This is a genomic window from Nocardia lijiangensis NBRC 108240 (genome assembly GCF_001613045.1).
GTDB classification, from domain to species: domain Bacteria; phylum Actinomycetota; class Actinomycetes; order Mycobacteriales; family Mycobacteriaceae; genus Nocardia; species Nocardia lijiangensis.
Window position 1 is genome coordinate 1 of record NZ_BDBP01000004.1, and the last position, 195,650, is coordinate 195,650.

Sequence of the window (195,650 nt, forward strand, 5' to 3'; positions counted from 1 at the left end):
GAGTCCGCGGCGGCAGGCGATGCTGCCTGGCGCTCCGTGCTGGCCTCGCGCCGCCCCGACCGCCCCGGCCTGCGTGACCTGCTGCGCCATGTGACGCAACGGGTTCCGCTCAGCGGCACCGGCCAGGGCGAGACCGATCGCAGCGTGGTGCACGCCCTCGCCAGATTCCGCGGCCAGCCCTGCGTGGTCTTCGGCCACGACCGCGCCGGACGGCTCGGCGAGACCATGGGACCCGCCGCGCTGCGCGAGGCGCGGCGCAGCATGGCGTTGGCTGAGGAGTTGCGGTTGCCGCTGGTGCTGGTGATCGACACGGTGGGCGCGGCACTGTCGAAGGAGGCCGAGGAGCGCGGTCTGGCCCCCGAAATCGCCCGCTGCATCGCCGATCTGGTGACCTTGGACACACCGACCGTCTCGGTGCTGCTCGGCCAGGGCACCGGCGGCGGTGCGCTCGCGCTGCTGCCCGCCGACCGCGTCCTGGCCGCCACCAATGGCTGGCTCGCGCCACTGCCCCCGGAAGGCGCCAGCGCGATCGTCTTCCGCGACACCGACCACGCACCGGAACTCGCCGCGGCGCAACGCATCAGCGCACCCGCTCTGCTCGCCGACGGCATCGTCGACCGGATCGTCCCCGAGCGCCCCGACGCCGCCGACGAGCCGGTCGACTTCGCCCTCCGCATGGTCGCCGCCATCGGCGCGGAACTGGCCCGGCTCCGCGCGCTGCCCCTGCACGATCTCGAACGCGCCCGGCGCCGGCGCTACCGCAGACTCGGGCTTCCGGCTGCGGGCCGAATCGAGCCCGCGCGCTGACTCTCCCGTTCGGTATCGGCCCGCACCGAGATCCGCGGTCGACAACCGGGGCCCGAGCGAGGGCGAAATGCCCAGTTCAGGCCTTTGGTCTCGAACGTAAACACGCGCGTAAGCGTCGTTGACGGTTCGCCCGCGCACTTCTACGGTCGAACGGGTGAGCTTCCGAAGCGAGACCTCCGCCGTGCCGTCGATCGTGCTGAACGACGGCAACGTCATCCCGCAGCTCGGTTTCGGCGTGTTCCAGGTGCCGCCCGCGGATGTGGCCGACGTCGTCACCGCCGCGCTAGAGGCCGGTTACCGCAGCATCGACACCGCCGCGATCTACGGCAACGAGGAGGGCACCGGGCAGGCCATCCGCGCCTCCGGCCTGCCACGCGACGAGGTCTACGTCACCACGAAGCTGTGGAACGCCGACCAGGGCTACGACGCCACGCTGCGCGGCTTCGACGAGAGCATGCGCAAGCTGGGTCTCGACTACCTGGATCTCTACCTGATCCACTGGCCGGTGGCCATCGCAGGCAAGTTCGTCGACAGCTTCCGCGCCTTCCAGGAGCTCAAGCGTCAGGGCCGGGTCCGCTCGATCGGCGTGTCCAATTTCACCGTGGCGAACCTGCGGCGGGTGATCGAGGAGACCGGCGAGATCCCGGCCGTCAACCAGATCGAGCTGCACCCCGGTCTCGCCCAGCACGAGCTGCGCGAATTCCACGCCGCCAACGCCATCGCCACCGAGGCGTGGAGCCCGCTCGGGCAGGGGACGCTGCTCGAGGACAGGACCATCACCGCGATCGCGGGCGAGCTCGGCCGCACCCCCGCCCAGGTGATCATCCGGTGGCACCTGCAGCTCGGCAATGTCGTCATCCCGAAGTCGGTCACGCCCTCGCGCATGGCCGCCAACTTCGACGTGTTCGGCTTCGAGCTCACGCCCGAGCAGTTGGACGCGATCGACGCGCTCGACCGCGGCGGACGCCTCGGCCCGCACCCGGACAGCTTCACCGTCGGGCTCTGATCCGGCGGCTCAGCGGCGGTCGTCGAGGTACTCGGTCAACTCGACGGCGGCGGCCCGGCCCGCGCGGTTCGCGCCGATGGTGCTCGCCGACGGGCCATAGCCGATCAAGTGGATGCGCGGATCGACGGCGACCTGCGTCGCGAGCCGCCCGGTCATGGTGATGCCGCCGCCGGGCCCGCGCAGCCGCAGCGGAGCAAGATGGTCGAGCGCGCTGCGGAACCCGGTGGCCCACAGGATGACGTCGGCATGCTGGAACGTGCCGTCCGCCCAGCGCACACCGTCGGGCTCGATGTGGTCGAACATCGGCCGCCTGCGCAGCGCACCGCGGGCGTCGGCGGCGCGCAGCCGCTCGTCCCAGCGCAAGCCCGTCACCGAGACCACCGAGCCCGGCGGCAGGCCGTTGCGCACCCGGTCCTCCACCATCGCCACGGCAGCCCGGCCCGCTTCGTCGGTGAACTGCGCGTCGCGGAACACGGGTTCGGTGCGCGTGACCCAGGTGGTCGCGGTGACTTTCGAGATCTCGTCGAGCAACTGCACCGCGGAGATGCCGCCGCCGACGATGACCACGTGTTTCCCGGCGAACTCCTCGGCGGTCCGATAGTCGCGCGTGTGCAGCTGACGCCCCGCGAAGCTCTCCTGACCGCGGTAGTGCGGGATGAACGGCTTTTCCCAGGTTCCGGTGCCGTTGATCAGACCGCGCACCCGGATCGTGCCCGCGGTGTCGGTTTCGGCGTTGAGGACGGCGCCGAGCCCGTCGCAGCGCAGGCCGTCCCCGGTGCGGTCGCACACCACGCCGACCGACAGCGGCCTGCGCACCCGAAGATCGAAGCGCTTCTCGTACAGCTCGTAGTAGTGCGGGACGGCCGTGGCCGCAGGCACGGTGTCCGAGCCGGGCGGCAAGGTTTCGGCGAACGACATCCCCGGCAGGTCGTGCACCCGGTTCACGGTGCTGAGCGTCAGCGATGGCCAACGGAACTGCCAGGCCCCGCCCGGCGCCTGCGCGTGGTCGACGATGAGAAAGTCCACTTCGGGGCGCAGCCCGAGGCGGCGTAGGTGGTAGCCGGCCGACAGCCCCGCCTGACCAGCGCCGATCACCAGGATGTCGAAGTCGGTCGGCACAGCCGCCGATCGTATCGCCTTCGAGATCTCGTGCCGCGGCCTATGGCAGAGTGAAAGTAACCAAACGACACGTTCAGTCGGGGAGGATGCATGCTCGGAGTTAGCCGAGATGGTGACGTCGTCACCATCGAATTACAACGCGAGGAGCGGCGCAACGCGCTCAACAACGAGCTCGTGATCCGGCTACGCGAAGCCGTCGTAGCCGCTGTCGCCGACGGGGCGCGGGTGATCGTCCTGACCGGGCGCGGACCGATCTTCAGCGCAGGCGCCGATTTGTCCGGCGTCTACTCCGACGACTTCCTCTCCGGTCTGCTCGACATGCTGCACACCATCGAGTCGGTTCCGGTGCCGGTGATCTCCGCCATCAACGGCGGCGCGCTCGGCGCCGGTGTGCAATTGGCCCTCGCCTCGGATCTGCGGGTGATCGCGCCGGATGCCTACATCGCCGTCCCGGCCGCCAAGCTCGGCATCACCGTGGACCGGTGGACCGCGCGGCGGCTGGTCTCGCTGATCGGCGGCGGCCCGGCACGCACCATCCTTCTTGGCGCCGAACAGATTTCGGCCACCGACTGCTACTCCTTCGGCTTCGCCAACAAACTCGGCACCCTCGCCGACGCGCAGGCGTGGGCCAAGTCGATCGCGAAACTGGCGCCGCTTTCGCTGCGTCACATGAAACTGGTGCTCAACGACGACGGCACCCGCGAACCGGAATCCGCACAGCAGCGCGCGGCGCTCGAGGCCGCGTGGACCAGCGCCGACGCCAATGAGGGCCGGGTGGCGCGGGCAGAGAAGCGCGCGGCGAAGTTCGTGGGGCGATGATGGGGACGAAGAAGATGCTCGGATTCGCGGCAGCCGCGGCCGGACTCACCTGGGTGGTCCGCGCCGGGTGGGGCATACCGTCGGCGATCGGCGCGTCGATGTCGGCCATCCAGCCCTACGCCACCGGGTCGGCGAGTTATCGCAACCGCCAATTCCACAACAGCGAGCCGAGTAGCCAGCTTCAGGTGGGTTCGGTGCCCTCCCTGCTGTACTCGGCGTTCACCAAGCGCAACTCCGGGCGCCCGCGCGGGGTGGTTCCGCTGCAGAAGCCGTACCCGCCCGCCGAGGCCGCCGATCTCGCGGTGACCTGGTACGGCCACGCGTCGGCGCTGATCGAGGTGGACGGGTATCGGATCCTCACCGATCCCGTATGGAGCGACCGGGTTTCGCCCTCGCCGCTGGTCGGTCCCGCGCGGCTGCATCCGGTGCCCGTCCCGCTCGCCGAGCTGCCGCAGGTGGACGCGGTGATCATCTCCCACGATCACTACGACCACCTGGACAAGGAGACCATCCGGGCGCTGGTGGTCGGGCAGTCCACGCCGTTCCTGGTGCCGATGGGTATCGGCGCGCACCTGCGGCACTGGGGTGTTCCCGAGCATCGCATCGTCGAATTGGATTGGGGCGGTTCGATTTCCTTGGCGGCCCTCGGCCGGGAACGGGACGGCACCGATCTGGTGCTCACCTGCACCGAGGCGCGGCATTTCTCCGGACGCGGCCTGGTTCGCAACACCACGCTGTGGGCGTCCTGGTCCCTCGTCGGCCCGACTCGACGGGTGTATTTCGGCGGCGACACCGGCTACACCAAGGCGTTCGCCGAGGCGGGTGCGGCGCTGGGGCCGTTCGACCTGACGCTGCTGCCCATCGGCGCCTACGACGAGCGCTGGACCGATGTGCACATGAACCCGGAAGAGGCGGTGCGCGCACACGCCGATCTGTGTGTCGACGATCCCGGCCACGGCCTGCTCGTGCCGATCCACTGGGCGACGTTCAATCTGGCGTTCCACGGATGGTCGGAGCCGGTGCACCGGATGGTCGCCGCCGCGCAGGAGGTGGGCACCTCGGTCGCGGTGCCGATGCCGGGACAGCGTCTCGTGCCACAAGCTCTCCCTCCCCGCGATCCGTGGTGGGAAAATGTAGGTTGACCTGTCGGTATCTCCGACACCGATTGGCAACAGGAAAGGAACGACGGCGATGAGCCTGGCGGACACTCTGAAGGGCCTGGTCGGCAAGGGCAAGGAAGCCGCGTCCAAGAACGCGGGCAAGATCAACGAGGCGGTCGACAAGGCCGGTGACTTCATCGACCAGAAGACGCACGGGAAGTACTCGGACAAGATCGAGAAGGGCAAGGAGGCCGCCAAGAAGGTGGTTCCGCCGGAGCAGCCGGGTCAGGGCCCGGGACCGCAGGCCTGAGAATCGCGCGGCCGGGGACCGTTCACCTGTCGGTTCCCGGCCGTAGTATCGAGTCGTGGTGTCCCGCCGTGCATTCGGTGGTGGCCCGCGCCGACCGAGCATCGAGGTCGAACTCAGCAACCTCGGCAAGGTGCTGTATCCGGCGACCGGGACCACCAAAGGCGAGGTGATCGCCTACTACGCGGCCATCGCTCCGGCGATGCTGCCGCATATCGCCGGGCGTCCGGTGACCAGGAAGCGCTGGCCCAACGGGGTCGACCACCCTTCCTTCTTCGAAAAGAATCTCGCCGAACACGCGCCGTCCTGGATCGAGCGCCGCACGCTCGAACACTCCGGCAGGCGGGTGGTGTATCCGCTGATCGATTCCGAGGCGGGTCTGGCCTGGATCGGGCAGCAGGCGTCGCTGGAAGTCCATGTGCCGCAATGGCGTTTCGACGGCGACACGATGGGCCCGGCCACCCGGCTGGTCTTCGACCTGGATCCGGGGCCAGGAGCAGGCCTCGCCGAATGCGCGACGGTCGCCCTCGCCGTGCGGGAGATGGTCGAGGGGATCGGACTGCGCGCGTTCCCGGTCACCAGCGGCAGCAAGGGCATTCACCTCTACGTGCCGCTGGATCGGGCGCTGAGCCCCGGCGGCGCGTCGACGGTGGCCAAGCAGGTGGCCACCAATCTGGAGAAGCTGCACCCGGACCTGGTCACCGCCACCATGGCCAAATCCGTGCGGCGCGGCAAGGTTTTCCTGGACTGGAGCCAGAACAATCCCGCCAAGACCACCATCGCGCCCTATTCGCTGCGCGGCCGCGCCGAGCCCAACGCCGCGGCGCCGCGCAGCTGGTCCGAGATCGAGAACCGGAAGAAGCTGCGGCACTTGCGTTTCGACGAGGTGCTCGCGCGCTGGCGTGATGACGGGGATCTGCTCGCCGAGCTGGACCCGCCGGACGCGGGCAGCGCTGACGCGCTGAGCAAGTACCGCTCCCTGCGCGACCCGGCGCGCACCCCGGAACCGGTGCCGTCCGCGCCGCCGGTGGCCGGTGACGGAAGCCGGTTCGTGGTGCAGGAACACCACGCCCGCCGCCTGCACTGGGACGTGCGACTCGAACGCGACGGCGTCCTGGTGTCGTGGGCGGTGCCGAAGGGGCCGCCGACCTCGTCGCAGCAGAACCGGCTTGCGGTGCACACCGAGGATCATCCGCTCGAGTACCTGCATTTCCACGGCGAGATTCCGAAGGGGGAGTACGGGGCCGGGGAGATGACCATCTGGGATACCGGCACCTACGAGACCGAGAAGTGGCGCGACGACGAGGTGATCGTCCGCTTCCACGGCGAGCGGCTCACCGGCCGTTACGCGTTCATCCGGACCAACGGCAACCAGTGGCTGATGCATCTCATGCGCGAACAGCAGCCGGAGTCGGAGGACGATACGGCGCAGCAGGATTCGGCACCGAGCCGGGAAGAGCGCGCTGCGTCCGGTGGATCCGGCGAAAAGCACACCACGGCAACCGAATCGATCGAGCAATCCGCACCGGCGAGCAGCGCCGCGCCGTTTCCCCGCGGCCTCGCGCCGATGCTGGCGACCTCCGGCGATGTCGGCGAGCTGGACGACGCCGACTGGTGCTTCGAAACGAAGTGGGACGGTTTCCGCCTCATCGCCGAGATCGATTCCGGCGCGGTGACCTTGCGCAGCCGCGCGGGCAACGTGGTGACCTCTCGCTACCCGGGAATGGAGGTGCTCGCGAAGGAGTTGGACGGGCACCGGGTCGTCCTCGACGGCGAGGCGGTCGTCTTCGACGATCACGGCGTCGCGCATCTCGGCCTGCTGCAAGCCGACGCGGCCCGCGCGGTCTTCGTCGCCTTCGACGTGCTGTATCTGGACGGCACGTCGCTGGTCCGCAAACGCTATGCGGACCGCAGGCGAGTGCTGGAGGCGCTCGCCGCGAACGCGCCCTCGCTGCACGTACCGCCCCGGCTGGACGGTCCGGGCGCCGTGGCGCTGCACTACAGCCAGGAGCACGGCATGGAGGGCGTCGTCGCCAAGCGCAAGGACTCGGTGTATCTGCCTGGTAAGCGCGGACATTCGTGGGTCAAGCAGCGCAACTGGCGCACCCAGCGGGTGGTGGTCGGCGGCTGGCGGCGCAGCGATGCGCGCGATTTCAAGTCGCTGCTCGTCGGAATCCCCTACCGGGACAGGCTGATCTACGTGGGCCGCGTCGGCACCGGCTTCGGCGATTCCGGCATGCGGGAGCTGGCCGCACAGCTACGCAAGCTGGAACGCAAGACCAGCCCGTTCGACAACCCGCTCACCGCCGAGGAGCGCAAGGAAGCGGTGTGGGTGACGCCGAAGATCGCGGGCACCGTGCGTTTCATGAACTGGACCGAGGCCGGACGGCTCTGGCACCCGGGCTGGGTCGGCGAGTCCGGCTGACGCCGGGGCGCGTCGACGATTCGCCAAGAGTTTGCCAGATCGGTCGTCCCGTCGTCCGGCGCGCACCGGACGACGGGACATAGCTCACTCCTTCTCGCCCGCGAGCAGCGGCGTGATGGTCGCGGAATCCGTCACGATCGCATGCCCCTGGAACTCGAAATCCGCGTAGGCGCGCGCGATCGCGTCCTGATCGCGGCCGCCGCACGCGTCGCTGATCACCACCGGGATGAACCCGAGATCGGTGGAGTGGGTGATGGTCGGCGCGATGCCGATCTCCATCGCGACGCCCATGATCGCGTACGCGCCGATGCCGAGATCCCGCAGCGTACTGGTCAGCGGGGTGCCCTCGAATGCCGACATCGAGGTCTTGTCGAAGACGATCTCGTCGCGCCGCGGTTGCAGCTCCGGCACCAGCTCGAAGGCCGGGGTGTCGCGCTGCAGAATGGGTTTCAGCTCGTCGATGGAGTCCACCCCCTGCCAGCTCATCGCCATCCGCAGCGCGAACTTGCCGCTGAGCCGGTGCGGCAGGAAGAAATGCCGCAGGAAGATCACCGGGTAGCCGCTGCGCCGCGCCGCCTCCACGACGGGCACCACGCGCTGGATGATCTCCGGGCCGTCCGGCAGCTGCGCCAGCACCCCCACCTGCATGTCGTAGACGATCACCGCCATCCGATCGGGACCGCACACATCGGCGAGCCCTTCGGGGATGTCCAGTCCGTTGCCGTACCGCATGGTCAGCTCTCCTTCTCGATCACCGATCGTCGCCGATGCCCACGCCGGGCGGCGATTCTGTTGCGCTGAGGGCACTTTCGCACCACTGTAACCACGCGCATGCGCCTTGTTGCCGGGCGGCCGTCCCCGCAGTACCGTCGAGTGTGTCGAGGTGGAGACAGACGCGCCTCGGTGGATCTTGGAGCTGCGATGAGTACGAAAGGCTCACGTTCACCACGGGCTTTCGGTGCGCTCCTCGGGCGCGCCCACGGCGTGCTTTCCCGATCGTCGGCAAAGATCGAGGACATGATTCTGCGGGGTTTGCGCGCGGTTCAGGTGGTACTGCTGGCCGCGGTGGTGGCACTGAGCATGGCCGCACCGAGCGCGGCGATCCCGCGCCCGGACGTCGATCCGTTCTACGCGGCTCCGGCCGACCTCGCCGACTATCCCGCGGGCGCGATCACTCGCTCGCGACCGATCGCGCTGCTGGGTCTGCCGCTGCCGGTCTCGGCCTGGCAGGTGCAGTACCGGACCAACGACGCGGGCGGCACGCCGACACCGGGCATGGCCACCATGCTGGTGCCGCAGTTCCCGTGGTTGGGCCCCGGCGATCGGCCGCTGCTGTCTTATCAGGTGCCCGAGGACAGTCTCGGCACCCAGTGCGCGCCCTCCTACGCGCTGCGCGGCGGATGGGAACTGAGCGGCATCACCACCTTCATCGACACGCCGTTCATGGCGGACGCGCTGCGCCGCGGCTGGGCGCTGGTGGTCAGCGACTACCAGGGACCGGGGTCCCGCTTCATCGACGGGGTGAATTCCGGCCACGGCGTGCTCGACGGCATCCGGGCCGCCCGCGCCTTCGCGCCGGGCGGCGTCGGGCCCGCGAGTCCGGTGGGCGCGTACGGGTATTCGGGCGGCGCGTTCGCGACGCTGTGGGCCGCACAGCTGCAACCCGGCTACGCCCCCGACGTCCGGTTCGCGGGCATCGCCGCCGGCGGGGTGCCCGCCGACTGGCCCGCGATCGCCCGCGGCGTGGACGGCGGTGTACAGGCCGGGCTGGCGCTGCTGATCGTGCTCTCGATCGCCCGTGACCATCCGGGCTCCGGCGTCGCCGATCTGCTCAACGAACGCGGGCGCACGATGCTGGCCGAGGACGGGTCGGCCTGCGGATCGGATCTGGTGCTGAAGTACACCGACGCGCGCGTCGACGATTTCTCGATCGAGCCGAACCTGCTGTCGCACCCGGCCTTCCGTGCGGCGACGGACGCGCAGGAGCTGGGCGCGAGCGCGCCGCAGGCACCGGCCTACCTCTACCACAGCACCACCGACGACGTGATTCCCTTCGCGGGCTTCACCGCGCTGGTGGAGCGCTACTGCGCCCTCGGCGCGGACATCACCTACACGTATTCGACGCTGCCCGGCCACAATCCGACCGCAATCGTCGAGTGGTTCGGTGCGATGAACTACCTCGGCGACCGCTTCGCGGGCGTGCCGGTGGCGGCGGGGTGCCACGCTCGCTGAGCCGCGTGCTCGCCCGAGCATCGCCGTGCCTCCGCGAATGCGGCGGCGGCCGAGCGCGAAGGGAAGCCGCCGGAAATGCGGCTGGACGCAAAGCGGCGCGCACCGGCTCGAGGGGTTTGCCGGTGCGCGCCGCTTTCGGAAAGGGTGGCTCAGTTCACGGGTTGCACAGACTGATCCGCCCACTTGGTAGTACCCGCGGGCGCAGCCAAGGTGTTGAGCAGATCGAAACCGGCGATCGCCAGTGTCGGACCGCCCACCACGATGGTGCCGATGATGCCGCCGATCGACGCGCCCGTGATGACGCTGGCGATCACGCCGGGACCGGTGATGAGGCCCGCCAGACCGATCAGCGCGCCGAGTGCGGTGCCGATGAATCCGCCGACGGCGGTCGCGATGCCGAACTGGGAGGCGAACAAGTTCATCGCCTGCTGGTTCTCGGCCAGCGACGCGACGGGGGTCGCCTGCACCGGACGCGCCTGCTCGACGTTCTTGACCGCCTTCAGTTCCAGCACCCGGCCGCCGTCCCGGACCGCATGCGGCAGCGGGAATTCCAGGCCGTCCTGGCGGACCGAGAGCGGCAGGGTGACGACCGCGCGCCCCGCCGAGTCCTCGATGGCTACGGTGTTGCCCGTCAGCTCGAAGGAACCGCCCGTGAGCGTGGTGATGATCGTGTCGCCGATCAGCTTCGCCTCGTACCCGATGTCGGGGACGGGCGCGGCGGCCGGTTGTGCGTGCACAGTGCCCGTGCCGACGGCGACGGCGGCGACGAGCGGAACGGCGGCCGTGATGATCTTGCGGAGAATCATTTACGGTGTTCCTATCTTCATCTAGGTTTTCATGCCCTATGAACACCCCGCTCGCCGAAAGACCTTCCCCCTCAACGCGCGCGGAGCCTTGATGTGATCCAGAGAACAGCAACGCCGTGTGTCACATTACTGGGCGATTGCAGTTTTGGACCCCAAAACTGGGGTACTGGTGTGTCTTGTTCGCGGCAGGTTTCCCGCCGCCCCCAAATCCGCTATGCCTCTGGGTTATATGGGCACGTCAAACCGCCTTCAGTTGTCTAACTGAAGGTTTGCTAATGACGTGATACGCGACGCGCCGAAGACGGCGCGCGCTACTCGATGGAACTCTTGATCTTGTCGATCGCCTTGGAGTTGAGTTCGTCCTGCTGCTGGAATGCCGAGGCGATGGCGTCGACGCCGCCGCTGAGCGCCTCGATCGACTTGCCGAGCCCCTCGATGCCCTTCATGCCGTCCTCGGCGCCCGGCGTGTACTCCTTGGCGAAGTTCTGGCCGATCTCGTCGCTGCCCCAGCATTCGCCCTCGGCGGCGACCGTGGTCTGCACGTTCTTCACCGCCTCGAGCACCTTCTCGGCGGCCGCGGCGAAGCCGGGCTTGGAGGCGCGCAGCGCATCCGGATCGACCTGCAAGCTACTCATCGGCCCTCCAGATAGCCGCGGTTACGGTAGTACTCGTCCTCGGCTTCCTCGTCCAGCTCCGCGGGCTGCGGCGTGGCATCGACCGAGGAAGGCTCGGGGAACAGGGAATTCACCAGGTCCTTGATGCTCGGCGCGCCCGGCACCAGATCGGGCAGATCCGGGATGGCGTGGCCCACTTGCTCGAACGCGCCGAAAGCCCGCTGGGCCTCTTCGGTGGCCAGGCGGGCGGCCGCCTGGGTCGCCTCGGTCATGGCCGCGCCGAGCTTCTGCGGCGTCGAGCGTTTGAAGGCGTCCGGCTCGATGTGGACCTCGACCGGCACGCCCGCGGAGTTGCTGGTGACCCGGACCAGGTTGTCCGAGGACCACGCGGTGACAGTGGTCGCGGCCAGCCGGGCCTGCGTCTCGGCCAGCTCCCTGCGCTGCTGCTCGAAAACCTCCAGCAGATCGTCGACTTCGCCGCGAAGCGCCTCGTTGCGCGCGAGCTGCGCCGCGCGTTCACTGTCGGCCATCGGCCACCCCTGCTCTGTCGAGTTCCGGTCCGTCATGGAGTTCGACGCGCCGCGCCGATGATCGGTTCCCTTCAGTCTGCCGTCTGCCGGATCGCGCCGTCATCTCGGCGGACCGGTCCGGGCTCAGATCAGCACGTCGAGCAGCACCGAGCCTGCGCACACGAGCCCGACGAGCCCGAGCGCGACCGCGTCCCGGCGACCCGGCGCGCTGGGCCGGGCGGTGAGCTGGCCGGTGCCGCCGCGGGCGGTGATGGCCTCGCCCAGTTCGGTGGCGCGGCGGGTGGCCACGGCCATGGCCGCGGTGAGGATGTCGATGATCGGGCTGTCGGCGGCCCGGTCCAGCAGCCGGTCCTTGGGCCGGAGCCGCCGGGCCGCGCGCAGCACCCGGATCTCCTCGAGCAGCAGCGGCAGCCCGCGCAGCGTCAGCGCCACCACCACGGCCCACTCGTCCACCGGCACTTTGATTTTGCGCAGCGGCGCGCCCAACCTGGCCAGCGCGGGGGCGATCTCGCCCATCGGGGTGGTCCACGCGATGAGGAACGAGGCGGCCACCAGGATCAGGCCGAAGACCACCGCTTGGGTGTAGCGCAGCACCGCGGCGCCGCCTACCGGCAGATTGATCAGCGCGCCCGCGCTGAGCAGCGCCCAGAACCACCACGGCAGCCTGGGCAGCGTGCCGAGCGGCAGCCGGGCGATCAGGCCGATCGCCAGCAAGAAGACGACCATCGCGCCGAGCACCGGCCAGGTCGGCCAGAACATCAGCAGCAGGCTGATCAGGAACGCGGCGATCATCTTGGTGCCCGCCCAGAGGTTGTGCACCGGGCTGGACACCGGCACCTGGCGCAGCAGGACCGTGCTCATTCCGCACCTCCGTGTCCGAAGCGCCATGCCGCGTCGCCTGGCCGCGGCGGTGGCGCGGCCGAGCGCGGGTCCCGGTGCGGGTCGATGCGACGCGCCGCGGTCGCGGCATCGGAGACCGGCTGCTTCTCCAGGATGCGACCCGAGCTCAGGTGCACGGTGCGGTCGCACACGGCAGCCATGTCCTCGACGTCGTGCGAGATGACGATCAATGTCAGCCCGGAATCACGCAGCCGCGCAAGCAGTTCCACGATGTCGGCGCGGCCCTCGGGATCCAGCCCGGCCAGCGGCTCGTCGAGCACGACCACCTGGGGGCGGCTGGCCACGATGGCGGCGAGCACCACGCGCTTGGCCTGCCCGCCGCTGAGTTCCTCGACGGAGCGCGCGGCCAGCGCGCGATCCAGGCCGACGGCATCCAGAGCCTTGCCCACCGCGCCGGAACCGGTGGCGCGCCCGCCCCAGTCGGTGATCTCCGCGCCGACCGTCTGCTTCTGCAATTGCAGCCGGGAGTGCTGGAAGGCCAGCTCCACCCGGCCGATCTGGCGCGTCACCGGGCGGCCGCCGAGCTCGCAACGCCCCGAGCTCGGTTGGATCAGGCCCGCGATGATCCAGGCGAGCGTCGATTTGCCGGAACCGTTGCCGCCGACAACGAGCAGCGCCTCGCCGCGGCGCACCACCAGGTCGACGCCGTGCAGGGCGGGCGCCTCCCACGGTGTGCCCCGGTTGTAGGTGTGCCGGACGTCGCGCAGTTCGAGGATGGTCGATCCGGCGGGCGCGCGGCGCGCGGCGTCCACCGGCTGCGGCCAGGCGGGCAGCCGCTCGACCGTGCGGCCCGCGGCCAGGTGCACGACGCGGTCCGCCGCCGCGGCGTCCGCCTCGTGGTGCGTCACCAGGACAACTGCCATCGGGTGGCGGCGCGGCAGCTCACCGAGGAGCGCGACCAGTTCGCGGCGGCCCTCGGGATCGATCATCGAGGTGGCCTCGTCGGCGATGAGCAGCGCGGGCCTGCGGGCCAGCGCCGCGGCCACCGCCAGACGCTGCTGCTGGCCGCCGGAGAGGGTGGCGGTCTCGCGGTCGCCCATGCCCGTGAGACCGACCTCACCGAGCAGCGCCTCCACGTCGACCTCGGCGGCGAGCTCCTGCGGGAGGCCCCAGACCACGTCGTCGGCCACCAGGACGCCGAGGGTCTGGCTCTCCGGCCGCTGCAGCACCAGCGCCGTCCCGCCGAGATGGCCGAGGCCCGCCGAACCCGGCCGCCGCACCTCGCCCGAGGTGGGCGGCAGCCCGGCAAGCAGCCGGGTGAGCGTGGACTTGCCCGAGCCGTTGTGGCCGACGATCGCGACGAACTCCCCGACCCGCACGGCGAGGTCGATGTCACGCAGTGCGTCGGCGCGTGCGCCCGGGTAGCGGAATCCCGCCGCGTGCAGCGTCACCGGCAGCGGGGCGATCGGCCGCTCGTCCAGCGGCGCGTCGAGGCGGTCCCGATTGGGCAGCCAGGCCAGCCGGTCCAGCACCGAACCGAGCACGAACCAGGAGAACAGTGCGCTCACCACCACGCCGAGCGCGACGCCTCCGCCGATCCAGACCCACCACCAGGTGAGCACGGCGTCGGTGAGATCGGACGCGGCCCGGCCGAGCGGTTCCAGCGCGGCCTGGTTCGCGGCGAGTCGCTGCACACCGTCGGCGGTGTTGCGGATGGTGTCGAACAAAAGCTCCCTGGCTTGCCCGGCCACCAGCAGCGATCCGACCGTGAACGCGCCCCACAGCGCGCCCGCCAGCAGCGCAAGGACGAACACCGAGATCAGCCCGCCGCCGCGGCGCTTGACCCCGCCGATAATGCCGCCGATCGTCGCCGAGGCGATCACGCCGAGCGCGGGCATGACGCCCGCCGCGACGAAAGTGACCAGGGTGGCCGAGGCGGTCGCGGTCACCAGCGCGCGCGGCCGGTAGCGGTGCGCGAGCATGCCCATCGGGACCGCCGCGACGATTTGCAGCGCGGCGGCCAGTGGAACCACGGACCCCACGGTGACCAGCCCGACCGTCACACCGCCCAGTACCGCGCCGGTGGCCAGCTCGATCGGGCGCAGCGGACCGCGCTCCTGGGAACCGGTCCGGCCGTCGGCCGCGGGCAGATCACTCACGCAACAAGTCTGCCAGGGGGCGCGCCGCGAGGCTGGGCGGCCGGATCAGGCGACCCTGGTCAGGGTGTAGTCGTCGCGGTTCAGCCGACGGGTGCGACGGCGGTAACTGGACACGGTGCCCGGCCAGTTGTTCGTGATGCGCCCCGAGGCGGTGCGGTACCAGCTGGAGCAGAAGTTCCACGGTGTGCGGGCCAGCCGCCGCTGGAGCGCGTCGTTGAATGCGCGCTCCTGTTCGTCGCGGACCTCGAGGCAGTGGCCCGGCCGGTCGGCGAGCAGCCGCACGGCCTGCCGGATGTAGCGGGCCTGGGATTCGATCATGTAGATGATCGAGCCTGCGGCGAGGTTGGTGTTCGGCCCGTAGACCAGGAAGAGGTTGGGGAAATCGGGCACGGCGATGCCGAGGAAGGCGTGCGCGCCGCCGGCCCACGCGTCGGCGAGCTTGCGACCGCCACGTCCGTAGATCTGCATCGGCCAGAGGAATTCGGTGCCCTTGAAGCCGGTGCCGTAGATGATCACGTCGGCCTCGTGCAGCCTGCCGTCCGCGGTCCGCACACCCTCGGGGACGATCTCGCTGATCGCGGTGGTCTCGACCGCGACATTGGGCTGGGTGAGCGCGGGGTAGTAGTCGTTGGAGAAGAGCCCGCGCTTGCAGCCGATGGGGTAGTCGGGGGTGAGCTTGGCCCGCAGCTCCGGATCGGCGACCTGTTTGTGCAGGTGCTGCTCGGCGATGCGGCCGACCATCCGTGCGATCGCCGGGAATTCGACGAGCCCGAGCGAGACGAACTCCCCGACCGACCACCAGCCGAACCGCTCCACCAGCAGCGCGCCGGGCAGCTTCGCGAACAGGCTGTGCTGGATGGGCGAGTAGTCGGTGTCGAACTTGGGGATGACCCAGGCCGCGGTGCGCTGGAACAGCGTCAGGTGCTCGACCTTCGGCTGGATTTCGGGGATGTACTGGATGGCGCTTGCCCCGGTGCCGATGCAGAGGACGCGCTTGCCCGTCAGGTCCACGTCGTGGTCCCACTCGGCGGAGTGGAAGGACGCGCCCGCGAAGGTGTCGATGCCGGAAACGTCGGGCAGCTTGGGCCGGGAGAGCTGGCCGACCGCGGAGATCAGCACGTCGCTGGTCCTGGTGGCGCCGTCGGCGGTGCGAACCGTCCACCGGCCGGTCTGCTCGTCGAATTCGGCGTCGGTCACGTCGGCGCCGAAGACGATGGTCTCCAGCAGCTCGTGCCGCCGTGCGACTCCGCGCAGGTAGCCGTGGATGGCCGCGCGGCTGGAGTAGCGCTGCGGCCAGTCCGGCTTCGGTTCGTAGGAATAGGAGTAGAGCGGTGAGGGCACGTCGCAGGCCGCGCCGGGGTAGGTGTTCTCGCGCCACACCCCGCCCAGGTCGGCGGCTCGCTCCAGGATCGTGATGTCGCGGATCCCATTGCGTCGCAGCTCGATCGCCGCGCCGATGCCGCCGAACCCCGCGCCGATGATGAGAACCGATGGCCGGTCGCCAGCTGTCATGTGACACTCCTCACACATCCGATGTCTCCACTCTAGAACCGGCCCGGTCGGGTGCATCGAGACTTTCGGCCATAATGTGCGCTGTGGAGCGGGTGCTGGCTACTGGAATCCGCGACTGGAACTTTCCGCGCGGCATCGCCAGCGTGGCCCTGATGGTGGGGTACGCGGGCGAGCACGGTGTGCCCGCGGCGCGCATGCTGGCAGGCACCGGGCTGGCCGAGGCCGTGCTGCGCGACCCTGACGCCCAGATCGACGCGCACACCGAGCTCGCGGTGATCCGGAATCTGGTCCGCGAGGCAGGCGCGCCCGCGCTGGGCGTCGAGCTGGGCAGGCGCTACCGGATCACCACCTTCGGCATCTTCGGCTTCGCGTGCGTGAGCAGCCCGACCCTCGGCGAAGCGATCTCCTTCGCGCTGCGGTTCCTCGACCTGAGTTTCACCTTCTGCCTGCCGGTCGCGCACTGGGAGCCGGGGGAGTTCGTCGCGCGCGTGCACGACGAGTCGGTGCCCGCCGACGTGCGCCAATTCCTCGTCGAACGCGACGTGACGGCCATGTACCAGGTGATGAGCGATCTGGTCGGACGGCCGGTGCCGCTGCTGCGCGCCGAATTCCGTTTCGCGGAACCGGAATACGTCGACCGGATGACCGAGGTGTTCGGCGTTCGCCCCATTTTCGGTCGCGCGCACAATGTGTTCACCATCGACCCCTCGATCCTGGAACAGCCGCTGCCGCAGGCCAACGAGCACACCTGGGCCATGTGCCTGGCCCAGTGCCGCCAGCTGGTGGATCGCCGCCGCGCCCGCACCGGCATCGCCGCGGAGGTGCGTGAGCTGCTGGTGCCGGGCGGCGCGGACGGTTTCGCCGCACCGCTGGGTATCGACCTGGTGGCGCGCGAGCTGAACATGAGCACCAGGACCCTGCGCAGACATCTCGACGCGGCAGGCACCAGCTATCGCGTCCTGCTCGACGAGGTGCGCCGCGCCCTCGCCGAGGAAATGCTCACCACCACACCGCTTTCGGTGAGCGACGTGGCGATCCGCCTCGGCTATGCCGAGTCCTCGACCTTCATCTACGCCTTCAAGCGCTGGACCGGTGTGACACCGGCCGCGTATCGGCGCGAGCGGGTGTCGCTGCGCTGATCAGTGCGGCGGCACGCCGAGGTAGCCGCCCATCGGAACGGGCCGGAAGTGTGTTGTCAGGCCGTGGTTTTCGTCGACGATGTGCAGCGCGACCGCGGGGTCCGGCGCGTAATCCATGACGTGATGGGGCAATTCGAGCTCCCATTCGCCGCCGAGCACCGAGGCCGTGCTCGGCGCGACGAGCAGCGGGCGGCCGGCGAAGGTGGTCGTCGCCGCGGAGTGGGCATGCCCGGTGAGTATTCCGATGATGCGCTCGTCCCCGGCCACCAGCGCGGCGAGGCGCTCGGGTTCGGCGAGGGTGATGCCGTCGATGATCGGGCTGTGCAGGTGCACCGGCGGGTGGTGCATGGCGAGCAGAACGGGTCCGTCGGCGGGGGCGTCGGCGAGCACGCCGCGCAGCCAGTCGTAGGTCTCCTCGCTCAGCCCGCCGCCCGCCTCGCCGGGAATGCTCGAATCCAGCAGGGCGACAGTCAATTCGCCGATCCGGTGTGCGTGATTGATCGGCGTGGTCGCGGCGGGCTCGCCGAGCAGCACGGTGCGGAAGGCGGCGCGATCGTCGTGGTTGCCGGGGATGGCGTAGACCGGAATGTCGGCGGCCAGCGCAGCGCGGGCTTGGGCGTACTGTTCGGCCTTGCCGGAATCGGTGATGTCACCGGTCACCAGAATGGCGTCGGGCTTGCGCCGCAGGTCGGCGAGAAAAGCCATCACCCGCTCCACGCGGTCGGCGTTGCGCGCTCCGAGATCGAAGTGTGTATCGCTGACCTGAGCCACCAGGATCATCGGCATTCGCTTTCTCTGAGGGATCGCTCCATTGCGTCAGAGTGTGCCCACAGTGTGTGCACGGCACTTTCTCAGGCTAGATGACCTGCGCATTGTCCGTCTTCATGAGGCTCGCCACCGTGCCGGACCTCCCTGTTTGCCAGTGGCGGAGGTCACACACGGCCGGTGCGCGCCTAGGGCCGGCGCTCCGCGACGGCGTTCGACCAGAGCGTGCGCAGGGCGCGGAGGAAGACCTGACGATCGGCGCGGGGCAGCGCGGCGAGCGTCTCGTCCTCTCGTGCGCGGATCTCCCGCTGGGCGCGGTCGCGGACCGTCTTGCCTTCCTCGGTGAGCGAGACCAGATTGACGCGCCGGTCGGCGGGGTCGGGCGCGCGTTCGATGAGGCCGCGGCGTTGCAGGTCGTCGAGGACGCCGATGATGCGGGTCTTGTCCGCGCCGATCGCCTTGGCCAGCGCGGCCTGCGTGTACACCGGCTCCAGCTCCAGGCCGAGCAGCACTCCGTATGCCCACATGGTGAGGCCGTTGCGCTCCAGGACGGGCAGTTCGGCGGAGACGAGGGCGCGGCCGAGCGGCACGACCATCGCGGCGAGATCTGGTCGGTCGGGGTCTGGCATGCCTAGAAAATACTTCTTGGCAGATAATATGCATATGCTTACGATAAGCGCATGAGTACTGAATTCGAAGGAAGAGCGCACGACAGGACCGAATCGAACGAGCGGCTGCGGGAACTGCACGCGCGGGCCGTGCGACTGAGCACCGAGGTCGTCGCGCGGATCGACGCCGATCGGTTGTCGGCCGAAACGCCTTGTGCGGAATGGGATTTGCGCGCCCTCTTGGCGCACATGGCCACCCAGGACCGTGGATTCGCGGGTGCGGCGCGCGGAGTCGACGACCCCGGCGCGTGGGAGGCGCGTCCCGCGGCGGATCCGATCGCCGACTACCTGGCCGCCGCGGACGAGGTCGTCGCCGCCTTCGCCGAGCCCGGCGTCTTCGAGCGCACCGTGCTGCTGCCGGAGGTGTCCAGCGAGCGCCGTCTCCCGGCCGTGACCGCCATCCGGTTCCACTTGGTCGACAGCGTCGTGCACGCGTGGGACGTGGCGCGTTCGATCGGCGAGACCGTCGACCCGGATCGGGAACTGGCGCTGATGGCGCTCGATATCGCGGCGGCGGTGCCGGACGGGTCCTTCCGGCTGGAGCCGGGCGCGGCATTCGCGCCGGTGCTGGCGGCGGCCGATTCGGGTTCGACCATGGACCGGGTGCTGCGATTGCTCGGTCGTGCACCGGAATGGACGCCGTCGCGACCTTAGGCCCTGTGTCGAAGTCCCATCCGGCGCCTCCGCGGCCCAGATCGCCGCCTGGCCGCGTTGTCGTCGTCACCGATACAACCCCGGTATCGGCTCCTCCTCCGCCTTGCCAGGCGACGATCTGAGCCACGGATGCATCCGGCCGGACTTCGACACAGGGCCTAGGCTTTCGGGCAAGTCAGCGGTCGGCGTTCAGGAGTTCTGTTGCGCGGTCGAGAAGTTCGGCGGAATCGGCCGGGCCGACCGGCGCCCAGAAATCCTTGCCGGGTGGAGCGTCCAGGTTCAGCTCGGGCGGGGTGCGCCAGGAAGCGGCGAGGCCGAGCCGCCACGAATGCAGGTGGGCGCGGGGGTAAGCGCCGGATTTGTCGAACAGCGGGTCACCGAGGATCGGATGCCCGATCCAGGCCAGGTGCACGCGGATTTGATGGCGGCGGCCGGTCACCGGGCGCAGCGCGAGCACCGTGTGCCGCTCGGTGCGCAGCACGGTCGCGAAGCGGGTCAGCGACGGGTAGTTCTTGGTGTCGAGCAGGTCGGCGTCGTTGACGAACCAGCGGTCGCCCTCGGTGCGGATGCTTTCCCGCGGCGCCGCGATCCGCACTCGGTTCTTCCGGCCGACGCTCAACGGCAGATCGATGACCCCGCGCTCCGGCAGCCCGGTGGCGTCGACGACCGCCAGGTACGCCTTGTCCGCGGTCTGCTTGTTGAACTGCCTGGTCAGCTGACCGTGCGCGCCGAGATCCTTGGCCAGCAGCACCAATCCCGAGGTCACCTTGTCGATCCGGTGCACCGGATACAACGTCTCGCCCGCCGCCGCGGCCAGCTCCACGATGTCGGTATCGTGCCGCTCCCCGGTCACCGAGATCCCCGCGGGTTTGTTCAGCGCGAGAATCGCCTCGTCCTCGGCGATCAGGCAGCGCTCCCGCAGCTGCGACCAGTCGGTATCCATCCGCACGACCTTACGGACGGCCCGGGTTCCGCTCAGCTGCGGCGTGGGGCTCAGCCGTGACGAAGCGCGTGGGGGCGCAGCCGATTGAAGCCGCGGACCCGGACGCTGCGCAGCTGGCGCACGCTGAATTCGCGGTCGTCGGCCAGTTTCTCCGCGGCGGCATCGTCGATCAGGATGGTGCCGGGGCGGGCGACGCCGGTCAGGCGGGAGGCGATGTTCACCACCGAGCCGTACAGGTCGCCGAACCGTTGCAGCACCGGGCCGTAGGCGAGCGCGACCCGCAGATCCGGCGTGCCGCCGACCATCATGGTCGACTCCTGAATGGCCAGCGCGATGCGCGCGCCCACCTTGGCCGTCTCCGCCGCGAACATCACTTCGTCGCCGACGTGCTTGATCACCCAGCCGCCGTTCTCGGTGATGGCCGCGTTCGTCGTCGACTCGAACGCCTCCAGCAGCGTCGACAGCTCGTCCGGGTGCAGGTGCCTGGTCAACCGGGTGTAGCCGACCATGTCGGCGAAGCCCACCGCCAGCTCCCTCGTCGAGTCCTCGGCGGGGCTCTCGTTGTCGAAGGAGCGGGCCAGCGCGGCGGCCAGGTGCCTGCGCCACGCGTAGGTCTGCAACTCCTCGAGCACCGAGATCGTCTCCTCGGTGGCGATCCTGGCGATCTCCGCCGCGTCGGAGCCGTCCGCGCGGGAGTCCTCGGCGACTTTGGTCGCGATCTCGGCGATCACCAGATCGGCCTGCCATTCCGCCAACCGCGCCATGGACTGACCGAGCGTGCGCGCCGCCGCGGCCTGCTGGCGCAGATCGGAGGCGGCGACCACCTTCAGGCCGCGGAAATGCCGCACCGCGTCCACGTCGGCGTCGGTGTAGTCGACGGCGTCTTCGGGGTTCTCGGGAAAGCCCAGTGCGGTCCACAGCCGCCGGGAAATACCGGGTGATACCCCCGATCGCTCGGCCACCTCGGCGCGGTTGTACCTGCGCTCGCCGTCGAGCAGGTACGCCTCCACGACGGACTGGACGAGTTCGGAGATCTCGGTCCTCGACATGATCGCCACCTTACGGCCAAGGTACGCAGGGGTGGAGTCCGTCGATGGTGCATTGGGGTACCTCACAGCACCGTGACGGCCACGTCGTGCCTGCAGTGCGAAGTCCGCTGCGGCAGACGCCTATCGGGTGCGCGGGACGACCTCCGGCCCGCGACGACCGGGAAACTCCGCCTCACTCGCGAACGACGCGCACCGTGTCCAGGCTGGAATCGGCGGCATCGGGGACATTCATGCCCTCCTCATGACCGGACCGCAAGTACTCCACCACCGCGTCGTTCAGCCGCTCGCCGGGCACCACCGCCGGAATGCCCGGCGGGTACGGGGTGAGCTGCTCGGCCGCGATCCGTCCGTGCGCCTTGTCGATCGGGACGACCTCGACCTCCCCGAAGAACGCGTCGCGCGGCAGCTCCACCGTCTCGAGCTGCAGCTCGGCGGGGGAGGGCAGCCGGATCCGCGACGGCTGCGGGTCCTTCAGCTGGTCGCGCCACGCGGCGACACCGTCGACCAGGGTGGCGACGGTGCGATCGTCGTCGGCGATCGACAGCGTCGCGAGCATCCGGCGGTGATCGACCAACCCCATATCGATGTGGCGATGTTCGCGCAGCCAGTCGGCGGCGTCGTAACCCGTTGCGCCCGTTGCGGCCACGTCCATCAACACCTGGAGCCGATCCAGATCGTGCGAGGCCTCGACGCCGAGCAGCGCGTCCTCCATCACCTCGATGCCGGGTATCCGGGCCAGGTCGGCGCGGGCCTGCTCCGCGACGCGCAATGCGACGTCGAGCAGTTCGCGCCCGTGCTGCACCATCTGCCTGCGCCAGCCGTCGAGCGCGGTGTAGATCAGCACGTTCGGGCTGGTGGTCATGAGCAGGTCGGCGCAGGCACTGAGCCGCGCGGGGTCGATCAGGTCGCCTTGGAGGTGGAACACCGAGCCCTGCTCGAACCCCACGCCCATCTTGTGCACGCTCACCACGCACAGGTCCGCGCCCACATCCATGGCCCAGGTGGGCAGTTCGGGATGGAACGGCAGGTGGGCACCCCACGCCTCGTCGACGATCAGCGGCTTGCCGCGCTCGTGGCAGATGGCGACGATGCTCGCGATGTCGGCGCAGGTGCCGTACGGGCTCGGGCTGACGATCAACGCGCCCGCCGCGTCGGGATTGCGCTCCCACGCCGCGCGCACCTGCCCCGGCGCGGGCGGATGCGAGAAGTGCCGTTCGGCGTCCCAGCGCGGCGTGATCCAATGCGGCCGCACACCGGCGAAGATCAGTCCGGCGACGATGGACTTGTGGCTGTCCCTGGCCACCAGCAAACCCCCGCTCCGCCCGCCTGCCACCGCCATCATCGCGGCCTTCACCGACAGCGAGCTGCCGCACGTGGAGAAGAAGGCCGTCTCGGCGCCCACCGCGTCGGCCATCAGTTCCTCGGCCTCCGCCAGGTACCCGCCGCGGGCGAGGCGGTCGTCCAGACCGGGGCTGACCAGCACATCGGAGCGGAACGCATCCCGCCCGATCGCGTCGAGCACGCGCTCGTCGACACCGCGACCCTGCCGGTGCCCCGGCGGGGTGAACCCGTACCGGCCCGTGCGGTGATACGCGGCGAGTGCGTCCACCAGGGGAGCTCGTGAGTGGTCCATGGTCGGGAGCTACCCGCTGGCTGGTTCGCTAATCGGTCGCTGACCTGGGGGAGCTCGTCTGCGCGGTCATGGCCGCGACCGTTCGGCGTTGAACCACCGCGCCATGGGTCCGGCCGTGCATCGCGTCGTGCTCACCGAACGCGGTGCCCGGCTGGCCGCCGCCCGCTCGATGCACACGTCGGCGGCTTCGGTCCACGCTGGTGCTGCCTAGCGACCTCGACCAGATGTACGACGTCGCGCGCTCCGTCGCCCGACTGTGCCGCCGTTGGGGACAAGATTGAAATCATATGTGGCACAGTGCGTTCACTGAATGTAGAGCGACTTGCGAAGGTCGCTCGGCTGCCCGGCGCGTTCATTGCGGAGTGAAAAGGCCGGTTGGGGGTAAGGCGGTGACATCGTGAGCAACTGGTCTTGACCCATGCGATACGGTTGGTAAAACTTGTGAGTTTTGCTAACTAGTTGACTTCTCGAGAACCTCGCCGAGAGGATGCGCCGTGCCCGTCGCCAGTTTCGGCAATACCGCATTGGTTCTGATCGATCTCCAGCGCGGCATGCTCGAAGAGCCGACGGTGCGCCCCGCGCGCGAAGTGCTGCGGCAGAGCGTCCGCCTCGCCGAGGCCTTCCGCGCCAACCGGTTGCCGGTGGTCGTGGTGCGCGTCGAGTGGTCCGAAGACAGCGGCGACCTGCCTCCCGCCGCCTGCGAGCAACCCGGCCCGGCCGCCGCGCCGCGGCCACCCTTCGGGGAGATCCCGGCCGAGCTGGTCGACCTGGCCGACGTGTTCATCACCAAACGGCACTGGGGCGCGTTCACCGGCACCGAGCTGGATCTCCAGCTGCGCCGCCGCCGCATCGACCGGCTGGTGCTCGCGGGCATCGCCACCAGCATCGGCGTGGAGTCGACCGCGCGCTCGGCGTGGGAGCACAACTACGAGTTGGTGTTCGCCGAGGACGCGACCACCGACACCGACGCCGCCTCGCATCTGCACTCCTTCACCAAGATCTTCCCGCGCCTCGGGCGTGTCAGCTCGACCGAGCAGATTCTTGCCGCACTGGGCGCCTGACCGGCCGTCCGGCCACTGTGTCCAATTGGACACGGCCGCGTCGCCGAAAAGATACGTCGTAATCAACGGTAGTTCGCGTGCGCTGTGCAAGACTCGTTCCCGCCAGAGTTTCTTGCACTCCTCACGCTTGGAGGACTGTCCATGACGAATTCTGTTGCACCACTCGAACTGCCCAAACCCTTGGTGATCACGCTGGGAAATCTCAAGGGCGGTGTCGGAAAAACCACTTCGGCCTTCTTCCTGGCCTCCTATTTCGCCAGAGTGCACGAGCTGCGGGTGCTGGTCATCGACGCGGACCCGCTCAGCCAGACCGGATATTCCTGGTATCGCAGGCTGATCAAAGGGCAGGTCGAGGTGCCGTTCGAATTGATCGCCTTTCCGTCTCGGCACGTCGACGACTGCATCCACGACAATGCGAGCAAATTCGATGTGATCATCGTGGATGCGGGCGGCGAGTCGGCCGAGATTTTCAAGGCGGCCATTCCGGTCAGTGACGAACTCGTGCTGCTGACCAGCGTGAGTCCCTCGGAGGTCAAACGTGTGCCGAGTACCTACCGGGCCGCCGCGGAGGCCGCGGCCGGGCACGACCGGGAGATCCGGGTGCGCGTGCTGATGACCAAGGTGCCGGTCACCATGAAGAACGGCGTGAACGTCTCCACCGAATACCGCACGCAGCGCGGCAATTTGGAAGACGCCGGATACGACGTCTTCGCCGGGTATCTGAGCGCATGGAAGTGGTATCGCGAGGCGGCCGACGGTGAGGTCGGCGAAGGCGCCGAGAACCCGATCGTGGATCTCGGCGAATACCAGCAGGTCGGAGACGAATTGGTCGCTCCGTACCGGGTCGCGGTGGAGGTGTCCGCCTGATGCCTCCCCAACGTAGGAAGGGGTCCATCGGCGGATCCGCGAATCCGCTGTCCGACAACGCCGAACACACGCCGCCGGTCTCGCCGCTGCGCGACGCCGAATGGCGCTCGGAGCAGATCCGGCCGGTCGTCGAGGTGTCGCCGCGTGAAACCGAACCGCCACGGCCGGTGGCGTATTCGCAGTCCGCGGCGCAACCAACCCGCCCGGCCGCACCCGCCCCCGCGGCTCCGGCGCCGCACTCGATGCGGCCGCCCGCTCCGGTCGCCGCGAATCCGGCGCCGCCCGAGACCGAACTGCTGGCCGACGTGCTATCCATGCCGCTGCCCGCGGCAGGCGAAGGTCCGCTGAACCGGCGTGAACAGGAGCAGCTCAGCGCGTGCGAGTCCTCGATCGACTCGCTGCGTATCGCGTTCTGGGCGGCGGGTCGTGCGCTGCAGATCGTGCGGGACGGGCGCCTCTACCGTGACTGCCATCCCAGTTTCGACGATTACGTGGAGCAGCGCTGGGACATGCAGCGTTCCTACGCGCACAAGCTGATTCGCGCGTGGCCGCTGGCCGCCCGGCTGCACCCCGTCGCGCCGACGATCAACGAGGGGCAGGTCCGCGAACTGCTCCCGGTGGCGGCGGAATACGGCGAAGACGCGGCGGTCACCGTGTACACGACGATCGCCGGTAGTCCCGGCGGGAAGGTCACGGCGGGCAGGCTGCGCGAGGCGATCGCGCTGCTGCCAGAGCATTTCGACGAGGCCGAGGTCATCGCGCGGTTGCAGGCGTGGCTGCGCGGAGATCTGGGCGAGGCGGGCGGCGATCGGCGCGTCGATCTGTTCTCCACCATGGAATCGCGGCTGGTCGCGCTGAGCAGGCGGGTGGTGAAGGGATCCAGCGGCGATCCGGTCGCGGCCCGCGAATTCGCGGCTCGGTTGCGCACGCTCGCCGAACAAATCGAGGAGCAGATCACCGCTTGATTTGCCCAGAAAACGGCGCCCCGCTACGGAAAATGAATTCCGGGCGGGGCGCCGTTGTATTTCGGGTGGTTAAATTGTTGCGTTTGGTTATTACTTTGTTATCGCAATGTGGCGTGTTGCTGTTTACGACCTGCGGTAATGGGTGCAATATGAACGCTCGGATCCGCTGGACTGAACACCGTGATGTTTTTCGAATCGAATTCGAAGGTCTAGGTGATGTCCTGCCCGCCAGGAACTACGGCGCCGCACGGCCGAGCCGACAGCCTTCGATATGAGCATCGGAGGACCGCATCATGGCATCAACCGCTGAGGGTCGATATTCGCGCTTTCTACGACGCGCGATGTTCTGGAGCCTGGCCGTCGCCGCGGCCGCGTTCGGCGCCCTGTTCTTGGGCGCCGGACAGGCATCGGCCAAACCGATAGAAATTCCCGGCATCGGCACTTTCGACGTGCCGGACGCCCTTCCGGTACCACCGGCTTTCACCGATTTCGATTACCCAAATATTCAGGTAGGACCGCCTCGCGTTGTTCCCGCTGTCATCAGCGAGCCCGCTGTCATCGACGCGCCCGCTGCCGTCGAGATTCCGGCCGCTGTCGAGGTTCCGGCTGCCGTCGAGATTCCGGCCGTTGCCGAGACTCCAGCCGCCGTCGGCCTCCCGGCCGTTCTCGATATTCCGAGCCTGATCCGGTTGGTCGGACCGCCCGCCCTGCCGGTGACGCAGGCGCCCGCGATCGCGGCGCCCGCGGAGGGTGAGTACAAGGCTCCGCTGGCGGTGATCGAATTCTCGACCGCCCCGCGCGCTCAGTCGGCCCAGTCGGTTCCGGCGACCGCCGCGAACCCGGGGATCGCGGCCCAGCCCTCGCCCGTCGATCTGCTGCGCACCCATCTTCCTTTCCTGTCCGGAATACTCGAGCCGCTGCTGCCCGCGCCGTTCGGGGCCCCCACACCTCAGGTCGCCGAGCCGTCGCCGGCCGCCGTCGCGGTCGAGGCCGCGCGCGGCAAGATCGGCTCGGACTACAGCATGGGTGCGACGGGACCCGACGCCTTCGACTGCTCCGGTCTGGTGCAGTGGTCCTACGAGCAGGCGGGCGTGGATGTGCCGCGCACGAGCTACGCCCAGTTGGCTTCGGGCACACCGATATCCCAGGACCAACTCGAGCCGGGTGATGTCGTGTCCTTCTACGGCGGCGGCCACTCCGGTCTGTACGCCGGGGATGGGCAGGTGATCCACGCCTCGACGTACGGCACGGGTGTCGTGATGTCGCCGATGTCCTCGATGCCCTATGCGGGCGCCCGCCGATACTGATGGTCGCCTGGTGGCTCGGCTTGTGGGCACTGCGGAGCCTGGACGCTCGACCCGATCTCAGCAAGCCGTCAGTAAACTCGGAGTCGGGGCCTACCGTGTACGGAAGGCGGGCGAACAATGGAGTGGCTGCTGGTTTTGATCGTGGTCGTGGCCGTGGCGATCTTGCTGCTCATGCGTGGGCGCGAGGGCAAGCAACGGACGCAGACCGAGCTGGCCGACGCCCTCGCCGAGGCCAGGCAGGTGAACGAGCGGCTCGCGGGTCAGATCTACAACCTGAGCGGCAGCAACGATGCGGCGAAACAAGCCCTAGTGGACGCCTCGGAGCGGCACGTCGCCGCGGGATCGCAACTGGACCAGGCCGCCACGCCCGCCCAGGCCCGGCTGGCGAAACAGACTGCGCTCGAAGGCCTCTACTACATCCGGGCCGCCCGCTCCGCGATGGGCATGGATCCGGGCCCCTCGATTCCCGAGCTCGAAGGCCAGGCCGTGGCCGGGCGAGTGAGCGAGGATCGGGCGATCGTCTTCGAGGGCAGAGAGATCGCCGCGTCACCCAATCCTTCCTCGGGCACGCCGAACTACTTTCCCGGCGGCCGCGTCGCCGGACGGCCGGTGCCCGCGGGCTGGTACTCCGAACCCTGGTGGAAGCCGGCGCTCATCGGCGGCGCCTGGGGGCTCGGCTCCGCGCTCTTGTTCACCTCGCTGTTCGCGGGGATGTCGGGCGTGGCATATGGCGCGCAGGGGTTCGAGAGCGGTTACGGCGAGGGGTATCAGGACGGAGCCGCGGCGGGCGAGGGTGATGCGGGCGGCGACTGGGGTTCGGATACCGCTCCGTACGACGGCTACGACGGGGGCGGCTACGACGGTGGTGGCGGCGGGTACGACGGCGGCGGTGGCTTCGATGGAGGAGGCTTCAACGGCGGGTTCTGACCACGGAGCCGGGCATTGCGGTGGCCCGACCACGCACGACATCCCCGCGATCTGCGCGATGCTGTCCTCGGGCAGGTGACCCGGTAGACTGCGACAGTCCACCAAACCGGCCTTCGTAGCTCAGGGGATAGAGCACCGCTCTCCTAAAGCGGGTGTCGCAGGTTCGAATCCTGCCGAGGGCACAACATTCTTGCAGGTCAGGCCGTTGCCTTGCCTGGCTCGACGGCTCCAGAGCCCCGATTCGTACGCAGTTCGTACGCAGCGGAAAAACTCGTACGGGCCGCGTTGAGCCTCGCGGCAACGTCGTCCAGGTCGTCATCGAACAGATCACTGTAGAAATCCAGCGTCGTGCTCGGCTTGTCGTGCCCGAGCATCCGCTGAATAGCGAGCACCGACGCACCTTGAGACACCGCGAGCGACGCCGCCGTATGCCGAAGTTCGTGCGGTGTGAACCCTTCCAGCCCGGCAGCTTTCGCGGCTCCGTCGAACCAACTGCGACGCATGTTCCGAACCCTCAGCACGGCCCCGCGCGAAGAGGTGAAGACCTCCGCGTCCTCACGTCGCCCAGCCAGACGCTGTTTCAGCGGCTCGACCAGGAAGGCCGGAAAGGCGACACTTCGCCGTTGGTGATCCTTTGGAGCCTTGATCACCAACTGGCCGTCTACCTCGGTAATCGTCCGCTCGACCTGGATACGATTGCGACCGAGAGACACCGCGGACACCTGCATTCCGGCCAGTTCAGCGAACCGCAGTCCGCAGTAGGCCAGCACCATCACAGTCAGCCAGTTGTTGCCCGCGTGTTCGGCCAGCCGCTCGACCTCCACACCGGACAGATAGCGCCGGGTGGCGAGCCGCTGTTTCGGGCGATCCACGGTGCGACACGGGTTGACCGCGATCTTGCGGGTCTTCACCGCGTGGTCGCAGATCTGCGAGAGCACTCCGAGGTTCTTCCGGACCGTTCCGCCTGCTGCGCCCTTCTCGACCTGAGCAGTCACCCACTCCTGAATCTCGTCGTGCATCTCGACCAGGTCAGCGAGGCGGGTGCTCCCCCACCTCGGGAGGATGTGCCGATTCACGATCGAGACGTAGCGGGAACGGGTTCCTTCCTCCCAGGACGGATGACCGGCCAGCCACGCTTTCGCCACCACGTCGACAGTCACGCGACCGGCGGACGGTGGCGCATGCCGTCCGGAGACCACCGCCGCCGTCTGGCCGTCCAGCCACGCTTGCGCATCGACCTTGCGCGCGAAGATCTTCGAATGCTCTCTTCCGGAACCGTCGACATACCTTGCACGCCAACGCTTTCCCTTGCCATCGAGCTTCGACGGGATGCGATGCTTGGTGCCATCCGGCAGACGTTCCTCTTTGGTCCAAAGGTCTTCGACGCCGGAACGCCGATTACGTCGAGCAGCCACTACGCCGCCGACCTGTTGCTACCGGTGGACTCTTCCTGTTCGGCGATCCACGCCAGCACGACGGACTTGCGCCACACCCGCCGACGCGCGCCCAGCTTGAACGACTCCGGACCACGGCCGACATGCGCCCACCACCGCCAGGTCGCCTCCGGAATACCGGTCAGCTCCTCGCACTGCTTCGCCCGGAGAAACGTGTCACTCTCACTCATTTGCCATTCCTCCTATGCCGCCATCTGATTTGTCGAATCTTGTTGTGCTGCAATGGTTTCAAGTGAAACCGAGTCGTCTCCGGGTGGTCCTTCGGCGACCTCGAGGCAGGCTCGGGTGTACTGCGCGCGGTCGGTGAGTTTGGCCGACACCGCCGCCATGATCAGGTGTGAGCGTGGTGGCGCGTCCCGGTCCCCCGGTCCGACCGGGGTGATACGCAGATGCGAGGTATCGGGCGGGATGATGCCGATCGCGGCCAGGCGCTGGCGCACGAATTCCATGCGTTCGGCCTTGTGGTCGGGGATGGTCTTGTTGCTCCACTTCCGGGAGGACACGCAGCGTTTGCCGGGGACACCGAGCAGGTCACGGCGATGGTTCTGGCGACGGCACCGACCCGGCTGAGTCTTCTCGCTGGCGCCCTTGGGAACGATGCCGTAGCGCAGCCACACCGGGCACTCCGGGCAGCACGGGGTCCGCTGGAGTTCGGCGTGTAACCGGTCGTAGTGGCGGTTCACCCGCGCACTGTCGGACTCCAGAACCTCAGCCACCGACTTGGTTAGATACTTGGTCAGATAGGCCACCTTGCGATCCATCTCCGGTGTGCCCGCGATGATCTGAATCGGCTTGGACTGGCCCCCGAACGTCATCGTGTGCGCCGGTTCGATGTCATCCACGGACTTGATGACATCCAAGGCGTCGTCCCAATAGGTCAGCGCGCGGCCATTGCTCGGGTCGACGAAGGTACCGGCGGTGTAGTCCCAGACGGGCATGTTGTCGTCGGTGTAGACCTCGTGGTCGAAGTGCGGCCACCAGATGTTGACGAAGGTCGCCGCGGTGACCGCGTAGAGCAGTTTGGTCGGGATCGAACCCCGGATCGCCAGGTGGATGTGTGGGGCACCGCGTTTCTGGGGTTCGACCGAGCCCCAGTACTGCACGTCCCAGCCGACCGCGCGCCGCAGGTTCTGCGCCCACCGCTCGAACAAGGCTTTGACGTGCATGATGTCACGCGCAGCGCGCCGGTAGTCGTAGGAATCCGGGTCACGAGGCGAACCGTCGGAGACCATCTCGCCGGTCTCCTCGTCACGCACACGGTTGATCGGCCCGTAGGAATCCACGGTCAGGGTATTGAACGTCGACGGCCGATACTTGCCGTTGGCGTAGGCGGTGCCGATCGTCGTGCGGGCGACCTTCTTACGCGGCAGGTCCGGCAGATCATCGCGCCGCTTGGTCGACTTCGCGCGACGAGCAGGTTTCGGGTCCAACGACGGGAGACGGCCCCGCACCCCGAGTTCGCGAAGCTCGACATCGAGATCGGCCACGAGGGCTTTCACCGCGTCCGCGAGTTCGTGCTCACCCTCACGGCGGGCATCGTGGTAGTTGCTGAACAGGTCCGCGCGTGCGGCTAACACCTGTGCCTGTGCCTCGGTGATGACCGGTTCCGGTTGCACGGGTTCGTGTTCGGCGCACCAACCCTCCCGCAGCTGCGTAGCGCGGACGGACTTGTTCGCCTTGGCGCACGCCGGGCAGGTGCTCGCCACGGTGGCCTTGCACGGAGCACCTATGTAGGACACACGGCCGGTGATGGTGTCGAAGGCCCGCATCGGCACCACCCGCGCACACACGCCCTGTTCCTCGGCCACCGATTCGGCGATGTCGCTCAGGTTCGGCATCGCACGACGCTCGGCTGCGGTCTGACGGTTCGGGGCGACGGCACCGACCGGGGCCGTGCCGATGGCCTGAGTTACGGTCATGCTGCCTTCCTGTGGTCGTTGCCGACGGAGGCCCCGGAGATGCACCCATACGGGGAGCAATCCGGCCCGTCGTCGGTGTCGTCGTCATCAAGGTCGGGGGCGTAGTCGGCGAACAGATCCAGCTGACGGTTCTTCCACTCCGCGCGAGTCACCCGGTCGATCGGCGCCAGCTCCAACGGAACACACGAGCGATGCAGGAACGCCTGACCGCGCAGCGGTTTCGCACTCGCGCCGCCATGACGGATGGCGTGATCGAAAGCGACCGCATCCGCCCATTCGTCGGGTCGGTGGTCGCGCATTTCGCGCCAGTAGTCGTTGCGGTGGTGAGGGCAGCCGATGCACGACGATTTGACGGTGTGACCCCACCCAGTGCGGCGCAGGTAACGTTCGCAGTCCTTACGCGACATGTTCAGCTCCAGCAGTGGGAACCGCTTGACCGTGTACTTGTTCTCGCGGCGGTCGTTGACGCGTTCGATCTCATCGGTACTGAAACCGATCCATTGTTCGGCATAGCGGCCCTTGGGCACCCGCAGATACCGAGGTCCCGGAGCACCGAGCAGCATGCGGACAGCGCGGTTGATGGGTGCGATCTTGTATTCGGCGGTGCACTGCCGCCGCCCAATCCCTTCGCGTTCGCGGCGGGTGGCCGGGCGTTCCCGATACCCGACGATGACGAGCTGGCCGTTGGTATCAGGTTCGGTGATCTCCTCCCGGATCATGGTGCCTTCGGGGGCGAGGGTGAAGTACGGGATGGATACGAACCGGTGGTCGGAGTCGAGAGAGTCCTTGCGCAGGTGTCCTTTCGACACCTGGTGCAGCGGGATACCGGCGGTGGCGAACTCGGATTCCAGGCGGTCGACCTGGGCGTATACGGCGGGTGGTTCCCATCCGGTGTCGGCGAAGATCGCACCGTCCAAGCCGGGGAGTTCACCACGGCAGGCCATCAACGCGAGAGTGGTGGATTGGACACCGGCCCCGAGCGAGAGCAGGCGCAACGTCGGGGCGTTCATGCTGCGTCCTTCTGATCCCACAACCACTCCACCTGCGCCGAGGGCAGAGTGACAGGCTTGGCCAGCGAATCCTGGTGCCGGAACGCCAGTTCCACCGTCGACGGGCCGACAATCCTGGCGCGGCATTCCAGGACACCGAAGGCGTGAGCGAGGTGTTCGACACGGTTTTCCCAGTCGGCGGGGCAGTGGCCGGGCAGCATCCGCACCCGCACCCGATCCACGCTGTCGCCGATCTGCACCGCAAGCAGGCGCGGTGTGGCGGTGCGGTCGTCGGTGGTGACGGTCAGGTGGCAGGCGGTCATCAGGCGTGCCCAGCGTCGGCGGTAGCGCAGCCAGGTCAGGAACCGGTGCTTTGCCCGCGTGGTGATCCACCGCTCGAAGGTCTCCGGACTCCTGCGGCGCCAGAGCACCATCCCCGCGGCGAACACCCCAACCACCACGGCCGCCGCGACCGGGCCGAGAAAAGCGCCGGCAATTACCGCGAGGGCGAGCGGGATAGAGATCATCGGGAACAGCACCGCCCACCAGATCGTCACGGCGGCACCGGTGATCAGCCAGCCGCCGAGGTTGAGCACGGCCAGGCCGAGCAGGTCGAACGGGTCGCGGTCGGTGTGGGTTTTCGTGGTCACGACCAGGTTCCTTCCTTGGAATCGAACAGCGACAGCTGGCCGCGGCAGGGTTCATGCAGGTTCTTGCGGGGACGCCGCTTGCCCTCGGCGACCTGATCAGCCGCGGCCTGCACAATCGGATTCACCTGGCGGTCAGGGGATTTCGGGTCCGCAGTAGTCATGCCGCACCTCGCGAATCGGTTCCGGCCGCCTGGCGGATCGCCGCTTGCAGCACACGTACTACTGCGATCGCGTCGTCTACGGTCATGGCCAGGTGCGCCACAGCCGCGAACTGTGTTTCCTTGTGCAAGACCAATTGGATTTGTCGGCCCTGCTCGGCAGCGGGAACGACATTGGCGAACACCTCGCACGATTCGCGCACCCGGCCACGATCGACAGACACCGCCACCCGGTGGAAATCAATGCCCGCGCCGGGCTTCCAGTAGCCGCGCGCCTGCTCAGTGGTGCTCATGCCGCCCAGTCCCCGCCGTCGTAGTCGTCGCTGGCGCTCCAGGCCAGGACCGCACCGGTTTCGGCGAAGACGTTGACCGCGATCGCGATCGGGTCCAGGCCACGGGCCTCCAGCTGGCAGCGACGGCGAGCCTGAAGGTCGATGACGTTGTCGGCGTAGCGGGCCCCGCTGGTCTTGCGGTTGGTGTCCTTGCTCATGGCTGTGCCTCGATTTCAGGGAGTCCGCACCGGTCGCAGGTGCGGGAACGGGTGGTCGCACCCAGCGGCCACACTGTGGTGTGCCAGGTGTTGGGGAAGGTGTGGCCGTGCTCGATGCAGTAGTTGGTGGCCCGGCAGCCGTCGCAGACGACGGTGTTGCCGTCGAACAGCCAGCCGACACCGGCGGACTGCAAGCTCAGGTGGGTGATGGCCTGGGTGATGGAGTCGAAGCAGACCGCTTCGTTCTTGCCTTCGGTGTAGTGGTCACCGCAGGACTCGCAGTAGACGACGACGTGGGTTTCGGTGACGAATCCGCGTTTCATGCCGCCACCAGCCCATCCCCGTCGGTGGTGCCGTCGCCGAGGTCGTCGGGGTTGAAGTCGCTGTAATCCTCGGCGGGACCGGTGATTTCGGGTGCCGGGGAGTAGGTGGCGACGATGGCATCGGCGGCGGCGTCGTCCACCCAGTAGGCGCGGACCCGCACGAACCCGGTGGAGCCGTCTTCGCCGACGTAGCCGACACCGGGAGTGTGTTCGCTGATCTCGTCGCAGCGCGCGCCGCGGTCGCGGGCACCTTGGCCGTGGACCATGGTGGTTTGGGTCGGTTCGTCCAACCGGAGGCCGATGCGGATCGGGAACAGCTGCCTGTTCGGCATCGTCTCCTTGGACGGGTCCTGCAAGGCTGCGATCACCGACACTGCCGCCGCGCGACCCTGCGACAACAGCAGCCCGGTCAGGCGCCGGAACTCCTGCTGTTCGTCGCGAGTGGCGTAGGAGGACAGGGAAGCGGCCTCATCGATGATGATCAGGATCAGCGGCTCGTCGGTGCTGGGGACGATCTTGCGGATGCCCTGGGCGCGCATCCGGGCCAGGCGCTCACGCATCTCCTCGACCGCCTCGGTGAGCATGGCGAGGATGGTTGCGGTGTCGGTGGAGAAGCGGACGAACAGCTTGTTCTCGCCGCGGCCGAACTCCGCGCCGCCCTTCGGGTCTGCCAGCCACACATCCACCAGACCGGTGAGGATGGCCATGCCGAGAGCGGCCAGGATCGACCACAACACCGAACCCTTACCCGAACCGGTGGCACCGGCGAGCAGGATGTGCCCGTACAGGACACGCAGCCGCCAGGTCTCGTAGTCCTCGGTGACCCCGACCGGGACCGCCTCCAGGTCCACCACGCTGTGAACCGCACCCGGCAACACTGACGGGGCAGCGAGGGTGTCCCACGCCCTCACCTGGAGACGGACCCAGCTCGGAGCAGGCGACGACGCTGTCACCTTTGGGACGCCGAGATAGGTGGCGAACTGGGCCAAGGTCTCGTCATTCGACCAATCCGCCAAGGACTGGCCGCCGAGCATCAGAATCTCGACATCGAGGCCGTGGTCGGTGTAGTCGTAGCGCTCCACGTAGGGGAATCCGCCGTCGATCGACCCCAGACCGAGGGCGGCGAGCATCAGGTTGGTCTGCGAGGGTTCAGCCAGGATCGACACCGCGGTCCGCAGCTCGGGCGGGGCGTCGGCGACGATGTCGGCGACCGTCAGCGGGCGCGGACCCGAGCCGAGGTGGCGAAGCCAGGCCAGACCACCGGCCGCGGCGAGACTGCCGCCCGTGACGACAAGGCTTGTCAGCGTGGTCATTACGCCGCCGCCTTCACCAGATCGACGCGGTAGGCCAACGCGTCGTGTTCGGCCAACGCCGCAGCGACCTCGGCGACCAGGACGCGCGCGTCATCGATGTGAAGCCACAGCGTCAGGTCCGATCCGAAGAACACACCGACCTTGGCGGCAGCGTTGGCCGTGTACTTGCCGCCGCCGTACACGAACTCGTGTTCAGGCCGGTACTCCGCCTCGGGCGGGTCGGCGATCCGGCCGCTGGATACGAACGAGATCGACATGTCAGGCACCCCCAACAGGGACAGCGATCGGCAGCATCTGCTGCACCGGTCGCGATGAACGAACAGGAACGGGAACCGGCGCGACCACACGCGGCGCAGCCGGACGAATCTCGAGAACCGGCACCGGAAGCGCAGCGGTGACCGGTTCGGGATCAGGAGCCGTCACCGCAGCCGGAGCCGCAGCAGGCTCGGACACCGGGACGGGATCGGATACGGACTCGGGTTCGGCCGGAGCCGCGACAGGCGCGGGAGCCGAACGGCGTTGCGCTGAACGGAACAACAGCGCGAGACCGTGCGTGTCGGCGAGCAAGCTGATCGGAGCGATAGCCGCGACCATGGCGGCAGCCCACGGCGGGAGGTCACGACCGTCCGCGACCGCGTGCAGTGAGTTGCCCGCCACCGAGACTGCCGCGCCGACCACCAGGACCGTGACGAAGAACCGGCGTTCCCGGCCGGAGCACACCAGCACCCCAGCCGTTGCCAGCAGGATCGTGCCGTCCACGATCAGCGGGAACAGCCACGCATCTTGCTCGGGGATGTGCGCCAGCTCGGCGAGGTCTTCCAGGGTGGAGAACGACAGCCGGAACGCCGCCGCTCCCACGCTCAGGATGATGACCACGGCGGACCAACGCGCCCAACGCATCCCCGCCGACATCGTCTGGTCCGCCGCGCTCATCGTCAGGCCGCCTTCGCCTGGCGGGCCGCACCCGGATCGGCCGGAGCCTGCTTCGCACCCGAGGTGTCCCCGGCGATACCGGTGGCCCGGATCGTCCAGCCAATCGACTTGAACTCACCCGAACCCTGGATCTTCGGCTTGATCTGCAAGCCCTCCAACACGATCGGAGTGATACCGGGCATCAGCGGCGCAGCCGAGGGAACCGGCTGCACATCCGCCACGAACGTCACATCGAACGAAGTGCTCCTCGCGCCCGAACCCGCGGGATCGGTCACCGTGCCCTTCCACAGACGCTTGCCCGTGCCGTTGCCGTCGTTGTCCAGGTCCACCCGCTGCCGCTTCGGCGCGTTACGGTCCGAACTGAACTCCGTCATCGGCTGGACCTCGCCCATCAGCACCAGCCCCATCGGGAACGCCTCACCGAAATTCACGCTGAACCACACATCCTTTAGTGCCATCTCTGCTCCTTGTTTGTGCCTTGACCAGTGCACTTTCTGTGCATACGCAACACCGTATACGCAGTTGCGTATACGCACAAGGCTTGTGCGTATACGCAGTTGCAAGATGGGTTGACGCGCAAGCGCGCGAAGGCGCGTAGCCTGACTATTTGCGTATACGCAGTTGTGTATCGACAGAACGGCCGATACGAGCGAAGGGGTAATCCATGACTGAACCTGCGTACGTCCGGATCGCAGGAGAGATCGCACGCGACATCCGCAGCGGCGCTCTACCCGCCCGGACACAACTACCGAGCTACGCGGAGCTGGCGAAACAGCACAACGTCTCGGAGATCGTCATCCGCAGGGTCAGGGACCTACTCCTGAGCCAGGGGCTTGTCACCGCGATCGAACGGCGCGGCTTGTTCGTCGCCGCCCGGCCGACCCTGGTTCGCATCTCACCCGAGCGGCAGATGGAGGACCCCGAGGTGACCTTCGGCAACGAAGCGGCCGGAGGAGACGACGGAGTCCGCATCGATCGCGAGTCGTCGATAGTGCCAGCGGACGCCGAACTGGCGGACATCTTCGGGATCAATCCCGGTGACGACATCGAGCACATCACCGTCGCCGCCTCCGAATTCGGGCGCCCGACTTCGATTTCCGACAGCTACCAACTGCCCGGCACGAACGTTGCCGACGCCGAGCAGCTGGAAGAGACGCTGGCCGACCGGCCGCCGTCACCGACACATGCCGTCTGGCTCGAGGTCGGATCCGGCGAGCTGGTGAAAACCGTCCACCAGCGGTTCCTCAAGAACGATGGACGAGTGCTGATGGTCTCCGACGTGTCCTATCCCAAGGACCGCTACGACTCGTTCGTCTTCCGCATGAACCTCGAGCCACAACCCTGACCAACCACAACCGAGCATGGCCCGATCCCACCGCGGACCGGGCCATGTTTCGTTTCCGGCTACGGTTGCCGAACCCAGCCTTGCGCGACGTCTGCAAGGTTCCACCAGGACACATACTGTTCATCGACGCTCTCCAGCGACCAGTCCGCCGCCAGCCGATCGAAGAACGCATCGTCACCGGTCATTCCGCCCTTGGGCTCACCCATAAACACCAGGCGCCGACCACCCCGCGATTCGAACAGCTCCAGGGCCTCGGATGCCATGGAGTTACCCCAGCCCGGCGGCCAGCACAGGAACAACACCGAATCCTCATCCAGCTCGGCGGCGAACTCATCGAGACCGCCGACCGGAAACCACACCGCAGGCTGCCCCGGAGCGTCCGGAAAGGACGGATTCGCGCAGGCGTCCGGGGGCTCGGAATCGAACGCCTTCACCGTCACACCCTGACCCGCCAGCAGCCACGCCCAGTACCCGCGACCGGCACCCAGCTCGACCACCGTGCGCCCGCCGCTGAAGGTCTTTACCCAGTCCAGCGTCGCGGGCGAGGGGATCGCATAGGTGTAGGCGGCCTGGAGGATCGTTTGCACAAAACCCAGCCGAACACTGCCGTTCGAGCTCCCGCCGTTGACCACCCGACGCTCGGCATCAGTCCCAACGGCCGGTCCGACTATCTCCCAGTAGGGATTGCCGAACTCTGTAGCACCACCGGTCATGAAGTGCACGAACCGAAGATCGAACGCCGCATCAGCCTCAGGGTTCGCAGTCCCCGACAGCATCGGCGCGGTATCCAGATACTCGGCGACCTTCGGATACTCCGCCATCAACCGTGGCCCATCCTCGAGCAGCGCGGCCAGCTCGGTTCGACGTTCAGGCGTCAGCGCGAGACCAGTCATGCCCTCGATTCTCCAGGCGCACTTCACGTTCCACGAGTGGTTGCTGAAATTCGCTATATAGAGTCAAGGCGCCTGCGGCGGCGCGTGCGCGCCGCCGCCGCGCGACGACGCGCAGCGGGTCTTGCTCGTACCTCACCGCCCCGGCGCGTCGGCACGTCGGCGACGCGCACGCGCTATCAGCAGGCGGCCCGGACTCCTTGGCAGCTCTGACAGCATTGACCCGAGCGGTAGACCGGAACGCCACGAAGCCCGACCCGAATTGCTGAACGGAATTCCCGAGCCCGAATCGGCCGGCATCTACGCCAATCGACGGCCACCAGCGCGCCGACTCCCATACGGTGCTGCCGCACGAGCTTCGCTCGCTTGCCTCGTAGATCACCTGCCGCACACCGCGCCGTGACCGTTGCAGCCGACCCAGCTGGAAGTTCTGTTCGGGGATGAGTCCTTCGATCGAGCGGTCCAGTACATGGCCACGTCCAAGATGGTGTACTTGACCGCAATGGACGAAAACGGACAGTTCACGGCCAAGATCGCCAAATGGCTCCGTGAGCAGGGGTATCCCCTTGAGATGCGCACAGCCAGAGTGCTGGCGGCGAACGACATTGACACGACCTTGGGCTGGTACTACGCCGATGTCGAGACCGGCCAACAACGCGAGACAGACATCTACGCGTACGCTCGGCGATCCTACCCCGATGACGAATACGCGGTAGTCCAGGTCAGCCTTGCTATCGAGTGCAAATCGTCGAAGGACAAGCCGTGGATCCTCTTCACTGACGGCCCTACCCGGATGTCCTCGACGGCACGGAGGGACCAGCGGTTCGTTGCCCCCGATCGGAAATGGATTCGGCCACTACGGGTTGAGTCTGCTGAGCTTCCTCTTCTTGATGGGTACAGCCCCCACGGGTACGCACTAGTGCGGGCCTTCGCGGGCGACAACCAGGATGCTGCCTTCGGGGCCATGCTGTCGACTGCCAAAGCCGCCGCGGGGATTCAACGGTGGCACCAGCAAGCGCGTCGCGGGGAAGACACGATCCACTCCATTGTCCTTCCTGTCCTGCTCGTAGACGCTCCGCTCCTACAGTGCGAATTGGACAGCGACGGCAACGAGCGATTGACTCCGATCGAGCGAGGAACGATCGAGTGGCGCTACCAACTCACTCCGACGGACCCGCCGCACACGATAATCACGATAGCCACGCCAGATGCCCTGCCAAGCCTGGCGGAAGACTTGAACGCCACCGCTGACGAAGTGCTCAGGCTGACTACCCCGTGGTACTTGGACAAACAGGCGAAAGCTGCCGAACTCCGCTCCAAGGCACAGCTTCTCCTACGTCCCCGACCGGCTGACCTGAGCGAATGAGTTGCTGAAAGAATCCGGTAGCGGTGGGGACGATGGAGCAGCCTGCGGCCGCTTGGCCTTGGTCTGGGTTGGCCTGCATTGTGTTCGTGCGCCACTCACGCGTCAAGGGCGCCTGTCGGCGTCACTACGTGATGGCTATCGCCACCCTTGACCCGCGAGCCTCTGCGCACGAAGGGCAGGCCCTACGGGGCAGGCGGGTAGCCAGCCCCCTTCATGCGCAGGCCAACCCAGACCAGGGCCACCGTGGACCGGACACGACAAAGCGGCGGGGGTGTCAGTCCCGCCGCTTTGGTACGCAGTTCGTACGCAGCAGCACCAGTCGGAGCCATCACGCACCAACGCAAGCAATTTCGCTTTCCAGGTCAGGCCATTACCACCAACGATGCCGACCAACGCCCGACCAGGCAAAACACCCGTAGTCCGCTCTCCTAAAGCGGGTGTCGCAGGTTCGAATCCTGCCGAGGGCACCAACCTGCGCTGCATATGCGCAGGTCAGAACGGTTGAACGGGAGCTAGGCGCCAAGGAGCTGCTCGTCCTGTTTGCCGCAGGCCTGGCCGTGAGTCACCTGGGGCACGTCGGCACCCTCGAGCTGCCGGAGTAGCGCGGCCGACAAGTTGGTTCTCAGCCCGCTGTCGTGGTGACTCGGGGGCCCGTTCGGTGGGCTACCAGCGCCGGCGCGGCGGCGATGAGCACGGCCAGCGCTGCGTAGCCGACCGTGAGCGTCGCCGCGGCAGCTACACCGGCGACCAGCAGAGGTCCGCCCGCGTCGCCGAGTTCGCGGCCGAGTTCGGCGGCGCCCATCGTCTGTCCCATTCGCTCGTCGGGGGTGTCGGCGGCCAAGGTGGCGAACGCCAGCGGCGTGATGAGGCCGGTCCCGATCCCGATGCCGATCGCGGCCAGTAGTACACCGGCAAGACCGGGGAGCATGGCGCATCCCAGCCCGGCCGCCGTGATCACCAGTCCGGCCGCGATCCCCTGTCGCGCGGGCAGACGACCGTCGTCCATCGCCCGCCCCGCGCGCGGCTGCACCACCGCAGCGCTCGCCGCCAGCAGCGAAACCGCAGCGCCGGTGACCAGCGGTCCGAGACCTGCGGCGGCCCCGGACACGGGCAGGAATCCGACGCCCACCGACAGTGCGGCGGTTGCCGCGGCGAGTGCGGCGGTCGGCCGCAGGAACGACCCCTCCGAGAGCCGCCGCACGAGGTCGACGACGGTTTGCCTGGCACGGGGCAGCGGCGGAACCGACGGGACCGCGCATGCCGCCCACACCGCCACCCCGGCCGCCAGCACCGCCATGACCGTGAACAGCAGCGACAGCCCGCCGACCCAGACCACGGCACCGCCCAGCAGCGGACCGAGGGTGTAGCCGATGCTCTTGTAGAACCCGTAGCTGCCGAATGCTCTGCCCTGCTTGGCTTTCGGGTGCAGCCGGGCGACCAGCGCGCTCGCCGCGGGCGAGAACGCCGAGGCGCCAGCGCCCTGGCCGAGGCGGGCCAGCCACAGCCAGCCGGAGTCGTCGACCACCACGAACACCGCGGACGCGGCCGCAAAGGCGATCAGCCCGCCGATCAGGACCGGACGAGCCCCGACCCGGTCCGCGATCGACCCGAATACCGGCTTCAACACCACCTCGGCACCGTCGTAGAGGGCGAGCAGCAACCCCAGGTACAGCAGCGAAGTACGCAGATCACCGGTCTCCGCGCCCAGATTCGCCGCGATGCCGTGTGCGCCGAACGCAGTGGTGAAGCCCGCCGCGTAGAGCGGCCACATCCGCCAGCGGGGTGGCACCGGCGGCGTGGGACCGGTCATCACAGCGCACTGCCTGCGGACGGATCCGGCGCATGCAGCGCGGAGAAGACCCGTTCGGTGTAGTCGGTGAACCTTTGCGCGCAGTGCTGCAACCGCTGCGTGGCCCCGGCGGCGGTAGGTGCACCGAAGACATCGCGCGCCTTGATGTCGCGATGCCAGCGTCGCAGGCGTTCGAGGCTCTGTTCTTCCTCCTCGAGCTCGGCAAGGGTGAACTTGGCGTTGCGGATCTCCTTGTCCAGCTCGGCCTCGTACTTACCGCAGTCGGCCACGAATTCCGACCACTCCTCTTCTCTGGCAGCGGTGAACATCGCCTCGAACCGCGCCGCATCAGCTGCGCTTGCGCCTGATGCCTGCAACGAAATCGCTTGGCCGCCTGCCTTTTCGGTCAGTTCCAACGCCCGCGCGATGCCCGCTGCGAAGACCGCGACATCAGGGGCTGCCCACACGCCGTGCCCCAGCGACAGCGCACCCACCCGGCGCAACTCCCGCCACACCGCCACCCGATGCCGCGACGGCTCCGAAGGCAACTTCACCAGTACGACGACCCACCGCGTCAGCGAACCCATCTCCGTCACGACTAGAAATGTATCAGGCGTTACATTTCCTTTCGATGACCAATCCCACAGCCCGAGCGCTGGACGTGCGGCTGCGGCTGCTGGATCGAATGCCGGGAAGGGCGCTGGTGGGTGCCGATCGGCTCCGGGCAGCTGAGCACGGAGCTCAGTGTGGTCGAGCACGGTGGACACGTCTTCGCGCGACCAGTTCGACCGTCACCGCGACCGCGCCAGCCTGCGAAAGCATCAGCCCGATCAGGACCAGGATCTGCACGGCACCGGCTTGAACGGCCGACCCGCTCGTGAGTAGCACGCCGATGAAAGCACCGGGGAGAGTGACCAACCCGACCGTGCGGGCCTGGTCCACACCCGGTATCAGCGCGTCGACAGCGGTGTCCTCGATGACGAGTAGGTGGGCCGCCCGGTCGGGGAACCCCAGGCTCAACGCGGCCTCGACCTCGCCCCGTCGCTGGGTGAGGGCGTCCAAGCCGCGCCGCGCTGCCAGCGAGGTCGCTGTCATGGTGCCGCCGAGGAGGATGCCGCCGATCGACACGAGGGTGACGCCATGGATCGGGACGACTCCACTGAGCAGGGTCGCGGGCAGCACCGCGGTGATGCCCGCGGCGATGGCCAGCCCGAGCCAGGTCCCCGACCGGCCTGCCTCGGCGCGACGCGCCGAGGTGACGGCCGCCGCACCGAACATGACGAGCAACACGAGCACTGCTGACCACACATGCCGCAGCGCTGCGGCGAGGATCAGCGCGATCAGGCTCAATTGCAGCACTGCTCGACCCGCCGCTGCGGGCACCACGGCCGGCGATCCCAAGTGGGCCAGCCGGTAGACCAGGGTCGCGGCGGCTACCAGCGCCAGGCAGAGCAGGGCAAGACCGAGACCGGGCGTGACCGCCATGATGTCTCCTCACCGCGCGGTCAGCAGAATCTTACGGATGGTCGGACGCGGAGCGTGGCTGCCAGCGACGTTTCCGATGATCACGATTCGCCGGTCCACGCCCGGCACGATACCCGCCCCGACTCCGCCGGACTTCGACTGCGAACTGTCGGCCGTCTCGTACTGCGATCGGTGTGCCCCGCCGAGGGCACTTCATTCGCTGGGTGATCCGTGCTCGCGGGGCGCGCTCGCCGGGGCTCATTTCGTCGTGTTTTGTGGGGGTGCAACCCCCACGCCCCGCCCGGCGGGCTTCGCCCCCGGACCCCCTGTGCGCTGGGCACATCGAACATGGGAACGTACACCGAGCAATGCGACCACCTGCGCCGAACTGCGCTACAGCGCGTCGTCGTGCGTGGCTCAGCGTGACGGGCGGCGATCTGTACGTCCCGTAACCCGACGTTCTACTGACGGGGCCGGATGATGATCGCCGCGCGCCGGTACCAGAAGTTGGCGGTGTTTCCTTCATTGCCCATGTAACCCTCGATTTCCGACGCGAACGGCTCCAGCGTCGATTTCGATGCGCCCGTACACAACTCCTCATCCCGGACCTCCCGCACAGCGGGCTCACCGGCCGCCCCTGACCGGTCGATCAGCCACGTCAATGTGATGGTCGACCAGCGCAGCTCGCCGAGATCTTCCGATCCCGGGACCAAAGGAAGGCTGGAGAGCACCGGAAGGCTCGCGGGGTCATCGGGCACAGGCTCCACCATTTCCCCGTCTTCATCGAACTCCACGTCAGCGCTTTCGACGCATTTCCACCCGTCCTCAACGCGCTCCCAACGCTGACGATAGATCAGCATCCACGAGGTGTAGTCCTCCTCGTAGGAGTCCTCGACCTCCGCGAGCGCCAGCGACGTGTCATATCCCGCGATGTCGGCCGCCGCGAGCATCATCCCAGCACGGGCAGCATCGCCACCCTTGAGCTGATCCCACCCGAATCCGTTCTGGGAATACTGATGATCCAGCAGGTAGACGAGTTGATGAGGTGGGCGTTTCGCCGGCTCGCGGTGCCAAGACCACGTCGACAATTCCATCGGTGTGGTGAAATGCGCGCGTAACTGCTCGGCCAGTAACGCGACCGACGGATGCATGGCGAAAGCGGCAGCGTCCGGGCTGGTACGCCCCTTCGCCACCAGGTTGTAGGTCAGCGTGATCCGGAAACCGTCGGTGACCGGCAGCACCTCATGCTCGCAGTCGCCGTAGAACGCGACGAAGGACAGCTCCTCCTGCGAACCCTGGTCGGTGACCTTCGTCCCCTGCTGCTCGATCACCAGCTCCCCGCCGGTGAACGCCGAAGGCAGAGTCACCACCAACGTGCCGATCATGCCGTCGGCCTTCTCCGAATCCTGATGGCGCTGAAAGAATTGTCCCGGCTCATACACCAACATCGAATGCAGCTCCGCCGACAACTCGCAGTCCGGCGCCAGACCAAGCTCGGCCCGCAGTATGTCCAGCATGGGCAGCAACGTCTCGCGCCACTGCCGCTCGTCGACCGTTACCCGGTCCCGCGGAACCTCCCATGTGTCACGCACATTCGCGTCCAATAGGGTCTGCTCGCGCAGACCATACCGCGCCGGCCGCGCGACCTCGCACAGTCGCCGCGCCTGTGCCGGCGTCACCGGCAACCGGATCGGCCCCACCCCATCGACTTCGATCACCAGATTCTCCGCCGAGCCCGTCCGACGCGCAGCAAATGAACCCGCCGGCGGCACCGAACCCATGAGCTCGCCGATCACCCGTAAAGCCTTGTCCGTCATGCACTTCTCCCACGTTCGACAACGTTCGCGGGCATCCTTTCAGTGCCCACCGACGATCCAGCCCCGATGCCGCACCTTCGGAACATCGGGGACTGTGAGTCGGCCGAGCCCTCGGGCCGGTCTACATCGAACGGTGGGCTGCCGAAGCGGGGCCCGACTCGGCCGCCGACGTCGTCGACACCTGCCTGGCCCGCCTCGCCACACATACTCCTGTAGCCGATAGCACACGGAACCCTCCCTGAGCCCGGGGGTCGACCACCTGATCCGCGCCGTAAGGCGGCAAGGCGCTTAACTATCGAATTAGAACGTGTTCTAATCGAGTGAGAGGTCTGCGCCGAGGCAGGCCGCGAAGGAGGTACTTGTGATCCCGCCGTCCATTCCCGCAGGATTCGACTTCACCGACCCCGCCGTGCTGGCTGAACGCCTGCCCGTCGAGGAGTTCGCCGAGCTTCGTCGCACTGCGCCGGTCTGGTGGTGCGAGCAGGAGAAGGGTGTCAGCGGTTTCGATGACGGCGGGTACTGGGTCGTCACCAAGATGGATCACATCAAGGAGATGTCCAAGTCTCCCGAGGTGTTCTCGTCGGAGGAGAACACCGCCATCATTCGCTTCAACGGAGACATCGCCCGCGCCGAGGTGGAGATGCTGCGGGGGCTCATGCTCAACATGGATCCGCCGAGGCACACCAAGAACCGGCGGATCGTGTCCAAGGGCTTCACTCCCCGAGCTGTCAACTCGCTGCGCGATGCACTCACCGAGCGTGCCGAACGGATCGTGCACGAGGCGAAGAAGGAGGGGCGGGGTGACTTCGTTCAGCAGGTCGCCTGCGAACTGCCGCTGCAGGCCATTGCGGAGCTGATCGGTGTCCCCCAGGAGGATCGCAAGAAGATCTTCGACTGGACGAACCAGATGATCTCCTACGACGATCCCGACTTCGAGGGCGACCACAAGATGGCCACCGCCGAAGTCATGGGTTACGCGTGGAATCTGGCCGAGGAGAAGCGCAAGTGTCCGATGGACGATATCGTCACCACGTTGGTGAACGCGGATGTCGACGGCGAGGCGCTCGGGTCGGATGAGTTCGCCTGGTTCGTCATCCTGCTCGCGGTTGCGGGTAACGAGACCACCCGCAATGCCATCACCCATGGCATGAAGGCGTTCGTCGATCACCCCGAGCAGTGGGAGCTCTACAAGGAGCACCGCCCGCGCACCGCACCTGACGAGATCGTCCGCTGGGCAACGCCGGTGACAGCCTTCCAGCGAACCGCGTTGACCGATACCGAGCTCGGTGGCCAGCTGATCAAGAAGGGCCAGCGCATCGGCATGTTCTACAGCGCGGCCAACTTCGATCCGGAGTCGTTCGACAATCCGTTCGCGTTCGACATCTTCCGAAACCCGAACCCCCATGTCGGTTTCGGCGGCACCGGCACGCACTTCTGCGTCGGCGCCAACCTCGCCCGACTGGAAATCGACCTGATGTTCAACGCGATCGCGGACGTCATGCCGAATCTGCGTCAGGTCGAGGAACCGGTGCGGCTGCGCTCGGGCTGGCTCAACGGGATCAAGCGCTGGGAGGTCGCCTACGAGTGAGGGATCGCCCCGGTGAGCGGAGCACGCACGTCGGGGGCGAAGTTCGCAGGGTGCACGACGGGGTCGCGTCGGCGGTGGTCTACCGCGCCTGGGCTCCGTCGTGAACTCCGGCCAGCAACTCCACCACCCGCGCTCCCATTGCGCGACCGGCGGAATGCAGAGGGTCTGCCGTGCGCAGTGTCCGGCTCAGCACGAATGCACCCTCCAGGGCGCTGAGGATCGCCAGGATCAGGTCGCGGGCCGCGGTGGGTTCGACGCCGCGGCGGACGAAGTAGTCCGTGCCTTCCTCGACCCAGGCTCCGATGACCTCCGCGGCGACCTCGCGCAGGGCGGGCTCGCTGTCCGCGATCTCCCCGGCGACAGTGCCGACGGGGCACATGTTTATCCATCCCGCCTGCTCGATCTGTTCGGCGGCGGCGGCGAAGGCGGCGGGCACCGCCTCGCGCAGGTCTTCGAGCGGATCCATGAGCAGGGGGAGTAGCTGGATGTAGGCGGCGCCGGAGGTGCGCAGGGCGGCGGCGGCGATTTGCGGCTTGCCCGCGGGGAAGTGGTGGTAGAGCGAGCCCATCGGCGCGCCCGCCGCCACGGTGACCTGTTTGACGCTGGTCCCGCTGTAGCCCCGGGTGCGTATCAGTTCCGCCATCGCCGTGACGAGGCGATCACGGGTGCTTGTTGACATTCTCTCGGTCACCGTTCCAGACTAGAGCAAATGCTCTAGAGCGAACGCTCGAACGGAGGAATCCCATGCCGATGGTCGATCTTCCCGCTGGTCAACTGCACTATGTCGAGCGCGGCGATGGCCCGCCGGTGGTGCTGCTGCACGGTCTGTTGATGAACCACACGGTGTGGGACCCGGTGCTCGACCGGCTGCCTGCGGGCTTCCGTTACGTGCTGCCCGATCTGCCGCTCGGCGCGCATCCGATTCCGCTGAATCCGGGTGTCGATCTGAGCCTGCGCGGGCTGAATCAGCTCATCGCGGACTTTCTCGCCGCGCTGGACCTGCGCGATGTCACCCTGGTGCACAGCGACTGGGGCGGCGGGCTGTTCCTCACCGCCTACGGTCTCGACGAGCGCGTCGGCAGGCTGATCGTGCTGCCGTGCGAGGCCTTCGACAACTTCCCGCCCGGCCTGCCCGGCAAGATGGCCATTGTCGCGACCGCATTACCCGGTGGAGTATCGCTGGCGCTGCGGCAATTACGGGTGCGATGGCTGCGCTCCTCGCCGCTGCTGTTCGGGTGGATGGCGCGCACGCCCTTGCCCGACGACCTGGTGCGCGGCTGGACCGAACCCGGCCTGCGCGACAAGCGCATCCGCCGTGATCTGCTCGCCTACACCAAGTTCCCCTCCCCGAAATCCGAGCTCATCGCGAACACCGAAGCGTTGCAACGCTTCTCGGGCGACGCGCTGATCCTGTGGTCCGCCGCGGGCAAGGTGATGCCCCGCGAACACGGGCGCAGGCTGGCCGAATTGATCCCGCGCGCCCGGCTGATCGAGATCGAGGACGCCTACGTGCTGTCCATGCTCGATCGACCCGACGCGGTCGGCGCCGCCATCTCGGACTTCCTGACCGGCGACCGAGCCACGCGGTAGCGCGGCCCCGATCCGGCCGCGGGTCGCAACCGCGGATTCGCGGCGGGATCGACCACACTGGGCTCGTGGCCGCCCACCCGCCCGACGCCGAGCCGGGTCCCGAGGCATCGGAGCCCACCGGCTCCGAGGTCGCGGCGCGCGAGGAGCAGGCCCCGGCAACCGACCGCAGGCGGATGCCCCCCTGGTTGCCGAGGGCGCTGGTGCTGACCTTCCTGCTGCTCGGGGCGTTCCAAGTGCTCGACTGGGCGGCGCACCGGCTGATCGGGTTGCTCGTCGTGCTGTTCGTGGCGTTCTTCGTCTCGCTGGCGATGGAACCCGCGGTGGACAGCCTGGCCGCGCGCGGCATGTCCCGCGGACTCGGCACCGCGGTGGTCTTCGTGCTGGTGTTCTTGTTCGCGGCCGGCTTCGTCGTGGCGCTCGGCACGCTGCTGGTGGAGACCGTCCACGACCTGGTGATCGAACTGCCGCGGCTGGTGAACGACTCTGTCGATTGGGTGAATCGCACCTTCAACCAAGAATTCACCCTCGATCAACTGCGCGGCCAGCTGACCGAGGACACCGACACGCTCACCGGATACGCCGAGCACGCCGCGGGCCACGTGTGGGGTCTGTCCGCCACGATCGTCGGCGGGCTGGCCAAGGTGCTGCTCATCGCGCTGTTCAGTATTTATCTCACCGCGGGAGGGCCGAAGCTGCGGCACTCGCTGTGTTCGCTGCTGCCGCCTGCCAAGCAGGGCGCGGTACTGCACGCCTGGGATCTCGCCATCCAGAAGACCGGCGGCTACTTATACTCTCGCGCGCTGCTCGCGGTGATCTCCGCGGTCGCGCACGGCATCTTCCTCGCGGTGCTCGGCGTGCCCAACGCCATCGCCATGGGGGTCTGGTTCGGCGTGGTCGCCTCGTTCGTGCCGACCTTCGGAACGTATCTGGCCGGGGCGCTGCCGGTCCTGGTCGCGCTCACGATCCGGCCGCTGGACGCGGTCTGGGTGATTCTGTTCGTCGTCGTCTACCAGCAGCTACAGGACTACGTCCTGCAACCGAAGCTGACCGCGCGCACGGTGGACGTCAATCCGGCCGTCGCCCTGCTCGCCGTGCTGGCGGGCGGGGCGTTGCTCGGCGCGGTGGGTGCGCTGCTCGCCATCCCGGCCACCGCCACCGTGCAATCGTTCGTGAGTTTGTACCTGAAACGCTATGAGGTGACCGAGGATCCGCGTATCGATCGCGCGCAGGCCAAGCGCGTGCGGCGAGCCGGGACCGATCCGGCGACCTGAGCACGCGGAGCCCGGTCGCAACCGACCGGGCTCCGCGGACGCTCAGGACAGGGTGGTGACGGTCAGATCGCCGTCGGCGTACTGCGCGCGCAGACGCTTCTTGTCGAACTTGCCGACGCTGGTCTTGGGCACCTCGGCGATGAACGTCCACCGCTCGGGCAGCTGCCACTTGGCGAACTTGTCGGCGAGGAAGTCGCGCAGCTCCTCGGCCTTGGCCTCGGTGCCCTCCTTCAGCACGATCGCCACCAGCGGCCGCTCGTCCCACTTCTCGTCCGGCACGCCGATGACGGCGGCCTCGGCGACGGCCAGGTGGCCCATGACGGCGTTCTCCAGGTCCACCGAGGAGATCCACTCACCGCCGGACTTGATCACGTCCTTGGAGCGGTCGACCAGGGTGAGGTAGCCGTTGGGGCTGATCTTGCCGACGTCGCCGGTGCGCAGCCAGCCGTCGTCGAACTTGTCCGGGTCGATCACCCCGCCCTCGGGGGAGTAGTAGGAGGCGGTGATCCACGGACCGCGAACCTCCAGCTCGCCCAGCGATTCTCCGTCGTTGGGCACCACGCTGCCGTCGTCGCCGACCAGCCGCGCCTGCACGCTGGCGGGGAAACGGCCCTGGGTGTAGCGGTACTCCCACTCCTGCTCGCCGGTGACGCCGGCGGGCGGGTGCGCGACGCTGCCCAGCGGCGAGGTCTCGGTCATGCCCCAGGCGTGCAGGATTCGCACGCCGTGCTGTTCCTGGAAGGCGCGCATCATCGAGGGCGGCACCGCCGAACCGCCGACGACCGCGGTGCGCAGGTGCGAGATGTCCTGCGGCTTGGCCGCCAGACCCGCGAGCACGCCGCCCCAGATGGTCGGCACGGCCGCGGCGAAGGACGGCTTCTGATCTTCCATCATCTCCAGCAGCGGGCCCGGCTGCAGGAAGCGGTCGGGCATCAGCACATTCGCGCCGGACATCAGCGCCGCGTAGGGCAGGCCCCAGGCATTGGCGTGGAACAGCGGCACGATCGCCAGCACGTTGTCGGATCCGTTGAAGCCCATGCCCATCGGCGAGCAGACCTGCATGGCGTGCAGCCAGTTGGAACGGTGCGAGTACACCACGCCCTTCGGGTCACCGGTGGTGCCGGAGGTGTAACACATTGCCGCGGCGGACCGTTCGTCGATCACCGGGAAGTCGAAGGTGTCCGGCTGGGCGGCGAGCAGTTCGGTGTACGAGTGCACCTGCACGCCCTCGGGGGCCTGCAACGCGGACGCGTCGCCGTTGGCGACGATGACGTGGCGCACCGTCTTCAGGTTCGGCAGGTACTGCGCGAACATCGGCACCAGGGTGCCGTCCACGATGACCACCTGATCCTCGGCGTGATTGGCCACGTAGACCAGCTGCTCGGGGAACAGGCGGATGTTGAGCGCGTGCAGCACCGCGCCCATGGCGGGCACGGCGATGTAGGCGACCATGTGCTCGTTGTTGTTCCACATGAAGGTGCCGACCCGGTCGCCGACCCCGATGCCGAACCCGCGCAGCGCGTTCGCCAGTCGAGCCGATTCGGCGCCCATCTCGCGGTAGGTCATGGTCCGCACGCCGGTACCGGTCCAGGTGGACACCGTGCTGTCGCCCTGGAAGGTGGCGGCGTACTTCAGCAGTGTCGCCAGCGAGAGCGGCTCGTCCTGCATGGTGCTCAACATCGGGAACTCCTTCATCCTCAGTGGCTGGCATGAGCCACGTCACATCGGCGATGCTACCGAAGGTTCGTCACCCCGCGACCGGTCGGAACCGAAATAGGAAGCGGGGGCATCCGCCCTCAGTTTCCCCAGGTCAGCGCAGCAACCGAAAGGCCAATGCTGTCAATGGATGTGGGCCGGGTAGGCGTGCACCAAGGCGGTGTCCAGCTTCGGTACGGCATGCGTGAGGGTGTGCTCGGCCTCGTGCGCGAGGCGGTGCGCATCGGCCAGTGTGATGGTCGGCACGACATCGATTTCGACGTCCGCGTGCAGCCGGTGCCCGATCCAGCGCATGCGCAGACTGCGCACCCCTTCGACGCCCGGTTCGGCCGCGAGCGCGCGCTCCGCGTTCGCCACGAGGGCCGGTTCGACCCCGTCCATCAGCCGGTGGAACACATCGCGCGCCGCGGTACGCAGCACGGCCAGGATGGCCAGCGTGATCACCAGGCCGATGATCGGATCGGCCTGTGGGAAGCCAAGTGCCACACCGGCCGCGCCGAGCAGCACCGCCAGCGAGGTGAATCCATCAGTGCGCGCGTGCAATCCGTCGGCCACCAGGGCCGCCGACCCGATGCGCCGCCCGACCCGAATCCGGTACAGCGCCACGGTCTCGTTGCCGAGGAAGCCGATCAGCCCGGCCAGCGCGACCCAGCCCAAATGATCGATCGACACCGGGTCGATGAGCCTGCGCACCGCCTCGTACCCGGCGATCAGCGCCGAGAGCGCGATCATCGCGACGACGAAGAGCCCGGCTAGGTCCTCGGCGCGGCCGAAGCCGTAGGTGTAGCGGCGGGTCGCCGCCCGGCGACCGAGCGCGAACGCGATCCACAGCGGGACCGCGGTGAGCGCATCGGAGAAGTTGTGGATGGTGTCGGCGGCCAGCGCCACGGAGCCGGAGACCGCGACGACGAGGACCTGGAGTGCGGCGGTGAGGCCGAGGACCGCGAGGCTGATCTTGACGGCACGGATGCCGACCGCGCTGGCTTCGAGCGCGTCATCGATGCTGTCGGCGGCGTCGTGGCTGTGCGGGGCGAAGATTTCGCGGAGGATGCCGCGCAGGCCGCCGGGGTGGTCGTGCCCGTGCTCGTGTGCGTGCGCATGGCCTTCCCGGAGCTTCGCTTCGCCACGGTGGCCGTCGTCGTGTTCGTGCTCGTGGTGGCCGTGGCTGTCGGCATGCCCATGCCGATGATCGGGCTCTCTTTCGGAGCCGCGGCCGATCGGGTCGGGGGTCACCGAACGCCACTGTCCGCCTTGCCGTTTCGTGTGACTCATGGCGTCGCTCGATTCCGCTCCGGCAGTTCGAGCACCGCGCCGTCGCGGCGGTGGTGCGGCGGGATGCCCGGGCCCGCGTGCTCGGCGTTGTACACCGCGTCCATCACCAGTTGCCGGACGTGCTCGTTCTCCAGGCTGTAGAAGATCGTGGTGCCCGCCCTCCTGGTGCGCACCAGTCGAGCCATGCGCAGCTTGGCCAGGTGCTGGGAGACCGACGGTGCGGGCTTGCCCACCGCTTCGGCCAGGTCGTTCACCGACAGCTCGCGATCGACCAGCGCCCACAGGATCTGGACGCGGGTGGGCTCGGCCAGCATGCGGAACACCTCGACGACCAGCCCGGCTTGGTCCTCGGCGAGGGGCGGTCGCGGTGGCTGGTTATCTGCATTCATACGCAGATAATAGAACAAATGAGCGGCGGTGAGCATGCGAATGATTGGCCGAAAATGTTGATTGGCTGACCGCTGATGTCTCGGTGAGCGGCGCCGCCCGCCCTATCGTCGAGGCATGACATCGCCGTCCATCATCATCATCGGAGCCGGATTCGCGGGGCTCGGCATGGCGCTCGAGCTGCGGCGCGCCGGGCTGGAGAACTTCACCATCCTGGAAAAGGCCGCCGATCTCGGTGGGGTCTGGCGGGAGAACACCTATCCCGGTGCGGCCTGCGACGTGCCCTCGCCGCTGTACTCGTGGTCCTACGAACCCAAATCCGATTGGCCGCGGCGCTTTTCCGAGCAGCGTGACATCCACGACTACATGCGCGGGGTGGCGGGCAAGCACGACCTGACCAGCTATATCCGCTTCGGCACCGAGGTCACCGACGCCGAATTCGATGAACGCACCGGACGCTGGCAGCTCACCACCGCCGACGGCGCGCAACTGAGCGCCGACATTCTGATCCCCGCGGTCGGCCAGCTGTCCCGGCCCGCGCTGCCGAACCTGCCCGGCATCGACACCTTCACCGGCCCTGCCTTCCACTCCGCCGAGTGGAACCACGAGATCGACCTGACCGGCAAGCGGGTGGCCTGCATCGGCACCGGAGCCAGTGCCATCCAGTACATTCCGCGCATCCAGCCGAAGGTCGCGCAGCTCACGCTGTTTCAGCGTTCGGCGGCCTGGGTGCTGCCCAAGCCCGACGTCGAGTACAGCGCGCTGCATCACGCGCTGTTCAAGTACTTTCCGCCGAGCCGGTGGGCCGAGCGGTTCGCGATCTGGTCGTTCTTCGAGGTGCTCGCGCTCGCGCTGACCGACATCCCGGCCATGAAGTCCCCGGTGATCGCGCTCGCCGACCAGCATCGCGAAAAGCAGGTGCCCGACCCGGAATTGCGCGCGAAGCTGACCCCCGACTACGCGGCAGGATGCAAGCGCGGCCTGTTCTCCAACGACTACTTTCCCGCGCTCGCTCAGCCGAACGTCACGGTGGAGACGACGGCGATCGAGGCCGTCACGCCGACCGGCATCCGCACCGTCGACGGCGTCGAGCACCCGGTCGACGTGATCGTCTACGGCACCGGTTTCAAGGGCACCGAATTCCTCGCCCCGATGAACATCTACGGCGTCGGCGGCCGCAAGCTGGCCGATGTGTGGGGCGACGCGGGAGCGCGTGCCTACCTTGGCCTTTCGGTGCCGTTCTTCCCGAACTTGTTCATGATGTACGGCCCCAACACCAATGTGGGCTCGGGGTCGATCATCTACATGCTCGAATCCCAGGCCCGCTACATCCGGCGGGCGGTGGAGTACCTGGCCGAGCGCCCCGGTCGTTTCCTCGCCGCCCGCGCGAAGGTCGAACAGGACTGGGACGACTGGCTGCAGCGCAGGCTGAAGGACACCCCGTGGAACTTCTGCTCCAGCTGGTACCGCAACGCGGCGGGGCGCATTACCAACAACTGGCCCGGCGCCACCGTGCTCTACCGCTGGAAGACACGAACTTTCGACCCGGCCGACTACGACGAGGCCCGCGCCACCGCCTGATCACGCGAACCGCCCCCGTTCGGCCGGCCTCCTGCACCGGCCGAACGGGGGCGACTCTCCTTCCGTGTTCAGCAGTTACGCAGCTCCGGGCTCTGGTTGAGCAGCTGGGCCCTGGTGCCGATGAAGGTGGTGTAGGTCTCGCCGCCGACCGCGGACACCGGGAATGCCGCCACCCGGTGGCAGTTCTGGAACGCGAGTTTCACGCCGAAGTGCCGCTCCAGGCCGCCGCGGATGGCGTCCGAGGCCAAGGCACGCAGCAGCTGGCCGCGGGCCACCTCGTCCGGCGGCGGCACCACGTTGTCGGCGAATTCGGCGGTGCCCGACTTCAATTCGCCGGCCACCCGGCTCACGACTTCCCAGGCGTAGGGCAGCGAGGTCCGGACACATTCGACGAAATCGGCGTCGTCGATCTCGCCGCGTTCGGCGCGTTCGAGCAGTGCGGCGGGAACATCGAGGGACATGGCGCTCTCCTCCTGGGGATGGGGTGGATGGCGGTGCGATGCCCCTGAAGTCTAATCGAAAGTGGTTGTCAACAATCCTGGATTCGTCGCGAAAGTGCCGATTCCAGAGCGGTTTTCGTGGCGGCGGCCAGTTCGGCGACCAGTTCGCGGGCCGGTAGCTCGGGCGTCAGCGCCTGGGTTTGGCCAGCCCACAGGTTGACTTCCTCCGGATTGCCCGCTGCCCGCGCGGCAGCTCGCAACGGCCCTGTCGCGTAGTGGATTTCCGGATACGCGGCGGGCGCTGTCGCGCTGTGCTCGGCCATGAACTCGTTGCGCAGACCGCGGGCGCGGCGTCCGGTGAAGGCGCGGGTGAGCATGGTGGGCGCGGTGCTCGGCAGTGCCGCGCGGTGCACCGGATTGGTGCCCGCCTCCGGGCAGCGCAGGAACGCGGTGCCCAGCTGGGCGGCGGACGCGCCCGCCGCGAGGACGGCGGCGATGCCCGCTCCGGTGACGATGCCACCCGCGGCCACGATCGGCAGATTCACCGCGGCGGTGAGCAGTTGGAGCAAGGCGAGCAGGCCGAGCGGATCGGCGTCGTCGTCGGCGACCCGGTCGACGAAGGTGGCGCGGTGTCCGCCCGCCTCGGCGCCCTGGGCGATCAGCACGTCGGCGCCTGCCGCCGCGGCGATCTCGGCTTCGGCGACCGAGGTGACGGTCACCCAGACCTCGGAGCCCACCGCGTGCAGCCGGGTCACCTCGGCGGCCGTGGGGCAGCCGAAGGCGCAGGTGACGACCGCGACGGGCGTCTCGACGAGCAGGTCGAGCTTGGCGTCCCAGTCGTCGGTGTCGTGCTTCGCCGCGCCGAGCTCATGTCCGGCGCCGAGTTCGGCGAGGTAGTCCGCGTACTCGGCGGGCGGGGTCGGCGGTCCCGGCGCGAAGAGGTTCACGCCGAGCGGGGCGTCGGTGAGTGCGCGGGTCGCGGCGATCCGGTCGGCGGTGTCGGCCGCGCTCAGGTAGCCGGCGGCCAGCACGCCGAGGCCGCCCGCCTCGGCGACCGCGGCGGTCAGCTCGGGAGTGGAGGGGCCACCCGCCATCGGAGCGAGCACAATCGGGACGCGCAGTTCGTCGATGATCACGGCTCGAGTCTCGCCGATCGAGACCTGTGATCCAGCCCTCACCTGCGATTTCGCATTCGAAGGTTGCGGAATGGTCACGACGGGGTAGAGTTCCCGTCACAACGGATGCCGAAACGTTACAAACCTTCGGTCACCGGGAAACCGGTACCGCGTTCGCGACGCGGCGGCCTTCGTTCGAAACTGTCGTCGGACGCTAGGACGAAGCTTTGTCGCAGCACCGGGTAGGCCCCAGTTCCATTACCGTCAAGAGCCTCATCGGCGATGGCGTGGCGGAGCGGCCGACGCGGCACCGTGCCGAGTCGTCTCAGATCGAGCGGGTCCGCGCGGCCGCGGGTGCGGCAGTCGCCGCGGGCGCCCTGATCGGCGCCGCTGCCCAGGTCGCTCCGGCCATTGCCAACGCCTCCCCGCTTGCCCCTTCGCGCGACGCCGACCAGGCCGCCGACGAGATCACCTTCAAGGGCACCGCCGAGATCGAGACCGTCGCGGCCAAGCAGGCCTTGGCGCCGATCGCCGAGGCCGCCCCGGCGCCGGCACCCGTGGCCGCGCCCGTCGCCGCCCCGTTCGGCTTCGGCAACCTCCCGCCCGAAATCGCGGGCCCGCTGGCCCAGGTCGAGGACATCCTCAAGGGCGTGCACCAGCAGGTCGCCCCCGCGCCCGCGGTGCGCCCGGTCGCCGGCGCGATCAGCTCCGGTTACGGCACCCGCTGGGGCCAGTTCCACTACGGCGTCGACTTCTCCGATCAGCTCGGCGCGCCGATCCACTCGGTCAGCAACGGCACCGTGATCGAGGCGGGCCCCGCCTCCGGCTTCGGCCTGTGGGTGCGGGTGCTGCAGGACGACGGCACCACCGCCGTCTACGGCCACGTCAACGACATGTTCGTCGCCGAGGGCCAGCGGGTCCGCGCCGGTGACGTGATCGCCTCCGTCGGCAACCGCGGCCAGTCCACCGGACCGCACCTGCACCTGGAGATCTGGGACCAGGGCGGCGCCAAGATCGACCCGCTGCCGTACCTGGCTGCCAAGGGCGTCCCGATGCACTGGGGCCCGTCGGCGCACTGATCCCGCTGCCCGGCTTGAAGTTTCCCCTTCACACGACGGACTGCCCTCCGGCAGTGCGAGTTCGGCGTACCTCCGAATTCGCGGCGGCCATGTACGGACGTTCAACCGACCTCCGTTCGGCAGCGCCGGTGAGGCGTACCTTCGCCTTCGCTCCGGCCGCGCGCGGACTTTCGACCGACCCTCATCCAGTAGCACCGGTTACACGTACCCCCGTCTTCGCGCCAGCCGTGCAAGGCCTTTCGACCGACCCTCGCCCGGCAGCGCCGGTTACGCGTACCTTCGCGCCAGCCGTGCAAGGGCTTTGGGCGGAACTTCGTCCGCCAGCGCCGGTTAGGCTCGGGCCGTGACCGAGCTGGGCGATATTTTCGAGCCAGGATCACCGCACGGGCGCACCTACGCCGTGCTGGTGCACCATCCCCGATCCGGCCTGGCCGATATCGCGCACTATCTCGACGTGACGCCGGAAGAGGCCGCCGCCACGCTGGAGATCCTGTGCGCGCTTCAGGCCGCCGTCCGGCTCGAGGATTCCGAGGGCGAACCGATCTGGGACGCGCACGCCCCGGAATCGTTGTCGGAGGCCGAGGCTCGGCGCCGCCAGCACGAGCTCAATCAGATGCACGCCGCGGCTGCCCGGCTCAGCGAGACGTTCCGCTCGGTGCGACGGTCGCCGCGTGGCAACGGCTCGATCGTCCCGGTCTTCGAACGTCTGGAGATGCTGGCCGATTTCGAGGAGATGCAGACCTCGGCGCGCAGCTCGATCAAGATCATCGAACGTGGCCCCTACCTCAGCGACATCGAACGCGAGAACCAGCAGTACCTGTTGAAGCGGTCCAGGATCGGCGAGGGCATCCGCTACCAGACCCTCTACCAGGACACGATCTACCAGGACGCGGAACGACTACGTCACGCGCTGTCCACCAACGCCAGCGGCGCGCAGGCGCGGACGCTGCCCGAACCGCCGTTCAAGCTGATCATCGCCGACGACGAGCGCGCCAACCTGGTGCTGCACGCCGACGAACGCCGCCCCGACCCGATGGGCCTGCGCTTCACCGGATCTCCCGCCCTGCGCTTGCTGGTGCGCACCTTCGACGTGCTGTGGTCGCTGGCCGCGCCGATCTCGGTGAACCCCGCCGCCGACGAACTGGACGAACGCGACAAGGCGATTCTCACGCTCATGGGTCTCGGCGCCACCGACGACACGATCGCCCGCAGACTCGGCATGTCCCGGCGCACGGTGGTGCGCCGCACCGCGCGCCTGCTGGAGCGGCTCGGTGCGAGCACCCGATTCCAAGCGGGCGTGCAGGCCACCCGCCGCGGGTGGCTGTGATCTGAACCTCTAATTGTTTGGCGTGGCTTCGGCTTTCGCCCCACTTCCGCAGCTATACCGATGGTTGCGTGTGGCTATCAGCAGTGGCACGGCATCCCCGCTCGCAAAGGCGGTCCGAGTGACCTGCGTATATTGGTCTGCGGCACGGGGTCGCTGTTCAAGGGCCCAACTGTAGGGGTTGGGGACGGTTCGACAGCGCGGTCGAACGGCCCTCGCGATGCGAGAGGTGAAGTTACTCGATGGATGGAGCCCGTCGCTCGGTCCGTGGCAGCCGTCGCCGGAGGGCCACCAGCCCGCTGTTCGGACAGCTGCTCACCGCGGCAGTGGAGTCGGCGGCCAATTCGGTTGCGGTGCGGTACAGCCCCACGGGCGCACCCGCGGACGACCGCGAACTCACCTATCGGGATCTCGACGAATCCTCCTCGCGCCTGGCCCGCGAGCTCATCGAGCGCGGCATCGGCCCCGGCGACGTGGTCGCCATCGGCATCGCCCGCGGCATCGAGTCGGTGTTGTCGGTCTGGGCGATCGCCAAGACTGGCGCCGCCTACGTTCCGGTCGATCCGGCCTACCCCGCCGAGCGCATCGCGCACATCGTGTCCGACTCCGGCGCCGTCCTCGGTCTCACCACCGCGGCGCACCGTGACGCGTTCGACGACGCGATCGGATGGCTCCCGCTGGACGACCCCGGACACAGCGCCCGGATCGCCGCGCGGCCCGCACATCCCATTTCCTACGCCGACCGGGTGCGCGCCCTGGACGAGCGGCATCCGGCGTACGTCATCTACACCTCCGGCTCGACCGGAAGGCCCAAGGGGGTCGTGGTCACCCACTCCGGCTTGGCCGGGTTGGTGGCGGCCGAGCGCGAGCACTATGGCGTCGACGCCGACGCGCGGGTGCTGCACGTGTGCTCGCCGAACTTCGACGTGTCCGTGCTGGAGTTGCTTCTCGCGTTCTCGGCCGGTGCGACCCTGGTGATCTCGCCGCCGAGCGTGTTCGGCGGGTTCGAGCTCGCGGATCTGCTGCGCCGGGAACGGGTTACGCACATGCTGATCACGCCTGGCGCGCTGGAGTCGGTCGACCCCGCCGGACTGGACGACCTGCGCGTCGTGGTGGTGGCCGGTGACCGGTTCGGCCCGGAACTCGTCGGCCGCTGGGCCGTCGGCGACCGCAGTTTCTACAACGGCTACGGCCCCACCGAGGCCACCATCCTGGCGACGAGCACACCGCCGATGCGGGCGGACGCGCCGGTGACCATCGGCTCGGCCATCCCGGGTGTCGGCGCCTTCGTGCTGGACACCCAGCTGCGTCCGGTTCCGGCGGGCGTGGTCGGCGAGCTGTACTTGGGCGGGTCCGCGCTGGCGCAGGGCTATCTCGGTCGTCCCGGCCTGACGGCGGAGCGTTTCGTCGCGAGCCCGTTCGGTGCGGAGACCGATCAGCCGGGCTCCCGGCTGTACCGGACCGGTGACCTGGTGCGCCGCAGCGAATCCGATGGCACGATCGAGTACCTGGGTCGCTCGGACTTCCAGGTGAAGATCCGCGGCTTCCGCATCGAGCTCGGCGAGATCGACAATGCGCTGACCGCGCACCCGGACATCGATTACGCGGCGACCATCGGAAAGACGTTGCCTTCCGGCGCGACCGCGCTGGTGGCCTACGTGCTGCCGCGCGCGGGCGCCACGCCGGACGTGGACGCGGTGTTGTCCCAGCTCGGAGAGTCGTTGCCCGGCTACATGATTCCCGCCGCGCTGATGGTGCTCGACGAGATTCCGCTGACCCCGGTCGGCAAGCTGGACCGCGCCGCGCTGCCGGAGCCGGTGTTCGCCGCGCGCGAGTTCCGCGCCCCGTCGACGCCGGTGGAGCAGATCGTGGCCGACGTGTTCGGCGCGCTGCTGCTTGCGGGCGCGCCCGATGCGGCGCGGGTCGGCGCGGACGACGACTTCTTCGAGCTCGGCGGCAATTCGCTGCTCGCCGCGCAGGCCGCCGCCCGCATCGGCGCCGCTGTGGACGCCAGGGTGCCGGTGCAGTTGCTCTTCGAGGCGAGCACCGTGGCGGCGCTCGCCGAACTGGTCGAGCGGCAGGCCGGGTCGGCCGCGGGATCCGAACTCGGACCGCGGACGCGACCCGCGCGGATTCCGCTCTCCTATGCGCAGCAGCGGATGTGGTTCCTGAACCGGTTCGATCCCGAGAGCGCGGTGAACAACATTCCGGTGGCCGTGCGGCTGTCCGGTCCGCTGGATGTCGAGGCGCTGCGCGGTGCCGTCCGCGATCTGGTCGCGGGGCACGAGGTGCTGCGCACCCGCTACCCGGAGGTCGACGGCGAGGGCTTCCAGCAGGTGCTGCCCGTGGAGGACCCGCGCGCGGTGCCGGAGCTCGTACTCGAAACGACCACCGAGGCCGACCTGCCCGCCCTGGTGGCCGCCGCGGTGACCACCGGTTTCGACGTGACATCCGCCCCTCCGGTGCGCGTGCGCCTGGTGGCGTCGAGCGAGACCGAGCACGTGCTGGTGTGCGTGGTGCACCACATCGCCGGTGACGGTTTCTCGATGGGCCCGCTGACCCGCGACCTGATGTCCGCCTACGTGCAACGCCTGTCCGGCGGCGCGGCGCGAATCCCCGAACCCGCCGTGCAGTACGCCGATTTCACGCTGTGGCAGCGTGAGGTGCTGGGTGCCGAGGACGATCCGGAGTCGGTGCTCGCGCAGCAGATCGCGTTCTGGCGCGCGGAATTGGCCGGGCTCCCCGAGCAATTGGAGCTGCCCGCGGACCGCCCGCGCCCCGCGGCGGCGACCCATCACGGCGGCGCACATACCTTCGAGATCGCCCCGGAAGTCCATGCCGCGCTGAATCAGCTGGCGCAGGAGCACAATTCGACGCTGTTCATGGTGGTGCACGCGGCGCTCGCGGCGTTGCTCGCGCGCCTTTCCGGCACGAGGGACATCGCCATCGGCACGCCCATCGCGGGTCGCGGTGACGCCGCCCTCGACGACGTGATCGGCATGTTCGTCAACACCCTGGTGCTGCGCTCCGAGGTCGACCCCTCGGCTCGTTTCGACGACCTGCTCGCCGCGGTGCGCGCCACGGACGTGGCCGCCTTCGGTCACGCCGACGTGCCCTTCGAGCGGCTGGTCGAGTTGCTGGACCCGGTGCGTTCGGCGGCGCGGCATCCGCTGTTCCAGGTGATGCTGACCTTCCAGAACCTGGCGCGGGCCGAGTTGGAGCTGCCGGGGCTGACGGTGTCCGGTGTGGACATGGCGGTGCCGCTGGCCAAGTTCGACCTGCAGTTCGCGCTCGCCGAACGCAGCGACCGCCACGGTGCGGCGCAGGGAATTTCGGCCGAGATCACCTACGCCACCGACTTGTTCGACGCGGCGACGGTCCGTGGCTTCGCGGACCGATTCGTGCGCCTGCTCGCCGCCGTGGTCGCCGATACCCGGGTGCCGGTGGGCGACATCGATCTGCTCACCGCCGACGAGCGCACCACCGTGCTCACCGGCTGGAACGCGACAGCCCACCCGGTGCCCGCCGTGACGCTGGTCTCGCTGTTCCAGGACCGGGCCGAGGCGATGCCGTACGCGACGGCGGTGGTGTTCGAGGACGAACGGCTGAACTACGCGCAGTTCGCGGCGCGGGTGCACCGGGCCGCGCGGGCGCTGCGTGCGCGCGGTGTCGGCCCCGGATCCCTGGTGGCGCTGGCGATTCGGCGGTCGACCGAGTTGGTCGTTGCGATGTACGCGGCGCTGGAGGCGGGCGCGGGCTACGTTCCGCTCGATCCGGATCAGCCCGCCGAGCGCGTGGATCACGTGCTGGAGACTGCTCGGCCCGCGCTGGTGCTGACCACGGCGCGAGACGACTTCCGGTCCGAGCGGTCGACCGTGGTCGAGCTGCGCGACCTGGAATCGAAGGCGTTCGGCCGCACGCCGATCGCGGACCGGGAACGGGTCCGCCCGATCCGGCCCGGCGACATCGCGTACGTGATCTTCACCTCCGGTTCCACGGGCAAGCCCAAGGGCGTCGCCGTGAGCCATGCCGCCATCGTGAACCGTCTGCTGTGGATGCAGCACGAATACCCGCTCGGCGTCGACGATGTGGTGTTGCAGAAGACTCCTGCGACGTTCGACGTGTCGGTGTGGGAGTTCTTCTGGCCGTTGCAGGTCGGTGCGCGGTTGGTCGTTGCGAAGCCGGACGGCCATCGCGATCCGGTGTACCTCGCTCGGCTCATCGCCGAACGGGGCGTGACCACAGCGCATTTCGTGCCGTCGATGCTGTCGGTATTCGTCTCGACGCTGGGCGACGAGAACCGCGACGGAACAAGCGCTTTCACATCGCTGCGTCAGGTGTTCGCGTCGGGTGAGGCGTTGCCCGCGCCGACGGCGCAGCGGTTGCGTGAGCTGACCGGTGCGCGTGTGCACAACCTGTACGGTCCGACCGAGGCGGCGGTCGACGTCACCTATCACGAGGTGATCGATACCGACGAGGTGTCGGTGCCGATCGGTCGTCCGGTGTGGAACACGCAGGTCTATGTGCTCGATGTCCGGCTGGGTCCGGTGGCCCCGGGTGTGGCGGGTGAGTTGTATCTCGCCGGTGATCAGCTGGCCTTGGGCTACCTGGGTCGCAGCGACTTGACGTCGGATCGTTTCGTGGCGAATCCATATGGCGGGGCTGGTTCTCGGATGTATCGCACCGGTGACTTGGTGACGTGGACCGGTGCTGGTGAGCTGGAGTACTTGGGCCGCACCGATTTCCAGGTGAAGTTGCGTGGTCTGCGTATCGAGCTGGGTGAGATCGAGGCGGCGTTGCTGGCGCAGTCCGGTGTCGCGCAGTCGGTGGTGGTGTTGCGTTCGGATGCGCATGCCGGTGATCAGCTGGTGGGTTACGTTGTCGCCGAACCAGATACCACCGTCGACACCGGCCCTCTGACCGCCGCCCTCGGCGCGTCACTGCCCGCCTACATGGTGCCCGCCGCGCTGGTCGTGCTGGACGCGTTCCCGCTCAACGCCTCGGGCAAGCTGGACCGCAAGGCCCTGCCCGCGCCAGTATTCGGTGGCGCCGCCGCCTACCGGGCGCCGGTGACGCCCATCGAACTCGCGGTGGCCGAGGTGTTCGCCGAACTGCTCGGCGCGAAGGCGGTCGGCCTCGACGACGACTTCTTCGCCCTCGGCGGCAACTCGCTGCTCGCCACCCGCGCCGTCGCCCGCGTCAACGAGGCGCTGGACGCGGGGATCTCGGTGCGCGAACTGTTCGAGGCCTCGACGGTCGCCGCGCTGGCGAGCCGGGCGGTGCCTGGCGCGACCGGTGGCCGGTCCCGGCCGCCGCTGACCGCCGCGGCGCGCCCGGAGCGGGTGCCGCTCTCGCTGGCCCAGCAGCGCATGTGGGTGCTCAACCAGCTGGATCCGGCCTCGGCGTCGTACAACATCCCGTTCGTGCTCCGGCTCGACGGTGAGCTGGACGTCCCTGCGTTGTCCGCCGCGGTCGAGGACGTGCTGGCCAGGCACGAGTCGCTGCGCACGCGTTTCCCGGCGACCGGGCACGGGCAGGATCCGTACCAGGAGATCCTTTCGGTGCGCGAGGTGCTTCCCGAGGGGCTCGCGGTGGAAACCGTCGATGACGTGTCCGCCGCGGCCGCCGCGCTGGTCGACGCGGGATTCGATGTGACGCAACAGGTTCCGGTGCGTATCCGGCTGCTCGCCGACGGCATGAGCCGGCTGCTCGTTGTCGTGGTGCACCACATCTGCGCCGACGGTGCGTCGGTTGCCCCGCTGTCGCGCGATCTGATGACGGCCTACCTGGCCAGGACCGCGGGACGGGAACCGGCCTGGCCGCCGCTGGCGGTGCAGTACGCCGATTTCGCGTTGTGGCAGCGTGCTGTGGTCGGCGCGGAAGACGACGAGAACTCCCCGGCGGCAAGGCAACTCGGGTACTGGCGGGACCGCCTTGCGGGTCTGTCCGGCCTGCTCGAACTACCGCAGGACCGTCCGCGTCCCGCGGCGCCTTCGCTGCGCGGCGCGACCACCGGCCTGCGGATCGCACGGGAGATCCACGCCGGGCTGGAACGTATTGCGCGCGATCACAGGTCGTCGCTGTTCATGGTCGTGCACGCGGCGCTTGCCGTGCTGCTTGCGCGGTTGTCGGGCGGCTCGGACATCGCGATCGGCACCGCGGTCGCGGGTCGCGGCGAGCGGGCGCTGGACGATCTGGTCGGCATGTTCGTCAACACCCTCACCTTGCGGACGGCGGTCGCCGCGTCGGCCACCTTCGACGAACTAGTGGAGCGGGCGCGCGAAACCGATCTCGGCGCGTTCGCCAACGCCGACGTCCCGTTCGAGCGGGTCGCCGAGGTGGTCGCGCCCGGCCGGGGCAGCGCGCACAACCCGCTGTTCCAGGTGGTGCTGAACTTCCAGAACACCGAGACGCCGAGCCTCGCGCTGCCCGGCTCGACCGTCTCGGTGGTGGATGCGGGCGCCGTGGCCGCCAAGTTCGACCTGCAGGTGAACGTCGCCCCGACCTACACCGACCGCGGCGCACCCGCCGGGCTCGCCACCGTCTTCACCTACGCCACCGACCTGTACGACGAGGCGACCGTGCGGACGCTGGGCCGCCGCTTCGAGCGCATCCTGGCCGCGGTGGTCGCCGAGCCGCAGATTCTGGTGGGCGACATCGACATTCTCGAGGCCGACGAGCGTGAGCGGCTGCTCGGTGGCGCGGCGAACGCCACGGCCGAGCCCGCGACCACGACCGGTGGGACGACACTCGCCCAGGCCTTCGCCGCGGCCGTCGAGGACGACCCCGAGGGACCCGCGCTGGCCTGGGGCGAGGAGGAGATCGCCTACCAAGAGCTCGACGCGCGATCCTCGCGGCTGGCGCGGCTGCTCATCGCCCGCGGCGTCGGTCCGGGTTCCGGCGTCGCCATCGAGCTCAAACGCGGTGTCGCCTGGGCGGTCGCCGCGTGGGCCGTGCTCAAGGCGGGCGCTGCCGTCGTTGCGGCGACCGAGGCCGACGCGGCGCTGCCCGTCGAGATCGGCCTGATGGCGGGCGAGCCCGTGCGGACCGGCGGCATCGAATGGCTGGCGCTCGACGACCCCGCGGTGCTTGCGGAGGCGGCGGCGGAGTCGGCGCGCCCGGTGACCTATGCCCATCGGACCCGCGCGCTGCGCGGCGCCGATCCGGCTTTCGTGTCCGCCGATGTGGTCCGCAGCTACGACGAGCTGGCCGCGGCGGTCGCCCGGTTCCGCGCGCGGACCGAGCTCACCTTCGAGTCGCGCACCTATCACGGTGGTAGGCCGGGTTCGTTCGCGGCGCTGTTGGAGCTGGTGGCGGCCGGTGTCGCGGGCGCAGCGGTGGTGCTCGTTCCCGACCCGCGCGCCGAGTTGTCGGAAGCGCTGGCCGACGAGTGGGTGACCCACCTGTTCGCCGACCGGACGCGGCTGGACGCGATCCGGACCGACGGGCTGGAAGATCTGCGGGCCGTCGTGGTCGACGACGCCGAGATTCCGCCGACCTTCGGCGCGGTGGAACTGGTTGTCGCACTGGACGAATTGCTACCGATGCGGGTGTGACTCGTGGCGGCGATGCGCCGGGCACGACGGGGGCGATCGATTTGAGCGGGTGGTGCACGTTGCCGCCCGTCTTGGCCGAGTTCTGTGATTTGTGAGGTGGTAGAGGTATGACCAGCACGGTTCGGACACGTCCCGTCCGCGCTCGCAGGCAACGCGTCACCACCCTGCCGCAGCTCATGGCGACGGCGGTCGAGGCGGCTCCCGATGGTGTCGCGGTCGTCTTCGCCGACGCCGCAGCCACTCTCGGCACGCTGACCTACGCGGAACTCGACGCGCGATCGACCCGGCTGGCCCGCATGCTGCTCGACCGCGGCGTCGGCCCCGGCGATCTGGTCGCAATCGGGGTGCCGCGCTCGCTGGACTCGGTGGTCGCGGTGTGGGCCGTCGCCAAGACCGGCGCCGGTTTCGTGCCGGTGGACCCGAACTATCCGGCCGACCGGGTCGACCACATGGTGTCCGATTCCGGCGCGGTGCTCGGCCTCACCGTCGCCGCGGTGCGCGAGCGGCTGCCCGAGCGGGTCGAATGGCTGGTCGTCGACGCGCCCGAGTTCCCGCTCGCGGAGTACTCGGCCGAGCCGGTGACGCACGCGGACCGCTCCCGCGCGGTGCGTGCCGAAGACGCCGCCTACGTCATCTACACCTCCGGATCCACCGGCCTGCCCAAGGGTGTCGTCGTCACCCAGGCGGGTCTGGCGAGCTTCTGCGAGGAACAGCGCGAGCGCTACCGCGTGACCAGCGCGTCGCGCACGCTGCACTTCGCCTCGCCGTCCTTCGACGCTTCGGTGCTGGAGCTGCTGCTCGCGCTGGGCGGCGCCGCCACCATGGTGGTTGCCGCGCCGACGGTGTTCGGCGGCGAGGATCTCGCCGCGCTGCTGCGCCGCGAGCGCGTCACCCACGGGTTCATCACCCCGGCCGCGCTGGCCTCGGTGGACCCGGCCGGGCTCGACGATCTGCGCGTGGTGGTCGCGGGCGGCGAGGCATGTCCGCCGGAGCTGGTGCGCCGCTGGGTACTGCCGATCGCGCAGGGACGCACCCGCGAGTTCTTCAACGGGTACGGCCCGACCGAGACCACCATCATGACCAACATCAGCGACCCGCTGATTCCTGGCGAGCCGGTGACGATCGGCGCGCCGATCCGCAACATCACCGAATTCGTACTCGACGAACGGCTGAACCCGGCGCCGAGCGGGGTGGTCGGCGAGCTCTACATCACCGGCGCGCAGCTGGCCCGCGGCTACCACCACCGCTCGGCGCTGACCGCGTCCCGCTTCGTGGCGAACCCGTTCGAGCCCAGCGGTTCCCGGCTCTACCGCACCGGCGACCTGGTGCGCTGGACGGCGTCCGGGGCGCTGGAGTACCTGGGCCGCAACGATTTCCAGGTCAAGGTGCGCGGCTTCCGCATCGAGCTCGGTGAGATCGATGCGGTGCTCGCCGCGCACGAGGGCGTGGATTTCGCGGTCACCGTCGGCCACCGGATCGACAGCGGCGCAACGATTCTCGCCGCCTACGTGCACGCCGCCTCCGGCGCTGTCGTGGACACTGCCGAGCTGATCCGGTGGGCCGAGCGCAGTCTGCCCGCGCACATGGTGCCGACCACGCTGACGGTGCTGAACGAGATCCCGCTGACGCCGGTCGGCAAGCTGGACCGGGCGGCGCTGCCCGCGCCGGTGCTGGAGCACAAGGAGTACCGCGCCCCGGAGACCGCCGTGCAGCAGGTTGTCGCGGAGGTCGTGGGCGAGGTGCTCGGCGCGGACCGCATCGGCTTGGACGACGACTTCTTCGCCCTCGGCGGGGACAGCATCACCTCCATCCAGGTGGTGTCCAGGGCCCGGGCGCGCGGGGTGATCTTCACGCCCCGCGACCTTTTCGAGGCGCGCACCATCGCCGCGCTCGCCGAGCTGGCGCGATCCGGCGAGGCCGCCGCCGAGGCCGACGACCTCGCGTCCCGCGAACTGTTGCGGATCGACCGGTCCGAGCGAGACCGGCTCGCTGGCATTCATCCTGGACTGCAAGACATTTGGCCGCTGACGCCGTTGCAGTCCGGCATGCTCTTCCACGCGCTGCTTGCGGAATCCTCGATCGACGCCTACATCACGCAGTTCGTCATCGATCTGGGCGGTGTCGTCGATCAGGACCGGCTGCGCGCCGCGGCGGCGGGGGTGCTCGACCGGCACGCCAACCTGCGCGTCGCCTTCGCCGAGGACGCGGCGGGCAACCCGCTCCAGATCGTGCTGGACCACGTCGAATTGCCCTGGCAGTTCCTCGATCTCAGCGCAGCGCCCGATCCCGCCGCCGCGATCGAGCGAGTCGTGGCGGAGGATCTGGTGCGCCGCTTCCCGATGGACGTCGCCCCGCTGCTGCGGTTCGCGCTGATCCGTTCCGCACCCGACGCGTACCACCTGCTGGTGACCGCGCACCACATCCTGATCGACGGCTGGTCCATGCCGCTGCTGATGCGGGATCTGCTCACGCTCTACGCCCTCGGCGCGGACGGCTCGCCGCTGCCGCAGGCCCGCCCCTACCGCGACTACCTGGCCTGGCTCGACGCCCAGGAGACCGAGGCGAGCCACGCCGCGTGGCGCACCGCGCTGGCGGGCATCACCGAACCCACGCCGCTCGCGCCGGTGGATCCGGCCCGCGAGATCGCTTCGGGCGTCGGTGTCGTCGATCTCGCGCTCTCCGAGGACGAGACCACCGCGCTGGGCAGGCTCGCCGCGGACACCGGGGTCACACTGAACACGGTCGTCCAGGCCGCCTGGGGCCTGCTGATCGGGCGCAGCACCGATCGCGACGACGTGGTGTTCGGCGCCACCGTGTCCGGTCGCCCGCCGCAGCTGGCCGGGGTCGAGACCATGGTCGGCCTGTTCCTCAACGCGATCCCGGTGCGGGTGCGGCTGCGCGCCACCGACACGGTCACCGATCTGCTGCGCGCGCTGCAGTCCGAGCAGGCCGCGCTGCTCGATCACCACTATCTCGGGCTGAGCGAGATCCAGCAGATCGTCGGTGTGGAAGGGCTTTTCGACTCGCTGGTGGTCTTCGAGTCCTTCCCGATCGACCGAGAGGCGCTGAGCGCCGCGGCCGGGATCGTGGACGGCATGACCGTCACCGGCGCAGCCGCGGTGAACGGCTCGCACTATCCGCTTACAGTGATGGTGATTCCCGACGGCGGTCTCCAGCTCTCGTTCAAATACCTGCGCGACGTGTTCGATGAAGACGCGGTACACACACTGGCACAGCGGTTCTCGTCACTGCTGAGCCGCCTCGTGCGCGACCGCGACACCCCTGTCGCCGGGATCGACGTGCTCACCGACACCGAGCGCGCGGAGCTGGCCGCCCGCAACGGGACCGACGCACCCGAGCTGCTCGATGACGCCACGCTGATGACGCTGTTCGACGCCCAGGTCGAGCACACCCCCGATGCGACCGCCGTGCGCTTCGGCGACGAGACCCTGAGCTACGCGCAGCTGCGGCAGCGCTCCCTGGCGTTGGCGGGCGAGCTGATCGCGCGCGGAGTCGGGCCGGAATCGCTTGTCGCGGTGGCGATGCGACGCTCGGCCGAGCTGGTGATCGCCCTCTACGCGGTGCTGCGGACCGGCGCCGGGTACGTGCCGATCGACCCCGACCATCCGGCCGAACGCAGCGACCACGTGCTGTCGAGCGCCGCGCCACTGTGTGTGCTGACCAGAACCGAGGATCGGTTCGCCACCGCGACGGATGTGCCTTTGCTCGCGGTGGACGCGATGGACGCCCGCGCGATCGTGGAGACGCCACCGGTGCACCCCGGCAATGTCGCGTACGTGATCTACACGTCCGGCTCGACCGGCAGGCCGAAGGGCGTGGCCATCACGCACCGGCAGATGGTCAACCAATTCCGTTGGGCGCAGCGCGCGTATCCGCACGGCCCCGGTGACGTGGTGCTGCACAAGACCCCGATCACCTTCGACATCTCCACCTGGGAGCTGTTCTGGCCGTTGCAGGTCGGTGCCGCGGTGGTGATCGCCGAGCCGGACGGGCACCGCGATCCGGCCTACCTCGGTCGCCTGATCGACGAATTCTCGGTCGGCACCGTGCATTTCGTGCCGTCGATGCTGGACGCCTTCCTCGAGGGCGCGGGCGGCGGCCATCCCGCGCTGCGGCGGGTTTTCGCGGCGGGTGAGGCGCTGTCCACCGAGACCGCCGCGCGGTTCGCCGCCGCGCTGCCCGGCGTCCACCTGGCCAACTGGTACGGCCCCGCCGAGGCCACCGTCGTCACCGCGCATCCCGCCGCGGATGCCGCCGGTGTCGCGGTGCCGATCGGCGCGCCGGTCGCCAACACCCGCGTGTACGTGCTCGACCGGCACCTGCGCGAGGCGCCCCTCGGCGCGGCCGGTGAGCTCTACGTCGCGGGCGTGCAGCTGGCTCGCGGCTATGCGGGCGCGCCCGCACTCACGGCCGAGCGGTTCGTCGCGCACCGCGACGGGACGCGCCTCTACCGCACCGGCGACGTGGTGCGCTGGCGCGTCGACGGGACGACGCCCGCGCTGGAATACCTGGGCCGCAGCGATTTCCAGGTCAAACTGCGCGGCCAGCGCATCGAGCTCGGCGAGATCGAGACCGTCCTGCTCGGCCACGCCGCGGTGCAGCGGGCCGCGGTCGCGCTGGTGCGAGGCAGTGCGGGGGACCGGCTGGTCGCCTACGTCGTCGCGGCGGACGGCACGGCGATCGATGACGCGGCCCTGCTCGCGCACGTCCGCGCGACGCTGCCGTCCTACATGGTGCCCTCGGCCGTCGTCCGGCTGGACGCGTTGCCGCTCAACGCCAGCGGCAAACTGGACCGCAAGGCGCTGCCGCAACCGGAGTTCGCGAGCCGCGCCTACCGGGAACCGGCCACCGAACTCGAGCGCGCCGTGGCCGCGGTGTTCGCCGAGGTGCTCGGGCTGGAACGAGTCGGCGCCGACGATGACTTCTTCGAGCTGGGCGGCAATTCGCTCATCGCGACCAGGGTGGCCGCCCGCCTCGGCGCGGTGGTGGGCTCCCGGGTACCGGTGCGCAGCGTCTTCGAGAAGCCAACGGTCGTCGAATTGGCCGCCGCGGCAGCAGAACTCGGCGATGGGCACGCGCGGGTGGCGCTGACCGCCGGTCCGCGCCCCGATCCGATTCCGCTGTCGCTGGCCCAGCAGCGCATGTGGTTCCTGAACCGGTTCGACACCGGCTCGGCGGTGAACAACCTGCCGGTGGCCGTCCGCCTGACCGGTGAGCTGAACGTCGGCGCGCTGCGCCAGGCCGTCGCAGACCTGGTCGCCAGGCACGAAACCCTGCGCACCCGTTACCCGGAGGGCACGGATGGCATCGCCAGGCAGGTGATCCTGCCCGCCGATCAGGCGACGCCCGGCCTGCTGCCGCAGATCGTCGCGCCCGACGCCGTGCCCGCCCGCATCGCCGAGGCGGTCGCCGCGGGGTTCGACGTCACCGCGGAACCGCCCTTCCGTGCCGCGCTGTTCCAGGTCGAAGGGACCGACGAGCACGTGCTCGTGGTCGTCGCGCACCACATCGCCGCCGACGGCTGGTCGATGGGGCCGCTGACCCGCGACGTCATGCTGGCCTACGCGGCCCGCGACACGGGCCGCGCGCCCGAGTGGCCGCCGCTGCCGGTGCAGTACGCGGACTTCAGCGTGTGGCAGCGCGCGATGCTCGGGTCGGAGTCCGACCCGGAGAGCCTGGTCTCGGCGCAGATCGCCTTCTGGCGCTCCGCGCTGGCAGGGTTGCCCGATGAGCTGAGCCTGCCCGCCGACCGGCCGCGGCCCGCCGCGCAGTCCTTCGCGGGCGCCACCCACTCCTTCACCATCGACGCCGAGCTCGCCGACCGCCTCGCGGCCCTGGCCGCAGCGCGCAACGCGACGCTGTTCATGGTGCTGCACGCGGCGCTCGCGGCGCTGCTCGCGCGGCTCTCGGGGACCGGCGACATCGCCGTCGGCACGCCGGTCGCGGGCCGCGGCGAAGCCGAACTCGACGACGTGATCGGCATGTTCGTCAACACGCTGGTGCTGCGCACCGCCGTCGCGGGTGAATCGAGCTTCGACGAACTGCTCGCCCGGGTGCGTGAGGCCGATCTCGCCGCGTTCGCGCACGCGGATCTGCCGTTCGAACGGCTCGTGGAGATCCTGAACCCGGCCCGTTCCACCGCACGGCACCCGCTGTTCCAGGTGATGCTTTCGGTGCAGAACCTGCCGGAGACCTCCTTCGAGCTGCCCGGCCTGCGCGTCGAGGGTGTCGACTTCGATATCGACACCGCCAAGTTCGATCTGATGCTGGCCGTGCGGCAGGCGGGTTCCGCGCTGCACGCGGAGTTCTCCTACGCGCGCGACCTTTTCGACGAGGGCACGGTGCGTGGCTTCGCCGAGCGCTTCGTCCGGCTGCTCGACGGCGTCACCGCCCGGCCCGATACCGCGGTCGGCGACATCGATCTGCTCGCCGAAGCCGAACGCGCACAGTTACTCTCGGCTGTCGCGCCCGAGACCGGCGCATCCGCAACGCAGGTCGCACGATTCGCTGAAATCGAGCACGCCGAGCCCGAGACACGCTCGGCCGCGACGCTTGTCGATCTGTTCGGAGCACAGGCGCGCACGACACCGTTCGCGACCGCGATCATCGATCGCGCCGCATCCGGACAGCGGGAGTGGACCTACGCCGAATTCGCCACCCGCGTCTACCGTTTGGCGCGCAAGCTGGTCGACGCGGGCGTCGGCCCGGAGACGCTGGTCGCCCTCGGCATGCGCCGCTCGGTCGATCTGGTGGTCGCGATGTACGCGGTGCTGGAAGCGGGCGGCGGCTACGTGCCGCTCGACCTCGACCAGCCCGCCGAGCGCATCCGGTACGTGCTCGACACCGCGAACCCGGTGTGCGTGCTGACCACCGCGCGCGACGACGTCGACACCGCGCTGCCGACGATCACCCTCGAGGCCGAGGACCTGTCCGGTTACCCCGCCAAGCCGCTGACCGACGCCGAGCGCCGGGCCCCGCTGCGCGGCGAGCATCCCGCGTACGTCATCTTCACCTCCGGCTCGACCGGGCGGCCGAAGGGCGTGGCCGTGCCGCACGCCGCGGTGGTGAACCAGATCCTTTGGCTCACCGCCGAATACCGCATCGGCCCCGCCGACACCGTGCTGTTCAAGACCCCGGCCACCTTCGACGTCTCGGTGTGGGAGCTGTTCGGTTCGCTGGCGACGGGCGCGCGGCTGATCGTCGCGACGCCGGACGGGCACCGCGATCCGCGGTACCTGGCCGAGACCATCGCGGCCGAGCGCGTCACGATCACGTCGTTCGTGCCTTCGATGCTCACCGTCTTCGCCGGGTCCGCGCGGCCCGAGGCGCTGACTTCGCTGCGCACCCTGCTGGTGGCGGGCGAGGCGTTCACGTCCGAGGTCGTGACTGCGGTGCGGCGAGTCACCGACGCCGCGCTGTACAACCTGTACGGCCCCACCGAGTTCACCGTGCACGCGACCCACGCGGCGGTCGCCGACGATGTCACCGGCGCGGTGCCGATCGGCGCGCCGGTGTGGAACGCCCTGGCCTACGTGCTCGACGCGCGGCTGCACCCGGTGCCGGGAGGCGTCGCGGGCGAGCTGTACCTCGCGGGCGACCAGATCGCGCGCGGCTATCTCGGACGCCCCGATCTGACCGCCGACCGCTTCGTCGCCGATCCGTTCGGCGGACCCGGCGCACGCATGTACCGAACCGGCGATCTGGTGCGCCGCGGACCGGACGGTGCGCTGATCTATCTGGGGCGCACCGACTTCCAGGTGAAGCTGCGCGGCTTGCGCATCGAGCTGCCGGAGATCGAATCCGCCCTGCGCGCGGACGATTCGGTGGGCCAGGCCGTCGTGGTGGTGCGCTCGGATCCGCACACCGGCGATCGCCTGGTCGGCTACGTCGTGCCGTCCGTGGGGCGGACGGTGGACGTGGCGGCGGTGCGCGAGGGCGCGGCCGCGCTGCTGCCCGCGTACATGGTGCCCGCCGCGCTGGTGGTGCTGGACGAGATGCCGCTGAACGCCAACGGCAAGCTCGATCGCAGGGCGCTGCCCGAGCCGGTCTTCGAACAGGCCGTCTTCCGCGCGCCGAGCACTCCGGTCGAACAGATCGTGGCGGATGTGTTCGCCGAGGTGCTCGGTGTCGGCGCGGCGGGTGACGACGCCCGGCAGCTCGGCCTCGACGACGATTTCTTTGCGCTGGGCGGCAATTCGCTGCTGGCGACGCAGGTGGCGGCCCGGCTCGGCGCCGCGCTGGACGCCGAGGTGCCGGTGCGGCTGCTGTTCGAGGCGTCGACGGTGGCGGCGCTGGCGGTCCGCGTCGAGCGGCAGGCTGGCGGGGGAGGGCGGCCCGCGCTGGTGGCGGGCCCGCGCCCGGAACGGATTCCGCTCTCGCCCGCCCAGCAGCGCATGTGGTTCCTCAACCGCTTCGACCCGTCCTCGCCCGTCTACAACATCCCGGTCGCCGTGCGGTTGACCGGGGACCTGGACGTGGCCGCGCTGGTCGGGGCGATCGGCGACCTGATGGCGCGGCACGAGGTGCTGCGGACGGTCTATCCGTCGGCCGAGGCGGGGCCGGAGCAGCGGGTGCTGCCGGTCGAGCAGGCGATGCCCGAGGTGATCGCCGAGCCGGTGACGGCACAGCGGTTGCCGGAGCGGGTGCGCGCGGTGGCCGCCACCGGTTTCGACGTGACCGCCGAGGTACCGTTGCGGGTGGCGCTGCTGCGCGTCGACGACGCCGAAAACCCCGAGCACGTGGTGGTTTTCGTGGCGCACCACATCAGCGCGGACGGCTGGTCGATGGGCCCGCTGACGCGCGACGTGATGACGGCCTACGCCGCACGGGCGGCCGGATACGCGCCCGAATGGGCCCCGCTCGCGGTGCAGTACGCCGATTTCAGCGTCTGGCAGCGCGCGGTGCTCGGCGCGGAATCCGATCCGGAGAGCCTGATCTCGGCGCAGGCCGGATATTGGCGCACGGCGCTGGCCGGTGTGCCCGACGAGCTGAACCTGCCCGCCGACCGGCCGCGGCCCGCCGCGCCGTCGTTCGCGGGCGGGCGCGTCGCGTTCGAGATCGACGCGCAGGTGCATCGCGCGCTGACCGAGATCGCACGCGCCGAGAACGCGACGCTGTTCATGGTGGTGCACGCGGCGTTGGCGGTTCTGCTCGCGCGGTTGTCGGCCACCGAGGACATCGTGATCGGCACCCCGGTGGCCGGTCGCGGCGAGGCCGCGCTGGACGACGTGATCGGTATGTTCGTCAACACGCTCGCGCTGCGCACTCACGTCTCGGGCACGCACAGCTTCGCCGATCTGCTGGCGGGCGTCAAAGAGGCCGATCTGCAAGCCTTCTCGCACGCCGACATCCCGTTCGAGCGCCTCGTGGAGATCCTGAACCCGGTGCGTTCGACCGCGCGGCATCCGCTGTTCCAGGTCTCGTTGTCGTTCGCGAACCTGCCCGGCGGCGCGTTCGAGCTGCCCGGACTGCGGATGAGCCCGGTCGATCTCGCCGACGACACCGCCAAGTTCGACCTCGCGCTGACCGTGCGGCCGACCGGCGGTGCGGAGCCCGGCGGCATGTTCGCCGAGTTCTCCTACGCCCGTGACCTTTTCGACGAGGACACGGTGCAGGTCTTCGCGGACCGGTTCGTGCGGCTGCTGCGCGCCGTCGCGGCCGACCGGCGCCTGCCGGTCGGCGATCTGCCGCTGCTCGACTCCGCCGAGTACGACCTGCTCACCGGCATGCGCGGACCGCAGACCCGGTACGCCGGTTTACTGCCGGATCTGCTGGCGGCGGGTGCGGCGCTGGATCCGGAGCGCACCGCGGTGCGGGTGGACGGCCGCTCGATCAGCTACCGGGAGCTGGACGAGTTCTCCTCGCGGCTGGCGCGGGTGCTCATCGCGCACGGCGTCGGACCGGAACGGATTGTCGCGCTGGCATTTCCGCGCTCCTACGAGATGGTGGCGGCGTTCTGGGCGGTGGCCAAGGCGGGCGGCGCGCACGTGCCGGTCGACCCGACCTATCCGGAGGACCGGATTCGGCACATGGTCACCGACTCCGGCGCGGTGGTCGGTCTCACCGGTTCGGCGCACCGCGGCGCGCTGCCCGCCGACGTGGCGTGGCTGACCGTGGACGATCCGGTGTTCGCGGCCCAGGTCGCCGCCGAGTCCGATGCGCCCGTCGAGCCCGGGGAGCGGCTCGCGCCGCTGCACCCGAGTCACCCGATGTACGTCATCTACACGTCGGGTTCCACCGGAAAGCCCAAGGGCGTCACGCTGACTCACGGTGGCCTCGGCCTGCTGGTCGGATTGGCCACGGACCTGTACCGGCTCGAGTCCAGGCATCGGTTCCTGCACATCTGCTCGCCGAGCTTCGACCCGTCGGTGCTGGAGTGGGTGTGCGCGGCGTACGCGGGCGCGACGCTGGTGGTCGTGCCGCCGTCGGTGATCGGCGGCGCCGAGCTCGCCGAATTGCTGCGCGCCGAACGGGTGACGCACACCATCGTCACCCCCGCGGTGCTCGGCACCGTCGACCCGCTCGGCATCGAGGATCTCGAGGTGCTGTCGGTGGGCGGCGACGTGACCTCGCCGGAGCTGCTGGCCAAATGGCAGCCGGGCCGCGAGTACGTCAACGCCTACGGCCCCACCGAGGCCACCGTCATGACGACCTACGGCGCGCAGCTGCCGGGACGGCACATCACCATCGGCAGGCCCGTGCGCGGGATCGCCGCGCTCGTCCTCGACGCGCGGCTGAACCCGGTGCCGCCGGGCGTGGCCGGCGAGCTGTACCTCGCGGGCGCAGCGTTGGCGCGGGGCTATCACGGAAGACCGGGTCTCACGGCGGACCGGTTCGTGCCGAATCCGTTGGGCCTGCCCGGTGACCGCATGTACCGCACGGGCGACGTGGTGCGCTGGTTCGCCGAGCCCGGGCAGCGGGCGGGCAATGCCGCGGTCGGTGCGGTGGACTGGCAGCTGGATTTCGCGGGGCGTTCGGACTTCCAGGTGAAGATCCGCGGGCTGCGCATCGAGCTCGGCGAGATCGACGCCGTGCTCGGCCGCCACGAGGATGTCGAATTCGTCGTCACCCTCGGCAGGGAAACGCCCGCGGGGACGACCGCCTTGGTGTCGTACGTGCTCGCCGCGGCCGGTCGCAGGCTCGACCCGGCGGCGCTCACCGAGCACGCGGCGCGCAGCCTGCCCGGGTACATGGTGCCCGCCGCCGTCGTAGTGCTGGACGAGGTGCCGCTGACGCCCGTCGGCAAACTCGACCGGCGCGCGCTGCCGGAACCGGAGTTCCAGCAGGCCGTCTTCCGCGCACCGTCGACGCCGCTGGAGGAGGCGGTCGCCGCGGTGTTCGAGCAGGTGCTCGGCGCGGAGCGGATCGGGCTCGACGACGACTTCTTCACCCTCGGCGGCACCTCGCTGCTGGCCACCCAGGTGGTCGAGCGGCTGCGGGCGCGCACCGGTGCCGAGCTGACCGTGGCGTCCTTCTTCACCGATCCCACCGTCGCGGGCATCGCGGACCAGGTCGCCGCGGCGCTCGAGGCCGGGCACGACTACGACGCGAACGCCGAGAGCGCGCTGCGCGTGCTGCTGCCGATCCGGGCGGGCGGTACGCGTCCGCCGGTGTTCTGCCTGCCGCCGATGTCGGGCATGTCGTGGACCTACGCGGGCCTGGCCCGATTCCTGCCCGCCGACCAGCCGCTCTACGGGCTCCAGTCGCCCGCGCTGACCGAGCCCGACTACCAGCCGGTCGCCGCGGCGGAGATCGTGCGCCGCTATGTCGACGAGATCAAGGCGGTGCAGCCGCAAGGCCCGTACCGGCTGCTCGGCTGGTCGCTCGGCGGCGTGCTCGCGCACGCGGTGGCGATCGAGCTGCAGGGCGAGGGCGAGCGGGTGGATCTGCTCGCGATCCTGGACAGCGCCCCCGACGTGGACATCGCCGACTTCCACGCCGAGATCAGGGAGGGCTTCGCCGCGCTCGGCATCACGCTGCCCGCCGATCAGGACCTCGGCGACCTCGACGAAACGGCGCTCGCGACGCTGGGTGAGGCGCTCACCTGGGACTCGGCGGTGCTCACCGCGGAGCGCATCGGCGGCATCTACCGCGGTGCACTGCGCACGGTGGAGATCGCGACGGCCGCCCGGCCCGGCGTGTTCGAGGGGCGTGTCGACTACTTCCGCGCCACCATCCCGGACCCGAACGGGCGCGGCCACGGCGGTGCGCTCGCCTGGGAGCCGCACGTATCCGGCGTGATCGAGGTGCATCCGATCGCATCGACGCACCGGGCGATGACCACCCCCGAACCGCTCGCCGAGGTGGGACCGTTGCTCGCCGCCCTGCTCGACGGAAAGGTGTGACACAGTACCCACCGGTAACGTGGCTGGCTGTAGCCTCAGCGGGGATGTAACGCCGCGCCGCGGCATCCGCGATTGGTCACATACCGAGTCGATCAGACCGGTCGGCCTGTTGCGGCTGCCCGCCTAGACTGATGTGATTGCTCGGACCGCACCGACCATGGCAGTTCAGTATGGGCGGGGACTGATCTGCGTCCGGTCGCGGTGATAGCTCGACGAGAGGTGAATACGCTCGAATGGAAACTGCCCGCCGTTCTACACGTGGTAGTCGTCGCCGCAGGCCAGGTAGTCCACTTTTCGGGCAGCTCCTCACTGCTGCGGTGGAGTCCGCTGCCGATGAGGTGGCGGTGCGCTTCGACCCCGCCAACAATCCCGAGACCGCCGTCGAGCTGACCTATCGTCAGCTGGACGAGGACTCCTCCCGGTTGGCAAGGGAACTGATCGACCGAGGCATCGGCCCCGGCGACGTGGTGGCCATCGGCATCGCGCGGTCCGTCGCCTCGGTGCTCTCGGTGTGGGCGATCGCCAAGACCGGCGCGGCGTACGTGCCGGTTGATCCGGCCTATCCGCCGGACCGGATCGCGCACATAGTCTCCGACTCCAAGGCCGTGCTCGGTCTGACCACCGCGGCGCACCGGCGTGCGCTCGGCACCGGCGTCTACTGGATCGAGCTGGACGACCCCGTGGTGGCCGAGCGCATCCTGGCCAGGGAAGAGTGGCCGATCACCTACGCCGACCGGGTGCGCGCCCTGAACGAGCAACACCCGGCCTACGTCATCTACACCTCCGGTTCGACCGGTAAGCCGAAGGGCGTCGTCGTCACCCACACCGGCCTCGCCGGTCTGGTGGCCGCCGAACGCGACCACTACGGGGTCGACGGCGATTCGCGGGTGCTGCACGTCTGCTCGCCGAACTTCGACGTATCGGTGCTGGAACTGCTGCTGACCTTCTCGGCGGGCGCGACCCTGGTGATCGCGCCGCCGAAGGTGTTCGGCGGCTACGAGCTCGCGGATCTGCTGCGTCGCGAAGCCGTCACGCACATGCTGATCACGCCGGGCGCGCTGGAGTCGGTGGACGCCACCGGACTCGACGACCTGCGCGTCGTGGTGGTCGCGGGCGAGAAGTTCGGCCCGGAACTCGTCGCGCGCTGGGCCGACGGGACCCGCGAGTTCTACAACGGCTACGGCCCGACCGAGGCCACCATCCTCGCCACCAGCACCGCGCCGATGCACCCCGACGAGCCGATCACCATCGGCTCGGCCATCCCGGGTGTCGGCGCGTTCGTGCTGGACACCCGGCTGCGCCCGGTGCCCGCCGGTGTCGTCGGCGAGCTGTACCTGTCCGGCCCCGCGCTGGCACAGGGCTACCTGAACCGGCCGGGACTCTCCGCGGAACGCTTCGTCGCCAGCCCGTTCGGCGCGGAGACCGGACAGCTGGGCTCCCGGCTGTACCGCACCGGTGACCTGGTGCGCCGCAGCGAGATCGACGGCACGATCGAGTACCTGGGCCGCTCGGACTTCCAGGTGAAGATCCGCGGCCTGCGCATCGAGCTCGGCGAGATCGACAACGCGCTGACCGCGCACCCGGACGTCGACTTCGCCGCGACGCTCGGCCGATCGCTGCCCTCGGGCGCGACCGCGCTGGTGTCGTACGTGCTGCCGCGGCACGGCGCGACCGTGGACACCGACGCGCTCACCGCGTTCGTCGGCCAGTCGCTGCCCGCCTACATGGTGCCCACGGCGATCGTGGTGCTGGACGAGATCCCCCTCACGCCGGTGGGCAAGCTGGATCGCGGCGCGCTTCCGGAGCCCGTCTTCGCGGTCAAGGAGTACCGCGCGCCCGCGACCCGGACCGAGGAGATCGTCGCCGAGGTGTTCGCGGCCCTGCTGCTGCCGGACGACCCGGACGCCCGCGTCGGCGCGGACGACGACTTCTTCGACCTCGGCGGCAACTCGCTGCTCGCCGCACAGGCCATCGCGCGGATCGGCACGGCACTCGACACGCGAGTGCCGATGCAGCTGCTCTTCGACGCCTCCACGGTGGCCGGGCTGGCCGCGCAGCTGGAACAGCACGCGGGGTCGGCGCTCGGCCGCGCGCTGGAGCCGCAGCCGCGTCCGGAGCAGATCCCGCTGTCGTACGCCCAGCAGCGCATGTGGTTCCTGAACCGCTTCGATCCGGCCAGCGGGGTCAACAACATCCCCGTCGCCGTGCGGCTTTCGGGCGCCCTCGACGCGACCGCGCTCGGCGCGGCGGTGCGTGACCTGGTGCAGCGGCACGAGGTACTGCGCACCATCTACCCCGAATTCGACGGCGTCGGATACCAGCTCGTGCTGCCTGCCGACGATCCGCGCGCACTGCCGGAACTGATCGCCGAACCCGCCGCGGAGGCGGAGCTGTTCGACCTGGTCGCTGCAGCCGTGGCCGAGGGCTTCGACGTGACCGCGGCAGCGCCGATCCGGTTGCGCCTGTTGGCATTGAGCGAGACCGAGCACGTGCTGGTGTGCGTGGTGCACCACATCGCCGGTGACGGTTTCTCGATGGGCCCGCTGACCCGCGACCTGATGACCGCCTACGCGGACCGCGTCGCTGGTCGCTCGCCCCAGCTGGCTCCGCTCGCGGTCCAGTACGCCGATTTCACGCTGTGGCAGCGTGAGGTGCTGGGTGCCGAGGACGATCCGGAGTCGGTGCTCGCGCAGCAGATCGTGTTCTGGCGGGAGCAATTGGCCGGGCTGCCCGAGCAATTGGAGCTACCCGCGGACCGTCCGCGCCCGTCGGCCGCCTCGTACCGCGGCGACGTGCTTCGCTTCGAGATCGACGCCGAGGTGCACGCCGCGCTCGTCGCGGTGGCCCAGCGCCATCATTCGACGCTGTTCATGGCCGTGCACACCGCATTGGCGGTGCTGCTGGCCCGGCTGTCGGGAACCAGGGACATCGCCATCGGCACGCCGGTCGCCGGCCGCGGCGACGCCGCGCTGGACGATCTGATCGGCATGTTCGTCAACACGCTCGTGCTGCGCAACGACGTCGACCCGGCCGCCACCGTCGATCAGCTGCTCGACGCGGTCCGCCACGGCGACCTGGCCGCCTTCGGCCACGCCGACCTGCCCTTCGAGCGGCTCGTCGAGCTGCTGGACCCGGTGCGTTCGGCGGCGCGGCATCCGCTGTTCCAGGTGATGCTGACCTTCCAGAACCTGGCGCGCACGGAGCTGGCGTTGCCGGGGCTGACGGTGTCCGGTGTGGACATGGCGGTGCCGCTGGCCAAGTTCGACCTGCAGCTCGCGCTGGCGGAGCAGCTGGACGCCAATGGCGCGCCCGCGGGTATCTCGGCCGAGATCACCTACGCCACCGACCTTTTCGACCCGGCGACGATTCGCGGGTTCGCCGACCGCTTCGGGCTGATCCTGGCCGCGATCGCGGGCGACCCCACCGCCGTGATCGGCGACATCGATCTGCTCACGCCCGCCGAGCGCGCCGCCGTGCTCACCGGGTGGAACGACACCGCGCGCCCGGTACCCGCCGCCACGCTGGTCTCGCTGTTCGAGCGCCAGCGCGCCGCGACGTCGTACGCGACGGCGCTGGTGTTCGAGGACGAACGACTGACCTACGCGGAGTTCGGCGCGCGGGTGCACCGCCTGGCCCGGCTGCTGCTCGCCCAAGGCGTCGGCCCCGGATCCCTGGTGGCACTGGCGATTCGGCGTTCCACCGAATTGGTCGTCGCGATGTACGCGGTGCTGGAGGCCGGAGCGGGCTACGTTCCGCTGGACCCGGACCAGCCCGCCGATCGAGTGGACTACGTCCTGGAAACGGCCAGGCCCGCGCTCGTGCTCACCACCGAGCGCGACGGTTTCGGCACCACCGCCGCACCCGTGCTCGCGGTCGACGCGCTCGACCTCGACGGGTTCGAATCGGCACCGATCTCGGATTTCGAACGGGCGCGGCCGATTCGGCCGGGCGACACCGCCTACGTGATCTTCACGTCGGGCTCCACCGGCCGCCCCAAGGGCGTGGCCGTCGCGCACGGCGCGATCGTGAACCGCCTGCTGTGGATGCAGCACGAATACCCGCTCGGCGCGGATGATGTGGTGTTGCAGAAGACTCCGGCGACGTTCGACGTGTCGGTGTGGGAGTTCTTCTGGCCGTTGCAGGTCGGTGCGCGGTTGGTCGTGGCGAAGCCGGACGGTCACCGCGATCCGGTGTACCTGGCCACGGTGATGCTCGAACAGAACGTCACCACGGCGCATTTCGTGCCGTCGATGCTGTCGGTGTTCGTCGCGACGCTGGCGGACGGCGCTGCCGCGCCGCTGTTGCGTCAGGTGTTCGCCTCCGGTGAGGCGTTGCCCGCGCCGACGGCGCAGCGGTTGCGTGAGCTGACCGGTGCGCGTGTGCACAACTTGTACGGCCCGACCGAGGCCGCCGTCGACGTCACCTATCACGAGGTGATCGACACCGACGAGGTGACGGTGCCGATCGGTCGTCCGGTGTGGAACACCCAGGTGTTCGTGCTGGATTCGCGTCTGCATCCGGTCGCGCCGGGTGTCGCGGGTGAGCTGTATCTGGCGGGTGACCAGCTGGCGCTGGGCTACCTGAACCGCAGCGACCTGACCTCCGATCGTTTCGTGGCGAATCCGTACGGTTCGGCCGGTGCCCGGATGTACCGCACCGGCGACTTGGTGACGTGGACCGGTGCCGGTGAGCTGGAGTACTTGGGCCGCACCGACTTCCAGGTGAAGTTGCGTGGTCTGCGTATCGAGCTGGGTGAGATCGAGGCGGCGCTGTTGGCGCAGCCGGGTGTCGCGCAGTCGGTGGTGGTGTTGCGTTCGGATGCGCATGCCGGTGATCAGCTGGTCGGTTACGTTGTCGCCGAACCGGATTCGTCGCTCGACGCCGAGGCGGTGCGCAAGGAGCTCGCGGCGGTGCTGCCCGCCTACATGGTGCCCGCGGCGCTGGTCGTGCTCGACGCCTTCCCGCTCAACCCCAGCGGCAAGCTGGACCGCAAGGCCCTGCCGTCGCCGGTGTTCGGCGGCGGCTCGGAGTTCCGCGCGCCGAGCACGCCCATCGAACAGACCGTCGCCGAGGTGTTCGCGGCGCTGCTCGGTGCGAACGAGGTCGGACTCGATGACGACTTCTTCGCCCTCGGCGGCAACTCGCTGCTCGCCACCAGGGTGGTGGCCAGGCTGAACGCGGCGCTCGACGCGAACATCGAGGTCCGCGAGATCTTCGAGGCCCCGACCGTGGCCGCGCTCGCCGCGCGTGTCGTGCCGGGTGAGCCCGGTGACGCCAGGCCGCCGCTGGTGCCTGTCGTCCGCCCGGAGCTGGTGCCGCTCTCGCTGGCCCAGCAGCGCATCTGGGTGCTCAACCAGATCGATCCGGATTCGGCCGCCTACAACATCCCGTTCGCCATTCAGCTGGCGGGCAGGCTCGACGTGGCCGCGCTCCAGCAGGCCGTGCTCGACGTGCTGGAGCGGCACGAGGCGCTGCGCACCCGCTACCCGGCGGCCGACGTCGGTGAGCTGCCGTACCAGGAGATCCTGACCGTCGCGGACGCGCTGCCCGGCGGGCTCGCGGTGGAGCAGCCGACCGGCATCATGGGCCGGGTCGTGGAACTGATGTCGGCGGGCTTCGACGTCACCGCACAGCCTCCGGTGCGGATCGCGCTGCTCAACGGCGGCGTCGCGGACAAGCACCTGCTCGTCCTCGTGGCGCACCACATCGCCGCCGACGGCGCCTCGCTGGCGCCGCTGGCCCGCGACCTGATGACCGCCTACATCGCCCGCACCGAGGGCGAGGCCCCGGGCTGGGCGCCGCTGACCGTGCAGTACGCCGACTACGCGCTCTGGCAGCGCGCCGTCGTCGGTGTGGTGGACGACGAGGATTCCGTCGCCGCACGGCAATTGGCGTACTGGACCGAGCAGCTCGCCGGCCTCACCGGCGCCGCGGCGCTGCCGCAGGACCGCCCGCACCCGCCCGTGCCGTCGATGCGCGGGGCCTCGGTCGGCTTCCGGCTGCCCGCCGAGGTGCACGGCGAACTCGCTCGCCTTGCGCGGGAACAGAATTCGTCGCTGTTCATGGTGCTGCACGCCGTGCTCGCCGTGCTGCTCGCGCGCCTCACCGGCGACTCCGACGTCGCCATCGGCACCCCCATCGCGGGCCGCGGCGACCGCGCGCTCGACGACCTGGTCGGCATGTTCGTCAACACCCTGACGCTGCGCACGACGGTCGATCCCGACGCCACCTTCGCCGAGCTGGTCCAGGCGGCGCGGGAGACGGATCTGACGGCGTTCGCCAATGCCGACATCCCGTTCGAGCGCGTCGTCGAGACCGTCGCGCCCGGCCGCGCCAGCGCGAACAACCCACTGTTCCAAGCGGTTCTGGCATTCCAGAACCTGGAACGCCCGACCCTGGAGCTGCCGGGGCTGACCGTCGGCGTGCTGGACTCGGAGTCCATCGCGGCGAAGTTCGACCTGCTGCTGAACGTCGAACCGCGCCACCGCGAGGACGGTTCGCCCGCCGAGCTCGCCGCCGTCTTCACCTACGCCACCGACATCTTCGACGAGGCGACCGTGCGTACATTCGCGCGCCGCCTCGCCATGGTGGCCGGTGCGGTCGCGGCCGACCCGCAGCAGCGCGTCGGCGCGCTCGACCTGTTGGAGCCCTTCGAGCGGGACCGGCTGCGCCCCAACCGGATTCCGGTGTCGCGCGAGGTCACGCTGCCGCAGCTGCTGCGCACCGCGGTGCAGACCAACCCGGAAGGCATCGCGGTCGTGGTGGCCGACGCCGCCGAGCAGTACGGCCACCTCAGCTACGCCGAGCTGGAACTGCGCTCGACGCTGCTGGCGCGGCTGCTCATCGACCGCGGCATCGGCCCGGACGACGTGGTGGCCGTTGGCATTCCGCGTTCGGTGGAATCGGTGCTCGCGGTCTGGGCGGTGGCCAAGACCGGCGCCGCGTTCGTGCCGGTGGACACCGGTTACCCGGCCGAGCGCATCGGCCACATGGTCAAGGACTCGGGCGCGGTGCTCGGCCTGACGGTCTCCGACGCCCAGCGCGCGCTGCCGGGGCTCGTCGAATGGCTGCTGCTCGACGACATCGAATTCGTCAGCGGGCTCGCGGTGTATTCGGCCAAGCCGGTCACCGATGCGGACCGGGTGCGGCCGCTGCGGCCCGAGCACCCGGCCTACGTCATCTACACCTCCGGCTCGACCGGCACCCCGAAGGGCGTCGTCGTCACGCACGCGGGTCTCTCGGGCTTCTGCGACGAGCAGCGGGAACGCTATCGGGTGACCCCCGGTTCGCGGACGCTGCACTTCGCGTCCCCGTCCTTCGACGCCTCGGTGCTCGAGCTGCTGCTCGCGGTGGGCGGGGCCGCGACCATGGTCGTCGCCGCGCCGGACGTCTACGGCGGCGCGGGCCTGGCGGAACTGTTGCGGCGCGAGCGGGTGACGCACGCCTTCGTGACGCCCGCGGCCCTCGCCTCCATGGATTCGGCCGGTCTGGACGACCTGCGTGTCCTCATCACCGGTGGCGAGGCCTGCCCGCCGGAATTGGTGCGGCGCTGGGTTGTTCCGGTCGGTCGCGGCATGCGGCAGTTCTTCAACGCCTACGGTCCGACCGAGGCGACGGTCATGACCAACGTGACCTCGTCGATGACGCCCGACGTGCCGGTGACCATCGGCGCGCCGATCCGCGGCGTCGCCGCGTACGTGCTCGACGAGCGGATGCGTCCGGTGCCGACCGGGGTGGCCGGTGAGCTGTACGTCTCGGGTGCGCAGCTGGCGCGCGGGTACGGCGGCCAGTCCGGCCTGACCGCGAGCCGCTTCGTCGCGAATCCGTTCACCGCCGACGGCTCGCGGATGTACCGCACCGGCGACCTGGTGCGCTGGACCACGAAGGGTGATCTGGAGTACCTGGGCCGCAACGACTTCCAGGTGAAGGTGCGCGGCTTCCGCATCGAGCTCGGCGAGATCGACGCGGTGCTCGCGGCCCACGACAGCGTGGACTTCGCCGTCACCGTCGGGCACGAACTCGACGGCGGCACGACGATTCTCGCGTCCTACGTGCACGCCGCGCCGGGTGCGCTGGTGGACGTCGCGACGCTGACCGCGTTCGCCGAAGAGACGCTGCCGCGCCACATGGTCCCGACCGCCATCACCGTGCTCGACGAGATCCCGCTGACCCCGGCGGGCAAGCTGGACAGGCGCGCGCTGCCCGCACCGCAGTTGCAGGTCAAGGAGTTCCGCGCGCCCAGCGGCCCGCTCGAGCAGCTCATCGCCGAATTGTTCGGCGAGGCACTCGGTTCGGAGGAGCCGATCGGCGCGGACGACGACTTCTTCGCGCTCGGCGGCAATTCGCTGATCGCCACCCAGGTGATGGCTCGCCTCGGCAGCGCGCTTGGCGGTCGTCTCGAGGTGCGCGAACTGTTCAACGCCTCCACCGTGGCCGGTCTGGCCGCCCGGTTGGCGCAGAGCGCGGCGGCCGCCCCGGCGCGGCCCGCGCTGGTCGCCGGTCCGCGGCCGGAGATCATTCCGCTCTCGCCCGCGCAGCGGCGCTACTGGTTCCTCAACCAGTTCGACACCGCCGCGTCGGCCGTCGACAACATCCCGCTCGCGGTACGCCTGACCGGCGCACTCGACGTCGATGCGCTCGGCCAGGCGATCGCCGACGTGATCGCGCGGCACGAGGTGCTGCGCACCACCTACCCGGGATCGGACGAGGCGCCACGCCAGATCGTCCATCCCGCGTCGGAACTGCCCGCCGAACTGGTCCCTGTCGACATCGGCGAGGGCGATCTGCACTCCGCGGTGGTCGATTTCGCCCTCACCACCTTCGATGTGACGGCCGAAGTCCCGTTCGCCGTGACGCTGTTCCGGCTGGCGCCCACCGAGCACGTGCTCGCGATCGTGGTGCACCACGTCGCGGCCGACGGCGCCTCGATGAACCCGCTGGCCCGCGACGTCATGACGGCGTACGCGGCCCGAGCCGCGGGCGCGGCGCCGAGTTTCGCGCCGCTGCCGCTGCAATACGCCGACTACGCGCTGTGGCACGACGCGGTGCTCGGCTCCGAGGACGACGCGGAATCCATTGCCGCCCAGCAGATCTCCTACTGGCGCACGGCGCTGGCCGGGCTGCCCGACCAGCTGGAGCTGCCCGCCGACCGCTCGCGTCCCCCGGTGCAGTCCTTCCGCGGCGCTGCGCTGCGCACCGTGATCTCGGCGGATCAGCACGCCGCGTTGCAGGAGCTGGCGCGCGCCAACCACGCGTCGCTGTTCATGGTGGTGCACGCGGCGCTCGCAGTGCTGCTCGCACGCCTCTCCGGCACCGACGACATCGCCGTCGGTACCCCGCTCGCGGGCCGCGGTGAGCGCGAACTCGACGATCTGATCGGCATGTTCGTCAACACCGTGGTGTTCCGCACCAGGGTGCGGCCCGGCGAGCGGTTCGCCGACCTGCTCACCGAGGTGCGCGAGCGTGACCTCGAGGCGTTCGCCAACGCGGACGTGCCGTTCGAGCGCCTGGTCGAGGTGCTCAACCCGGCGCGGTCGACGGCGCGCAATCCGCTGTTCCAGATCGGCCTTTCGTTCCAGAACCTCGCCGAGACCACCTTCGAGCTGCCCGGATTGACGGTCGGCGCGGTGGATTTCGACGCCAGGCTGGCCAAGACCGATCTCCAGCTGACGGTGACCGACCGCTACGCCCCGGACGGGGCACCCGCCGAACTGGTCGCCGACTTCAGCTACGCCACCGACCTGTTCGACGAGGCCACGGTGCAGGGCTTCGCGGACCGGTTCGAGCGGGTGCTCGACGCCGTGATCGCCGACGCCGCCGTGTCGGTGGGCGAGATCGATCTGCTCTCCGCCGAGGAGAACGAGCGAATCCTGCGGTCCTGGAACGACACCGCGCACGCGGTGGACACCGAGGCGACCCTGGTGTCGTTGCTCGACGCGACCGTGGCCGGTTCGCCGCACGCCACGGCGCTCGTCGCCGACACCGCCGCGGGCCTGCGCGACCTGACCTACGCCGAGCTGGATGCCCGGGTGAACCGGTTGGCGCGGTACCTGATCGGTCGCGGTGTGCGTCCGGAGGATCGGGTGGCGTTGGCCATTCGTCGTTCGGCGGATCTGGTGATCGCGATGTACGCAGTAGCCAAGGCCGGTGCGGCGTACGTGCCGATCGATCCGGCGCAGCCTGCCGAGCGGGTGGACTACATCCTGAACACCGCGGCGCCGCGCTGCGTGCTGACCACCGCGGCCGACGGTTTCGCCAGCGCCGCCGCGGAGACGGTGTCGCTCGACGCGCTGGACCTGACGGCTTTCTCGCCCGCGCCGATCGCGGCGGGCGAGCGCAATGGTGTTCTGGTTGCGGCGAATACGGCGTATGTGATCTTCACGTCGGGTTCGACGGGTCAGCCCAAGGGTGTGGCGGTGCCGCACGGTGCGATCGTGAACCAGTTGTTGTGGAAGTCGGCCGAATTCGGTTTGGACAGCGGGAACGTCGTGCTGCTGAAGACCGCGGCCACGTTCGACCTGTCGGTGTGGGAGTTCTGGTCGGCCGCGGTCAGCGGTGGCCGCCTCGTGGTGGCGACCGCGAACGGGCACCGGGATCCGGTGTACCTGAACGGGTTGATGCGTTCGACGGGTGTGACCACGTTGCATGTGGTTCCGTCGATGCTGGACGCGCTGCTCACCGAATCCGAAGGGCGGCTTCCCGAGTCGCTGCGGCGGGTGCTGGCGATCGGCGAGGCGCTGCCCGCCGCGCTGGCCCAGCGGGTCCGCGCGGGCGGCACCGAGCTGTTCAACCTGTACGGCCCGACCGAGGCGGCTGTCTCGATCACCAACCATCCCGTCACCGACGCCGACGCGGGCTCCGTCCCGATCGGCGTGCCGGAGTGGAACAGCCGCGTCTACGTGCTGGATGCCATGCTGCGTCCCGTCCCGGTCGGCGTGCCGGGCGAGTTGTACCTGGCGGGTGCGCAATTGGCGCGCGGCTACTTCGCGCGGCCGGGGCTCACCGCCGACCGCTTCGTCGCCGATCCGATCGCCGCGGCGGTCTCCGGTGAGCCGGGTGCGCGTATGTACCGCACCGGCGACCTGGTGGTCTGGAACGCCGACGGCGAGCTGGAATACCGGGGCCGCACCGACTTCCAGGTGAAGGTCCGCGGCTTCCGCATCGAGCTCGGCGAGATCGATGCCGCGCTCACCGCGCAACCCGGCGTCGACTTCGCGATCACCGTCGGCCGCGAATCCGGCGGACGGGCAATGACTCTCGTCTCCTACGTGGTGCCGGTGAAGGGCGCGCGACTCGATACCGAGGCGCTCGTCGCGCAGCTCGGGCACCAGCTGCCGGAGTACATGGTGCCCGCGGCCGTCGTCGTGCTCGACGAACTGCCGCTCACCTCGGTCGGCAAGGTGGACCGGTCGGCGCTGCCCGAGCCGGTGCTGCCGACTCGCGAATACCGCGCGCCGCGGACGGCGCAGGAAGAGATCATCGCCGCGGTCATCGGCGAGGTGCTCGGCATCGACCGCGTCGGCGCCGACGACGACTTCTTCGCGCTCGGCGGCGACAGCATCGTGTCCATCCAGGTGGTGGCCAGGGCGCGCGCCAACGGCGTGCTGTTCACCCCGCGCAACGTCTTCGAGGCCCGCACGGTGGCGGCGCTCGCCGCGCTCGCGACCTCGGCGTCGTCGGCCGCGGAGGAGCAGACCGGCGAGCTGCCGCTCACGCCGGAAGCCGCGCGCCTGCTCGCGGCCCGGCCCGACGGCGTCGAGGTGCGCGCGATCGTGCTCGACGTGCCCGCCGATCGCCCGGTGCCGATGGTCCGCGCCGCGATCGACGCGGTGCTGCAACAGAACCCGATGCTGTGGGTGCGGCTGTGCCCGGCGGCCGACGGCGTCGCCGCGGCCTTCGATCTGCCCGCCGCGCCGACGCCGGACGACCAGCCGTTCTATCTGCTGGAGGACGCCGCCGCCGTCCCGCTCGACGACGTGGTCCAGGCCGCCGCGCTGGCGCTGGATCCGACGCAGGGACGCAACATCCGGTTCGTCCGGATGGGCCCGGACACGGCCGCACAGCTGGTCGTCGTGGCCAACGGCCTCGTGGTGGACGACCTCTCGTGGCGCATGGTCATCGACCAGCTCACCGCGGGCTGGTCGCGGCACCGCCACGCCGCGCCCGAGGCGACCGAATCCGGTCTCGGCACGGTGCTGCGCGGCCTGGCCGCGAAGGCCGAGGATCCGGCGACCGTGGCCGAACTGTCCTGGTGGCAGCGGACTCTGGCCGACGTGACGACGCAACCGCCTGCGGGAGCCGATCTTTCGATTCGCTCGCGGGTGTCGCTCACCATCACCACCGAAGGGGCTGCGGCGGTCACGACGATGGCGCAGGCCTACCACGCCACCGTCGACGAGGTGCTGCTGACCGCGCTGGCCATCGCTCTGCGCACGGCGGGGCAGGAAAACCTCGCGCGCGCCGCGGGTTCGGTGGTCCGGCTCACCGCCGACGCACGCGACCGCGCGCATTCGGACCTGGTCGGCGGCTTCACCACCGACTACCCGCTGCCGCTGGAGCTTTCCGGCGTCGACATCGCCGACGCGCTGATCGGCGGCCCGGCCGCGGGCGTCGCGCTGGGCCAGATCAAGGAACTGCGCCGCTCGGTGCCCTCCGGCGGCGTCGGCTACGGCCTGCTGCGCCACCTGAACGGCGCGGCGGAACTGCCGGGAGCGGGCCTGATCCGGCTGCGCTACCGGGACCTGCGCCCGGCGAAGATGCACACCGACGCCGCGGCCGAGGACCTGCTGCTCGACATCGTGGTGGAGGCCACCCGCGAGGGACTGCGCGCCAGGTTCGACTTCGCCGCGGCCGCGTGCAGCGCCGATGACGTGAAAACCTTTGCCGAGCACTGGGTCCGGGCTCTCGGCGGCCTCGCCGAACACGCACTGCGTCCCGGCGCGGGCGGCTACACGCCGTCGGACTTCCCGCTGGTGCGGCTCACCCAGTCCGATCTGGACCGGTTCGGCGGCGCGTACCCGGAGCTGGGCGACGTCTGGCCGATGACGCCGCTGCAGTCGGGCATGCTGTTCCACGCCCAGCTCGCCGACGCCTCGATCGACGCGTACATGCTGCAGTTCGTGCTGGATCTCGACGGCACGGTGGACGCGGCGCGGTTGCACGCCGCGGCCCAGGCGCTGCTGGATCGGCACGCGAACCTGCGGGTCGCCTTCGCCGACACCGGCGACGGCCGCTCGGTGCAGGTGGTGCCGGATTCGGTCACGGTGCCGTGGCGCCAGATCGCGCTGAATCACCTCGATCCGGCCGTCGCGGCGAGCGAGGCCGAGCGGATCAAGGCGGCCGACATGGCGCAGCACTTCGACATGCGGACCGCGCCGCTGCTGCGCTTCACGCTGCTGCGCACCGCCACCGATCGGTTCCACCTGATCGTGACCAGCCACCACATCCTGCTCGACGGCTGGTCGGTGCCGCTGCTCATGCGTGAGCTGCTGACCGTCTACGCGCTCGGCGTCCGCTCCCGTCATCTGCCGAAGATCCGGCCGTACCGCGACTACCTCGAGTGGCTGGTCGCGCAGGATCAGGACACGGCGCGGCAGGCGTGGCGCTCGGCACTGGCGGGCATCGCCGAGCCGACACCGCTGGCGGGTGCGGCGAACCACGAGATCTCCGCGGGCATCGGCGAAGTCGACTTCGTCTTCTCGCCCGACCAGACCGCGGCGCTGACCGGTGCGGCGGCGCGCGCGGGCGTCACGGTGAACACCGTGGTGCAGGCCGCGTGGGCGCTGGTCATCGGACGCCTGACCGACCGCGACGACGTGGTCTTCGGCGCGACCGTGTCCGGCAGGCCCGCCGAGCTGGACGGCGTGGAGACCATGGTCGGCCTGTTCCTCAACGCCATTCCGGTGCGGGTGCGCCTCGGCGCGGGACAGACGCTCGCCGAGCTGCTGCGCACGCTGCAGGGCGAGCAGGCCGCGCTGCTGGACTACCACTACCTGGGCCTGAGCGAAATCCAGGACACCATCGGGGTGGACGGGCTCTTCGATTCGCTGGTGGTGTTCGAGTCCTACCCGGTGGACCGGGAGGGACTGCGGCGCGCCAGCGCGATCGACGGCATGAGCGTCAGCGGCGTGCACGTCGCCGACGGCACGCACTACCCGGTGTCGGTCATCGTGGCGCTCGGCGAGCAGCTGCACGTCGAGATCAAGTACCTGCGCGACCTGTTCGACGAGGCCGCCGCGCGGATGCTCGCCGACCGGCTGGCCATGCTGATCGGCGCGTTCGTCGCCGAGCCGCGCGCCAGGGTCGGCGAGGTCGACGCGCTGCTCGCGCAGGAGCGCACCGCGCTCGCCGCCCGCAACGCCACCGAAGTGCCCGAGCTGCTGGACGATTCGACGCTGCTCTCGCTGTTCGACGCCCAGGTCGCCCGCACGCCGAACGCGACGGCGCTGATCTTCGGCAACCAGCGGATCAGCTACGCCGAACTCGACGCCAGGTCGCGGCGGCTCGCGCGGGAGTTGTCCGCGCGCGGCGTCGGCTCGGAATCGCTGGTGGCCGTGGCGATGCGGCGCAGCGTCGACCTGGTCGTCGCGATCTACGCCGTGCTGCGCGCGGGCGGCGCGTACGTCCCCGTCGACCCGGACCATCCGGTCGAGCGCAGCGAGTACGTGCTGGCCGGGGCCGCCCCGGTGTGCGTATTGACCACGGCGCGTACCGGATTCGGCACCGCCACCGGTGTCCCGGTGATCGCGGTGGACACGCTCGATTTCGCCGCGACCGCCGTGCCGATGGCCGAGGCGACCGTGCGGGCCGACAGCGTCGCCTACGTCATCTACACCTCCGGTTCGACCGGTCGCCCGAAGGGCGTGGCGATCACGCACCGGCAGATGGCCAACCAGTTCCGCTGGGCCCAGCGCGCGTACCCGCACGACGGCTCCGACGTGGTGCTGCACAAGACGCCGATCACCTTCGACATCTCGACGTGGGAGTTGTTCTGGCCGTTGCAGACCGGCGCCGCCGTGCTGATCGCCGAGCCCGACGGGCATCGCGACCCGGCCTACCTGGCCCGCGTCATGGTCGAATACCGCGTCAGCACGGTGCATTTCGTGCCGTCCATGCTGGACGCCTTCCTCGACGGCGTCGACGAGGACGTCCACTACCCGGCGCTGCGGCGCGTCTTCGCGGCCGGTGAGGCGCTCTCGGCGGAAACGGCCGAGTCCTTCGCCGCCGGGCTGCCCGAGGCCGAGCTGGTGAACTGGTACGGCCCCGCCGAGGCGACGGTCGTCACCGCGCACCCCGGCCGGGCGGATCGCGGTTCCGCCGTGCCGATCGGCACGCCGGTGGCCAACACCCGGGTGCTTGTGCTCGACCGCCAGCTGCGGCCGGTGCCGCTCGGCGCGGCGGGCGAACTGTACGTCGCGGGTGTGCAATTGGCCCGCGGCTACCACGGCGCCCCCGCGCTCACCGCGGAACGTTTCGTCGCGCACGAGGACGGCGAGCGGCTGTACCGCACCGGTGACGTGGTGCGCTGGCACGCCGCGAGCGACGGTGCGGCACTGGAATACCTGGGCCGCACCGACTTCCAGGTCAAGCTGCGTGGTCAGCGCGTCGAGCTCGGCGAGATCGAGGCCGTGCTCGCCGATCACGACGAGGTGCGCCACGTGGCGGTGTCGCTGGTGCGGCTCGCCACCGGCGACCGGCTGGTGGCCTACGTCGTCCCGGTGCCCGGCTCCGCGGTGGACATCGACGAACTGCTCGCGCACGCACGCGCCGCGCTGCCCGCGTACATGGTGCCGTCGGCGATCGTGCCGCTCACGGCGATGCCGCTCAACGCGAGCGGCAAGCTGGACCGCAGGGCGCTGCCGGAGCCCCAGCTCGCGGCCCGCGCCTACCGCGCACCGGTGACGCCGATGGAGCAGGCCGTCGCCGCGGTCTTCGCCGAGGTGCTCGGCGTGGACACCGTGGGCGCCGACGACGATTTCTTCGATCTCGGCGGCAACTCGCTCGTCGCGACCCGCGTCGTCGGCAGGCTGCGCGGGCTCACCGGCGCCGAGGTGCGGGTGCAGTGGTTCTTCACCGATTCCACGGTCGCCGCGCTGGCCGCCAAGATCAGCACCGCGCAGGAGAACGGCGTCGACTACGCGACCGATTCGGCCGCCGCCCTCGGCCCGCTGCTGCCGATCCGCGGCACTGGCTCCGCCGAGCCGCTGTTCTGCTTCTATCCGATGGCCGGATTGTCGTGGAGCTACGCGGGCCTGGTGCCGCACGTGGACCGGTCGCGTCCGATCATCGGACTCCAGTCGCCCGCGCTCTCCGAGGACGACTACCTGCCCGAGTCGCTCGACGCCATGGCGGCGCGCTGCCTCGCCGAGATCCGCTCGGTCCAGCCGCAGGGCCCCTACCACCTGCTCGGCTGGTCGCTCGGCGGCATCCTGGCGCACGCGGTCGCGGTCCGGCTGCAGGCGGCGGGGGAGCGGGTGGCGCTGCTCGCCATGCTGGACAGCCACCACGACATCGGCGTCGCCGATTTCCGCACCGCGCTGCGCGGTGCGCTCGCCGAGATCGGCATCGGCGCCGACGACCTGCTCGGCGACGGTGACGTCCACGATCTCAGCGATGCTTCGCTGGCCGCGCTGCACGCGACCATCCCGCCGGAGCTCGCCGTGCTGACGCCGGAACGGCTGCGTCGTATCTACCGCAGCGCGGTCCGTTCGTCGGAGCTGATCGCCGAGCACCGGCCCGGCGTGTTCCGGGGCAGGCTGGAGTACTTCAGCGCGCGGATTCTCGGCGAGAACCTGGTGCACGGCATCGACCCGGAGACCTCGGCGAACAAGTGGCAACCGTTCGTCGACGGCGTCGTCGCCGATCACCCGATCCAGGCGACGCACGACCAGATGACCTCGCCGGAGGCGTTCGCCGAGATCGGACCGAGACTTTCGTCACGACTTCCCGGGGCCGGAGACGATCACAATTCAGCTGGTCGGTCATGATGGGGCAACAGCGAGGTAACAATCAACCCTGGTCTGACGACTACATAGGCCGTATGGTCGGGCGTGGCGCCAGCCGCGCGCACGTCCGGCGGCCCGGGGAAACCCATCCGTGATCCCGATACGAAGTGAAGGTGCGAAATTGATACGTCGACAGAACCGGCGCCGTGGCACGCGTGCCGCGGCGATGATCGCGACCGCTGCGGTGTTCGCGGGGCTCGTGTCCGGACTCGGCGCATCCTCGGCAACGGCTGACCCGATCTTCGAGTCGAAGGCGCTGCTGGCCAATCCGACCTCGTCCGACGGTTCGAAGATCGTCAAAGCGGAGATCAAGGACTCGCGCAACATCCGGCTGCACGTGTACTCGGCCGCCATGGACGAGAACATCCTCATCGACGTGCAGCGTCCGGCCGACGCCTCGGTGCCGCGGCCGACGCTCTACCTGCTCAACGGCGCGGGCGGCGGCGAGGACGACGCCTCCTGGGTGGCCCGTTCGGAAGCGCTCGACTTCTTGAAGGACAAGAACGTCAACGTGATCCAGCCGATCGGCGGCAAGTGGAGCTACTACACCGACTGGATCAAGGACGACCCGACGCTGGGCCGCAACAAGTGGACGACCTTCTTCACCGAGGAGCTGCCGCCGCTGGTCGACGGCGCGCTCGGCACCAACGGCGTGAACGCCATCGCGGGCCTGTCCACCTCGGGCACCACCGTGCTCGCGCTGCCGATCGCCAAGCCCGGCCTGTACAAGGCCGCCGCCGCCTACAGCGGCTGCGCGCAGACCAGTGACCCGGTCGGCGCCGAGTTCGTGAAGCTCACCGTCGAGACCTGGGGCGGCGGCGACACCGAGAACATGTGGGGCCCGATGGGCTCGGAGGCGTGGGTCAAGAACGACCCGTACGTGAACGCCGAAGGCCTGCGCGGTCTCGACCTCTACATCTCCACCGGCACCGGCCTTCCCGGCCAGCACGACACGCTGAACGGCGAGTACGCGCTGCCCGGCGCCTACGGTCTGGCCAACCAGATCCTGATCGGCGGCGTCATCGAGGCGGGCACCAACTACTGCACGCACAACCTGCAGACCCGCCTGAACGAGCTGGGCATTCCGGCGACCTTCAACTTCCGTCCGGACGGCACCCACTCGTGGGGCTACTGGAACGACGAGTTCCCGCGGTCGTGGCCGGTCCTGGCCAAGGGCCTCGGTCTCTGAGCCTGCCCGATTCCACACCCACCGCCCTGCTCGCGCACCCCGTGTGAGCAGGGCGGTCGGCTTTTGTGGCGAACGAACCCGGCCGTGCCGGGTGGCTAGCTCGGACCGATCACACCCAGTTCTCGATCCAGTACTTCCAGATCAGCGGGGCATAGGCGGCCAGCGGCGGCACCTTGATGTCGGTGCCCGCCAGCGCGGCGCCCGCGCGGCTCGCGTCGAACCAGCAGGTGAACTCGCTGTGTTCGAGCACGTCCATCGGAACGCCGACGCGCGGCAGCATCCACTGGGCGCCGGGCACCCGCAACATCATGTTCATGGCGCGCTTGGGCATCACCTCCACCAGGTGCGGCGAACCCGCCTCGTCGGCGAACAGGTTCAGCGCCTCGACCGCGCTCATCCGGCGGGGATCGACGAGGTGATAGGTGCTCGACGCGGGCCCGGGCCGATGGGCGATGTGGTCGAGTGCCCGCGCCACGAAATCCACCGGGACCATGTTGGTTTCACCGAGCTTGGGCACCAGCACCGGAAGGATGCGCGGTAGCTGGGCCGCCATCCGCAGCAGCCGGAAGAAGTAGTAGGGACCGTCGATGCGGTCGATCTCGCCGGTTCTGGAATGGCCGATGACGATGGAGGGACGGTAGATCCGCCAGGCGAGTCCCGAATCCCGGACGATGCGCTCGGCCTCGAATTTGGCTTGCTGCAGGGGAGTGGTCAGCGTCTGTCCGTGGTCGAACATGTCCTCGGTGAAAGGCCCCTCGGCGGAGCCCGCCACCTCCACGGTCGAAATGTGGTGCAGCAAACCGGCTCCCAGCGCCTCCGCGGCGTCGACCACGTTGCGGGTGCCCGCGCCGCGCTCGGTCAGGTCGTAGCCCGCGGCCAGGTGGAAGACGTGGTCGATGGCGCCGCGATGCTGTGCCAGCCAGTTGCTGTCGATGCCTAGCCCGGGCGCCCCGAGATCGCCGCGGACCGGTCGCACCCGCTCGCCCGCGTCCCATTCCCTGGTGCAGCAGGCGAACCGGTCGGCCGACTGCTGACCGGGCCGGACCAGCACGTGGATGTCCGCATCGCGCTCGAGCAGCTGGGGGATCAGAAAACGACCGATGAACCCAGTTGCTCCGGTAACCAGGTAAGCCATAGCGATTCAACATAGTCGCCCGAGGTGCGCGGCATGTGCCCGGGATCACACAGCGGTGGACCGGGTGGTGTTCGCGGGGCCCGAGCTACCGGTTGGCGACCCGCGAACGACCGATCCGGCGCACCTCGCGGTGCCCGGGATTCCCCGGCGTCGCGGGATTGCCGCGACGCCGAGGGAAACTCAGTCGGCGAAGACCGGCTTGCGCTTGGTCAGCATCGCCGTGGCTCCCTCGCGGAAATCGGGGGAGCCGAGCAGCTCGCTCTGGCCGGACTTCTCTGCCGCGAGCGCCGCGTCGAGCGCGGTCAGGGTGGCCTGGTTGAGCGCCTTCTTGGTGAGCTCCAGCGCGCGCCGCGGGCCCGCGGCGATCTTGGCGACCGCGGCCTCCACCACCGCGTCGAGCTCGTCGTCGGGCAGCACGGCCGTGAACAGCCCGGCCCGCTTCGCGGCGGGTGCGGGCAGCCGCTCGCCGAGCAGCGCCATCTCCGCGGCCAGCGGGCGTCCCGCGGCGGCGGCGACCAACGCGGCCGCGCCGCCGTCGGGCATCAGGCCGATGTTGATGAATGCCAGCAGCAGGTAGGAATCCTCGCTCGCGTACACCAGGTCGGCGGCCAGCGCGATGCCGACGCCCACGCCGGCGGCCGCGCCCTTGATCCTGGCGACAACCGGAACCGGCGCGTCCACGATGGCCTTCACCAGCCGGTTGGCCGCGTCCATCACCAAGTCGGCGGTGATGCCGCGCTGCGCCTCGCCGGGGGACGCGGCCAGATCCGCGCCGGTGCAGAAGTCGCCGCCCTCGCCGGTCAGCACGATCGCACGCACCGATCGGTGCTCGGCCGCGGCCAGGAACGTGTCGCCCAGTGCGACCATCGTGTCGTAGTCGATGGCGTTCTTGCGCTTGGGCTTGGTGAGGGTGATACGCAGTACCTTGCCGTCCTGCACCGCGGTGAAGCCGGCGGTGGCCGCCGCGGCGGGTTCGGAATCGGTATTGCTCATTTTTCGCTCCTGGTCTGCGATTCGGCGGACGCCGGACCATGAATGGTGGTTAACTTTGCGAATTGTGGTTAACTTATGTGGACTTGTCCGGCGCTGTCAACCAGGCGGCGCCGTCCCAGAACGGAGAGGTGCATGGTCGCGGAACACGGCGAGGTAGACCTCGCGCCCGCGCGGCCCGAACCGAGCGGGGGCAGGACCGGACCGGAGAGCGCCGGGGTGCGCCGCCGCCCCAAGGACCGCAAGGCTCAGATCATCCGGGCCGCCGCGCGTGCCTTCAGCGAACGCGGGTACTACCCGGTCGGCGTCGACGAAATCGCCGCCGACGTCGGTATTTCCGGGCCCGCGCTGTACCGGCATTTCGCGAACAAGTACGCGCTGCTCGTCGCCGCCGCCGAGGAGGGCGCGCGGCATCTGCTCGCCGTCGCGCGCAACGCCGACGATCCCGGGCTGGACCCCGAACCGCGGCTCGACGGCCTGATCAAGGCGATCGCCGAGCACACCATCGACATCCGGCGCGAGGCGGGCCTCTACCGGTGGGAGCGCCGCTACCTGGAACGTGAAGATCGGATCCGGATCCGCAAGATCTACGACGATCTGAACGCCACCCTCGCCGCGCCCATCGCCGAGCTGCGCCCTGACGTTCCCGAAGCCGACCTGCGGGTGCTCGCCGCGTCGGTGCTCAGCGTGGTGGCGAGCATTTCCGCGCACCGCACGGCGCTGTCCGGCGCCCGGCTGCTTCCGTTGCTGCGCGACATGTGCTGGTCGATCCTGCGCGCCGAGCTGCCGCCCGCTCCCGCGCAACCGGAGCAGAGTCCGGTGGCGCGCGGCCTTCCGGTCACCTCCAAGCGCGAACAGCTGCTCGCCGAGGCCATCCGGATCTTCGGCCGCCAGGGCTATCACGAGGCCAGCATCGAGGAGATCGGCGCCGCGGTCGGAATCAACGCCTCCAGCGTCTACCGGTACTTCAGCAGCAAATCCGATCTGCTCGCCGCCGCCTTTCACCGCGCGGGCGACCGGGTCTCGGTCGCCATGACCGACGCGCTCGCCGAGGCGACGAACCGGCCGGACGCGGTACGCCTGATCGCCGCGCGCTACGCCAAGCTGAGCTTCGCCACCCCGGAGATCATGCCGGTCTACTACGCCGAGTTCAGCAACCTGCCGCAGGCCGAGCAGCACAAGCTGCGCGCCATCCAGCGCCAGAACGTCCTGGAATGGGCGAACCTGCTCGACGGCGACCCCGTCGAGGCCCGGTTCCGCGTGCACGCCGCCATCGGCCAGGTCATCGACATCGGCAGGCTCATCCGCTTCGACGCCCGCCCGGCTCAGCTGGCCCGCGTGACGGCGCTGATGGACGCGGTCCTGCTCCCCTCAGCCGCGGCTCCCGTGACGTAGTCGGAACATCGCCTTGGCCGTGCGGAGATGGCGCGGGTGCCGGTCGAAGGTGGCCAGGTTCATCGGGGCGCGGTAGCGCTTGCGCGCGACGGCGAGCGTCCTGCTGAACTCGCGCAGCCCGTGCTCGCCGTGGCTGTGGCCCTGGCCGTACTCGCCGACGCCGCCGATGGGCAGCGCGGGGATGCCGAGGTGGGCGGTGGTCGAGTTGATCGTCACCACGCCGACGCGCAGGGTCTCGGCGAAGTCCTCCACGCTGTGTATGTCCCTGGTGAACACCGAGACCGCGACGCCGTTTCCGGTGGCGTTGATGCGCTTGGCCGCCTCCTCGATGTTCGGCACCCGGTTCACGATCAGCACCGGCCCGATCGCCTCGCCGGTGACCGCGATGCTCTCCTCGGGCACCTCGGCGAGCACGATCGGCTCGACGTAGGGCTCACGGATCGAATCCAGTCCGCCGACCACCGCGCGCCCGCCCCTGGCGAGCGCGTCGCGCACCTGCTTGCGCACCACGTCGACCTGAGCTTCCAGAATCATCGGACCGTAGGAGGCGCGCTTGTCCGCGCCGGGGCGCAGCCGCCGGGCGTGCTCGGCCACCAGATCGAGGAAGTTGTCGTAGACCGAATCCGCGACGTAGGCGCGCTGCAGACCGGAGGGATTCTGGCCCGCGTTGGCCATCGCCCCGTAGACCGCGGCCTCGGCCGCCTCGTCGAGCTTCGCGTCGACGTGCACCACCATCGCGCCCTTACCGCTGCGCTCGACCACCACCGGCGTCATGGACTGGGCGCACAGCGAGATCACCTCCCGCGCACCCACTTCGGAGCCCGCGTAGGCGATCTTGTCCAGCTTGGCCCGGCACAGCGCGGCCGACGTGCCGCCGTCCCCGGTCACCACCTGCAGGACCGGTTGGCTCGGAGCCAGCGCGGCCCAGCTCTCGGCCAGCCACACCCCGACACCGGTGGTCAGCTCGTGCGGCTTGAACACCACCGCGTTGCCCGCCGCCATGGCGTAGGCGATCGAACCCATCGGCGTGAAGACCGGGTTGTTCCACGGCCCGAGCACCCCGACGACGCCGAGCGGCAGATAACCCACCGAGCCTTGCTGATTGCGGCTCAGCCAACTCGAACCGATCCTGCGCCGCCGCAGTGCGCGAGAAGCGTTGCGCGCGGCCCAATCCAGATTCTCGATCGCCAGCATCACCTCGATTGCCGCATCCGCCTGTGGTTTTCCGGTCTCCTCGGAGACCAGCTCCACCAATTCACTTGCCCGCCTTGCGATGCTGCGCTTCCAATCCAGCAGCCATCGCTTGCGGCCACCGAAACCCAAATCAGCCCACCATCTTTCGGCGGCGCGCGCGGCGCGGACGGTGCGATTCAGCTCGCCCGCCCCCATCACGGCGTAATTTCCGACCACCTCTCCGGTGCGCGGATCATGGGATATCAGCACGCTCGATCGGCCCGATCCTCCCGGATGCGCCGCCAAGCGTGGCTGCGCGGACTCGGCCATGGTTACCTCTTTGCAGTCTCGACCCGCCGTGCTCCCACCCGAATCGAGCCGACCCCTGACGGACCGGCTCCCAGCGCGGTCCCGCCACAGACGAGTGAGTGCGTGTATGCCCCCGTTTAGCAGACTATGGTCGCCGTCCCCGGCCGACAAGGCTGCGTCACCGCCCCTGCACTGCCCTTGCCATGCCTCGACCAGCGTCGATTGTGTGCTGTGGGGGTGAGTGGCTCCGAATGTGATCAATCCCACACTTATTCGAGTTCCCATCTGGGTATGGAGTGGTCGCCTGTCCAGGAATCGAGATGCCGGTAACATCACGCCCAGCGGCAGGGATCACCACCCCGACGTACTTCGAGTGCGTCCGGCGATCGGATCGCCGCCCCCGCCGATAGTGGAGAGTTGATGCCCAGCTTGAACCCAGCAGAATCGCCGGCGCGCCAGCCAGACTTGGCGGAGCGCGAACCAGCGGTCCGCGTCGAGGACGTCCGCAAGTCGTTCGGCGACGTGCACGCACTGCAAGGGATCAGCTTCACCGTCGAAAAGGCGAGTGTGCTCGGTATCCTCGGCCCCAACGGTGCGGGCAAGACCACCACGGTCAAGATCCTCTCCACGCTGCTGCGCCCCGATTCGGGCACCGCCGTCGTCGCGGGCCACGATGTGCGCGAGGACCCCGCGGGGGTGCGGCGCTCGATCATGATGACCGGGCAGTACGCCGCGCTGGACGAAAACCTCTCCGGCCGCGAGAACCTCGAACTGTTCGGCAGGCTGATGGGCTTGGGCAAGTCCGCCGCGCGCAAGCGCGCCGACACCCTGCTCGAGGAGTTCGATCTGGTGAGCGCGGGCAAGCGCGCGGTGCGCAACTACTCCGGCGGCATGCGCCGCCGGGTGGACATCGCCTGCGGCCTCGTCGTGCGCCCCGAGGTGGTGTTCCTCGACGAGCCGACCACCGGTCTGGATCCGCGCAGCCGCCAAGGCGTCTGGGATCTGGTGAGCGTGCTCAAGGATCAGGGCATCACGGTGCTGCTGACCACGCAGTACCTCGAAGAAGCCGACGTGCTCAGCGACAACATCATCGTCATCGACAAGGGCACGGTCATCGCCGAGGGCACCGCCGAGGAACTCAAGGAGAAGACCGGCGGCAGCTACTGCGAGGTGGTCCCGCTCGATCCGAAGCAGGTACTGACCGCCGCGTACGCGCTGGGCGATCTGGTGCCCGCCAACGTCACCGCCGAACTCGACGGCGCCGACCGGCTCTCCTTCCCTGCGCCGCACGGCGCGACCACCCTGTCGGAGGCGCTGCGCAGGCTCGACAGCGCGGGCGTCGCGCTGGCCGACATCGCATTGCGCAGGCCGTCGCTCGACGACGTCTTCCTCTCGCTCACCGGACACACGGGCGGCCACTCGTGACCGCGAGCGCCACCGAACCGGCCACCTCCGAGGCGGCCCAGCTCTTCGCCGAACTACCCGTCGCCCGGCCGTCCTCCTTCGCGCAGTGGCGGGCGCTGACCGGCCGCGTGGTGAAGACCATGGCCACCAAGGGCGAGCTGATCGTCGCCTTCGTGACGCCGCTGGTGTTCACCCTGGGCTTCTATCTGCCGCTGCGCTTCGTGATGAAGCTCCAGGGCATCGACTACGCGCAGTTCGTCATGCCGATCATCGTGCTGCAGACGATGGCGTTCACCATGCTGTCCAACGCGCAGCTCGCCGCGTTCGAGGCGATGACCGGCCTGAGCTCGCGCCTGCAGACCATGCCGATCGGCACGCTGGTGCCGCTCACCTCGCGGATCTGCGCCGGCCTCGTCCGTTCGGTCACCTCGTTGACCGGCGCGCTGCTCTTCGGGTACATGATCGGTTTCGAGTTCGAAGCCGGGTTCGGCCAGGCCGTGCTGTTCTGCGTGTTCTCGCTGGCCATCGGCACCGTGCTCGCCATCGGCGCGGACGGTCTCGGCAGCCTCACCAAGAGCCCGGAGCAACTCAGTCAGGCGCTCACCCTGCCGACGTTGATCTTCGGCATGCTGTCCTGCGGGTTCGTGCCGGAAAGCAGCTTCCCCGAGTGGATCCAGCCGTTCGTGCGCAACCAGCCCATCTCGCAGTTCTCCTTCGCGCTGCGCGACATGGCCGCCGACGGGGTGAGCTGGGGTGTGCTGTGGGTGCCGCTGACGTGGCTGATCGGGTTGACGGTGGTGTTCATGCCGTTCGCGGTGTGGGCGAGTGTGAGGCGGTCATGAGCGTGACGCAAACGACGGAATCCGCGGAGAAGGGCACGGAATTCGCGCCGCTGCCGACCGTGACTCCGCGCTCGGAGCAGGCGATCGGCACCTGGGCGCAGCACAGCCTGCTGCAGTGCAAGCGCCTGCTGATCGGGTGGATGCGCGACCCTGCGACCACCATCCAGACGCTGGTCTATCCGGCGCTGACCCTGCTCATGTTCGACGTCGTGCTCGGCGGGACGATCACCAGGAACACCGGCATGGACGCCATCTACGGCCAGGTTCCGCTGATCACCTTGGTGGCGGCCATGTCCGGCGCGGTGGTGAGCGCGCTCGGTTTCAAGGTGGAGAAGGCCACCGGTCTGCTGAGCCGGTTCTGGACCATGCCGATGAATCGCGCGGCGAGCCTGTCGGGCCGGTTGCTCGCCGAGGCGGTGCGGGTGCTGATCACGACGCTGTTCGTGCTCGCGGTGGGCATGGCGCTCGGCTTCCGTTTCAATCAGGGACCGCTGGCGGCGATCGCGCTGATCGGCATCCCGGTGCTGTTCGGCATCGGTTTCGCGGTGCTGTGCACGGCGCTCGCGACCCTCACCGAGGGCGTGCTGCTGGTCAGCCTGATCACGATCGTCAACACGCTGCTGATGTTCTTCAACACCGGTTTCGTCCCGGTGTTCGCCTACCCCACCTGGCTGCAGGACGTGGTCGGCAACCAGCCGATGAGCACCGCCATCGATGCGATGCGCGGGCTCTCGGCGGGCGGGCCGGTCGCGGAGCCGCTGCTGAAGACGATCGCGTGGACGGTCGGGTTGGTGGTCGTCTTCGCGGTGCCCGCGGTTCGCGGTTACCGCAGGGCGGCCGAAACCGCCTGATCGGCATCGGGTTCGGCGGGCCGGTCCAGATCACCTGCCCGCCGCTCGGCCGGTGCCCGAACCTGTGGCTAGTCGTTCTCGGTCGTCATCGGCTCGCGCGGCCTGCTGAATTCGTGACCGACCCAGCGGTTGCGGTTCGTCCAGCCGACCAGGTCGTAGCGCCAGCGGAACGGCCAGGTGTGCGAGACCGTGTTGAACAGCACCGCGCCGAGCGCGGCGTAGTCGTCGTGTGCGGACAGCAGCGCGCGCTGGCCGCGTTCGGATTCGGTGAAGAACGCCTCGAACATGGCGATCGACTGCTCGGTGGTCAGCCTGCCGAGGCCCCACAGCCCGCGCACGCGCATCCAATAGACCAGCCGCGCCCGCCACGGCCACAGCGCGTCGATCGGGTCGCGGCCCGTGCGCAGCGCGTCGATCGCGGTGTCGACCAGGGCGAGTGAATCGGCGACGCTGTAGCCGGTGCAGGGGTGCATCATGCCGCCGCGCGATCCGAACGGAACCACCCGCGCGGTGCCCTTCTTCGGCGGCGGCTGGTCCAGCGGATAGTGGGCGGCCTCGCTCGGTTCCGCGCCGGTGAGCCGAATCCCGTGGGCGGCGAGCCGATTCAGCGTCCGCTCGCGCAGCTCGTGCTGCGGCATGCCGCCGCGCAGGCCGAGGCTGGTCTCCTCGAAGATCACCGTGCCGTCGCCGATCGGGACCGCGTAGAGGAACGACGGCGGTTCATCCGGACCCGCGCCGTTCTCCGGCCGCCAGTCCAGCAGCAGTCCCTCGCCCGCGCCGACCATCGGTGCGGCGGTCGCCTCGTCGACGAAGATGCCGTGCGCACTGGCCGCCCTGCGCTGGCCGAGAGCGGGCAGCCCCCGGGTGTCGAACACCGCCGCGGCCCGTACCACCGCGCCGTCGGCCAGTTCGACCTCGTGCGCGTCGACGCGGGTGGCGCGCCCGGCGATCACCTCCGCGTCGTCGAGCGGCAGCGCGTCGTAGAGACCTTGCTTGGACAGCACGCAGTAGGGGCGGGGAATGCGGTGCTCGGTCTTGGTCCACACCGTCGGCACCTCGATGCGCGACCCGATCGCGCTCGGCGGCAACCACTCCGGCAACTCGTCGACCCAGCAGGAGTAGGTGGGCGGCCAGAGCCGTTCCGGCCGCGGGTCGATCGCGACCACCCGCAGCCCCGCCCGCATCGCCCGGTGGGCCAGCGCCCGTCCGGTCGGGCCGAGCCCGACGACGCACAGATCGGCCGCCCGGCCCGCACCGTCACTCATATCCGCATTCAATCCGCTGCATCGACCCCGGTGCAACCAATCAGGGGCTCACCAGTGTCCAACACCACCGCGCCAGCGAGTCGACTATTTCGGCGTGACCCAGGTCGTGATGTCGGCGTGCACGACCTCGACTCCGTGCTTGTCGTAGATCGACACCGGCACCACGAGGTCCCGGCCCTCGGTGATCTCCGCGAAGTCCGGAATCTCCGCCAGCTTCGCCACCGCGCGCAACCCCGTGTCGGCCTTGGCCAGGTACTGCACGTTCATCGCCTTGGGAATCCAGCGGTGCGTAGTCGGCACCGTGGCCTCGCTGAGCATGCCCATGGCCACCTCGGCCAGGTTGCACGCCGCGATGGCATGGAACGTGCCGAGATGATTGTGGATGCCGAACCACTTCGGCGAGGTCACCTCGCACAGCCCCGGCTCCAGCCGCACCACACTGGGCAGCACCGTGCCGAAGTACGGCACCCGAGCCACCATCCCCAGCGAGAACAGCGCGTGCCCCAGCCGATTGTCCGGCAGCTTCTTCCACCCGCGCAGCGTCGCGGTCTCTGTACCCATACCCACGATCTTACTCAAAAGTAAGTTCCGTACTCCAGAGGTTCCTCGCAGGTTCTTCACACGCCTCGCAGGGGCTGCAACGTCTGCGAGGCGCGCGAATGACCTGCGAAGTCGCGGGATGCGCGGGGGTGATCGGGGTGACAGTGGGGGCGATTTGAAGTGGGTTGGGGGTCTCGGGCATACTGTTCGGGTTGCCTTGCACGAGGTCGTGCCTGTTTCGGTTGAGACAGGGCGTGAACGGTGAGGCGAGCAGTACCCAATCGAGTGCTTCGCCGGTTTCCGGTGTGAGTACGTCCGGGACGTTGTTCCGAGCCTGAGATGAAGTTTTCGGTCCGGGCTGAGGAATAAGCGGTAGGGCGACACGCCCGACCGCGTGTACCGGAGAACCATGACAGATGAACAGCGGCGAGGATCGGGCGTGCCCGGTCGTGGTCTCCTCTGAGACGTCTTTCGTGTGTTCGGGCTGTGCAAATTGAGGGTGGTGCGGAAGCCCGGCTTCCGGATCACGAAGGAAAGCGGAGAAAAGGACACTTAGCGTGGCGGGACAAAAGATCCGCATCAGGCTCAAGGCCTATGACCACGAGGCGATCGATGCGTCTGCGCGCAAGATCGTTGAGACGGTGACCCGTACCGGGGCCCGTGTGGTCGGCCCGGTGCCGTTGCCGACCGAGAAGAACGTGTACTGCGTCATCCGTTCGCCGCACAAGTACAAGGACTCGCGCGAACACTTCGAGATGCGTACGCACAAGCGCCTCATCGACATCCTCGACCCGACGCCGAAGACGGTCGACGCGCTCATGCGCATCGACCTGCCGGCCAGCGTCGACGTCAACATTCAGTGACGGGGACTCGAGACATGACTGACAACAAGAACCGGCCCGCGGCCGGCATCCTGGGTACCAAGCTCGGCATGACCCAGGTCTTCGACGAGAAGAACCGCGTCGTCCCGGTCACCGTCGTCAAGGCGGGCCCGAACGTCGTCACCCAGATCCGCACCGTGGAGCGCGACGGCTACAGCGCCGTCCAGGTCGCCTTCGGCGCCATCGACCCGCGCAAGGTGAACAAGCCGACCTCCGGCCAGTTCGCCAAGGCCGAGGTCACCCCGCGCCGCCACATCGCCGAGATCCGGGTCGCGGACGCCTCCACCTTCGAGGTCGGCCAGGAGATCAGCGCCGACGTGTTCGAAGAGGGCGCCTACGTCGACGTCACCGGCACCAGCAAGGGCAAGGGCTTCGCCGGCACCATGAAGCGTCACGGCTTCGCCGGTCAGGGTGCCTCGCACGGTGCGCAGGCCGTGCACCGTCGCCCGGGTTCCATCGGTGGCTGCGCCACCCCCGGCCGCGTGTTCAAGGGCATGCGCATGTCGGGTCGGATGGGTAACGACCGCGTCACCACCCAGAACCTGTCGGTTCACAAGGTGGACGCCGAGAACGGCCTGCTCCTGATCAAGGGTGCGATCCCGGGTCGCAAGGGCGGCGTCGTGATCGTCAAGAGCGCCGTGAAGGGTGGTGCGCACGCATGACCAGCCTCGAGAAGAAGGCCAACCTGACGCTGCCGGTCAAGGAGATCGGTGGCAAGACCAACGGCACCGTCGACCTCCCCGCGGAGATCTTCGACGTGACCGCCAACATCGCGCTGATGCACCAGGTCGTCGTCGCGCAGCTGGCCGCCGCTCGTCAGGGCACTCACTCCACGAAGACTCGTGGCGAGGTGTCCGGTGGTGGCAAGAAGCCGTACCGCCAGAAGGGCACCGGCCGCGCCCGTCAGGGCTCGACCCGCGCGCCGCAGTTCGCCGGCGGTGGCACCGTCCACGGCCCGCAGCCGCGCGACTACAGCCAGCGGACCCCGAAGAAGATGAAGGCCGCCGCCCTGCGTGGCGCCCTGTCGGACCGGGCCCGCAACGAGCGCATCCACGTGGTCACCGAACTGGTCGCGGGTCAGGCCCCGTCGACCAAGACCGCCAAGAGCTTCCTGGCCGAGCTGTCGGACCGCAAGAAGTTCCTGGTCGTCGTCGGCCGCGAGGACATCGCCGCGTGGAAGAGCGTGGCGAACCTGCAGAACGTGCAGCCGATCGCCCCGGATCAGCTCAACACCTACGACGTCCTCAACAGCGACGAAGTGGTGTTCAGCGTCGAGGCCCTGAACGCTTTCGTTCACGGTCCCGCCGAGGCGGCACAGGAGGAGAGCAAGTGACCACCATCGCCGACCCCCGCGACATCCTGCTGGCGCCGGTCATCTCGGAGAAGTCCTACGGACTGATCGAGGAAGGCACCTACACCTTCGTGGTGCACCCGGACTCCAACAAGACGCAGATCAAGATCGCCGTCGAGAAGGTCTTCGGTGTGAAGGTCACCAGCGTCAACACCGCCAACCGTCAGGGCAAGCGCAAGCGGACCCGCTTCGGTTACGGCAAGCGCAAGAACACCAAGCGTGCGCTCGTGACCATCTCGGCCGACAGCAAGCCCATCGAGATCTTCGGAGGCCCGGTCGCGTAAGCGGGCGGGAATCCAGAAAGCAGAGAAGAACTCATGGCAATTCGCAAGTACAAGCCGACAACGCCGGGCCGCCGTGGCTCCAGCGTCTCGGACTTCGCCGAGATCACCCGGTCCACCCCGGAGAAGTCGCTGCTTCGTCCGCTGACCAAGACCGGTGGTCGTAACGCGCACGGCCGCATCACCACTCGTCACCGCGGTGGCGGGCACAAGCGGGCGTACCGTCTCATCGACTTCCGTCGCCTGGACAAGGACGGCATCCCCGCCAAGGTCGCGCACATCGAGTACGACCCGAACCGGACCGCCAACATCGCGCTGCTCCACTACGTGGACGGCGAGAAGCGCTACATCATCGCGCCGAAGGGTATCCAGCAGGGCACCCCGATCGAGTCCGGCCCGACGGCCGACATCAAGCCGGGCAACAACCTGCCGCTGCGCAACATCCCGACCGGTACCACCATCCATGCGGTGGAGCTGCGTCCGGGCGGCGGCGCCAAGCTGGCCCGTTCCGCGGGCATGAGCATCCAGCTGCTCGGTAAGGAAGGCCCCTACGCCACGCTGCGTATGCCCTCCGGTGAAATCCGTCGCGTCGACGTGCGCTGCCGCGCCACCGTCGGCGAGGTCGGCAACGCCGAGCAGTCGAACATCAACTGGGGCAAGGCCGGCCGTATGCGCTGGAAGGGCCGTCGCCCCACGGTCCGTGGTGTCGTCATGAACCCCGTCGACCACCCGCACGGTGGTGGTGAGGGCAAGACCTCCGGTGGTCGCCACCCGGTCTCGCCGTGGGGTCAGCCGGAAGGCCGCACCCGTAAGCCCAACCGTCCGAGCGACAAGCTCATCGTCCGCCGTCGCAAGACCGGCAAGAAGCGCTGAAGGAGGAGGTAAGAAATGCCACGCAGCCTCAAGAAGGGCCCGTTCGTCGACGACCACCTCCTCGCGAAGGTGGACGTGCAGAACGAGAAGGGCACGAAGCAGGTCATCAAGACCTGGTCGCGTCGTTCGACCATCATCCCGGATTTCATCGGGCACACCTTTGCGGTGCACGACGGCCGCAAGCACGTCCCGGTGTTCGTCTCGGAGTCCATGGTCGGACACAAGCTCGGTGAGTTCGCGCCGACCAGGACGTTCAAGAGCCACGTCAAGGAAGACCGGAAGAGCAAGCGGCGATGACGACTGAGACTCAGAACCCCACTGCCCGGGCGACCGCCAAGCACGTGCGCGTCACCCCGATGAAGGCTCGCCGCGTCGTGGACCTGGTCCGCGGCAAGCGAGTCGAGGACGCTCTCGCGATCCTGAAGTTCGCGCCGCAGGCCGCGAGCGAGCCGGTCGCGAAGGTCGTCGCCAGCGCTGCGGCGAACGCCGAGAACAACCTCGGTCTGAACCCGGCCACGCTGGTGATCTCGACGGCCTACGTCGACGAGGGCGCCACCATGAAGCGTTTCCAGCCGCGGGCCCAGGGCCGCGCATTCCGGATCCGCAAGCGCACCAGCCACATCACCATCGAGGTCGAGAGCGTGCCCACCGCCGGTGCTGCTCGCAGCCGCCGGAAGGGAGGGGCAAAGTAAATGGGACAGAAGATCAACCCCCATGGCTTCCGCCTCGGTATCACCACCGACTGGAAGTCGCGTTGGTACGCGGACAAGCAGTACGCGGACTACGTGAAGGAAGACGTCGCCATCCGTCGGCTGCTGGCCAACGGCATGGAGCGGGCGGGCATCTCGAAGGTCGAGATCGAGCGCACCCGTGACCGCGTGCGGGTGGACATCCACACCGCACGTCCGGGCATCGTGATCGGCCGCCGCGGTGCGGAAGCCGACCGCATCCGCGCCGAGCTGGAGAAGCTCACCGGCAAGCAGGTTCAGCTGAACATCCTCGAGGTCAAGAACCCCGAGTCGGATGCGCAGCTGGTTGCCCAGGGTGTGGCCGAGCAGCTGTCCAACCGTGTGGCGTTCCGTCGCGCGATGCGCAAGGCCATCCAGTCGGCCATGCGTTCGCCGAACGTCAAGGGCATCCGTGTGCAGTGCTCGGGCCGCCTCGGCGGCGCCGAAATGTCGCGCTCGGAGTTCTACCGTGAGGGTCGGGTGCCGCTGCACACGCTGCGCGCCGACATCGACTACGGCCTCTACGAGGCCAAGACCACCTTCGGTCGCATCGGCGTGAAGGTCTGGATCTACAAGGGCGACATCGTCGGTGGCAAGCGTGAGCTGACCGCCGCGAGCGCTCCGGCCGGCGATCGCGATCGTCCGCGCCGCGAGCGGCCGAGCCGTCCGCGTCGTTCCGGCTCCACCGGCACCACTGCGACCAGCACTGAGGTCGGACGCGCCGCCACCGCGGTGGCGGACGCCCCGGCAGAGAAGCAGGAGGGCTGACGCATGCTGATGCCTCGCAAGGTCAAGCACCGCAAGCAGCACCACCCGGGTCGCTCGGGTATGGCCAAGGGCGGCACGTCGGTGGCCTTCGGTGACTTCGGTATCCAGGCTCTAGAGCCTGCCTACGTCACCAACCGGCAGATCGAGTCGGCGCGTATCGCGATGACTCGCCACATCCGCCGTGGCGGCAAGATCTGGATCAACATCTACCCGGATCGCCCGCTGACCAAGAAGCCCGCCGAGACCCGCATGGGTTCCGGTAAGGGTTCGCCGGAGTGGTGGATCGCGAACGTCAAGCCCGGCCGCGTGATGTTCGAAATGTCTTACCCGAACGAGGAGATCGCTCGCGAGGCGCTGCGCCGCGCGATGCACAAGCTCCCGATGAAGTGCAGGATCGTGACCAGGGAGGAGCAGTTCTGATGGCAACCGGTACACCGGCCGCAGAGCTCCGCGAGCTCACCGAAGAGGAACTCGTCTCCCGCCTGCGTGAGTCGAAGGAAGAGCTGTTCAACCTGCGCTTCCAGATGGCGACGGGTCAGCTGGACAACAACCGTCGTCTGCGCGTCGTTCGTCACGAGATCGCGCGCATCTACACGGTCATGCGTGAGCGTGAGCTCGGTCTGGCCACCGGACCCGCTGGCAAGGGAGATGCGGCATGAGCGAAAAAGTGGAAGGGCAGCGCAACAGCCGCAAGGTTCGCAGCGGCTACGTTGTCTCGGACAAGATGAACAAGACGATCGTCGTCGAGCTGGAAGACCGTCACCGGCACCCGCTCTACGGCAAGATCATCCGCACCACCTCCAAGGTGAAGGCGCACGACGAGAACGAGATCGCCGGCATCGGCGACCGCGTTCAGCTGATGGAGACCCGCCCGCTGTCGGCCACCAAGCGCTGGCGTCTGGTCGAGGTCCTGGAGAAGGCGAAGTAATTCCCCGCTCCACGGCGTGAACCTCGAAGGCCCGCTTCCCATTCCGGGAAGCGGGCCTTCGCCGTTCCCGGGGTGCCGGGCCGAGCGCTCCGTCGTCGACTGACGAGCCGTTACTCAGCGATGAGGAGACTTTCGACCTGGGCGGATCTACGGGCTGAACCCGCCTGGAGTCCGATCGCCGCGGGTAACGTACTCGATGAGCGGTCGCGGTGGACGAAGCGGCGGGGAAGCCGGGTCTGCTGTCTACCGATCGGCGGTGGCCGAACTGCGCGCCGATGTGGGGCCGCGCCAGTTCGGAGGGGTGCGATGGGATTCGAGCGGGTGTCGCGGGCGGAGTTGCGTGAGCAGTTGGTGCGCAGCGGGATCGCCGGGGAGGTGGCGACGCCGCGGGAGGGGAATCTGCGGCATTACGGGCGGATGGTGGCCAAGGATCCGCGGTATCAGTTCGGGTTGCGGCTGCGGGATTGGTCGTTCGACGAGACGTTGGCGATGATGGCGCGGTTGTGCGGGGTCGATCCGAATCCGGAGCGCACCAGGGGCGTCGACACCATCGATCCGGATCTCACGATCGACGCACTCGACGCGATGGGGGAGCGTCTCGGCGCCGCGGCCGCCGACGGCGCGACCGTGTTGCTGGCGACCGGGCATCCGGAGACGCTGCTCGGTGTCTACCGGGCGATCGAGGATGCGCTGCGCGCCGCCGGGTGCGCCGTGCTCACGCCTGCGGCGGGCTGGTCGTACGAATCCCGGCTCTGGGAGCCCTCCCCGTATCGCGAAATCGCTTACGCCTCGGGCGTCGCCGCGCTGGTCGGTGCGGACGGAAGGTGGCGGCACACGCACGATCCCGAGCCGATGCGTGCCGCGCTCGCGCACCTCGACGGTGAACTCCCGCGTCTGGTCGTCGCCGACCACGGCTGGGCGGGTGCTGCGGGTGAGGCGGGTATAGAAACCGTTGGCTTCGGCGACTGCAACGATCCTGCGCTCTTCGCCGGATACGACGAGGGCAAGATCGCCGTCGCCGTCCCACTCGACGACGGCCTCGAACCCGGCCTCTACGAGCCGCTGACCGAATACCTCCTGCGCCGCGCGCAACTCGCCTAGCCCCGCGAGCGCGCTTCGCTATCGATCCTGATAGCGCCCCTCTTGCGTTATACGTATACATCTACTTATAGTGTGTCGAGACCGAGTGACGGACAACGCGCACGACGTCATCCACAACCGCACAGCGCCCGGCTACGACGGATCGAATGAGGGATCCGCCGCTAGTTGACCCATGCCTGCATGCGCATCCACGAATGAAAACGGGGACATCATGACCAACGACCAGCACCAATCCGATGCACCGCCCGCGGGTGCTCCCATCGACATCCACAAGGCCGGCGATTTCCAGGAAGTCGACGATTTCCCGGAGATCGTGCTGAAGGCCGGTCCCGGCGGCGGCCGCACCCAGCGCTTCCACGGGCGTCGGCTCATCGAGGCGCGCCAGGTCACCAAGGACGGTATCGAGGTGGTGCGCGTCTATCGGAGCCGTAAAGGCAAATACGTGGTGCAGCGCCAGTTTTCGGAATGGTCCGACTTCGCGGTGTTCACCGACTTCACCCAGGACTGGAGGAACTGGCGCAACATGATCAATATCGGCAACCAGGACTGGGGCGATTTCACGGTCACCGTGGTGGATTCGGTCGAGGAAATGCGAGATCTGGTGCCCGCGAAGGTTTACCGCACCATCGCCGACATCGCCCAGCACGGCACCTCCCAAGACCTCGACATCTGAGCCGATCCCGGCCAACGAAAGGAACGTCCATGTTCGGTCGCCTCGGGCGACTCGTCGTCCACCACCCGTGGAAAGTGATCGGCTTGTGGCTGCTCGCCGCCATCGCGGTGGTTGCTTCCGCCCCCGAATTCACCTCGACCACCGATCAATCCAGCTTCCTGCCATCGCATTACGAGTCGATCGAAGCGATGAAACTGCAGGAGAAGGCGTTTCCGCAGAATGCGGCGCCCGCGGCGCTGATCGTCTTCGCTCGCGAGGACGGCGCGGCGCTCACCGAGAACGACTCGGCCGCGGTGACCGCCGCGGCGGCGGCGCTCGGCGGCCAGAACGTCAAGGGTGTCACCGGAATTCAGGCAACGCCGCCCTCGGAGAACCGGCTGATCCAGGTCATCGCGGTGCAGATGACCAAGGTCACCAACGCCTCCGACAAGACCCAGGGCGACGCGGTGAAGAGCCTCCGTGACAGCCTGAAGGAGCAGGTGCGCGACACCGACCTGAAGGCGGGCATCACCGGCGCCGCCGCCCAGACCCTGGATCAGACCGAGTCCGGTGAAAAGGGCATGGCCATCGTCGGCGCGGCGACCATCGTGCTGATCCTGGCGCTGCTCCTGATCATCTTCCGCAGCCCCGTGATCGCGCTGCTTCCTGTGGTCGTGATCGGCGGCATCTCCAGCATGGTCGGCAGCCTGATCGCCATGGTCGCCAAGGCTTTCGACCTGGAGATGGACGCCTCGATCAACTCCATGCTGGTGGTCGTACTGTTCGGCGTCGGCACCGACTACATCCTGTTCCTGATGTTCCGGTACCGGGAACGTCTGCGCGCGGGTGAGGATCCCAAGACCGCGATGGTCAGCGCCGTCACCCGCGTCGGCGAGGCCATCACCTCGGCGGCCGGTGCGGTGATCATCGCCTTCATGGCGCTGACGCTCTCCAGCCTCGGCATGTTCCGTTCGCTCGGGCCCGCGCTGGCGATCGCGGTCGCGGTGACGCTGGTGGCGGGTCTCACCCTGGTGCCTGCGATCGTCTCGCTGCTCGGGACCAAGGTGTTCTGGCCGTCCAAGGCGTGGCAGGTGGAGCCGAAGGGCGCGCGGTTCGCCGCGATCGGCGCGGCGATGGGTAAGCGGCCCGGCGTGTTCGCCGTCGTCTCCGGTGGTGTGCTGGTGGCGTTGAGCGTCTTCGCCATCGGGTTCAACCCCACCTTCGACATCGGCGCGGGCTCGACCTCCGACGCGTCCGAATCCGTTGTCTACAACAAGGAATTGCTGAAGGGCATGCCCGCGGGCGCGACCCAGCCGTCGGATGTGCTGCTGCACGCGTCGGAGGGGCAGTTGAATCCCGATCAGCTGCAGGGGTATCGCGCGGCGCTGGCCCAGGTTACCGGGGTGGGCGCGGTCGGCGAGCCGATGGTGTCGGCCGACGGAACCATCGCGAACTTCCAGGTGACCCTCGCCGACGCGCCGGAATCCGACGCCGCGCTGGACACGGTCCGCGGCCCGTTGCGCACGGCGGCGCACGACGCGGCACCCGCGGGCACGACGGCGGCGGTCGGCGGAATCACCGCGGTGTACGTCGACTTCCAGGACGCGATGAACCGCGACTACGCGATCGTGTTCCCCGTGGCGGCGCTGCTGATCATGCTCGTGCTCGCCCTGCTGCTGCGCAGCCTGGTCGCGCCGTGGTACCTGATGGCCTCGGTCTTCCTCGGCTTCGCCGCGACCCTCGGTGCCACGGTGCTGGTCTTCCAGAACATCCAGGGAGACTCCGGCGTGATCTTCACGCTGCCGGTCATCATGTACCTGTTCGTGGTCGCGCTCGGCACCGACTACAACATCCTGATGATCGCCCGGTTGCGCGAGGAAACCCGCGAGGGCCGCGACCCGCGGACGGCGGCGGCGCTGAGCGTCCGGCACACGGGACCGACGGTCGCCGCGGCGGGCGTCATCCTGGCGGGCACCTTCGCCTCGATGATGCTGGCGGGCAACAGCATGCTCTCCCAGATGGGCTTCGCGATCTCGGTCGGCATCGCCATCGCCGCCTTCATCATGGCGATGTTCTTCACCCCGGCGATCACCGCTCTTCTCGGCCACCGCGCCTGGTGGCCGGGGCACGGCGATCGCGGCTCGAAGCCAGCTGAAAGCGTTTCGGGCAGGCCGGAGTACGAGTACGCGACGTACACGACCTCGGCCGATGCCACGCAGGTGCAGGCCGTCCGTGACCGTTCGACCACGGGGTACTGGCAGGGCTGACCCACGATCCGAAAGGCTGTTCGTCGAAACTTCTCGGCGAACAGCCCTTTCGGCGTTTCGGCCGCGAACGCGGCGGATTGTCGTGGATCGTGTCAGGCGCGGATGGCGGCGGCGTAGCCGAGGGCCTCGAAACCGCAGCGGAGCTGATCGAGCCATTCGGGATGATCGCGCAGTTCGGCGGGGATGCGGAACTCGATCTTCTTCTTCCGATTGTCTTCGTAGGTCTGCTGCACGAGGACGTTCAGGGTGGTGCGCTCGCCCGGCTCCGTGGGATGGGGCGCATTGACGGTGAAGACCCAGCGGTTGTCACGGCGCAGCGCGAATACCGGTCGCGCGTTGGGAGATTGGAGTGTCGCGCGGACCGCGAAATCGCCCGCGCGGCCGACCAGCCGCCACTGGGCCTCGGCGCGGAAGTGGAACAACTCGGAGAACAGTTCCTTACGCAGTTCGATGTAGTGGTGCGCGGTGGCTATGACGTCGGAGGTGTCATCCGCGACATCCAGTTGCGAGTCGGCGTGGCGGATGAGTGAGCGCTGGCTCTCGAGCCGCTCGCGGATCCAGGGTTGCAGCAATGGCCGGAAAATGTGATCGCCCCAGACCGATTCGGTCTTCTCGACCGCGAACAATGCCGCGTCGATCAGGCGCTCGTACTCCTCCCAGAGGTTCATCGCCCCGCTCTTGTCGCTCACGAAATCCTCCGCGCCCGCTATCGAGAACCCATGCTATGTCGTGGCATGCGACCGCGCAGGCCTCGCTGCGCGGCAACGGTTCAGCCGCTGGTCGCGTAGGGGCGGCGGACCTTGTGCGCGGAGTCGATGACGCGGGCCACCGCGGAGCCGGACACGCCGACCTCCTTGGCGATGCCGGTGCTGGACCAGGACTGGTCGGCGAGGGTGAGGATGTCGGCGATCTGCTCGACCGGCAACTTGGACAGCCCCTGCTCGGCGATGTTCCGCGCGACCAGGCGGACCTCGTCCTCGGCGCTGTCCGGCTCCTGGTCGAGATCGTCGTCCGTGCCGTCCTCCTCGGCGATGGCGCGCTGGGTGGCGAGGACGATCTCGGTGCTGCGCGGACGCCGCGGTTCCGGCTCGGGTTCCAAGGTGAGCTGCTCGGCGGCGCGCTCGCGCGGCGTTGTATCGCTGCCGTTGTCGGCTTTCGCGCCGGAACCGCTGTGCTGCTGCCTGGTTCGAGACCGTGGTTCGTTCTGTTCGGCGTCGGTCGCGGCGCCCTCGCGCGATGGCGTGTCGCTACCGTTGTCGGCCTTCGCGCCGGAGCCGTTGTGATGCTGGTTGGTTCGGACTCGCACTGCTTCGGGCTGTTCGGTGGCGCGCCCGCGCGGTGTCGTATCGCTACCGGTGTCGGCGTTCGCGGTGGAACCGTTGTCCTGCTGGTTGGTTCGGGATCGGACCGGTTCGTGCTGTTCGGCGGCAGTACCGGCACGCTCGCGTGGTGTCGTGTGGCTACCGGTGTCGGTCTTCGCGCCGGAGCCGTTGTTCTGCTGAGCGGTTCGGGATCGGACCGGTTCCGGCTGTTCGGTGTCGGTGGAATCGAGGATCGGCGTGGTGTCGTCGGTGACCGCGTGCTCGTCAGGGGTAGGGGTCGACTTACCGCTGCGGACGGCCTGGAACGCGGCGAGATCGACAGCGTCCGTGGTGTTCACGGGCTCCGCTCCTTCGTCGGTATCCGAGTCGGGATACGAAATAGCTTGCAGAGCATGGGATCCCGCCCACATCGCGGGAACCGTGCGGCCGTTGCCGTTGCCGTTGCCGTTGCCGTTGACCGGCCGGAGCCGGCTCGGTGCGAAGTGGACCGGCTGCGCGGCATCGTTCGCGATATGACCCGAGCGGCCGTTGGACGATCCGTTGCGCCGCGGCGTTCGCGGGCCGTCGTCTTCCTCGGCGAGCCCGCCGGTGAGCAGCGAGAGCGGAACCAAGTACGACAGCCCGCCCATCGGGCCCTGATCCGTAGCGGGGTCGGATCCGGCTTCCTCGGCAAGCGTGGATTCGGCGTCGGGACTGTCGAGCGGCTTCTTCTCGACGTCGGTCGCGAGTGCCACGGAAGTTCTGTCACCGGTGTTCTCGAGTGGTCGCGGCTCGACACCGGACGATCCCGACGCGACTTCGACATCGTCCGGCATTGTGATCGCACTCGGGCCGCCGATCGAATCCAGCATCGGCCCAGCGGTATCCGCCTGCACCCATGGCTCCGCGGACCCGTACGACCCGCGCAACTTCGGCACCGCGGTGTCGTCGACGATCGGCACGCTATCGATGAGCTGGGCGTACCGAGCCGCGACCCACGCGTGCAGCCAGATCACCACGCCGACCATCGCGGGCGCGATCGCGTATTCGGCAGCCCGCCCGAGATCGCCCGAGGCCAGGTGCGGCCCGGTGTTCAGCGCGACGGTGGTTCCCAGCAGCGCCGCCTCGAAGAGGATCACCTTGCCGCGCGGGAGTTCCCGGCCCCACCGGGCGGCGGTCGTCGCGACCACCATGATGGTGATGATCGGGATGGAGATCATCGCCTCGATGCCGTAGCTGAGCCAGTACAGCGGATCCGACATATCGCCGCTCGGGACGAGGTTGTGCTGCACGTTCACGCCGGCCCACACCATGCCGAGGATGACGACGCCGATCAGCGCCCGCGAGGACCATTCGGCGCGCCGATACAGCTGGGCCAGCCGCGCGTCCTGGTTGGCGACGCGGCGCCGGGCCGCCAGCGCACGCCGGTGCCAGCGCGCGTCGGACTCGTCCGCGCGGCGAATCGCGGCCGCGGTGCGCCGGTCGAGCTTCTCGGCGGCCAGTTCGTCCTCGACGGCGCGCCGCCGCTGGCCGCGCCGCTGGCCCCGAATCCATTCCGCGAGTTCGCGTTCCGCGGAGATCTCGGCCTCGGAGAGCACCTCGACCAATGCGGTGTCGTGCTGCAGCGGCAGTTTCCCGCGCGCCGTCGCGACCCGTTGTGCCAGTGCCGCTATCTCGGAATTGCCGGTCGACGGTTCGTCGGGCATCGCGAGCCTTCCCTGGAGCCGATATCGGGCCGATTTCTCGGCGTCGACAAGTGTGCTCGAACATATGTGTGAACGCGATGAGACTAAACCGGCGGCCCGCCGCGGTCAATGCGAACGGCGGCAGTGTTCGGGGCGCCGCGCGTCGGCGCAGGTAGCGCTGGTCGTTCGGGCGAGATCAAGCGTCCTTATGGCACACGGCCTCCAGCAGCACGCCGTCGTACCCGATCCAGAAGGTCGCGAAATAGGGCGGCGGATACTCCGGGAATTCGCGTGGCGGATGGACTATTTCGTCGCCGCGTGAGTCCGCCCATGTATGCACCGCGTCGACGTCGGCGCGCGTTCGCATCATGAAGGCGAGGTGTTGCAGACCCGGTTTCGCGCGCGAATATCCCGGCTGTTCGGCCGGATAGAAGAACAGGTAGGCGCCGACTTTGCCGCGGGCGGGCCGGTAGGCGAACTGGCTGTCGTCCAGCAGGAATGGCTCGTAGCCGACGAGCGGCATCATTTCATCGTAATACGCCCGCGCTGCGGCGAGATCCGTGACGTTGATGCCGAGATGTCCGAGAGGCACGACTCGAACCTATAGCCGCGCCCCGGGACTAGGAAGGATGCTTGACGCGCCAAGCGACGCGACCCGGCGCTAGGCGAGCGTCGTCTGCCAGACGACGGCGGCGGCGAGTGCGCCCGCGCCGTTGACCGACCAGTGCAGGGCGATGGGGGCGAGCAGGCTTCCGCTGCGGCGGCGCAGCCAGGTGAAGACCACGCCCGCGGCGGCGGTCGCGGCGACCGCGAGCAGGATGCCGATGATTTGCCCGACGAGGCCGCCGCCGAGGAATCCGGTGAGCCCGCGGTTATTGGTGGTGAGGCCGAAGGAGGACGCGATGTGCCAGAGGCCGAAGAGCAGCGAACCCGCAGCGAACACCCCACGCGCGCCGTAGACACGATCCAGGGTTCCGTGCAGCACGCCGCGGAAGGCCAGTTCCTCGGGGATGACGGTTTGTAGCGGGATGACGATCATCGAGGCGATGAGCGCGCCGGAGATGGTCGCGTATCGGTCGGCGAGGAAGAACGGGCGCGTCGCAGGCAGCAGCGCCCCGATGGCCACGGCCGTGAGCACGATGCCGACCGCGGCCAGCGCGTACAGCGATCCGCGCCGCCAGTGCCTGGGGGAGAGCCCGAGTTCGGCCCAGCCGAGCCCGCGCCTGCGCACCAGAACCAGCAGGACGACGGCGGCGATGGGGACCGTGACGATGTTGGCCCACGCGGTGGTGAAGTGCGCGATCAGGTTGGTGCCCGCCAGGACGACGATCACGACCGCCACATCGATATAGGCGTGGAGTTTGCCGCGGGCCGGGGTCGCTTCCTCGAGGTCCGTTCGAAACACCCGGCCCAGTGTACGGTCCGGCCCGCGCGCCCCGCCGCCGGTTGAGTGCCTGATCACAGCTGTCGATTGCCCGCCGCGCGCGGGCTCGGCAGGCTATCCTGTGGACAATCTGAATGAAACATGTTTCAGTTTTTTCGCGAAACTGGCCCGTAGGGAACTGGACGGTCGCTACAGTCCGCTCATTCGCACCCGGTGTGCGTTTCGAAGAGGAGTTTCCGAATGAGAAGAACCCAGAAGCGGATTGGTCGTCGGCTCGGCGTCGGCCTGACGACGCTGGCCGCGGCGGGTTGCGCGGCGGTACTGACCGCGCCCTACGCGTCCGCGACAGTCGACGATCTCAGCGTCTCGGCAGGCAACCTGCAAGCGGGTTGCACCTACCAGGTCACCGCGAAGGTGAACCACTGGTTCGAGGTCTGGTTCTACGACAACGCGCTGGTCATTCCTGGCAGCCCGGTCAAGCCCGTCAACGGCGTGGCGACCGTGCAGTGGAAGCCGAAGAAGTCGGGCACCCACACTCTGGCCGCGCTGCAGGGCCTGGCCTACGAGATCAAGGTGAACGTGGCCGAGCCCACCCTCACCGGCAGCGCCACCTGCGGCGCCGGACCTCTGGCTTGGATGGGGTCCTGACCGAGCTGCGCCCCGCGGTGTGAAGAGCCACCGTCGCGGGCGCTCGGGCCGGCCGGCTACCCCTGTTCCGCCGGCCGGCCCGCTTCCGTCAGCCCGACCAGGCGGCGTGGTCCGTCCACGCCTGGAGTGTCCTCGTCGTTTCGAATCGTCGCGGTTCCCCGGTGACCGGATCGGTGAACTCGAGCGACGCGGCCAGCAGTTGCAGCGGCCGGGTGAAATCGTGCACCGGTTTGTCGGTGAGCATCGGGTAGAAATCGTCGCCGAGGATCGGCACGCCGAGCCCGTTCATGTGCAGGCGCAATTGGTGGGTCCGCCCGGTCAGCGGCCGCAGCCGATAGCGGCCCAGCCCGTCGCGGTGCTCGAGCAGGTCGACGACGGTTTCCGCATTGGGTTCGCCCTCGACCTCTTGGGCCGCGAGCACCTGCTTCTCCTTGATGATGCGGCTGCGCACCGTGCGCGGCAGGTCCAGATCGGGCCGATAGGGGGCGATCGCCTCGTACTCTTTGCGCACCGCCCGCCGGTGGAACATGGTCTGGTACGCCCCGCGCCGGGCCGGGTCGACGATGAAAAGCAGCAGTCCAGCGGTCACCCGATCGAGCCGGTGCGCGGGCACCAGATCGGGCAGATCCAATTCCTGACGCAGCCGGACCAGCGCGGTCTGCCGGATGTGCTGACCGCGCGGAATGGTGGCGAGGAAGTGCGGCTTGTCCACCACCAGCAGGTTCTCGTCGCGGTGCACGACGGTGATGTCGAACGGCACGTCGGTCTCGTCCGGCAGGTCGCGATGGAACCACACGGCCCCGCCCGGGACGTACGGTGCGTCCGGCGCGAGGGGTCCCTCGAGATCGACGATCCCGCCCTCGCGCAGGAGTTGATCGATCCGTTCCGGCGCGACCCGGGGAAGTCGCTCGACCAGATGGTCGCGAATCGTTGCCCACTCGCCCGTTTCCGGCAGTCGGAGCCGGGCCGGGTCCAAGCCGTACCGCTTGGGCAGCGGCGGCTGCTGCCTTCTTCTCATCGGCAACAACTCTAATCGCCCCAGGTCAACCGGCCGCGACCGGGCGGTTGACGCTCGGGCGTCGCGATGACGGATGGTTGGGCACGAGGTGGAACTACGCCACCTCGAGACCGGCGCGCGGTGCCGCCATCCGACGGCAGCGCGCCGGTGCGCACGCCCGAATCAGAAGCCGCGCAACCGATCCGGCGTAATCCGAATGGGCACCGAGTATTCCGCGTAGAACTCCTCCGCCGACATCTTGATGTCCACCAAGCCCTCGGTGTACTTCTCCGTGTACGAGGCGATTTCGTCGTCCGACGGCCATTCCTCGACGATGCGCGCCGTCCCGGTCAGCACTACCACTTCGCTGCCGTTGTCGGTGCTGTTGAGGTTCAGCGAGACGCGCGGGTTGTGGACGATATTGCGTACCTTCGCCTTGTCCGGCTGGCTGAACAGCAGGAACTCGCCGTCGCGCCACTGGAACCAGACGGGGTTCGGCTGCGGCGTGCCGGACGGGCCGACGGTGGTGAGCCAGAGGACGAACTCGCGGCCGAGGCGCTCGGCGACTTTGGCGCCGAAGTCGGTACCGGTGTCGACGACGGGCGCGGCGGGGCGATCGGATGCCGTGGTGGTCATGGTGTGGTCAACGTCTCCGGACGCGCCCCGATTCCGGTCGGCGCGGAGATGTCCGAATACCGCGAAATCAGGGCTCGGCGCGTTCGTCGAGCACCATGCGCCGCGCCTCGACGAGGGTCTGCCGCGCTCGTCGGCGCACCCGGCACAGTTCGACGGAGCAATACAGATGGATCTGCATCGCGCGGTGAGCCTGGGCCGCGGAGAGTTCCCCTGGATCGGCGTGGCAATCGGTAATGGCCGAAACAATGTGTGTGACAAACATTTCCACAACCTCCAACTCTGGAGACGGGTAGATAACGGGGAAAAGTAGTTCCCGATCCGGTGTTCCGGAACCGAGACGAAGCGCCGTTCACGCAACTTTCGACGCGGCGTCGGACAGCGGCAAAGCCACGGACTCGCGCGGCCACCGCCGTTCGCCTGCCGTTCCACCGTCGCGGGGAAAGTTAGCCTTACCTATCTTTCTGTGTGAAGATGAGGCGGATTCCGGCGAGGTACGCCAGAACGAGAGGCGAGGACACATGACGGTGGAGGTCACGCCGCACGCAGCGGCGGAGACGGGGAACCGGCCGCCCCGTGCGGTGGCGAAACAACGCAAGCAACAGCAGGCGCTGGCGCGCAAGGAGATTCTCGCGCCGGTGCAGGGGGCGCTGACGCTCGCCAGCATCGTCATGGCGATCGCTTCGGTCTGCACCGTGGTGCCGTTCATTCTGATCGTCGAGGCCTGCCGCGAACTGCTCGACGATCCGGTGGACACCGATCGGGTGTGGCGGCTGTTCGGTCTTTCGATGCTGGTGCTGCTGGTGCGCGCCCTGTTGCAGGCGGCGGCGTTGACCTGGACGCACCTGGTGGACGGCGGCTATCAGCTCACCGTGCGCCGCGCGCTCGCCGCCAAGCTGACCAGGGTGCCGCTCGGCTGGTTCGGCGAGCACGGCTCCGGCGAGGTGAAGAAGTACCTCCAAGACGACGTGGAGGCGCTGCACTATCTGGTGGCGCACGCGCGGCTGGAGTTCGTCGGCGCGCTGCTCGTGCCGCTCGTCTCGCTCGGCTATCTGTTCACCGTCGACTGGCGGCTGACGCTGGTCCTGCTGGTTCCGCTGTTCGTCTACGCCATGGCTTTCCGCAAGATGATGGACCGCGAGAGCATGGACCGCCTCGCGGTCTACACCCGCTGGGAGCGCCGGGTGCAGCAGGCGACCATCGAGTTCGTCGACGGCATCCAGGTGGTCCGCGCCTTCGGGCAGGCGGGCAAGGCGCATCGCGAGTTCCAGGACGCCGTCGACGGCCAGGCCGACAGCTTCGACCGGTGGAAGACGCCGATGATCCGGCTCCAGGCGGTGGCCGACATCATGATCTCCCCGGTGTTCGTGATGCTGGTGATCGTTGTCGCCGGATTGGCGGGCGTCGGCGCGGACTGGCTGGCTCCGCTCGACGTGCTGCCGTTCCTGCTGGTCGGTCTCGGTCTCGGCAGCGCGCTGCTCGGCCTCGGTTACGGGGGACAGGCGCTGCGTGCGGCGGGCGCGGCGGCCGAGCGACTGTACGAGGTGCAGCAGAGCCCCGAACTCGTCTCCGCCGCACCGGTATCCGACGAGCCTGGCGAGCAGGCCGAAGCGGGACGCGTCCGCTTCGAATCCGTCGGGTTCGGCTACCGCGAGGGTCACGAGGTGCTGCGCGACATCGACCTTGAGCTGCGGCCTGGCACCATCACCGCGCTGGTCGGCCCCAGCGGTTCCGGCAAGTCGACGCTGGCCAAACTGCTGCCGCGCTTCTACGACATCGGGTCGGGCCGGATCACGATCGGCGGCCGCGATATTCGCGACTACCCGAGCGACGAGCTCTATCGCACAGTCGGTTTCGTCTTCCAGGATGTGCGGCTGATCCGCGGCACCGTCCGCGAGAACCTGCTGCTCGCGGAGCCGGACGCCGACGACGCCGCGCTGGAGCGGGCGGCGCGCGCCGCCCAGATCCACGACCGCATCCTCGCGCTGCCCCGTGGCTACGACTCCGAGATCGGCGTCGACGCCACACTCTCCGGCGGTGAGGCGCAACGGCTTTCGGTGGCTCGTGCGTTGCTCGCCGATACGCCGGTGCTGGTGCTGGACGAGGCGACGGCCTTCGCCGACCCAGAATCGGAGGCGGCCGTGCAGGACGCGCTCGCCGCGCTGGTGGCCGGGCGCACCGTGCTGGTCATCGCGCACCGGCTGCACACCATCACCGGCGTGGACCGGATTCTGGTGCTGGAGAACGGCACCCTCGTCGAACAGGGCGATCACCGCACCCTGTCTGCGGCGGGCGGTACCTACCAGCGGCTCTGGGAGATCAACGAGGCGGCCCTTGGCGCGGTCTCGCTCGTGGAAAGTGAGACAGCCCGATGATTCGCAAAGTGCTCGGCCTAGTGCCCGCCGAATTCGCACCGCTGACACCGCGATTGCTCGCCGCGATCCTGGCGCAGGCGATCAGCCAGGCGGTCGCGTACCTGCTGCTGGTTCCGGTGCTCGAGGCACTGTTCGACGACGACCTCGGACGCGCCTGGTTCTGGGCGGCGCCGATGCTGGTCGCGGTCGGCGCCGTCGTGGTGTTCGGCTACCTGCAGGCCTCGCTCGGTCTGCGTATCGCGGTGGGCATGCAGCGCGGCCTGCAAACCCGGCTCGGCGATCACCTGAACGCGCTGCCGCTCGGCTGGTTCGAAACCCGCAGCTCCGGGCCGCTGTCGCGGGTCACGGTGGAGAACGTGCGCGAGATCCAGGGCGCCGTCGCCTATCTGCTCGCCAAGGTGGTCACCGGCATCGTGGTCCCGCTGGGCGTCGCCGTCGGCATGCTGTTCATCGACTGGCGGATCGCGCTGACCATGCTGCTCGCCGCCCCGGTGCTCTTCCTCGTCAACGGCCTCGCCAACCGCGCGTATCAGCGGGCCGATCATGGCATGCACGCGGCGGCGGCCGAAGCCGATTCGCGCGTGGTGGAATTCGCGCAGGCCCAGCCGGTGCTGCGCGCGTTCGGCGCCGTCGGATCGGGCAACAAGGCGCTGGACAGTGCGCTGCGGCAACAGCGTTCGGCCAACACCAGGATGGTCTTCACCTCGGTGCCGAGCCTGATCGTCTTCGCGCTCTTCGTGCAGGCCGTGTTCCTGGTCCTGGTCTACGTGGTGATCGCCCGGGTGACCGACGGCGCCGTCTCGGCCGCAGGCGCGATCGCGCTGATCGCGGTCGGTTCGCGGTTCATCGAGCCGTTGAATCAGGCCGCGCAGCTGGGCAACGGCCTGCGCTCGGCCGCCGCCGCGGTCGACCGGGTCACCGCGCTGCTCGTGGAAAAGGCGCTGCCCGCTGCGGATTCGCCGGTGACACCGGGCACGCCGACCGTGGTCTTCGACAACGTCAGCTTCGGCTACCGCCCGGGCGAGCCGGTGCTCTCCGACATCACCTTCAGCGTCCCGGCCGGGACCACGACCGCGATCGTCGGCCCCAGCGGCGCGGGCAAGACGACGCTGCTGCGGTTGGCCGCGCGGTTCTACGACGTGGACGCCGGACGGGTCGCCGTCGGCGAGCACGATGTGCGGGAACAGCCTTCGGAGACACTGCTGAACCAGCTGTCGCTGGTCTTCCAGAACGTCTACCTGTTCGACCGGTCGGTGTCGGACAACATTCGGATCGGCCGCCCCGAGGCCACCGACGCCGAGGTGCGCCGCGCCGCCGAGGCCGCGCGGGTCGACGAGATCGCCCAGCGCCTGCCGGACGGCTACGACACCGCCGTCGGCGAGGGCGGCGCCGCGCTGTCCGGCGGTGAGCGGCAACGGGTCTCGATCGCCCGCGCCCTGCTGAAGGACGCGCCGATCGTGCTGCTGGACGAGGCGACCAGCGCGCTGGACCCGCACAGCGAGGCGGTGGTGGTGCGCGGCGTGCACGAGCTCACCAGGGACAAGACCGTGATCGTGGTAGCGCACCGCCTGGCCACCATCGCGCACGCGGATCAGATCCTGTTCGTCGACGGCGGTCGCATCGTCGAGCGCGGCACGCACGCCGAGCTGCTCGCGCAGGGCGGTCGCTACGCCGACTTCTGGAACGAGCGCAGTCGCGCGTCGGGCTGGCGGTTGGAACCGGCCGGCATCTGATCCGGCGACAACGAGAACGGGCCGCCCCGGAGTGTTTCGCGGCGGCCCGTTCGGTTCTGGACCCGGCTGACGCTGTCGGACGCGTCCGTTCTCAGTCCGCGCTCGGACAGTGCGAAGGCGGAGGTACGCACAGTTGGCGCAACCGGACGGAGTCCGCCCTAGCCCCGCGCATGGCCGGAGCGAAGGCAGAGATACGCCTACTTCCAGTAGGCCTGGTACTTCAGCTGGGTCTTCGGCAGATGGTGGGTCTGCTTGAGCGTCTTGACGATCGAGCGGGTGGTGTGGCCGTCGCAGGCCACCCAGGCGAAAGCGTCCGCTGCGCAGGAAATCTCCTGGGCTTGTTCGCGCAGCAGACGGCCGTCGTCAACGCGCTGGAGCCAGGTGAGCTGGTGGTGCGGCTTGTTGCGGACCGGCAGGGTCTGATCGGATTCGTACTGCCACTCCAGCCAGACGCGGGCGGGCGCGTCGCCGATCGCGTCGAGCAGCGAGTTGATCGCGGGCAGCGAGGCGGTGTCGCCGAAGACCAGGTATTCGCTCGGCGTCGTCGCAGGCAGCTCGAACTTCGACCCGAGCACCGACGCCTCGACCTCGTCGCCGACCTTCGCCCGCTGCGCCCACGTGCTGGCCGGGCCGGTGTGCACCGCGAACTCGATGTGGAAATGGTCGTTCGCGGGATCCTGATCGACGGCCGTGTATGCGCGGTGGTGCAGCTTGTCGGTCTCCGCGTCCGGGATCCAGAGCCGGATGAACTGCGTCGGGTGCACCGGGTGGTCGGCGAGCAACCCGCCCGCGGTGAACCCGATCCGCTGGTATTTGTCGGTGATCGCCTCGGTCGACGTCACGCGCAGTCGGTAGTCATCGGCGCGCCACACCTTCATGATGACGCCGTTTGCCCCTCGTCCCATGGGGCATAAGGTTAGCCTAACGAAACTGGGTTGTCGCCTGGTGGTTGCCGATCGGTGGTCAGCGCCCGACGATTCCGCCCCGAATATCGCGGTGTGCCGCCGCCGTTGCCACCACGTCGGCACGCGGCCCGCCCAGCGGTTCGCTGAGAAACGCCACCACGATGTCCGCGGCCACGTGCTGCGTCGGGCCCGGTCCCCGCGATCCGCCGATCACTTGCGCCGCCGCGAACCGGCCCGGCCCGGAGAGGAACAGCGGCACGTCGGTGAAGCTGTAGTGGTTGGCGTCGCCGATCTCGAAACGGAAGCCGCCGGCGCCGAGCCTGCCGAGCAGCGCGGCGTTGCGCTCCAGGAAATTCGCGGAATGTCCTGTCTCGTCGTGCTCGCTCTCCATCAGCAGGAAGGGTTGGCGCAGCGTGCGATTGGGCAGATGGCCATACAGGGTGCCGTCGATGTTCGCGGCGGCGCGGATGCGATCGTCGTCGGCGGCCGCCGCGGCCGCGGCCGCACCGCCGAACGAATGCCCGATGGCGGCGATGTGCTCGGTGTCGAGACGACCGGACAGACGCGGGCCGAGCGCGCCGGGCCGGTCGAGTTGATCGAGGACGAACCGCAGGTCGGCGGCCCGCACCGCCTGCTGCTCGGTCATGTACCGCTCCCCGGCGGCGTCGTCGGCCGGGAAGTCGCCGACCGGCGTCGCGAGGCGGCCGTCGGCGAGTTCGACCACAGCAGTCTCGTAGGGGTGATCGACGGCGAGGATCACGAACCCGCGGCTGGCCAGCTCGGCGACCAGCGCGGTGTAGAACGCGCGCGGCGCACCGTATCCCGGCGAGAACAGCACCACCGGCCAGCGGTCACGGTCGCGGGCGAGAGATGCGCCGTAGTCGCCGTGTGTGTCGATGTGGTCGTAGCCGCGCATGAGAAAGCTCGGGATCTGGCTCACCTGCCGCGGCAACTTGCCCAGTCCGTCGAGGTATCGTGAGCCGCTTCCAGTCGCCTCGGCCGCGGGATACCAGGCCTGCGCGATGACGTTGCGGTGGTCGGCCGGGTCGTCCGTCGCGGTTTCCGGTCGGCCCGGATCGACCCAGCGGAATGTCTCGGTGCCGACCGGATACGGCCCGCTCGGCGCGGGCAGCGTCGGCACCGGCGGCAGCACCCACGCGAAAGCCGCTGCGACGACCAGCAATCCGATTCCCACGCGCGCCGCGACCCCGCCGAACCGCCCGCTCGGCCGGGCCGCGACGAACCACGCGGTGGCCACCAGCAGCAGATACGTCGGAAGGAACTGCCAGTAGAACCCTTCACGCAGCCACTGGACGGCTGCCACGAGCGCCACGGCGCCGAGCAGCCCCAGCGCGGGCGCGCGCCCGATCCGCTCGGTGCACATCACCGCCACCGCGCACACGATCGCGGCCAAGGGAATCACCGCATTGATGAGCGACATAGCTGCCTCGTTTCCACTCGGACAACGGATTCGAGGTCGAGTCTGGCGCGCGATCGGATCGTTGCGCGTCGGCAGCAGGTCGCAAGGTGATCATCCGGAGGGATGACCACGGAAACTACTTCCAGTAGGCCTGCGACTTGATCGCGGTCTTGGGCAGGTTGTGGGTCTGCTTGAGCGTTTTGACGATCGAGCGGGTGGTGTGGCCGTCGCAGGCGACCCAGGCGAAAGCGTCTGCCGAGCAGGCGATCTCCTGCGAGTGCTCGCGCAGCAGGCGGCCGTCGTCGACGCGCTGGAGCCAAGTGACCTGGTGGTGCGGCTTGTTGCGGACCGGCAATGTCTGGTCGGATTCGTATTGCCATTCCAGCCACACCCGGGCCGGAACGTCACCGATGGCGTCGAGCAGCGAGTTGATCGCGGGGAGCGAGGCGGTGTCGCCGAACATCAGGTATTCGCTCGGCGCGGTTTCCGGAAGTTCGAAACTGGAGCCGAGCACCGACGCGTCCAGCACGTCGCCGACCGCCGCATTGATGGCCCAGCGCGCGGCGGGACCGTCGTGCACGGCGAATTCGATGGCGAACGTGCCCGCTTCGGGATCGGGGTCCACCAGCGTGTAGCCGCGGTGGTGCAACTTCTCGGTCTCGAGGTCAGGGATCCACAGCCGAATCCACTGGGTGGGGTGCACCGGATGGTCGGCGAGCAGGCCGCCCGCGTCGAAGCCGAGCCGAATGTATTTGTCCGTGACGTATTCCGTCGCGGTGACGGTGAGCCGGTAGTCCTGACCGCCCCACGCTTTCACAATGACGCCGTTGAAACCTCTGCCCATAGAGGTGAGGTTAGCCTAAGCTGGGTTGAATGTCATGAGGTACCCCGCAACGACGTCGGCCCCCGCCGTAGCGGGGGCCGAATCGTGCACGCGCCTGGTCAGCAGCCCTGACCGACGAAGTTGCCGATGGTGCAGACGGATTCGCGGCTCAGCTTCCAGGTGCCGTCGATCTGCTTCCAGGTCAGATCGAAGGTCCACGGCTCGTAACCCTCGGTGGCGGTGTACAGCACCGCGGACAGGGTGTCGCCGTTGACCGAAACCGGGCCGGTGACGTCCCAGCGCCAGCTCGCCGGAGCGATGGCGATCAGCGCGGCCGCGGTGTCGAAGGCGGGCAGGCCTGCCTCGCCGTTCTCCAGCTCGGCGGCGCGCGCGGCGCGCGACGCACCCGCGTTGAACAGCAGCGCCATCTTGGCGCGCAGTTCACCGGTGCTCGGCGCCTTCGTGAGCAGCGGGGCGGTGATCGGCGCGGCCTCGGCGATCGCGGCGGTGGTGACGGTGCCGAACGCGCCGACCAGGGCGGCAGCGGCAAAGGCCACCGCGCCCAGCTTCTTTCGGGTGCTGATCATGAAGTAATTCCCATCGTTCTCGTGCCGAGGAGCTCCCCGCTGTGGGGATCGACACTGCGGTTCACTGTAAGGTAAGCCTATGCAAACATGAAGGCGGGGGTTCGTCGATGTGGGCGCGAACACGGATACGCGCGATGTGAGAGTGGGAGAACCGGTGGAAACACTTGTGGTGATCGGCGCGGGTCCGAAGGCGATGGCCGTCGCCGCCAAGGCGCACGTACTGCGCGAACTGGGGCTGCCCGCACCGCGGGTCGTCGTGGTGGAAGCGCAGACGGTGGGCGGCAATTGGCTGCCCAGCGGCGGCTGGACCGACGGTCAGCACCGGCTCGGCACCAGCCCGGAGAAGGACGTGGGCTTCCCGTACCACTCCACCTGGGCGCGTGGCCACAACCGCGCGATCAACGAGGCCATGACGGCGTTCAGCTGGACCTCCTTCCTGGTGGACCAGGGCACCTACGCCGAGTGGATCGACCGTGGGCGTCCGAGTCCGCAGCACCACGTCTGGGCCAAGTACCTCCAGTGGGTCGCGGCGCGTACCGATTTCGAACTCGTCCTCGGCACCGTGCGAACCATCGCCGCCGCGGCCGACGGCTGGCTGATCACCGCGGTCGACGCCGACGGCATTCCGACCGAAATCGACGCCGACGCACTGATGATCACCGGTCCTGGCCGCAGCGAGAAGGCGCTCGCCAAGCACCCCAAGGTGCTCAGCGTCGCGGAATTCTGGGACCTCGCCGGCAAGCGCAAGCTGCCGGTCTCCTCGCGCGCGGCCGTCATCGGCGGCGGCGAGACGGCCGGTTCGGCGCTGGACGAACTGGTCCGCCACGGCATGCTGTCCATCTCGGTGATCTCTCCGATGGCCACGATCTACACCCGCGGCGAAAGCTATTTCGAGAACTCGCTGTTCAGTGATCCGATCAAGTGGGGCTCGCTGAGCACCGAGGAGCGCAGGGACGTCATCCGCCGCACCGACCGCGGCGTGTTCTCGGTCCGGGTGCAGGAAAGCCTGCTCGCCGACAACCGGGTGCACCACATGCAGGGCCGCGTCGTGCGAATCGCCGATCATGGCGACGGCGTCGCGCTGACGCTGCGCAACGAGATGCGCCCCGATCAGATTCACAACTTCGACTTGGTTATCGACGCCACGGGCGGTCAGCCGCTGTGGTTCGTAGATCTGTTCGACGCCAACGCCTCCGACCTGATCGAGCTGGCCGTCGGCGGGCAGGTGACACAGGCCAGGATCGAGTCCTCGATCGGCTACGACCTGGCCGTGCAGGGCTTGGACGCAAAGCTGTACCTGCCCAACCTCGCCGCGCTGGCGCAGGGGCCTGGGTTCCCGAATCTCAGCTGCCTCGGCGAACTCTCGGATCGCGTGCTGCGCAGCGAATCGGTGCGCCCGGCGCGCGGCGCGCGGGTCGAGTCGAGCGCCGCAGACAACCGCCAGCTACTCTAGCGAGCCTAATATAGGATAGCCTCAGCTTACTTCTACGAAGGGTGCACCTCTCATGCGCGTCGTATCGTTCGGCTTCCAGACCTGGGGCCGGCGGACCTTGCAGGCTCTGATCGATTCCCGGCACGAGGTCGTCCTCGCGGTCACCCATCCGGCGAGTGATCATTCGTACAAGGGGATCTGGGGCGACTCGGTCGAGGAGTTGGCGCGCGAGCACGGCATTCCGGTGCACCTCACCGAGCGCGCCGACGCCGAGACCATCGACCTGGTGAAGCGCGTCGAGCCCGACGTCATCGTGGTCAACAGCTGGTACACCTGGATGCCGCCGGAGCTGTACCAGCTGCCGCCGCACGGCACACTGAACCTGCATGATTCGCTGCTGCCGAAATTCACCGGGTTCTCGCCGGTGCTGTGGGCGCTGATCAGCGGCGCCGCCGAGACCGGGTTGACCATCCACCGCATGGACGAGGGTTTGGACACCGGCGACATCATCGTGCAGAAATCGCTTCCGATCGGCCCGGCCGCCACCGGCACCGAATTGGTACTGGCCGGAATGGATCTGATCCCGGAGGCGCTGAACGAGGCTCTCGACGCCATTGATTCGGGCACCGCGGTGTGGCGTCCGCAGAACAAGTCCGAGCGCACCTTCTTCCACAAGCGATCCGATCGCGACAGCCGGATCGACTGGAGCTGGCCGGCGGTGGACTTGGAGCGCTTCGTGCGCGCGCTGTCCGCGCCCTACCCGCCCGCCTTCGGCTACTACCGGGGTCAGCGCGTCGAGGTGCTCGCTGCCACGGTGTCGGAGGGCTGCTACGGCGGCACGGTCGGACGTGTCGTGGTGCACGAGGACGGCGCCGCCGTGGTGTGCGGGCCCGAGGCGTTTCGCGGGAACAACCGCGCTTTGGTGATTACGCGGGTGCGCACGGCCGACGGGGTGGAGCGATCCGCTGCCGAAGTCTTCGCGCGCGGCGGATATTTGACCGACGCCCCGGAGTGATCTTCACGACGTGACAGGTGGGTCGCGAGAGGGATCTCGCGGCCCACACGTGTATCCGGCGGCTGTTCGAGTCGCTGTTTCTGTTCGCGCGACCTCGATCCCGAGTGGCGAAGTTACCCTAGCCTTACATCAGTAAGGTTACCCTATGCTAACGTCGCTGGGTTAGCGTTGCCCGGCCCGTCGCCAGTTCGAGGACGGAGTCGAGCGGCTGGCGCAGCGATACCGTGATGCAGGAGCCGTAATGCCGAAAACCCTTGGTTGGATTCGCAAATTCCACAAGCCGAGCTCGGAATCGAGCCCGACGTTGCTGATGTTCCCGCACGCGGGCAGCGGCGCCTCCGCCTACCGCACCTTCTCCAAGGCGCTGAGCGAGAATTTCGACGTCGTGATCTTCCAGTACCCGGGCCGTCAGGACCGGGCGGCCGAGCCGATGCCGACGACCCTGCCCGAGGTGGCGGCGGGCGCGCTGAGCGCGTTCCTGGAGTCGGAATACCACCGCGGCGAGCCCATCACGGTCTTCGGGCACAGCATGGGCTCGATGGTCGGGTTCGAATTCGTCCGCCAGGCCGAGGCCGCGGGCGTCGAGGTGAACCTGTTCGGCGCCTCGGGCGCGGTCGCGCCGTTCCGGGTCGTCGACATGCCGCAGCACCCCACCGAGGACGAGGCGCTGCTCGATCATCTCGCCGGGCTCAACGGCACCGGCGCGGATGTGCTCGGCAGCCGCGAGATCATGCGCATGACGCTTCCCGCCCTCAAGGCCGACTACGCCGCCTTCGACCGCTATGTGTGCGGGCCCGAGGTGAAGCTGCGCACCAGGCTGCACGTCATGGGCGGCTCCGACGACGAGCACGTCACCGCGCGGCACCTGCAGGAGTGGGCGACGCACAGCGAGCGGGACATCACCGTCACCCTTTTCGACGGCGGGCATTTCTACCTGAACGACCACGTGGACGGCATTGCTGAATTGCTGACGTCCGAAGTTCTTTCCGCGAGATAGTTCGCGAATTCGCACGTTAGGTTTGGCATGGCACGCTCTGTTTCGGGGGACGAAGATCACATTGTCATCGCCGGTATGGCGGTGGAAGCGCCGGGGGGCGTCGACAATCTGGACGATTTCTGGTCGGCACTCGCCGAATCGCGAGAATTGATCGGACCTTTTCCGCGCGACCGGGAATGGCCGCTACGCGAAATGTTCGCCCTCGACCGGAACGAAGGCTGGGGCTCCGTGCCGGACGCCGGTGGATTCCTTTCCACCGCAACCGAATTCGATCCGCAATTCTTCGGAATCACGCCGCGTGAGGCGGTCGCGATGGATCCGCAGCAGCGGGTCGCGTTGCGGGTGGCCTGGCGCGCGCTCGAACACGCGGGCATCAATCCCGGTGCGCTGGCGGGTGACGAGGTCGGCTGCTTCATGGGCGCCTCGTTCTCCGAATACGGCCCGCGCGCGGGAGAAGTCAACGAGTACAACGGCTACCGAGCCGTCGGCACCGCGCTCGGCGCGGTCGCCGGGCGCATCTCGCACGGCCTCGGCCTGGTAGGGCCGTCGATCACCGTGGACACCGCGTGCGCGTCGTCGCTGACCGCCGTGCATCAGGCCGCCGCTGCGATCCGGAACGGCGAATGCGACTGGGCGCTCGCGGGCGGCGTGTGCGTGATGGGTTCGCCCGGCGCGTTCTACGAGTTCGCCAAGAACAACGCGCTGGCCGCGGACGGCCACCTGCGCGCCTACTCCGCGAGCGCCACCGGAACCCTGTGGGGCGAGGGCGCCGGAGTCGTCGTGCTGGAACGCGAGTCGCGGGCCCGCGAGCTCGGCCACCGCGTGTACGCCAGGGTGCTGGCCACGAGGGTCAACCACAACGGCAAGGGCGCGCCGATCGCGGTGCCGAGCGCGCAGGCGCAGGAAGCGCTGGTGCGCAAGACGATCGACGCGGCAGGCATCGACCCGAGCCTGGTCGGCCTCGTCGAGGGGCACGGCACCGGAACGCCGGTGGGCGACCCGTTGGAGCTCACCGCGCTGTGCAAGACCTACGGCACCGATACCGAGCGCGGGCCGCGGCTGGGTTCGGTGAAGACCAACGTCGGCCACGCGCAGGCCGCCGCGGGCATGCTCGGGCTGATCAAGGTGCTGCTGTGCGGCGCCAACGGCCACATCGCCCCGACACTGCACGCGGGCGATCCCGCCCCCGCGGTGGATTGGAGCGCGACCGGGCTGCGTCTGGCCACGAAGCTCGAGCCGTGGCAAGCGCACGAGGGCTTCCGCTACGCCGCGGTCTCGTCGTTCGGCGTCGCTGGCACGAACGCGCACGCCATCCTGGCCATGCCGGTTCTGGAGGATATCGATGCCTGATTACCGTCTCCCGGACGGCGCCGTTCCGGTGCTGCTGTCCTCCGACACCGCCGACGGGCTGCGCGCCGAAGCCGCCGCCGTGCTCTCCTACCTGGAGCGCCACGAGCGCGTGACGCCGGACGCCGTGTCGGACATGCTGTTCCGCACCAGGATCGCGCGCCGCCGCCGCGCGCTCGCGATGGTGCGCACCCGCGACGACCTGTTCGACGCGCTGCGCGCCGTCGTCGCGGACGCCCCGCACCCCGCGGTGGTGAGCACCGTCGGACTCGCTTCGCCGCGCCGCGTCGGTTTCGTCTTCCCCGGTCAGGGCAGTCAGCGGCCGGGCATGGGCCGCTCCTACTACGAGAACTCACCGGAGTACCGCGCCGAGGTCGACGCCTGCGTCGAGATCCACGAGCAGCGCTACGGCCACATCGCGCCGTTCCACTACTTGCTCGGAAACGAGGGCGAATACCAGGACACGGTCTGGGAAGTGCAGCCCGCCTTGATGTTCCACATGTCCGGCTTGGCCGCCATGTGGCAGGCGTACGGGGTGCGCCCGGTCGCGACGGTCGGCCACAGCCAAGGCGAACTGGCCGCGGGCTGGGTGTCGGGCATCATGACCCGGCGCGACGCGGTGCTGGCCGTAACCCACCGGGCGCGGTTCGTGGACGAGGTCGTGTACCCCGAGCAGTACTCGATGGCCGTGCTCGGCATGGACCGCGAGGCGTGCGAGGCGCTGCTGGCCAGGCATTCCGGCTGGGCCGAGCTCGCCGTCGTGAACGCGCCGCACATCCTTGCCATCTCCGGCGACCAGGACACCGTCGCCGAGATGGTGGCGATGGCCAACGCCGCGGGGAAGTTCGCCAAGGAGATCAAGGTCGCCTACCCGGCGCACACCACGTTCCTGATCAAGCTCCGCAATGAGATGGAGTCGGTGCTCGGCGACGAGATGAGCGCGCCGACCTTCTCGCCCACCGACATCACCTGCTACGGCGGCACTCTCGGCGGTCCGATCACACCGGACATCACGCACCGGCAGTACTGGTACTGGAACCTGCGCAACCGGGTCCGCTTCGACCGCGCCGTCGTGGCCGCCACCGCCGAGGTCGACACCTTCATCGAGGTCGCCGAACACCCCACGCTGCAACTGGCGCTGCAGGAGAACCTGGCCACCGTGCCGGACGACCCGGCAACCGGACCGCGCGACTTCCAGGTGCTCGGCACCTCGCGGCGCACCGCGGTCGGGCTGGAGGATTTCACGCGCAACCTCGCGACCCTTGCCGTGCACGACCTGAACTACGACTGGCAGAGCCTGCGAGTGGCGGGCTCCGCCGTCCGGCTTCCGCTGCCGAACTTCCCGCACACCCAGATGTCGCCGAAGCGGCTGTGGGCACCGTATCGGTCCGCGGAGACGGCGGGACCTGCCGAGGTCGCGCCGGTTCGCTTGGCGGAGAACTGGACTCGGCTCTCCCGGCGCACGCTGACGCCGCCGCGCACGGTGGCCGTCGTCGACCGCGACGGTCGCTGCGCCGAGCTGTCCGCCGCGCTGCGCGAGCGCGCCGAACGGCACGGCGCGTCGGTGACGATGTTCGATGGTTCGCCCGTCGAGCAGGCCGACACGGTCGTGGTGCTGTTGCCTCCGAGCAGCGCGCAGGACGAGGCGGCCGCGGTCGCCGAGTTCGCCGACTTCGCTACCGATCAGGGCTGGCTCGCGGCGCTCGGCCCGCGCGTCACCGAGTGCTGGCTGGTTACGGCGGGTGCGGAAGCGGTGGGCGAGAACGAGATTCCCGCGCTCGCCGCCGCCGCGGCCGGTGCGGCCTTCCGCTGCGTCGCGCTGGAGCGCATCGGCGTCACCTTCCGCCGCATCGACCTGCCCGCGGACTACCCGGCGCTGGAGCAGAAGCTGCCCGCCGACCGGATCCTGGAAGCCCTGCACCTGGCGGGTGAGCCCGAACTCGCGATGCGCGACGGCAAGCTGCACGCCAAGCGACTCGCCGTGGCCGAGCAGGCCACGACGGCCGCCGCACCCGATCTCGCCGAAGTGCTGATCGTCGGCGGCACCGGGCACGTCGGCCTGGAGTTCTGCGCGCAGTTCGTCCGCGACGGCGCGCGCCGGATCACTCTCGTGAACCGCAGCGGCGAGACTGCCGCCCTGACCGAACGGCTGCGCGCCGTCCGCGCGCTCGGCGACACCGAGATCGACGTGTTCGGTTGCGATATCAGCGATCCCGCCGCGGTCGCCGAGCTGGCCGCCCGGTACGCGGACCGCCCGGTGAGCCTGCTGGCGCACGCGGCCGTGGACTACGTGTACTCCGCCGCGACGGACGCCGACGCCGCGGCCGTCGCCCAGGCGGGCGCCGCCAAGGTGGTCGGCTTCGGCGAGGTGCTGCGCGCCCTGCCGATGACACCGGCCGCCACCGTGCTGCTGTGCTCGTCCTTCGCCGCCACCCTCGGCGGCTGGGGCCAGGCGCTGTACGCGGGCACCAACCGCATGCTCGACGCCATGGCCTGGCGGCTGCGCGCCGAGGGCCGCGCGTGCACGTCGGTGCAGTGGGGTCTGTGGGTGCTGCCCGCCGCGGCCGACGCGGCGGTCGAGGCCAGGATCGAGGGCTCGGGTCTGCTGCCGATGGCGGCGGCCGGCGCGGTGGCGGCCGGGCTGGCCGACACCTCCGCCAACAGCCTGGTGCTCGCGGCGGACTGGTCGAAGCTGCGCGGCGTCACCGAAACCGTCGGACTCGAACCGGTTTTCGCCTCAGCGCTCGACGCGCTGGCGGAACTGGCTCCCGCTCCCGCTCCCGCGCCGACCGCACAGGCCGCCGAGCCGGTGCGCGCCGAGACCGCCCCGGCCCCAGTGGTTTCCGCGCCGTCGCTTCCGGAAGCGGGCTTCGCCGAACGTATCCGCAAGGAGCTGGACCGCGTCATGCTCTCCGACGGCAGCGAGGCCATCGACGGCACGGTCCCGCTGGTCTCGCTGGGCATGGACTCGTTGCAGGCGCTCGATCTGCGCAAACGGCTCAAGGCCGAACTGAACCGCGACCTTCCGGTCGCCGCCATTCTCGGCGGCGCGTCCCTGGATGACGTCGTGTCGCTGATGTCCGAGAACAAAGGCTGAGGAGTCCGCTGGAATGTCGGAGACCACGCAGGCGCCCGAGCGCAAGGCGGCGCCGCCGCAGATCGAGGATGTGCTCGCCCTCAGTCCGTTGCAGGAGGGCCTGTTCTCGCTCGCCAAGCTGGCCGGTGACGGCGACCTCTACAACATGCAGTTCGTGATCGAGGTCGGGGGCCCGGTCGACGTGGCGCTGCTGCGCCGCAGCGTCGAGGCGATCCTGCGCAGGCACGCCAACCTGCGCGCCGCGTTCTGGGACCGCGACGTGCCGAAGCCGGTACAGATCGTGCCCACCGCGGTGGAACTGCCGTGGTTCGAAAGGGCTGCCGACGAAAGGGAACTCGAGGCGATCGTGGCCTCCGAGGCCCGCCACAGCTTCGACCTGTCCCGCGGTCCGGCATTGCGCGTCGCGATGGTCGCTCTGCCCGACGGGTCGCACCGGATGATCGTGACCGCGCACCACATCCTGATGGACGGCTGGTCGCTCGGTGTGTTCTTCCGCGAGCTGTTCGCGGTCTACGAGGCGGGCGGCTCGGTGGCCGCGCTGCCCGCGCCGCGCCCCTATCGCGACTACATCGGCTGGCTCGCGGCCCGCGACAACGAGGCCACCCTGCGCGGCTGGGCCGATTACCTCGCCGATGCCGACCCGCTGATTCTCGCCGACCGCTCCGACGCGGCGGTGAACACGATCGTGCCGACCATCCACAAGGTGGTCCTCGACGGCGCCGACACCGACCGGGTGCAGCGCTGGGCCCGCGCGAACGGGCTGACCATGAACACGGTCGTCCAGTTCGCGTGGGCGATCGTGCTCGGCAGGCTGACCGACCGCAGCGACGTCGTCTTCGGCACCACCGTCTCCGGCAGGCCGGACGAGCTGGCCGGTGTGGAGACCATGATCGGCCTGTTCATCAACACCATCCCGGTGCGCATCCGGCTCGACGAGCTGGATGCCGCGGGCGGGGTGGCGAGCGGCTGCGCCCAGTTGCAGCGCGCGTCGGCGACCATGCGCGACAACGGATATCTGAGCCTGTCCGCTATCCAGCGGGCCACCGGGCGCGGCGCCCTGTTCGACACGCTCTTCGTGTACGAGAACGCGCCGGTCGCCGATGTGCTGCAAGCGATAACCACCGCGGACGGCACCACGTTCCGGCCGACCGCGTCGGAGAGCCTGACCCACTACCCGCTCGCGGTCGTCTCCTACCTGCTCAACGGCGAGCTGGCCGTGGTGGTGGAGGCCGTCGAATCGGTGCTCGGCGAGATCTCGCCCGCCGACCTCGGCGCACGCCTGGTAGAGGTGCTGCGCCAGCTGCCCGACATCGGTGACGCGGGCCAGGATTCGCTCGACGTGCTGCTGCCGGGGGAGCGGCCGCAACCGCCCGCCGCCCCGGCCGCTGACGTGCTCGGCGTGACGGTGCCGGAGCTGTTCGCCCGCCAGGTGGCCGCGACGCCGGACGCCTTGGCGCTGAGCACCGAGAACGAGCGCTATACCTATCGCGAGCTGTCCGACGCCGCGCTGCGCCTCGCCGGTGGGCTCGCCGCCCGCGGTATCGGCGCCGAAGACGTTGTCGCCCTGGCGATGCCGCGTTCGGCCGAGTCCATCGTGGCCATCCTCGGTGTGCTCGCGGCCGGCGCGGCCTACGTGCCGGTCGACATCACGCTGCCCGCCGCGCGGATCGAATCGATTGTGCGTCAGTCGAATCCGCGCCTGATCCTGGTGGACGGCGCGGGCGTGCCCGCACTCGCCGAGATCGAGTCGCTGCCGCCGGTCGAGGCGTTCGGCGCGGTCGTGACCGACTCCGCGGCGCTCACCGCCCCGGTCGCCGGGCACCCGGAGCAGCGCGCGTACCTCATCTTCACCTCCGGCTCGACCGGAGAACCCAAGGGCGTCATGGGCACCCACGCCGCGCTGGCCTCCTACTTCGCCGACCACCGCGACCGGGTGTACCGGCCTGCGACGGCCCGGCTCGGCAGGCCGCTGCGGATCGCGCACGCCTGGTCGCTGAGCTTCGACGCGTCCTGGCAGCCGATGATCGGCCTGCTCGACGGTCAGTCGAACCACCTGTTCGACGCCGAGGAGATGCGCGACGCGCACCGCCTGGTCGACGGGATCGGCAGGCACGACATCGACATGATCGACACCACGCCGTCGATGTTCGCCCAGCTGGCCGCCGCGGGCCTGGTGCACGAGGGCGGCGCCGATCTCGCGGTGCTCGCCCTCGGCGGCGAGGCCATCGGCGTGCCGCTGTGGAAGCAGCTGTGCGCCTTGCCGGATACAGCGGTGCACAACTGCTACGGCCCCACCGAGACCACGGTGGAAGCGGTGGTGGCGTCCGTCTCCGACCCGAAGGCGACGCCGACCATCGGCTCGCCCACCACCGGAATGACCGGCTACGTCTTCGATTCCCGGCTGCGTCCGGCGCCGCACGGCGTCCTCGGCGAGCTGTACCTCTCCGGGTCGCAGCTGGCGCGCGGCTACGCGGGCAAGCCGGGCATCACCGCCGAACGCTTTGTCGCGGACCCGTTCCGGCCCGGTCATCGCATGTACCGCACCGGAGACCTGGTGCGGCGCTTGCCCTCCGGCGATCTCGCTTACCTCGGCCGCGCCGACGACCAGGTGAAGATCCGCGGCTACCGCATCGAGATCGGCGACATCGAGGCCGCGCTGCACGCGCTGCCCGGCGTCCGGGAGGCCGCGGTCCTGGTGCTGCGCCGCCCGAGCGGACCGGTGCTCGTCGGCTTCGCGGTCGGCGCGGAACTCGAATCCGCCCGGCTGCGCGCCGAACTCACCGATCGGCTGCCCGGTTACATGGTGCCGCACCGCATCCTTGCGGTCGGCGGACTGCCGGTCACCAGCAACGGCAAGCTCGACGCGCGCCAGCTCGAGGCGCTGGCGAACGCCGCGCTGGACAGCGCCGCGGCCAGCACCGCGCCGACCTCCGACACCGAGCGCGCGCTGTGCGCGACCGTCGCCGAACTCACCGGCGGCGCTGAGCCCGGCATCGACGACCATTTGGTCGAGCTGGGTCTGGACAGCATCGTCGCGATCTCGCTGGTGAACGCCTTGCGCCGCAAGGGCATCGCGACGAGCCCGCGCGCGGTGCTCACCGCGGGGTCGATCCGCGAACTCGCGGCGGCCATCGACGCGGGCGCGGGCGCCGAGCAGACCGGCGCCGTCGCAGAGTACGGCTCCGTCGGCCAGGTGCCGATCCTGTCCTGGATGCACGAGCACGGCAACTACCGCAGGCTGGCGCTGAACACCCTGCTGGAGCTGCCCGCCGATATCGACGGCCCGCGCCTGGAAGCGGTGCTCCAATCCCTGCTCGACGGCCACGACATGCTGCGCGCCCGATTCGTCGAGACCGCAGCCGGATACGACGTCGTCACCCGCGAGCCGGGTGTGGTGCGCGCCGCGGACATCCTGACCAGAATCGAAGCGGGCCCGAACTTCCCGACGGAACTCGGCACGCAGGCCCAAGCCGTCGCCGACGAGATCGACCCGCTCACCGGCGATCTGGTGCGCGCGGTGTGGTTCACCCGCGCCGACGCGCCGGACCTGCTGCTGATCGATATCCATCACCTCGCGGTGGACCCGGTCTCCTGGCACATCGTGTGCGCGGACCTGTCCGCGGCCTGGGACCAGCTGTCGGCGGGCACGCCGGTGGCCGAGCTCGCGCCACCGGTCGAGTACACCGCGTACCGCACCTGGGCCGAGCGGACCCGGGCCCGCGCGGGCAGCGCCGAGGTCGCCGCACAGCGCGACTACTGGGTCGCGCAGACGACCGCGCCGGACCCGGTGCTCGCCGCCCGGCGGCCGGACCCGAGCACCGATACTTGGTCCTCCTACCGGGTGCAGCCGCTGTTCACCGCGCCGGAGACGACCGCCGCGGTGCTCGACGCCCTCAGCGGCGAGTTCGGCGTGCGCGAATTCCTGCTCGCGGCGCTGGCCGCGACCCTGACCACCTGGCGCCGCGAACGCGGCCAGGACGCCAGTGGCGGCGCGTACCTCGCGATGGAGGGCCACGGCCGCGAGGACGAGGTGCTTGGCGACGGCATCGACACCGCGCAGACGGTCGGCTGGTTCACCAGCGTCTTCCCCGCGCGCTTCGGCGCGGGCGCGGACGCGGTGGATGTGGCTGCCGCGGAACAGGATCCGGCCGTGGCACGGGCGCTGCTCGATTCCGTCGTTGCGACGCTGGCCGCGGTGCCGAACAACGGTGTCGACTACGGCGTCCTGCGCTACCTGGAGGCCGACGCCGAACTCGCCGCGGCTCCCGAGCCGCAGGTGCTGTTCGACTACCTCGGCCGGATGGACCTCGCCGTCGCGCGCAAGCCGTGGTCGCCGGTCCACGAGGTGGAACTGTTCACCCAGTTGCCGACCGCACCCGAACCCGATTTCCCACTCCGGTACGCCATGGACGTCATCGCGGGCGTGCAGCCCACCGACGCCGGGCCGCAGCTGGTCACCCTGCTGCGGTGGAGCGATGCCCTGTTCTCCGCCGCCGACGTGGCACGGCTCGCCGAGATCTGGCACGCCGCCGTCGCGGCGCTGGCGCACGCGATCGCGCCCGTCGCCGTCGGCGGACCGCCCGCGACGTCCGCGTGAACCCGGAACCCCAAGCCCGTCAGCTGAATCGAAGGACCACCATGTCAGACGACATTCTCGAGCGGCGTAAGCAGCTGCTGCAGCGCCGATTGCGCGAAAACGACGTGAAGGCGGCCGCGCCCGCTCCGGTGCGCACTCGCACCAGCGGCGAGCCGAGCCCGCTGTCGGACGCCCAGCGGCGCATGTGGTTCGTGCAGCGGCTCGACCCGGCCGACACCACGCTGAACGTGTGCGTCGCCTACCGGCTGACCGGAGCGCTGGACGCCGAGCGGTTGCGCGCGGCCTGCGCCACCGTCCTTGCCAGGCACGAAGTGCTGCGCACCACCTACGGGGTCGACGCCGACGGCGAGCCGTTCCAGGTGTCCCGCGACGCCGCCGAATTGCCGTGGCAGGAGCACGATCTCAGCGATCTGGCGGAGGCGAGCCGGAACCTACGGGTCGAGGTGCTCGCCCGCCGCGAGTTCGCGCGTTCTTTCGACCTGAGCACCGACCTGCCGCTGCGCGCGACGCTGGCCCGCACCGCGGCCGACGAGCACGTGCTGATCATGGTCGTGCACCACGTCGGCTGGGACGACGACTCGTGGCCGGTGTTCTTCGCCGAGGTCAACGCTGCCTACCGCGGTGACGACCTGCCGGAGCTGCGTGCCCAGTACGTCGATGTCGAGGTCGGCGCGAGCGCGGCCGACGCCGACGCGGCGGATCTGGCTTGGTGGCGCGAGACGCTGACGCCGCTGCCCGAGCGCCTCGAGCTGCCGAACAAGGCGGCGGTGGCCACCCCGTCCAAGAACGCCGACAAGCGCACGCGGCCGCTCTCGCCGGAGCTGATGGCGCGGGTCACCGAGCTCGCCCGCGAGCACTCGGCCACGCCGTTCACGGTGCTGCTCGCCGCGTTCCAGGCACTGGTGCACCGATACACAGCGGCCACCGATTTCCTCGTCTCGGTGCCCGTCGTCAACCGGCGCGCAGGTGCGGAGGGGCTGATCGGCTACTTCGGCAACGCCGTGCTGGTCCGCGCGGACCTGGACAGCTCCGCCGATTTCGCCGCGCTGCTGGAGCGGACCCGCGTCGCCTGCGTCGGCGCGTTCGGCCACCAGGGCGTCGGCATCGACCGCGTGGTCCGCGAGGTCGGCCCGGAGCGTGTCGCGGGCCGCGACGCGATGGCGCAGCTGGTGCAGCTCAGCTTCAGTGTGCGCGGCGAGGCCAACGGCTTCGACCTGGCGGGCGTCGAATCCGCCGAACTGCCGCTGGGCAGCGGGGTGGCTCAGGAAGAACTCGGCCTGATGGTGGTGCTCGACAGCGCGGGCGCGCGGGTCGAGGCGACCTACCTGGTCGATGCCCTGGACGAGCACCTGGTCACCCAATTCCTCGACCACTACGTGCAATTGCTGGACAGCGTGCTGCGCGACACCCGGCTTCGCCTGCGCGACATCGACATTCTCGGCGACGCCGATCGCGCCGAAGTGCTGGCCGCCTCGCACGGCCCGCTCGCCGAAATGCCGGCGACCACCTTGGTCGCGATGTTGGAGGAGCGCGTCGCCGCGGCGCCCGACCATGTCGCGGTGGCCTCCGACGACGTCCAGCTCACCTTCGACGCGCTGAACCGGCGCGCGAATCGGTTGGCGCACTGGCTGATCGGCCGCGGCGTCGGCGCGGAGGACATCGTCGCGCTGCGCATGGCGACCTCCGTCGAATTCATCGTCGCCACCATCGCCGTGTTCAAAGCCGGTGCGGCCTACCTGCCGATCGACCCGGCGTACCCGGCCGACCGGATCGAATACCTGCTCTCGGACGCCCGCCCCGAGCTCGCGCTCGACGCCGAAGCGCTGTCCGCCGCGGAAGGCGATGCGCAGGACCGCCCCGACACCGACCCGACCGATGCCGACCGCCGTGCGCCGCTGCGGCCGTCGAACACGGCCTACGTCATCTACACCTCGGGCTCCACCGGCAAGCCCAAGGGCGTGCCCGTCCCGCACGACGCCATCGCCGAGCACATTGCCGGCTTCAACGCCGAGTGGGACCTCACCCCGCAGGACCGGGTGCTGCAGTCGACCTCGGTGAGCTTCGACGCTTCGCTACTGGACATCTTCGTCACACTGACGGCAGGCGCGCGGGTCGTCGTGCCGAAGCCGAACGCCTACCGAGACATCCCGTACGTCGCGGATCTCGTGACTCGCCAAGGCGTTTCGGTGCTGCACATGGTGCCCTCGATGCTGGCCACCTTCCTGGTGCTGCCCGAGGTCAACGACTGGCGCACGCTGCGCCACGTGCCGGTCGGCGGCGAGGCGCTCCCCGGTGAGGTCGCCGACCGGTTCGCGACCCAGTTCGACGCGGAGCTGCGCAACCACTACGGCCCCACCGAGGCCGTGGTGTGCTCGACCCACATGCCGGTGGAAGGGCCGCAGGGCACCGGGATCGTGCCGATCGGCTTGCCGAACCAGAACGTGTACGTCTACCTGTTGGACGAGGCGCTGCAACTGGTGCCCAACGGCGTCGTCGGCGAGATCTACCTGGGCGGACGCCAGCTGGCCCGCGGCTACCTGCACCGCCCAGGCCTGAGCGCCGAGCGCTTCGTCGCCGACCCCTTTCTGTCCGGCGAAAGGCTCTACCGCACCGGCGATCTCGCGCGGCGCAACGCGCACGGCGAGATCGAGTTCGTCGGCCGCGCCGACGAGCAGGTCAAGGTGCGCGGGCATCGCATCGAGCTCGGCGAGGTCGAGGCCACCGTCACCGATCATCCCGGCGTCGCGCACTGCGTTGTGATCGTCACCGAGCACGAGTCGCTCGGACCGATCCTGGCCGGATATGTGGTTCCTGCGCCCGGCGTCGAACTGGACCTGGACACTGTGCGCGCGTTCGTCGGCGCGCGGCTGCCGGAGTATATGGTGCCCGCGGCGCTGACCGTCATCGACGAGGTGCCGCTCACCGCGCACGGCAAGCTCGACAAGCGGGCGCTGCCCGCGCCGGAACTCGCGGTGGCCCGTAGCTATCGGGAACCACGGACCCCCACCGAAATTCGCGTCGCCGCGCTCTACGCCACCTTGTTCAACCAGGACCGGATCGGCGCCGACGACTCGTTCTTCGAGCTCGGCGGTCACTCGCTGCTCGCGGCCCGCCTGATCACGATGATCCGCGCCGAATTCGGCATCGAGATCGATATGCGCGTGCCGTTCGACAAGCCGACCGTCGCGGGCCTCGCGGCCCACCTGGTCGCCTCGTTCCTGGACGAATTCGGTATCGATCTCGACGAACTCGGCGAGACCGAGGCAATCGACGCCGACCAGACCGCCGCCGCGGACGTGCGCACCTCGTCGCGGCCGGAGCTGGTACGCAGAGAGCGGCCCGAGCACATCCCGCTGTCGTACTCGCAACGCGCGTACTGGCTGCAGCGGCGCATGGAGGGCTCGATCGACGGCGAGAACGTCACCTACCCGATCCGGTTCGACGGACCGATCGACCACGCAGCGCTGTTCGCCGCGATCGACGACGTGGTGGCCAGGCACGAATCGCTGCGCACCACGTTCCCCGAGCACGAGGGCACCCCATACCAGCTCGTGCACCCGGCCGGGCACGTCGAGGTGCCGGTGCTGGATCTGCACGGCAGTGCGGAAAGGCTCGAGTCGGAACTCGCCGCCGACGCCGACTACGTCTTCGATCTGCAGGCGGAGCCGCTGCTGCAGCTGCGCCTGCTGGTGCTGGACGAGCGAACCAGTGTGCTGTCGATCCTGATGCACCACATCATCGCCGACCGCCGTTCCTGCCAGATCTTCGTCGACGACCTCACCGTGGCCTATCGCGCCCGGGCGCGAGGCGTGGCTCCGGACTGGCCGGAACTCGCCATTCAGTTCCCCGATTTCGCGATGTGGCAGCGCGAGGTGTTCGACCGCGGACCCGACCGCGCCGTCAGTGCGCTCGGTCAGGCGCAATTGGATTACTGGCGTGCGGCGCTGGCCGGGCTGCCGGACGAGATCGCCGTCGGGCACGACCGGCCGCGACCGCAGGTGCTGGGGCGCAACGGCATCGCCACGGAGCGCACGGTGCCCGCCGCGATCTGGGAGAAGGCCAGGGCCACGGCCGAGGCAGCGGGTGCCACGGAATTCATGCTCTGCCAAGCGGTGGGCGCGGTAACGCTGAATGCGCTTGGTGCCGGCGACGACCTGGCCATCGGCGCGGCCGTCGCCAACCGTATCGGCGCGGCGACCGACGACCTGATCGGTCTGTTCGCCAACGTAGTCGTGCTGCGCAACGACGTCTCGGGCGACCCGACCCCGCGGGTCGTGCTGGACCGGGTGCGCGACGCGGCGCTGGACGCGATCAGCCGCCAGGGCGTGCCGTTCGAGCGACTTGTCGAGACCATCAACCCGCCGCGCTCGCTCGCGCGAAACCCGCTGTTTCAGGTGATGATGCATGTCCGGCATCGCCAGGCACCGGTGGCGTTCAGCGCGGACGGGGCGACAACGGTGCGCGATATCGCCAAGTTCTACGACGTGTCGTTCATGGACTTCCACTTCGACTACACCGTCGATATCACCGGTGACCTGATCACGCGCGTCGTGGTCAATCCCGACCTGTACGAGGCCGCGACCGGCAAGATCTTCGCCGACGTGATCACCCGGGTATTCGAAGCGTTCGCCGAGCAGCCCGACCGGGCGCTCACCGAGCTGGAAGTACGTGCTGGCCAATGGGATCCGTCCAGGTCGGTTGTGCACATGATGCCCGTCCCCGCTCGTTCCAGCGATGGCGAGAGTGAAGCGCCGCAGACCGATACCGAGCGCACCCTGATCGCCATCCTCGAGGAACTGCTGGAGATCACCGACGTCGGCCGCGACGACGGGTTCTTCGGCCTCGGCGGCGACAGCGTCATCGCCATCCAGTGGGCGGCCCGCGCGGGCGAGGCGGGTCTGCCGCTGACTCCGCAGCTGGTGTTCGAGTACTTCACCATCGCCGAACTGGCCGCGGCGGTCGACGAGGCCGCCGCGAACCCACCCGCCGAAGACGGTGGGGAGGACAAGCACCGGCACGAGGCGATGTCGGTCTCCGGCCTGGATCAGGACGCACTCGCCGCGCTGCAGAGTTCCTGGGCGGCGCAGAGCTGATGCGGACCGGTCGGCCGGTCTCCGATCGGCCGACCGGGGTGTCTGGCGCGGCGCTGGAAACGACCGATAGCGTCGGGAGCAATGAATTCCGCCCTGAACATTGTCTCGAATCGCACGCCAGGACCGGCCGACCGCGCCGGGTTCGCGCCGTGGTGACGGCGCGAACTGTGGCGGGGTGTCCGGCGTGAGCGGCGCTGCGCCGATGTGGCTGATGGTGCCGGTGTTCGTCCTGCAAGCCTTGGTCACCCTCGGCCGGTGGCTGCTGGTGAACGACACGCACGCCGACGAACTCATCAACCGGGCGTTGAGTTTCAGCGCGGTGTGCGTGTTCTCGGCGCTCTGGGATACCGATCTCGGTGCCGACGGCTATCCGAGCAAGGTCTTTCTCGTCTGCGGTGCGCTGGCGCTGGCCAGCGTGTACGGATTGGCCGAGTTGTTCGACGGCGCCGACTCCGCGGCGGTCCGCCGCAGGCAGTGGGCGTACGACTTGCTCGCGGTGAGCGGTGCGGTGTCACTGTTGCTCGGTGACGGTCTTGCCGCACCCGCGACGTGGTGGCGGACCACTCTCTGGGTCGCGATCTTCCAACTGCCGATGGCCGCGGCCGGGGTGCGCACCGTGCGCGCGTGTCTGCGCGAAATGCCGCGCACCCGTTCGCGGCTGGAGCGAATCGCCTACTCGGCGCTGCTGGTGACCGCCGCCTACTGGTGCGGCGCAGCCTTTTTCGCCGCGGCGACGTCGGTATTCGACGGCGTCACCTACCCGACCCGGTGGACCGTGACCTCGTGCCTTGTCTACCTGTTCGTCACCACGCTCACGGCCATTCCGATGGTCCGAGCCTTCGGTGCGCGCAGTGGACTGGACCGCACCGGGCGGGAACTACGTACTTTGCACCCGCTCTGGCGGGACCTCACGGCCGCCGTTCCGGAAGTCGTGCTGCATCCCGCGGCCGGACGGATCACCGAACCGGACTCGCGCCTCTACCGCATGGTCGTCGAGACCAGGGACGCGCTACAGCACCTGCGGATGTACATGCCGCGGGATGACTCCGGCGAGCTCGGTATCGCGGCCTACGCGCGCCGGATCGCGCAAGCCGTCGACGCCAAGGCGGCCGGCGCCGCACCGTCGGCGGAACGGGCGGCGCGGGAGAATCCGTACGCGGGCCAGGATTTGGACGCCGAACTCGGGCACCTGCTCGAGCTGGCCAGAGCCTGGCCGGGCGCGGTCAGCGAGCCCGTGCGGGCGAACCGACGATAACGCTGCCGACGTTGCACTCTTCGAGCTCGTTCACGCCCGCGGCGGACACGAACGCGGCGGTGTCGCTGAAGCCCTGCGCGCAGGCGCCGAGACCCATCGCGGTGGCCGCGAGGTAGACCGTCTGCATGAGCACGCCGACGTGCTTGAGGATGCTCGCGTAGGCGACCTGCTCGTAGGTCCACATGACCCGCCCGGAGCGCGCGGCCATCGCCAGCACCAGCTGCGGTTCGCCGCCGTCGACCAGGGTGGCCGAGGTGGAGCGGATCAGCTTCTGCACGGCGGGCGAGTCGACCGGGGCGACGGGCCGCAGCACGTGGTCGAACGAATCATAGTGGTACATCCCGGGTTCCAGGCCCGCGACGTTACGCACGATCGGGTACAGCTCCAGCTCGTACACGCTGCCGCCGGACGGATACGGGCGCGAGGTGAGCTCCTCGCCCTCGGTGACCTGCCGGACCGAACGGGTGCGGGCGGTGCGGTAGAGCAGCTCGGCGAGCTGGTCGATCGTCATCGGCGCGGCGTCGTCGAAATCGCGGCAGGAGACCCGGTCTTCGAGCACGTCGGTGAGGCTGGGGTCGGCGACGCGCAGCTTGTCCAGGTCGGGCTTCGCCAGCGGGACCGGGGTGCCCGGGTAGTTCGGCTTGCGCGCGGGCGGCTGCGGGAAGGACGGCTTACCCCACTTGGTCGGGCCGAAGTGCTCCCAGGTGATGGTGCGCGGGCCGAGCGTGCTGCGGCGGTGGAACCACAGGTCCGGCGCGCTCCAGCTGCGGGTGGTGAACTCGCGCTCCTCGGCCGCCGGATCGGCGACCAGGAAACCGCACCAGTGCAGGTCGGCGGCGAGCTGGGACTTGATCGCGATGGGCAGCGTGGAATCGGCCGCGCCCGGTCCGTCCAGCAGCGCGAGCAGGCGCGGGTCGTGGATGCGCAGATCGCACCAGGCCAGCGGATGCTCCAGCACGAAACCCTCCGAGTCACGGTGCAGCACCGCGAATTTCGACAGGGTCGCCGACCACGGCAGCGCGCTCGTCGGCCGGGCGGGCGGGTTGGTGAAGGGCCGGATGGTGTAGAGATCGCGGCCGCCGTCGCGCACGGTGACCGACAGCCAGCCGCCGTCGGTCAGCTGCTCCACCAGCTCGCCGACCTCGACGCCGCCGCCAGGGCCCGCCATCTCACCGAGCGTGGACGGGCCCTGGTTCAGCGTCTTCAGCGCCTGCACCTGGGCCGCGCCCAGGCCGGTGAGCTTCTGGTTGTTCGGCGGATTCAGCAGGACCGCGCCCGTGGGCACGGTGACGCAGGTGACGCCGTCGCGCAGGGCGAACCGGGTCTGGTCGGGATACGTGACGGCGGACACCGGCAAACTCCTCTTGCTTCTTACGTTTTCGCTTTTACTTCGCGGCGTTGGCCAGCGCGGGCGACAGCTTGTCCAGGATGAACGGGATGGACAGCACGGTCGGCTGGTTGACCGCGGTGATCTCCTGCGTGGTGAGGAAGACGACCGCGTCCTTCTTCACTGCGGGCAGGTCGGCGTAGCCGGGCAGCTGGCGCCACTTCTCGTCCATGCCCGCCGAGTAACCCGCGAGCAGCAGGTCGGAGGTCAGCTCGTTGATGCGCTCCGGGGACAGCGCGACGCGGCCCTGGTTGGCGGGCAGGTCAGCGAGGTTCTTCGGGATGCCGAGACCGATTTGCGCAAAAACCTTGGCAGAGCCGTCGTTCGGGTCGTTGAGCACCATCAGCTGGGTCATACTGGCCAGCCAGGTGCTGGCGAAGGTCTTGCCCTTCAGGCCGGGATTGGCCGTGGTGATGCCCGCGATCTTGTCGTTCACGCCCGCGATCAGCTCGGTCGCCTCGTCCTGCTTGTGGAACACCTTGCCGAGCGTGGTCACCAGGTCCTGCCAGGGCGTGATGATCTCCTTGCTCAGGCCGGGCAGGGTCGGCGCGACCTTCGAGAACTCGTCGTAGTTCTTCTGATCGGCGATGAAGGAGTCGGCCAGGATCAGGTCCGGTTCCAGCGCGGCGACCTGTTCGGCGAGGTTGCCGGTGGTGCTCAGCGGCTTCGCGGACCCATCGATCTTGGTCTGCCAGGGCGGCGCGCCCTTGCCGAGCACCGCGACGTTGTCGATGTAGGCGGCGGGCGTCACCCCGAGCGCGAGGCTGGTGTCGAGCCACTGGTTGCCCAGCACGACGACCTTCTTCGGGATCCCGGTGATGGTGGTCTCGCCCCTGACGTGGCTGACGGTGATCGACTCGCCGTCACCGCTCGCCTCGTCACTCGACGATCCACACGCGGTGACGCCGAGGGCCATGACGCCGGCCAGCACGGCCACCGCCGCCCGCGCCCAACCGCGGGACGCCCGAACAGACCTCATCGTTGAACCCTCCTTCATCGAGGAGCTTCCTCGACCGGCCCTTCCGAGCCATCAGATTAAGTCAGCCAAGCCTAACCTATCCATATCCCACGGCACGGCGGGTATCGGGGCGGGCCGATAGGGTGCCGGGCGTGAGTACTTTGCCGCTCGCGGTCGTGGTGGCGGTGGCCGTGTTCCTCGCCGCGATCGTCGTGGGGCGTTGGTTCCTGGTGAACGAGTTGCTGATCGATCGGCTGATCAATGCGGCGCTGAGCTGGGATCTGGCGGCGATCGTGGCCTACGAGATCGCAAGCGTGCTCGGCATGCGCGATCTCGCGGAGCAGTTGTTCCTCGGGCTCGGTGCGCTGTCGCTGGCCTACGGGTACGGGTTCGCCAGGCTGCTCGACGGTATGGACTCCGTGACGCTGCGATCCCGGCAGCGGCGATACAACAGGGTCGGCGCGGTGACGGGAGCGGTCATCCTGTCGGGCCCGGCGCTGTCCGATCTGCTCGGCAGCCCCGCCGACCAGAACAGGGTGATCTGGACGGTGGGCAGTCTCGTCATCGCGAGCTGCGGAGCGCTGATCGCCAGAGCGTGCGTACGGGAACTCCGCACACCCGACCCGACTACCGGGGAGCGTTGGGCGTATTCCGCTCTCCTCGTCTTCGGGCTGTACTGCTGCTTCGCATCGGGCGTCGGAGCGTTCCGCATCTTCGCGGGGATGCCGTCCGCCGAGCCCGGTTTGCCCTGGGCCGTTGCCACTTTCGTGATGCTCGTGCTCGTGGCGGCGTTGATCGCGATCCCGCTGTTCAGCGCCGTGCTGGTGCGCAGCGGGTTCGACCGGAAGGGCCGCGCGTGCAGGCAGTTACGGCCGCTGTGGCGCGATCTCACCGCCGCCGTTCCGGAAATCGTTCTGCTGCAGGATGATTCGCACCGCGACGAACCGAGGTCACGACTGTATCGGATGACGGTCGAGATCCAGGACGCGTTGATGCACCTGCGACCATACGAACCGGAGCTTTCGGTCGAGCCGGGTATGGAGGACTACGCCAGGCGAATCGCGTACGCCGCACGAGCGAAGGCCTCCGGCGAACCGCCACGCCCACGCGGCGCCATACCCGCGGGCGCCGGACAAGCACTCGGGGACGACGACCGCGCCGCGGGTCTGCGTGATCTGCTCCGGCTCGCCAAGGCGTGGCCGAAGGAGGGCGCCGGGGTCAGGGACTGACGGGTGCCTGCGTCGACGGCTTGCTCGCACAGCAATCCGGCCGAAGGTGACCTTCGGCCGGATGCCCGTGTGTCCTAGAGGCTGACCCGCTGGTCCTGTGGCAGGAACAGGTCGTCGCCTTCCTTCACCTCGAAGGTGGTGTAGAACTCCGCGATGTTGCGCACCACCTGGTTGCAGCGGAATTCGTTGGGGGAGTGGGTGTCCTGGAGCCGGGAGATGGTCGACTCCTCGGTCTGCTTCTCGCGCCACGTGCGAGCGTGCGAGAAGAACATCTCGCGGTAGTCGGGCGCGACGCCCTCGCGTTCGGCGGCGATCCGGTAGGCGGCCAGCGCGATCTGCAGGCCGCGCAGGTCGGCCAGGTTCTCGCCGACCGTCAGCTTGCCGTCCACCTTGTACTTGGGATCGAGACCCTCGGGTACCAGGCCGTCGTACTGCGCGATGACCTGATCCGTCTTGGCCTTGAACGCGGCCAGATCCTCCGGCGTCCACCAGTCGCGGCGGTTGCCGTCGCCGTCGTACTTGGAGCCCTGGTCGTCGAAGCCGTGGCCGATCTCGTGGCCGATGGTGGCGCCGACCGCGCCGTAGTTCACCGCGGTGGTCGCGTCCTTGTCGAAGAACGGCGGCTGCAGATACGCGGCGGGGAAGGCGATCTCGTTGTTGGTGGGGGAGTAGTAGGCGTTCACCGTCTGCGGCGACATCGCCCACTCGGACTTGTCGACCGGGGTGCCGAGCCGGTTGAAGGCCCGCTTCACCTCGAAGGCGTTGACCGCGCGCAGCGATTCGATCAGCTTGCCCCTGGTGATCTTCAGCTCGGAGTAGTCCAGCCACTTGTCCGGGTAGCCGATCTTGACATTGATCTTGGCCAGCTTGGCAAGTGAGGCCTCGCGGGTGGGCTGTGACATCCAGGACGAATTGGTGAAGTTGTCCCGGTAGGCGGCCGTCAGGTCGGCGATCATCTCCTGCGCGCGCTGCTTGGCCTCGGGCGGGAAGTGCTTGTCCACGTACAGCTTCCCGAGTTGCTCGCCGAGATTGTCGTCGACCACGCCGACCGCCGACTTCCACAGCTCCGGCCGCTCCTCCAGGCCGCCGAGCACCTTGCCGACGAAGTCGAACCGCGCGTCGGCGATGGCCTTGGGCAGGAAGCGGGCGTAGGCGTTGGTGACGTGCACGCGCAGGTACTCCCGCCACTGCGCGATGTCCACCTCGGCCCACAGCTGCCCGGCGGCGGTGACGAAGGACGGCTGACCGACGACGATCTTCTCGAACAGCGACCGCGGCCGGTCGGTATTGCCCGCCATCCACTGATCCCACTCGAATTGCGGTGCGAGAGCGGTCATTTCGGTCCAGCTCAGCAGGTTGTAGGTGGCGTCGGTGTCGCGCACGCGCACGTTGTCCCAGTGCGCCGCCGCGATCCTGGTCTCCAGGTCGAGCACCCGCTGTGCCAGCCCCGCCGGATCGGGGAATCCCGCGCCCGCGGCCATCTTCTCCAGGTAGATCTTGTATCCGGCGAGCTGGGTGGCGTATTCGGGCTTGCGGTAGTACTGCTCGCCGAGGATCAGGCCGGACTGCCCGATCGTAGGGATGTAGGCGTTGGAATTCTTGCGGTCGATGCTGATGCCGAGACCGATCAGGCCGCCGATCGGCAGCTCGGCCATCACCTTGGCCAGGTCGCCCTTGGTGGCCGCGCCGTCGATCTTCGCGAAGAGATCCGCCAGCGGGCTCATGCCGAGCCGCTCGATCTCCGCCAGGTCCAGCCGGGCGTCGTACAGGTCGCGAATCTGCTGCGCCTCGGAGCCGGGCTTCGGGTCCGCGATGCCCTCGATGATGGCGCGCAGCTGCTCGGTGGTGCGATCGATCGCCTCGCTGATCGCGCCGACCTCGGACTTGTCCGGCGGTAGCTGGTAGTCGCGCAGCCAGGCGCCGTTGACGTGCCGGTACAGGTCGTCCTGCGGTCGGACGAGCAGGTCGGCGCCGCCCATGTCGACACCGGTCAGCTGCACGGTGTTCGCGTTACCGTCGTTCGAACAGGACCCCAGCAGCGCCGCGGCGGGAGCGGCGACGCCGAGTGCGATCAGGAAGGCGCGGCGGTCCAACTGGACACGACGACCGGTTGATGTCACGTGAATCCTCTCCCCGATGCGGTCAACGCCCGCACGTTGTGATCGATGGCGACGTTCGTTCGCGCCGAGGCTACCGGCGCGGCGGGTCGCGGGCACGGATTCCTCGCCCGGCGCCCTCGATTTTGGAACGACCTGGGGATTCCCCTACACTAGACCGGTTGCCTGCGGGAGCTGTGCCCGCATCCCGGCCGCGAACCCCCAGTGGTTTGGCTCTCGAGTTCTTGCTCAGACCGTATGAAACCGCTGGCAGGCGCGCGTTTCGGGTGGTGACACGACCATGCCCGTCGGGTCGGCAATCCGGCGTGCGTATACATCCAGGTCAAGGAGGCTGAAGTGATTCAGCAGGAGTCGCGACTGCGCGTCGCCGACAACACGGGTGCGAAGGAGATTCTCTGCATCCGCGTTCTCGGTGGTTCGTCGCGTCGCTATGCCGGTATCGGCGACATCATCGTCGCCACCGTGAAGGACGCCATCCCCGGCGGCAACGTCAAGCGTGGTGACGTGGTCAAGGCCGTCGTCGTGCGCACCGTGAAGGAGCGCCGTCGTCCGGACGGTTCCTACATCAAGTTCGACGAGAACGCCGCCGTGCTGATCAAGGCGGACAACGACCCGCGCGGCACTCGCATCTTCGGCCCGGTCGGCCGCGAGCTGCGCGACAAGAAGTTCATGAAGATCGTCTCGCTGGCTCCGGAGGTGCTCTGACATGAAGGTGCACAAGGGCGACACCGTGCTCGTCATCTCGGGTAAGGACAAGGGCGCCAAGGGCAAGGTCATCCAGGCCTACCCGGCGACCAACAAGGTCCTCGTCGAGGGCGTGAACCGGATCAAGAAGCACGTCGCGAACTCCGCCACCCAGCGCGGCGCCTCCTCGGGCGGCATCGTGACCCAGGAAGCCCCCATCCACGTGTCGAACGTGATGGTCGTCGACTCCGACGGCAAGCCGGCTCGTATCGGCTACCGGACCGACGAGGAGAGCGGCAAGCGGGTCCGGATCTCCCGTAAGAACGGGAAGGACATCTGACATGACCACCTCTGAGAAGACCCAGCCGCGCCTGAAGCAGCGCTACCGCGCCGAGATCAAGGACGCGCTGAACAGCGAGTTCAACTACGCCAACGTGATGCAGATCCCGGGCGTGGTGAAGGTTGTCGTGAACATGGGTGTCGGCGACGCCGCCCGTGACGCCAAGCTGATCAACGGCGCCGTCGAGGACCTGGCCCTGATCACCGGTCAGAAGCCGCAGATCCGCAAGGCGACCAAGTCCATCGCGCAGTTCAAGCTGCGTGAGGGCATGCCGATCGGCGCGAAGGTCACCCTGCGTGGCGACCGCATGTGGGAGTTCCTGGACCGCCTGGTCTCCATCGCGCTGCCCCGTATCCGCGACTTCCGCGGCCTGTCGCCGAAGCAGTTCGACGGCAACGGCAACTACACGTTCGGCCTGAGCGAGCAGTCGATGTTCCACGAGATCGACGTGGACAGGATCGACCGCCCGCGCGGTATGGACATCACCGTGGTGACCACCGCGACCAACAACGAAGAAGGCCGTGCCCTGCTGAAGGCCCTCGGCTTCCCGTTCAAGGAGAACTGAACACATGGCTAAGAAAGCACTGGTCAACAAGGCCAACGCCAAGCCGAAGTTCGCGGTGCGCGCCTACACCCGCTGCCAGCGCTGCGGCCGCCCGCACGCTGTCTACCGCAAGTTCGGCCTGTGCCGCGTGTGCCTGCGCGAAATGGCGCACCGCGGCGAGCTGCCGGGTGTGCACAAGAGCTCCTGGTGAGCTCGCGCTCCTGGTGAGCGCGCACGCATAACGGAACACCTCACAAGGGCACGGACTCCGAGCGAGTCCGTGCCCTTGTGTGTTTTCTTGCGACAAGCGATAACAACGAGGTTCCTTGTTAAAGGTTGATCGTCAACCTTTAACAAGGAGTCACACCACCGTGAGTGGTATCGCGGAGTCGAGGGTTCGAAGATCGTCGGGATCGGATGTGATGACGGTGATGGCCCGGGTCGCACGGGCGCAGACGATGACGTGAGCGTCGACGACGTCGGAAGCGCCGGACGTGGCGAGTAGCGCGCCCACTGCCAGCGCGCTGCGGCGGTCGAGATCCGCAACGCGCACGCCCTCGGCGGCGAGGAGCCTGTTCAGCGGATGCTGACGTGGGCTGTTGCGCCACGCCTGCCCGAGCACCGTGGCGGGGACTGTGACTTGCTGTCGGGCGCGCATCGCTGCCTGCAGCAGGGCGGCAACCCGGGCATTACGCTTCTCGATTCCAATCAGCGCTCCCGTGTCGAGCACGATCACGCGGCACCGTCCATGGCGTCGAGACCGAGAACCGCACGCGCCCACGCCATGTCGGCATCGGTTACCCCAGCCTCGGCGGCCAGCTCGTCTGCGGCCTCCTGCGCGGCCGTCCAATCGGGTTCGCGCCTAGCGATCTCGGAAAACCACGCCGACACCGACGACGCGTCACCTCGTGCCACCGCATTGTCGGCCTTCGCCGCGACATCATCGGGAATGCTGATGGTGATCCGCTTCATGTGCACAGCCTATCACTGGGGTATGAACTTGTTCATACTTCGTGGCGCTTCGCCGCTGCGTGCCCTCGGGCCGCCGAAGATGCGATCAAGGCAAAGCCGCTGATCTCGAACGCTCATGGCGGGAACGAGTGGCGCCGGTGCGAGCGAACTCCACGCTGGACCTCCTCCTCGGAAAGCCCATCGGGCCCCGATCCTCACCGTCTCCACCACGGCCACCCTGACCGGACGCAGCTTCCCCGCTACGAACGCCGCGGTCCACCGCTTGGCCGAGGCCGGAATCCTGCGCCAGCTCACCATCGGCCACGCAACCGAGCCTTCGAGTCACCCGAAGCGATCACCGCGTTCACTGCCCTGGAACGACGCCTCGCCAGTCCGGATGGTGACACGCGAACGTCGGATCCGAACCGCCCGGTGCCGCGCCACCCCTCCCGCTAACCCTCAGGGCGATGTCCGCCTCCTCGGTGCGCTCCAGCGACCGACATCCTGAGGGCTGTCGGACCGGGAAGGCGGTCGACCTGAACGGAAAGCCCGGCCCCCGCGATACAACCCGCATCCCCTTGAATCCCGACTGGCGATGTTAAGAACAGCTTCGGATCGGGGCGTTATCCCCGTATGTAGTAACAAACGTTTCTGATTACCGATCTTCCGTGTGGACCATCATATGGAGGATGAAATGAACCATCTCGCAACGAAATTCGCTGTCGCCGTCGCGTCCGTGGCCATCCTGGGCGCGGGTGCCGCGCCCGCGATGGCGGCCCCGGCTCCGATGGCGCCGCAGGCCGCACCGGTCGCCGATTCCGGTTCCTCGGGCACCGGCTCCGCGGCCATCGACTTCCCGCTGGGCCTGCTCAAGCTGCTGATGTGTGGTCCGTGGGGCAGCACGCAGCCGCACCCGAACCCGGCTTGCCGCTGAGCGTCGGCCAGGTGAGGCGAAAGCGTGGACTCCCGGAGTCCGCGCTTTCGCGCGTTCGATGCCATGGTGGTAGCCACCACTGCAGAATCGAGTACTACCACGACCCGAAGGCGCCCCGGCCGAATCCCCTTGTGGTGGTATGCAATCTGCTGGTCGCCGACGCGTCTGGGGCGATCCTGCTCCAGCGCCGACATGGTGAAGTGCTGAGCCTTCAGGTGGTGCGGGGCGATAGGCGCAGCTTGAATCCCGAAGGCTTGAGCGTGATCTGCTCCTTGATGTCGAGCTTGTAGCCGGGGTCGTGCTCGAAGTCGAATTCGTGCAGGAGGTGGGCCAGGGCGAGCATCACTTCGTGGTAGGCGAACTGGCGGCCGATGCAGGCGCGTAATCCGGTGCCGAAGGGTTTGTAGGCGCGTTGGTCGCGCTGGCGGCCGGGTAGCCAGCGGTCCGGATCGAATTCCTCGGCGTCCTCGCCCCACACCGCTTTGTCTCGGTGGGCCTGCAGTGTCAGGACCAGAACCCACTCACCGGCCTTGAAGGGGTAGCGGCCGTCGCCGATCACCACGTCGTGGCGGGCCTCCCGGAAGTATCCCGGCGCGATCGGCCACAGCCGCAGCGTTTCGTCGACGATGCGCCGGGTGTACCGCAGTTTCGCGACGTCGTCGAACGCGATTGTCGGGTGGGTCTGGCCGGGGAATCGCTCGGCCAGCTCCCTGCGTGCCTTCGCGGCGATCTCGGGGTTGCGTGCGATCTCGTACAGCGCGAAGGCCAGCACGCCCGCGCTGGTCTCGTGGCCTGCCACGAGGAAGGTCAGGATCTGGTTGCGGATGTTGAGGTCATCGAGCTTCTCTCCGGTCTCGGGATCCGGGACGGTGAGCATGCGGTCGAGCAGGTCGCCGTGGCTGCCGACGGTGCCGCTGGACTTGCGGGTGGCGATGATCTCGTCGACGACCTGATGGACGTAGACGATGTCGCGTTTGTGCTGGGCGGCGGCGCTGCGGCCGATGGTCTTCTGGATGATCGGCGGGAGGTTGGCGTTGCTGTTGATGTACCGCAGTCCCCGCAGCATGGTCGCGACGAACGGGTGGGTCTTCTCGCGGGTGAACGAGTCGAAGGTGAAGTCGAACCCGCACTTGCTGATGACCTCGAGTGTGAAGCGGTTCATGTCCTCCGCGACGTCGACCCACTGGCCCCGGCGCGATGCCCAGTAGGCGATCAAGTCTCCGGCCACCGCATTCATCGTGTCGTGGTAGCCGAGCATGGCCTCCTTGGTGAAGGAGGGGGCGAGGATGTTGTGGGCCTTCTGCCAGTTCGGCTCACTGTTGTACGCGGTGAACAGGCCGTCACGGGCGACGGGCCGGATCTTCTTGAACAGCACCCCGACGTGCTTGGTCCAGTTCTTCTCGTCGTTGATCTCGGCGATCAGATCGGCGCCGGAGACAACGATCATCGGCCAGTCCATGATCCGGCGCTCGAAGATGGGCCCGAGCGCCTGCGCATCACGCATCGACATCTGGGTGGGCTTGATCGGGTCGGTGGTGAGCAGATCGCCGATCATCGGCAACCGCCACCGCGGATGCGGAAGCGGAAGTCTGGACTCGGTGGTCGAGGGCGTGCGAACTGCCATTGGAGCTCCTATCGGGCCTGCGACGTGTCGAGCCGCTGGCCGTGGGTGGTGATCAGGCCGCGTACCTGCGGCCATGCGTGGGCGAGCGCGAGCAGTTCGTGAAGCTCGGCATTGAGGTCCCGGACGCCGGGTTGCGCTCGGTTCTTGGGTTTTGCGGTGCTGTCTACGGGCGGTCGTCCGGTCGTCTTCGCGGCGATGGCCTCGGCAATGCGGCGGGTATAGACCTGCGGATCCTGGTAGTCGGCATCATCGAGGCTGACGTAGCGGCGCAGGTGCAGCAGGCTGTCGCGGATCTCCATTGTCATGCGGTGGAGCCGGATTGCGGGGTCCGGCGGCCTGCGGTCGGCTGTGGTGGCGAGTACGACCTCAGGTACGGCGGCGGTCAGGTCGGTCCACAGCGGCTGCAGCCGGCGAACGTAGCGGCCGGTGCGATCGCAGCCGAGACGCGTGGTGAGCGTGCTGATCAGGGGGATGGCCGAGACGCTGACCGCAAAGAATGTCGAGGTGGCGAAGGACAAGGCCTTGCGGTGCATTTCGGGATCGAGAACCGGCTGATCTGTCAGCACGCATCCGATCGTCTCGATAACAATGGTGCTCGCGTCGAGTCCCAGGGCGACGGCGGTGCACAGGATGACGACGAAGACCACCCGCTCCTGGCGGGTGATGTCTCCGGTCAGCATCTCCCGGACGCAGATCCTGCCGACGAGTACGGCGGTGATACCCACGGGCAGGCAGAAGGAGATCCAGAGTACGACGGTTGGCCAGCCCAGAAGCTGGTCCACCAGTAGGTTCGCGCGGCGTGCCGGTGTTCCAGCGACAAGGATGACGACGGTAACGGTGGCGACGATCAGGTCGTAGACACGCTGTCGTTGCCACGCTTTGTCCGGGTCCGCACCGTCCCACAACTTCGCGATGCCGTAGATGTTGGACACGATGAGCAGGATCGCGCCGAAGGAGAGTTGGCGGGCGAGGTTCACCACGGTGTCGTCGTCGCCGGGAAGTGCCGAGGTCAGGGCTTGCTCGAACCACGATTCTCGCAGCAGCATGCCGACCAGCGATGCGGAGATCGCACGGTTGATCAGCCTGTCGACGATGGTGTCGCGCAGCAGCAACCATCGACCGATCAGGGTCAGGACGATGCCCACGATCATGGGCACGGTGAGGTATTCCGGTATCGGGGAGGTCATCTCACCGATGCCGTGCGCGAAAGAAGGTCGACCGTATCCGACTTGCGCGCCGACGGGGCAGCATTGCGTGGACCATCAGCAGATCGGCGAACGCTTCGGCGTCGTGCTCCCGATCGCTGCCGTAGTCGGCACGTCGCAGCACGCTGCGGATCGCCTCGGCCGACAGCGACGGCATCAGTTCGCGCAGGGGGAGGTCAGCCGCGTCGTCGGCGTTGTCCTCCTTGTCGATTCCGTGTCCGAGCAGCATGTGCCCGATCTCGTGAGCGATGATCTGGTCGTTGTGCCACGGTGTTTCGCCGCCGTACATGATCACGTCGTCGTGCTCGCGGGCGATCCACAGACCGGACCCGGTGCCGCAGCCTGTTCCCGCCAAGGCATCGGGATCGATCGAGCACAGGTGGATCGGGCGCCCCCGATATTCGGCCACGCGGGCAACATATGCCGATGTGTCCCACGGGTAGGGAATCGCGACGACGCGAGCCAGCTCCTCGAATTTGGTGGTCAGTTGGTCCACTACACCGCCATCCGTTCAGCGTCGGAGTCGGGTCGACCACCACACGTCGCCGACTCCGAAATGCTCGGTTCAGGTTCTGTGTCCGGGTGGAATATCGTGAACAGTTGTTCGGCTGAAGAGCGACGAGGCCGGAGAGAACCCCCACTGACCGGCATGTACTTCACCTCTTTGCTGCGCTGGACACTCACGTTCGAACGCCGACCCCTGCTCGCGGCGCTGACCTCATCGTCGAATGCGGCGCCTTCAAGCAGACGACGGTGCAACCAGTCCTCAGCACCTGAAGAGTCGTGGTCCACGGGCGCGAAAGTGGTTCGTCGAGGACGGTCTTCGGCCAGTGGTACATGACGTCCTGAGTGCCGTTGAGCTTCAATGCATCTGGGACTGTCGCGAGTGTACCGACTTCGCGATCGAGGTACGTGTTGACGGCTGCTGGATCGTGGAAGAGGCTGTGGCATAGCAGGATTGGGTAACTCGTACCGGTCGCCGTTCGGGCCGACGGCCGTGCGCGGCACGGCGCCAGGCTCGGTGGCGCGGCCGCTGCCGGACTGCGGTGAGCCGGGATGGCCGACGGGCGCCCCCGCGGGAGTTGTGACACAATTTGTGTTACAGTGGGTCGATGGGGACGCTGAATGTACGCACCGATGAGGCTATGGAGACCGCTCTGGCCAAGCTGACGGCGAACTCGGGCCGGACTCGTTCGGAGGCGGTCCGCTACGCGCTGCTGCGCACTTATAAAGAACTTCTCCTCGAGCAGGCCGCCGCTGACGCGGAGCGGCTCGAGGCCGACCCGGAGGACCAGGCCGAGATGCTCGCCATTCAGCGGTTCATGGGCGTCGCGTGATCTTTCGGGGCGCGATCTACGAGATCAAAGCCCTGCCCGGTGGGCGCGGCCATGAACAGCAAGGCAAGCGTTACGCGGTGATCATCCAATCCGACAGGTTTCCGGCGAGCACGGTAATCGTGGCGCTCACCTCCACTGGCGCTGGTCCGGCCGTATATCGGCCGGAGATCGAGTTCGACGGTGTCCGCACCCGCGTACTGACCGACCAGATCTACACCGTCGCCCCGGAACGGCTCGGGGATTTCAAGGGCAGCTTGGATGGTGACGAGCTCGCGGAGCTGGATCGTGGTTTGATGTTGAAACTCGGTCTGCTTTAGCGGCGGCTGACGGTGTTTGCGTGTCGGTGCGGCCGCTTACGCCCTGGCCGGTGCCGTGACCGGCCCGCTCGACCCCGATTTTGTCCTGGTCAGACCATTGCCTACACTAGAGCGGTTGCCTGGGCACCTCCATGTCCGCATGTGTACCGGTCCGGGCGATATGTACCCCGCCGGTCGGCGACTGTCGACCGGACCAGCCGAATTGTTGTAGGCCCACCATCGGCGCGCTCCCGGGCGCGCGGGTGCTGTATGGGAACCGCAGCGAGAAAGGTGTCGAGGTCGAACTATGACCATGACTGATCCGATCGCAGACTTCCTGACCCGTCTGCGCAACGCCAACTCGGCGTACCACGATCAGGTGAAGGCTCCGCACTCGAAGCTCAAGGCGAACATCGCCGAGATCCTCAAGCGCGAGGGTTACATCGCCGACTACCGGACCGAGGACGCGCAGGTGGGCAAGACGCTCATCGTCGACCTCAAGTACGGCCCGAGCCGTGAGCGCAGCCTCGCCGGCGTGCGCCGCGTTTCCAAGCCCGGTCTGCGTGTGTACGCAAAATCCACCAACCTGCCCAAGGTCTTGGGCGGCCTCGGCGTGGCCATCATCTCCACGTCGCAGGGTCTGCTGACCGACAAGCAGGCGGCACAGAGCGGCGTGGGCGGCGAAGTCCTCGCTTACGTCTGGTAAGGGAGGTCAGGACAATGTCGCGTATTGGTAAGAAGCCCATCGCAATCCCGTCCGGTGTCGAGGTGAGCATCGACGGCCAGAGCGTGTCGGTGAAGGGTCCCAAGGGCACCCTCTCGCACGTGGTCGCCGAGCCGATCACCGTCGCCCGTGGCGACGACGGCCAGCTCGAGGTCGTTCGTCCGAACGACGAGCGCCGCAACCGCTCGCTGCACGGCCTGACCCGCACGCTGATCTCGAACATGGTCGAGGGCGTGACCAAGGGCTACGAGAAGAAGATGGAAATCTTCGGCGTCGGTTACCGTGTGGCGGCCAAGGGCTCGAACCTCGAGTTCGCGCTCGGCTACAGCCACCCGGTGCCGATCGAGGCGCCCGAGGGCATCACCTTCGCGGTGGAATCGCCCACCAAGTTCTCCGTGTCCGGAATCGACAAGCAGAAGGTCGGCCAGATTTCGGCGGTCATCCACGGCCTGCGCAAGCCCGACCCGTACAAGGGCAAGGGCATCCGCTACGCAGGCGAGGTCGTTCGCCGCAAGGTCGGAAAGACGGGTAAGTGATCATGGCGCAAACCGAAAACCAGAAGGCCAAGCGCATCCCGCTGGGCAAGGACGTGTCGACCGCGCGTCGTCTGTCGAAGACGCGCCGTCACTTCCGCCTGCGCAAGAAGGTTGCAGGCACCACCGAGCGTCCGCGCCTGGTGGTCAACCGCTCCTCGCGCCACCTGCACGCGCAGCTCATCGACGACTCGCTCGGCAAGACCATTGCCGCCGCGTCCTCGATCGAGGCCGACGTGCGCGCGGTGGACGGCGACAAGACCGCCAAGGGCAAGAAGGTCGGCGAGCTGATCGCCGCCCGCGCCAAGGCAGCCGGTGTCGAGGCCGTCGTGTTCGACCGTGGTGGCCACGACTACCACGGCCGCATCGCCGCGCTGGCCGATGCCGCTCGTGAAGGCGGGTTGAAGTTCTGATGATGATGATTGCGAACGGAAGGAACGTCTGATGCCGGGACGTCAGCGGCGTGACGGCGGAAACGGACCCGCCGGACAGAGTGGAAACGCACCCGAGGGCCGCGGCGACCGTCGCGGTGGCGACCGTCGCGGTGGCGGCGACCGCCGGGAGAGCGCGGCCGAGAAGAACCAGCTCGAGCGCGTCGTCGCGATCAACCGCGTCTCCAAGGTCGTGAAGGGTGGTCGTCGCTTCAGCTTCACCGCCCTGGTGATCGTCGGCGACGGCAACGGTCTGGTCGGCGTCGGCTACGGCAAGGCCAAGGAAGTTCCCGCGGCCATCCAGAAGGGTGTCGAGGAGGCTCGCAAGGGCTTCTTCCGCGTCCCGATGATCGGCTCCACCATCACCCACCCGGTTCAGGGTGAGGCGGCGGCCGGTGTGGTCATGCTGCGTCCGGCTTCGCCCGGTACCGGTGTGATCGCCGGTGGCGCGGCTCGTGCCGTGCTCGAATGCGCTGGCATTCATGACATCCTGGCGAAGTCGCTCGGTAGCGACAACGCCATCAACGTCGTGCACGCGACCGTTGCAGCCCTCAAGATGCTGCAGCGCCCCGAAGAGGTTGCGGCCCGTCGTGGCCTGCCCCTCGAGGACGTCGCTCCTGCGGGCATGCTGCGTGCGCGCGCTCAGGCGGCTGGAGGTGCCAGGTAAATGGCAGATCTCAAGGTGACCCAGATCAAGAGTTCGATCGGCGCCAAGCAGAATCAGCGGGACAGCCTTCGCACCCTCGGCTTGCGTGGTATCCGCAAGTCCGTGGTCCGCGAGGACAACGCCCAGAACCGCGGGCTGATCAACGTCGTGCGCCACCTCGTGACAGTTGAGGAGGTCTGACATGACCATCAAGTTGCACCACCTGCGTCCCGCCCCGGGCGCCAAGACCGAGAAGACCCGCGTGGGTCGCGGTGAGGGCTCCAAGGGCAAGACCGCGGGCCGTGGTACCAAGGGCACCAAGGCGCGCAAGAACGTCCCCGCCGCCTTCGAGGGTGGGCAGATGCCGCTGCACATGCGGCTGCCCAAGCTCAAGGGCTTCACGAACCGGTTCCGCACCGAGTACCAGGTCGTGAACGTCGGCAAGATCGCCGAGCTGTTCCCGCAGGGCGGCGAGATCGGCAAGGCCGAGCTGGTCGCCGCGGGCGCAGTCCGCAAGAACCAGCTGGTCAAGGTTCTCGGCGACGGCGAGATCGGTGTCGCGGTCCAGGTGACCGTCGACAAGGTGACCGGCGCCGCCAAGGAGAAGATCACCGCGGCCGGTGGCACTGTCACCGAGCTGGGCTGACGGTACTCTGACAAGCGGTGGCACCGGACGAGTGACGAGCTCGTCCGGTGCCACTGTTAGAGTTCAATTGTTGTCTGCCAAGCCACGTCATGGCTTTCGGCGTCCCCCTGTTCGCCAGGGAATCGGGCAAAGCTGAAACAGCCATGTCATGACCATGTCGTTCGCGCCAGGAGGATCTGTGCTTTCCGCCTTCGTATCGGCCTTCCGGACTCCGGACTTACGGCGGAAGATTCTCTTCACGCTGGGGTTGGTCGCGCTGTACCGCTTGGGTGCCGCGTTGCCGTCGCCCGGCGTGGACTACAAGGCCGTCCAGGAATGTGTGGACCTGGTCTCCGGCGGTGAGAACGCAGGCATCTACCAGCTGATCAATCTGTTCTCCGGTGGTGCGCTGCTGCAGTTGTCGGTCTTCGCGATCGGCATCATGCCGTACATCACCGCCAGCATCATCATTCAGCTGCTCACCGTCGTCATCCCGCGGTTCGAAGAACTGCGCAAGGAAGGCCAAGCAGGCCAGACGAAGATGACGCAGTACACGCGGTACCTGTCGATCGCGTTGGCCATCCTGCAGGCGACCGGTCTGGTCGCGCTCGCGGCGCGTGGTCAGCTGCTCCAGGGCTGCCAGCAGGACATTCTCGCCGACACCAGCATCTTCGGCATGATCATCATCGTGCTCGTGATGACCGCCGGTGCGGCGCTCGTCATGTGGTTCGGCGAGCAGATCACCGAGCGCGGCGTCGGCAACGGCATGTCCCTGCTGATCTTCGCGGGCATTGCCGCGCGCATTCCTCTCGAGGGCAAGGCCATCCTGGAGAGCCGTGGCGGCCTCGTGTTCGGCCTGGTGTGTGTGGCCGCCTTCGCCATCATCGTCGCGGTCATCTTCGTCGAGCAGGGCCAGCGCCGCATCCCGGTCCAGTACGCCAAGCGCGTGGTCGGCCGCAAGATGTACGGCGGCTCCTCGACCTACCTGCCGCTGAAGGTCAACCAGGCCGGTGTCATCCCGGTGATCTTCGCCTCGTCGCTGCTGTATCTGCCCAATCTGATCGCGCAGCTGACCTCGTCGCAGAACAACCCTGACCCCAGTTGGTGGCAGGAGATCATTCAGAAGTACCTGGTGAACCCGGGCAACCCGGTGTACATCGGCATCTACTTCGGTCTGATCGTGTTCTTCACATACTTCTATGTCGCGATCACCTTCAACCCGGAGGAACGCGCTGACGAGATGAAGAAGTTCGGCGGCTTCATCCCGGGGTATCGCCCCGGTAAGCCGACGGCCGACTATCTGAACTTCGTCCTGAGCCGCATCACCCTGCCCGGCTCCATCTACCTCGGTCTGGTGGCAGTCCTGCCCAACCTGTTCCTCGATATCGGCAACACCGGTGGCGTTCAGAACCTCCCGTTCGGCGGTACCGCGGTGCTGATCATGGTGAGCGTCGGCTTGGACACCGTGAAGCAGATCGAAAGCCAGCTGATGAATCGAAATTACGAAGGGTTCCTCAAGTGAGAGTTGTACTGCTCGGTCCGCCGGGTGCCGGCAAAGGCACCCAGGCCGTCCTGCTGTCGGAAAAGCTGGGCGTCCCGCACATCTCCACCGGGGACCTGTTCCGTGCGAACATCGGCCAGCAGACCCCGCTGGGCCGCGAAGCGCAGAAGTACATGGACGCGGGCGACCTGGTGCCCAGCGACGTGACCAACCGTATGGTCGAGGCGCGGGTCAACGAGCCCGACGCCGTGAACGGTTTCGTGCTCGACGGCTACCCGCGCACCATCGACCAGGCCGAGGCGCTGGAGAAGATCCTCGGCGACATGGACAAGAAGCTGGACGCCGTCCTGTGCTTCGTCGTGCCGGAAGACACCGTGGTCGATCGGATGCTCGCGCGCGGTCGCGCCGATGACAGCGAGGACGTGATCCGCAACCGGCTCCGGGTGTACCGCGAGGAGACCGAGCCGCTGCTGCAGCACTACGACGGCCTCGTCGTCACGGTCGACGGCGTCGGCGAAGTGGACGAGGTCAACGGCCGCGCGCTGCGCGCGCTGGGACACTGATGTCCTTGCCTCGGAAGTGCTGAGCCGCCATGGTTTTCGGGCGTAACAAGAGCAAGAAGGTGGTGCCGTTCCGCACCGCCGGTGAGCTGGACGCGATGGCGGCGGCGGGCGCGGTGGTCGGCCGCACCCTCGTCGCCGTGCGTGCGGCCGCCAAGCCCGGGGTTTCGACCCTGGAACTGGACGAGGTCGCCGAGCAGACCATCCGCGACGCCGGTGCGGTGCCCTCCTTCAAGGGCTACCACGGTTTCCCCGCCTCGATCTGCGCGTCGGTGAACGACCGTGTGGTGCACGGGATTCCGACCACGGAGGAGATCCTCACCGAGGGCGATCTCGTCTCGATCGACTGCGGAGCCATCCTGGACGGCTGGCACGGCGACTCCGCGTGGACCTTCGGCGTCGGCGAGATCATCGAGGCCGATCGCCTGCTGAGCGAGGCCACCCGCCTGTCCATGGAAGCGGGCATCGCGGCCATGCTGCCGGGCAACCGGCTGACCGACGTGTCGCACGCCATCGAGCTGGGCACCCGCGCCGCGGAGGAGCTGCACGGCCGGGCCTACGGCATCGTCGACGGTTACGGCGGGCACGCCATCGGCCGCGAGATGCACATGGACCCGTTTCTGGCCAACGAAGGCGCGCCGGGCAAGGGCCCGAAGCTCGTGGTCGGTTCGGTGCTGGCCATCGAACCCATGCTCACCCTCGGCACCACCCAGACCAAGGTGCTCGACGACGACTGGACCGTGGTCACCCTCGACGGCAGCCGCTCCGCTCACTGGGAGCACACTGTCGCGGTCACCGAGGACGGCCCCCGCATCCTCACCCTGCGCCCGGAATAGCGCGAAAGTTTCGCACGGCGGCCCCTACAAAATCGGGGGCCGCCGTTTCGCGTTCCCCGCGAGTCGCCGCATCTGGCCCAGAGACAAGCAGTCCGGCCCCGCACCGGCACATCTCGTCGGGATCTGGTTCGGCAGCGTGGGCCCGAAGGCCAACAAGCTGACCGGACGGACCGCCGACGGTTGGGCGGCGCCGATCCCGCACTATCTGCCCTACGAGAAATGGCAAGGGGCACAAGACACTATGTCCGCGTCCGCCGTCGACGCCGGACGTTCCCCGGCGGACATCACCCGCATGGCGCAGCTGGTCGGGACGATCACCGACACGCCAGGTCCGGTGCGCCTGCGCGGCGAGGACCCGATTCGCACCGACGCCGCGGGCTGGGCCCTGGTCGATCTCGCCGTGGCGACCGGCTTCGACACGTTCGTGTCCTGGCCGGAGTCGCCGGGCGATACCCAGCTTTGCCGCTGGATCGGTGACGTCGTTCCTTGCACCCGCGCTTTGTGCGCTTAGCCGAGACCTTCGGCCGTGCAGCGGATTCGGCGGTTCTGTTCGGTACCTCCCCGGCTCGTTGTGAACTCTCTGACGATGCAGTCAGACTAGGTTCCGTGCGGGGGGCGGTTCCCGAGTAGCGAACTACTCGAATCTTGCTGCCGGAAGCCGCAGCCGGACCGCGCAGTCACGCAGACGGCAGCCGTCTGCCTCACCGAACATGCTGGGGCGGAGTGTGATTCAGCTCTGGCCGGTTTTGCGGAAGAACAGCACGTGATCGTGGTCGATCAGCGTGATCGACTTGCGCAGCTGTCGAATGCCCGCGCTGGGCAGGTAGGTCAGATTCGCGAAGGACTGCGTATTGCCGAATGCCGACCGCACCTTGTTCTCGGTGGCGTGGGACGCGCCGTAGGCGGCCAGTACCCCGAAGTCCAAGGGCGCGAGGGGTTCGTCGAGCGATGCGGGTCCGGCCGGTCGGCCCAGCGCGGCGTACTGGGTCGCCTTGCCGTGCTCGTAGCGGCACAGCTCGTAGGACATGTTCGCGGTGGCCGTCACGCTCAGCACCGGCCACTGCCGGGAAAGTCGCAGTGCCAGTGGATTTCTGCCGGTCGGAGCCAGCTCCCAGTTCAGGCTCATCACCGTCACCCAGCCGCCGTAGGACATCTCGATCAGCACGACGTCGTCACCGAGCGTGTTCGCGGTATTGAACTCCGCCTCGCCGATCACCCAGTCCTCGTCATCGGCATTGAGGTAGGTGGCGCTGTCGACGAGCTGGATGTCGTCCTCGGCGTAGGCCGCGATGATCGCGGCGCGCAGTTGCGTCATGGCGTCCCGGTCCGGGCAGCGCACGCCGAGGGCGCCGAAGCTGGGGCCGATCTCGACCGGCGTCGACGGCGGCTCCGGATCCTCGCCCGGCGCGAGCGGGCGCAGGCCGACCAGCGCCAAGCGCCAGTTGATCTCCTCCACCGTCGACAGGTCGCCGGATGACTTGCGGACGATCTGCTGCTGCGTCAGCCGTCCCGCTTGTTCGAGGGTGCGGCACTCCAGTTCGACCAGCGCGTTGTAGGACTTCGGCGTGAGGTCGAGATCGCGAATGCCGCACGCGCGCAGGCGGATCGACATGCTCGTCGAGGTGTACGCGGAAAACCGCTCGCGGTACATCGCCAGGGCTTGCTTGCGTGAGCGGCCCACCATGAGGGTGCGTAGCAGCGTGCTCAGGCTGGCCAGGTACTTGCCCGCCAGGTCGGGATTGTCCGCGGCGAGCTGAGCGCGAATCCGTGCGGCGTCCTCTACGGCAGCCACGGCCGCGTCCTGGTCCAGCCTGCCGAGCCACACGCCGCACTTGCCGAGCCCGTCGGCGCACATGCCCGCCACGTGCGGATAAGTTTGCGCCACTTGGCGATACGCGGCGCAGGCACCGCGGATGGTGCTCGTGGCCAGTTCGCGGCCGCCCGCGGCCCGCGTCACCTGCTCGAAGACGCGCAGGGCCTCTTGCAGTTCGCCGGCGAACCGTGCCTCGACCATCCCGGCGGCCAGCCAGTGCAGCCGGATGCCGACCGCTTCCTGGGCGGGCGCGGGCGCCTCGACGGTGCGGTCCCGGCGGGCGGTGGGATCGGTTCGGGTGGCGATCAGCGCCTTGGCCAGCTCGGAGAGCGAGGTGGCCAATCGGAGTTCGGATTCGACAGTTCGGTCTCGGGCCGCACTGCGATCGACCGCTACCTGTCGTTCGATAGCACTCAGATCCATCGCGACCCCAACTCCCGCATCACCTTTCACAGACGGTCGTTCCTTCGGCCGCATCTGTTCTCGCGGAAAGTCTGCCACAAATCGAGTGCCCTCGCCCGAGAACGATCGGGGCGGGGAACCGGCCTAGTGCTAGCTGTCAGCTAACTCGGCGCGAACCGCGTGGTCACGCCTCCAGAAGCAGCGTGACCGGACCGTCGTTGGTGAGATCGATGTGCATATGCGCGCCGAAACGACCCGTCGCGACGGTCCCCCCGAGCGCACGCAGTGCCTCGGCGAATACGTCGACCAGAGGTTCGGCGACCGGACCCGGCGCGGCCGCGGACCAGGATGGGCGCCGCCCCTTGGTGGTGTCGGCATAGAGGGTGAACTGACTGACGACGAGCACGGGCGCGTTCATGTCCGCCGCGGAACGCTCGCCGTCCAGAATGCGCAGCCGCCACAGCTTGTCCGCCAGGGCCTTCGCCGTCGCTTCGGTGTCGTCGTGGGTGACGCCGACCAGCGCGACCAATCCCTGCGGGTCGGGTTCGATCCGGCCGACGATCTCCCCGTCGACTCGCACCTCGGCGGCGGTCACGCGCTGCACCAGTACTCGCATGCCGTGATCATCGCATTCGTCGTGCACCGGAGGCGGACGCGCCGCGCAACCGGGCGGCGGCTGCGGTCGGCAAGTGGCTGAGCCGCAGGCATTTCCGGAGGCGAGATCGCCACGAGTGGCGGTCCGTGTCCCCGACGGGTTGCCAGGAGGTTTCCTGGCAGTGCAGACGGGTGTGGACGGCGACGGCGAGACGATTCGGGTGTGTGCCAATGCGATTGTGCGGCAGGTCATCAGGCGTTCGTCAGGCTATCGACTCGTACGTCGTTGCGCGTCTGTGCGTTACCCCCACGCTGTCCTAAGTTCATGTAAAGGTTACTGATGAGTTGCACTGGACTGCCATCGTCGGATGAGTTCGAACCGTAGTCGAGCGGTGGGCACACCACCCCGGGGGTAGAGGTGCGAGATGACGACTGAGACTTACTCCGAGAAGCTGCGGACCGCCGGGTACGAGACCGACAAGGTCCGGGCTCGGTTGGGGAACATCTCCGGTCGGGTTCAGGACCAGCTGAGCACCTTGCTGTCCGTGATCGGCAGCGACAACTTCGGCAGCAAATACGTTCAGGGCAACGGCAGTCCCGGACTGACGGAGCGGCTGCAGGGTGCGGTGGACGGCACCACCACTATGGCGGAGTCCTGGGCGAACCTGTCGAAGGGGCAGTACGAGGCGGCGGTTGCCGCCGAGCGGAACGAGGACGCCGCTCGGCAGTTGATCGAGCAAGTCTGAGCAGCGGCAGTGGTGGCCGGCGGGCTTTCCGGGTGCCGCCATGGAGTTCGGAGTGGGTGAAATGACGTCTGGGCGTATGGAGGGGGAGATCGCCGGGCTGTTGGAGGACTTCCGCAGCCGCATGCGGGATATCGCGGAAGCGCAGCGGGAGCGCGTCAAGCTGACGGCGACCGCGACCACGCGTGACAAGACGGTATCGGTGACGGTGAACGCCAACGGCGTCGTCATCGAGACTCGCTTCTCCGACCGCATCGATGAACTGAGCTACGACCAGATCGCCAAGGCGGTCACCCGGATGGCGCAGCAAGCGGCCGACGAGGTGTTCGCCAAGAGCAAGGCGCTCGCTGCGCCGTTGTTCGACGAGCAGGCACGGCTGCCGAAATTGTCCGACGTGATCGAGGGAATGCCGGATATCGAGACCGAAATTCCACGGGAGCCGCCGGTTTCGCTGGCGCCCCCCGGTTCGTCGGAGCGCGATGAGGTGATGACGTTCACCGATGTCGAGAGCTACAACCACGGTGGTGGTAGCAGGGGACCAACGGAGAGCGTCGCCGGCCAAGCCTGGTGACGTGTGAATCGGCCTCTCGATGGGTTATTGGGCGATTCCGCCGGAGCTCGCTTGGCTCGAGTGGGTAGCGGGCTCGGAGATCACGCGCATCGATCCCGACGATGTGGTCAAGGTTTCCGCTGTACTGCGGGAGATCGCCGAAGAGATCCTGTATGAGGCGATAGCGGAGGCGGATGTCGCCGCCGCGGCGGTGGTCAATGCGTATCCGCAGGGTGATGGCGGACAGCAGATCGTCGATTCGCTGCGCTCGGTGATTCATGACGACACGCCCAAAGGCGGGACGCCGCAACACGGTTCGATCGAGTTGATGGGCAACTCGTTCAACGATCTCGCGGTCTCGGTCGATGATTTCGCGGGTGCGGTTCACGCGAATCACCTGAACGCGATCTTCTCGCTCGGTTGGTTGGCGGCGGAGCTGGCCCTGTCCTTCTTCGCCGGCCCGGGGGCGGGGGCCGTGCAGGCCGGGGCGATCGCGGCGACGCGAGCCGTGTTCCGAGCAATGGCGCAGTGGTTGGAGGGCCGGATCATCGCCATGCTCGCCAGGACATTCCTGTCGGATGCGGCGAAGGATGTGGTGTCGAAGCTCGTTTACGAGATCGTCCAGGAAGCGATCGTCGAGGTCTTCCAGGGCACCGCGCAAGAGGTGGCGGTGCAGGGCATCGTCATCGCCGAGGGTCTGAACAGCCAGGGCTGGGATACGGGCGCGATCTGGGAGAACGCCTGGGTCTCCGCGCTGGCCGGTGGCGCCGGTGGTGGTGCGGGTTTCGGATTGAACCGGGCGATGGGCCGGATCGCGCCCGGCTTGATGAACAGTCGCGGTTGGCGTGGGTTCACCGGTGGCGCGATCGTCGGTACGGGGGCGGGTCTGGCGGGCGCTTTTGTCGCGGCGTGGGCGACAGGGAACTGGGATCCGCGTTCATTCGTCGGTGGCGCGATCTCCGGCGCTGGGCCGAGCGGTGTTCACGGCTACAGGGGCCAGACCCAGCACAACGGGCCGATCAACTACAACCGGGAGCCGGTCCGGGTCGGTACCCTGCCCGGCTCCGGACCTGCCGGTGACGGTACGTCCCCGGTTCCCGCACCGGATGTTGCCGATGGTGCGGGCACCAATGGTGCCGGTGCCGACGGTGGTGGAACGAACGGTGGTGGGGCGAACGGAGCCGGGACCAACGGCGCTGGAGCGAATGGTGCCGGAGCCAATGCCGATGGCGGTAGTGGTGCTGGAACTCCGAGCACCACACCCGCGTCGGCGGACACCAGCCAATATGCCGGAAACGCAGGCACTTCCGATGCCGGAGCGGTGGGCACGAGCGAGGCCGGTGGTGACTCGGCGGCAAGCCAGCAGAGCGCTGCCCCGGCCCCTGCCGGTCAAGGCAATGCGAATTCCGATGCCAACGAAGGCAATACGAACACCTCGAACGGTGATTCCGCTGCGCAGAACGGCGGCGCCCCCTCGACGGGCGCGCATTCGGTTGCGCCGGGCGGAGATTCCGCGCAAGTGGGCGCCGATTCCGCACAAGCGGGCGGGGCCTCCGTACATGCGGGCGGCGCGGATTCCGCCGCGCACACGGATCACCCCGCATCCGTTGCTTCGGATTCGGTTGCGCCGGAAGGTAGTTCAGCTGCGGATGGCCACCGCGTAGCCGAAGGCTCCACCCCGGAAACTTCAGCTGCCGGTGCCACCGATTCGGGGACCGGTGCCGGTACGACCGGGGCCGGAGTCGGAGTCGGAGCCGGAGTCGGAGTCGGAGTCGGCGGAGCGTCGCCCGCGGCGCAGACGCCTGGCGTTGCTCCCGTGAACGCCGGACCGGTCGGGATGGCCACGCCCGGCGCGCCGACGGTTGCCGGTACCCCCGCTGCGGCCGTTCCCGGTTCGACGCCTGCGGTCGCCGGGCCGACGGCGTCGAATGTCGCCCCCGGTGCCTCGTCGCCGGCGTCTTCGTCGCCGACCTCATCCGCTGCTCCGGCGCAGCAGTCCGGTAGCGCCCTCGCGTCGAATGCTTCCCGGCCCGCCAATGCACAGGGGAGTTCCGCCGCGCTGGACGGCACTACGCGCGCCGTCCCACCCGATACGGTCGGCGCGACGCCGACCGGCGAGGGCCGGACGGAGGTTGGCGCGGGACCGGCCCGGGCGGCCGGTGTTCCCGGCGCGTCGACGGACCAGGCCGGATCGGTTCAGGCGCAAATCGCGGATTCCGAAGCGCCGCAGGCCCGATCGCAGGCGGACACGGAGGGCGACGCCGCCGCGGCGAGTACCGGTCAGCAGCAGGTGCAGGTGGGCCCTGCCGACCTGGTTTCGCCCGACCCGGCGCCGACAACGCCGGACGGCACGGCGGATCCGATTTCCCGACAGCGAGATACGGACGATGCGGCCGATCAGGACGATGCTGTCGGAGTGGACCCGGCCGCGGCTGCCCTCGTGCTGCCGCCCGCATCGCCCGGCCGACCGGGACCGGCGCCGAGCAGCTCACGCCCGACCACCGGCGGCGATCGGGCGGAAGCCGAGCCCGACACGAGTTCGAGTGCCGCCCCCGATGCGCGGCCGAACCCCGACCGCGACCCCGATCTGGATCCGGATCTCGATCCCGACGCCGTGTCTGTCGCGGACCCCGATGCCGATGCGGCCGCCGCACCTGACGCGGACCCGGATCCTGACGCCGACACCGACTCTCACGCGGACACTGATAACACCAACACCCGTGACCCGCGCCGTGTCCTACCTGAGGACAGCAGCGAGCCGACCCGCGCGGAGATCGACGAGGCCGACGCCATCCTGAACCGGATGGAGCCGGGTCTGCGTGCGCAGGATCTGCTGCTCGGCGATTCCGACACCAATCCCGCCACCGACGACGAGGCCGCGGCGCATGCGGACAAGAACTCCCGGCGGTGGAACGCGCTGACCGACGCCGAACGGGCCGCCCTGATTCGTGCGTATCCGGACGTGATCGGCAGAGCACCCGGCATCGACACGCATTCCGCCGACACCGCCAACCGGTTGCAGATCGCCAGGGATATCGCGGATCTCAGCGCACGCGACACCCTGAACCGCCAGGAACGTCAGCAACTGCGCAACCTGAGGCGCACGGTCGCCGACTTGCGGCAGGCGCAGGTGCGGGCCGCGCGGATCGATCCGGACCTGCCGGTGCGCGTGCTCGCCTACGATCCGAGTGCCTTCGGTGGAAAGGGCAGGGCGCTGGTCGCGTTCGGCAATCCGGATACGGCGACGCTGGTGTCGTTGCATGTGCAGGGCAGGAACGCGACCGTGGCGGATCTCGGCGCAGTCCTCCAGGAGACCGCCTCCAGGCACGCCGCGGCCACGGGCCGCCTGCGCGCGGGAGACTCGCTGGCATCCATTGCCTGGCTCGGTTACGACACACCGGGCCGGGCGTCGGCGATGGTCAACTGGCGTGCGAAGAAGGCGGCGGACCTGCTCCGGCGCGATATCGCGATCCTCAACGCGACCAGGGCGGTGGCGGGGGACAAGCCGTCCGTCAGGATCATCGCGGGCGGCTACGGTGTCGACGTCGCGGCAGCCGCGGGCCGCAAGGGCCGGTTGTCGGGCCTGGTCGGCGATATCGCGCTGGTCGGCACGCCGGGCGATCCGATTCTGCCGTCGAAGCACTTCGGCGACGGCGTGCGGGTGTTCGTGCCCGATGAGACCAACGGGCTCTACCGCCACTGGAACGCGCCGGACCCCGAGGGCTCGAGGGCGCCGCGAGGGGTCCCGGTCGACACCATGTACCGGGTGTCCGATATCGAGTCCAACCGGGCAGGGACGGCACCTTACGTGCCGGATGTCGATCCGTCGCAACCGAATTCGCCACGTCCGGACATGACCGAGAGTGGCTGCGGGCCACAGGCGCTGTGGAAGGCGGCCGAGGTCACCGGCAACCCCGCCATCACTGTTCCGGCGCCGGACAGTGTCGGCCCGGATGGTATGGACTGGCGCGATATAGAGCGCAATGCCGATGCTCAGCTGACTCCGTTGTGGCGGCGAGGGCGCCTCGCCGCGTTGAACCTGCTGGGAACCGGACGCAAGCGCACGGGGCAGCACGCGATCGCTGATGCGCTGCGGTACATGCGCGGCAAGTCCGCCGTGATCGTCATCAATCAGCAGCGGGGTAGCGTCCCCGACGGCGAGCCGGGTGCGCACGCGTTCACCATGTACTACGACTCCGACACCGACAAGGTCATGGTGTATGACCCGCTGCGGCAACCGGATCCGTTCGAGTTCGATCCCACCAAGGTTCCGGACGCGAAGGCGACCTGGGGCATTTTCTACAACAAGAACGGCATCGCCACACGCCCGCTCGGCGACGAGCGCGGGCATGGGCTCGCGGCCGGAAGCGGCGCGCGCAACGACGATCTCGACCGGCGGATGCCGCCGCGAGCGGGCACGAGCGATCCGTCCGACCCGATGGCCGCGCTGCGGCGCACCCTCGACGAATCGCGGGCACCCGGGCAACAGAGCCCGGATCCGCTGACCGACCCCGAGCGCGCTTACGTCGACGAGCTGTCCGGCAGTCTCGGACTCGGTGATTCGCTGTCCGGCAACCCGAATCCGTTGCGAGCACTGGCCGATCTGGCGCAGCGGGTCGCTCCGTCTCCGCAAATGGATCCGGATCCGGGATCGCGACCTGATACCGCGCCCCCGGCACCGGATATCTTTGTCCCGCAACCATTGTCGCCCGATCTGACGCAGGCGTGGCTGCTCAGTCAGATGAATGTGCCCCTCGATGCACCGCTTCAGGCGCGGCTCGCGGAGGCGATTGCCGAGCAGCGGGTTCGAACCCTGTTGCGCGCGGGCGCGATCGAGGCTCTCGCTCGCGCGATCCGGTCCCCGATCGACTCGGCCGACCTGGACCTGAGCGCCGCGGAACTCGCCCACTGGGCCGGTGCGCTCGAGGTGCCCGCCGTCGATCTCGCCACCGATCGCGGCGTCGCCGAAACGCTGACCAGGCTGCGCGCGGAAACCCGTGATTTCGCCGCCACCATCGCCCAGCTGGCCGACGCACCGCCGCAGCGAGATGACGCGGGGTCCGCCAGTGGGCGGTCGCCGGAGTCCGCGTCGCGTGCGGTGGCCGAGCGCAATCGTGGTCGTTGCGCGGAGCTGTCGTTGCGGTTGATCAAGGCGTTGACCGGCAGTTCGGTGATCAGGCTGCCGTCGGGGGCTGCCGGGCTGGACGGAATGACCGCGGCCGAGGTGCAGGCCGCGGCCGGCGGCCAGTTGCGCACGGTGTCCGGTCACGAGGAGATCCAGCGGGCGCTGCTCGACATGCCGGAGGGGTCTTCGGCATTGGTGGTCGATGCCTATACCGGTCCGGTGGATGAGCACGGTGTCGGTGCTCACGCCTATGTGTTCAGGCGTGAGCACGACGGCGTCGTGGTGTACGACGCGGGTGCGGGCAGCGTGCGGGGTTACCCGCCGAGGCTGCCTTCCGATATCGGCTCGACCCACATGATCCTGTTCGACGACCGCGGCGTTCCGGTGCACCCCATCGCGAGGGACGGATCCGGCCACCACTCGACTGTGGATCTGCCGATGCGCATTGGCCTTTCGCTCGGCGAACACTCCGATCAGGTCACTTCGCTGCTGGAGCTGACCAGCGTGGGCAGGGAGATCCTCGCGATTCTCGGAGACGGCGAGGTCTCGGTCGATTTCCGGCATCAGATGACTTCCGAATTCGCCTATGGCACATACGACTCGGAAGCGGTTGTCGCCGAAATCCGTGTCACTGAACGCCATCTCATCAGCCAGGCACAGACGCTGGTGCACGAAGGCGTACACGCGCAGATGGCGTGGGAAGGCGAAACCAGCAACCGGATCAACCGGATTCGCATGCTGGGCCGGGACGAGTACATCGCGTCGATGGTCCGCGAGGAAGCCCTCGCGGCCGGACGGGAATTCGAGTTCGCGCGTGAACTACGCAGGCTCGGTTACGCGGTCGACGACGACTACCGGCCTGCCGAGCGCTACCTCGCGGCCTACGACGCCAGGGCAGCGCAGGCGTCGCGCCCCGGCCTCGGCCTCACCGACGAGGAGATCCTGACCCGCGCACGGGAAGCAGGCGCGGCCGCCATCGCGGAGTACATCGCCACCTATCGGTGGGCGGATGGCAACAACTACCTCGAGTACTACGGCGCCGCATGGGACGAACTCACGACCGGCGGGTCCGATGTGCACGGGTGGAGTTCGCTCGAAGCGGAGGCGGAGGTCTCCGAGAACGCGACACGGCGGGTCGTCGCCCAACGGCGTCGGAGGGAGCTGGCGGGCCAGATCAACGATCTCGCGGGCAGTCTCGGCATCGACACCATCGACGCCATCGACCAGGAACTGCGCGCGGAGACGCTGCCGAGACTGCGCGAGGCGAACGAGCGGAAATTGGCCGAGTTGGCCGAACGGCTCGGTGTGGATCGGGCCGATGCCGGCCGGGACATGCTGCCCGACGCGGCGATGGAGCGACAGCGCGCTGAGCTGCTCGGCCGTGAACTGCGGCTTCGGTTGTTGTCCGATCTCGGCGATCAGTATCACCTGCAGGGTGAGTTGATCAACCGTGCCGACGCCGCTGCGAATGCCGCCGTGGCCAGGGATGTGCTCGCGTCCGAACTCGAGGAGGCCGGACTCGACGGGGCCGATAGGATCACCCCGCACGTCGCGCTGGTCGCCGGAGAGCCGCCTCGGGTGGTCGTCGTCGCGCTCGAACGCGAGCACGCCGCCGTGCTCGTCGAGGCGTTGGCGCGCCGCTCGGAACTCGCGGCCGCGCTGGGTCATCCCGATCTGGATCTGCGGTTGATCGAGGTCGCAGAGCCGGGCCCGGACGCGAATGTCGAGGTGACATCGCTTCGTCGCAACGCCGGTCCTGACGTCGTCGACGAAGCGTTGAATTGGACTTCCGAGGACGAACCTGCCGTACCGGTGGGGATGCCGGGCGATTCCGCGGGCGAGACGTCGGCGGATCGGATCGCGCGGGTTCGGCGTCTGCTGGAGAGCAGCGAGATCGGCGCGTGGGCCGATGACATGCTTCAGCGCTCCAACGTTCGCGTTGTGCACCAACTGGACGTCGAGCCGCGCTATTACCCGGAGCGCAGGACGCTCGTTCTCGACTACCGGACCTCGGAGGTGCGGCAGGCCATCGATATGGTGCATGCCGCCGCCCACTTGCGTGATGCCGCGGAGGGGTTGTCACCGCATCCGTTGACGACGCAAGTTGGCGACTACGTCGACGCGATGGTCCGGCAGGAGAGCCGCGCGCACGCGCTGGAGGCCGAGTTCGTCAAACAGTTGCGGGCCAGTGGACACGTCGTTCCTGTCGGCGATCTGGAAGGCGCGAGCGATGCCGCACGTCCCGGGATGGCGCATCAGGCCCTGAATCGGATGACCGATTTGTCGCGGTCGCGACGCTTCGATGATCCCATGCGGGACCCGGCGCTCGACTTCGGTGCGGCAGGCATCCGGGCGTACCTCGGGACGTCCAACAGTGGTGTCACCGACTATGTCGGCGTCTACACCAGGGATTGGAACGACGCGAACGGCGTGGCGGCCGACGGCACGGTCCACGTCGACGGCGCCGTTCCCGATGTCGACATTTACCAGAGTGTCGATGATGCGGACTTCGTCGATCATTCCGATGACGACTCGCCGGATGCCATCGATGGACATCAGGACGCCGACGATGCGCAGCTCGTCGAGCATTCCGACGATGTCGCTCCGCACACACCCGAGGCGAACCGCGGCCGCTGCGCCGAACTCGCGCTGCGCCTGATCAAGCGGATGACCGGCAGCACGACGATCGAGCCGCCGAAGGGTCCGGTCGGGCTCGATGGCATGTCGCGGGCGCAGGTGCAGGAAGCCGCGGGTGGCCAGCTGCGGTCCTACACCGATCATGATGCGATCCGCCGGGCGATCCCGGAAGGGGGCTGGGCGCTGGTCATCGACGAGTATTCCGGTCCCCTGGACGAATTCGGTGTTGGTGCCCACGCCTATGCGCTCGGGCCGGGGACCGACGGCTTGACCGTTCGGGATCCCGGCAAGGAGGAGGAGCACGGCTTCCCGCCATCGATTCCGCGGGAGTTGCACGGCACGTCCGCCATCATCTTCGATGCGCAGGGCAACCCTGTGCATGCCATCCGGGGAGAGGGTGCCGGGTATCTGCCGACGGCGGATTCGCCGGTGCGTATCGGCCGCTCGCTCGACTCGCACGCCGATCAGGTGCGAGCGCTGTTGCGCGGGACGGAGACCGGCGCGGATGTGCTTCGGGTGCTGGACGATTCGTCGGTGCGCGTGCGATACGAACGGGCGGCCGCGGATCGGCGCACGGGTGGGTTCGCCGCCGACTCGTTGACGGCCACGGTGTACACCGGCACCAATGATCAGGTGCGTCAGGCATTGTCGTTGGCGCACGAGTCGGTGCACGCCGAGCGGTACATACGCGGCGAGTCCGGCCATCTCGGCATGGACCGTGCGATGTTCATCCGCACGATGGTCGCCGAGGAGGCGGCGGCGGTAGCGCGGTGGATCCAGCTCGCCCGCGAGTTCCGCGCCGACCAACAGCTCGGTGGATACTTCGGCGACCGGCACTACCTCGAAGACGTCTACGATGCGGCATTCGCGGCGGCACTCGGATCAGGCAGCGGCACAGGGCAATCCACAGATACCGACAGTGTGCGCCGAGCGCACGACCGCGCGGCCGAGGCGTTGATCGACGAGATCAGAACCCATGTGTGGCCGAACGGCAAGAACTACGCCGAGTACTACGGGGCCGAATGGGATCGCGCCCGCACCGATCACGCCGGGCTCTACGACCCGCAGATCACGCGGGAACCGTCACCGGAGGCGGCCGCGGCCTTGCGCGCCGGTGCGGTGGACCGCAGCCGGGCGCAGCGCGATCTGGTCGACATCACCGACGAACTCAACAGCAGGGCAGGCGAATACGGTATCGCCGCGCACCTCGACGCCGACTCGCTGAACCGGGAGCTCGCCGCGCGCCTTGGGCCGGTTCGCGACGAGATGGCCGATCCATCGATCACTCCCGAGCGTTTGGCCGAGCTGCGGCGCACCGCGCACGATCTGCTGTCCCTGACCGATCTGACGGTGCGGCGCGAGAACGCGCAGACGGCCTTCGAACGGCAGGCCGATCGGGTGACCGCGTTGGCCGCCCGCGAAGTGCTGGCCGACTACGCTCCGGGCGCGCGCCCGCTCGGTGACCACTACGTCCATATTCCCGGTAGCCCGAACCGGATCGTCATCGCCGGTGAGTCCTTCCAGCACCAGGCCCTTCGCAATGCCGCGGCGGCCGATCCACGGGTTCGCGCGCTCATGCCGGTCGAGTTCGAGCACGTCTCGGTTGGCGTCGATGAATTCGGCCAGGTCCGAGCACGCAAGGTCGACTCGATAGATCCGCGGGTGTTCGAATCCTCCGACAGGGTCGTCGAGGAACCGGATCTGGCCGCCGCCGCGACGAGGCAGCGACTCGAGCCGATCATGGCGGCGCTGTCGAACAGCGCGGTCGGCGGGTGGGCGCTGGAAACCCTGCGTCGCCACGGTGTCACGATCGAGCACAGTTCCGGCGGTCCGGTGCGGTACTACCCCTCGCGGCGGGTGCTGGTCATCGACGCGGGCGCCACCGACGGCGAGCACATGCGCGCGATTGTGAGCGGCGCGATGCACGCCGAGTTCGCGGGCAGGCAGGATGCCGCGATCGACGCCCGTGACCGGATGCGTTCGGAGCGACAGGATTACGTCGACCGCAAGATCGACGAGGAGACCTCGGCCCGCGTCTGGGAGATCGTCGCGGCCGTGCAGTTGCGTGGCGCCGTGGAACTCACCGCGACCGATCACGTCTACCTCGATGCCTACCGTAAGGCGCGCGAGGACGCGGCGAACGAGATCGGCGGCCCCGCTGACGCATTGGACCGCATCGCGAACCAAGCCGGTTTCGACGCGCTGCGCCCGCACGTAGCGGCGCACCGCCCCGCGGGCTCCGATCTGACCAACGCGGAGTTCTACGAGCGAGCGTGGCGGGAATCGCACGGCGAGGTCGCCGCCGCGGATGACCAGCAGTCCACCCCGGCCGCGGGTAGCCCGGAATTCCGCCACGATGCCGATCGGCAAACCGAAATCACTGGGGCACTGCGAGATTCGTGGACATTGCGTCCCGGGCTACCGGGTGAGAACGACGTGCATGGGGTGCTCGCGTTCAGTGCCGTCGGTCGCGATGCGGCGGCGGCGCTGCGCGACCTGAACGCCGATGTGAGTTTCGACGCGAACGGGTCCGTCGATGTGATCGACGGCAGAACGATGGAGGTCTCGGTCGGCACGCGGGGTCGCAGCCATCCCGCCCAGGCCGCCGCCATCGTGCGCGCCGCGACGCTCGCCGACGCTGTGCGGAACGGTCTGCTGGAGGTCACGCCCTCGCGCGTTCGCGCCCAGGATCGGTCCGACTTCATCGCCGCGCGCGTCCGCGCCGAGGCGCTGGCACTGGGCAGGCAGGCCGAGTTCCATCGTGAACTCGAGCTGGCCGGATACGACACCGCCGCGAATCCGGTCACCGACCCCGCCGCCCGGCAGCGGCTGGAGGCGACCTACTTGGCCGCCTTCGATGCCGAAATCGCCGCGCGACAGCCTGATTCGGAGATCGATCCCGCTCTGCTCGAACGAGCGCGGCAGGCGGGTGTCGACGCACTGCTGGCGGGAGGCGAATTCGACGCACCGGACGGTTCCGGACCCGCACGCGCCCACCGGCAGGCAGCGGCCGAGTTCTGGGACGCCCAGCACCGCATCACCGCGCCGGATGGGCTGCGCGAATACGCGCCGACCACACGGGACGCGGCGCGGGAACTGGAGGATATCGGCAGGAAGCGCGCAGCCGTCGAACGTGAACTCGCCAGGGTCGAGGCGGATTGGGATCGCGTGGCGGCGCGATTGGGAGATATCTCGCGGCTGCGCGGGGACGCGGACACGCTCGACCGGCAGGATGTCTCGGCGCAGCTGCAGGGCCCCGATGGTCCGCGCAGGAACGGTGCCCACACCGACTTGGCTGTGCTCGCCGAACTGACCGCACGCCATGGCGAACTGACCGAGCAGCACCGCGCGCTCGGCGACGATCTCACCGCGGCGGTGCGGCGCGATCTCGGTGCCGAGGAGCCGATCACGCTCCACGTGGCCGAGGACGGCGTCGTGTTCATCGGCGGTGACCACACGGATGTGGACCTGCCGCAGCGACCTTCCGATTCCGATGCGCCCGCAGTTCGTCCCGAAGACGACGCCGCGCGAACGGAATTGGCGGATCTGGTGGCGAAGGCATCGGATCGGGTCGCCGCGCTGCTCGGGGATCACCGCCACGACATCGGTCGATGGGCGGCCCAGACGCTGGAGCGCCACGGTGTGCGGGTGCTCTACACCTCCGAACCGCGCTCGTACCGCGCCAGCCGGGACCACGTGGAGGTGGGGCTGGAGGAATCCTACGACCCGTCGACGAACACGGTGGTACTGCGCGAAAGCGACAATCCGCGCCAGCGGGCCATCGCGCTGGTCCGCGCCGCCCGCCTCGCCGAGCTGCATGCCGCGTCGCCCCACGGGCCGATACCGCAACTCCGCATGTCGCGCACGGAGTACATCGACCTGATGCTGGATCACCAAGCCGACGCCGCGGCAATGGGATTCGCGGCGAACCACCAGTTCACCGACGACAACATGATCGGGTCCATGGCAGGCTCGTTGGCGAAGGCCTACCTCCGGGCGTTCGCTCAGGCCGGTGATGTCCTCGCCCGGGCCTACCGCAATGACCCGGCGATCACCGGGCAGCTACTCGACGCCGCCTCCCATCGAGCCGCCATCCGGGCGGTGCGTGACAACCTCGACGAGCTGGTGCCCGAAGTCGACGGCCGGAACTTCACCCAGCGGTTCTCCGACCAGTGGTATCGCGCGCACGGCATCACCCCGGGCGCGGCCGTGCCGCTCGCCGAGACGGACGCACCCGCCCCGCCGAGGCGGCATATCCACGCCCTGGTGACGGAGCTCGAGCAGGTGCGTGAACTGCGTGCCGACGGTAAGGGTTCGGGCATACCACGCAGTCCGCTGGAAGAGTTGTACTCCGACGCCTACGACCGCGCGCACCGCAAGGCGGAGCGGGCACTGGCACGCAAGAAGTCGTCGCGGCCACCGGAGTTGGTCGCGAGGGAGGCCGGAGAGCTTGCGATCCGCCGCCACGTCGACAAGGCGGGAATCGACGACACCGAGCTGATCGTCGACCTCGTGCGGGCCGCTCGCACGGACGAGCCCGACGGCGCGTACTGGGGCAACCCGCGTGCGAGCAGGACATCCGAGCCGCTCGGCGACGGGTCCGTCCCCGACAGCGCGAGTCCCGCCGACTCCGAGGCGGACGACGTCGTCGCCGAGGCTGCCGACGCTTCTCCGTCGGTCCCCGTGGCCGCGCACGCCGAGCCCGACGGGCTGAACTCGTGGCATGCCGCCGCCCCGGATCGTCGGTACGCCGAGGTCTTGGAGGTGCTCCGCAGCAGCGAAACAGGCCGTGCGGCCATCGAACTGCTCGCCGAAATGCGCGCGGGCGTGCGTTTCGACGGCGGACGGCCGAGCAGTGCCGACAGCTTCGATGGGGCGACGATGGACACCGTCGTCGGTGCGCGCGATCGCGGCCAGCAGGGGCAGGCCGCGGCGGTGGTGCGGGCGGCGGCGTTGGCGGACGCGGTGCGCACCGGGCAGCTCGAGGTGACGCCATCGCGTATCCGGGCGATGGAACGCGACGCCTATATCGCCACCCGGATGCGCGCCGAGGCCGACGCATTCGGCAGGCAGGCCCTGTTCCACCGGGATTTCGGCACTCCCGAAGCCGGCCCGTCCGAATCGCTGGTGGACCGCAACTTCCGGAGGGAGCTGGAGCAGCGATATCTGGCCGCGTACGAATCCGCCCTCGGCGCCGCCGCCCGGCAGCCCGGCCGAGATCTGGACGCGGAGCAGCTCCGGGCGATCGCTCGCGAGGCGGGCATCGCGGCGCTGTTGGCGACCGACTTGTTCGACTCGCCGCATCTCACCGACAGGGGCGTGAGTCTCCGTGACATCGCCGGTGGCGAGTGGGATGCCGTGCAGCGCACCGTCGTTCCCGAGGGGACCGACGAGTATGTGCCGTCCACCACGGAGGCGGCACGTCGAGTCGAGGGCCTGATCCGCGAGCACGCGGACGTCCGGAGGGCGCAGGCGCTCGTCCAGTTCTCCTTCGATCAGACGGTCGAGCAGCGCCGTCGGTATATGCAGATTCCCGACGACTTCGATCTCGGATCCGATCAGGCATCGATCATCGCCGAACTGCGGAGCATCGCCCAGAAGCAAGCGCTCGGCGGCGACGGTTTCGTCGTCAACGCGTTGCTCACCGACCTATCCCAGTGGCATGCCCGATTGGACGACGAGCGGGCACGGCTGGAGGGCGAGATCGCCGACGCCATCGGTCGCGACCTGCCGCAACCTACCCAGGACGGCGGCCAGGGGGTGCGACGTCCGCGAATCCATCTCGACGAATCGGGTGCGGTGTTCGTGCGCCGAACGGATGCGAGCACGCCGCAGACCGCCGAGTCCGGACAGCGGACCGCGCCGGTCGATCCCGATGCCGCCACGACGGACGGGCTAGAGGACCTCACCGCCCCGCGCAACGAAAGGCTGTTCTCCGATCTGAGGCGCGGCGCCAGGCAGATCGGCGAGTGGGCGGCGGCCGCTCTGGCACGGCACGGTGTGCAAATCCGCTACACCGATGATCCCGACGCGATGATCGCGCGGTCGGACGGAGACGGACCGGTGCCGGTCCACGATCGGGCGACGAATACCGTTGTCCTCCAGTACTACGACGGCACGCAGACCCAAGTGGCGGCGCTGGTACGCGCCGCGGTCGCGGCCGAATTGCATGCCCGTGGCGCGGATCGGGCGCCGGACCGGTTGTCGCTGCACCGAGACGATTACATCGCGGCCGAGCTGGACCGCAGGGCCGCCGAGTACGCGATGGACTTCCAGTACCGGCGGATCGCCGCCGCCACTGACGGCGAAGCGGACTACTACTCCCGTCCGAGGCGCCGTAAAGGCGGGCGGCGCATCGACGATCCGCTGGAGCTGGCGTTTCTCGACGCCTTCACCGAGGCGAGGAAGATCGCCGAGCAGATCTACGGCAAGAACAGCGCGGTGGGCCGGGACATGCTGGACGCCGCCGCCTACCGCGCGGGTCTGCGGGCCGTCCGCGCGGCCATCGAGGCATCCGGATTGCGCATCGACGGGCTGACTCCCGCCGAATATGCCGGGGCGGAGTGGGACCGGGCCCGTGGACTTCGACCCGATCTCGCGCCCGAGGGCGAAGCGGAGCGGCTGCCGGTCGCCGACGACAGCCCGCAGGCGCTCGACCGGCAGGCTCGCACCTACACCGACGAGATCCGGCGGTTCCCCGAGCAGCGGGCCGAGGGCCGCTACGTTCCGTACGGTCCGGCCGAGACGGCGTACACGGCGGCCTACGACGAGGCGTATCGCAAGGCCGAGCGTGTGCTCGCCCGCGATCCCGAGGCGCCTTCGCCGCGGAAGGTCGCCGAGGAGGCGGGGCTCGCCGCCGTGCGCAAGTACGTGGAGAAGGTGGGCGCCCAGCGCGCCGAGGTCGCCTTCGACGTCGTCCGTTCGGCCGACTCGATCGAACAGGACGGTCTGTACTGGGGCTCGCCGCGCCTCGACCCTAGCGATGTACCCGAAGCGGATTCAGCGCAGCAGGCGGAACCGGTCGCCGACGACCTGGTGCGGCGTGTCCTCGACGACAAGCTGGCCGAGCGCCCCGACGGTGAACAGTTGAGCCCGAATGTGCTGCGGTTCCAGTCGGAGTCGGGCACGACCGAGTTGCTGGTGATCGCACCGAAGGGCGAGCACCTCGATGCACTGGACCAGGTGAGCCGCGACCACCCGGCGCTGCGCGACGCCCTGTGGGACGGGCAGCGCATGCGTTACCTGGCGGTCGAGCCGGGACCCGACGGCAACCCGTCCACGGTCGAGCTCTCCCGCTATGTGGCCGAGGGACCGCGCCGCTACCCCGCGCTGGCCGACGCCGTCGACACATTCCTGTCGGAGTACCTGCGGTTCCGGGCCGAGGGCAGGATCAGGGAGGGATTCGTCGACTGGATCACCCGGCTGGGGGAGGAAGCGTTCTTCCTCCAGGACGAGGCCCGGCTCGCGTTCCGGAGGGAGAATCGGTGGGTATCGACGCCGGTCCGCCTGCAACCCGGCGTGGTCGACGTGGGATTCCGCGCGGCGCAGAACAATCCGCGGTTGCCGGAGACCGATCCTGCCGCGGTGGCCTACCGCCTGTACACGCGGCAGATTCCGCAGCCGCTCGACCAGGTGCGCGAACCGTTGCCGAGCCCGCAGTTCGTCAACAGGCAGGTGAGGGTCGGCCCGGTCCGGGTGGACATTTATCTGGAGAACGACGGCAAGGGCGGCTGGCGGGTGCCGCTGACCGGGCGCGACGGCGGCACCGACGTGCTGGCCAGGTATTTCCATGCCATGACCGATTCCGATCCGGATCGGTTGGTGGAAAGGATCGCTCAGCAGCTCATCGACGGGACCGCCGAAATCGGCGACGGCTCGCTGCCCGAGGACACGCTCGGCCGCGACATTGATAGCCCGCTGTCGCCCGAGCTGGACGACAACGCATCCGTGCCGGACAGCGCGAGCGCCGCTGCTGCCCCGCCCGCGGTTTCGGTCGCCACGCGCCCCGCACCCGACGGGCTGAGCCGGTGGCTCGTCGGGTCGCCGGATCGTGGGTTCGCCGAGGTCTGGGATGTGCTCGGTGGGAGCGAAACCGGGCGTGCGGCCATCGAACTGCTGGCGGACATGCGCGCGGGCGTGCGTATCGACGGTAGCGAGCCGGGCAGTGCCGATGCCGTCGATGGGCTGACGATGGATGTCGTCGTCGGTGCGCGCGATCGTGGTCAGCAGGCGCAGGCGGCTGCGGTCGTGCGGGCGGCTGCGGTGGCGGATGCGGTGCGTGCGGGTCGGCTCGAGGTGATGCCGTCGCGTATCCGGGCAATGGACCGCGAGGCTTATGTCGAGTCTCGGTTGCGCGCCGAGGCGGACGCGTTCGGCAGGCAGGCCCTTTTCCACCGGGATTTCGGTACCCCGGAAGCAGATCCGTCCGAGTCGTTGCCTGCCCGCGACCATCGGACGGCGCTGGAGCGGCACTACCTGGCCGCGCACGATGCCGCCATCGAATCGGCCAGGCGCGGCGACGACGGCCTGACCGAGACCCAGCTGCGTGAGGTCGGCCGCGAGGCGGGCATCGCGACACTGCTGGCGACCGATCTGTTCGACTCGCCGGACTTCGCCCCCGGCGGCACGACTATCCGGGACAGCGCCGGTCGTGAATGGGATGATCTGCAGCGCAACGTCATTCCGGACGGTATGGACGAGTATGTGCCGTCCACTCCGGACGCGGCGCGTCAGGTCGAGGGCTTGATCCGCGAGCACGCGGACATCCGGCGGGATCAGGCGCGGATTCGGTTCGATTTCGATCGTGCCGCCGGGCGGCTTCGGCGGAGTTTGCAGATTTCCGACACTGTCGATCTCGGGTCCGATCGGGAAGCGATCATCGCCGAATTGCGCCGCGTCGCGGACCGACGGCCCGGTCTCGGCGACAGCGATGTCGCCGAAGCCGTGCTCGTCGACCTGTCGCGGTGGCATGCGCGGTTGGACGGTGAGCTGGCACGGCTCGAGGGCGAGATCGCCGATACGGTCGGCCGCGATCTGCCGCGGCCGGAGACCACCGACGGCACGACGGCGCGCCGCCCGAGCATTCAGGTCGACGACTCGGGTTCGGTGTTCGTGCGGCCCGAGCACGCGGACTCTCCGGAGTCGGCGGTCGACGCGCACCGGCTCGGCACCTCATCCGATTCCGACGACTCGGCCGGATCCAGCCTCGATCAGTTGACGCGCAGCCGCCACGATTCGCTCGTCGAAGAGCTTGTGAGCCGGGCTGATCGAATACTGCCTTGGGTCGGCCAGACACTCGAGTGGCACGGTGTGGGCATTCGATTCACCGACGATCCGGCTCTTTCGGTTCGTCGCCCGGATGCCGACGACAACGCACGGCTGTCACTCGGTTACGAGCCGCTTACCAACAGCGCGGTGCTCCAGGTCAGCGACTCGCAGCACACGCAGATCGGTGCTCTGATCCGCGCGGCGGTCGCAGCCGAACAGCGCGCGCTCGGTGTCGACGTGCGACAGGAACGGCTGACGATGCATCGCGACGAGTACATCGCCGCGACGTTGGACCGACTGGCCGAAGCGTACGCGTTGGAACACAACCATCGCCGCATGAGAGATGCCGAGGATGGCACGCGGCCTTACCGTGCGAAGCGGTCGCGCGAGGGCGGGCGGTTGATCGAAGACGATCTGGAATGGGCGTTCGTCGAGGCGTACGATGCCGCGGCGAAGATCGTCGCGCCGATCCTCTACAAGGACGACGCGATCAGCTACGACATGCTCTGGGCGGCCGCATATCGTGCCGGCTTGCGGGCGGTCCGTGCGAATCTCGATGCGCTGGGCGGCCGCATCGACGATTTGTCTCCTAGCCGGTACGCCGGGGCGGAATGGGATCGCGCCCGCGGTCTGGACGCCGACGTCGCCTCCGTCGAAGAAGGCGTGCCCGCGCCCGATCGAGACGGCCCGGAGGCACGGGACCGGCTCAGCCGCACCCTCGCCGACGAGATCCGGCGGTTCCCCGAGATGCGGGCCGACGGCCGATCCATTCCTCGTGGCGCGGCCGAAATCGCCTACACCGACGCCTACGACAAGGCGTATCGCAAAGCCGAGCGCAGGCAGTCACGCAATCCCGAGGCCCGCCCGCCCGCGCGGGTCGCCGAGGAGGCCGGGCTCGCCGCTGTGCGCAAGCACGTCGACGATGTGGGCGCGGAGCACGCCGAGGTCATCTTCGACCTCGCTCGCTCGGCCGATCCCAGCGAACGAGGCAGATTGCATTGGGGATTGCCCCATGCCAGGTCCGAAACCGCGGCCGACGCCCTGCCGGATGCGGACCCGAGCCCGATCGCCCAGTCGGATGCAGACCCGAGCCCGATCGCCCAGTCGGATGCGGACCCGAGCCCGATCGCCCAATCCGACGCCGACGATCTCGTGCGGCGCGTCATCGAGGACGAACTGCGTTCGCGCCCCGAGGGTGAGCTGCTGAGCCCGAACGTGCTGCGGTTCCAGCAGGAATCGAGCATGCCCGAGTTGCTGGTGATCGCGCACGACGGCGGGCACCTCGACGCGCTGCTCGCGGTGGTGCGCAACGATCCGGCGTTGCAGCAGGCCCTGTGGGACGGGCACGACGTTCAGTACAGGAAGGTCGAGCCGGGTCCCGACGGCGAGCCGTCGTCGACCGAACTTCTGCGCCACATCGTCGAGGGGCCCTTCCGCAGACCCTCCCTGGAAAACGCCGTCGCGTCGATGCTCTCGGAGTACCTGGCGTTCCGGGCCGACGGAAGGATCGACGAGGGATTCGGCGACTGGTTCCTCCGGTTGGGCGAGGACGCGTTCTACCTCGAGAAGGAAACCCGGTTCGCATTCCGAGCGCAGAACCGCACGGCCTGGCAGCCGGCCGAACTCCGGCACGACATGGTGGAGATCGGATTCCGTGCGGCGCAGAACAATCCGAGTCTTCGTGAGACCGATCCCGCCGCGGTGGCCTACCGCTTGCACACGCGCCAGATTCCACAGCCGCCGCAGAAGCCGGTCGATGCGCTACCGAGTCCGCGGTTCCGCAGCAAGAAACTGACGTTCGGCCCCGTGCGGGTGTGGATCTACCTGGAGAACGACGGCAGAGGCGGCTGGCGCGTGCCGCCGCCGACCCGGAACGGCCTCGCCTCCGACGTGCTGGCCCAGTATTTCCAGGGCATGACCGATACCAATCCGGACCGGTTGGCGGAAAGGATCGCCAAGAAGCTCACCGACGGAACCGCCGATCTCGGCGAGACCTCGCCGCCCAAGGGTATGTTCGGCCGCAGGAAGGGCCGACTGCCGTTCGGTCGCAAGGCGAGTGCCGAGGTCGAATCGGCGATGAATCGGGCCGAGCGGGACGGCGCCGCGGCCGACGACATCCGGCTCGGGCCCGACGGCAGGCCCGAGCGCGGTGGACCCGCGAGCTACGAGGCGCCCGAGTTCCCGATGGAACCGAATGCCGATGGCGGGCAGGGGAAGCCGCCGAACCAGCCGCCCACCCCCGCGCCGTTGCCCGATGAGCCCAACGAAGGCGAGCGACGTCCCGCGCCGCGTCCGGCGGCCCGGCGCGAGCATCTGTTCGAGTTCGAGGGACTGACCTTCCGACTGGATCTGACCGACAATGGCGCGGGGGCCTGGAATCCCGTACTGCGCCAGGAGAATCCGCCTGCGCAGGAATCGGAGACCGCGCCGAAGGCGACGGACCCGAAGGAGGTCGAGACTCCGCACGCGGCGCAGAAACCGCCCGGCTCCATCGACAAGCCCAAGTCGAAGTTCCTCGCGAACACCGCCTACCGCGAGGGCTTCCAGGGCTACAACCCGAAGTATCCCTCCGGCTCCAGCCTGGACGGCGCCGGGCAATCGGTGCTCGGATACTCGGCGGGTCTGCCGCTCACCAAGGACAGCCCGCAGGGCGACGTGCTCCAGATCAAGTTCAACCCGGCGCGCATCCTCAAAGAGGGCGCGACCATGTGGAAGAGCCGCGAGCTGGTACCGATCCTGAACCGCCTGACCAGTCGTGTTCCCGACCGCGCCGCCGAATTCCAGCCGATCCGCGATATGGACGGCACCGAATACCGGCCCTGGATCGATGACACCGATGCCGAAGCGGTGCGCAAGGAACACGGCGTCGACATCGATGAGATGCGGCGGCGCGACGACGCGGCGCAGCAGGCGAATTCGCCCGAGTCCCAGCAGCCTGCTGTCAACGAGCTTCCGCAGCCCGACCCCCGGATCCCCGCGGCGAACTCCGAAGCCACCGGCGCCTTCGCCGATCTGCTGAACGAGCTGGCGGGGGCCGCCGACCATCGCCGCGAGCTGGCAGACCGGCTCGTGGCAGCCGCCCGTGACATGGGTCTTCGCCTCGATCCCGGCCTGGACGGCGAAGCGGCCCTGCGTGCGGTGCGGGTCCTGCAGTATCAGCAGGCCAGGCGGATCGGTGCGCTCGCCGGGCTCGCCGAGTCCGCCGTGCGCTACGACTCGGAGAACCGGCACATCCCGTTCAGCGAAGAAGTCAGCTTCTTCGACAACGACCCGATGACGCGCTTCCTGCGCGAGATCGTGCACGCCGACGACCGGCCGACGACGCTGCTGGACTGGCAGGGGGTCAACAACGGCGGTGAGCCCGGTCGCGACTGGGGCGACCTCGGCTACACCGATCAGCCCGGCATCGACCAGGGCAAGCCGGGCTACTTCGTGAACGCGCTGCGCCGCGATCAGATCAAGGACGAGCGCGCCGTCTGGGCCCAGCTCCTGCAGGTCGACCTCCAGTATCTCGACGCGCATCCGCGCGGCGCGCTCGCCGACGCCCTCGCCACCGTGTTCGCGCGTACCGAGGACATCGCCCGATTCGCCGAACTGGCCAACGAATTCGTGCGTGCGGACGGCAACGCCGACGAACTCACCCGGCTCGTGACCGATCTCGCCCTGCGCTCCTCGATCGTCTCCGACGGCGGCTTCCTGATTCCGGATACCGACGGCCTCGGGCTGCTGCCAGGTGTCGACGGTGGGCCGACGCGGCTGATCGTGGTCGACGGTCATCTCGACCACGCCCATGTGCTCGCCTCGGCGCTGCGCGCGCATCCGAATATCGCCGAGGTCGTCAACGACGGTCAGGTCGACGTGGTGTTCCGGGTAGCGGAGATCGCGCCCGACGGCACCATTCGGGTCAACGACAGCGTGCCCATGCGGGTGCGGCACGTCGATGACCTGGTGGACGGTCGCAGGCTGGACATGACCTTCCTGCTCGACGAGGACGGACGGTGGCGTCCGGTCGTCGAGGTCGCGCCGACGACCGAAGGAGCGGGGCCGCGGCCGAAGCCCGATCTGGCAGGGCTGTCCCGCAACGAGATCGAGGCCGCGCGCAAGGAACTCGCGCACCGGCTCGGTGTGCCCGAGTCCGATCTCGACGACCCGCAGCGCCTTTCCGATCGGATGGAACAGATCCGCGCGGAGAACAAGATCAGGGCCAGCCAGATCGAAGCGCTCATCGACTACGGCCGCACCGCATGGGATATCGATGACTTCCACAGCATCGGCGACGCCCGCGCGCAGCTGGCCGACCGGCTGAAGCTCGAGCCGGGCGAGTTGACACCGGAGCGGCTCGCCCAGGCCTTCGTGCTGGACAAGATCGGCTCGGCCCGCAGGCATCAGGCCGTCGAGGATCTCGTCGCCTACGCGACGCTCATGCGCGGCATCGACGCCGATGTGGTCGACGCCGCGCGGGATCGGCTCGCCGAACGGCTCGGGGTTGGCAGGCGGCGCGGCCGTTTCCCCAGGGATCTGTTCCCGCGCAACTACCGCAACGACGAGAAGAAGTACCGTCCCGACCGGACCGGCACCGATCCGAAGCGGCTGAACAAGGCGATCGCCAAGCTCGCGCGCAGACCGGCCGAGCGCGAGAACCTGATCGATGCGCTCACCGAGTACTACCGCACCGTCAACCGGCTCGACCCGTTCGATCCGGTGTCGCGCGGCGCGGACGCGGTGGACCCCCGCCTGGCCGATGTCGAATTCCCGGTGCACGACAAGGCCGTCGCGCATCTGCTCGACGTGGTCGGTGATCTCGAGTCGCTGGCCGAGGCGCTGCGCGGTGCCCGGGTGCTCGACGGATTCGGCATGCTCGGCGCGAACAACTCCGCGCCCGATCCGCGGCCGACGCCGAACCCGGATTTCACCAGGACCGTCGGCGTCGATCTGCCCGAACCGATTCAGCCTGCCGATACCGATGCGGAAAAGGCGGCCAAGGCCAAGCGTTTCGAGAAGGTCTACGGGATCTATCGCGACGGGAAGATCGACCAGAAGGAACGGCTCACCCCGCGGCAACTGGCGAAGGTGCAGGCCGAACTGCGCGCCGAGGTACACGGGCGGGCCGCCGATCTCGACATGCTGGCCGCGCTCAACGATCGGGCCGCGGAACTGGATCGGCAGGCGCGTCGACCGCTGGAGATCGCGCGACTGCTCGGCGAGCGCGGCGCCGCGCTCGCCCAGCTCGACACGGCCCGTGCCGAGGTCGAGGCGGCCACGGCTCGCTACCGCACCGCCGAACCGCAGGAGCGCGCCGCCCAGCTCGACGATCTGGCCGCGGCCGCGCGCAGGCAGCAGGCCGCCGACGCCGAGCTGGCGCGGGTGGA

At 68.8% G+C, this 195,650-nt stretch carries 138 protein-coding genes, 1 tRNA gene and 1 pseudogene; 77 read left to right on the forward strand and 63 right to left on the reverse strand.

The features are described 5' to 3' along the window. Together NL1_RS01510 and NL1_RS01515 are read left to right on the forward strand one after the other, a co-directional pair. Positions 1-807: carboxyl transferase domain-containing protein (locus NL1_RS01510; protein ID WP_281180758.1), on the forward strand; the 807-nt coding region annotated here is incomplete at its 5' end. A 154-nt stretch (positions 808-961) separates the two neighbouring features. Beyond that, positions 962-1,813 (forward strand): aldo/keto reductase, encoded by an 852-nt coding sequence (locus NL1_RS01515; protein WP_067833287.1) that lies wholly within the window; start codon positions 962-964, stop codon positions 1,811-1,813. 9 nt (positions 1,814-1,822) lie between these two features. Here NL1_RS01515 and NL1_RS01520 read toward each other — a convergent pair whose 3' ends face one another. Further along, positions 1,823-2,932 (reverse strand): NAD(P)-binding domain-containing protein, encoded by a 1,110-nt coding sequence (locus NL1_RS01520; RefSeq protein WP_067833290.1) that lies wholly within the window; start codon positions 2,930-2,932, stop codon positions 1,823-1,825. Between the two features lie 90 nt (positions 2,933-3,022). On the opposite strand from NL1_RS01520, the gene NL1_RS01525 reads away from it, so the two are divergent. The 4 genes from NL1_RS01525 to NL1_RS01540 are packed head-to-tail and all read left to right on the forward strand — an operon-like array spanning position 3,023 to position 7,583. Then, positions 3,023-3,751, forward strand: coding sequence for an enoyl-CoA hydratase (locus NL1_RS01525; RefSeq protein WP_067833293.1), 729 nt, complete (start codon positions 3,023-3,025; stop codon positions 3,749-3,751). Continuing rightward, positions 3,751-4,893 carry an MBL fold metallo-hydrolase gene (locus NL1_RS01530; protein WP_067833294.1) on the forward strand — a complete coding sequence of 381 codons (1,143 nt, stop codon included), beginning with the start codon at positions 3,751-3,753 and terminating at the stop codon, positions 4,891-4,893. The genes NL1_RS01525 and NL1_RS01530 overlap by 1 nt, the downstream gene beginning before the upstream one ends. A 49-nt stretch (positions 4,894-4,942) precedes the next feature. After that, a complete protein-coding gene (locus NL1_RS01535) occupies positions 4,943-5,161 on the forward strand; it encodes an antitoxin (protein WP_067833297.1) in 219 nt (72 codons plus the stop codon). Positions 5,162-5,216: 55 nt separating this feature from the next. Beyond that, complete coding sequence (locus NL1_RS01540) at positions 5,217-7,583, forward strand: ATP-dependent DNA ligase (RefSeq protein WP_067833299.1); 2,367 nt, start codon at positions 5,217-5,219, stop codon at positions 7,581-7,583. 84 nt (positions 7,584-7,667) lie between these two features. Here the strand turns inward: NL1_RS01540 and NL1_RS01545 are convergent, their stop codons facing one another. Further along, positions 7,668-8,315, reverse strand: coding sequence for a cysteine hydrolase family protein (locus NL1_RS01545; RefSeq protein ID WP_067833302.1), 648 nt, complete (start codon positions 8,313-8,315; stop codon positions 7,668-7,670). A gap of 285 nt (positions 8,316-8,600) precedes the next feature. Between NL1_RS01545 and NL1_RS01550 the strand changes: the two genes are divergently transcribed. Beyond that, the gene (locus tag NL1_RS01550; RefSeq protein ID WP_067833305.1) at positions 8,601-9,815 is read left to right on the forward strand and encodes a lipase family protein; all 1,215 of its coding nucleotides are present in this window, start codon (positions 8,601-8,603) and stop codon (positions 9,813-9,815) included. Between the two features lie 149 nt (positions 9,816-9,964). Here NL1_RS01550 and NL1_RS01555 read toward each other — a convergent pair whose 3' ends face one another. The 6 genes from NL1_RS01555 to NL1_RS01580 all read right to left on the reverse strand — a co-directional run bounded on the left by NL1_RS01555 (position 9,965) and on the right by NL1_RS01580 (position 16,276). Continuing rightward, on the reverse strand, positions 9,965-10,621 hold the full coding sequence (locus NL1_RS01555; RefSeq protein WP_067833307.1) for a DUF8020 domain-containing protein: 657 nt from the start codon (positions 10,619-10,621) through the stop codon (positions 9,965-9,967). A 311-nt stretch (positions 10,622-10,932) separates the two neighbouring features. Further along, positions 10,933-11,256 carry a hypothetical protein gene (locus tag NL1_RS01560; protein ID WP_156094596.1) on the reverse strand — a complete coding sequence of 108 codons (324 nt, stop codon included), beginning with the start codon at positions 11,254-11,256 and terminating at the stop codon, positions 10,933-10,935. Continuing rightward, a complete protein-coding gene (locus NL1_RS01565; protein ID WP_067833313.1) occupies positions 11,253-11,765 on the reverse strand; it encodes a YbaB/EbfC family nucleoid-associated protein in 513 nt (170 codons plus the stop codon). The genes NL1_RS01560 and NL1_RS01565 overlap by 4 nt, the downstream gene beginning before the upstream one ends. A 123-nt stretch (positions 11,766-11,888) precedes the next feature. Next, positions 11,889-12,626 carry a CbiQ family ECF transporter T component gene (locus NL1_RS01570; protein WP_067833316.1) on the reverse strand — a complete coding sequence of 246 codons (738 nt, stop codon included), beginning with the start codon at positions 12,624-12,626 and terminating at the stop codon, positions 11,889-11,891. Then, entirely contained in the window at positions 12,623-14,764 is a 2,142-nt protein-coding gene (locus NL1_RS01575; protein WP_067833319.1) for an ATP-binding cassette domain-containing protein, read from the reverse strand. The genes NL1_RS01570 and NL1_RS01575 overlap by 4 nt, the downstream gene beginning before the upstream one ends. A gap of 45 nt (positions 14,765-14,809) precedes the next feature. Further along, positions 14,810-16,276: a flavin-containing monooxygenase gene (locus tag NL1_RS01580; RefSeq protein WP_067833321.1), complete on the reverse strand. Its 1,467-nt coding sequence runs from the start codon at positions 16,274-16,276 to the stop codon at positions 14,810-14,812. 74 nt (positions 16,277-16,350) lie between these two features. Here NL1_RS01580 and NL1_RS01585 point away from each other — a divergent pair, with 74 nt between their 5' ends. Beyond that, positions 16,351-17,415 (forward strand): AraC family transcriptional regulator, encoded by a 1,065-nt coding sequence (locus NL1_RS01585; protein WP_067833324.1) that lies wholly within the window; start codon positions 16,351-16,353, stop codon positions 17,413-17,415. On the opposite strand, the gene NL1_RS01590 is transcribed toward NL1_RS01585, so the two are convergent. Together NL1_RS01590 and NL1_RS01595 are read right to left on the reverse strand one after the other, a co-directional pair. Beyond that, entirely contained in the window at positions 17,416-18,201 is a 786-nt protein-coding gene (locus NL1_RS01590; RefSeq protein ID WP_245673039.1) for a metallophosphoesterase, read from the reverse strand. A 167-nt stretch (positions 18,202-18,368) separates the two neighbouring features. After that, positions 18,369-18,809 carry a MarR family winged helix-turn-helix transcriptional regulator gene (locus NL1_RS01595; RefSeq protein WP_067833326.1) on the reverse strand — a complete coding sequence of 147 codons (441 nt, stop codon included), beginning with the start codon at positions 18,807-18,809 and terminating at the stop codon, positions 18,369-18,371. Between the two features lie 51 nt (positions 18,810-18,860). Between NL1_RS01595 and NL1_RS01600 the strand changes: the two genes are divergently transcribed. Then, on the forward strand, positions 18,861-19,502 hold the full coding sequence (locus NL1_RS01600; protein ID WP_084510213.1) for a TIGR03086 family metal-binding protein: 642 nt from the start codon (positions 18,861-18,863) through the stop codon (positions 19,500-19,502). Between the two features lie 175 nt (positions 19,503-19,677). On the opposite strand, the gene NL1_RS01605 is transcribed toward NL1_RS01600, so the two are convergent. The 3 genes from NL1_RS01605 to NL1_RS01615 all read right to left on the reverse strand — a co-directional run bounded on the left by NL1_RS01605 (position 19,678) and on the right by NL1_RS01615 (position 23,127). Then, positions 19,678-20,445 carry an RluA family pseudouridine synthase gene (locus NL1_RS01605; protein WP_067833329.1) on the reverse strand — a complete coding sequence of 256 codons (768 nt, stop codon included), beginning with the start codon at positions 20,443-20,445 and terminating at the stop codon, positions 19,678-19,680. 50 nt (positions 20,446-20,495) lie between these two features. Continuing rightward, positions 20,496-21,497, reverse strand: a complete 1,002-nt coding sequence (locus tag NL1_RS01610) for an adenylate/guanylate cyclase domain-containing protein (protein WP_373862513.1) — start codon at positions 21,495-21,497, stop codon at positions 20,496-20,498. A gap of 169 nt (positions 21,498-21,666) precedes the next feature. Then, positions 21,667-23,127: an aminotransferase class I/II-fold pyridoxal phosphate-dependent enzyme gene (locus NL1_RS01615; protein ID WP_067833332.1), complete on the reverse strand. Its 1,461-nt coding sequence runs from the start codon at positions 23,125-23,127 to the stop codon at positions 21,667-21,669. A gap of 494 nt (positions 23,128-23,621) precedes the next feature. Here NL1_RS01615 and NL1_RS01620 point away from each other — a divergent pair, with 494 nt between their 5' ends. The 6 genes from NL1_RS01620 to NL1_RS01645 all read left to right on the forward strand — a co-directional run bounded on the left by NL1_RS01620 (position 23,622) and on the right by NL1_RS01645 (position 28,436). After that, the gene (locus NL1_RS01620) at positions 23,622-24,188 is read left to right on the forward strand and encodes an isochorismatase family protein (RefSeq protein ID WP_067833335.1); all 567 of its coding nucleotides are present in this window, start codon (positions 23,622-23,624) and stop codon (positions 24,186-24,188) included. A gap of 141 nt (positions 24,189-24,329) precedes the next feature. Beyond that, positions 24,330-25,055, forward strand: coding sequence for a ParA family protein (locus tag NL1_RS01625; protein ID WP_156094597.1), 726 nt, complete (start codon positions 24,330-24,332; stop codon positions 25,053-25,055). Beyond that, positions 25,055-26,020, forward strand: coding sequence for a hypothetical protein (locus tag NL1_RS01630; RefSeq protein WP_067833338.1), 966 nt, complete (start codon positions 25,055-25,057; stop codon positions 26,018-26,020). Before NL1_RS01625 ends, NL1_RS01630 begins: the two co-directional genes overlap by 1 nt. A gap of 773 nt (positions 26,021-26,793) precedes the next feature. Continuing rightward, entirely contained in the window at positions 26,794-27,327 is a 534-nt protein-coding gene (locus NL1_RS40370; protein WP_422615826.1) for a C40 family peptidase, read from the forward strand. 117 nt (positions 27,328-27,444) lie between these two features. After that, the gene (locus NL1_RS39200) at positions 27,445-28,254 is read left to right on the forward strand and encodes a hypothetical protein (RefSeq protein WP_067833341.1); all 810 of its coding nucleotides are present in this window, start codon (positions 27,445-27,447) and stop codon (positions 28,252-28,254) included. Between the two features lie 109 nt (positions 28,255-28,363). After that, positions 28,364-28,436: transfer RNA gene (locus NL1_RS01645), tRNA-Arg, on the forward strand. 15 nt (positions 28,437-28,451) lie between these two features. Here NL1_RS01645 and NL1_RS01650 read toward each other — a convergent pair. From NL1_RS01650 to NL1_RS01705, 13 genes are read right to left on the reverse strand one after another with little or no spacing between them, the layout of a single operon-like run. Further along, positions 28,452-29,669, reverse strand: coding sequence for a tyrosine-type recombinase/integrase (locus NL1_RS01650; RefSeq protein ID WP_218024333.1), 1,218 nt, complete (start codon positions 29,667-29,669; stop codon positions 28,452-28,454). Beyond that, the gene (locus NL1_RS01655; RefSeq protein WP_067833343.1) at positions 29,669-29,878 is read right to left on the reverse strand and encodes a helix-turn-helix transcriptional regulator; all 210 of its coding nucleotides are present in this window, start codon (positions 29,876-29,878) and stop codon (positions 29,669-29,671) included. The genes NL1_RS01650 and NL1_RS01655 overlap by 1 nt, the downstream gene beginning before the upstream one ends. A 12-nt stretch (positions 29,879-29,890) precedes the next feature. Beyond that, entirely contained in the window at positions 29,891-31,627 is a 1,737-nt protein-coding gene (locus NL1_RS01660) for a replication initiator (protein WP_067833345.1), read from the reverse strand. Continuing rightward, the gene (locus tag NL1_RS01665) at positions 31,624-32,637 is read right to left on the reverse strand and encodes an adenine nucleotide alpha hydrolase family protein (protein ID WP_067833348.1); all 1,014 of its coding nucleotides are present in this window, start codon (positions 32,635-32,637) and stop codon (positions 31,624-31,626) included. Before NL1_RS01665 ends, NL1_RS01660 begins: the two co-directional genes overlap by 4 nt. Further along, positions 32,634-33,266 carry a hypothetical protein gene (locus NL1_RS01670; protein ID WP_067833351.1) on the reverse strand — a complete coding sequence of 211 codons (633 nt, stop codon included), beginning with the start codon at positions 33,264-33,266 and terminating at the stop codon, positions 32,634-32,636. The genes NL1_RS01665 and NL1_RS01670 overlap by 4 nt, the downstream gene beginning before the upstream one ends. Beyond that, the gene (locus NL1_RS38480; RefSeq protein ID WP_169813568.1) at positions 33,263-33,427 is read right to left on the reverse strand and encodes a hypothetical protein; all 165 of its coding nucleotides are present in this window, start codon (positions 33,425-33,427) and stop codon (positions 33,263-33,265) included. The genes NL1_RS01670 and NL1_RS38480 overlap by 4 nt, the downstream gene beginning before the upstream one ends. Continuing rightward, positions 33,424-33,717 (reverse strand): hypothetical protein, encoded by a 294-nt coding sequence (locus tag NL1_RS01675; RefSeq protein WP_067833354.1) that lies wholly within the window; start codon positions 33,715-33,717, stop codon positions 33,424-33,426. The genes NL1_RS38480 and NL1_RS01675 overlap by 4 nt, the downstream gene beginning before the upstream one ends. Further along, positions 33,714-33,914: a hypothetical protein gene (locus NL1_RS01680; RefSeq protein WP_067833357.1), complete on the reverse strand. Its 201-nt coding sequence runs from the start codon at positions 33,912-33,914 to the stop codon at positions 33,714-33,716. The genes NL1_RS01675 and NL1_RS01680 overlap by 4 nt, the downstream gene beginning before the upstream one ends. After that, positions 33,911-34,237 carry a hypothetical protein gene (locus NL1_RS01685; protein WP_067833360.1) on the reverse strand — a complete coding sequence of 109 codons (327 nt, stop codon included), beginning with the start codon at positions 34,235-34,237 and terminating at the stop codon, positions 33,911-33,913. The genes NL1_RS01680 and NL1_RS01685 overlap by 4 nt, the downstream gene beginning before the upstream one ends. Further along, on the reverse strand, positions 34,234-35,550 hold the full coding sequence (locus tag NL1_RS01690) for an FtsK/SpoIIIE domain-containing protein (protein ID WP_067833363.1): 1,317 nt from the start codon (positions 35,548-35,550) through the stop codon (positions 34,234-34,236). The genes NL1_RS01685 and NL1_RS01690 overlap by 4 nt, the downstream gene beginning before the upstream one ends. Further along, a complete protein-coding gene (locus tag NL1_RS01695; protein WP_067833366.1) occupies positions 35,550-35,807 on the reverse strand; it encodes a hypothetical protein in 258 nt (85 codons plus the stop codon). The genes NL1_RS01690 and NL1_RS01695 overlap by 1 nt, the downstream gene beginning before the upstream one ends. A gap of 1 nt (position 35,808) precedes the next feature. Continuing rightward, on the reverse strand, positions 35,809-36,483 hold the full coding sequence (locus NL1_RS01700; protein ID WP_067833369.1) for a DUF2637 domain-containing protein: 675 nt from the start codon (positions 36,481-36,483) through the stop codon (positions 35,809-35,811). Positions 36,484-36,485: 2 nt separating this feature from the next. After that, positions 36,486-36,890: a hypothetical protein gene (locus tag NL1_RS01705; RefSeq protein ID WP_245673040.1), complete on the reverse strand. Its 405-nt coding sequence runs from the start codon at positions 36,888-36,890 to the stop codon at positions 36,486-36,488. 257 nt (positions 36,891-37,147) lie between these two features. On the opposite strand from NL1_RS01705, the gene NL1_RS01710 reads away from it, so the two are divergent. Beyond that, positions 37,148-37,828: a GntR family transcriptional regulator gene (locus NL1_RS01710; RefSeq protein WP_067833376.1), complete on the forward strand. Its 681-nt coding sequence runs from the start codon at positions 37,148-37,150 to the stop codon at positions 37,826-37,828. A gap of 59 nt (positions 37,829-37,887) precedes the next feature. Here the strand turns inward: NL1_RS01710 and NL1_RS01715 are convergent, their stop codons facing one another. After that, positions 37,888-38,721 carry a class I SAM-dependent methyltransferase gene (locus NL1_RS01715; protein ID WP_067833379.1) on the reverse strand — a complete coding sequence of 278 codons (834 nt, stop codon included), beginning with the start codon at positions 38,719-38,721 and terminating at the stop codon, positions 37,888-37,890. Between the two features lie 466 nt (positions 38,722-39,187). Here NL1_RS01715 and NL1_RS01720 point away from each other — a divergent pair, with 466 nt between their 5' ends. After that, a complete protein-coding gene (locus NL1_RS01720) occupies positions 39,188-40,084 on the forward strand; it encodes a hypothetical protein (protein ID WP_156094598.1) in 897 nt (298 codons plus the stop codon). A gap of 622 nt (positions 40,085-40,706) precedes the next feature. Here NL1_RS01720 and NL1_RS01725 read toward each other — a convergent pair. From NL1_RS01725 to NL1_RS01740, 4 genes are all read right to left on the reverse strand, one after another. After that, positions 40,707-41,894, reverse strand: a complete 1,188-nt coding sequence (locus tag NL1_RS01725) for an MFS transporter (RefSeq protein WP_067833386.1) — start codon at positions 41,892-41,894, stop codon at positions 40,707-40,709. Further along, positions 41,894-42,460 (reverse strand): Chromate resistance protein ChrB, encoded by a 567-nt coding sequence (locus NL1_RS01730; protein WP_067833594.1) that lies wholly within the window; start codon positions 42,458-42,460, stop codon positions 41,894-41,896. Before NL1_RS01730 ends, NL1_RS01725 begins: the two co-directional genes overlap by 1 nt. 154 nt (positions 42,461-42,614) lie before the next feature. Further along, a complete protein-coding gene (locus NL1_RS01735) occupies positions 42,615-43,358 on the reverse strand; it encodes an ABC transporter permease (RefSeq protein WP_067833390.1) in 744 nt (247 codons plus the stop codon). Between the two features lie 440 nt (positions 43,359-43,798). After that, positions 43,799-45,154 (reverse strand): 2OG-Fe(II) oxygenase, encoded by a 1,356-nt coding sequence (locus NL1_RS01740; RefSeq protein ID WP_067833393.1) that lies wholly within the window; start codon positions 45,152-45,154, stop codon positions 43,799-43,801. Positions 45,155-45,515: 361 nt separating this feature from the next. On the opposite strand from NL1_RS01740, the gene NL1_RS01745 reads away from it, so the two are divergent. Beyond that, the gene (locus NL1_RS01745) at positions 45,516-46,742 is read left to right on the forward strand and encodes a cytochrome P450 (protein ID WP_084510215.1); all 1,227 of its coding nucleotides are present in this window, start codon (positions 45,516-45,518) and stop codon (positions 46,740-46,742) included. A gap of 79 nt (positions 46,743-46,821) precedes the next feature. Here NL1_RS01745 and NL1_RS01750 read toward each other — a convergent pair whose 3' ends face one another. Next, entirely contained in the window at positions 46,822-47,421 is a 600-nt protein-coding gene (locus tag NL1_RS01750; RefSeq protein ID WP_067833396.1) for a TetR/AcrR family transcriptional regulator, read from the reverse strand. Between the two features lie 65 nt (positions 47,422-47,486). Here NL1_RS01750 and NL1_RS01755 point away from each other — a divergent pair, with 65 nt between their 5' ends. Beyond that, complete coding sequence (locus NL1_RS01755; protein ID WP_067833399.1) at positions 47,487-48,332, forward strand: alpha/beta fold hydrolase; 846 nt, start codon at positions 47,487-47,489, stop codon at positions 48,330-48,332. Positions 48,333-48,397: 65 nt separating this feature from the next. Further along, entirely contained in the window at positions 48,398-49,603 is a 1,206-nt protein-coding gene (locus NL1_RS01760; protein ID WP_067833401.1) for an AI-2E family transporter, read from the forward strand. A 42-nt stretch (positions 49,604-49,645) separates the two neighbouring features. Here NL1_RS01760 and NL1_RS01765 read toward each other — a convergent pair whose 3' ends face one another. From NL1_RS01765 to NL1_RS01775, 3 genes are all read right to left on the reverse strand, one after another. Continuing rightward, complete coding sequence (locus NL1_RS01765; RefSeq protein ID WP_067833601.1) at positions 49,646-51,283, reverse strand: long-chain fatty acid--CoA ligase; 1,638 nt, start codon at positions 51,281-51,283, stop codon at positions 49,646-49,648. Positions 51,284-51,442: 159 nt separating this feature from the next. Further along, positions 51,443-52,591: a cation diffusion facilitator family transporter gene (locus NL1_RS01770; RefSeq protein WP_084510216.1), complete on the reverse strand. Its 1,149-nt coding sequence runs from the start codon at positions 52,589-52,591 to the stop codon at positions 51,443-51,445. After that, entirely contained in the window at positions 52,588-52,980 is a 393-nt protein-coding gene (locus tag NL1_RS01775) for an ArsR/SmtB family transcription factor (protein WP_067833608.1), read from the reverse strand. Before NL1_RS01775 ends, NL1_RS01770 begins: the two co-directional genes overlap by 4 nt. A gap of 115 nt (positions 52,981-53,095) precedes the next feature. On the opposite strand from NL1_RS01775, the gene NL1_RS01780 reads away from it, so the two are divergent. Continuing rightward, on the forward strand, positions 53,096-54,559 hold the full coding sequence (locus tag NL1_RS01780; RefSeq protein WP_067833404.1) for a flavin-containing monooxygenase: 1,464 nt from the start codon (positions 53,096-53,098) through the stop codon (positions 54,557-54,559). A gap of 68 nt (positions 54,560-54,627) precedes the next feature. On the opposite strand, the gene NL1_RS01785 is transcribed toward NL1_RS01780, so the two are convergent. Together NL1_RS01785 and NL1_RS01790 are read right to left on the reverse strand one after the other, a co-directional pair. Then, complete coding sequence (locus NL1_RS01785; RefSeq protein ID WP_067833407.1) at positions 54,628-55,020, reverse strand: SCO5389 family protein; 393 nt, start codon at positions 55,018-55,020, stop codon at positions 54,628-54,630. 68 nt (positions 55,021-55,088) lie between these two features. Beyond that, positions 55,089-56,135, reverse strand: coding sequence for a nitronate monooxygenase (locus tag NL1_RS01790; RefSeq protein WP_174553382.1), 1,047 nt, complete (start codon positions 56,133-56,135; stop codon positions 55,089-55,091). A 206-nt stretch (positions 56,136-56,341) separates the two neighbouring features. Between NL1_RS01790 and NL1_RS01795 the strand changes: the two genes are divergently transcribed. The 6 genes and pseudogenes from NL1_RS01795 (at position 56,342) to NL1_RS01820 (ending at position 96,630) form a co-directional block, all read left to right on the forward strand. Further along, complete coding sequence (locus tag NL1_RS01795; RefSeq protein ID WP_084510217.1) at positions 56,342-57,193, forward strand: M23 family metallopeptidase; 852 nt, start codon at positions 56,342-56,344, stop codon at positions 57,191-57,193. Positions 57,194-57,536: 343 nt separating this feature from the next. After that, positions 57,537-58,520 (forward strand): helix-turn-helix domain-containing protein, encoded by a 984-nt coding sequence (locus tag NL1_RS01800; protein ID WP_067833410.1) that lies wholly within the window; start codon positions 57,537-57,539, stop codon positions 58,518-58,520. Between the two features lie 239 nt (positions 58,521-58,759). Further along, positions 58,760-66,073 carry a non-ribosomal peptide synthetase gene (locus tag NL1_RS01805; RefSeq protein WP_067833413.1) on the forward strand — a complete coding sequence of 2,438 codons (7,314 nt, stop codon included), beginning with the start codon at positions 58,760-58,762 and terminating at the stop codon, positions 66,071-66,073. 131 nt (positions 66,074-66,204) lie between these two features. Next, positions 66,205-78,438: pseudogene (locus NL1_RS01810) on the forward strand (amino acid adenylation domain-containing protein); the annotation flags it as partial. A gap of 233 nt (positions 78,439-78,671) precedes the next feature. Continuing rightward, positions 78,672-95,423, forward strand: a complete 16,752-nt coding sequence (locus tag NL1_RS01815) for a non-ribosomal peptide synthetase (RefSeq protein ID WP_067833415.1) — start codon at positions 78,672-78,674, stop codon at positions 95,421-95,423. A 184-nt stretch (positions 95,424-95,607) separates the two neighbouring features. Then, the gene (locus NL1_RS01820; RefSeq protein ID WP_067833418.1) at positions 95,608-96,630 is read left to right on the forward strand and encodes an alpha/beta hydrolase; all 1,023 of its coding nucleotides are present in this window, start codon (positions 95,608-95,610) and stop codon (positions 96,628-96,630) included. Positions 96,631-96,739: 109 nt separating this feature from the next. On the opposite strand, the gene NL1_RS01825 is transcribed toward NL1_RS01820, so the two are convergent. After that, positions 96,740-97,765, reverse strand: coding sequence for an SDR family oxidoreductase (locus tag NL1_RS01825; protein WP_067833420.1), 1,026 nt, complete (start codon positions 97,763-97,765; stop codon positions 96,740-96,742). A gap of 180 nt (positions 97,766-97,945) precedes the next feature. Next, entirely contained in the window at positions 97,946-98,758 is an 813-nt protein-coding gene (locus tag NL1_RS01830; RefSeq protein ID WP_067833423.1) for an enoyl-CoA hydratase-related protein, read from the reverse strand. Positions 98,759-98,890: 132 nt separating this feature from the next. On the opposite strand from NL1_RS01830, the gene NL1_RS01835 reads away from it, so the two are divergent. Beyond that, positions 98,891-100,150: a TetR/AcrR family transcriptional regulator gene (locus tag NL1_RS01835; RefSeq protein WP_084510219.1), complete on the forward strand. Its 1,260-nt coding sequence runs from the start codon at positions 98,891-98,893 to the stop codon at positions 100,148-100,150. Here the strand turns inward: NL1_RS01835 and NL1_RS01840 are convergent. Next, positions 100,127-101,653, reverse strand: coding sequence for an aldehyde dehydrogenase family protein (locus NL1_RS01840; protein ID WP_067833425.1), 1,527 nt, complete (start codon positions 101,651-101,653; stop codon positions 100,127-100,129). The two genes, NL1_RS01835 and NL1_RS01840, sit on opposite strands and share 24 nt — an antisense overlap. Before the next feature lie 399 nt (positions 101,654-102,052). Between NL1_RS01840 and NL1_RS01845 the strand changes: the two genes are divergently transcribed. From NL1_RS01845 to NL1_RS01855, 3 genes are read left to right on the forward strand one after another with little or no spacing between them, the layout of a single operon-like run. Beyond that, on the forward strand, positions 102,053-103,057 hold the full coding sequence (locus NL1_RS01845) for a daunorubicin/doxorubicin resistance ABC transporter ATP-binding protein DrrA (RefSeq protein WP_067833428.1): 1,005 nt from the start codon (positions 102,053-102,055) through the stop codon (positions 103,055-103,057). Beyond that, positions 103,054-103,878: an ABC transporter permease gene (locus tag NL1_RS01850; RefSeq protein WP_067833431.1), complete on the forward strand. Its 825-nt coding sequence runs from the start codon at positions 103,054-103,056 to the stop codon at positions 103,876-103,878. Before NL1_RS01845 ends, NL1_RS01850 begins: the two co-directional genes overlap by 4 nt. Further along, positions 103,875-104,729: an ABC transporter permease gene (locus NL1_RS01855; protein ID WP_067833624.1), complete on the forward strand. Its 855-nt coding sequence runs from the start codon at positions 103,875-103,877 to the stop codon at positions 104,727-104,729. Before NL1_RS01850 ends, NL1_RS01855 begins: the two co-directional genes overlap by 4 nt. A 68-nt stretch (positions 104,730-104,797) precedes the next feature. Here the strand turns inward: NL1_RS01855 and NL1_RS01860 are convergent, their stop codons facing one another. Both NL1_RS01860 and NL1_RS01865 read right to left on the reverse strand, forming a co-directional pair. Beyond that, a complete protein-coding gene (locus NL1_RS01860; RefSeq protein ID WP_067833434.1) occupies positions 104,798-105,994 on the reverse strand; it encodes a lycopene cyclase family protein in 1,197 nt (398 codons plus the stop codon). Positions 105,995-106,078: 84 nt separating this feature from the next. Continuing rightward, positions 106,079-106,555: a hotdog fold domain-containing protein gene (locus NL1_RS01865; RefSeq protein WP_067833437.1), complete on the reverse strand. Its 477-nt coding sequence runs from the start codon at positions 106,553-106,555 to the stop codon at positions 106,079-106,081. A gap of 536 nt (positions 106,556-107,091) precedes the next feature. On the opposite strand from NL1_RS01865, the gene rpsJ reads away from it, so the two are divergent. From rpsJ to NL1_RS01935, 14 genes are all read left to right on the forward strand, one after another. Further along, positions 107,092-107,397 carry a 30S ribosomal protein S10 gene (gene rpsJ, locus NL1_RS01870; RefSeq protein WP_003938093.1) on the forward strand — a complete coding sequence of 102 codons (306 nt, stop codon included), beginning with the start codon at positions 107,092-107,094 and terminating at the stop codon, positions 107,395-107,397. Positions 107,398-107,411: 14 nt separating this feature from the next. Continuing rightward, a complete protein-coding gene (gene rplC, locus NL1_RS01875; RefSeq protein ID WP_067833440.1) occupies positions 107,412-108,077 on the forward strand; it encodes a 50S ribosomal protein L3 in 666 nt (221 codons plus the stop codon). Next, a complete protein-coding gene (gene rplD / locus NL1_RS01880; RefSeq protein WP_067833443.1) occupies positions 108,074-108,748 on the forward strand; it encodes a 50S ribosomal protein L4 in 675 nt (224 codons plus the stop codon). Before rplC ends, rplD begins: the two co-directional genes overlap by 4 nt. Continuing rightward, a complete protein-coding gene (gene rplW, locus NL1_RS01885; RefSeq protein ID WP_067833446.1) occupies positions 108,745-109,050 on the forward strand; it encodes a 50S ribosomal protein L23 in 306 nt (101 codons plus the stop codon). The genes rplD and rplW overlap by 4 nt, the downstream gene beginning before the upstream one ends. A gap of 33 nt (positions 109,051-109,083) precedes the next feature. Continuing rightward, the gene (rplB, locus tag NL1_RS01890) at positions 109,084-109,920 is read left to right on the forward strand and encodes a 50S ribosomal protein L2 (protein ID WP_067785345.1); all 837 of its coding nucleotides are present in this window, start codon (positions 109,084-109,086) and stop codon (positions 109,918-109,920) included. A gap of 15 nt (positions 109,921-109,935) precedes the next feature. Next, complete coding sequence (gene rpsS / locus NL1_RS01895; RefSeq protein ID WP_067785343.1) at positions 109,936-110,217, forward strand: 30S ribosomal protein S19; 282 nt, start codon at positions 109,936-109,938, stop codon at positions 110,215-110,217. Continuing rightward, positions 110,214-110,612 (forward strand): 50S ribosomal protein L22, encoded by a 399-nt coding sequence (gene rplV / locus NL1_RS01900; protein WP_062983231.1) that lies wholly within the window; start codon positions 110,214-110,216, stop codon positions 110,610-110,612. Before rpsS ends, rplV begins: the two co-directional genes overlap by 4 nt. Further along, a complete protein-coding gene (rpsC, locus tag NL1_RS01905) occupies positions 110,613-111,416 on the forward strand; it encodes a 30S ribosomal protein S3 (protein WP_067833449.1) in 804 nt (267 codons plus the stop codon). A gap of 3 nt (positions 111,417-111,419) precedes the next feature. Continuing rightward, positions 111,420-111,836, forward strand: coding sequence for a 50S ribosomal protein L16 (gene rplP, locus NL1_RS01910; protein ID WP_067833452.1), 417 nt, complete (start codon positions 111,420-111,422; stop codon positions 111,834-111,836). Then, positions 111,836-112,075, forward strand: a complete 240-nt coding sequence (rpmC, locus tag NL1_RS01915; protein ID WP_011207272.1) for a 50S ribosomal protein L29 — start codon at positions 111,836-111,838, stop codon at positions 112,073-112,075. The genes rplP and rpmC overlap by 1 nt, the downstream gene beginning before the upstream one ends. Beyond that, on the forward strand, positions 112,072-112,344 hold the full coding sequence (rpsQ, locus tag NL1_RS01920; RefSeq protein WP_067833455.1) for a 30S ribosomal protein S17: 273 nt from the start codon (positions 112,072-112,074) through the stop codon (positions 112,342-112,344). Before rpmC ends, rpsQ begins: the two co-directional genes overlap by 4 nt. 306 nt (positions 112,345-112,650) lie before the next feature. Next, positions 112,651-113,445, forward strand: a complete 795-nt coding sequence (locus tag NL1_RS01925; RefSeq protein WP_067833458.1) for a phosphatase — start codon at positions 112,651-112,653, stop codon at positions 113,443-113,445. A 211-nt stretch (positions 113,446-113,656) separates the two neighbouring features. Next, positions 113,657-114,118 carry an EXLDI protein gene (locus tag NL1_RS01930; RefSeq protein WP_067833461.1) on the forward strand — a complete coding sequence of 154 codons (462 nt, stop codon included), beginning with the start codon at positions 113,657-113,659 and terminating at the stop codon, positions 114,116-114,118. 29 nt (positions 114,119-114,147) lie between these two features. Beyond that, positions 114,148-116,364 (forward strand): MMPL family transporter, encoded by a 2,217-nt coding sequence (locus tag NL1_RS01935; RefSeq protein ID WP_084510221.1) that lies wholly within the window; start codon positions 114,148-114,150, stop codon positions 116,362-116,364. A 92-nt stretch (positions 116,365-116,456) separates the two neighbouring features. Here the strand turns inward: NL1_RS01935 and NL1_RS01940 are convergent, their stop codons facing one another. The 4 genes from NL1_RS01940 to NL1_RS01955 form a co-directional block, all read right to left on the reverse strand. Next, positions 116,457-117,053: a hypothetical protein gene (locus tag NL1_RS01940; protein WP_067833464.1), complete on the reverse strand. Its 597-nt coding sequence runs from the start codon at positions 117,051-117,053 to the stop codon at positions 116,457-116,459. Between the two features lie 80 nt (positions 117,054-117,133). Continuing rightward, positions 117,134-119,371, reverse strand: coding sequence for a hypothetical protein (locus NL1_RS01945; protein ID WP_067833467.1), 2,238 nt, complete (start codon positions 119,369-119,371; stop codon positions 117,134-117,136). 175 nt (positions 119,372-119,546) lie between these two features. After that, the gene (locus NL1_RS01950; protein ID WP_067833470.1) at positions 119,547-119,942 is read right to left on the reverse strand and encodes a VOC family protein; all 396 of its coding nucleotides are present in this window, start codon (positions 119,940-119,942) and stop codon (positions 119,547-119,549) included. A gap of 69 nt (positions 119,943-120,011) precedes the next feature. After that, entirely contained in the window at positions 120,012-120,755 is a 744-nt protein-coding gene (locus NL1_RS01955; RefSeq protein ID WP_067833627.1) for a CPBP family intramembrane glutamic endopeptidase, read from the reverse strand. A 219-nt stretch (positions 120,756-120,974) separates the two neighbouring features. Here NL1_RS01955 and NL1_RS01960 point away from each other — a divergent pair, with 219 nt between their 5' ends. Further along, positions 120,975-121,382: a hypothetical protein gene (locus NL1_RS01960; RefSeq protein ID WP_067833473.1), complete on the forward strand. Its 408-nt coding sequence runs from the start codon at positions 120,975-120,977 to the stop codon at positions 121,380-121,382. A gap of 88 nt (positions 121,383-121,470) precedes the next feature. Here NL1_RS01960 and NL1_RS01965 read toward each other — a convergent pair whose 3' ends face one another. From NL1_RS01965 to NL1_RS37110, 3 genes are all read right to left on the reverse strand, one after another. Beyond that, positions 121,471-122,400, reverse strand: coding sequence for an RluA family pseudouridine synthase (locus NL1_RS01965; protein WP_067833476.1), 930 nt, complete (start codon positions 122,398-122,400; stop codon positions 121,471-121,473). A gap of 162 nt (positions 122,401-122,562) precedes the next feature. After that, complete coding sequence (locus tag NL1_RS01970; protein ID WP_067833479.1) at positions 122,563-123,015, reverse strand: TIGR03667 family PPOX class F420-dependent oxidoreductase; 453 nt, start codon at positions 123,013-123,015, stop codon at positions 122,563-122,565. A 67-nt stretch (positions 123,016-123,082) separates the two neighbouring features. Further along, positions 123,083-123,277, reverse strand: coding sequence for a hypothetical protein (locus tag NL1_RS37110; protein WP_067833482.1), 195 nt, complete (start codon positions 123,275-123,277; stop codon positions 123,083-123,085). A 256-nt stretch (positions 123,278-123,533) separates the two neighbouring features. On the opposite strand from NL1_RS37110, the gene NL1_RS01980 reads away from it, so the two are divergent. Both NL1_RS01980 and NL1_RS01985 read left to right on the forward strand, forming a co-directional pair. Continuing rightward, the gene (locus tag NL1_RS01980) at positions 123,534-125,387 is read left to right on the forward strand and encodes an ABC transporter ATP-binding protein (protein WP_067833484.1); all 1,854 of its coding nucleotides are present in this window, start codon (positions 123,534-123,536) and stop codon (positions 125,385-125,387) included. Further along, a complete protein-coding gene (locus NL1_RS01985; protein WP_067833487.1) occupies positions 125,384-127,120 on the forward strand; it encodes an ABC transporter ATP-binding protein in 1,737 nt (578 codons plus the stop codon). Before NL1_RS01980 ends, NL1_RS01985 begins: the two co-directional genes overlap by 4 nt. 197 nt (positions 127,121-127,317) lie before the next feature. On the opposite strand, the gene NL1_RS01990 is transcribed toward NL1_RS01985, so the two are convergent. The 4 genes from NL1_RS01990 to NL1_RS02005 form a co-directional block, all read right to left on the reverse strand. Then, positions 127,318-128,025 (reverse strand): siderophore-interacting protein, encoded by a 708-nt coding sequence (locus NL1_RS01990; protein WP_067833490.1) that lies wholly within the window; start codon positions 128,023-128,025, stop codon positions 127,318-127,320. 58 nt (positions 128,026-128,083) lie between these two features. Continuing rightward, on the reverse strand, positions 128,084-129,466 hold the full coding sequence (locus NL1_RS01995) for an alpha/beta hydrolase family protein (RefSeq protein ID WP_067833493.1): 1,383 nt from the start codon (positions 129,464-129,466) through the stop codon (positions 128,084-128,086). A gap of 115 nt (positions 129,467-129,581) precedes the next feature. Further along, entirely contained in the window at positions 129,582-130,289 is a 708-nt protein-coding gene (locus NL1_RS02000) for a siderophore-interacting protein (RefSeq protein ID WP_067833495.1), read from the reverse strand. Between the two features lie 98 nt (positions 130,290-130,387). Beyond that, a complete protein-coding gene (locus NL1_RS02005) occupies positions 130,388-130,855 on the reverse strand; it encodes an MTB12 C-terminal domain-containing protein (protein WP_067833498.1) in 468 nt (155 codons plus the stop codon). 154 nt (positions 130,856-131,009) lie between these two features. Here NL1_RS02005 and NL1_RS02010 point away from each other — a divergent pair, with 154 nt between their 5' ends. The 8 genes from NL1_RS02010 (at position 131,010) to NL1_RS02045 (ending at position 149,688) form a co-directional block, all read left to right on the forward strand. Beyond that, entirely contained in the window at positions 131,010-132,308 is a 1,299-nt protein-coding gene (locus NL1_RS02010; protein ID WP_067833630.1) for a SidA/IucD/PvdA family monooxygenase, read from the forward strand. A 52-nt stretch (positions 132,309-132,360) separates the two neighbouring features. Then, the gene (locus tag NL1_RS02015; RefSeq protein WP_067833501.1) at positions 132,361-133,302 is read left to right on the forward strand and encodes a methionyl-tRNA formyltransferase; all 942 of its coding nucleotides are present in this window, start codon (positions 132,361-132,363) and stop codon (positions 133,300-133,302) included. 241 nt (positions 133,303-133,543) lie between these two features. Next, positions 133,544-134,299, forward strand: coding sequence for a thioesterase II family protein (locus NL1_RS02020; RefSeq protein WP_067833504.1), 756 nt, complete (start codon positions 133,544-133,546; stop codon positions 134,297-134,299). A gap of 27 nt (positions 134,300-134,326) precedes the next feature. Further along, positions 134,327-135,649 (forward strand): beta-ketoacyl [acyl carrier protein] synthase domain-containing protein, encoded by a 1,323-nt coding sequence (locus NL1_RS02025; RefSeq protein ID WP_067833506.1) that lies wholly within the window; start codon positions 134,327-134,329, stop codon positions 135,647-135,649. Continuing rightward, a complete protein-coding gene (nbtC, locus tag NL1_RS02030; protein WP_084510222.1) occupies positions 135,642-138,743 on the forward strand; it encodes a nocobactin polyketide synthase NbtC in 3,102 nt (1,033 codons plus the stop codon). The genes NL1_RS02025 and nbtC overlap by 8 nt, the downstream gene beginning before the upstream one ends. Positions 138,744-138,756: 13 nt before the next feature. Next, positions 138,757-143,340: a non-ribosomal peptide synthetase gene (locus NL1_RS02035; RefSeq protein ID WP_067833513.1), complete on the forward strand. Its 4,584-nt coding sequence runs from the start codon at positions 138,757-138,759 to the stop codon at positions 143,338-143,340. Positions 143,341-143,381: 41 nt separating this feature from the next. Then, positions 143,382-148,433, forward strand: a complete 5,052-nt coding sequence (locus NL1_RS02040) for a non-ribosomal peptide synthetase (RefSeq protein WP_067833516.1) — start codon at positions 143,382-143,384, stop codon at positions 148,431-148,433. Positions 148,434-148,617: 184 nt separating this feature from the next. Continuing rightward, the gene (locus tag NL1_RS02045) at positions 148,618-149,688 is read left to right on the forward strand and encodes an MAB_1171c family putative transporter (RefSeq protein ID WP_156094599.1); all 1,071 of its coding nucleotides are present in this window, start codon (positions 148,618-148,620) and stop codon (positions 149,686-149,688) included. On the opposite strand, the gene NL1_RS02050 is transcribed toward NL1_RS02045, so the two are convergent. Further along, positions 149,657-151,039 (reverse strand): SagB family peptide dehydrogenase, encoded by a 1,383-nt coding sequence (locus NL1_RS02050; RefSeq protein ID WP_067833522.1) that lies wholly within the window; start codon positions 151,037-151,039, stop codon positions 149,657-149,659. The two genes, NL1_RS02045 and NL1_RS02050, sit on opposite strands and share 32 nt — an antisense overlap. A gap of 34 nt (positions 151,040-151,073) precedes the next feature. Then, entirely contained in the window at positions 151,074-152,054 is a 981-nt protein-coding gene (locus NL1_RS02055; RefSeq protein ID WP_067833525.1) for an ABC transporter substrate-binding protein, read from the reverse strand. 131 nt (positions 152,055-152,185) lie between these two features. Between NL1_RS02055 and NL1_RS02060 the strand changes: the two genes are divergently transcribed. Next, complete coding sequence (locus NL1_RS02060; RefSeq protein ID WP_156094600.1) at positions 152,186-153,262, forward strand: MAB_1171c family putative transporter; 1,077 nt, start codon at positions 152,186-152,188, stop codon at positions 153,260-153,262. A 74-nt stretch (positions 153,263-153,336) separates the two neighbouring features. On the opposite strand, the gene NL1_RS02065 is transcribed toward NL1_RS02060, so the two are convergent. Continuing rightward, positions 153,337-155,382, reverse strand: coding sequence for a M13 family metallopeptidase (locus tag NL1_RS02065; protein WP_245673042.1), 2,046 nt, complete (start codon positions 155,380-155,382; stop codon positions 153,337-153,339). Positions 155,383-155,715: 333 nt separating this feature from the next. Here NL1_RS02065 and rplN point away from each other — a divergent pair, with 333 nt between their 5' ends. The 4 genes from rplN to NL1_RS02085 are packed head-to-tail and all read left to right on the forward strand — an operon-like array spanning position 155,716 to position 157,158. Then, on the forward strand, positions 155,716-156,084 hold the full coding sequence (gene rplN, locus NL1_RS02070) for a 50S ribosomal protein L14 (protein WP_014981702.1): 369 nt from the start codon (positions 155,716-155,718) through the stop codon (positions 156,082-156,084). A 1-nt stretch (position 156,085) separates the two neighbouring features. Beyond that, on the forward strand, positions 156,086-156,403 hold the full coding sequence (rplX, locus tag NL1_RS02075; protein WP_067833531.1) for a 50S ribosomal protein L24: 318 nt from the start codon (positions 156,086-156,088) through the stop codon (positions 156,401-156,403). Position 156,404: 1 nt separating this feature from the next. Beyond that, the gene (gene rplE / locus NL1_RS02080) at positions 156,405-156,968 is read left to right on the forward strand and encodes a 50S ribosomal protein L5 (protein WP_067833533.1); all 564 of its coding nucleotides are present in this window, start codon (positions 156,405-156,407) and stop codon (positions 156,966-156,968) included. Positions 156,969-156,972: 4 nt separating this feature from the next. Then, positions 156,973-157,158, forward strand: coding sequence for a type Z 30S ribosomal protein S14 (locus NL1_RS02085; RefSeq protein WP_014981705.1), 186 nt, complete (start codon positions 156,973-156,975; stop codon positions 157,156-157,158). Between the two features lie 150 nt (positions 157,159-157,308). Here NL1_RS02085 and NL1_RS02090 read toward each other — a convergent pair whose 3' ends face one another. After that, positions 157,309-157,683 carry a PIN domain-containing protein gene (locus NL1_RS02090; protein ID WP_162272672.1) on the reverse strand — a complete coding sequence of 125 codons (375 nt, stop codon included), beginning with the start codon at positions 157,681-157,683 and terminating at the stop codon, positions 157,309-157,311. Next, positions 157,680-157,919, reverse strand: a complete 240-nt coding sequence (locus tag NL1_RS02095; RefSeq protein ID WP_067833538.1) for a ribbon-helix-helix domain-containing protein — start codon at positions 157,917-157,919, stop codon at positions 157,680-157,682. The genes NL1_RS02090 and NL1_RS02095 overlap by 4 nt, the downstream gene beginning before the upstream one ends. 673 nt (positions 157,920-158,592) lie before the next feature. Between NL1_RS02095 and NL1_RS02100 the strand changes: the two genes are divergently transcribed. Further along, complete coding sequence (locus NL1_RS02100) at positions 158,593-158,832, forward strand: hypothetical protein (RefSeq protein WP_156094601.1); 240 nt, start codon at positions 158,593-158,595, stop codon at positions 158,830-158,832. Between the two features lie 211 nt (positions 158,833-159,043). On the opposite strand, the gene NL1_RS02105 is transcribed toward NL1_RS02100, so the two are convergent. The 3 genes from NL1_RS02105 to NL1_RS02115 form a co-directional block, all read right to left on the reverse strand. Then, entirely contained in the window at positions 159,044-160,456 is a 1,413-nt protein-coding gene (locus NL1_RS02105; protein ID WP_067833543.1) for a cytochrome P450, read from the reverse strand. A gap of 8 nt (positions 160,457-160,464) precedes the next feature. Beyond that, on the reverse strand, positions 160,465-161,568 hold the full coding sequence (locus tag NL1_RS02110) for an MAB_1171c family putative transporter (protein ID WP_245673043.1): 1,104 nt from the start codon (positions 161,566-161,568) through the stop codon (positions 160,465-160,467). Between the two features lie 76 nt (positions 161,569-161,644). Then, a complete protein-coding gene (locus NL1_RS02115; RefSeq protein WP_084510225.1) occupies positions 161,645-162,157 on the reverse strand; it encodes a hypothetical protein in 513 nt (170 codons plus the stop codon). Positions 162,158-162,773: 616 nt separating this feature from the next. Between NL1_RS02115 and NL1_RS02120 the strand changes: the two genes are divergently transcribed. From NL1_RS02120 to NL1_RS02175, 12 genes are all read left to right on the forward strand, one after another. Further along, positions 162,774-162,998: a hypothetical protein gene (locus NL1_RS02120; protein WP_067833548.1), complete on the forward strand. Its 225-nt coding sequence runs from the start codon at positions 162,774-162,776 to the stop codon at positions 162,996-162,998. Then, positions 162,995-163,315, forward strand: a complete 321-nt coding sequence (locus NL1_RS02125; protein WP_067833551.1) for a type II toxin-antitoxin system PemK/MazF family toxin — start codon at positions 162,995-162,997, stop codon at positions 163,313-163,315. Before NL1_RS02120 ends, NL1_RS02125 begins: the two co-directional genes overlap by 4 nt. Positions 163,316-163,601: 286 nt before the next feature. Next, positions 163,602-164,000, forward strand: a complete 399-nt coding sequence (gene rpsH, locus NL1_RS02130) for a 30S ribosomal protein S8 (RefSeq protein WP_067785212.1) — start codon at positions 163,602-163,604, stop codon at positions 163,998-164,000. A 14-nt stretch (positions 164,001-164,014) separates the two neighbouring features. After that, complete coding sequence (gene rplF, locus NL1_RS02135) at positions 164,015-164,554, forward strand: 50S ribosomal protein L6 (protein ID WP_067833554.1); 540 nt, start codon at positions 164,015-164,017, stop codon at positions 164,552-164,554. Positions 164,555-164,556: 2 nt separating this feature from the next. Further along, a complete protein-coding gene (gene rplR / locus NL1_RS02140; protein ID WP_067833557.1) occupies positions 164,557-164,964 on the forward strand; it encodes a 50S ribosomal protein L18 in 408 nt (135 codons plus the stop codon). Positions 164,965-164,995: 31 nt separating this feature from the next. Further along, complete coding sequence (rpsE, locus tag NL1_RS02145) at positions 164,996-165,649, forward strand: 30S ribosomal protein S5 (protein ID WP_067833560.1); 654 nt, start codon at positions 164,996-164,998, stop codon at positions 165,647-165,649. Further along, positions 165,650-165,829: a 50S ribosomal protein L30 gene (rpmD, locus tag NL1_RS02150; RefSeq protein ID WP_014349110.1), complete on the forward strand. Its 180-nt coding sequence runs from the start codon at positions 165,650-165,652 to the stop codon at positions 165,827-165,829. 1 nt (position 165,830) lies between these two features. Then, complete coding sequence (gene rplO / locus NL1_RS02155) at positions 165,831-166,274, forward strand: 50S ribosomal protein L15 (protein ID WP_067833562.1); 444 nt, start codon at positions 165,831-165,833, stop codon at positions 166,272-166,274. Between the two features lie 178 nt (positions 166,275-166,452). After that, on the forward strand, positions 166,453-167,775 hold the full coding sequence (secY, locus tag NL1_RS02160; protein WP_067833640.1) for a preprotein translocase subunit SecY: 1,323 nt from the start codon (positions 166,453-166,455) through the stop codon (positions 167,773-167,775). Next, complete coding sequence (locus NL1_RS02165) at positions 167,772-168,317, forward strand: adenylate kinase (protein ID WP_067833565.1); 546 nt, start codon at positions 167,772-167,774, stop codon at positions 168,315-168,317. Before secY ends, NL1_RS02165 begins: the two co-directional genes overlap by 4 nt. 29 nt (positions 168,318-168,346) lie before the next feature. Next, complete coding sequence (map, locus tag NL1_RS02170; protein WP_067833568.1) at positions 168,347-169,150, forward strand: type I methionyl aminopeptidase; 804 nt, start codon at positions 168,347-168,349, stop codon at positions 169,148-169,150. A 31-nt stretch (positions 169,151-169,181) separates the two neighbouring features. Then, a complete protein-coding gene (locus NL1_RS02175; RefSeq protein ID WP_339379918.1) occupies positions 169,182-169,661 on the forward strand; it encodes an LLM class flavin-dependent oxidoreductase in 480 nt (159 codons plus the stop codon). A gap of 219 nt (positions 169,662-169,880) precedes the next feature. On the opposite strand, the gene NL1_RS02180 is transcribed toward NL1_RS02175, so the two are convergent. Next, positions 169,881-171,386, reverse strand: coding sequence for a hypothetical protein (locus tag NL1_RS02180; protein ID WP_067833570.1), 1,506 nt, complete (start codon positions 171,384-171,386; stop codon positions 169,881-169,883). Between the two features lie 163 nt (positions 171,387-171,549). Next, positions 171,550-171,981, reverse strand: coding sequence for a D-aminoacyl-tRNA deacylase (gene dtd / locus NL1_RS02185; RefSeq protein WP_067833642.1), 432 nt, complete (start codon positions 171,979-171,981; stop codon positions 171,550-171,552). A gap of 403 nt (positions 171,982-172,384) precedes the next feature. Here dtd and NL1_RS02190 point away from each other — a divergent pair, with 403 nt between their 5' ends. From NL1_RS02190 to NL1_RS02200, 3 genes are all read left to right on the forward strand, one after another. Next, positions 172,385-172,705, forward strand: a complete 321-nt coding sequence (locus tag NL1_RS02190; protein ID WP_067833573.1) for a hypothetical protein — start codon at positions 172,385-172,387, stop codon at positions 172,703-172,705. Between the two features lie 61 nt (positions 172,706-172,766). Next, entirely contained in the window at positions 172,767-173,273 is a 507-nt protein-coding gene (locus NL1_RS02195) for a YbaB/EbfC family nucleoid-associated protein (protein ID WP_162272673.1), read from the forward strand. Between the two features lie 19 nt (positions 173,274-173,292). Beyond that, on the forward strand, positions 173,293-195,650 hold a 22,358-nt coding region (locus tag NL1_RS02200; RefSeq protein ID WP_156094603.1), incomplete at its 3' end, for a hypothetical protein.

Excerpts from the sequence above, each read along its gene's own strand:
- NL1_RS01630 (WP_067833338.1), top strand. The coding sequence starts at position 25,055 with ATGCCTCCCCAACGTAGGAAGGGGTCCATCGGCGGATCCGCGAATCCG.
- rpsQ (WP_067833455.1), top strand. The coding sequence starts at position 112,072 with ATGAGCGAAAAAGTGGAAGGGCAGCGCAACAGCCGCAAGGTTCGCAGC.
- NL1_RS01690 (WP_067833363.1), bottom strand. The coding sequence starts at position 35,550 with ATGACCACGCTGACAAGCCTTGTCGTCACGGGCGGCAGTCTCGCCGCG.
- NL1_RS01945 (WP_067833467.1), bottom strand. The coding sequence starts at position 119,371 with ATGCCCGACGAACCGTCGACCGGCAATTCCGAGATAGCGGCACTGGCA.
- NL1_RS01705 (WP_245673040.1), bottom strand. The coding sequence starts at position 36,890 with ATGGGGCTGGTGCTGATGGGCGAGGTCCAGCCGATGACGGAGTTCAGT.
- NL1_RS02035 (WP_067833513.1), top strand. The coding sequence starts at position 138,757 with ATGTCGGAGACCACGCAGGCGCCCGAGCGCAAGGCGGCGCCGCCGCAG.
- rpsH (WP_067785212.1), top strand. The coding sequence starts at position 163,602 with ATGACCATGACTGATCCGATCGCAGACTTCCTGACCCGTCTGCGCAAC.
- NL1_RS01530 (WP_067833294.1), top strand. The coding sequence starts at position 3,751 with ATGGGGACGAAGAAGATGCTCGGATTCGCGGCAGCCGCGGCCGGACTC.
- NL1_RS01570 (WP_067833316.1), bottom strand. The coding sequence starts at position 12,626 with ATGAGCACGGTCCTGCTGCGCCAGGTGCCGGTGTCCAGCCCGGTGCAC.
- NL1_RS01775 (WP_067833608.1), bottom strand. The coding sequence starts at position 52,980 with ATGAATGCAGATAACCAGCCACCGCGACCGCCCCTCGCCGAGGACCAA.
- NL1_RS02015 (WP_067833501.1), top strand. The coding sequence starts at position 132,361 with ATGCGCGTCGTATCGTTCGGCTTCCAGACCTGGGGCCGGCGGACCTTG.
- NL1_RS37110 (WP_067833482.1), bottom strand. The coding sequence starts at position 123,277 with ATGTTTGTCACACACATTGTTTCGGCCATTACCGATTGCCACGCCGAT.
- NL1_RS02055 (WP_067833525.1), bottom strand. The coding sequence starts at position 152,054 with ATGAGGTCTGTTCGGGCGTCCCGCGGTTGGGCGCGGGCGGCGGTGGCC.
- NL1_RS02020 (WP_067833504.1), top strand. The coding sequence starts at position 133,544 with ATGCCGAAAACCCTTGGTTGGATTCGCAAATTCCACAAGCCGAGCTCG.
- NL1_RS01615 (WP_067833332.1), bottom strand. The coding sequence starts at position 23,127 with ATGGACCACTCACGAGCTCCCCTGGTGGACGCACTCGCCGCGTATCAC.
- NL1_RS01860 (WP_067833434.1), bottom strand. The coding sequence starts at position 105,994 with ATGAGTGACGGTGCGGGCCGGGCGGCCGATCTGTGCGTCGTCGGGCTC.
- NL1_RS01865 (WP_067833437.1), bottom strand. The coding sequence starts at position 106,555 with ATGGGTACAGAGACCGCGACGCTGCGCGGGTGGAAGAAGCTGCCGGAC.
- map (WP_067833568.1), top strand. The coding sequence starts at position 168,347 with ATGGTTTTCGGGCGTAACAAGAGCAAGAAGGTGGTGCCGTTCCGCACC.
- rplC (WP_067833440.1), top strand. The coding sequence starts at position 107,412 with ATGACTGACAACAAGAACCGGCCCGCGGCCGGCATCCTGGGTACCAAG.
- NL1_RS02025 (WP_067833506.1), top strand. The coding sequence starts at position 134,327 with ATGGCACGCTCTGTTTCGGGGGACGAAGATCACATTGTCATCGCCGGT.
- NL1_RS01985 (WP_067833487.1), top strand. The coding sequence starts at position 125,384 with ATGATTCGCAAAGTGCTCGGCCTAGTGCCCGCCGAATTCGCACCGCTG.
- NL1_RS01685 (WP_067833360.1), bottom strand. The coding sequence starts at position 34,237 with ATGAAACGCGGATTCGTCACCGAAACCCACGTCGTCGTCTACTGCGAG.
- NL1_RS01590 (WP_245673039.1), bottom strand. The coding sequence starts at position 18,201 with ATGCCGATGATCCTGGTGGCTCAGGTCAGCGATACACACTTCGATCTC.
- NL1_RS01965 (WP_067833476.1), bottom strand. The coding sequence starts at position 122,400 with ATGAGAAGAAGGCAGCAGCCGCCGCTGCCCAAGCGGTACGGCTTGGAC.
- NL1_RS01555 (WP_067833307.1), bottom strand. The coding sequence starts at position 10,621 with ATGATTCTCCGCAAGATCATCACGGCCGCCGTTCCGCTCGTCGCCGCC.
- NL1_RS01855 (WP_067833624.1), top strand. The coding sequence starts at position 103,875 with ATGAGCGTGACGCAAACGACGGAATCCGCGGAGAAGGGCACGGAATTC.
- NL1_RS01990 (WP_067833490.1), bottom strand. The coding sequence starts at position 128,025 with ATGGGACGAGGGGCAAACGGCGTCATCATGAAGGTGTGGCGCGCCGAT.
- NL1_RS01735 (WP_067833390.1), bottom strand. The coding sequence starts at position 43,358 with ATGGCGGTCACGCCCGGTCTCGGTCTTGCCCTGCTCTGCCTGGCGCTG.
- NL1_RS02120 (WP_067833548.1), top strand. The coding sequence starts at position 162,774 with ATGGGGACGCTGAATGTACGCACCGATGAGGCTATGGAGACCGCTCTG.
- NL1_RS02005 (WP_067833498.1), bottom strand. The coding sequence starts at position 130,855 with ATGATCAGCACCCGAAAGAAGCTGGGCGCGGTGGCCTTTGCCGCTGCC.
- rpsE (WP_067833560.1), top strand. The coding sequence starts at position 164,996 with ATGCCGGGACGTCAGCGGCGTGACGGCGGAAACGGACCCGCCGGACAG.
- NL1_RS01665 (WP_067833348.1), bottom strand. The coding sequence starts at position 32,637 with ATGAACGCCCCGACGTTGCGCCTGCTCTCGCTCGGGGCCGGTGTCCAA.
- rpmC (WP_011207272.1), top strand. The coding sequence starts at position 111,836 with ATGGCAACCGGTACACCGGCCGCAGAGCTCCGCGAGCTCACCGAAGAG.
- NL1_RS01625 (WP_156094597.1), top strand. The coding sequence starts at position 24,330 with ATGACGAATTCTGTTGCACCACTCGAACTGCCCAAACCCTTGGTGATC.
- NL1_RS01525 (WP_067833293.1), top strand. The coding sequence starts at position 3,023 with ATGCTCGGAGTTAGCCGAGATGGTGACGTCGTCACCATCGAATTACAA.
- NL1_RS01680 (WP_067833357.1), bottom strand. The coding sequence starts at position 33,914 with ATGAGCAAGGACACCAACCGCAAGACCAGCGGGGCCCGCTACGCCGAC.
- NL1_RS01840 (WP_067833425.1), bottom strand. The coding sequence starts at position 101,653 with ATGGCCGAGTCCGCGCAGCCACGCTTGGCGGCGCATCCGGGAGGATCG.
- NL1_RS01825 (WP_067833420.1), bottom strand. The coding sequence starts at position 97,765 with ATGGCTTACCTGGTTACCGGAGCAACTGGGTTCATCGGTCGTTTTCTG.
- rplB (WP_067785345.1), top strand. The coding sequence starts at position 109,084 with ATGGCAATTCGCAAGTACAAGCCGACAACGCCGGGCCGCCGTGGCTCC.
- rplX (WP_067833531.1), top strand. The coding sequence starts at position 156,086 with ATGAAGGTGCACAAGGGCGACACCGTGCTCGTCATCTCGGGTAAGGAC.
- NL1_RS01740 (WP_067833393.1), bottom strand. The coding sequence starts at position 45,154 with ATGACGGACAAGGCTTTACGGGTGATCGGCGAGCTCATGGGTTCGGTG.
- NL1_RS01595 (WP_067833326.1), bottom strand. The coding sequence starts at position 18,809 with ATGCCAGACCCCGACCGACCAGATCTCGCCGCGATGGTCGTGCCGCTC.
- rplE (WP_067833533.1), top strand. The coding sequence starts at position 156,405 with ATGACCACCTCTGAGAAGACCCAGCCGCGCCTGAAGCAGCGCTACCGC.
- rpmD (WP_014349110.1), top strand. The coding sequence starts at position 165,650 with ATGGCAGATCTCAAGGTGACCCAGATCAAGAGTTCGATCGGCGCCAAG.
- rplF (WP_067833554.1), top strand. The coding sequence starts at position 164,015 with ATGTCGCGTATTGGTAAGAAGCCCATCGCAATCCCGTCCGGTGTCGAG.
- NL1_RS01755 (WP_067833399.1), top strand. The coding sequence starts at position 47,487 with ATGCCGATGGTCGATCTTCCCGCTGGTCAACTGCACTATGTCGAGCGC.
- NL1_RS02105 (WP_067833543.1), bottom strand. The coding sequence starts at position 160,456 with ATGGCAGTTCGCACGCCCTCGACCACCGAGTCCAGACTTCCGCTTCCG.
- NL1_RS01580 (WP_067833321.1), bottom strand. The coding sequence starts at position 16,276 with ATGACAGCTGGCGACCGGCCATCGGTTCTCATCATCGGCGCGGGGTTC.
- NL1_RS01560 (WP_156094596.1), bottom strand. The coding sequence starts at position 11,256 with ATGAGTAGCTTGCAGGTCGATCCGGATGCGCTGCGCGCCTCCAAGCCC.
- rplV (WP_062983231.1), top strand. The coding sequence starts at position 110,214 with ATGACGACTGAGACTCAGAACCCCACTGCCCGGGCGACCGCCAAGCAC.
- NL1_RS01535 (WP_067833297.1), top strand. The coding sequence starts at position 4,943 with ATGAGCCTGGCGGACACTCTGAAGGGCCTGGTCGGCAAGGGCAAGGAA.
- NL1_RS01785 (WP_067833407.1), bottom strand. The coding sequence starts at position 55,020 with ATGTCCCTCGATGTTCCCGCCGCACTGCTCGAACGCGCCGAACGCGGC.
- NL1_RS01805 (WP_067833413.1), top strand. The coding sequence starts at position 58,760 with ATGGATGGAGCCCGTCGCTCGGTCCGTGGCAGCCGTCGCCGGAGGGCC.
- nbtC (WP_084510222.1), top strand. The coding sequence starts at position 135,642 with ATGCCTGATTACCGTCTCCCGGACGGCGCCGTTCCGGTGCTGCTGTCC.
- NL1_RS02085 (WP_014981705.1), top strand. The coding sequence starts at position 156,973 with ATGGCTAAGAAAGCACTGGTCAACAAGGCCAACGCCAAGCCGAAGTTC.
- NL1_RS01995 (WP_067833493.1), bottom strand. The coding sequence starts at position 129,466 with ATGTCGCTCATCAATGCGGTGATTCCCTTGGCCGCGATCGTGTGCGCG.
- NL1_RS01660 (WP_067833345.1), bottom strand. The coding sequence starts at position 31,627 with ATGACCGTAACTCAGGCCATCGGCACGGCCCCGGTCGGTGCCGTCGCC.
- NL1_RS01730 (WP_067833594.1), bottom strand. The coding sequence starts at position 42,460 with ATGGGTTCGCTGACGCGGTGGGTCGTCGTACTGGTGAAGTTGCCTTCG.
- NL1_RS01815 (WP_067833415.1), top strand. The coding sequence starts at position 78,672 with ATGGAAACTGCCCGCCGTTCTACACGTGGTAGTCGTCGCCGCAGGCCA.
- NL1_RS01845 (WP_067833428.1), top strand. The coding sequence starts at position 102,053 with ATGCCCAGCTTGAACCCAGCAGAATCGCCGGCGCGCCAGCCAGACTTG.
- NL1_RS02190 (WP_067833573.1), top strand. The coding sequence starts at position 172,385 with ATGACGACTGAGACTTACTCCGAGAAGCTGCGGACCGCCGGGTACGAG.
- NL1_RS01925 (WP_067833458.1), top strand. The coding sequence starts at position 112,651 with ATGGGATTCGAGCGGGTGTCGCGGGCGGAGTTGCGTGAGCAGTTGGTG.
- NL1_RS01720 (WP_156094598.1), top strand. The coding sequence starts at position 39,188 with ATGGCCACGTCCAAGATGGTGTACTTGACCGCAATGGACGAAAACGGA.
- NL1_RS01780 (WP_067833404.1), top strand. The coding sequence starts at position 53,096 with ATGACATCGCCGTCCATCATCATCATCGGAGCCGGATTCGCGGGGCTC.
- NL1_RS01820 (WP_067833418.1), top strand. The coding sequence starts at position 95,608 with ATGATCGCGACCGCTGCGGTGTTCGCGGGGCTCGTGTCCGGACTCGGC.
- NL1_RS01675 (WP_067833354.1), bottom strand. The coding sequence starts at position 33,717 with ATGAGCACCACTGAGCAGGCGCGCGGCTACTGGAAGCCCGGCGCGGGC.
- NL1_RS01565 (WP_067833313.1), bottom strand. The coding sequence starts at position 11,765 with ATGGCCGACAGTGAACGCGCGGCGCAGCTCGCGCGCAACGAGGCGCTT.
- NL1_RS01980 (WP_067833484.1), top strand. The coding sequence starts at position 123,534 with ATGACGGTGGAGGTCACGCCGCACGCAGCGGCGGAGACGGGGAACCGG.
- NL1_RS01770 (WP_084510216.1), bottom strand. The coding sequence starts at position 52,591 with ATGAGTCACACGAAACGGCAAGGCGGACAGTGGCGTTCGGTGACCCCC.
- NL1_RS02100 (WP_156094601.1), top strand. The coding sequence starts at position 158,593 with ATGAACCATCTCGCAACGAAATTCGCTGTCGCCGTCGCGTCCGTGGCC.
- NL1_RS01715 (WP_067833379.1), bottom strand. The coding sequence starts at position 38,721 with ATGACTGGTCTCGCGCTGACGCCTGAACGTCGAACCGAGCTGGCCGCG.
- NL1_RS01725 (WP_067833386.1), bottom strand. The coding sequence starts at position 41,894 with ATGACCGGTCCCACGCCGCCGGTGCCACCCCGCTGGCGGATGTGGCCG.
- NL1_RS01935 (WP_084510221.1), top strand. The coding sequence starts at position 114,148 with ATGTTCGGTCGCCTCGGGCGACTCGTCGTCCACCACCCGTGGAAAGTG.
- NL1_RS02095 (WP_067833538.1), bottom strand. The coding sequence starts at position 157,919 with ATGAAGCGGATCACCATCAGCATTCCCGATGATGTCGCGGCGAAGGCC.
- rplP (WP_067833452.1), top strand. The coding sequence starts at position 111,420 with ATGCTGATGCCTCGCAAGGTCAAGCACCGCAAGCAGCACCACCCGGGT.
- NL1_RS01960 (WP_067833473.1), top strand. The coding sequence starts at position 120,975 with ATGAGAAGAACCCAGAAGCGGATTGGTCGTCGGCTCGGCGTCGGCCTG.
- NL1_RS01585 (WP_067833324.1), top strand. The coding sequence starts at position 16,351 with ATGTGCGCTGTGGAGCGGGTGCTGGCTACTGGAATCCGCGACTGGAAC.
- NL1_RS01545 (WP_067833302.1), bottom strand. The coding sequence starts at position 8,315 with ATGCGGTACGGCAACGGACTGGACATCCCCGAAGGGCTCGCCGATGTG.
- NL1_RS02180 (WP_067833570.1), bottom strand. The coding sequence starts at position 171,386 with ATGGATCTGAGTGCTATCGAACGACAGGTAGCGGTCGATCGCAGTGCG.
- NL1_RS01695 (WP_067833366.1), bottom strand. The coding sequence starts at position 35,807 with ATGTCGATCTCGTTCGTATCCAGCGGCCGGATCGCCGACCCGCCCGAG.
- rpsS (WP_067785343.1), top strand. The coding sequence starts at position 109,936 with ATGCCACGCAGCCTCAAGAAGGGCCCGTTCGTCGACGACCACCTCCTC.
- dtd (WP_067833642.1), bottom strand. The coding sequence starts at position 171,981 with ATGCGAGTACTGGTGCAGCGCGTGACCGCCGCCGAGGTGCGAGTCGAC.
- NL1_RS38480 (WP_169813568.1), bottom strand. The coding sequence starts at position 33,427 with ATGACTACTGCGGACCCGAAATCCCCTGACCGCCAGGTGAATCCGATT.
- NL1_RS02040 (WP_067833516.1), top strand. The coding sequence starts at position 143,382 with ATGTCAGACGACATTCTCGAGCGGCGTAAGCAGCTGCTGCAGCGCCGA.
- NL1_RS01600 (WP_084510213.1), top strand. The coding sequence starts at position 18,861 with ATGAGTACTGAATTCGAAGGAAGAGCGCACGACAGGACCGAATCGAAC.
- NL1_RS39200 (WP_067833341.1), top strand. The coding sequence starts at position 27,445 with ATGGAGTGGCTGCTGGTTTTGATCGTGGTCGTGGCCGTGGCGATCTTG.
- NL1_RS01930 (WP_067833461.1), top strand. The coding sequence starts at position 113,657 with ATGACCAACGACCAGCACCAATCCGATGCACCGCCCGCGGGTGCTCCC.
- NL1_RS01830 (WP_067833423.1), bottom strand. The coding sequence starts at position 98,758 with ATGAGCAATACCGATTCCGAACCCGCCGCGGCGGCCACCGCCGGCTTC.
- NL1_RS01835 (WP_084510219.1), top strand. The coding sequence starts at position 98,891 with ATGGTCGCGGAACACGGCGAGGTAGACCTCGCGCCCGCGCGGCCCGAA.
- rpsC (WP_067833449.1), top strand. The coding sequence starts at position 110,613 with ATGGGACAGAAGATCAACCCCCATGGCTTCCGCCTCGGTATCACCACC.
- NL1_RS01970 (WP_067833479.1), bottom strand. The coding sequence starts at position 123,015 with ATGACCACCACGGCATCCGATCGCCCCGCCGCGCCCGTCGTCGACACC.
- rplR (WP_067833557.1), top strand. The coding sequence starts at position 164,557 with ATGGCGCAAACCGAAAACCAGAAGGCCAAGCGCATCCCGCTGGGCAAG.
- NL1_RS02195 (WP_162272673.1), top strand. The coding sequence starts at position 172,767 with ATGACGTCTGGGCGTATGGAGGGGGAGATCGCCGGGCTGTTGGAGGAC.
- rplD (WP_067833443.1), top strand. The coding sequence starts at position 108,074 with ATGACCAGCCTCGAGAAGAAGGCCAACCTGACGCTGCCGGTCAAGGAG.
- NL1_RS01655 (WP_067833343.1), bottom strand. The coding sequence starts at position 29,878 with ATGAGTGAGAGTGACACGTTTCTCCGGGCGAAGCAGTGCGAGGAGCTG.
- NL1_RS01605 (WP_067833329.1), bottom strand. The coding sequence starts at position 20,445 with ATGGATACCGACTGGTCGCAGCTGCGGGAGCGCTGCCTGATCGCCGAG.
- rplO (WP_067833562.1), top strand. The coding sequence starts at position 165,831 with ATGACCATCAAGTTGCACCACCTGCGTCCCGCCCCGGGCGCCAAGACC.
- NL1_RS01550 (WP_067833305.1), top strand. The coding sequence starts at position 8,601 with ATGATTCTGCGGGGTTTGCGCGCGGTTCAGGTGGTACTGCTGGCCGCG.
- NL1_RS01750 (WP_067833396.1), bottom strand. The coding sequence starts at position 47,421 with ATGTCAACAAGCACCCGTGATCGCCTCGTCACGGCGATGGCGGAACTG.
- NL1_RS02000 (WP_067833495.1), bottom strand. The coding sequence starts at position 130,289 with ATGGGCAGAGGTTTCAACGGCGTCATTGTGAAAGCGTGGGGCGGTCAG.
- NL1_RS01700 (WP_067833369.1), bottom strand. The coding sequence starts at position 36,483 with ATGAGCGCGGCGGACCAGACGATGTCGGCGGGGATGCGTTGGGCGCGT.
- NL1_RS01765 (WP_067833601.1), bottom strand. The coding sequence starts at position 51,283 with ATGTTGAGCACCATGCAGGACGAGCCGCTCTCGCTGGCGACACTGCTG.
- NL1_RS01710 (WP_067833376.1), top strand. The coding sequence starts at position 37,148 with ATGACTGAACCTGCGTACGTCCGGATCGCAGGAGAGATCGCACGCGAC.